Origin of the sequence: Variovorax sp. J31P179 (genome assembly GCF_030316985.1) — a bacterium.
Classification (GTDB): Bacteria; Pseudomonadota; Gammaproteobacteria; order Burkholderiales; family Burkholderiaceae_C; genus Variovorax; species Variovorax ginsengisoli_B.
In genome coordinates, this window is record NZ_JASZYL010000001.1 from 614,125 (window position 1) to 835,007 (window position 220,883).

223 protein-coding genes (2 of these 223 only partly in view) are annotated in these 220,883 nt (G+C 67.9%); 123 read left to right on the forward strand and 100 right to left on the reverse strand.

The window, feature by feature from the left end:
• Both QTI17_RS02950 and msrB read right to left on the reverse strand, forming a co-directional pair.
• Positions 1-290: the beginning of an RNA polymerase sigma factor gene (locus QTI17_RS02950; RefSeq protein WP_286530890.1), read on the reverse strand. The gene continues 436 nt to the left of window position 1, outside the view; only the first 290 of its 726 coding nucleotides appear in the window; it begins with the start codon at positions 288-290; its stop codon lies off the left edge, out of view.
• Positions 291-351: 61 nt separating this feature from the next.
• Complete coding sequence (gene msrB, locus QTI17_RS02955; protein WP_286530892.1) at positions 352-861, reverse strand: peptide-methionine (R)-S-oxide reductase MsrB; 510 nt, start codon at positions 859-861, stop codon at positions 352-354.
• 181 nt (positions 862-1,042) lie between these two features.
• On the opposite strand from msrB, the gene msrA reads away from it, so the two are divergent.
• On the forward strand, positions 1,043-1,798 hold the full coding sequence (gene msrA, locus QTI17_RS02960) for a peptide-methionine (S)-S-oxide reductase MsrA (protein WP_286530894.1): 756 nt from the start codon (positions 1,043-1,045) through the stop codon (positions 1,796-1,798).
• Positions 1,799-1,829: 31 nt separating this feature from the next.
• Here msrA and QTI17_RS02965 read toward each other — a convergent pair whose 3' ends face one another.
• From QTI17_RS02965 to QTI17_RS02975, 3 genes are read right to left on the reverse strand one after another with little or no spacing between them, the layout of a single operon-like run.
• Positions 1,830-2,681, reverse strand: coding sequence for a fumarylacetoacetate hydrolase family protein (locus QTI17_RS02965; protein ID WP_286530895.1), 852 nt, complete (start codon positions 2,679-2,681; stop codon positions 1,830-1,832).
• A 52-nt stretch (positions 2,682-2,733) separates the two neighbouring features.
• Complete coding sequence (gene mhpA, locus QTI17_RS02970) at positions 2,734-4,233, reverse strand: bifunctional 3-(3-hydroxy-phenyl)propionate/3-hydroxycinnamic acid hydroxylase MhpA (RefSeq protein WP_286530897.1); 1,500 nt, start codon at positions 4,231-4,233, stop codon at positions 2,734-2,736.
• Positions 4,226-4,783 (reverse strand): VOC family protein, encoded by a 558-nt coding sequence (locus QTI17_RS02975; protein WP_286520579.1) that lies wholly within the window; start codon positions 4,781-4,783, stop codon positions 4,226-4,228. Before QTI17_RS02975 ends, mhpA begins: the two co-directional genes overlap by 8 nt.
• Positions 4,784-4,931: 148 nt before the next feature.
• On the opposite strand from QTI17_RS02975, the gene QTI17_RS02980 reads away from it, so the two are divergent.
• On the forward strand, positions 4,932-5,621 hold the full coding sequence (locus tag QTI17_RS02980) for a glutathione S-transferase family protein (RefSeq protein ID WP_286530898.1): 690 nt from the start codon (positions 4,932-4,934) through the stop codon (positions 5,619-5,621).
• Between the two features lie 10 nt (positions 5,622-5,631).
• Here QTI17_RS02980 and QTI17_RS02985 read toward each other — a convergent pair whose 3' ends face one another.
• From QTI17_RS02985 to QTI17_RS02995, 3 genes are all read right to left on the reverse strand, one after another.
• Positions 5,632-7,128, reverse strand: a complete 1,497-nt coding sequence (locus QTI17_RS02985) for a DASS family sodium-coupled anion symporter (RefSeq protein WP_286530899.1) — start codon at positions 7,126-7,128, stop codon at positions 5,632-5,634.
• Between the two features lie 59 nt (positions 7,129-7,187).
• Positions 7,188-8,162, reverse strand: a complete 975-nt coding sequence (locus tag QTI17_RS02990; protein ID WP_286530901.1) for a Bug family tripartite tricarboxylate transporter substrate binding protein — start codon at positions 8,160-8,162, stop codon at positions 7,188-7,190.
• Between the two features lie 220 nt (positions 8,163-8,382).
• Complete coding sequence (locus QTI17_RS02995) at positions 8,383-9,471, reverse strand: tartrate dehydrogenase (RefSeq protein ID WP_286530902.1); 1,089 nt, start codon at positions 9,469-9,471, stop codon at positions 8,383-8,385.
• Between the two features lie 115 nt (positions 9,472-9,586).
• On the opposite strand from QTI17_RS02995, the gene QTI17_RS03000 reads away from it, so the two are divergent.
• The 3 genes from QTI17_RS03000 to QTI17_RS03010 all read left to right on the forward strand — a co-directional run bounded on the left by QTI17_RS03000 (position 9,587) and on the right by QTI17_RS03010 (position 12,155).
• A complete protein-coding gene (locus tag QTI17_RS03000) occupies positions 9,587-10,519 on the forward strand; it encodes a LysR family transcriptional regulator (protein ID WP_286530904.1) in 933 nt (310 codons plus the stop codon).
• A 95-nt stretch (positions 10,520-10,614) separates the two neighbouring features.
• Entirely contained in the window at positions 10,615-11,418 is an 804-nt protein-coding gene (locus QTI17_RS03005) for a peptidoglycan-binding protein (RefSeq protein WP_286530906.1), read from the forward strand.
• A gap of 14 nt (positions 11,419-11,432) precedes the next feature.
• Positions 11,433-12,155: a hypothetical protein gene (locus QTI17_RS03010; RefSeq protein WP_286530908.1), complete on the forward strand. Its 723-nt coding sequence runs from the start codon at positions 11,433-11,435 to the stop codon at positions 12,153-12,155.
• A gap of 25 nt (positions 12,156-12,180) precedes the next feature.
• Here the strand turns inward: QTI17_RS03010 and QTI17_RS03015 are convergent, their stop codons facing one another.
• Entirely contained in the window at positions 12,181-12,792 is a 612-nt protein-coding gene (locus QTI17_RS03015; protein ID WP_286520543.1) for a M15 family metallopeptidase, read from the reverse strand.
• Between the two features lie 226 nt (positions 12,793-13,018).
• On the opposite strand from QTI17_RS03015, the gene QTI17_RS03020 reads away from it, so the two are divergent.
• From QTI17_RS03020 to QTI17_RS03035, 4 genes are all read left to right on the forward strand, one after another.
• Positions 13,019-13,510: a hypothetical protein gene (locus QTI17_RS03020; protein ID WP_286530910.1), complete on the forward strand. Its 492-nt coding sequence runs from the start codon at positions 13,019-13,021 to the stop codon at positions 13,508-13,510.
• Positions 13,511-13,527: 17 nt separating this feature from the next.
• A complete protein-coding gene (locus QTI17_RS03025; RefSeq protein WP_286530912.1) occupies positions 13,528-13,971 on the forward strand; it encodes a phasin family protein in 444 nt (147 codons plus the stop codon).
• A gap of 32 nt (positions 13,972-14,003) precedes the next feature.
• On the forward strand, positions 14,004-14,636 hold the full coding sequence (locus QTI17_RS03030) for a TetR/AcrR family transcriptional regulator (RefSeq protein ID WP_286530913.1): 633 nt from the start codon (positions 14,004-14,006) through the stop codon (positions 14,634-14,636).
• 114 nt (positions 14,637-14,750) lie between these two features.
• Positions 14,751-16,049 (forward strand): toll/interleukin-1 receptor domain-containing protein, encoded by a 1,299-nt coding sequence (locus QTI17_RS03035; RefSeq protein ID WP_286530916.1) that lies wholly within the window; start codon positions 14,751-14,753, stop codon positions 16,047-16,049.
• On the opposite strand, the gene QTI17_RS03040 is transcribed toward QTI17_RS03035, so the two are convergent.
• Genes QTI17_RS03040 through ocd form a run of 3 tightly spaced genes read right to left on the reverse strand, consistent with a single transcriptional unit; the run spans position 16,050 to position 18,862 of the window.
• A complete protein-coding gene (locus tag QTI17_RS03040) occupies positions 16,050-16,883 on the reverse strand; it encodes an alpha/beta hydrolase (RefSeq protein ID WP_286530918.1) in 834 nt (277 codons plus the stop codon).
• Between the two features lie 12 nt (positions 16,884-16,895).
• Positions 16,896-17,687 carry an SDR family NAD(P)-dependent oxidoreductase gene (locus QTI17_RS03045; protein ID WP_286530920.1) on the reverse strand — a complete coding sequence of 264 codons (792 nt, stop codon included), beginning with the start codon at positions 17,685-17,687 and terminating at the stop codon, positions 16,896-16,898.
• A complete protein-coding gene (gene ocd, locus QTI17_RS03050; protein ID WP_286530921.1) occupies positions 17,684-18,862 on the reverse strand; it encodes an ornithine cyclodeaminase in 1,179 nt (392 codons plus the stop codon). Before ocd ends, QTI17_RS03045 begins: the two co-directional genes overlap by 4 nt.
• 239 nt (positions 18,863-19,101) lie before the next feature.
• Here ocd and QTI17_RS03055 point away from each other — a divergent pair, with 239 nt between their 5' ends.
• A complete protein-coding gene (locus QTI17_RS03055) occupies positions 19,102-20,193 on the forward strand; it encodes a lactonase family protein (RefSeq protein ID WP_286530922.1) in 1,092 nt (363 codons plus the stop codon).
• Positions 20,194-20,223: 30 nt separating this feature from the next.
• Here QTI17_RS03055 and QTI17_RS03060 read toward each other — a convergent pair whose 3' ends face one another.
• Genes QTI17_RS03060 through QTI17_RS03070 form a run of 3 tightly spaced genes read right to left on the reverse strand, consistent with a single transcriptional unit; the run spans position 20,224 to position 23,643 of the window.
• Entirely contained in the window at positions 20,224-20,829 is a 606-nt protein-coding gene (locus QTI17_RS03060; RefSeq protein WP_286530924.1) for a DUF4337 domain-containing protein, read from the reverse strand.
• 58 nt (positions 20,830-20,887) lie between these two features.
• The gene (locus QTI17_RS03065) at positions 20,888-22,657 is read right to left on the reverse strand and encodes a SulP family inorganic anion transporter (RefSeq protein WP_286530925.1); all 1,770 of its coding nucleotides are present in this window, start codon (positions 22,655-22,657) and stop codon (positions 20,888-20,890) included.
• Positions 22,654-23,643 carry a LysR family transcriptional regulator gene (locus tag QTI17_RS03070; protein ID WP_286530926.1) on the reverse strand — a complete coding sequence of 330 codons (990 nt, stop codon included), beginning with the start codon at positions 23,641-23,643 and terminating at the stop codon, positions 22,654-22,656. Before QTI17_RS03070 ends, QTI17_RS03065 begins: the two co-directional genes overlap by 4 nt.
• Before the next feature lie 97 nt (positions 23,644-23,740).
• Between QTI17_RS03070 and QTI17_RS03075 the strand changes: the two genes are divergently transcribed.
• Complete coding sequence (locus QTI17_RS03075) at positions 23,741-24,994, forward strand: MFS transporter (RefSeq protein WP_286530928.1); 1,254 nt, start codon at positions 23,741-23,743, stop codon at positions 24,992-24,994.
• Here the strand turns inward: QTI17_RS03075 and QTI17_RS03080 are convergent.
• Positions 24,948-26,246, reverse strand: a complete 1,299-nt coding sequence (locus tag QTI17_RS03080; protein ID WP_286530929.1) for a flavin-dependent oxidoreductase — start codon at positions 26,244-26,246, stop codon at positions 24,948-24,950. The two genes, QTI17_RS03075 and QTI17_RS03080, sit on opposite strands and share 47 nt — an antisense overlap.
• Before the next feature lie 171 nt (positions 26,247-26,417).
• Here QTI17_RS03080 and QTI17_RS03085 point away from each other — a divergent pair, with 171 nt between their 5' ends.
• Together QTI17_RS03085 and ydiK are read left to right on the forward strand one after the other, a co-directional pair.
• Positions 26,418-26,645 (forward strand): hypothetical protein, encoded by a 228-nt coding sequence (locus QTI17_RS03085; protein WP_286520507.1) that lies wholly within the window; start codon positions 26,418-26,420, stop codon positions 26,643-26,645.
• Between the two features lie 61 nt (positions 26,646-26,706).
• Positions 26,707-27,792 (forward strand): AI-2E family transporter YdiK, encoded by a 1,086-nt coding sequence (ydiK, locus tag QTI17_RS03090; protein WP_286530930.1) that lies wholly within the window; start codon positions 26,707-26,709, stop codon positions 27,790-27,792.
• 3 nt (positions 27,793-27,795) lie between these two features.
• Here the strand turns inward: ydiK and QTI17_RS03095 are convergent, their stop codons facing one another.
• Positions 27,796-30,555 (reverse strand): MGH1-like glycoside hydrolase domain-containing protein, encoded by a 2,760-nt coding sequence (locus QTI17_RS03095; protein WP_286530931.1) that lies wholly within the window; start codon positions 30,553-30,555, stop codon positions 27,796-27,798.
• 263 nt (positions 30,556-30,818) lie between these two features.
• On the opposite strand from QTI17_RS03095, the gene QTI17_RS03100 reads away from it, so the two are divergent.
• The 13 genes from QTI17_RS03100 to QTI17_RS03160 all read left to right on the forward strand — a co-directional run bounded on the left by QTI17_RS03100 (position 30,819) and on the right by QTI17_RS03160 (position 44,257).
• Positions 30,819-31,643: an IclR family transcriptional regulator gene (locus QTI17_RS03100; protein WP_286530932.1), complete on the forward strand. Its 825-nt coding sequence runs from the start codon at positions 30,819-30,821 to the stop codon at positions 31,641-31,643.
• A 166-nt stretch (positions 31,644-31,809) separates the two neighbouring features.
• Complete coding sequence (locus tag QTI17_RS03105) at positions 31,810-32,868, forward strand: TRAP transporter substrate-binding protein (protein WP_286530933.1); 1,059 nt, start codon at positions 31,810-31,812, stop codon at positions 32,866-32,868.
• Positions 32,865-33,527 (forward strand): TRAP transporter small permease subunit, encoded by a 663-nt coding sequence (locus tag QTI17_RS03110; RefSeq protein WP_286530934.1) that lies wholly within the window; start codon positions 32,865-32,867, stop codon positions 33,525-33,527. Before QTI17_RS03105 ends, QTI17_RS03110 begins: the two co-directional genes overlap by 4 nt.
• Complete coding sequence (locus QTI17_RS03115) at positions 33,524-34,816, forward strand: TRAP transporter large permease (protein ID WP_286530935.1); 1,293 nt, start codon at positions 33,524-33,526, stop codon at positions 34,814-34,816. Before QTI17_RS03110 ends, QTI17_RS03115 begins: the two co-directional genes overlap by 4 nt.
• 7 nt (positions 34,817-34,823) lie before the next feature.
• Positions 34,824-36,200 (forward strand): amidase, encoded by a 1,377-nt coding sequence (locus tag QTI17_RS03120; RefSeq protein ID WP_286530936.1) that lies wholly within the window; start codon positions 34,824-34,826, stop codon positions 36,198-36,200.
• Positions 36,176-36,970: a 2-keto-4-pentenoate hydratase gene (locus QTI17_RS03125; protein ID WP_286530938.1), complete on the forward strand. Its 795-nt coding sequence runs from the start codon at positions 36,176-36,178 to the stop codon at positions 36,968-36,970. The genes QTI17_RS03120 and QTI17_RS03125 overlap by 25 nt, the downstream gene beginning before the upstream one ends.
• Positions 36,971-37,001: 31 nt before the next feature.
• Entirely contained in the window at positions 37,002-37,772 is a 771-nt protein-coding gene (locus tag QTI17_RS03130) for a fumarylacetoacetate hydrolase family protein (RefSeq protein WP_286530939.1), read from the forward strand.
• A 31-nt stretch (positions 37,773-37,803) separates the two neighbouring features.
• A complete protein-coding gene (locus tag QTI17_RS03135; RefSeq protein WP_286530940.1) occupies positions 37,804-39,045 on the forward strand; it encodes a pyridoxal-phosphate-dependent aminotransferase family protein in 1,242 nt (413 codons plus the stop codon).
• Between the two features lie 202 nt (positions 39,046-39,247).
• A complete protein-coding gene (locus tag QTI17_RS03140; RefSeq protein ID WP_286531322.1) occupies positions 39,248-40,561 on the forward strand; it encodes an MFS transporter in 1,314 nt (437 codons plus the stop codon).
• A gap of 22 nt (positions 40,562-40,583) precedes the next feature.
• Positions 40,584-41,303, forward strand: a complete 720-nt coding sequence (locus QTI17_RS03145; RefSeq protein WP_286530941.1) for a maleate cis-trans isomerase family protein — start codon at positions 40,584-40,586, stop codon at positions 41,301-41,303.
• On the forward strand, positions 41,300-42,736 hold the full coding sequence (gene hydA, locus QTI17_RS03150) for a dihydropyrimidinase (RefSeq protein ID WP_286530942.1): 1,437 nt from the start codon (positions 41,300-41,302) through the stop codon (positions 42,734-42,736). Before QTI17_RS03145 ends, hydA begins: the two co-directional genes overlap by 4 nt.
• Positions 42,733-43,488: an aspartate/glutamate racemase family protein gene (locus tag QTI17_RS03155; RefSeq protein ID WP_286530943.1), complete on the forward strand. Its 756-nt coding sequence runs from the start codon at positions 42,733-42,735 to the stop codon at positions 43,486-43,488. Before hydA ends, QTI17_RS03155 begins: the two co-directional genes overlap by 4 nt.
• Before the next feature lie 58 nt (positions 43,489-43,546).
• On the forward strand, positions 43,547-44,257 hold the full coding sequence (locus tag QTI17_RS03160; RefSeq protein ID WP_286530944.1) for a GntR family transcriptional regulator: 711 nt from the start codon (positions 43,547-43,549) through the stop codon (positions 44,255-44,257).
• A gap of 18 nt (positions 44,258-44,275) precedes the next feature.
• Here QTI17_RS03160 and QTI17_RS03165 read toward each other — a convergent pair whose 3' ends face one another.
• Together QTI17_RS03165 and QTI17_RS03170 are read right to left on the reverse strand one after the other, a co-directional pair.
• Entirely contained in the window at positions 44,276-45,115 is an 840-nt protein-coding gene (locus QTI17_RS03165) for a MipA/OmpV family protein (RefSeq protein ID WP_286530945.1), read from the reverse strand.
• Positions 45,116-45,224: 109 nt separating this feature from the next.
• Positions 45,225-46,136 (reverse strand): LysR family transcriptional regulator, encoded by a 912-nt coding sequence (locus tag QTI17_RS03170; RefSeq protein ID WP_286530946.1) that lies wholly within the window; start codon positions 46,134-46,136, stop codon positions 45,225-45,227.
• A gap of 102 nt (positions 46,137-46,238) precedes the next feature.
• Here QTI17_RS03170 and QTI17_RS03175 point away from each other — a divergent pair, with 102 nt between their 5' ends.
• On the forward strand, positions 46,239-47,204 hold the full coding sequence (locus QTI17_RS03175; protein ID WP_286530947.1) for a tripartite tricarboxylate transporter substrate binding protein: 966 nt from the start codon (positions 46,239-46,241) through the stop codon (positions 47,202-47,204).
• 2 nt (positions 47,205-47,206) lie between these two features.
• A complete protein-coding gene (locus tag QTI17_RS03180; RefSeq protein ID WP_286530948.1) occupies positions 47,207-48,865 on the forward strand; it encodes an FAD-dependent oxidoreductase in 1,659 nt (552 codons plus the stop codon).
• Between the two features lie 52 nt (positions 48,866-48,917).
• Here the strand turns inward: QTI17_RS03180 and QTI17_RS03185 are convergent, their stop codons facing one another.
• On the reverse strand, positions 48,918-50,309 hold the full coding sequence (locus QTI17_RS03185) for an ROK family transcriptional regulator (protein ID WP_286530949.1): 1,392 nt from the start codon (positions 50,307-50,309) through the stop codon (positions 48,918-48,920).
• Between the two features lie 73 nt (positions 50,310-50,382).
• Between QTI17_RS03185 and QTI17_RS03190 the strand changes: the two genes are divergently transcribed.
• The 11 genes from QTI17_RS03190 (at position 50,383) to QTI17_RS03240 (ending at position 64,075) form a co-directional block, all read left to right on the forward strand.
• A complete protein-coding gene (locus QTI17_RS03190) occupies positions 50,383-51,663 on the forward strand; it encodes an ABC transporter substrate-binding protein (RefSeq protein WP_286530951.1) in 1,281 nt (426 codons plus the stop codon).
• Positions 51,664-51,728: 65 nt separating this feature from the next.
• Complete coding sequence (locus tag QTI17_RS03195) at positions 51,729-52,676, forward strand: carbohydrate ABC transporter permease (protein ID WP_286530953.1); 948 nt, start codon at positions 51,729-51,731, stop codon at positions 52,674-52,676.
• 31 nt (positions 52,677-52,707) lie between these two features.
• Positions 52,708-53,520 (forward strand): carbohydrate ABC transporter permease, encoded by an 813-nt coding sequence (locus tag QTI17_RS03200; RefSeq protein WP_286530954.1) that lies wholly within the window; start codon positions 52,708-52,710, stop codon positions 53,518-53,520.
• A 13-nt stretch (positions 53,521-53,533) separates the two neighbouring features.
• Complete coding sequence (locus QTI17_RS03205) at positions 53,534-54,595, forward strand: ABC transporter ATP-binding protein (protein WP_286530955.1); 1,062 nt, start codon at positions 53,534-53,536, stop codon at positions 54,593-54,595.
• A 19-nt stretch (positions 54,596-54,614) separates the two neighbouring features.
• Entirely contained in the window at positions 54,615-56,093 is a 1,479-nt protein-coding gene (locus QTI17_RS03210) for a glycoside hydrolase family 5 protein (RefSeq protein ID WP_286530956.1), read from the forward strand.
• Positions 56,093-57,190 carry a Gfo/Idh/MocA family protein gene (locus QTI17_RS03215; protein ID WP_286530957.1) on the forward strand — a complete coding sequence of 366 codons (1,098 nt, stop codon included), beginning with the start codon at positions 56,093-56,095 and terminating at the stop codon, positions 57,188-57,190. The genes QTI17_RS03210 and QTI17_RS03215 overlap by 1 nt, the downstream gene beginning before the upstream one ends.
• A gap of 33 nt (positions 57,191-57,223) precedes the next feature.
• Positions 57,224-57,865: a ThuA domain-containing protein gene (locus QTI17_RS03220; protein ID WP_286530958.1), complete on the forward strand. Its 642-nt coding sequence runs from the start codon at positions 57,224-57,226 to the stop codon at positions 57,863-57,865.
• A gap of 23 nt (positions 57,866-57,888) precedes the next feature.
• Positions 57,889-60,303 carry a glycoside hydrolase family 3 protein gene (locus tag QTI17_RS03225; RefSeq protein ID WP_286531324.1) on the forward strand — a complete coding sequence of 805 codons (2,415 nt, stop codon included), beginning with the start codon at positions 57,889-57,891 and terminating at the stop codon, positions 60,301-60,303.
• Between the two features lie 10 nt (positions 60,304-60,313).
• The gene (locus QTI17_RS03230; protein WP_286530959.1) at positions 60,314-61,498 is read left to right on the forward strand and encodes a fumarylacetoacetate hydrolase family protein; all 1,185 of its coding nucleotides are present in this window, start codon (positions 60,314-60,316) and stop codon (positions 61,496-61,498) included.
• A 31-nt stretch (positions 61,499-61,529) separates the two neighbouring features.
• The gene (gene xylB, locus QTI17_RS03235) at positions 61,530-62,294 is read left to right on the forward strand and encodes a D-xylose 1-dehydrogenase (RefSeq protein WP_286530960.1); all 765 of its coding nucleotides are present in this window, start codon (positions 61,530-61,532) and stop codon (positions 62,292-62,294) included.
• Positions 62,291-64,075 (forward strand): IlvD/Edd family dehydratase, encoded by a 1,785-nt coding sequence (locus tag QTI17_RS03240; protein ID WP_286530961.1) that lies wholly within the window; start codon positions 62,291-62,293, stop codon positions 64,073-64,075. Before xylB ends, QTI17_RS03240 begins: the two co-directional genes overlap by 4 nt.
• On the opposite strand, the gene QTI17_RS03245 is transcribed toward QTI17_RS03240, so the two are convergent.
• Entirely contained in the window at positions 64,069-64,650 is a 582-nt protein-coding gene (locus QTI17_RS03245; protein ID WP_286530962.1) for a hypothetical protein, read from the reverse strand. The two genes, QTI17_RS03240 and QTI17_RS03245, sit on opposite strands and share 7 nt — an antisense overlap.
• 303 nt (positions 64,651-64,953) lie before the next feature.
• Between QTI17_RS03245 and QTI17_RS03250 the strand changes: the two genes are divergently transcribed.
• The 6 genes from QTI17_RS03250 (at position 64,954) to QTI17_RS03275 (ending at position 68,813) form a co-directional block, all read left to right on the forward strand.
• Complete coding sequence (locus QTI17_RS03250) at positions 64,954-65,292, forward strand: hypothetical protein (RefSeq protein ID WP_286530963.1); 339 nt, start codon at positions 64,954-64,956, stop codon at positions 65,290-65,292.
• 63 nt (positions 65,293-65,355) lie between these two features.
• Positions 65,356-65,676, forward strand: coding sequence for an ArsR/SmtB family transcription factor (locus QTI17_RS03255; RefSeq protein WP_286530964.1), 321 nt, complete (start codon positions 65,356-65,358; stop codon positions 65,674-65,676).
• Positions 65,673-66,137 (forward strand): SRPBCC family protein, encoded by a 465-nt coding sequence (locus QTI17_RS03260; RefSeq protein ID WP_286530965.1) that lies wholly within the window; start codon positions 65,673-65,675, stop codon positions 66,135-66,137. Before QTI17_RS03255 ends, QTI17_RS03260 begins: the two co-directional genes overlap by 4 nt.
• 14 nt (positions 66,138-66,151) lie before the next feature.
• On the forward strand, positions 66,152-66,568 hold the full coding sequence (locus QTI17_RS03265; RefSeq protein ID WP_286530966.1) for a GFA family protein: 417 nt from the start codon (positions 66,152-66,154) through the stop codon (positions 66,566-66,568).
• 57 nt (positions 66,569-66,625) lie between these two features.
• Positions 66,626-67,261 carry an FABP family protein gene (locus QTI17_RS03270; protein ID WP_286530967.1) on the forward strand — a complete coding sequence of 212 codons (636 nt, stop codon included), beginning with the start codon at positions 66,626-66,628 and terminating at the stop codon, positions 67,259-67,261.
• A gap of 91 nt (positions 67,262-67,352) precedes the next feature.
• A complete protein-coding gene (locus QTI17_RS03275) occupies positions 67,353-68,813 on the forward strand; it encodes a flavin-containing monooxygenase (RefSeq protein ID WP_286530968.1) in 1,461 nt (486 codons plus the stop codon).
• Between the two features lie 13 nt (positions 68,814-68,826).
• Here QTI17_RS03275 and QTI17_RS03280 read toward each other — a convergent pair whose 3' ends face one another.
• A complete protein-coding gene (locus QTI17_RS03280; protein ID WP_286530970.1) occupies positions 68,827-69,090 on the reverse strand; it encodes a hypothetical protein in 264 nt (87 codons plus the stop codon).
• Positions 69,091-69,287: 197 nt separating this feature from the next.
• Here QTI17_RS03280 and QTI17_RS03285 point away from each other — a divergent pair, with 197 nt between their 5' ends.
• Positions 69,288-70,565, forward strand: a complete 1,278-nt coding sequence (locus tag QTI17_RS03285; protein WP_286530972.1) for a lytic murein transglycosylase — start codon at positions 69,288-69,290, stop codon at positions 70,563-70,565.
• Positions 70,566-70,572: 7 nt separating this feature from the next.
• On the opposite strand, the gene QTI17_RS03290 is transcribed toward QTI17_RS03285, so the two are convergent.
• Positions 70,573-72,036 carry a trypsin-like peptidase domain-containing protein gene (locus QTI17_RS03290; protein ID WP_286530973.1) on the reverse strand — a complete coding sequence of 488 codons (1,464 nt, stop codon included), beginning with the start codon at positions 72,034-72,036 and terminating at the stop codon, positions 70,573-70,575.
• A 470-nt stretch (positions 72,037-72,506) separates the two neighbouring features.
• Between QTI17_RS03290 and QTI17_RS03295 the strand changes: the two genes are divergently transcribed.
• Together QTI17_RS03295 and QTI17_RS03300 are read left to right on the forward strand one after the other, a co-directional pair.
• The gene (locus QTI17_RS03295) at positions 72,507-73,274 is read left to right on the forward strand and encodes an IclR family transcriptional regulator (RefSeq protein WP_286530974.1); all 768 of its coding nucleotides are present in this window, start codon (positions 72,507-72,509) and stop codon (positions 73,272-73,274) included.
• Between the two features lie 98 nt (positions 73,275-73,372).
• Positions 73,373-73,573 (forward strand): hypothetical protein, encoded by a 201-nt coding sequence (locus tag QTI17_RS03300; RefSeq protein WP_286530975.1) that lies wholly within the window; start codon positions 73,373-73,375, stop codon positions 73,571-73,573.
• A gap of 228 nt (positions 73,574-73,801) precedes the next feature.
• On the opposite strand, the gene QTI17_RS03305 is transcribed toward QTI17_RS03300, so the two are convergent.
• Entirely contained in the window at positions 73,802-74,446 is a 645-nt protein-coding gene (locus QTI17_RS03305) for a hypothetical protein (protein ID WP_286530976.1), read from the reverse strand.
• 133 nt (positions 74,447-74,579) lie between these two features.
• Here QTI17_RS03305 and QTI17_RS03310 point away from each other — a divergent pair, with 133 nt between their 5' ends.
• Entirely contained in the window at positions 74,580-75,332 is a 753-nt protein-coding gene (locus QTI17_RS03310) for a tRNA-uridine aminocarboxypropyltransferase (protein WP_286530977.1), read from the forward strand.
• Positions 75,329-75,808 (forward strand): ASCH domain-containing protein, encoded by a 480-nt coding sequence (locus QTI17_RS03315; protein ID WP_286530978.1) that lies wholly within the window; start codon positions 75,329-75,331, stop codon positions 75,806-75,808. Before QTI17_RS03310 ends, QTI17_RS03315 begins: the two co-directional genes overlap by 4 nt.
• Here the strand turns inward: QTI17_RS03315 and QTI17_RS03320 are convergent.
• Positions 75,790-77,457, reverse strand: coding sequence for a phosphoethanolamine transferase (locus QTI17_RS03320; protein ID WP_286530979.1), 1,668 nt, complete (start codon positions 77,455-77,457; stop codon positions 75,790-75,792). The two genes, QTI17_RS03315 and QTI17_RS03320, sit on opposite strands and share 19 nt — an antisense overlap.
• A 59-nt stretch (positions 77,458-77,516) precedes the next feature.
• On the opposite strand from QTI17_RS03320, the gene otnK reads away from it, so the two are divergent.
• Positions 77,517-78,800 (forward strand): 3-oxo-tetronate kinase, encoded by a 1,284-nt coding sequence (gene otnK / locus QTI17_RS03325; protein WP_286530980.1) that lies wholly within the window; start codon positions 77,517-77,519, stop codon positions 78,798-78,800.
• Complete coding sequence (locus QTI17_RS03330; protein ID WP_286530981.1) at positions 78,797-79,468, forward strand: class II aldolase/adducin family protein; 672 nt, start codon at positions 78,797-78,799, stop codon at positions 79,466-79,468. Before otnK ends, QTI17_RS03330 begins: the two co-directional genes overlap by 4 nt.
• Positions 79,469-79,486: 18 nt before the next feature.
• Here the strand turns inward: QTI17_RS03330 and QTI17_RS03335 are convergent, their stop codons facing one another.
• The gene (locus QTI17_RS03335; protein WP_286530982.1) at positions 79,487-80,779 is read right to left on the reverse strand and encodes a DUF3422 family protein; all 1,293 of its coding nucleotides are present in this window, start codon (positions 80,777-80,779) and stop codon (positions 79,487-79,489) included.
• An 88-nt stretch (positions 80,780-80,867) separates the two neighbouring features.
• Complete coding sequence (locus QTI17_RS03340; protein WP_286530983.1) at positions 80,868-81,227, reverse strand: response regulator transcription factor; 360 nt, start codon at positions 81,225-81,227, stop codon at positions 80,868-80,870.
• Positions 81,228-81,439: 212 nt separating this feature from the next.
• Here QTI17_RS03340 and QTI17_RS03345 point away from each other — a divergent pair, with 212 nt between their 5' ends.
• The 5 genes from QTI17_RS03345 to QTI17_RS03365 all read left to right on the forward strand — a co-directional run bounded on the left by QTI17_RS03345 (position 81,440) and on the right by QTI17_RS03365 (position 89,314).
• On the forward strand, positions 81,440-81,988 hold the full coding sequence (locus QTI17_RS03345) for a 2'-5' RNA ligase family protein (RefSeq protein WP_286530984.1): 549 nt from the start codon (positions 81,440-81,442) through the stop codon (positions 81,986-81,988).
• Positions 81,989-82,128: 140 nt separating this feature from the next.
• Positions 82,129-82,869: a sterol desaturase family protein gene (locus tag QTI17_RS03350; protein WP_286530985.1), complete on the forward strand. Its 741-nt coding sequence runs from the start codon at positions 82,129-82,131 to the stop codon at positions 82,867-82,869.
• Between the two features lie 71 nt (positions 82,870-82,940).
• Positions 82,941-83,546 (forward strand): class I SAM-dependent methyltransferase, encoded by a 606-nt coding sequence (locus QTI17_RS03355; protein ID WP_286530986.1) that lies wholly within the window; start codon positions 82,941-82,943, stop codon positions 83,544-83,546.
• 120 nt (positions 83,547-83,666) lie between these two features.
• Positions 83,667-88,925 (forward strand): non-ribosomal peptide synthetase, encoded by a 5,259-nt coding sequence (locus QTI17_RS03360; protein ID WP_286530987.1) that lies wholly within the window; start codon positions 83,667-83,669, stop codon positions 88,923-88,925.
• A 77-nt stretch (positions 88,926-89,002) separates the two neighbouring features.
• Positions 89,003-89,314, forward strand: coding sequence for a nuclear transport factor 2 family protein (locus tag QTI17_RS03365; RefSeq protein ID WP_286530988.1), 312 nt, complete (start codon positions 89,003-89,005; stop codon positions 89,312-89,314).
• Positions 89,315-89,351: 37 nt separating this feature from the next.
• On the opposite strand, the gene QTI17_RS03370 is transcribed toward QTI17_RS03365, so the two are convergent.
• Genes QTI17_RS03370 through QTI17_RS03395 form a run of 6 tightly spaced genes read right to left on the reverse strand, consistent with a single transcriptional unit; the run spans position 89,352 to position 96,977 of the window.
• Positions 89,352-90,266, reverse strand: a complete 915-nt coding sequence (locus QTI17_RS03370) for a 1-acyl-sn-glycerol-3-phosphate acyltransferase (RefSeq protein WP_286530989.1) — start codon at positions 90,264-90,266, stop codon at positions 89,352-89,354.
• A gap of 52 nt (positions 90,267-90,318) precedes the next feature.
• Complete coding sequence (locus QTI17_RS03375; protein WP_286530990.1) at positions 90,319-91,815, reverse strand: efflux transporter outer membrane subunit; 1,497 nt, start codon at positions 91,813-91,815, stop codon at positions 90,319-90,321.
• A gap of 19 nt (positions 91,816-91,834) precedes the next feature.
• The gene (locus QTI17_RS03380; protein ID WP_286530991.1) at positions 91,835-92,965 is read right to left on the reverse strand and encodes an ABC transporter permease; all 1,131 of its coding nucleotides are present in this window, start codon (positions 92,963-92,965) and stop codon (positions 91,835-91,837) included.
• A 12-nt stretch (positions 92,966-92,977) separates the two neighbouring features.
• Positions 92,978-94,141, reverse strand: coding sequence for an ABC transporter permease (locus tag QTI17_RS03385; protein WP_286530992.1), 1,164 nt, complete (start codon positions 94,139-94,141; stop codon positions 92,978-92,980).
• Positions 94,138-95,952: an ATP-binding cassette domain-containing protein gene (locus tag QTI17_RS03390; RefSeq protein ID WP_286530993.1), complete on the reverse strand. Its 1,815-nt coding sequence runs from the start codon at positions 95,950-95,952 to the stop codon at positions 94,138-94,140. The genes QTI17_RS03385 and QTI17_RS03390 overlap by 4 nt, the downstream gene beginning before the upstream one ends.
• Positions 95,952-96,977 carry an HlyD family secretion protein gene (locus tag QTI17_RS03395; RefSeq protein ID WP_286530994.1) on the reverse strand — a complete coding sequence of 342 codons (1,026 nt, stop codon included), beginning with the start codon at positions 96,975-96,977 and terminating at the stop codon, positions 95,952-95,954. The genes QTI17_RS03390 and QTI17_RS03395 overlap by 1 nt, the downstream gene beginning before the upstream one ends.
• Positions 96,978-97,239: 262 nt before the next feature.
• On the opposite strand from QTI17_RS03395, the gene QTI17_RS03400 reads away from it, so the two are divergent.
• Both QTI17_RS03400 and QTI17_RS03405 read left to right on the forward strand, forming a co-directional pair.
• Positions 97,240-97,803 carry a hypothetical protein gene (locus QTI17_RS03400; RefSeq protein ID WP_286530995.1) on the forward strand — a complete coding sequence of 188 codons (564 nt, stop codon included), beginning with the start codon at positions 97,240-97,242 and terminating at the stop codon, positions 97,801-97,803.
• 118 nt (positions 97,804-97,921) lie between these two features.
• The gene (locus QTI17_RS03405) at positions 97,922-98,617 is read left to right on the forward strand and encodes a carboxypeptidase regulatory-like domain-containing protein (RefSeq protein WP_286530996.1); all 696 of its coding nucleotides are present in this window, start codon (positions 97,922-97,924) and stop codon (positions 98,615-98,617) included.
• Positions 98,618-98,635: 18 nt separating this feature from the next.
• Here QTI17_RS03405 and QTI17_RS03410 read toward each other — a convergent pair whose 3' ends face one another.
• Genes QTI17_RS03410 through QTI17_RS03420 form a run of 3 tightly spaced genes read right to left on the reverse strand, consistent with a single transcriptional unit; the run spans position 98,636 to position 101,046 of the window.
• Complete coding sequence (locus tag QTI17_RS03410) at positions 98,636-99,082, reverse strand: desulfoferrodoxin family protein (protein WP_286530997.1); 447 nt, start codon at positions 99,080-99,082, stop codon at positions 98,636-98,638.
• Between the two features lie 21 nt (positions 99,083-99,103).
• A complete protein-coding gene (locus QTI17_RS03415; RefSeq protein ID WP_286520415.1) occupies positions 99,104-99,478 on the reverse strand; it encodes a response regulator in 375 nt (124 codons plus the stop codon).
• Positions 99,475-101,046, reverse strand: coding sequence for a sensor histidine kinase (locus QTI17_RS03420; protein WP_286530998.1), 1,572 nt, complete (start codon positions 101,044-101,046; stop codon positions 99,475-99,477). The genes QTI17_RS03415 and QTI17_RS03420 overlap by 4 nt, the downstream gene beginning before the upstream one ends.
• A 110-nt stretch (positions 101,047-101,156) precedes the next feature.
• On the opposite strand from QTI17_RS03420, the gene QTI17_RS03425 reads away from it, so the two are divergent.
• A complete protein-coding gene (locus QTI17_RS03425) occupies positions 101,157-102,272 on the forward strand; it encodes an adenylate/guanylate cyclase domain-containing protein (RefSeq protein ID WP_286530999.1) in 1,116 nt (371 codons plus the stop codon).
• Here QTI17_RS03425 and QTI17_RS03430 read toward each other — a convergent pair.
• Positions 102,269-103,879, reverse strand: a complete 1,611-nt coding sequence (locus QTI17_RS03430; RefSeq protein ID WP_286531000.1) for a phospholipase D-like domain-containing protein — start codon at positions 103,877-103,879, stop codon at positions 102,269-102,271. The genes QTI17_RS03425 and QTI17_RS03430 overlap by 4 nt on opposite strands.
• A 119-nt stretch (positions 103,880-103,998) precedes the next feature.
• Here QTI17_RS03430 and QTI17_RS03435 point away from each other — a divergent pair, with 119 nt between their 5' ends.
• From QTI17_RS03435 to arsC, 4 genes are all read left to right on the forward strand, one after another.
• Complete coding sequence (locus tag QTI17_RS03435) at positions 103,999-104,643, forward strand: Crp/Fnr family transcriptional regulator (protein ID WP_286531001.1); 645 nt, start codon at positions 103,999-104,001, stop codon at positions 104,641-104,643.
• A 64-nt stretch (positions 104,644-104,707) separates the two neighbouring features.
• On the forward strand, positions 104,708-105,208 hold the full coding sequence (locus QTI17_RS03440; protein ID WP_286531002.1) for an arsenate-mycothiol transferase ArsC: 501 nt from the start codon (positions 104,708-104,710) through the stop codon (positions 105,206-105,208).
• A 125-nt stretch (positions 105,209-105,333) separates the two neighbouring features.
• Positions 105,334-105,648, forward strand: coding sequence for a hypothetical protein (locus tag QTI17_RS03445; RefSeq protein ID WP_286531003.1), 315 nt, complete (start codon positions 105,334-105,336; stop codon positions 105,646-105,648).
• Between the two features lie 86 nt (positions 105,649-105,734).
• Complete coding sequence (gene arsC, locus QTI17_RS03450; protein WP_353506686.1) at positions 105,735-106,094, forward strand: arsenate reductase (glutaredoxin); 360 nt, start codon at positions 105,735-105,737, stop codon at positions 106,092-106,094.
• Here arsC and QTI17_RS03455 read toward each other — a convergent pair.
• Positions 106,009-107,064: a DMT family transporter gene (locus tag QTI17_RS03455; RefSeq protein WP_286531004.1), complete on the reverse strand. Its 1,056-nt coding sequence runs from the start codon at positions 107,062-107,064 to the stop codon at positions 106,009-106,011. The genes arsC and QTI17_RS03455 overlap by 86 nt on opposite strands.
• 224 nt (positions 107,065-107,288) lie before the next feature.
• Here QTI17_RS03455 and QTI17_RS03460 point away from each other — a divergent pair, with 224 nt between their 5' ends.
• Positions 107,289-107,930 carry a response regulator gene (locus QTI17_RS03460; RefSeq protein ID WP_286531005.1) on the forward strand — a complete coding sequence of 214 codons (642 nt, stop codon included), beginning with the start codon at positions 107,289-107,291 and terminating at the stop codon, positions 107,928-107,930.
• 110 nt (positions 107,931-108,040) lie between these two features.
• Entirely contained in the window at positions 108,041-108,370 is a 330-nt protein-coding gene (locus QTI17_RS03465; RefSeq protein ID WP_286531006.1) for a hypothetical protein, read from the forward strand.
• Here QTI17_RS03465 and QTI17_RS03470 read toward each other — a convergent pair.
• The 4 genes from QTI17_RS03470 to QTI17_RS03485 form a co-directional block, all read right to left on the reverse strand.
• Positions 108,340-109,023: a response regulator gene (locus QTI17_RS03470; protein WP_286531007.1), complete on the reverse strand. Its 684-nt coding sequence runs from the start codon at positions 109,021-109,023 to the stop codon at positions 108,340-108,342. The genes QTI17_RS03465 and QTI17_RS03470 overlap by 31 nt on opposite strands.
• Before the next feature lie 70 nt (positions 109,024-109,093).
• On the reverse strand, positions 109,094-110,266 hold the full coding sequence (locus QTI17_RS03475) for an L-rhamnonate dehydratase (RefSeq protein ID WP_286520400.1): 1,173 nt from the start codon (positions 110,264-110,266) through the stop codon (positions 109,094-109,096).
• 22 nt (positions 110,267-110,288) lie between these two features.
• Positions 110,289-111,335 (reverse strand): 4-hydroxythreonine-4-phosphate dehydrogenase PdxA, encoded by a 1,047-nt coding sequence (locus QTI17_RS03480; protein WP_286531008.1) that lies wholly within the window; start codon positions 111,333-111,335, stop codon positions 110,289-110,291.
• A 2-nt stretch (positions 111,336-111,337) separates the two neighbouring features.
• Positions 111,338-112,303 (reverse strand): Bug family tripartite tricarboxylate transporter substrate binding protein, encoded by a 966-nt coding sequence (locus QTI17_RS03485; protein ID WP_286531009.1) that lies wholly within the window; start codon positions 112,301-112,303, stop codon positions 111,338-111,340.
• A 108-nt stretch (positions 112,304-112,411) separates the two neighbouring features.
• Here QTI17_RS03485 and QTI17_RS03490 point away from each other — a divergent pair, with 108 nt between their 5' ends.
• Entirely contained in the window at positions 112,412-113,377 is a 966-nt protein-coding gene (locus tag QTI17_RS03490) for a LysR family transcriptional regulator (RefSeq protein ID WP_286531010.1), read from the forward strand.
• Positions 113,378-113,464: 87 nt separating this feature from the next.
• On the forward strand, positions 113,465-114,487 hold the full coding sequence (locus tag QTI17_RS03495) for a class I fructose-bisphosphate aldolase (RefSeq protein WP_286531011.1): 1,023 nt from the start codon (positions 113,465-113,467) through the stop codon (positions 114,485-114,487).
• A gap of 30 nt (positions 114,488-114,517) precedes the next feature.
• Here the strand turns inward: QTI17_RS03495 and QTI17_RS03500 are convergent, their stop codons facing one another.
• Positions 114,518-115,189 carry an alpha/beta hydrolase family protein gene (locus tag QTI17_RS03500; protein ID WP_286531013.1) on the reverse strand — a complete coding sequence of 224 codons (672 nt, stop codon included), beginning with the start codon at positions 115,187-115,189 and terminating at the stop codon, positions 114,518-114,520.
• Positions 115,190-115,345: 156 nt separating this feature from the next.
• On the opposite strand from QTI17_RS03500, the gene QTI17_RS03505 reads away from it, so the two are divergent.
• Positions 115,346-116,095 (forward strand): metallophosphoesterase family protein, encoded by a 750-nt coding sequence (locus tag QTI17_RS03505; RefSeq protein ID WP_286531014.1) that lies wholly within the window; start codon positions 115,346-115,348, stop codon positions 116,093-116,095.
• 23 nt (positions 116,096-116,118) lie between these two features.
• On the opposite strand, the gene QTI17_RS03510 is transcribed toward QTI17_RS03505, so the two are convergent.
• Genes QTI17_RS03510 through QTI17_RS03520 form a run of 3 tightly spaced genes read right to left on the reverse strand, consistent with a single transcriptional unit; the run spans position 116,119 to position 118,756 of the window.
• Positions 116,119-116,601, reverse strand: coding sequence for a cyclic nucleotide-binding domain-containing protein (locus QTI17_RS03510; RefSeq protein WP_286531017.1), 483 nt, complete (start codon positions 116,599-116,601; stop codon positions 116,119-116,121).
• 54 nt (positions 116,602-116,655) lie between these two features.
• On the reverse strand, positions 116,656-118,572 hold the full coding sequence (locus tag QTI17_RS03515) for an AsmA family protein (protein WP_286531018.1): 1,917 nt from the start codon (positions 118,570-118,572) through the stop codon (positions 116,656-116,658).
• Positions 118,573-118,597: 25 nt separating this feature from the next.
• Positions 118,598-118,756, reverse strand: coding sequence for a hypothetical protein (locus tag QTI17_RS03520; RefSeq protein ID WP_286520391.1), 159 nt, complete (start codon positions 118,754-118,756; stop codon positions 118,598-118,600).
• 268 nt (positions 118,757-119,024) lie between these two features.
• On the opposite strand from QTI17_RS03520, the gene QTI17_RS03525 reads away from it, so the two are divergent.
• The 8 genes from QTI17_RS03525 (at position 119,025) to QTI17_RS03560 (ending at position 127,567) form a co-directional block, all read left to right on the forward strand.
• Entirely contained in the window at positions 119,025-119,258 is a 234-nt protein-coding gene (locus tag QTI17_RS03525; RefSeq protein ID WP_286531019.1) for a hypothetical protein, read from the forward strand.
• Between the two features lie 232 nt (positions 119,259-119,490).
• Positions 119,491-119,721, forward strand: coding sequence for a hypothetical protein (locus QTI17_RS03530; protein ID WP_286531020.1), 231 nt, complete (start codon positions 119,491-119,493; stop codon positions 119,719-119,721).
• A 19-nt stretch (positions 119,722-119,740) separates the two neighbouring features.
• Complete coding sequence (locus tag QTI17_RS03535) at positions 119,741-121,951, forward strand: phosphocholine-specific phospholipase C (RefSeq protein ID WP_286531022.1); 2,211 nt, start codon at positions 119,741-119,743, stop codon at positions 121,949-121,951.
• A gap of 64 nt (positions 121,952-122,015) precedes the next feature.
• A complete protein-coding gene (locus QTI17_RS03540) occupies positions 122,016-122,792 on the forward strand; it encodes a DeoR/GlpR family DNA-binding transcription regulator (RefSeq protein ID WP_286531023.1) in 777 nt (258 codons plus the stop codon).
• Positions 122,793-122,938: 146 nt separating this feature from the next.
• Positions 122,939-124,063 (forward strand): sugar ABC transporter substrate-binding protein, encoded by a 1,125-nt coding sequence (locus tag QTI17_RS03545; protein ID WP_286531024.1) that lies wholly within the window; start codon positions 122,939-122,941, stop codon positions 124,061-124,063.
• 18 nt (positions 124,064-124,081) lie between these two features.
• Complete coding sequence (locus tag QTI17_RS03550) at positions 124,082-125,605, forward strand: sugar ABC transporter ATP-binding protein (protein WP_286531026.1); 1,524 nt, start codon at positions 124,082-124,084, stop codon at positions 125,603-125,605.
• On the forward strand, positions 125,605-126,588 hold the full coding sequence (locus QTI17_RS03555; RefSeq protein ID WP_286531027.1) for an ABC transporter permease: 984 nt from the start codon (positions 125,605-125,607) through the stop codon (positions 126,586-126,588). Before QTI17_RS03550 ends, QTI17_RS03555 begins: the two co-directional genes overlap by 1 nt.
• Before the next feature lie 10 nt (positions 126,589-126,598).
• Positions 126,599-127,567, forward strand: coding sequence for an ABC transporter permease (locus tag QTI17_RS03560; RefSeq protein ID WP_286531029.1), 969 nt, complete (start codon positions 126,599-126,601; stop codon positions 127,565-127,567).
• On the opposite strand, the gene QTI17_RS03565 is transcribed toward QTI17_RS03560, so the two are convergent.
• Positions 127,518-128,591: an MBL fold metallo-hydrolase gene (locus QTI17_RS03565; protein WP_286531030.1), complete on the reverse strand. Its 1,074-nt coding sequence runs from the start codon at positions 128,589-128,591 to the stop codon at positions 127,518-127,520. The genes QTI17_RS03560 and QTI17_RS03565 overlap by 50 nt on opposite strands.
• Before the next feature lie 71 nt (positions 128,592-128,662).
• On the opposite strand from QTI17_RS03565, the gene QTI17_RS03570 reads away from it, so the two are divergent.
• Positions 128,663-129,157 (forward strand): CinA family protein, encoded by a 495-nt coding sequence (locus tag QTI17_RS03570; protein ID WP_286531032.1) that lies wholly within the window; start codon positions 128,663-128,665, stop codon positions 129,155-129,157.
• Here the strand turns inward: QTI17_RS03570 and QTI17_RS03575 are convergent.
• Together QTI17_RS03575 and QTI17_RS03580 are read right to left on the reverse strand one after the other, a co-directional pair.
• Positions 129,154-131,574, reverse strand: a complete 2,421-nt coding sequence (locus tag QTI17_RS03575) for a mechanosensitive ion channel family protein (protein WP_286531034.1) — start codon at positions 131,572-131,574, stop codon at positions 129,154-129,156. The genes QTI17_RS03570 and QTI17_RS03575 overlap by 4 nt on opposite strands.
• A gap of 40 nt (positions 131,575-131,614) precedes the next feature.
• Positions 131,615-133,861: a heavy metal translocating P-type ATPase gene (locus QTI17_RS03580; RefSeq protein ID WP_503011012.1), complete on the reverse strand. Its 2,247-nt coding sequence runs from the start codon at positions 133,859-133,861 to the stop codon at positions 131,615-131,617.
• A 171-nt stretch (positions 133,862-134,032) separates the two neighbouring features.
• Between QTI17_RS03580 and QTI17_RS03585 the strand changes: the two genes are divergently transcribed.
• Both QTI17_RS03585 and QTI17_RS03590 read left to right on the forward strand, forming a co-directional pair.
• Positions 134,033-134,401, forward strand: coding sequence for a hypothetical protein (locus tag QTI17_RS03585; protein WP_286531036.1), 369 nt, complete (start codon positions 134,033-134,035; stop codon positions 134,399-134,401).
• Between the two features lie 47 nt (positions 134,402-134,448).
• Complete coding sequence (locus tag QTI17_RS03590) at positions 134,449-135,060, forward strand: response regulator transcription factor (protein ID WP_286531037.1); 612 nt, start codon at positions 134,449-134,451, stop codon at positions 135,058-135,060.
• Positions 135,061-135,070: 10 nt separating this feature from the next.
• Here the strand turns inward: QTI17_RS03590 and QTI17_RS03595 are convergent, their stop codons facing one another.
• The 3 genes from QTI17_RS03595 to QTI17_RS03605 all read right to left on the reverse strand — a co-directional run bounded on the left by QTI17_RS03595 (position 135,071) and on the right by QTI17_RS03605 (position 137,299).
• Positions 135,071-135,469, reverse strand: coding sequence for a hypothetical protein (locus tag QTI17_RS03595; protein ID WP_286531039.1), 399 nt, complete (start codon positions 135,467-135,469; stop codon positions 135,071-135,073).
• 12 nt (positions 135,470-135,481) lie between these two features.
• Entirely contained in the window at positions 135,482-135,928 is a 447-nt protein-coding gene (locus QTI17_RS03600; RefSeq protein WP_286531040.1) for a YidH family protein, read from the reverse strand.
• 123 nt (positions 135,929-136,051) lie between these two features.
• On the reverse strand, positions 136,052-137,299 hold the full coding sequence (locus tag QTI17_RS03605; protein ID WP_286531042.1) for a cation:proton antiporter: 1,248 nt from the start codon (positions 137,297-137,299) through the stop codon (positions 136,052-136,054).
• A 247-nt stretch (positions 137,300-137,546) separates the two neighbouring features.
• Here QTI17_RS03605 and QTI17_RS03610 point away from each other — a divergent pair, with 247 nt between their 5' ends.
• From QTI17_RS03610 to QTI17_RS03620, 3 genes are all read left to right on the forward strand, one after another.
• Positions 137,547-138,512, forward strand: a complete 966-nt coding sequence (locus tag QTI17_RS03610; RefSeq protein WP_286531043.1) for a tripartite tricarboxylate transporter substrate-binding protein — start codon at positions 137,547-137,549, stop codon at positions 138,510-138,512.
• Between the two features lie 83 nt (positions 138,513-138,595).
• Positions 138,596-140,389, forward strand: coding sequence for an ATP-binding protein (locus tag QTI17_RS03615; RefSeq protein ID WP_286531045.1), 1,794 nt, complete (start codon positions 138,596-138,598; stop codon positions 140,387-140,389).
• A gap of 85 nt (positions 140,390-140,474) precedes the next feature.
• Positions 140,475-140,900 carry a Cd(II)/Pb(II)-responsive transcriptional regulator gene (locus tag QTI17_RS03620; RefSeq protein ID WP_286531046.1) on the forward strand — a complete coding sequence of 142 codons (426 nt, stop codon included), beginning with the start codon at positions 140,475-140,477 and terminating at the stop codon, positions 140,898-140,900.
• Positions 140,901-140,923: 23 nt separating this feature from the next.
• On the opposite strand, the gene QTI17_RS03625 is transcribed toward QTI17_RS03620, so the two are convergent.
• The 5 genes from QTI17_RS03625 to QTI17_RS03645 form a co-directional block, all read right to left on the reverse strand.
• Entirely contained in the window at positions 140,924-142,651 is a 1,728-nt protein-coding gene (locus QTI17_RS03625; RefSeq protein WP_286531047.1) for a bifunctional protein-serine/threonine kinase/phosphatase, read from the reverse strand.
• Positions 142,652-142,664: 13 nt separating this feature from the next.
• Entirely contained in the window at positions 142,665-143,477 is an 813-nt protein-coding gene (locus QTI17_RS03630) for a formate/nitrite transporter family protein (protein ID WP_286531049.1), read from the reverse strand.
• A gap of 50 nt (positions 143,478-143,527) precedes the next feature.
• The gene (gene nirD / locus QTI17_RS03635) at positions 143,528-143,872 is read right to left on the reverse strand and encodes a nitrite reductase small subunit NirD (RefSeq protein WP_286520365.1); all 345 of its coding nucleotides are present in this window, start codon (positions 143,870-143,872) and stop codon (positions 143,528-143,530) included.
• A 19-nt stretch (positions 143,873-143,891) separates the two neighbouring features.
• Positions 143,892-146,417: a nitrite reductase large subunit NirB gene (gene nirB / locus QTI17_RS03640; RefSeq protein ID WP_286531051.1), complete on the reverse strand. Its 2,526-nt coding sequence runs from the start codon at positions 146,415-146,417 to the stop codon at positions 143,892-143,894.
• A 142-nt stretch (positions 146,418-146,559) separates the two neighbouring features.
• The gene (locus QTI17_RS03645) at positions 146,560-147,054 is read right to left on the reverse strand and encodes a hypothetical protein (protein WP_286531052.1); all 495 of its coding nucleotides are present in this window, start codon (positions 147,052-147,054) and stop codon (positions 146,560-146,562) included.
• Between QTI17_RS03645 and QTI17_RS03650 the strand changes: the two genes are divergently transcribed.
• Together QTI17_RS03650 and QTI17_RS03660 are read left to right on the forward strand one after the other, a co-directional pair.
• The gene (locus QTI17_RS03650; protein WP_286531054.1) at positions 147,053-148,420 is read left to right on the forward strand and encodes a homoserine dehydrogenase; all 1,368 of its coding nucleotides are present in this window, start codon (positions 147,053-147,055) and stop codon (positions 148,418-148,420) included. The two genes, QTI17_RS03645 and QTI17_RS03650, sit on opposite strands and share 2 nt — an antisense overlap.
• Positions 148,421-148,574: 154 nt before the next feature.
• Complete coding sequence (locus QTI17_RS03660) at positions 148,575-148,736, forward strand: hypothetical protein (protein WP_286531332.1); 162 nt, start codon at positions 148,575-148,577, stop codon at positions 148,734-148,736.
• A gap of 123 nt (positions 148,737-148,859) precedes the next feature.
• On the opposite strand, the gene QTI17_RS03665 is transcribed toward QTI17_RS03660, so the two are convergent.
• The 7 genes from QTI17_RS03665 to QTI17_RS03695 form a co-directional block, all read right to left on the reverse strand.
• The gene (locus tag QTI17_RS03665; protein ID WP_286531055.1) at positions 148,860-150,116 is read right to left on the reverse strand and encodes an alpha/beta hydrolase family protein; all 1,257 of its coding nucleotides are present in this window, start codon (positions 150,114-150,116) and stop codon (positions 148,860-148,862) included.
• Between the two features lie 118 nt (positions 150,117-150,234).
• The gene (locus QTI17_RS03670; protein ID WP_286531057.1) at positions 150,235-151,368 is read right to left on the reverse strand and encodes a cupin domain-containing protein; all 1,134 of its coding nucleotides are present in this window, start codon (positions 151,366-151,368) and stop codon (positions 150,235-150,237) included.
• Positions 151,369-151,382: 14 nt separating this feature from the next.
• Positions 151,383-152,087 (reverse strand): fumarylacetoacetate hydrolase family protein, encoded by a 705-nt coding sequence (locus QTI17_RS03675; protein ID WP_286531059.1) that lies wholly within the window; start codon positions 152,085-152,087, stop codon positions 151,383-151,385.
• Between the two features lie 28 nt (positions 152,088-152,115).
• A complete protein-coding gene (locus tag QTI17_RS03680) occupies positions 152,116-153,330 on the reverse strand; it encodes an NAD(P)/FAD-dependent oxidoreductase (RefSeq protein WP_286531062.1) in 1,215 nt (404 codons plus the stop codon).
• A 9-nt stretch (positions 153,331-153,339) separates the two neighbouring features.
• On the reverse strand, positions 153,340-153,657 hold the full coding sequence (locus tag QTI17_RS03685; protein ID WP_286531071.1) for a non-heme iron oxygenase ferredoxin subunit: 318 nt from the start codon (positions 153,655-153,657) through the stop codon (positions 153,340-153,342).
• An 8-nt stretch (positions 153,658-153,665) separates the two neighbouring features.
• Entirely contained in the window at positions 153,666-154,136 is a 471-nt protein-coding gene (locus QTI17_RS03690; protein WP_286531072.1) for an aromatic-ring-hydroxylating dioxygenase subunit beta, read from the reverse strand.
• 1 nt (position 154,137) lies between these two features.
• Entirely contained in the window at positions 154,138-155,406 is a 1,269-nt protein-coding gene (locus QTI17_RS03695) for an aromatic ring-hydroxylating dioxygenase subunit alpha (RefSeq protein WP_286531074.1), read from the reverse strand.
• A gap of 129 nt (positions 155,407-155,535) precedes the next feature.
• On the opposite strand from QTI17_RS03695, the gene QTI17_RS03700 reads away from it, so the two are divergent.
• From QTI17_RS03700 to QTI17_RS03775, 16 genes are all read left to right on the forward strand, one after another.
• Positions 155,536-156,450 (forward strand): LysR family transcriptional regulator, encoded by a 915-nt coding sequence (locus QTI17_RS03700; RefSeq protein ID WP_286531075.1) that lies wholly within the window; start codon positions 155,536-155,538, stop codon positions 156,448-156,450.
• A 225-nt stretch (positions 156,451-156,675) separates the two neighbouring features.
• A complete protein-coding gene (locus tag QTI17_RS03705; RefSeq protein ID WP_286531076.1) occupies positions 156,676-156,966 on the forward strand; it encodes a hypothetical protein in 291 nt (96 codons plus the stop codon).
• A gap of 65 nt (positions 156,967-157,031) precedes the next feature.
• Complete coding sequence (locus tag QTI17_RS03710; protein WP_286531077.1) at positions 157,032-158,078, forward strand: phospholipase D-like domain-containing protein; 1,047 nt, start codon at positions 157,032-157,034, stop codon at positions 158,076-158,078.
• Between the two features lie 107 nt (positions 158,079-158,185).
• Entirely contained in the window at positions 158,186-158,638 is a 453-nt protein-coding gene (locus QTI17_RS03715) for a hypothetical protein (RefSeq protein ID WP_286531079.1), read from the forward strand.
• 33 nt (positions 158,639-158,671) lie between these two features.
• Positions 158,672-159,514, forward strand: coding sequence for a DUF2092 domain-containing protein (locus tag QTI17_RS03720; protein WP_286531081.1), 843 nt, complete (start codon positions 158,672-158,674; stop codon positions 159,512-159,514).
• Positions 159,515-159,535: 21 nt separating this feature from the next.
• The gene (locus QTI17_RS03725) at positions 159,536-160,138 is read left to right on the forward strand and encodes a hypothetical protein (RefSeq protein WP_286531083.1); all 603 of its coding nucleotides are present in this window, start codon (positions 159,536-159,538) and stop codon (positions 160,136-160,138) included.
• Positions 160,139-160,174: 36 nt separating this feature from the next.
• Positions 160,175-160,933 carry a porin family protein gene (locus tag QTI17_RS03730; RefSeq protein ID WP_286531085.1) on the forward strand — a complete coding sequence of 253 codons (759 nt, stop codon included), beginning with the start codon at positions 160,175-160,177 and terminating at the stop codon, positions 160,931-160,933.
• A gap of 78 nt (positions 160,934-161,011) precedes the next feature.
• The gene (locus QTI17_RS03735; RefSeq protein WP_286531087.1) at positions 161,012-162,502 is read left to right on the forward strand and encodes an arylsulfatase; all 1,491 of its coding nucleotides are present in this window, start codon (positions 161,012-161,014) and stop codon (positions 162,500-162,502) included.
• Positions 162,503-162,523: 21 nt separating this feature from the next.
• Complete coding sequence (locus tag QTI17_RS03740; RefSeq protein WP_286531089.1) at positions 162,524-162,994, forward strand: (2Fe-2S)-binding protein; 471 nt, start codon at positions 162,524-162,526, stop codon at positions 162,992-162,994.
• 10 nt (positions 162,995-163,004) lie between these two features.
• Entirely contained in the window at positions 163,005-165,242 is a 2,238-nt protein-coding gene (locus tag QTI17_RS03745; RefSeq protein WP_286531090.1) for a xanthine dehydrogenase family protein molybdopterin-binding subunit, read from the forward strand.
• Between the two features lie 5 nt (positions 165,243-165,247).
• Positions 165,248-165,463 carry a hypothetical protein gene (locus tag QTI17_RS03750; protein ID WP_286531092.1) on the forward strand — a complete coding sequence of 72 codons (216 nt, stop codon included), beginning with the start codon at positions 165,248-165,250 and terminating at the stop codon, positions 165,461-165,463.
• 88 nt (positions 165,464-165,551) lie between these two features.
• Entirely contained in the window at positions 165,552-166,010 is a 459-nt protein-coding gene (locus QTI17_RS03755; RefSeq protein WP_503011017.1) for a cupredoxin domain-containing protein, read from the forward strand.
• Positions 166,000-167,613 (forward strand): cbb3-type cytochrome c oxidase subunit I, encoded by a 1,614-nt coding sequence (locus tag QTI17_RS03760; RefSeq protein ID WP_286531095.1) that lies wholly within the window; start codon positions 166,000-166,002, stop codon positions 167,611-167,613. The genes QTI17_RS03755 and QTI17_RS03760 overlap by 11 nt, the downstream gene beginning before the upstream one ends.
• On the forward strand, positions 167,613-168,473 hold the full coding sequence (locus QTI17_RS03765; protein WP_286531096.1) for a c-type cytochrome: 861 nt from the start codon (positions 167,613-167,615) through the stop codon (positions 168,471-168,473). The genes QTI17_RS03760 and QTI17_RS03765 overlap by 1 nt, the downstream gene beginning before the upstream one ends.
• Positions 168,474-168,620: 147 nt before the next feature.
• The gene (locus tag QTI17_RS03770) at positions 168,621-168,920 is read left to right on the forward strand and encodes a hypothetical protein (protein ID WP_286531097.1); all 300 of its coding nucleotides are present in this window, start codon (positions 168,621-168,623) and stop codon (positions 168,918-168,920) included.
• Between the two features lie 253 nt (positions 168,921-169,173).
• Positions 169,174-169,587 carry a hypothetical protein gene (locus QTI17_RS03775; protein WP_286531098.1) on the forward strand — a complete coding sequence of 138 codons (414 nt, stop codon included), beginning with the start codon at positions 169,174-169,176 and terminating at the stop codon, positions 169,585-169,587.
• Between the two features lie 60 nt (positions 169,588-169,647).
• Here QTI17_RS03775 and QTI17_RS03780 read toward each other — a convergent pair whose 3' ends face one another.
• The 6 genes from QTI17_RS03780 to QTI17_RS03805 form a co-directional block, all read right to left on the reverse strand.
• Positions 169,648-170,079 carry an SRPBCC family protein gene (locus QTI17_RS03780; protein WP_286531100.1) on the reverse strand — a complete coding sequence of 144 codons (432 nt, stop codon included), beginning with the start codon at positions 170,077-170,079 and terminating at the stop codon, positions 169,648-169,650.
• 65 nt (positions 170,080-170,144) lie between these two features.
• Complete coding sequence (locus tag QTI17_RS03785; protein WP_286531101.1) at positions 170,145-170,477, reverse strand: cell envelope biogenesis protein TolA; 333 nt, start codon at positions 170,475-170,477, stop codon at positions 170,145-170,147.
• Between the two features lie 197 nt (positions 170,478-170,674).
• Complete coding sequence (locus tag QTI17_RS03790; protein ID WP_286531103.1) at positions 170,675-170,920, reverse strand: hypothetical protein; 246 nt, start codon at positions 170,918-170,920, stop codon at positions 170,675-170,677.
• Positions 170,910-172,070: a tetratricopeptide repeat protein gene (locus QTI17_RS03795; RefSeq protein WP_286531105.1), complete on the reverse strand. Its 1,161-nt coding sequence runs from the start codon at positions 172,068-172,070 to the stop codon at positions 170,910-170,912. The genes QTI17_RS03790 and QTI17_RS03795 overlap by 11 nt, the downstream gene beginning before the upstream one ends.
• Positions 172,067-173,572 carry a DUF4331 family protein gene (locus tag QTI17_RS03800; protein ID WP_286531107.1) on the reverse strand — a complete coding sequence of 502 codons (1,506 nt, stop codon included), beginning with the start codon at positions 173,570-173,572 and terminating at the stop codon, positions 172,067-172,069. Before QTI17_RS03800 ends, QTI17_RS03795 begins: the two co-directional genes overlap by 4 nt.
• Positions 173,573-173,585: 13 nt before the next feature.
• Entirely contained in the window at positions 173,586-175,382 is a 1,797-nt protein-coding gene (locus tag QTI17_RS03805) for a di-heme-cytochrome C peroxidase (RefSeq protein ID WP_286531108.1), read from the reverse strand.
• Positions 175,383-175,610: 228 nt separating this feature from the next.
• On the opposite strand from QTI17_RS03805, the gene QTI17_RS03810 reads away from it, so the two are divergent.
• A complete protein-coding gene (locus tag QTI17_RS03810) occupies positions 175,611-176,198 on the forward strand; it encodes a hypothetical protein (protein WP_286531110.1) in 588 nt (195 codons plus the stop codon).
• Between the two features lie 135 nt (positions 176,199-176,333).
• A complete protein-coding gene (locus QTI17_RS03815; protein WP_286531112.1) occupies positions 176,334-177,644 on the forward strand; it encodes a patatin-like phospholipase family protein in 1,311 nt (436 codons plus the stop codon).
• On the opposite strand, the gene QTI17_RS03820 is transcribed toward QTI17_RS03815, so the two are convergent.
• Positions 177,578-178,630 carry a fatty acid desaturase family protein gene (locus QTI17_RS03820; protein WP_286531113.1) on the reverse strand — a complete coding sequence of 351 codons (1,053 nt, stop codon included), beginning with the start codon at positions 178,628-178,630 and terminating at the stop codon, positions 177,578-177,580. The genes QTI17_RS03815 and QTI17_RS03820 overlap by 67 nt on opposite strands.
• Positions 178,631-178,695: 65 nt before the next feature.
• Here QTI17_RS03820 and QTI17_RS03825 point away from each other — a divergent pair, with 65 nt between their 5' ends.
• Positions 178,696-179,724 carry a GlxA family transcriptional regulator gene (locus tag QTI17_RS03825; protein ID WP_286531114.1) on the forward strand — a complete coding sequence of 343 codons (1,029 nt, stop codon included), beginning with the start codon at positions 178,696-178,698 and terminating at the stop codon, positions 179,722-179,724.
• Between the two features lie 45 nt (positions 179,725-179,769).
• Here the strand turns inward: QTI17_RS03825 and QTI17_RS03830 are convergent, their stop codons facing one another.
• From QTI17_RS03830 to QTI17_RS03840, 3 genes are read right to left on the reverse strand one after another with little or no spacing between them, the layout of a single operon-like run.
• Complete coding sequence (locus QTI17_RS03830; RefSeq protein ID WP_286531117.1) at positions 179,770-180,639, reverse strand: isocitrate lyase/PEP mutase family protein; 870 nt, start codon at positions 180,637-180,639, stop codon at positions 179,770-179,772.
• Positions 180,636-181,592 carry a tripartite tricarboxylate transporter substrate binding protein gene (locus QTI17_RS03835; protein ID WP_286531119.1) on the reverse strand — a complete coding sequence of 319 codons (957 nt, stop codon included), beginning with the start codon at positions 181,590-181,592 and terminating at the stop codon, positions 180,636-180,638. The genes QTI17_RS03830 and QTI17_RS03835 overlap by 4 nt, the downstream gene beginning before the upstream one ends.
• A gap of 41 nt (positions 181,593-181,633) precedes the next feature.
• Positions 181,634-182,761, reverse strand: a complete 1,128-nt coding sequence (locus tag QTI17_RS03840; RefSeq protein ID WP_286531122.1) for a TauD/TfdA family dioxygenase — start codon at positions 182,759-182,761, stop codon at positions 181,634-181,636.
• Between the two features lie 127 nt (positions 182,762-182,888).
• Between QTI17_RS03840 and QTI17_RS03845 the strand changes: the two genes are divergently transcribed.
• A complete protein-coding gene (locus tag QTI17_RS03845; RefSeq protein ID WP_286531124.1) occupies positions 182,889-183,752 on the forward strand; it encodes a LysR family transcriptional regulator in 864 nt (287 codons plus the stop codon).
• 62 nt (positions 183,753-183,814) lie between these two features.
• On the opposite strand, the gene QTI17_RS03850 is transcribed toward QTI17_RS03845, so the two are convergent.
• Positions 183,815-184,147: a hypothetical protein gene (locus QTI17_RS03850; RefSeq protein ID WP_286531126.1), complete on the reverse strand. Its 333-nt coding sequence runs from the start codon at positions 184,145-184,147 to the stop codon at positions 183,815-183,817.
• Between the two features lie 165 nt (positions 184,148-184,312).
• Here QTI17_RS03850 and QTI17_RS03855 point away from each other — a divergent pair, with 165 nt between their 5' ends.
• Together QTI17_RS03855 and QTI17_RS03860 are read left to right on the forward strand one after the other, a co-directional pair.
• Complete coding sequence (locus QTI17_RS03855) at positions 184,313-184,753, forward strand: carboxypeptidase regulatory-like domain-containing protein (protein ID WP_286531128.1); 441 nt, start codon at positions 184,313-184,315, stop codon at positions 184,751-184,753.
• 57 nt (positions 184,754-184,810) lie between these two features.
• The gene (locus tag QTI17_RS03860) at positions 184,811-185,089 is read left to right on the forward strand and encodes a hypothetical protein (RefSeq protein WP_286531129.1); all 279 of its coding nucleotides are present in this window, start codon (positions 184,811-184,813) and stop codon (positions 185,087-185,089) included.
• 42 nt (positions 185,090-185,131) lie between these two features.
• Here the strand turns inward: QTI17_RS03860 and QTI17_RS03865 are convergent, their stop codons facing one another.
• The gene (locus QTI17_RS03865) at positions 185,132-185,467 is read right to left on the reverse strand and encodes a c-type cytochrome (RefSeq protein WP_286531131.1); all 336 of its coding nucleotides are present in this window, start codon (positions 185,465-185,467) and stop codon (positions 185,132-185,134) included.
• Between the two features lie 169 nt (positions 185,468-185,636).
• Here QTI17_RS03865 and QTI17_RS03870 point away from each other — a divergent pair, with 169 nt between their 5' ends.
• A complete protein-coding gene (locus QTI17_RS03870) occupies positions 185,637-186,005 on the forward strand; it encodes a response regulator transcription factor (RefSeq protein WP_286531133.1) in 369 nt (122 codons plus the stop codon).
• Between the two features lie 21 nt (positions 186,006-186,026).
• Here the strand turns inward: QTI17_RS03870 and QTI17_RS03875 are convergent, their stop codons facing one another.
• The 3 genes from QTI17_RS03875 to QTI17_RS03885 all read right to left on the reverse strand — a co-directional run bounded on the left by QTI17_RS03875 (position 186,027) and on the right by QTI17_RS03885 (position 188,426).
• Positions 186,027-187,169, reverse strand: a complete 1,143-nt coding sequence (locus tag QTI17_RS03875; RefSeq protein ID WP_286531135.1) for an autotransporter family protein — start codon at positions 187,167-187,169, stop codon at positions 186,027-186,029.
• Positions 187,170-187,327: 158 nt separating this feature from the next.
• The gene (locus tag QTI17_RS03880) at positions 187,328-187,771 is read right to left on the reverse strand and encodes a hypothetical protein (RefSeq protein ID WP_286531136.1); all 444 of its coding nucleotides are present in this window, start codon (positions 187,769-187,771) and stop codon (positions 187,328-187,330) included.
• Between the two features lie 64 nt (positions 187,772-187,835).
• A complete protein-coding gene (locus QTI17_RS03885; RefSeq protein WP_286531138.1) occupies positions 187,836-188,426 on the reverse strand; it encodes a GNAT family N-acetyltransferase in 591 nt (196 codons plus the stop codon).
• Between the two features lie 216 nt (positions 188,427-188,642).
• Between QTI17_RS03885 and QTI17_RS03890 the strand changes: the two genes are divergently transcribed.
• The 5 genes from QTI17_RS03890 to QTI17_RS03910 are packed head-to-tail and all read left to right on the forward strand — an operon-like array spanning position 188,643 to position 193,276.
• A complete protein-coding gene (locus tag QTI17_RS03890) occupies positions 188,643-189,353 on the forward strand; it encodes a flavin reductase family protein (protein ID WP_286531139.1) in 711 nt (236 codons plus the stop codon).
• A 29-nt stretch (positions 189,354-189,382) separates the two neighbouring features.
• Entirely contained in the window at positions 189,383-190,585 is a 1,203-nt protein-coding gene (locus QTI17_RS03895; RefSeq protein WP_286531141.1) for an alpha/beta fold hydrolase, read from the forward strand.
• Positions 190,586-190,598: 13 nt separating this feature from the next.
• Positions 190,599-191,492 (forward strand): alpha/beta hydrolase, encoded by an 894-nt coding sequence (locus tag QTI17_RS03900; RefSeq protein ID WP_286531142.1) that lies wholly within the window; start codon positions 190,599-190,601, stop codon positions 191,490-191,492.
• Between the two features lie 32 nt (positions 191,493-191,524).
• Positions 191,525-192,313 carry an enoyl-CoA hydratase/isomerase family protein gene (locus QTI17_RS03905; RefSeq protein ID WP_286531144.1) on the forward strand — a complete coding sequence of 263 codons (789 nt, stop codon included), beginning with the start codon at positions 191,525-191,527 and terminating at the stop codon, positions 192,311-192,313.
• 51 nt (positions 192,314-192,364) lie between these two features.
• Positions 192,365-193,276, forward strand: a complete 912-nt coding sequence (locus QTI17_RS03910) for a LysR family transcriptional regulator (RefSeq protein ID WP_286531146.1) — start codon at positions 192,365-192,367, stop codon at positions 193,274-193,276.
• A 2-nt stretch (positions 193,277-193,278) separates the two neighbouring features.
• Here the strand turns inward: QTI17_RS03910 and QTI17_RS03915 are convergent, their stop codons facing one another.
• On the reverse strand, positions 193,279-194,010 hold the full coding sequence (locus QTI17_RS03915; RefSeq protein WP_286531147.1) for a gamma-glutamylcyclotransferase: 732 nt from the start codon (positions 194,008-194,010) through the stop codon (positions 193,279-193,281).
• A gap of 82 nt (positions 194,011-194,092) precedes the next feature.
• Positions 194,093-195,052, reverse strand: a complete 960-nt coding sequence (locus tag QTI17_RS03920) for a GlxA family transcriptional regulator (protein WP_286531149.1) — start codon at positions 195,050-195,052, stop codon at positions 194,093-194,095.
• A gap of 93 nt (positions 195,053-195,145) precedes the next feature.
• Here QTI17_RS03920 and QTI17_RS03925 point away from each other — a divergent pair, with 93 nt between their 5' ends.
• Entirely contained in the window at positions 195,146-195,973 is an 828-nt protein-coding gene (locus tag QTI17_RS03925) for an SDR family NAD(P)-dependent oxidoreductase (RefSeq protein ID WP_286531152.1), read from the forward strand.
• 91 nt (positions 195,974-196,064) lie between these two features.
• Here the strand turns inward: QTI17_RS03925 and QTI17_RS03930 are convergent, their stop codons facing one another.
• The 4 genes from QTI17_RS03930 to QTI17_RS03945 all read right to left on the reverse strand — a co-directional run bounded on the left by QTI17_RS03930 (position 196,065) and on the right by QTI17_RS03945 (position 197,647).
• Entirely contained in the window at positions 196,065-196,445 is a 381-nt protein-coding gene (locus QTI17_RS03930) for a helicase SNF2 (RefSeq protein ID WP_286531154.1), read from the reverse strand.
• Positions 196,446-196,597: 152 nt separating this feature from the next.
• A complete protein-coding gene (locus QTI17_RS03935; protein ID WP_286531155.1) occupies positions 196,598-196,726 on the reverse strand; it encodes a hypothetical protein in 129 nt (42 codons plus the stop codon).
• 163 nt (positions 196,727-196,889) lie between these two features.
• A complete protein-coding gene (locus QTI17_RS03940; RefSeq protein ID WP_286531157.1) occupies positions 196,890-197,096 on the reverse strand; it encodes a hypothetical protein in 207 nt (68 codons plus the stop codon).
• Between the two features lie 5 nt (positions 197,097-197,101).
• A complete protein-coding gene (locus QTI17_RS03945; protein WP_286531159.1) occupies positions 197,102-197,647 on the reverse strand; it encodes a sulfite exporter TauE/SafE family protein in 546 nt (181 codons plus the stop codon).
• Positions 197,648-197,751: 104 nt separating this feature from the next.
• Here QTI17_RS03945 and pdxR point away from each other — a divergent pair, with 104 nt between their 5' ends.
• Both pdxR and QTI17_RS03955 read left to right on the forward strand, forming a co-directional pair.
• Positions 197,752-199,245, forward strand: a complete 1,494-nt coding sequence (gene pdxR, locus QTI17_RS03950) for a MocR-like pyridoxine biosynthesis transcription factor PdxR (protein ID WP_286531161.1) — start codon at positions 197,752-197,754, stop codon at positions 199,243-199,245.
• A gap of 119 nt (positions 199,246-199,364) precedes the next feature.
• Positions 199,365-199,772 (forward strand): nuclear transport factor 2 family protein, encoded by a 408-nt coding sequence (locus QTI17_RS03955; protein WP_286531162.1) that lies wholly within the window; start codon positions 199,365-199,367, stop codon positions 199,770-199,772.
• Positions 199,773-199,810: 38 nt separating this feature from the next.
• Here QTI17_RS03955 and QTI17_RS03960 read toward each other — a convergent pair whose 3' ends face one another.
• Positions 199,811-200,698, reverse strand: a complete 888-nt coding sequence (locus QTI17_RS03960; protein WP_286531164.1) for a DUF3616 domain-containing protein — start codon at positions 200,696-200,698, stop codon at positions 199,811-199,813.
• 285 nt (positions 200,699-200,983) lie between these two features.
• On the opposite strand from QTI17_RS03960, the gene QTI17_RS03965 reads away from it, so the two are divergent.
• The 3 genes from QTI17_RS03965 (at position 200,984) to QTI17_RS03975 (ending at position 203,626) form a co-directional block, all read left to right on the forward strand.
• On the forward strand, positions 200,984-201,403 hold the full coding sequence (locus QTI17_RS03965) for an organic hydroperoxide resistance protein (RefSeq protein ID WP_286531166.1): 420 nt from the start codon (positions 200,984-200,986) through the stop codon (positions 201,401-201,403).
• 10 nt (positions 201,404-201,413) lie between these two features.
• Positions 201,414-202,220 (forward strand): alpha/beta fold hydrolase, encoded by an 807-nt coding sequence (locus QTI17_RS03970; protein WP_286531167.1) that lies wholly within the window; start codon positions 201,414-201,416, stop codon positions 202,218-202,220.
• Between the two features lie 68 nt (positions 202,221-202,288).
• The gene (locus QTI17_RS03975) at positions 202,289-203,626 is read left to right on the forward strand and encodes an epoxide hydrolase family protein (protein WP_286531168.1); all 1,338 of its coding nucleotides are present in this window, start codon (positions 202,289-202,291) and stop codon (positions 203,624-203,626) included.
• Positions 203,627-203,637: 11 nt separating this feature from the next.
• Here QTI17_RS03975 and QTI17_RS03980 read toward each other — a convergent pair whose 3' ends face one another.
• The 7 genes from QTI17_RS03980 to QTI17_RS04010 all read right to left on the reverse strand — a co-directional run bounded on the left by QTI17_RS03980 (position 203,638) and on the right by QTI17_RS04010 (position 211,139).
• On the reverse strand, positions 203,638-204,357 hold the full coding sequence (locus QTI17_RS03980; protein WP_286531169.1) for a hypothetical protein: 720 nt from the start codon (positions 204,355-204,357) through the stop codon (positions 203,638-203,640).
• 29 nt (positions 204,358-204,386) lie between these two features.
• Positions 204,387-205,424 (reverse strand): alpha/beta fold hydrolase, encoded by a 1,038-nt coding sequence (locus tag QTI17_RS03985; protein ID WP_286531171.1) that lies wholly within the window; start codon positions 205,422-205,424, stop codon positions 204,387-204,389.
• Between the two features lie 74 nt (positions 205,425-205,498).
• Positions 205,499-206,482: a GlxA family transcriptional regulator gene (locus QTI17_RS03990; protein WP_286531172.1), complete on the reverse strand. Its 984-nt coding sequence runs from the start codon at positions 206,480-206,482 to the stop codon at positions 205,499-205,501.
• A 42-nt stretch (positions 206,483-206,524) separates the two neighbouring features.
• A complete protein-coding gene (locus QTI17_RS03995) occupies positions 206,525-207,958 on the reverse strand; it encodes a TolC family protein (RefSeq protein WP_286531174.1) in 1,434 nt (477 codons plus the stop codon).
• Position 207,959: 1 nt separating this feature from the next.
• On the reverse strand, positions 207,960-208,862 hold the full coding sequence (locus QTI17_RS04000; RefSeq protein ID WP_286531176.1) for an efflux RND transporter periplasmic adaptor subunit: 903 nt from the start codon (positions 208,860-208,862) through the stop codon (positions 207,960-207,962).
• A 7-nt stretch (positions 208,863-208,869) separates the two neighbouring features.
• The gene (locus tag QTI17_RS04005; RefSeq protein ID WP_286531178.1) at positions 208,870-209,100 is read right to left on the reverse strand and encodes a DUF1656 domain-containing protein; all 231 of its coding nucleotides are present in this window, start codon (positions 209,098-209,100) and stop codon (positions 208,870-208,872) included.
• Entirely contained in the window at positions 209,094-211,139 is a 2,046-nt protein-coding gene (locus QTI17_RS04010; protein ID WP_286531180.1) for an FUSC family protein, read from the reverse strand. Before QTI17_RS04010 ends, QTI17_RS04005 begins: the two co-directional genes overlap by 7 nt.
• A gap of 239 nt (positions 211,140-211,378) precedes the next feature.
• Between QTI17_RS04010 and QTI17_RS04015 the strand changes: the two genes are divergently transcribed.
• Positions 211,379-211,636: a hypothetical protein gene (locus QTI17_RS04015; RefSeq protein ID WP_286531182.1), complete on the forward strand. Its 258-nt coding sequence runs from the start codon at positions 211,379-211,381 to the stop codon at positions 211,634-211,636.
• Positions 211,637-211,690: 54 nt separating this feature from the next.
• Positions 211,691-212,470, forward strand: a complete 780-nt coding sequence (locus QTI17_RS04020; protein ID WP_286531328.1) for an enoyl-CoA hydratase — start codon at positions 211,691-211,693, stop codon at positions 212,468-212,470.
• A 54-nt stretch (positions 212,471-212,524) separates the two neighbouring features.
• Here QTI17_RS04020 and QTI17_RS04025 read toward each other — a convergent pair whose 3' ends face one another.
• The 4 genes from QTI17_RS04025 to QTI17_RS04040 form a co-directional block, all read right to left on the reverse strand.
• Positions 212,525-213,394: an MgtC/SapB family protein gene (locus tag QTI17_RS04025; protein WP_286531184.1), complete on the reverse strand. Its 870-nt coding sequence runs from the start codon at positions 213,392-213,394 to the stop codon at positions 212,525-212,527.
• 65 nt (positions 213,395-213,459) lie between these two features.
• Positions 213,460-213,978, reverse strand: a complete 519-nt coding sequence (locus QTI17_RS04030; RefSeq protein WP_286531330.1) for a low affinity iron permease family protein — start codon at positions 213,976-213,978, stop codon at positions 213,460-213,462.
• Between the two features lie 181 nt (positions 213,979-214,159).
• The gene (locus tag QTI17_RS04035; RefSeq protein WP_286531186.1) at positions 214,160-216,820 is read right to left on the reverse strand and encodes an excinuclease ABC subunit UvrA; all 2,661 of its coding nucleotides are present in this window, start codon (positions 216,818-216,820) and stop codon (positions 214,160-214,162) included.
• Between the two features lie 33 nt (positions 216,821-216,853).
• Positions 216,854-217,645, reverse strand: a complete 792-nt coding sequence (locus QTI17_RS04040) for a DUF72 domain-containing protein (RefSeq protein WP_286531188.1) — start codon at positions 217,643-217,645, stop codon at positions 216,854-216,856.
• 113 nt (positions 217,646-217,758) lie between these two features.
• Between QTI17_RS04040 and QTI17_RS04045 the strand changes: the two genes are divergently transcribed.
• A complete protein-coding gene (locus tag QTI17_RS04045; RefSeq protein ID WP_286531191.1) occupies positions 217,759-218,712 on the forward strand; it encodes an extracellular catalytic domain type 1 short-chain-length polyhydroxyalkanoate depolymerase in 954 nt (317 codons plus the stop codon).
• A 52-nt stretch (positions 218,713-218,764) separates the two neighbouring features.
• Here the strand turns inward: QTI17_RS04045 and QTI17_RS04050 are convergent, their stop codons facing one another.
• Complete coding sequence (locus QTI17_RS04050) at positions 218,765-219,259, reverse strand: hemerythrin domain-containing protein (protein WP_286531193.1); 495 nt, start codon at positions 219,257-219,259, stop codon at positions 218,765-218,767.
• Between the two features lie 221 nt (positions 219,260-219,480).
• Here QTI17_RS04050 and ku point away from each other — a divergent pair, with 221 nt between their 5' ends.
• Entirely contained in the window at positions 219,481-220,383 is a 903-nt protein-coding gene (gene ku / locus QTI17_RS04055) for a non-homologous end joining protein Ku (protein ID WP_286531194.1), read from the forward strand.
• A 13-nt stretch (positions 220,384-220,396) separates the two neighbouring features.
• Here ku and QTI17_RS04060 read toward each other — a convergent pair whose 3' ends face one another.
• Entirely contained in the window at positions 220,397-220,597 is a 201-nt protein-coding gene (locus tag QTI17_RS04060; protein WP_286531195.1) for a hypothetical protein, read from the reverse strand.
• 180 nt (positions 220,598-220,777) lie between these two features.
• On the reverse strand, positions 220,778-220,883 hold the 3' portion of the coding sequence (locus QTI17_RS04065) for a hypothetical protein (protein ID WP_286531196.1). 263 nt of this gene lie beyond the right edge of the window; the window shows 106 of its 369 coding nt (coding positions 264-369); the start codon falls outside the window, past its right edge — the gene reads right to left on this strand; the stop codon is at positions 220,778-220,780.

Sequence of the window (220,883 nt, forward strand, 5' to 3'; positions counted from 1 at the left end):
CGCAGGCGTCCCAGCGATTCATTGATGACGATCCGGCTGAGCCAGGTGGCGAGCTGCGCGTCGTCGCGAAAGCTGCCGATCGCGCGCCAGGCGCCGAGGTAGGCGTCCTGCAGCGCGTCTTCGGCATCGTCGTCGCTCTTGAGGATGCTGCGCGCGGTGCGGAACAGCAGCTGGTTGTGGCGGCGCATGATGCGCTCGAAGGCGGCCGCGTCGCCGCGTGCGGCCCGCAAGGCGAGTTCGTGGTCGGAGGCGGACTCCGGGGCGGTGGGGTGGGGGGCGGTGTGTGGCATGGCTTCCTGCCCCATTAGATGGGGCGATGAAGCCGGGCGTTTCAGTTTTCTTTCGAGCCGATCAGGCCGCGGCCGGCGTGAACTTGAGCGCCACCCCGTTCATGCAATAGCGCAGCCCGGTCGGCTTCGGCCCATCGTCGAACACATGGCCCAGGTGGCCGCCGCAGCGGTGGCAGTGAACCGCGTTGCGCACCATGCCGAAGGTCTTGTCCTCGGTCTGGCCGACGGCGTTCGGCAATGGCTGCCAGAAGCTCGGCCAGCCGGTTCCGCTGTCGAACTTGGTCTTCGAGGAAAAGACGTCGAGGCTGCAGCCGGCGCAGGCGAAGACACCGGCACGGTGCTCGTCGTTCAGCGGACTGGAATAGGGGCGCTCGGTTCCCTCCTTGCGCAGCACGGCGTACTGGCTGGGCGTGAGCAGCTTGCGCCACTCCTCGTCGGTGTGGGTCACCTCGAACTTCGCCGGCTCCGCCGCGATGGCGGAGCGCGGGCTCCAGCCCAGCGCGTTGGCGATCGCCAGGCCCAGCGTGGAGCTGCCGGCCAGCAGGGCAAAGCGTCTTCCTTGGGAGAGCATGGTCGTTCCTTTGCAAATCAGTGCATCCGACACATAGTTCGTCGTGCATCGATCGGCGGTTACAGCCGGGGCCGCGACAACTTTCACGCCACGGGTGTAACCGGGAACCCGCGCCTCGCGAACTCACATCGAGCGGGACAGGCTCCCGAACGCAACCAACCCAGCCAAGGACGACGCCCCCATGAACAAGCCATCCACCCCCCCTGCGCCGCGTTTCGCCGGCGGCGCCTTCTTCTCGCGCCGTGCCGCGCTCGGCGCGGTCGCCGTGCTGACGGGCGCGGCCGCCTTTCGGGTCGTCCCGTCGCTGGCGGCCGAGAGCGCGGTGGTGATTCCGGTGCCGGCCGACGACGCCGCGGCCGCGACCGCAGCGACCGAAACCGCCGTCGTTGCCGGTGGCTGCTTCTGGGGCGTGCAGGGCGTGTTCCAGCACGTGAAGGGCGTGACCAACGCGGTCTCCGGCTATGCCGGCGGCGACGAGAAGACCGCCAGATACGAGTCGGTGGGATCCGGGCGCACCGGCCATGCCGAAGCGGTTGCGATCACCTACGACCCGAAGCAGATCAGCTACGGGCGCATCCTGCAGATCTATTTCTCGGTGGCCCACAACCCGACCGAACTGAACCGGCAGGGTCCGGACCACGGCACGCAGTACCGCTCGACGATCTTCGCGCAGAACGCGGACCAGGCCAGGATCGCCAAGGCCTACATCGAGCAGCTCGACAAGGCCAGGAGCTTCGGCCAGCCGATCGCGACGACCATCGAACTGCAGAAGCGCTTCTTCCCGGCGGAGGCCTACCACCAGGACTATCTGACGCGCAACCCGACGCAGCCGTACATCGTGTTCAACGACCTGCCGAAGATCGAGAACTTGAAGAAGGTGTTCCCGGATCGCTACCGCGCCGAGCCGGTGCTCGTCGGCGGCCGCACCGCCGGTTGAGCAACCCCTGCGTCGCCGTTGCCGCGCCGGCCTATTCGGCCCGGATGCCGTTGCGCAGGATGCCGATGGCGTCGACCTCGATCTCCACGATGTCGCCGGGCTTCATCCAGACCGGCGGCGTGCGCTTGGCACCGACGCCGCCGGGCGTGCCGGTCACGATCACGTCGCCGGCGGCCAGCGGCGTGAAGGCCGAGATGTGGGCGATCTGGCGCGGGATGCTGTGGATCAGCTTGTCGGTGGTGGTGCGCTGCATCTCCTGGCCGTTGAGCCGGGTCACCAGGGTCATCACCTGGCCGTCGCGGATCTCGTCGCGCGTCACCAGCCAGGGGCCGAAGCCGCCGGTGCGCCAGAAGTTCTTGCCCGCGGTCCATTGCGGCGTGGCCGATTGCCAGTCGCGGATGCTGCCGTCGTTGTAGCAGGCGTAGCCGGCGATGTGATCCCAGGCGTCCTGCTCGGCGATCCGGCGGCCTGCCTTGCCGATCACGACGGCGATCTCGCCTTCGTAGTCCAGCTTGGTGGACTCGGGCGGCAGCACGATGTCCTCGCCATGGGCGAGCTGCGACTCGGCCACGCGCAGGAAGAGGGTCGGCTGCTCGGTGATCTCGCGGCCGGTCTCGCGCACATGCTCGCCGTAGTTGAGCCCGACGCAGACGATCTTGCCCGGGTTGGGAATCACCGGCAGCAGCCGGACCTCGTCGAGCTTCGGCTCGGGCTCGGCGGCGGCGGCGACGACCCGGGCTGCCTCGCCCAGCAGGCCGGCAGCGATCAGCGCCTTCAGGTCGGCGGCGCGCTCGCCGAAGGCCCGGCGCAGGTCGACGACGCGGTCGCCGACGACCGCGCCGTAGCTGTCGGTGCCGTCGTGTTGGTAGCTGATGAGTTTCATGGAATGCCTCTGTGTGCAGGTGGATCGGATGGGTGTGTGCCTGGCCGCGGGTTCATGGCGCGACCGGCAGGTATTGCGAGATGCGATCGAGGTCCGTCCCCGTGCGCGCCACGCCGACGATGTAGCGGTCGGGCCGCAGGATCACGGCTTGGGCCTCGTGGGCCTGCAGCCAGCGGTCGAGCAAGGTGTCGGGGCGGTCGATGACGATGGCGCCGGCGCGGCGCCAGCGTTCGGCCGTGGCCGGAGCGGCCGCTGCCAGGGCCCCGGCCCGGCCGATCACCGCGCTGCGCCGCCCGAGCAATTCGTCGAGCAGGCGGCCATCGTCGAGGCGCGGTTGCGGAAACGGCCGGCCGGCCGGCGTGCCGGGCGTGGTGTCGAAGGCCCCGGCGCCGAGCAGCTGGGGGGGCAGCTCGAAGATCTCGGGCTGGGCGCTGCGGAATCTCGCGTCGCGCTGGGCGGCGAGTTCGGGGTCGGTGGTCTGGATGATGTTGCCCAGGCGCACCGCCAGTTCGATCAGCGCACGCACGTGCGGCGCGCGCTCGGACTCGTAGCTGTCCAGCAGCGCGGGCGGCGCCCCGTGCTTCAGCACGGCCTCGAGCTTCCACGCCAGGTTGGCGGCGTCGCGCAGGCCGGCGCACATGCCCTGGCCGAGGAAAGGCGGCGTCTGGTGGCAGGCGTCGCCGGCCAGCAGCAGGCGGCCCCGGCGCCAGCCCTCGGCGATGACGGAGTGGAAGGTGTAGATGGCGGCGCGCTCCAGTCGCGCCTGGTCGGGCCGCACCCAGGGGGCGACCATGCGCCACAGCGCGGCGGGCTGCACCATCGCGTCCCTGTCATCGTCCGGCAGCACCATGATCTCCCAGCGCCGCCGGCGGCCGACCACGTTGCAGTAGGTCATCGGCCGGGCCGGGTCGCAGTGCTGCACGGTGTGCGTGGGCAGGGCGACGTCTTCCTCGAGCACGACATCGAACACCAGCCAGGGCTGCTTCAGGCCGAGGTCGACCATCCGGCTGCCCATGTGCTGGCGCACCGGCGAGCGCGCGCCATCGCAGCCGACCACGAAGCGGGCGTGGACGGCGGCGGTCTGCCCGTCGTCGAGGTTGCGCACCGTCAGCGTCGCGGCGTCTTCGTCCTGGGCCACGCCGACCACTTCGTGGCGCAGCCGCAGCTGCACGCCGGGGTAGCGCGCCAGCCCGGCGCGCAGGACGGCTTCGAGCTCCGGCTGGTGGAAGTAGTAATTGTTGGCGCAGCCGTGCGGGCCCAGCGCCGCGGTGCCGCCGCGGATCAGCATCGTCTCGCCGGCCGCGTTCACGAAGTGCATGCCCTGCTCGCCGGCCCGGGCGATGGCCAGGGCCGGTTCGCGCAACCCCGCGGCCTGGAGGATGCGCAGCACCTCGCCGTCGAAATGGATGGCCCGCGGGAGCGGGAAGATGCCGCCTTCCTTCTCGAGCACCAGCACCGACAGGCCGGCGGCGCCCAGCAGGTTGGCCAGGGTCGCACCGGTCGGCCCGAGGCCGACGATCGCCACGTCGTGCACGCGCGCGGGCTCAGCCACGCTGGTCTTCCTGCATGCGGCGCGCCACGTCGGCCTGCCATTGCGCACGGCTCATGAATTTCGGCAAGCGCTTGGCGATGGCTTCGGCCTGCGCAAGGATGGCCTCGTCCGAGCGTGACAGGTCGATCGGCTCGCGCAGCGGCTGCTCGCAGTACCAGGGCGTGTCGACGAACAGCTCCAGCCGGTTGCCCTCGGGATCGCGGCAGTAGACCGATACGGCGTTGCCGTGCGTGACCGGGTGCATGTCCAGCGCGCCTTCGGCCAGCAGGCGGTCGTGGAACAGGCGCAGCGTGGCGATGTCGGGGACGCGGAAGGAGATCTGGTTGACGACGTTGAAGCCGATCTCCCGTGGCCGTCCCGTGGCCAGCACCAGTTGATGATGCTCGGACGGGTCGCGGCTCAGGAACACCAGCTGGACCGGCCCGAGGTCGCCGGCGTCGGTCTCGGTGAATCGCAGGGCCCGCTTGTAGAAAGCGGCCATCCGCGGCAGGTCGGTCACGTAGAGGCCCATGTGGCTGAACTGCAGCTGCGACGGGTTCTGTTCTGGCATGGGTTGTCTCCTGGAGAAAAATCTCGGCGGTCTGTCGGCTATTCTTCGGGTAAATTATGCATTGATTATCACAAAATGACAATACACAAGTATTTTGCTCGCCGCCTGGCTTGACAACTTGCCGGATTCGCACAGGATGCGGGGCGCCATGACCGCCCTCACGCTGCACTACCACCCCCTCTCGTCCTACTGCCAGAAGGTGCTGATCGCGATCGACCTGCTCGGGGTCGAGGTCGACAAGCGGCTGCTCGACCTGGGCAACCCGGCCGAGCGCGATGCCTGGCTGGCGTTGTGGCCCACCGGCAAGATGCCCCTGCTCGTGGACCAGGGGCGGCCGGTCCCGGAATCGAGCATCATCATCGAGCACCTGCAGCACGGCCACGCCGCTGGCGGCCGCACGCTCGTTCCGTGTGACGCCGCCGACGCGCTCGACGTGCGTCTGTGGGATCGGCTTTTCGACCTCTACGTGATGACGCCGATGCAGGCGTTCACGGCCGACCTGCTCAAGCCCGAAGGCGATCGCGATCCGCTCAGCGTGGCCCGGGCGCGGGACACCCTGTCGATGGCCTACGCCATGATCGACCGCCGCCTCGAGGGCCGGACCTGGGTCGCGGGCGACGCGTTCAGCATGGCCGATTGCGCCGCCGCGCCGGCCCTGTTCTATGCCGCCACCTACCTGCCGCTGCCGCCGCAGCAGGTGCAGCTGTCGGCCTACTTCGAGCGCTTGATGGATCACCCGTCGGTCGCGGCCGTGATCGACCAAGCGCGGCCCTATTTCAAGTTCTATCCGGGGCGGGCTGGCTTGTCGCGCCGCTTCTTCGACCCGACGGCCGGCTGAGCGGACGCCTTCAGGTCCAGCCGAGCCAGTGCCAGTAGGTGACGGCGAACAGCAGCATCAGCGCATAGCCCACGATCGTGACCGGCACGCCGACGCGCGCGAACTGCTTGCCGTTGAAGGTCTCGGTGCCCAGGCAGACCATGTTCTGGGGCGCGTTGATCGGCAGGATGAAGCCGAAGCTCACCGTGAATCCGAGCAGCATGGTCATGCCGACCTTGTGGATGTCGCCCGGCAAGGTCTGCAGCACCGAGATCAGGATCGGCAGCAGCGCGGCGGTGAGCGCGGTGGCGCTGGCGAAGCCCAGGTGGATGACGATCAGGAAAGCCGACAGGATCGCGAACACCGCCACCGGCCCCTGCGTGGCGAGCCCCGAATGCGCGACCACGAAGCGTCCCAGCCATTGGCCCGCCTGCGTCGACAGCAGCGCCGTGCCCAGGCTGATGCCGACGCCGAAGACGATCAGCGTGCCCCACGGGATGCGCCCCTGCAGCGATTTCCAGTCCATCACGCCGAGCCGCGGCAGCATCAGGACCACCAGGCCGACATAGGTGATCGAGGCGGTGTCGATGTCATGCAGCTTGCCCTCGGTGGCCCAGAACAGCAGCAGGCCGACCGACACCGCGGCCAGCCGCTTCTGCGGGCCGGTCATCGGGCCGAGTGCCTCCAGGTCGCGCTGCACGGCCTCCTTGCCGCCGGCGATCGCCTCCGATTCGGGCGGCAGCAGCCAGCGGACCATGAAGTACAGCACGATCGACATCACGACGGCCCACGGCGCGCCGGCGATCAGCCACTGCAGCCAGCTGACGCGCTCGCCGAGCAGCTTGTCCATGAAGCCGACCGTGAGCAGGTTCTGCGCCGCCGCGGTCTGGATGCCGACGTTCCAGACGCTGGTGGCCATGGCCACCGTGATCATGATGCCGGCGGCGATGTTGGAGCGGCGGTCGACCCCGAAGGCGACGATGACGCCCATCATGATCGGCACCACGCAGGCGCTGCGCGCGGTAGCGCTCGGCACCACCAGCGACAGCACGATGGTGACCATGATGCTGCCGATCAAAATCCGCCGGGTGGTGGTGCCGATGATCGACAGCGTGACCAGCGCGATGCGCCGGTCCAGTCCGGTGATGGTCATGGCGGCGGCGATGCACAGGGCGGCGCCCACCAGCGCCAGCGCCGTGCTCGAGAAGCCCGCGAGCGCCATGCCCAGGGCCTGGGACGTGCCATAGAGGCGTGAAGGATCGCCGACCTGCGGCGCGAGGCCGACCAGCGCCGCCATCAGCGAGGTGATCATGATGGCGCTGGCTTCGTAGCTCACCGACTCGCTGATCCAGACGATGATCGCGAACACCAGGATGGCGAGCATGCGATGCCCGGCGACCGGCAGGCCTTCCGGCAAGGGAAGCGCCAGCACGGCCACCATGGCCAGCGCGGCGAGGTAGAGGCCCCAGGGCGGCGGCTTGCGCGCGGTTGTGGTTTGTTGGCCCGGATCGTTGGTGGCAAGGCTCATCGACGGACCCCCTCCCGCGGGCCGGGTCGATCTTGGCGCAAGCGCGCCAGGAAGACAACCTAGTCGATCGTGACCTTCGCTTCCTTCACCAGCTGCGCGTACTTGGCCGTGTCGCTCCTGATCTGCGCGCCCATCCGGGCCGGCGTGTCGCCGACCGGCTCGGCACCGATTTCGGCCATGCGCTTGCCGAACTCCGGCGACTGGATGATCTTCACCAGTTCGGTGTTCAGCCGCTCGACGATGTCCTTCGGCGTCGCGGCCGGTGCCAGGATGCCGAACCAGGTGCCCTGGTCGAAATCCTTGAGGCCGGATTCGGCCAGCGTGGGCACGTCGGGCAAGGTGCTCGAGCGCTTCGCCGTCGTGACCGCCAGCGCGCGCAGCTTGCCGCCCTTGATGTGCTGGACCACCGGCGTCAGCGTGTCGAAGGACATGTCGACCTGGCCGCCCAGCAGGTCGGTGGTCAGCGGCGCGCTTCCCTTGTAGGGCACGTGCAGCAGCTCCACGCCGGCCAGGCTCGCGAACTGCGTGCCGATCAGGTGCTGCACGGTGCCGTTGCCGTTCGAGCCATAGGAGAGCTTGCCCGGCGATGCCTTGGCCAGCGCGACCAGCTGCTTGACGTCCGTGGCCGGCGACTTCGCGTTGACCACCAGCACGTTGGGCACCATCGCGATGGTGGTGACCGGCGCGAAGCTCTTCTCGAAGTCGTAGGGCAGCTTCTTGTAGACGCTGGTGGCGATGGTGTGGTGCACGGCGCCCATCAGCAGCGTGTAGCCATCGGGCTTGGCCTTGGCCACGTAGTCGGCACCCAGGGTGGCGCCGGCGCCGGGCCGGCTTTCGACGATCACCGGCTGGCCCAGGCTCTGGCCGAGCTTGTCGCCGATGGCCCGCGCCAGCACGTCCGAACTGCCGCCGGGCGGGAAGGGCACGACGAGGCTGATCGGCTTGGTGGGCCACGCCTGGGCGCCGGCGAAGGTGGCGGCGAGGCCGAAGGCGAGCGCGGTGAGCGCGCGGGCGCGCGCGAGAGTCGATGTCATGAATGTCTCCTTGTGGGTATGCGGGGAATGGTGTCAGCGATGCGGGGACCGAATCACTGCGAAAGTGAATCCATGGTTAACCTGCGTTCAACAATGAGCGGCCGGCAGCTGGGCCACCAAGAAGCGGCGCATGGTTTGTCTCCTGGCGTTGGGTAGGCACGAGCGGGCCCCGGCAGCTCTTGCGGCTGCTTCGGAACCGGGGTTGGAGCGCGGCGCGGCCTCAGGCCGCCTTGCGCTGGGACGCGGCCAGCACCTGGCCGCAGACCGCCCGGGTCACGTCGGCGGTGGTGGCCTTGCCGCCGAGGTCGCGGGTGTGCAGGCTCTTGTCGGCGGTGACCTTCTCGATCGCCGCCATGACGCGCTTGGCGGCGTCGAATTCGCCCAGGTGCTCGAGCAGCATCACGACCGACCAGAAGGTGCCGACGGGGTTCGCCAGGCCCTTGCCCATGATGTCGAAGGCCGAGCCGTGGATCGGCTCGAACATCGACGGGAAGCGGCGCTCCGGGTCGATGTTGCCGGTCGGCGCGATGCCCAGGCTGCCGGCCAGCGCGGCCGCGAGGTCGCTCAGGATGTCGGCATGCAGGTTGGTGGCGACGATGGTGTCGAGCGAAGCGGGGTTGTTGACCATGCGGGCGGTCGATGCGTCGACCAGTTCCTTGTCCCACTTCACATCGGGGAACTCCTTCGAGACCTGCAAGGCGATCTCGTCCCACATCACCATCGCGTGGCGCTGGGCGTTGCTCTTGGTGATCACGGTGAGCTGCTTGCGGGGGCGCGACTGGGCCAGCTTGAACGCGAAGCGCATGATGCGCTCGACGCCGGCGCGGGTCATCATCGAGACGTCGGTGGCAGCCTCGATCGGATGGCCCTGGTGGACCCGGCCGCCGACGCCGGCGTACTCGCCTTCGGAGTTCTCGCGGACGATGACCCAGTTGAGGTCGTCGGGCCCGCAGCGCTTGAGCGGGCCGTCGATGCCGGGCAGGATGCGGGTCGGGCGCACGTTGGCGTACTGGTCGAAGCCCTGGCAGATCTTCAGGCGCAGGCCCCACAGCGTGATGTGGTCGGGGATGTGCGGGTCGCCGGCCGAGCCGAACAGGATGGCGTCCTTGTCGCGCAGTGCGTTCAGGCCGTCGTCCGGCATCATCACGCCGTGCTCGCGGAAGTAGTCGCCGCCCCAGTCGAAGTTCTCGAACTCGAACTGGAACTTGTCGCTGGCCGAGGCCAGTGCGGCCAGAACCTGCTGGCCGGCGGGAACGACTTCCTTGCCGATGCCGTCGCCGGGGATGGTCGCGATCTTGTACGTCTTCATGGCTTGTCTCCTGGGGGTTTGGGTACGGGGTAGGCGTACTGTAGGAACTCGACGGGGCATTGGATCGGGGCTAAAGTGAATCCATCATTTACCTGGATTCAACAATCAGCGGCCCATGACACCCGGCATCCAACCTGCAGACCTCGGCTTCTTCTCGGCCCTCGCCGGCGCGGGGAGCCTCAGCGCGGCGGCGCGCGAGCTCGGCGTCACCACGCCCGCGGTGAGCAAGCACCTGGCGCTGATGGAGTCCCGCCTGGGTGTGGCGCTGGTCAACCGGACCACGCGCCGGATGAGCCTGACCCCCGAAGGCGAGCTGTACCTGGAGCACGCCCGGCGCATCCTCGGCGAGATCGACGGCATGGCGGAGATCCTCGGGGTGGCCAAGGCCACGCCCAAGGGCCTGCTGCGGGTCAACGCGACGCTGGGCTTCGGCCGCAGCCATGTGGCGCCGATCATCTCGAAGTTCGTGCGCAAGCACCCCGAGGTCCAGGTGCAGCTGCAGCTGTCGGTGAATCCACCGGCCTTGACCGAGGACTCGTTCGACATCTGCATCCGCTTCGGCGCGCCGCCGGATTCGCGGGTGATCGCCCGGCAGCTGGCGCCCAACCGGAGGCTGCTGTGCGCCGCGCCGGCCTACCTCGCGAAGCATGGCATTCCCAAGGTACCGAACGACCTCACCAGGCACAACTGCATCGGGATCCGGCAGGGCGAGGAGGCCTACGGCGTCTGGCGACTGGCGAGCGGCCGGGGCCGCAGCGCGACCACCGAGTCGGTCAGGACCCGGGGCAACCTGACCACCAACGACGGCGAGATCGCGGTCAGCTGGGCGCTCGATGGCCATGGCATCCTGATGCGGGCCGAATGGGACATCGAGCGCTACCTGCGCAACGGCCGGCTGGTGCAGGTGCTGCCCCATTGCTACACGCCCGACGCGGACATCTACGCCGTGTATCCGCAGCGCCACCAGCTGGCGGCGCGGGTGCGGGCCTTCGTGGATTTCGCGGCGCTCGTGCTTCAGCAGCCCAGGGCGTCGCCGGCGGCTGCCTGAGCACGGCGCCGGCCTTCCAACCCGGCGAGCCTTGACACCCGCCCCGGTTGCCATCGACACTTTTTTGGCTACAGCTGCCGCGAGGAGATGCAACCATGAGGCTCAAGCTCGTTTATGGCGACCAAGGCCCCGATGTCACCGCGCTTCAGCAGGCCTTGCTGGCGGCGGGCTTCAACCCCGGCGTCATCGATGGCGACTTCGGAACCGGCACCTTCAACGCGGTGTCCGCGTTCCAGCAAGCCAAGGGACTGCTGGCCGACGGCATCGCAGGGCCTCGAACCCTCCATGCCCTGGGCCTGGCCGAGTCCGCGGACCTGCCCGACGCCACCGGCGACATGAGCGTCCAGGTCGCCTCCCTGATGCTGCCCGGTGCGCCGCTCGCGAACATCAAGACCCATCTGCCGGTCATCCTGGCTTCGCTTCGCGCCTTCGAGATCCCGGACCGGACCATGGTGCTCATGGCCATCGCCACCATACGTGCCGAGACGGCGGGCTGCGCGCCGATCAGCGAAGGCATCAGCGCCTTCAACACCTCGCCCACCGGGCATCCCTTCGATCTCTACGACCACCGCAGCGACCTCGGCAACCAGGGCCCGCCCGACGGCGCGCTGTTCAAGGGGCGCGGCTTCGTGCAGCTCACGGGCCGCTCGAACTACCTGCGCTACGGGCCACGGCTGCCCACCCCCGCGGACCTGGTGAAGAAACCCGAACTGGCGAACACGTCCAGCGTCGCGGCCGACCTGCTGAGCCTGTTCTTGGCCGACCGGGAGCTGCAGATCAAGGATGCGATCCTGCATGGGAACTTCCAGGCGGCGCGGCGCCTGGTCAACGGCGGCCTGCACGGTTGGGAGCAGTTCGAGACCTCCTTCAAGAGGGGCGACATGGCCATGCCCCGCTGAGAGACGAGCACGCCATGCGAACTTCCTGCCTGGTTGCCGCCCTCGCCCTGGCGACCTGCGTCTGCGCCCATGCGGACCGGACCGAGTACGCGTTCCGCTGGGACCCGGCACAGGGCGGCCCGGCGACGGCGCAGCAGGCGGCCAGGCAACTCGGCATCGCGGACGACAAGCCCAAGGCGCTGGTGGTCCGCTACCTCGACGTCCGGCGACCCGCGGGGCTGCCCGACGACAGCTACGGCGCGGTGGCGCGCGAGCGGACCGACGATGACGGGCCGGAGTCGATGTACAAGGTGCGAGCCCCATTGTCGAAGGCGGCCAGGAAGCTGCTGTCGACTTGGTCCTGCCCCCTGGCCGGCCCGAAGCGCGAGGGCAAGCTGGAGGTGGATGTGAACTGGGCGGTCGACGAAGGGGCGGATGCCGCGCCGACGCCGCGCGAAGCCATCTCCTTCAGCTGTTCCGTCGAGGCCGCCGCCGCTGCGGCCTTCCCGCCGGCCACCGGCATGGTGCCCAAGCCCTGCGTCAACCACGTTCGCCGGTTCAAATCGCAGGACGACTGGAAAGTCGAGGAGTGGCTGCTTCCGACCGGCAAGCGGGTCGTCGAGCTCTCGTTCAGCGTGAAAAAGGGAAGCCCCGCGCACCGCAGCGCCTTCCAGCAACGGGTGGACGCGCTGCGCGAGGCCGGCGCGCGACCGCTGGCGGACTCGAAGACCTTGCTCGGCAGTACCTGCCCGGCCTGAGCGTCAGCGCCGGCCGGCCGCTGGCTCAAGTGGCGTAGGCATCCTTGCCCGACGCCTTCCTGGCCCGCAACTCGCGCAGCATCTCGCGCTCCGACATGCCTTGCGACCAATCGGGGCGCAGCTGGTAGTGCGGCATGTCGACGAAGCTTTCCCACTGGCCGCCCCATTCGAGGCCGATGTCCATGCCGATCGCACCCACCGTGGCGTAGAGCGGGCTGTCGCCAAGGTAGTCCTTGCCGCGGAACACCCCGACGTCGAAGGCAATGCCGAAGTTGTGGTTGGACTCGCCGCCCTTCGCATTGGTCACTGGCCGCCTGTTCTTTTCCTTGGTGCGGCCGATCGCGAACAGGGCGTCCTGCTCGGCATAGGTGCGCGTGCCGCTCAAGATCTTGATCTCGATGTTGGCGGCCGCCGCGCGCTCGACCAGCATCCTCGCGTAGGGCGCGACCTGCGGGTGCAGCGTGGCGATGGTCTTCTCGCTGCGCTCGTCCGCCTTGCCTGCGAAGGCGGCCGATTTCGGGACCGGCTTGCCGACGATCTTCTCGTGGATCGCTCGCCATGTCTCGGGACCCGGATTGCCATCGACCGAGACACCCAGCGCCGCCTGGACGCTTCGGACCACCGCGTTGATGTTCATGCACGACCTCCTGTTGCGAGACGGCCGAGCTTAGGCAGAGCGGCGGGATGCGCAATATCGCGTTCGCCAGATGCGGCGGGCCCGGGCTGTCGCAGAATGCGGATGCAGGAAATTGGGGCGATTGGACTAACTTTGTGATGAATCTAGTTTTCCTGGCCTAGGCCCTTGCGAAGAACATCAGGCTGTCGCATCCCGCGAATCGTCAGTCACAACCAAGGAAAACCTCATGTCCGCGCAAAACCTCTCTTCCGTCGCCGTCCACGTCGTTGGCCAATACCACGAAGTCGGCAAGACCTTGGTCGGCGCCTGGCGCAGCGGCGCGCGCCGCCTGCTCGACGGCGCCGCGTCGCGCCATGGCCAGATGCAGAAGGTCACCGAGTTCCTCTCCAACCGCCTCGACATCGACAGCGGCCGCGTGGTGGAGGTGCTCGACCGCATGGCCGAAGCCGGCACCAAGGGCATCGAGGCCGTGGCCGACCGCGCGGCCCGGATCGAGTCGCCGATCGCGACCTCCCTGTTGAGCACCTTCAGCGCCATCAACCTGCCGATCGCCAACGTGCATGCGCAGATCGCCGACAAGATCGCCGAGGGCGCCAAAAAGCTCGAGACGCGCGTGGCCGACGTCGAAGAAGCCGCGGCCGAGCAAGCCCCGGCAGCGAAGGGCGGGGCCGTGGCCGTCGCCAAGACCGCCCGCCGCGCGAGCCGCAAGGCCGCCTGATCCCCGGGGACCGAAGCATGGCGACCCGCAAGGACTCGGCGCTGCCGAAGAAGCCGGCGCCGGCCAGGAAGCCAGCCGCGCCTCGCAAGAAGGCGAGCGCGGCGACGCCCCCCAACGAAGCCGCCGGCAAGCCCGCCGGCGCCGAAGGCCTGCTGCGCGCGGGCCTGAAGGCGCTGGGCAACGTCGGCACCGACGTCGTCAAGCGCCACACCCACGTGATCGAGGGCCTGCTCGGCATCCAGAAGACCGATGCCGGAGGCGCCCGGCCCGCGGCCGGGTTCCCGGGCCTGGACAGCTTCGGCATCCGCAAGTTCGAGGACGTGTTCGACCAGCGCGTGGCGAGCGCACTGCAGCGCCTGGGCCTGCCGAGCGCCGAAGAACTCCAGGCCTTGCGCGACGAGGTGAGGCAGCTGCGCGAGCAGCTCGATGCGGCCAGGCCGGCCGCCCGGCGCAAGCGCTGACCCTCGATCCCGAGCGCCGTCCTTCATCGCCCGTGGCCAGTCCCAACACCCGCGACCGCATCTTGCTGACCAGCCTCGCGCTGTTCAATGCGGAAGGCCTGGCGGCCGTGTCGACGCACAAGATCGCGGCCGAGATGGGCATCAGCCCCGGCAACCTGCACTACCACTTCAAGGCCAAGCAGCTGATCGTCGAACGGCTGTTCATGCGCTTCGAGCAGCGGCTCGGACTGCTGAACGGGTCGACCACCGCCGTCGCCGCGATCGACGACCTGTGGCTGGCGCTGCACCTGCGCTTCGAAGCCATCGACGAATACCGTTTCGTCTACCGCGACATGGCCTTCCTGGCCGCCGAATACCCCGCCCTGGGACAGCGGGCCCAGGACCTCACGGCGCAGAACCTGCTTGCCGCGCAGTCCCTGTGCGAGGGGCTGGTGGCCTCGGGAGTGATCCAGACCAGCGCCGAGCAGGCGCGCATCCTCGCCCTGCAGATCGTCTTCACCACCACCTGCTGGCTGTCGTTCGAGCGCCTAGTGCCGGGGCGGGAGGCAGAGGCGCAGGCCGACCCCGGATTGGCGGCCTTCTACACGCTCACGCTGATCTCGCCCTACGTCTCCAGCGACTCGCGGGCCTACCTCGACTACCTGCGGGGCAAGTACCTGGGCTAGCGCCGATGTGAGGACCCGCTCTTCCGGCGTACGCCATACGGGGGACGATAAATAACGCCAGACAGGCTATACCTGCCATCAGTGCAATCGGCATGTGATGGTGCGAGGTGGTCCATGGTCCAGCTGTTCGTCAGCCACATCTCCGAAGAAAAAGACGTCGCGATCCTCCTGAAGGACATGATGGAGGAAGACTTCCTCGGCATGGTCGAGTTCTTCGCGTCCTCGGACGTGGGCACCATCGAACTCGGCGTGCAATGGCTCGAGGCCGTCGAGCGCGCGATCGCGAAGGCGGACGCCGTGATCGTGCTGTGCAGCAAGGCATCGGTCCAGCGGCCCTGGGTCCAGTTCGAGATCGGTGCGGCATGGATCAAAGGCCTGCCGATCATCCCGGTCTGCCATTCGGGCATGAATCCCACCGACCTCGCGACGCCATTGAAGGACTACGAGGGCGCGGACCTCGGCTCCGGCGATGGGCTGCTGGCGCTCTACCAGATGATCGGCCGCCGCTTGAAGCTGCAGCGGACGCCGGTCCCGGGGGCTGCCTGGCTGGCCCGGCTGGCCGAACTCCTGAGCCTGCCGCAGGACGACTGCGTCCAGTTCGAGTACTACATGGACATCGTCCTGCCGGCCCCCGGGCGCCTTGGCGGGCCTTCCCTTCCGGACAACGCCGTGGTCGAGATGGGCGCCGACACCAAGCGGCTCTTCGGCCTCATTTCCCGGGGCAGCCTGACCTGGAAGAGCGTCGTGGAGGCCGTGGCGCCCTCGCTCGACAAGCGATGGCTGACCGAGCTGCAGAAGAGCATCCATCTGGCGAGCAACGACCGCGAGTTCGTGCCGATCCAGGCTGTCTTCCACGCGGGCGGCACCAAGGGGTCGTTCCAGCCGCAGCTGGCCAAGCTCGAAGTGTTCAGGCGGGGCGCGCGTCGCTTTCACGTCCATCTCGTGCCCACCGTCGTGGCGCCCCTGTTCGACGTGCCGGGCGACCTCGGCCTGCTCGTGACCTTGCTGCGCCTCGGTCTTCGCTTCCGCTACGAAGCGATCGAAAACTACTGGAAGATGTCGAGGGGGTTCAAGCCGGACAAGGGAAGGCTCGACGCGCTGGGCTGCGCCATCGAGGTCATCGAGACCGACGCCCGGTCGCGCGGCGCCCAGAACTTCGAGCCGGGGGAGGTCGTCGCGCTGTTCGAACCCGGCGCCGACCAGGACGAGATGAGGGCGATCCAGGCGACCTGGGAAACCGTCCGGGCCACGCTGTTCCAGGAGCCGCCTCCGACCGCAGCCGACATGGACGATGCGATCGAGGCGCTGGCGACGATGAACCTGCGCTTCATGCATCTCGGCACGAAGCGCTTCCATGAAATGGTGAACGTGCTGTGGGCGCGGCCGGCCCGGCCGGTCCGGCTCGCTGCCTAACTAGGCTGCTTCCGGCGCAGGCAGCACGGCGGTCAACGCGAAATCGACCAGATGGAGCCAGGTCGTCTCGAAGCTCATGATGTCGTGGTGGTTGGAGCCGGCGATGGTCTGCACGCTGACGGGCGTCGGCCAGGCCGCGATCAGCTTCTGCGAGCGCTCATGCAGCACGACCTCGTCGCCTTCGGCCAGCAGGACCTGGGTCTTCGCAGCGACCTCCCTGGAGTGCGCCAGGGAGTTGAACTGGTGGCGCAGCAGCAGGGACAGCGGCACCAGTGGATAGCGCCGCTTGGCCACTTCCAGCATCGAGTCGTAGGGCGTGACCAGCTGCAGGCTCGAAAAATCCTGCCGCGCCACGAGCTGGATCGCCACGCCCGTCCCCAGGCTGCGCCCGACCACGTGCAGGCGGGTCTGCGGGAAGGCCTGGCGCAAGTGATCGGCGAACTGGCGCGCGTCTTGAACGGACGCCACCTCGGAGGGGTCGCCCTGCGAATCCGCCACGCCCCGGTAGTTGAGCGCCGCGAACCCGAAGCCCGCCGGCAGCCAGTGCAGCGCCTGCGCCGTGGCGCGGACGTCTTCGCCGCGGCCGGCGAAATAGATGAACAGGTCCTGCATGGCAGGCTCGCCCTCGGGGTGGTAGACATAGCCGCGAACCATCCCGCCCGGCACCGCGTGGGAGTAGGCGGAGAAATCGTCGGACAGGTGGACCACCGGATGCTTGCGGGCGTCAAACAGGATGTGTCCCTGGCGTGTCGCCAGCAGGCCCCAGTAGGCGGCGATGCTCCCCAGGGCGGCGGCCGAGACCGACAGTGCGATGCGGGCGGCTCTGGATGACAAGTGTCGACCTGGCTAGAAGGCGCTCTTGGTGCAGCCGCCGTCGACGCGCAGCGCCGCGCCCGTGGTCCCGGAAGACAGCGGGCTGGCGATGTAGGCCACCAGCGAGGCGATCTCCTGCGGCGTTTCGAAGCGCCGGATGAGGGAGGTGGGCCGCACCTTCTCGAAGAACTCCCGCTCGTAGGCCTCGAAGGACTTGCCGTCGGCCTTGGCCAGCGCCTCGACGAACTCGCCCACGCCGCGCGACCGGGTCGGCCCCGGCAGGACGCTGTTGACGGTGATGCCGGTGCCCGCGACCGCCTCGGCCAATCCGCGCGAGACGGCCAACTGCGCCGTCTTCGTCATGCCGTAGTGAATCATCTCGGCCGGAATCTGGACCGCGCTCTCGCTGGAGATGAAGATGATGCGGCCCCAGTCCGCGCGCCGCATCGCGGGCAGCACCAGGCGCGCCAGGCGGACGCCGCTCAGCACGTTGACGTCGAAGAAGCGCGTCCAGTCCTCGTCCGGGATCTCCTCGAAGGGCTTGGGCTCGAAGATGCCGAGGTTGTTGACCAGGATCTCGATGCCCGGGTGCCGAGCCACCAGGGCCTCCGCGACCGCGGCCGTGCTCAGGTCGCCGGCGAAGCCGATGGCCTCGCCGCCGTCCGCCGCCTCGATCTGGGCGACCGCCGCATCCACCGAGGCCTGCGAACGCCCGTTGACGATCACCCGGGCGCCCTCGGCCGCCAGTGCCTGCGCGATGGCGTGTCCGATGCCGGCCGTGCTGCCGGAGACCAGGGCCAGCCGGCCCCTGAGTTGGAGATTCATGCCTTGTGCCTTTCAGGAATTCGACGAGCCCCGCCGGCGGGTGCGGCGGCGCCGGCCCTGGGCGCAGAGCGTAGGCGAATCGGAGGCCGGCGTCGAGCGGCCTGCAGGCCCGCCACCGCATCGGCGCCGGCAGCGAGCGGCTTCGATGTCAGCAGGCCGAACAGATCCTTGGGGTCGGCGGCATTCGCCACCAGCTCGATCGCCTCGCCGAAGCCGAGTTCCGCGGCCCGCTCGCCCATGAACGCCAGGGCGGCGAAATCCTCGAGCGCGAAGCCGACCGAGTCGAACACCGTGACCTCCGAGGGGCCGCGCCGGCCGGGCCGGTGCCCGGCCAGCACCTGCCAGAACTCGGTCACGGCGAAGTCGGCCGGCAGCTGCTGGATCTCGCCTTCGATCCGCGACTGCGGCTCGAACTCCACGAACACCGAGCCCATCTCGAGCACGCCGCGGTGCAGTTCGGTCTTGCCGGGGCAGTCGCCGCCGACGGCGTTGATGTGCATGCCGGGCTCGATCATGGCGGGCCTGAGGATGGCCGCGCGGGTCTTGTCGGCGGTCGCCGTGGTCACGATGTCGGCACCGCGCACCGCTTCGGCGGTGCTGGCGCAGACCTCGAGCCGAAGGCCCTGGCCGGCCAGGTTGGCCACCAGCTTGGCGGTGGCGGCGGGGTCGGTGTCGTAGAGGCTCAGCACCTCGATCCCGACCAGGTCGCGGAACGCCAGCGCCTGGAATTCGGCTTGCGCGCCGTTGCCGATCAAGGCCATCCTGCGGCTGCCGGGCCGCGCCAGGCTGCGCGCGGCGAGCGCGGACATCGCCGCGGTCCGGATCGCCGTGCTCAGCGTCAGCTCGGACAGCAGCCGGGGCATGCCGGTGCGGACGTCGGCGAGCACGCCGAAGGCCATCACCGTGGGCAGCCCGTGGCGGTGGTTGCCCGGATGCCCGTTCACGTACTTGAAGGCGAACTGCGACGCGTCGGCGATCGGCATCAACTCGATGACGCCGAGTTCGGAATGGCAGGCGAGCCGCGCGCTCTTGTCAAATTCGTTCCAGCGCAGGAACTCGCGGCGGATGCGCTCGGCCACGCCGGCGATGCACGCCGGCAGGCCCAGGCGCCGGACCAGCCGGATCATCTCCGGGGCGCTTAGGTAGAGGGTGGCGGGATGGGATGGGCGGGTCATGGCGAGAGTCCCTGTGAATGAGCATCAGTGTCCCCGGCCCGGATGCCAACCGATAGCCTCGAGGATGCCGCATTCGCGCTCGCTGGTTGCCGAAGTGTCACTGTGGATTGACGTTCTGCCGGGTGCCGGCGCCTCTCGCGGCTGCAAGGCGCGCATGTCATCTGATGACTTGGCGAAATCTTGATAAGTTGTACGACAACAGATAACCTCTGCAAACAAGCAATCCAAGGAGACCTTCCATGCCATCGCGCACCACGCGGCCCGGCGCCATCACCCTGCTGGCGGGCGCCGCCCTTCTGTGGCTGGCGGCCGCTGCCCAGGCCGCCACCTTCGTCTATGTGGCGAACGCCGACAGCCAGGACATCTCGGTGCTCGAACTCGATCGGGCCCAGGGGCTGCTCAAGCCGGTGGACACCGTCGCGGTGGCCGGGACCGTGATGCCGATGGCGGTCAGCCCGGACAAGCGCTTCCTGTATGCGGCCCTGCGTTCTCAACCGTTCAGGGTCGCGAGCTTTGCCATCGACGGTGCCAGTGGCCGGCTGCGCAAGCTGGGCGAGGCGCCCCTGGCCGACAGCATGGCCAACATCGACGTCGACGCCAGCGGCCGCTGGCTGTTCGCCGCGTCCTACCCGGGGCACAAGATCACGGTCAATTCGATCGGCCAGGACGGCGCGGTCGGCGCCGTGCAGCAGCTGATCCCGACGGCGCCCAATGCCCATGCGATCCATGCCGACGCCACCAACCGCTTTGTGCTGGCGACCAGCCTGGGTGGCGACAACCTCTCGGTCTGGCGCCTCGATGCCGAGAAGGGGGTGCTTACATCAAGCGATCCGGCGCTGGTCGCGGCGGGGCCGAAGTCGGGGCCGCGGCATTTTGTCTGGGACCAGGGACAGCGCTTCCTCTACCTGGTGAACGAAGTCGACGCCTCGTTGTACGTCTATGCCTGGGACGGCGCGCGCGGGACGCTGCGCGAGCTGCAGCGGACCACGACCCTGCCGGCCGGCTTCACCGGCAAGCCCTGGGCGGCGGACCTGCACCTGACGCCCGACGGCAAGCTCCTCTATGCGTCCGAGCGCACCAGCAGCACGCTGTCGGCGTTCCGGGTCGACCCCGCCAGCGGCCTGCTGCAGCCGCTCGGCCAGACGCCGACCGAAAAGACGCCGCGCGGGTTCGCCATCGATTCGACCGGCCGCTGGCTGGTGGTCGCCGGGCAGGACTCCCATAGCGTGTCGGTGCACGCGATCGATGCGGCGACCGGTGCGCTGGCCGCCCCGAAGCGCCTTGCCGTCGGCAAGAACCCGAACTGGATCCAGATCGTCGACCTGCCCTGAATCGCAGCGGCGGGCCCGCTGCGCCCGCCCTCAGATGTGAAGCGCAGCCAGGGCCCCGACGACCACACCGACGCCGGCGACCGCCAGCATGCCCCACTCCAGCCACTTCTTGCGCGTCAGCAGTGCCATCGCAGCGAGCGCGATCGACACCTGGAGCGCAGTGGTGGCCTGGGCCCAGCGGTGGTGCTGGTGCATCTGCTGCTCGGACTGCCGGTCCCAGTCGAGGGCGTCTTTCTCGAGCTGCTGGGCGACCAGCAGGATTTCCGCCTTCTCCTGCTCGTAGCGGCCGACCTTGGTCTGCAGCGCCGGCTTGCGCTCGTCCGGCGCCAGGTCGCGCGCGAACTCGGCCAGCGCCTGCTTGGTGCTCTTGGCCTGGTAGAAATTCCACTGGTTCGACGCCTCGGTCTTCTTGATGCCGGCGTTGTTCTTGTAGAGCCCCGCGTTGGCCTGGGTGTGGCCGCCCATGTAGGCGAAGATCGCGCCCACCGTGGCGATGACCGCGGTGCACACCGCGATCTGGCTGGTCATGCTCTTGCCGCCGCCGTGCGCCGGGTCCGGGGCATGCGCGCCTTGCGAGCTCGCGTGTTCCAACTCGTGGTCGTGCGGGCCGTGCACGTGAAAGCCGTTGCCTGACATAAGGTCTCCAGATGGGAAAAGGAAATTGGCGCGCCGCGAGTATGCCGAAGTGGCGGGCTCACTTGGGGCCGGGCCGCTCCGGCGCCTTCGCATCGTCCTCCCAGTCTTCCCACGCCACCGGATGGCTGCGCAGGTAGGTCCGCACCGCCTCGCCGAGCGTCGGGTAGAAAGTCTCGGCGCCCAGTCGCGCGAAGAGGCCGAAGCGCTTGAGCTTGTCCTTGACCGGGTCCTTCATTTCCGCAAAGCAGAGCTCGATGTTCTCGGCCAGCAGGCTGTCGTCGAGTTCCGCCACGATGTCGGCGGCCGTGACGTCGACGCTCGTGACCGGCTCGGCCGCGACCACGACCCAGCGCACCGGTGTCGGCGAGCTCGCCACCGCGTCGAGGACCCGGTCGCGAAACAGCTCGGCGTTGGCGAAGAACAGCGGTGCGTCCCAGCGGAACAGCACCAGGCCCGGGATGCGGGCCGCCTGCGGATAGCGAGTGATGTCGTGGTAGCCCTTGATGCGGTCGACCCGCCCGAGCACCGCCGAATGAGGCCGCCAGCCATCCCAGAGGAATTCGATCACCGCGATGGCCACCGCGATGCCGATGCCGGGAATCGCGCCGAACAGCGCGACACCGGCGAAGCAGACCATAGACAGCCAGAACTCCCACTGCTGGATCCGGTAGATGCGCCGCAGGTCGGTGACCTCGAAGAGGCCGATGGCCGCCGCGATGACCACGGCGGCGAGCGCCGCGCTCGGCAGGTGGTGCAGCAGGTTGGGCGCCCACATCAGCAGCGCCGCGATGGCGAGGGCGCCGACCACGCCGGTGAGCTGCGTGCGCGCCCCGGCGGCCTCGGCCACCGGCGTGCGCGAGGCACTGCTGCTGATCGGCATGCCCTGGAAGAAGCCGGTCGCGAGGTTGGCGATGCCGAGGCCGATCATTTCCTGGTTCGGGGCCGGCGGCATGTGGATCCGGGCCGCATACACGCGCGAGAGCACGCTGGTGTCGGCGAAGGACACCAGCGCCACGGCCAGGCCGCCGAGCAGCACCGGGCCGACGTCGGCCATGCCGATGAGCGGCAGCGCCGGCCGGGGCAGGCCCTGCGGCAGGTCGCCGAGCACCGAGATGCCGGCCCGTGCCGCCAGGTCGAACACCGCCGCCGCCACCGTGGCGGCCACCACAGCCAGCAGCACGGAGGGAAAGCGGGGCAGGCGCTGCAGCAGCAGGATTCCCCCCAGCGTGCCCGCTCCGATGGCCAGGGCGGTGCCGTTCCACTGCCCGGACAGCAGGCCCTGCGCAAAGGCCCACAGCTGGCGATGCGGTCCTTCGGCCTCGACCGAGAAGCCGAACAGCTTCGGCAGCTGGCTCACGATCACCGTGAGCGCGATCCCGTTCATGTAGCCGTAGCGGATCGGCTTCGAGAGCAGCTCGGTGACGAAGCCGAGTCTGGCGATGCCGGCACCGATGCAGACCAGGCCGGAGACGACCGCCATCGCGCTGGCCAGCGCGACCGCGCGCATCGGGTCGCCTGCGGCAAGCGGCGCCACGACCGCGAGGATCAGGGCCGCGAGGGCCGAGTCCGGGCCCAGCACGAGGATCCGGCTGGGTCCGAACAGGGCGTAGGCGAGCAGCGGGACGATGGTCGCGTAGAGCCCGTAGATGCCGCCGATGCCCGAGGCCTCGGCATAGGCGATGCCGACCGGCACCAGCATGGTCGTGAGTACCAGGCCGGCCGTGAGGTCGTGGCGCAGCCAGGCGAACTCGTAGGCGCGCAACGTGCGCCAGCCTGGAAGCCAGCGCAGCGGCGCTGCGGCGTCGGTGGGCTTGGGAACGGGCGTCACGACGGTTCTCCCGGTCGGGCGGCGGTCCGATTGTCGGGCACGGCGCCATGGTTCCACTGGAAACGCATCGCCTCGATGAAGCGCTTGAGCTTCGGCGGCTGCAGCCGCGACTGCGGATACACCAGGTGCACCGGCAGCGTGGCAGCCTGCCATTGCGGCACCAGCTGGACCAGCCGGCCCTCGGCCAGGTCCTCGGCCAGCAGCCAGGTCGACCCCACGCACACGCCCAGGCCCATCACGGCGGCGCTGCGCAAGGCGTAGAGGCTGTCGGTGCTCAGGCGCGGACGCATGGCGACCCGGCAGGCCTCGCCGGTTCCGACGTGCGACAGCTGGATCTCGGTGCGGTAGAAGGTGCGCAGCGCGAGCCATGGCAGCGCCGCGAGTTCACGCGCGTGGATGGGTGCGGGCGCGCCTTGGAGCACCGAGGGGGCGGCCACGACGATGCGTGGCACCTCGGTGAGCTTAATGGCGACGACGCCCAGGTCACTCACTTCGCCGACCTGGATCGCGCAGTCGACGCCCTCGGCGATGAAGTCCGGCCGCCGGTCGTGCAGCAGCCATTCGACGCTGACGCGGGGATGCTTGCGCAGGTAGTCGGCCAGGGGCCCGACCAGCAGCTGCTGGCCGAAGGCGTGCGGTGCCACCACGCGCAGCATGCCCTCGGGCTCGTCGTCGTCGCCGCGCAGGTCCGACTCGAAGGCCTGCCAGCTGTCGATCAGCTCCCGGGCGCGCTCGACGCAGCGCTCGCCATCTTCGGTCAGCTTCATGGCATGGGTCGAGCGGCGCAGCAGGCGCACGCCCAGCAGGCGCTCCAGCGCCTGCAGCCGGCGGCTGACCGTCGGCTGCGTGGTCCGCATCTGGGCCGCGGCGGCCGACAGGCTGCCCGCCTCGACGATCTGCACGAAGGTCTTCATCAGCTCGATGCGGTCGGACGGGGCGGCCGCGGGCGCTGGCAGCGGGGAGGGCGGCACGGCGAAGGCTTGCATACGCGGATCGTATAACTATTGTGCGTCCGCCCCGGCTACCAAAGCGAGCCTGATGCCTTCAAACTTCGATGCATTCAATAAATCAAGGGTTTTCACCATGTCTTCCATTCAAACAGCGCATGCCACCGCGGCGCCCCGCCCGGTGGCCCCGGCCGAACGGCTGCCCGCGTCGCTGGTGCTGCTGCTGGCCACCGGCGCCGGGCTGGCGGTGGCGTCGATCTACTACAGCCAGCCGATGCTCGGCGTGCTGGGTGCCGACATCGGCGCCTCGACCCGCGCCGTCGGCTTCATGCCGACCTTGACGCAGCTGGGCTATGCGCTGGGCATCCTGCTGCTGGCGCCGCTCGGCGACCGCTTCGATCGCCGCCGCATCATCCTCGCCAAGGCGGCCGTGCTGTGCGCGGCCCTGCTGCTGGCCGGCGCCGCGCCCGGCATCGGCTGGCTGCTGGTCGCCAGCCTCGCGATCGGCCTGTCGGCCTCGATGGCGCAGGACATCGTCCCGGCCGCGGCCACGCTGGCCCCCGAATCGCACCGCGGCAAGGTGGTCGGCATGGTGATGACCGGGCTGCTGCTGGGCATCCTCCTGTCGCGGGTGGTGAGCGGCTTCGTGGCCGAGCATTTCGGCTGGCGCTCGATGTTCGTGTTGGCCGCCGCCAGCATCGCCCTGGTCGGCGTCGCCGCCTGGCGCGGGCTGCCGCGCTTCCGGCCCACCACCCAGCTGGCCTATGGCGCGCTGCTGGGTTCGCTGGCCGCGCTGTGGCGGCGCCACGGCGCCCTGCGCCGCGCGACCCTGGCACAGGGCCTGCTGGCGATCGGCTTCAGTGCCTTCTGGTCGACCCTGGCCGTGATGCTGCATGGCGCGCCCTTCCACCTCGGCAGCGCCGCCGCCGGCGCCTTCGGCCTGGCCGGTGCCGCCGGCGCGCTGGCGGCACCGCTCGCCGGCCGGCTGGCCGACCGCCGCGGGCCCGAACTGGTGACGCGCCTCGGCGCCGGCCTGGTGGTGCTGTCGTTCGCGGCCATGGCGCTGATGCCGCTGCTGTCGACACCGGCGCGGCTCTGGCTGCTGGCGGCCAGCGCGGTCGGCTTCGACCTGGGCGTGCAGGCCGCGCTGATCGCGCACCAGACCATCGTCTACGGCATCGACCCGGCGGCGCGCAGCCGGCTCAACGCGGTGCTGTTCACCGGCATGTTCATCGGCATGGCGATCGGCTCGGCGCTGGCGGCGCTGGTGCTGCCGACCTGGGGCTGGCTGGGCGTGACCGTGCTGGCGACCGTCTCCGCCCTGGCGGCGCTCGGCGTCCGGCTCAGCGGACCCGGGCGCCCGGCGCGATCGTCGGCGGCGCCGCGTTGAGGGTCTCGATCGCAAAGCCGGCGGCCGCCTTGTAGCGGGCCATGAAGGCCTCCCGCTCGGCCGCCGGAATGACTTGGTCGATGTCGTCGAAGACCCCGCCGCAGCGCTCGTCGACCAGGCCCAGGATGCCGAAGGGACCGGCGCCGCGGTTGCGCAGCACCAGGGCCGAGATGTCGGCGCAGAGCTTGTCGTCGTAGGCCTGCAGCGCGGCGGGGGTCACGCCATGGGCCAGCATCGCCGCACCGAGCACCCGCGCATCGACGATCGCCTGGCTGGCGCCGTTGGAGCCCACCGGGTACATCACGTGGGCGGCATCGCCGAGCAGCGCCACGCTGCCGTCGACCCAGCTGGACACCGGGTCGCGGTCGATCATCGGGTACTCGAAGACCTCCGAGGCGCCGCGCAGCATGGCGGGCACGTCGAGCCAGTCGTAGTTCCAGCCCTCGAAGTGATGGATGAAATCATCGACCGCAACGCGTCGGTTCCAGTCGCCCTGGGTCCAGCCCTTGGCGTTGTCGACCGTGATCTCGGCGATCCAGTTGATGGTGGCCAGGCCGGTGGCCGGGTCGGGCGGAGAGATCGGGTAGAGCACGACCCGGTGCCGCAGCGAGCCGACGCCGACGAAGGACGCACCGCTGCGGATCGGCGCGCCTTGCGCGGTGCCGCGCCAGAGGATCGCGCCGCCCCACTGGATGGGCGGCTGCGCGGGGTGCATCTGCGCCCGCACCGCCGAGTGCAGGCCGTCGGCGGCCACCAGCAGGCGGCCTTCGACTTCGAGCCGGCGGCCATCGCGGGTGTCGACGAAGGCGGTGACGCCGGCGGCGTCGTTGCGGTATCCGCTGACCTTGTGGCCCAGGCGGATCGCATCGCCGCCGAGCCGTTCGAGCGCCGCCCGGTACAGCAGCATCTGCAGCTGGCCGCGGTGCACCGAGTACTGCGGCCAGCGATAGCCCGCCAGCAGGCCGCGCGGCTCGGCATAGATGTCATTGCCGTTGCGGCCGACCAGGGCCCACTCGCGGGCCTGGATGCCGATGGTGTCGAGCAGCTTGTCGTCGAAGCCGAGGTCGTACAGCTCGCGCACGGCATTGGGCTGCAGGTTGATGCCGACGCCCAGCGGCTGCAGCTCGGGCACGGCCTCGAAGACGATGCAAGGCACGCCGATCTGGTGCAGCGTGAGGGCGAGCGCGATGCCGCCGATGCCGCCGCCGGCGATCAGCACGGGGCGGGTGTCCATGTCCGGTGAATCAGTCATGGCGCGGATTGTCAGGGAGGCCGGGTGCATTGCCTTGTCCGCGCTCGGGTCGGTTGACGATGTCGTGGGCGAATTCCCTCGCGCGGTTGTTGGCCGTCGACTGACCGGCGCCGCGCGTGCCGGCGCCGAAGCCGGTGTAGAGTCGCCCTCCGATCCGACACAGGGGAACTCATGGCAAGAACAAGCGACTGGGCGGCCAAGGTGCTGACGCTCCTCAAGGGCGGCAACACCGACGCTGCGATCGCGCAGATCAGGGTCGCGCCGAGCGTCAAGGACATCCAGGCGCTCCAGGCGGCGCTGGTCCTGGCCCGGCTGACCGGGCGCTGGCGCGACGTCGACGAGACCATCCGCCAGAGCGTCGACGCCTTGTCGGCGCCGCGCCTGCACCGCTCGCCCTGAGCATCGCGTGCCGAGCCGGGGCTCGGCTACGATGGCGCCTTCCGTACAGAGGTGACGCCCCATGACAGACACGCGCCCGGACCTTGCCAAGATCACGTTCAGCGTGTTGACCATCGTCCTGCTGATCGCCTCTTCCCTCTGGATCTTGCGGCCCTTCCTCGGTGCCACCATCTGGGCCGTGATGGTGGTGGTGGCGAGCTGGCCCGCGCTGCTGTGGTTCGAGGCCCGGCTGTGGGGACGCCGCAGCCTGGCGGTGCTGGTGATGGTGCTGATCCTGCTGCTGCTGTTCGTGCTGCCGCTGACGATGGCGATCTCCACCATCGCGGCCAACGCCGACGAAGTCCTCGCCTGGTTCAAGCTCCAGATCAGCAAGGGCCCGCCGCAGCTGCCCGACTGGGTCGGCGGCGTGCCTTTCGTCGGGCCCAGGGTGGTGCTGGCCTGGGACGAGCTGGTGGCTTCGGGCGTGGCGGGCATCGAGGCCAAGGTCACGCCCTATGCCTCGCGCGTCACCGGCTGGCTGTTCTCGCAGGCCGGGGTGGTGGGGGCGCTCAGCTTGCAGTTCCTGCTGACCGTGGTGATCGCGGGCCTGATGTATGCCCAGGGCGAATCGGCGGCCAACGAGGTCCGGCGCTTCGGCCGCCGGCTCGGCGGCGCGCGCGGCGAGGATGCCGTGGTGCTGGCCGGCAAGGCGATCCGGGGCGTGGCCCTCGGCGTCGGCGTGACGGCGATCGTCCAGGCCGTGGTGGGCGGCATCGGCCTGGCGATCGCCGGCGTGCCCTTCGCGGCCCTGCTCACTGCCGTGATGTTCATGCTGTGCATCGTGCAGCTCGGGCCGACGCTGGTGCTGGCGCCGGCGACGATCTGGGTCTTCTGGAACGGCTCGACCGGTTGGGGCGTCTTCCTGCTGGTGTGGACCGTGATCGTCGGCACCATGGACAACTTCCTGCGCCCGTGGCTCATCAAGCGCGGCGCCGACCTGCCGCTGCTGCTGATCTTCGCCGGCGTGATCGGCGGCCTGCTCGGCTTCGGGCTGGTCGGGATCTTCGTCGGTCCGGTGCTGCTGGCGGTTTCCTACACGCTGATCAACGCCTGGCTCGACAGCGCCGACCCCTCGACCGGCGAGGCCGGGCCGGATTCGCACGCGTAGCGCTCAGGGCGCGCCGGCCGCCCCGTGCAGTGCCCGCGCGGCCTGCGCCTCGGCGTCCGGCATGAGCAGCAGGTCCCGGGTCAGCAGCGCGTTGATCTGGATGATGCGCGCGACGCAGCCGGTCCAGCCAGTCTGGTGGCTGGCGCCGATGCCGGCGCCGGAATCGCCGTGGAAGTATTCGTAGAACAGCACCAGGTCGCGCCAGTGGGGGTCGTCGCGGAACTTCGGCGCCGGGCCGTGCGCCGGCCGCTGGCCGTCCTGGCCGCGCAGGAAGAGGCGGCACAGGCGCTCGCCCAGTTCCTTCGCCACTTCAAGCAGGGTCATCATCTGCCCCGATCCCGTCGGGCATTCGACCTTGAAGTCGTCGCCGAAGTAGGCGTACAGGCGCAGCAGCGAGGTGTAGAGCAGGAAGTTGATCGGCATCCAGACCGGCCCGCGCCAGTTGGAGTTGCCGCCGAACATGCCGGAATCGGAATCGCCCGGCACATAGGCCACCCGATACGACTGCCCGGCGTGCTCGAAGACGTAGGGGTGTTCGAGGTGGACCCGCGACAGCGCGCGAATGCCGTGCGGCCCGAAGAACTCGTTCTCGTCCAGCATGCGCGCGAGGATGCGGCGCAGCTTGTCCTTGCCGACGATCGCCAGCATGCGTCGCTCGGCGACGCCGGGCTCGTTCGGCAGATGCGCGTGCGCCACGAGTTCCGGGTGCCGCGCCATGAACTGTCGCGCACGATCGCGAAACCGCGGCAGCCTGTCGATGGTGTCCTGCTCGAACACGGCCGCCGCGGCCAGCGGCAGCAACCCGACGATCGAGCGGACCTTCAGGCGCGTGGCGCTGCCGTCCGGCAGGCGGAGCACGTCGTAGAAGAAGCCGTCCTCCTCGTCCCACATCTCGTCCTGGCGCTCGCCGACCCGGTCCATCGCGCCGGCGATGAACATCGTGTGGTTGAAGAACTTCTCGACGAATTCCTCGTACAGCGGCTCATTCACGGCCAGCTCGACCGCGATCCGGAGCATCTGCTGGCTGAAGAACACCATCCATGCCGTGCCGTCGGCCTGGTCCAGGTAGCCGCCCGTGGGCAGCGGCGCGGAACGGTCGAACACGCCGATGTTGTCGAGCCCGAGGAAGCCGCCCTCGAATACGTTGGCGCCGGTGCGGTCCTTCCGGTTGACCCACCAGGTGAAGTTGATCAGCAGCTTGGAGAACGCGTACTTGAGGAACTCGATGTCGCCGTTGTCGCCGCGGCGCTCCTTGTCGATCAGGAAAAGCTGCATCGTGGCCCAGGCGTGCACCGGGGGATTGACGTCGCCGAAGTTCCACTCGTAGGCGGGCAGCTGGCCGTTCGGATGCAGGTAGTCGTTGCGCAGCATCAGGTCGAGCTGCTGCTTGGCGAAATCCGGGTCGACCATGCCCAGCGGGATCATGTGGAACGCCAGGTCCCAGGCCGCGTACCACGGGTACTCCCACTTGTCGGGCATCGAGATGATGTCGTCGTTGAACATGTGGCCCCACTCGATGTTGCGGACCCTGCGCCGCTCCGAAGGCGGCAGCTGGCCGCCCGCGCCGTGCTCGTCGAGCCAGAGATCGAGGTCGTAGTAGAAGTACTGCTTGGTCCACAGCATGCCGGCCAGCGCCTGGCGCAGGACGCGCGCACGGTCCGGGTCGTCGCGCACCGCGGGCGGCGTCACCGCGGCGTAGAACGCGTCGGCCTCCTCGAGCCGGCTGGCGAAGACGGCGTCGAAGTCGTCGAACGGCGCGGGCGACGCAGCGGGCTCGCGGGTGGTCAGCCGCAGCCGCACGACCTGCGACTGCCCCGGGTCGACGACGACCCTGTGGTGCGCCGCCACCTTGGTGCCCTGGCCCGCGGGATTGACCGCGCCCGCATCGCCCTGCACGACGAAGGCGTGGATGCCGTCCTTCACGAACGGGGAGGCGTTGGTGCCGCCGAACAGGCGCGCGTTGTTGGTCTCGTTCTCGGTGAAGAGCAGCGGTACGTCGGCATCGCAGAAGAGGTGGTAGTCCTGCAGCGATTCGAGGAACAGCGGATCGGTATGGCGTGCCCGCACTGCCGCACCCGCGGTGGTGGCCAGGCGCTCGATGACCGGCTTGGAGCCGCCGCCCGGCTGCGACCAGGTGTTGCGGAACCACAGCGTCGGCAGCAGGTGCAGGGGCGCCGCGTCGGCGCCGCGATTGAAGGCGGTGATCCGCACGAGCAGGTCGTCGGGCGCCGCCTTGGCGTATTCGACGAAGACGTCGAAATAGCGGTCGTCGTCGAACACGCCGGTGTCGAGCAGTTCGTATTCGGGCTGGTCCCTGCCGCGGCCGCGGTTGGTGGCGACGAGGTCGTTGTACGGGTAGGCCGCCTGCGGGTACTTGTACAGGTACTTCATGTACGAGTGGGTCGGCGTCGAATCGAGATAGAAGTAGCACTCCTTGACGTCCTCGCCGTGATTGCCCTCGCTGTTGGCCAGGCCGAAGGCGCGCTCCTTCAGGATCGGGTCGCGGCCGTTCCAGAGCGCCAGGGCGAAACACAGGACCTGGTGGTCGTCGCTGATGCCGGCCAGCCCGTCTTCGCCCCAGCGGTAGGCGCGCGACCGGGCCTGGTCGTGGGTGAAGTAGTTCCAGGCATCGCCGTTGTCGCTGTAGTCCTCGCGCACCGTCCCCCATTGCCGCTCGCTGAGATACGGCCCCCACTTCTTCCAGGCCGCGAGGCCCGCATGCGTGTCGTCGAGCCGGCGCCGTTCTGCTGTTTCGCTGCTCATGGGAGGCTCTCCTTGAGAAGACAGGATCGGGAGGCACCGATCGCGATCCCGAGTGTAGGGTCTCGATGCAGCCCCTGCCAGACCGTCGACCGGATGGCACCCATCTTGCATGCGGGACCCGGTGATCGGGCGCGACGGCTTTGAAAATGATGTCGACATCGGTGTAAACACTCTAATCGACATCCGGTTCTTCACGGACCATCGACGACCGCAGCGCGTGCCGCACGATCGAGCCGATGGCGCGCAATTTGCATAGGCACGCCATGACCGCCAGTTCCACGCGCACGCCCGGCAAGACCGCCAAAGTCACCCGCATCGACCGTGACAGCGACAGCACGGTGCAATCGCTCACGCGCGCCATGCAGCTGCTCGAACTGCTTGCCGAGGACGACGAAGGCTACCGGCTGGTCGACATCGCGGCGCGCAGCGGGCTGTCGTCCTCCACGGCGCACCGGCTGCTCACGACGCTGGAGCAACGCCAGTTCGTGCAGTTCGATCGCGAGACCAACCTCTGGTATGTGGGCGTGCGCTGCTTCTCGGTCGGTGCCGCGTTCGGACGTCGGCGCCGGATTGCGCACCTCGCGCTGCCCGTGATGCGCCGGCTGCGCGACAGCACTGGCGAGAGCATCAACCTGGGCATCGCCGATCTCGGCGACATCGTCTTCGTGACGCAGGTGGAAAGCCGCGAAACGATGCGCGCCATCGGCAAGCCCGGCTTTCGTGCACCGCTGCATGGCACCGCCATGGGGCAGTCGATCCTGGCCGCCATGGCGGAGGAAGACGTGCTGCAGTACCTGCGCACCTATGGCCTGCCGAAGCTCACCAACAACACGATCGCCCGCGCATCGCGCCTGCACGAGACGCTCGGCGAGGTGCGCCGCGCGGGCCACGCGATCGATGACGAGCAGAACGCGGTGGGCCTGCGGTGCATTGCCGCCGCCATTCGCGACGAGCATGGCCGGCCCTTCGGCGCGATCTCGCTGGTCGGACCGACCCAGCGCATCAAGAGCGCCGATTTCGCGGAACTCGGCGCCGTGGTGCGCGCCGCGGCGGACGAGATCACGGCGGCCTACGGCGGCCGCTTCTAGCCTCCGTCTTCCATCGGCGCGCAGCGCCAAGTCCTTGATCCGCAAGCAATTTCGCTCGCGTTCCCACGCAGCGGAATAGTCCGCAGCCACCGGCGTCGGCGCGATTCAATGGCGCATCTGTTCTGAAATGCCGCCTTCCCACCCTCTCACCCCTGCAGGAGCCTTCATGCTGTCTCGTCCTCGCCTCCAGTCCTTCGCCGCGGCCGCCGCCATGGCCGTGATGCTCGCGTTGCCCGCAGCGCATGCGCAAGAGAGGATCAAGCTCAAGGCCATCGGCCAGCCGCTGGCCACCGGGCTGATCCAGAAGAACAAGGAGCAGCCCTTCTTCGAGAACTTCGCCGCCAGGACCGGGCTGCCGATCGATGTCGACTACAAGCCGATCGACACGCTGGGCATCAAGGACACCGAGCAGCTGCGCGTGATGAAGGCGGGCTTGTTCGACATCGTGTCCCTGCGCGTCTCGCAGAACTCACGCGACGAACCCACCATCCTGGGCCTGGACCTGGTCGGCGCGGCGCCGGACTACGCCACCGGCCGCAAGGTGGCCCAGGCCTACTTCGACACGGCGGACGCGCGGCTGCAGGCGCAGTTCGGCGTCAAGCTGCTGGGCGTCTGGCCCTTCGGCCCGCAGATCCTGTTCTGCAAGAAGCCGGTCGCCAAGCTGGCCGACATCAAGGGCATGAAGGTGCGCGTGTACGACCAGAACCTGGCCAAGTTCATCGAGATGGTGGGCGGCACGCCGGTGCCGGTGTCGTTCGCCGACACGCACCAGTCGCTGTCGCTGGGCGTGGTCGACTGCGCGATCACCGGGCCGAGCTCGGCCAACTCCGCGGGCTGGCCGGAAGTGACGACGCACCAGATGGCGATCGGCTTCCAGATGGCGCTCAATGGCTACGGCATGACCATGAAGTCCTGGAACGCGCTCGCGCCCGACCAGCAGGCCAAGCTGAAGAAGGCCTTCGATGCACTGAGCGACGATGTGTGGAAGTACTCCGAGGAGCTCTTCCAGGACGCCCTGAACTGCAATGCCGGCAAGGACCCTTGCACGACCGGCAAGAAGTTCAGCCTGGTCAACGTGCCGGTCACGTCGGCGGACATCGACCTGGTGCGCAGCGCGGTGACCAAGGTGTCGCTGCCGGTGTGGGCCGAGGTCTGCGACAAGTCCAATGCCGCCTGCTCGAAGACCTGGCAGGCGACGGTGGCACCGGTGCTGGGGCTGAAATGAACGGCGGCGCCATGACCACCGACCGGCCGTCCGTTGCCGCGTCCGCCGACCGGGTGGCGCCGGCCGGGCGCGTCGACTTCAAGACCCGCCTGGAAACGGTGCTGGCCACCGTCTTCGGCGTGATCTTCCTCGGCCTGGCCGTCATCGTCACCATCGAGACGCTGTCGCGCAAGCTGTTCAACATCTCGCTGCAGGGCGCCGACGAACTGGGCGGCTACGCCTTGGCGGTGGGCTCGACCATCGCCTTCAGCCTGGCCCTCATCGGCCGCAACCACATCCGGGTCGACGTCTTCCACGAGAAGTTCTCGCCGCGTTTGCAGGCGCTGCTGAACTGGATCTCGATGGTCTCGCTGGCCGTGTTCGCGCTGTTCATCGCCTGGGTGGCGTTCAAGGTGATCCAGGACACGACGGCCTACCGCAGCACCGCGCAGACGCCCTGGGCGACGCCGCTGATCATTCCGCAGAGCGTCTGGTATGCCGGCCTGGTGATCTTCGCGCTGGTGGGTTGCGGCCTGGCATGGCGGGCGACGCAGCTGTTCCTGCGCGGCGACATCGCCAGGCTCAACCGCGATTTCAATCCCAAGAGCGCGAAGGAAGAACTGAAGGAGGAGCTGGACGACCTCAAGCTGCGCCAGGCCTCCGAAGGAGCGACACCATGAACATCGCACTGATCGGATTCGCGTTCTTCGCCATGCTCGGCCTCATGCTGGTGGGCATGCCGATCGCCGTCTCGATGGCGGCGGTGGGGATCATCGGCGGCATCGCGGCCTACGGCGTGCCGTTCATGGACTCCATCGCTCCGGTGGTGTGGGGCGTGCAGAACGAGAGCCTGCTGACCTCCGTGCCGCTGTTCGTGCTGCTCGGCGAGCTGCTGCTGCGGTCCGGGATCGCGGACCGCATGTACATCGCGCTGTCGGCCTGGCTCGGCCGCCTGCCGGGCGGGTTGCTGCACACCAACATCGGAAGCTGCGCGCTGTTCGCCGCGACCTCCGGGTCGTCGGTCGCCACCGCGGCCACGGTGGGGACGGTGGCGCTGCCTTCGCTGCAGAAGCGAGGCTATCCGATGCGGGCATCGCTGGGCAGCCTGGCGGCCGGCGGAACCCTGGGCATCCTGATTCCGCCGAGCGTGAACATGATCGTGTACGGGTCGCTCACCAACAACTCGATCGGCAAGCTGTTCATCGCCGGCATCATCCCCGGCCTCCTTCTGACGCTGTGCTTCATGCTCTGGATCGCGGTCTCGAGCCTGGCCAGCGGCAAGGTGATGCGCGAGCCGAAGGTGCCGCTGGCCGACAGGCTGCGCTCGCTGGTGCACCTGATCCCGCCGGCGGTGGTGTTCGGCATCGTGATGGGCAGCCTCTATTTCGGGATCGCCACCGCGGCCGAGAGCGCTGCGCTCGGCGTGATCGCCGCGCTCGGATTCGTCTGGCAGTCGGGCAAGCTGAACCGCGAGCTGCTGCGCAACTGCTTCGTCTCGACGGCCCGCGTGAGCGGCATGATCCTGCTGATCGTCGCAGCGGCCTTCATCCTGAACCTGACGGTGAGCCTGACCGGCGTGGCCGAGGCGATGACCAAGTGGGTGGCGGGCCTGGGCCTGTCGGCCACCGGTCTGATCCTGGCGCTGATCGTGTTCTACCTGATCCTGGGCATGTTCATGGACGTGCTGTCGATGCAGGTCGCGACCATCCCGATCACCTATCCGATCGCCACCGCGATCGGGGTCGATCCGATCTGGTTCGGCATCTTCATCGTGCTGATGTGCGAACTGGGCCTGATCACGCCGCCCGTGGGCATGAACCTGTTCGTCGTCCACGGCATCCGCCCGGACAAGGGCGGCATCGAGGACGCGATCTACGGCGCATTGCCGTATGCGGTGATCATGATCCTGTTCACGCTGCTGCTGATGGCCGTCCCGCAGCTGGTGACCTGGTTGCCGGCGCACATGTGAGCCACCGATGAACAAACCGCTCTGGCAACTCACGGCGATGCAGCTCGCGGGCGGGTTCCGCGACGCATCGTTCACGCCGACCGAGGCACTGCAGGCATGCATGGCGCGCAGCGAAGAGGTCAATCCGCGGCTGAACGCGATGGTCGCGCTCGATTTCGAAGGCGCGACGCACGCGGCCGGGCAAAGCACCGCGCGCTGGCGCGCGGGCCGCGCGCTCGGCGCGCTGGACGGGGTGCCCGTGACCATCAAGGACAACCTGCAGGTGCGCGGCCTGCCGACCCATTGGGGCAGCCGCGCGCTGGCCGGCTTCGTGGCGGAGCGCGACGAGATCCCGGTGGCACGCTTGCGCGACGCCGGCGCAGTGATCTTCGGCAAGACCAACGTGCCCGAGTTCACGATGCAGGGCTATACCGACAACCCGGTGTTCGGCCCCACGGGAAACCCGTGGAACCCGTCGCTCACGCCGGGCGGCTCGTCGGGCGGCGCGGTGGCGCTGGTGGCCGCGGGCGGCTGCCCGATCGCGCTGGGCACCGACGGCGGCGGTTCGATTCGCAGACCCGCATCGCACACCAACCTCGTCGGCTTCAAGCCTTCGCGCGGGCGCGTGCCGCGCGGGGACGGGCTGCCGCCGATCTTCCTCGACTTCGAGGTGGCGGGTCCGATCGCGCGCAGCGTGGCCGATGCGGCCGCGGTCATGCGGGTGATCGGGCGCGGCTCGGTCGAGGAGGGGAGCGCGCCCCGTGCCCGCATCCTCTTCATTCCGCGCTTCGGGCGACACCCGGTCGATCCGCAGATCGCTGCCCTGACCGAAGCGGCCGCGCGCCAGCTGGCGGCGATGGGGCACGACGTCACGACGGCCCAGGACTTCGACATGGCCGAGGCGGTCAACGAGCGCTGGCCGCTGCTTGCGCAGGTGGGCCTGGCGTGGCTCGTTGCGCATCCACGGGAGCTGTCGGTGCGGACCTTCGATGCGTCGTTGTTCGGCCCGGCGATGCAGGCCAATGCCGACACCGGCCGCAGGGCGTCCGCGGCGGACCTGTTCGACCTGCTGTTCGAAGCCGAGCGGCTGCGCAGCGGGCTGTCGCGCCTGTTCGAGCGGTACGACTTCCTGCTGACGCCGGCGGCGGCGGCGCTGCCCTGGCCGGCGAACCAGTCGCACCCGCCGCGCATCGACGGACACGATGTCGGCCCGCGAGGCCATGCGGTGTTCGCGGGCTTCGCCAACGCAGTCGGCCTGCCTGCCATCGCGCTGCCCTGCGGCTTCGCCGGCGGCATGCCGGTCGGCATGCAGCTGGTGGCGGGCGAGGGCGCGGACGACGCGCTGCTGGCGCTGGCCCACTCGATCGAGCAAGCCCATCCATGGCAGCGCTTCCCCGACCTGTGACGCCTGTCGCGGCCGCGGTGGCGCAGGTCACGCCGGAGGCGGCCGCGCAGGCCTTGGGTCGTGCGCGGCGCGACGGGCGGCGGGTGCCGTCGACGCTGCTGCAGGCGCGCGGCCGCGACGAGGCCTACGCGATCCAGGACGCGACGCTGGCGGCGATCGGCCCGATCGGCGGCTGGAAGGTCGGCGCGACCGGCCCCGGCCAGGCGCCGGTCTGCGCGCCGCTGCCGGCCGCGGGGCTGGTGCCCGGCGGATCGACGCTCGACGGCGGCGCATGGCACTTGCGCGGCGCCGAAGTCGAGGTCGCATTCCGGCTCGGGTCCGACCTGCCGCCGCGCGCCTGGCCGTACACGCGCGACGAGGTGGCGCTGGCGGTCGAGTCCGTGCTGCCGGTGATCGAGGTGGCCGAGACCCGGCTGGCCGACTGGCTCGATGCCGAGCCCGCGGCGCTCCTGGCCGACCTGCTGAGCCATGGCGGGCTGGCCCTGGGCGAGCCGGCGGCGTTCGAGATCGCCTGGTTCGACCTGAAGCGGACCGAGGCCGTGATGCGCTTCGACGAGCAGGTCGTCGCCCACACCCTCGGCGAGCATGCGCACCCCGATGTCGGCGCGCTGCTGGCCTGGCTCGCCAACCATTGCATGGCGCGGGGCGCGGGCCTCCAGGCCGGCCAGATCGTCACCACCGGCTCGTGCACCGGCATGCTGTTCGCCTCCCAAGGGACGGCGGTGCGCGCGGAGGTGCCGGGCCTCGCGCCGCTGAGCATCTTCTTTTGAGCTTTGTTCGAAGCCGTCACAGGAAATCCACATGTCCCCATCGAAGATCGAGGTCGTCGTCCAGGCACTGACCCGTGCCCGCCGCGACAGCACCCTGGCGCTCGCCGCGTCGCTGGCCGACGCGCTGGGCGACGCTGGCGATGCCTATGCGGTGCAGCAGCGGGTGGCCGAAGAACTCGGCTGGTTCGCGACCTCGCCGCCGCGCCACTGGAAGGCCGGCGGCGCGTCTCGCGACGCTGAATTGACCTGCGCGCCACTGCCGCCCGAGGGCGTGTGGCCGAGTCCGGCCCGGGCCGGCGGGCGGCCGTTCCACCTTCGCGGGATCGAGGCCGAAATCGCCCTGCGGCTCGGGCGCGAGGTCGACCAGGCACTGGCATCGACGCTGGATGCGCGAAGCGCGCCGGCCCTGGTCGACGCGATGGCCGTCTCGATAGAAATCGTCGATTCGCGTTGGCGGGAGGCCCTCGATGCGCCGGCGCTTTTCAAGCTGGCCGACCTGCAGTCGCACGGTGCGCTGGTGCTCGGCGACTGGGTCCCGTTCGTCGCGCGCGACTGGGCTGCCCAGGCCTGCACGGTCCGCATCGGCTCGCAAGCGACGGTCGAGCGCCGCGGCACCCACTCGCTCGGCGACCCCGCGCACCTGCTGCCCGCGTGGCTGCGCCACGCCACCCGCAACGGTGGCCGCGTGGCGGCCGGCACGGTGGTCACCACCGGCACCTGGGTCGGCATCCTGGACGCGGCCGAGGGCGACCTCGTCAGCGCTGAATTCCCGGGCATCGGCCGTGCGTCGGTGCAGTTGTAGAACCCTGAAGAAGTCAAAGGACTGAGACACCATGATCGCTCTAGACAACCATCCCAGCGGCCGGCATTTCCTGCAGATCCCCGGGCCCAGCCCGGTGCCCGATCGCATCCTGCGCGCCATCAGCCTGCCGACCATCGACCATCGGGGGCCCGAGTTCGCGACCCTCGGCAAGAAGGTGATCGCCGGGCTGCAGCAGGTCTTCCAGACCGAGCATCCGGTGGTGATCTATCCGGCGTCGGGCACCGGCGCCTGGGAGGCGGCGCTGGTCAACGTGGCCAGTCCCGGCGACAGCCTGCTGATGTACGAGACCGGCCACTTCGCGAGCCTGTGGCAGAGGATGGCGCAGCGGCTGGGCCTGGAGCCCGAGTTCCTCGCGCTGCCGGGCATCGACGAGACCGGGCTGCCGCGCAGCTGGCGCCATGGCGTACAGGCCGACCTGATCGAGGAGCGCCTGCGCAAGGACGGCGCGCACCGCATCAAGGCCGTGTGCGTGGTGCACAACGAGACGTCCACCGGCGTCACTTCAGACATCGCCGCGGTTCGCCGTGCGATCGACGCGGCGGGCCATCCGGCCCTGCTGATGGTCGACACCATCTCCGGTCTCGCGAGTGCCGACTACCGCCATGACGCCTGGGGCGTCGATGTCACCGTCAGCGGCTCGCAGAAGGGGCTGATGCTGCCGCCGGGCATCAGCTTCAATGCGTTGTCGCCCAAGGCCATCGAGGCCGCCAGGACCGCGCGGCTGCCCAAGGCCTTCTGGGCCTGGGACGAGATCGTCGAGATGAACAAGGGCGGCTACTGGCCCTGTACGCCGAGCACGAATCTTCTCTACGGACTCAGCGAGGCGCTCGACATGGTGCTCGCGCAGGGCCTGCCCGCGGTGTTCGCGCGCCACCAGCGCTGGGGCGAGGGCGTTCGCACCGCCGTGCGCGCCTGGGGCCTGCCGACGCAATGCGCGGACGAGCGCGTGCATTCGCCGGTGCTGACCGGCGTCATCACGCCGCAGGGCGTCGACGCCGATGCGCTGCGCAAGCTCATCCACGAGCGCTTCGATCTGTCGCTCGGCGCCGGGCTGGGCAAGCTCAAGGGCCGCATGTTCCGCATCGGCCACCTGGGCGATTGCAACGACCTGACCTTGATGGCGGCGCTGACCGGCGTCGAGATGGGGCTCAAGCTGGCCGGCGTTCCGCTGGCCGGCAGCGGCGTGCTGGCGGCCATGGCGTTCTTTGCTGAAACACCGCTCGCCGATGTCGCGAGTCGGCCGATCGAGTAGGTGTTTTCACTAGAGTCGACATTCATTGTCGACAACAATGTTGACATCATTTTCGGCCGGTTCTAAAGTCCGCCCCACAGCCTCGGTGGTGCATGGGCCCGACCCGCCCCGACTCGCGGCTGCAAGCTCGCCAGCTTGCCGGGTGTTTCCCTGCAGGCTGGCATCCGTGCCACGCAAGGAGACAAGACCGATGCCACCCACCATGACGGCCGGCGCCACGGCGACCGCCGCAGCACCCGACACCGCCCTCCAGCCCTCCAAGGTCCGCTGGAAGATCTTCCTGATGATGTTGTTCCTCATCTCGATCAACTACATCGACCGGGCTTCGCTGTCCGTGGCGATGCCGCTGATCGCGAAGGAGTTCGACATCGGGCCGGCCGTGCAGGGCCTGCTGCTCAGTTCCTTCTTCTGGACCTATGCGCTGATGCAGATTCCGGGCGGCATGCTGGCCGACCGCTTCGGTCCGCGCGTCGTCATTGCCGGCGCGACGCTGGGCTGGGGCTTCTTCCAGGCCATCGCCGCTTTCTGCACCGGCTGGGTTCCGCTGCTGCTGACGCGCCTGGGCCTGGGTGCGGCGGAAGCGCCGATCTACCCGGCGGGCGGCAAGCTCAACGGCATCTGGATGACACAGAACGAGCGCGGCCGCGGCGCGACCCTGCTCGATGGCGGCGCGCCGCTCGGTGCCGCGCTTGGCGCGATCCTGATCTCGGGCCTGATCGCGGTGCTCGGCTCGTGGCGGCTGGCCTTCGTGATCGCCGGTGTCGGCACTGTCGTCGCCGGCCTGTTCGCCTGGAGCTACATCCGCAACCACCCGCGCGAACATCCCGGCGTCAACGAGGCCGAGGCGAAATACATCGAGGCCAGCCACGCCCAGGACGCCGCCAGCGAGCCGCCAGGCGCCAGTGGCCGCCTGCTCGACTTCCTGCGCTTCCGTTCGGTCTGGGGCATGTTCTTCGGCTGGATGTGCTTCAACGCGCTCTTCTACGGCCTGCTCACCTGGATGCCGAACTACCTCTCCAAGGTCCACGGCTTCGACATCAAGCAGATGGGCGGGGCGGTGTTCATCATGTTCTTCTCGGGCTTCGTCGGCGAGATGTTCGGCGGCTGGCTGGCCGACAAATGGAAGGCCGCCGGTGCCTCGAACACGAAGGTCCTGCGCACGCTGTTCGGCATCTCCTCGGTCATCGCGACCCTCGCGATCTACATGGTCTCGCAGATCACGGACCCGGTGGTGGTCGTCATCCTGCTGTCGGTCACCTTGTTCTTCCTGCGCTGGTGCGGCCTGTTCTGGTGCGTGCCGTCGATCCTCGGGCGCCGGGCGCATGTCGGCTTCCTCGGCGGCACGATGAACCTGGGCGGCAACGTCGCGGGCATCGGCGTGCCGATCGTGGTCGGCCTGATCGTGCAGGCGACCGGCTCGTACTTCATGGCGCTGATGCTGTTCGCCGCGGCCGGCGCAGGTCTCTTCGTCTGCTCCACGCTGCTGATCGACTACAGCAAGAAGTTGCCCGTCTAGTTCACTTTTCGAGATCCGCGAGATGTCCCAGCAAAAACGAATCGGCGTGTTGACGCCTTCTTCCAACACGGCGCTCGAGCCGCTGACCAGCGCGATGGTCGCCGGCGTGCCGGGCGTCTCGGCCCACTTCTCGCGCTTCCGGGTGACCGAGATCTCGATGGGCGACAAGTCGCAGAACCAGTTCGACGAACGCACCATCCTCGACGCCGCGCAGCTGCTGGCCGATGCCAAGGTCGACGTGATCTGCTGGAGCGGCACCTCCGCCAGCTGGCTCGGCTTCGACCGCGACCGTGCGCTGTGCGAGCGCATCACCGAGCTGACCGGCATCCCGGCGACGACGTCGGTGCTGGCGCTCAACGAGCTGCTCGCGGCGCAGGGGGCGCGCACGCTCGGCCTGGTTTCGCCCTACGTCGAGGACGTGCAGCGGCGCATCGTTGCCAACTACGCGGCGCTCGACATCGAATGCGTCGCCGAACGCCACCTGGACCTGACCGTGAACTTCTCGTTCGCCGAGGTCGCGCCCGATACCTTGCGCACGATGATCCGCGAGGTCGCGCAGCGCAAGCCCGACGCCATCACGGTGATGTGCACCAACCTCCACGGCGCGCCCCTGGCCGCCGAGATGGAGCGCGAGCTCGGCATCCCCGTCTACGACTCGGTGGCGACCGTGGTCTGGAAGGCACTGAAGCTCGCCGGCGCCGATCCGCGCGCGGTCAAGAGCTGGGGAGGGCTGTTCGCATGAGCACCAACGCCTTCGACCTGGTCGTGCGCAACGCGCGCGTGGCCACCGCCAGCGACACCTTCGATGCCGACATCGGCATCGCGGGCGGCCGCATCGTGCAACTGGGGCTGGGCTTGCCGCCGGGGCGCCGCGAGATCGACGCCGCCGGGGCCTTCGTCACGCCCGGCGGCGTCGATGCCCACTGCCATCTGGACCAGCCCATGGAAGCGCCCGTGCGCATGGCGGACGACTTCGACACCGGCACCCGCGCGGCCGCCTGCGGCGGCACGACCACGGTGATTCCCTTCGCGGCGCAGCAGAAAGGCCAGTCGCTGCGCGCCGCGGTGCGCGACTATCACGAGCGGGCCGAAGGGCGGGCGCACGTCGACCATGCCTTTCACCTGATCGTCAGCGACCCCACCGAGGAGGTGCTGAAGAACGAGCTGCCGCAGCTGATCGCCGAAGGCTACACCTCGTTCAAGATCTACATGACCTACGACGATCTCAAGCTGAACGACGGCCAGATCCTGGACGTGTTGGACGTCGCGCGCAGCCACGATGCGATGGCGATGATCCACGCCGAGAACGCCGACTGCATCGAGTGGCTGACCCGGCGGCTGGAGGCCAGCGGCCGGACCGCGCCGCGCTTTCATGCGCATTCGCGGCCGATGCTGGTCGAACGAGAGGCGACCCATCGCGCGATCGCGCTGTCGGAACTCGTCGACGTGCCGATCATGATCGTCCACGTCTCGGGCAAGGAGGCCGTCGAGCAGATCCGCTGGGCGCGCTCGCACGGCCTGCACGTGTTCGCCGAGACCTGCCCGCAGTACCTCTTCCTCACGGCCGAGGACCTCGGCATCGACGACAGCTACGGTGGCGCGCGCTGCGTCTGCAGCCCGCCGCCGCGCAACAAGGACAACCAGGAGGTCATCTGGAACGGCCTGGCCGACGGCCTGTTCACGATCTTCTCGTCCGACCACGCGCCGTTCCGCTACGACGCGCCCGAAGGCAAGAAGCCGGGCGGCAAGGAGGTCGAGTTCCGTCACATCCCCAACGGCATTCCGGGCATCGAGACGCGCCTGCCGCTCTTGTTCTCGCACGGCGTGCTCGATGGGCGGATCACGATCAACCGCTTCGTCGAGCTCACGTCGACGAATCCCGCCAAGGCCTACGGCCTGCACCCGCGCAAGGGCACCATCGCGATCGGCGCCGATGCCGACCTGGTGGTCTGGGGCGCGACGCCCCGGCAGGTCCGCAACGCCGACCTGCACCATGCCGTGGACTACACGCCCTACGAAGGCATCGACGTGAAGGCCTGGCCCGCTCTCACGCTGGCGCGCGGCGAGGTCGTGTGGGACGGACAGACATTCCATCCGCGCGCCGGCCGCGGAGAGTTCCTGCGCCGCGGCCGGCCCACGCTGCTGCCGAAGGCGCCACAGCGAGGCACGCCATGAAGATCCTGCTGATCAACCCCAACACCTCCCAGAGCGTCTCCGACCTGATCGAGGCCGAGGCCCGCCGCGCCGCCGCGCCGGGCACGCAGGTGAGCGTGCTCACCGCGCCCTTCGGCGTCGCCTATATCGAGACCCGCTTCGAGTCGCTGATCGGCGCCTACGCGGCCGCCACGCTGGCGGCCGAGCATTGCGACCGGCACGATGCGATCGTGGTCGCGGCCTTCGGCGATCCGGGCATCGACGGCCTGCGCGAAGTGCTGGACATCCCGGTGGTCGGCCTCACCGAGGCGGCGCTGATGAGCGCCTGCCTGCTCGGCAAGCGCTTCTCGATCGTGGCGATCTCGCACCGCATCACCGCGTGGTACCGCGAATGCGTCGCCGCCAACGGCCTGAGCGACCGGTTGGCCAGCATCCGGAACCTGGACGACCCGCTGAAGGACATCGGCCGCGTGCAGGAAGACCACACCGCGCGCCTGGAGGCCCTGTGCCTGTCGGCCGTGCAGGACGACGGCGCCGACGTGATCATCATCGCCGGTGCGCCGCTGGCGGGCCTGGCGCGATCCATCCGGGAGCGCATTCCCGTGCCCGTGGTCGATGGCGTGTCGAGCGCCGTGTGCCATGCGGAGACCCTGGTTTCGCTGGGCACGCTGCCGGCGCGGCAGGGCAGCTTCGCGCCGCCGCCGATCAAGCCGAACCACGGCCTGCCGGAGGGCATCGCGCGCCTGCTCGCCCGCGACCGCACGCAGCGATGAGGCCTCGCCGATGCGGCGCTGGCACGCGGTCCGTGCGTCGTCGCTAAGATCGAAAGCCATGCCAAAGAAACTGAGTCCACCCAAGGAAGCCAGCGGCGCCGCCCGCGAGCAGAGCGTCGACGCCATTGCCGAGAAGATCTCCACGGCGATCCTCGAACACCGGCTCGCGCCGGGCACCAAGCTCGGCGAAGACCGCCTGGCCAACATCTTCGGCACCAGCCGCGCCAAGGTGCGCGAGGTGCTGGCCCGCCTGGCGCACGAACAGATCGTCGAGCTGGTGCCGCAGCGCGGCGCGCATGTCGCCAAGCCCACCATCGAGCAGGCGCGCGATGTCTTCGAGGCGCGCCGCCTGATCGAGCCCGGCGTGCTGCGCCGGCTGGTCGGCACCATCGACGATTTCAAGATGCAGCGCCTGCGCCGGCACCTCGAGCTGGAAGCCGACGCGCGCCAGCGCAACGACGCGCGCGCGGTGGTCCGGTTGTCGGGCGAGTTCCATTTGCTGCTGGCCGAGCTCGCCGGCAATTCGGCGCTGGCACGCACGATGCGCGAGCTGTCGACGCTGACCTGCCTGATCATCTCGCTGTACGACGCGCCCACCGCGACCAGCTGCCGCGCCGACGAGCACGAGGAGATCGTGGAAGCGATCAAGCGCAACGATGCGAAGCGGGCCGAAACACTGATGCTTCATCACCTGGATCACATCCAGGAAAGCCTCAAGCTCGATGCGGGCAGCGACGAGGCCGATCTGGAGAGCATCCTCGGCGCGTAGCGCCCACTCGGCCTGCCGTCAAAACCTGTAGGAAGCGAAGACGCCGTAGGTCGTTTGCGTTCTGTCTTCGGTGATCGGGCTGTTTTCGGCGTCGCCTTGCAGCCAGGCGACGGAGACGCTCGCGCCAAGGCCCCACTGGGCGGTCAATTGGTACTGGGCGCCGACCGAGAAGCGCACCGTATTGAGGCCGCCTCCCGCCCGGTACGGCGCCACGCCGGCGATCAGGCTCTGCGGGGCGCTGATGCCGTAGAAGGTCTGGGTGTACTTGCCGTTGGCCCAGGTGACACCGGGCCCGGCCGTCAGGACCAGCCTGTCGTTGACCAGGTACCTGCCTTCGAGGTCGAGGGCGATCCGGGTGCCTTGGTCGTTGCCCCCGATGTCGGAAAGCAGGAAGCCCCGGACCGTCAGCCAGTCGTAGGTATAGGAGGCGAACACGCTGCCGAGTGCGGTCTCGGGGATGTCGCCCCAGCCGCGGAGGATCGGCGCGTCGGACTCCTTGCGCGGCTTGGTGAGTTCGCCGCCCAAGGCGATCCCGAAGCGCCAGGCGTCATCCTGGATGATGTTGAAGCCGACACCGAATGGAAAGCCGGCCCCCGGCGTGCCGCCGATGAAGTAGCGTCCATAGTTGGCGGTGACCAGCGGCACAGCCACCGTCTGCGTGTCGCCGCTGCCGGGATACCTGGGGCGGTTGAAGACGCCGAGCCCGGCCGAAAACCGCCAGCTGTCATCGGCCGCCTGTTCCAGCCGGGCCTGGGCCATCGCGTCGTGCGTCGTGACCAGGGCGGCGAGCGTTGCACCGGCAAGAATGAAGTGAGCGCCGATTTTGCGGCTGAGGAACATGGAGCGTTTCTGGAGCATGACGAAGAAGTGTGGAGGAGCTGGCTTGGCAAAGCGTAGGGGGCAATTCGTTTTTTGTCACGCAGCTCGCGAAACGATTGCGGTCGGGCCCGGGAGGCTGCCGGTCCGTTCAGGTCCCGCCCAACTCGGACCGAATCACGACGGCGAGCGCTTCCGCCGCGGGCGACAACGACCGGCCGCGCTTGGTGACCAGGGAGAGGTCTCGGGAAACCAAGGGCTCGTGGAGGCGCTTCACGACGAGGCCCTTGTGACGTGAGGCGCGGGCGTACGCTGTCGGCATGATCGAGGGCCCGGCGCCTGCCTCGGTCATCCACAAGGCAGTCGAGAAGAACGTGACTTCGTTCGCGACATCGAGCATGACACCCGCGTGCGCCGCAGCGCCATCGATCATCTGACGAATTCCATATCCTGGCCTGACGGTGATGACAGGCACGCCGTCGAGGTTCGACCATCGCAGACGGGTCCGGGCCGCGAGAGGATCGTCCTTGCGGCAGACGAGGGCCAAGGTGTCGCCCATGATTCGCTCGGTGTCGACATCGGCTGCCGCGCGTTCCGGAGCCCCGAGCCCGAGGTCCACGTGCTCGCCCACGATGCGAGAGACGAACTGGTCCGGAGCGCAGTCGTCCACCACGACGCGGATCTCGGGATGCAATTTGCCGAAGCGCCGCACCACGGCCGGAAGCAGGATCTCTCCGAGGGTCGGCGTGATGGCGAGCGACACCCGGCCGCGCCGAAGCTGCCCCAGGTCTCGAAGACCAGCCCCCAGCGAGTCGACATCACGGAGAACCCGTTCGGCCACCGAAATCGCTTCCATCGCCGCCTGTGTCGAGCGGAGCGATCGGGTCGTTCGATCGAACAGTCGCGTGCCCAGGCCCTCCTCGAGCTGGCGGATCAGCACGCTCACGGCGGACTGGGTGAGCGAAAGCTGTTCGGCCGCGGCACTGAGCTTTCCCAGATGGAACACGGCGCGAAAGGCCCGCAGCTGCCGGATGCTCGGGCTGAACTTGCTCGGTTGATTCATACGATTTCATCATATCTGATTCGTTTAATTTCGATTTACTTAAGAATGCCGGCGGTGTGCAATCCGGTCCGAAGGAGACACTTGATGTGAACGAAGATTCGAATGCTTGTGGCGGCGGCATTGGCCGCCGGGATCGCGGTGGCCGCCCTGGCCCAGCCCGCCGCCGAGAAGTACCCGCGGCAACCCATCCGGATGGTGGTGACCTTTCCGCCCGGTGGCAGTTCCGACGCTGTCGTGCGCATGCTGCTGCCGCGCCTGAACGAGTCGCTCGGCCAGCCCGTGATCGTCGACAACCGGCCGGGTGCGGGCGGAAACATCGGGACGAGCGTGATCGCGAAGGCGCCGCCCGATGGCTACACGATGGGCGTCGTGGCGGCCGGGGCCTTGTCCGCCAACAGCAGCCTGTATGCCCAGATGCCCTTCGACGTCCAGAAGGACCTTCGGCCGGTCAGCATGCTGGCTTCCATTCCGTTCGTGCTGGTCGGCAACCCCGCGGTGCCCGCGAAGACATTGCAAGACCTCATTGCCAGGGCCAAGGCACATCCCGGACAACTCTCGGTCGCGCACGGCGGCAACGGTACCGCGATGCATCTGTCGATTGCGCTCTTCAGCCAGATGGCCGGCGTCAAGCTGGTGGAGGTGCCCTACAAGGGATCGGGCCCGGCCGCCCTCGACGCCATCGGCGGGCAGGTCAACCTGGCGATGGTCGACCTGCCTTCGGCGCTGCAGCAGATCAGGGCCGGCAAGCTCACCGCCTACGCCGTGACCACTCCGAAGCGCCTGTCGCAGCTGCCCGAGGTACCCACGATGTCGGAGGCCGGCGTGCCCGGATACGACTCGACGGGCTGGTTCGGTGTCGTCGCGCCCGCCGCCACGCCGACCGGCGCCGTGGCCCGCATGAACCTTGCGCTCACCGAGGCCCTGTCCGATCCGGTGGTCCAGGCCAACATCCGCAACCTGGGCGTCGAGCCCACGCCGGGCTCGCCAGAGGAACTGGCCTCTTTCATCACGTCGGAAACCGCGAAGTGGGCGAAGGTGATCAAGCAAAGCAACATCAAGATCGATTGAAGATGAAGAACATCGACACGGACGTACTGATCGTCGGCGCCGGGCCGGTGGGCCTCACCCTGGCCATGGACCTGGTTTCCCGAGGGGTGAAGGTCGCCATCGTGGAGATTCGCGACTACGCGGAGCCGCCCAACGTCAAGTGCAACCACGTCGCCGCACGGACGATGGAGCGCTTTCGCCGACTCGGGGTCGCACACAAGTTGAGAGCCACGGGATTGCCGGAGGACTATCCCAACGACGTCGTCTTCCGGACCCGCATGACCGGCACCGAGCTCTCCCGCATCCCCATTCCGGGGCGCGGCGAGCGCTATGCATCGACGGACGGGCCGGACACCTGGTGGCCGACGCCCGAGCCCCCGCACCGGATCAACCAAATCTACCTCGAGCCCGTCCTGCTCGAGCACACGGCCGCCTTGGAAGGCGTCACGTTGCTCAATCGAACGCGACTCACCTCCTTCACGCAAGGGCCCGAGGCCATCGAGGCCACGGCGCTCGATCTCGACAGCGAGACCTTCAGGAAGATTCGCTGCCGCTATCTTGTCGGCTGCGACGGCGGCAGTTCGTCGGTTCGCAAGGCGATCGGGGCCAAGCTCGAAGGAACGGCGGTCGTGCAGCGGGTCCAGTCGACCTACATCCGGGCGCCCCGTCTTCGCAGCCTGCTGCCCGGCAAGCCTTCATGGTGCTACTACTCGGTCAATCCGCGCCGTTGCGGAACGGTCTTCGCGATCGATGGCAGCCAGACCTGGCTGGTGCACAACCATCTGAATCCCGATGAACCGGACTTCGAGTCCGTCGATCGCGACTGGTCGATCCGGCAGATCCTGGGGGTCGATGCGGATTTCGAGTACGAGGTCATCAGCAAGGAGGATTGGGTCGGCCGGCGCCTTGTCGCGGATCGGTTCCGAGATCGAAACGTCTTCATCGCCGGAGACGCGTCGCACCTCTGGGTGCCCTACGCAGGGTACGGAATGAACGCGGGGATAGCCGACGCGCTCAACCTCTCGTGGCTCTTGGCCGCCAGACTCCAGGGTTGGGGCGAAGAGTCGATCCTCGACGCCTACGAGGCAGAGCGCCAGCCGATCACCGCGCAGGTCTCGCACTTCGCGATGAACCATGCCGCGAAGATGATCAAGGCGAGAAGCGCGGTGCCGGCGAACATCGAAGAGCCGACCCCCGAGGGTGCGGCCGCGCGTGACCGGATCGGCCGGGAGGCCTACGAGCTGAACGTCGAACAGTACTGCTGCGCGGGTCTGAACTTCGGCTACTACTACACGGGTTCACCGATCATCGTCGGAGACGGGGAGAGCCCTCCGGAATACAGCATGGGCGGCTTCACGCCTTCGACGGTGCCAGGCTGCCGTGCGCCTCACTTCTGGTTGTCCGACGGCAGATCGCTCTATGACGCATTCGGCGCGGGCTACACGCTCCTGCGCTTCGACGCCAGCCTCGACATCGAAGGCTTGCAAGCTGCAGCAGCCTCACGACGGGTTCCGCTCCGGGTCCTGGACCTTGGCGGAGAAAAGGTGCCGGAGGCCTACAAGCACAAGCTGGTCCTGTGCCGCGACGACCAGCATGTGGCCTGGCGATCGAACGTCGTGCCTGCAGACCCGATCGCACTGGTGGACATGCTGCGCGGAGTGAGGGCTGAATTGAAGTCTTGATTCGCAATTAATTCGGCTGTCAAACAAATAAAGACAACCTCGGCCGAGCCCTTCAAGCAGACGCTGGCGCCGCCACGTACTGCGACTGAAGGGCTTGCTGGTGAGGGTTGAGAATCGCGTGCAGGACGTACGCTGCGCCACCGACGGCGGTCGCCAGGTCGGAGTACCGCGCTGCCTTCACCACGGGCGGCGTCAGGCCGGCCCTCTGCGCGTACTGGGCGAGTACTTCGGTTGCCGCGTCGAGGAGGGTGTCGCCGCCGAGGGTCACGGTCTCTCCGCCCAGCACGATCACCTGCGGGTTGAAGGTCGTCCAGGCATTCTGGAGCAGCACGCCAAGCACCGCGCCGGCCCGCGCGAAGGCGCTCCGGGTCGCCGGATCGCGAGCGCTCATGCGCGCACGCAGCGCCCGCCGGTCGATGACGTCGTCCTGGAAGCAGCCGGCCGCGGCTGCGATGGCCTTGAGCCCGATGTAGGCCTCGGCACACCCAAGTCGCCCGCACGAGCAGGGCTGGCCGTCGATCACCAGGGTCGTATGGCCGATTTCGCCCGCTGAGCCGGTGGCGCCGGTGAACAGCGCGTGGTTGAGGATGATCCCTGCGCCGACACCGACGCCGCAACTGACATAGACCAGGGGATCGTCGACCGGTCGCTCGCAGAACTCGGTCTCGCCGACCGCGGCCAGGTCGGCTTCGTTGTGATAGTAGACGGGGACGTCCGCCAGACCCGCCTGCGCGAGTTCCGCGCCGAATCGACGGCCGATCTCGACATGGCGCCAGCCGATGTTCGGCGCAAATTCCAGCATGCCCGAACGCTTGTCGACCGGACCATGCAGTCCGACGCCGATGCCCAGGAGGCGCGAGCCGCCGCGTGTCATCTTCGCGGAGAGCGCGGTGGCCATCTCGACGAGCTGGTGGCACGCTTCATCCGGATCCTTCGAGCGCAGGGCGGCCTGGCTCGACTCCAGGATCTCTCCGTCGATCGAGGTCGCCACGACCTGGACGACATCGGGTCCGAGGTCGACGCCGAGCAGGACCATGTTCTTGCCGACCAGCCTCAGAGGCGTGGGCCGGCGTCCGACAGTACCGGTCACGAACGCATCCGACTCGACCAGCCACCCTTCGTCGATGAGTTCCTTGATGAGCAGGCTGACCGTCGATCGCGTCAGGCCGCTGCGCTCGGACAGGCCGGCGCGCGAGATGCCGGCGTGTTCGCGCAGCAGCCGAAGCATGGCGATGCGGTTGATGTTCTTGACGAGAGCTTGATCTCCCGTGACTGGCGCTGGCGTGTGCATGGGCTCCTGCGGCGCGTTCGATCGCTTTATGGCTGCTGGTCGAACTAATGGTCTCACGTTTCGATTTTTCTGATGTGTCATGGCGATCTTCGAGGCCGTTGGCGCGGGGAAACACGTGGAAAGCGTAGCGTCAAGTCCGAAATTTAGCACCATCAGAGTATTCCCTAGTGACCGCATCACCGCCCGGTGGCACATTTGTTTGGCCATCAAACAAATTGGAGACAGTATGAGAAGCATCAAGTTGGTTTCTTCTGCGGCGCTCGCCGCGGGGATGTGGCTGTCCGCTGCCGGCGCCCTCGCTGCCGACACGACCGTCCGTCTGATGCACGTGGATCAGAACCCCGACACCGGCGCCTTCTACAACGACGTCGCCCGCCGGTTCGAATCGACGCACCCTGGCGTCAAGGTCGAGATCCAGTACCTCGAGAACGAGTCGTACAAGAAAAAGCTGACGACGCTGCTGCAATCGCCCGATCGGCCGAACATCCTGTACAGCTGGGGCGGCGGAACCATGCGCGACCAGATCAAGGCCGGCGTCCTCGAGGACATCTCGGCGCCCATGGACGCGAAGTGGCGCGAGAGCTTCATGCCGGCTGCGCTGCAGGCCTTTACCGTCAACGGCAAGGTCTACGGCGTGCCGCTGCAGCTGGGCCAGGTCGGGTTCTTCTACAACAAGGAATTGTTTGCAAAGGCCGGCGTCGACGCCGGGTCGATCAAGACCTGGGACGACCTGCTCGGCGCAGTGAAGAAGATCAAGGACTCCGGAACCACGCCGATCATCGTCGGCGGCGGGGACAAGTGGCCGCTGCACTTCTACTGGTCGCACCTGGCGTTGCGCCTCGGTGGCAAGGCTGCCTTCGACGCCGCCATGCAAGGCGAGGGCAAGGGCTTCGCGAGCGACACCTTCGTCCAGGCTGGCACCTTGTTCCAGCAGCTCACCGACCTGAAGCCGTTCCAGCCGGGCTACCTCGGCGCCACCTTTCCCCAGTCGTCGGGCCAGTTCGGCGACGGCAAGGGCGCCATGGTCCTCCAGCTGAACTCGATGCTCGGCTCGATGAAGGCGAACTCCGCGAACAAGCTCGGCCTTCCCGAGGACAAGCTGGGATGGTTCCCCTTCCCGGTCGTCGCGGGCGGCAAGGGCGACCCGACCGACACCCTGGGCGGCATGAACGGCTGGCTGGTCACCAAGGGCTCGCCCAAGGAGGCCGCCGAATTCCTGCGCTTCTTCTCGGAAGCGAAGAACCAGCGCGTTCCAGCTGAACGCGGGTCCTACATCCCCGTGGTCAACGGCACGCTGGACGCCATCGCCAATCCGATCCTTCGCCAGATGGCCGAGAACGTCTCGAAGTCCCACTACCACCAGATCTACTACGACCAGATGCTTGGCCCGTCGGTCGGTGCGGTCGTCAACGACGTGTCGGTCGAGCTCGCCACCGGCAAGATGAAGCCCGCAGATGCCGCCGCCGCGGTGCAGGCAGCCTGGCAGCGCGTCAACAGTACCAACTGAACGACTCGCACGATTCTCGCATCAGACGCCGGCACTAGAAGCGCGCAGACAGGGAAGGGACCATCGTGACAACGATCGAACACAGCGCAGGGGCCGTGGCGCCTGCCCCGACGGGCAAGGCGCGGGCCTGGCGACGCAAGCCATCCAGGCGAGTGGGTGGAACGACGGCAGTGGTGCTGTTCTTTCTTCCGCCGGCGATCCTGCTGTTCACGTTGTTCGTCGCCTTGCCGATGGGCGCGGCCGGCTGGTACAGCTTCTTCAACTGGAACGGCTATGGCGTTCCCACGAATTTCGTCGGCTTCCGGAACTTCGTGGACCTGTTCCAGAACCCTGCATTCCACACGGCCCTCGGCAACAACCTGCTGATCATCGTCGGGTCGCTGGCGGTGCAGCTGCCCTTGGCGCTGGCCATGGCGGTATTGCTCGCCGACCGGGTGATCGGCACGACCAGCTTCAGGCTGATCTTCTTCCTGCCCTACATCCTGGCGGAGATCGCGGCCGGCCTGATCTGGCGTTTCGTCTACGACGGCGACTACGGCCTCTTGGCCAAGATCTGGGAGTCGTTCGGAGCGACCGCACCCTACGTGCTGTCCGAACCCGAGCTCGCGATGTACGCCATCCTGATCGTCGTGATCTGGAAGTACTTCGGCTTCCACATGATCCTGTACATCGCCGGATTGCAGCAGATCGATCGCAGCCTGTACGAGGCCGCCCGCATCGACGGCGCATCGCGCTGGCAGATCTTCAGCCGCATCACGGTGCCGTTGCTGGGCTCGACGATCAGGCTGTCGGTGTTCTTCGCGATCCTCGGCTCGATCCAGCTCTTCGATCTCATCATGCCGCTGACCAAGGGCGGTCCGTCCGACAGCACGCAGACCATGGTGACCTTCCTCTACAACTACGGTGTCACGCGCATGGAGATCGGCTTCGGCAGTGCCGTCGGCGTTGTCCTGTTCCTCATCTGCGTGGTGTTCGCCTTTGGCTACAAGCGGGTCCTGATGCGCCATGACTAGTCACGATTCATCCGCGCCGAAGTCCGCGTCCATGTCGCCGGTCGTCCGCTACGCGGCGCTGTTCCTCGTCGCCGGGCTGGTGCTGGTTCCGCTCGTCGCCACCGTGCTGGGCGGCTTCAAGACCCTTGGCGACCTGCGCGTCAATCCCTTCGGATTTCCGGCGCAGTGGGAGTGGCGAAACTACTGGGACATCCTGGGCGGCAGCCGCTACTGGCAACTGATGGGGAACTCCGCGGTGATCGCGGTGCTGACCGTCATCCTGACGGTGATGGTCTCGGCGATGGCGGCGTTCGTGTTCGTCCACATCCAGTTCTTCGGCTCGACCTTCCTCATCAACTACCTGCTTCTCGGATTGATGTTCCCGGCGGCGACCGCGATTCTGCCGCTCTTCATCCAGATCCGGGACCTGGGCCTGCTCGACAACTACTGGGGCGTCGTCCTGCCGCAGGTCGCCTTCGGCCTGGCGTCGAGCATCCTGCTGTTCCGCAACTACTTCAAGCAACTGCCGGCGGAGCTGTTCGAGGCGGCACTCATCGACGGCTGCGGCTACTTCAGGTTCTTCTGGCACATCGTGCTGCCCCTGTCGAGGCCCATCCTGGCGACGGTGGCGGTGATCGTCTTCGTGCACAGCTGGAATTCGTACCTGCTGCCCCTGGTGGTCTTCAACCGCGAGACGCTCTACACCTGGCCGCTCGGAATCATGGCGTACCAGGGCGAGTTCTCGACCGACTGGAATCTCGTGCTGGCATTCATCACGCTCACGATCCTTCCGGCCGTGATCATGTTCTTTGCGGCGCAAAAGCATATCGTCGCCGGCCTGACCTCCGGCTCTGTCAAAGGCTGAGAAGGATCAACCCATGTCTTCGGTGAGTATCAGAAGAGTCCAGAAGGACTATGGCCCGGTGCCCGTCATCCGCGGCGTCGATGTCGAAATCGACGACGGCGAGTTCGTGATCCTCGTCGGCCCCTCCGGCTGCGGCAAGTCGACCTTGCTGCGGATGATCGCCGGGCTCGAGGATATTTCGGGCGGCGAGATCCGCATCGGCGAGCGGGTGGTCAACGACCTCGCGCCGAAGGAGCGCGACATCGCGATGGTGTTCCAGAGCTACGCGCTCTATCCGCACATGACGGTCGAGCAGAACATGGCCTTCTCGCTCAAGATGGGCGGCGCCAAGAAGAGCGAGATCGACCCGAAGGTCGCGCGGGCGGCGAAGATCCTCAGCCTCGAGCCGCTGCTGGGCCGCCTGCCGAAGGAACTCTCGGGCGGCCAGCGCCAGCGCGTCGCGATGGGCCGGGCGATCGTTCGCGACCCCAAGGTCTTCCTGTTCGACGAGCCGCTGTCCAACCTCGACGCCAAGCTCCGGGTGCAGATGCGCACCGAGATCAAGGCGCTGCACCAGCGCCTCGGAACCACCATCGTCTACGTCACCCACGACCAGGTCGAGGCCATGACGATGGCCGACAAGATCGTGGTCCTGCATGACGGCGTCGTCGAGCAGGTGGGCGCCCCACTCGACCTCTACGACCGTCCGGCCAACCTCTTCGTCGCCGGCTTCATCGGCAGCCCCGCGATGAACCTGCTCAAAGGCAAGGTCGAGCGCGAAGGCTTCGTGGTCGATGGCTCGGGTGGCCTCACGCTGCCCTTTGCCAATGCACCGACCGCGACGCCGGGACTGCCGGCGGTCTATGGCGTCCGGCCCGAGCACTTCATGCTCGACGACGCCGGCTTCCCGATCACGGTGGAGGTGGTCGAGCCGACCGGCTCCGAGACGCAGGTGATGGCGCAGATCGGCGGACAGGCCATCTGCGCGGTGTTCCGCGAGCGCATCACCGCCGGGCCCGGCGAAGTCATCCACATTGCCGCGCAGCGCGAACACGCGCATCTGTTCGATGCGGCGACCGAGCAACGAATCAACTGATGCAACAGGAGCAGAACCAATGGATTTTCTGAGCGTAAAGGCCAACCAGATCGTCGACGCCCGAGGCAAGAGCGTGCGGCTGCGCGGCACCTGTGTCGGCGGCTGGATGAACATGGAGGACTTCATCAACGGGTTCTCCGGCGCGGAGCACACGCTGCGCTTCGAGATGGCCGAGGTCCTGGGCAAGTCGAAGGCCGAATTCTTCTTCGAGCGGTTCCACGATCACTTCTTCAACGAATCCGACATCGAATACCTCAAGAGCCTCGGCACCACGGTGGTCAGGCTGCCGCTGAACTACCGGCACTTCGAGGACGACAGCAAGCCCTTCGTCTACAAGGAAGCCGGCTTCGAGCGGCTGACGCAGGTGCTCCGCTGGTGCGAGAAGCACGGCCTCTACGCCATCCTCGACCTGCACGCCGTCCAGGGCTGGCAGAACGTGCATTGGCATTCGGACAATGCCAACAGGCACAGCCTGTTCTGGAACCACGCGCACTACCAGGACCGGTTCATCGCCCTGTGGAAGGAGATTGCCCGGCGCTACAAGGACGAGGCCGTCGTCGCGGGATTCAACCTGATGAACGAGCCCTGCGTGAACAACCAGTTCGGCGACCTGCCGTGGAACATCCACAAGAACTATCGGCCGGACTGGGACTTGATGAACACCGTCTATCGGCGGGCCGTCGACGCGGTGCGGGAGATCGATCCCCGCCACATCATCTTTCTGGAGGGCGATCGCTACTCCTACCTCTTCGATGGCCTGGAAGCCCCCTTCGCGGACAACCTCGTCTACAGCAGCCACAACTACACCATCGCCGGCTTCGGCCCCGGTCAGTATCCCGGGACGATCGATGCGGGACAGCCCCGAAGCGATGGCCCCGAGCACTGGGACCTGGCACGGCAAGAACTCGAGTTCACGAACCACGAAGGCACCGTGTTCACGAAGAAGCACGGCGCTCCCTTGTGGGTCGGCGAGTTCGGGTCGGTCTACAACGGCGGCGATGCAGAGGTGCCCGACCGCCTGCGCGCGATGGACGACCAGATCGGCATCTTCGAGCGCCATGGCGCGCACTGGACCACCTGGACCTACAAGGACGTCGGCGTGATGGGGCTGGTGACCCTCGACCCCGAGTCGGAGTACCAGCAGCGGGTCGGTGACTTCATCCGGAAGAAAGTTCAGCTGGGCGCCGATGACTGGATGGTGTGGATGCCTCCGACGGCGGTCAAGCAGGAAACCGGAAAGCTGGCGCAGCAGATCTACGACGTCATCGGCGACGACAGCATCACCCAGGTCTACAACCGCAAGTGCTTCAGCTCGGCGGTGCTCTGCTTCTACACCAGCGCCCTGATGCAGCAGACTTACGCCCGCCTGTTCAAGGACTTGTCCGAATCGCAGATCGATCGGGTCCTCTCGTCGTTCTCGCTGAAGCAGTGCAAGGTGAACAACGAGCTCGCCGGCATCGTGAAGAAGTACTCCGCCTTCCCGGTGCAGGAGCACTGATGGACAAGGTCGGAATCGGCTTCATCGGCTGCGGGAACATCAGCGAGGCCTACCTGAAGGCCGCGGCGAAGTTCCCCATCCTCGACATCCGCGGCGTCGCCGACCTGAAGCCGGAGGCGGCGCAGGCGCGTGCCTCGCAGTTCGGGCTCGAGGCCGTTTCGGTCGATGCGCTGCTGCGCGACCCGGCGATCGAGATCATCGTGAACCTGACGATCCCGGCGGCGCACGTCGAGGTCGGGCTGATGGCGATCGCCGCCGGCAAGCACGTGCATTCCGAGAAGCCGTTGGGCCTCACGACAGCCCACGCAAGAACGCTGCTAGAAGCCGCCGACAAGCGTGGTCTTCGCGTCGGCTGTGCGCCCGACACCTTCCTCGGTGGCGCGCACCAGACCTGTCGCAAGCTCGTCGACGAAGGCGCCATCGGCAAGCCGGTGGCGGGCACGGCGACCTTCATGTGTCCGGGTCACGAGCGCTGGCATCCGAATCCTGCCTTCTACTATGCCGAGGGCGGCGGGCCGATGCTCGACATGGGGCCGTACTACATCACGGCGCTGGTCAACCTCATCGGACCCGTCGCACGGGTTTCGGGGTCGACCTCGCGTGTGCGCAGCGAGCGCCTCATCACCAGCGAGCCGCTCAAGGGCACGAAGATCGACGTCGAAGTGGCCACCCATGTCGCCGGCACGATGGAGTTCGCGTCGGGCGCCATCGTGTCGATCGCCACCAGCTTCGACGTGCCGAAGCACCGGCATGTGCCGATCGAGCTCTACGGCACCGAGGCCAGCATGATCGTGCCCGATCCGAACCACTTCGGCGGCACGATCCAGCTCGCGCAGGCCGGGCAGGAGTGGGTCGACCAGCCCATCGGGCATGCCTACGGAGACGGCAACTACCGAAGCATTGGCGTGGCCGACATGGCGCATGCCATCCGCGCCGACCGGCCGCACCGCGCGTCCGGCGAACTGGCCCTTCATGTCCTCGAAGTGATGGAGGCGTTCGAGACTTCATCGCGACTCGGGCGCCACGTGAGCATCGAGACCCGGCCGGAGCGGCCGCAGATCTTGCCGACCGCCTTCTCGGCAGGCGGCCTCGGCTGAACCCGTCAACGAATTGAACAGAGAGGCAACTCAATGCGTGAAGCCATGATCGTGTGGGGCGGCTGGATGGGGCACGAGCCCGACCAGGCGGCGAAGATCGTCTCGGACATGTTGACCGAGCAAGGCTTCAAGGTCCGTGTCGAAACCTCGACAAAGGCGTTCGCGGACCCGGCCATCGCGGACCTGAGCCTGATCGTCCCGATCATCACGATGTCGAAGATCGAAAAGGACGAACTGGCCAACCTGACCAGTGCAGTGCGCGAAGGCGTCGGCCTTGCAGGCTTCCATGGCGGGATGTGCGATGCCTTTCGCGACGCGGTCGACTACCAGTTCATGACGGGCGGCCAGTGGGTCGCCCATCCCGGCAACGTCATCGACTTCCGCGTCAACATCGCCAGGCCGGACGATCCCGTGATGCAGGGCATCGGCGACTTCGACTATCGCTCGGAGCAGTACTACATGCACGTCGACCCTTCGAACGAAGTGCTGGCGACGACGACATTCACTGGCGAGCATGCGCCATGGATCGATGGCGTGGTGATGCCGGTGGCATGGAAGCGCCGGCACGGAAAGGGGCGGGTGTTCTACAGCGCGCTCGGCCATGTCGCCAGCGAGTTCCAGGTGCCCCAGATGCGCACGCTGCTGGAGCGCGGCATGCTTTGGGCGGCACGCTGACACGACCCGGCGTCGCACCCCCGATGACTTCTTCCACGCCCCTCTACAAGGACCCCGCGCAGCCGCTGCCCGCGCGCGTGGACGACCTGCTCGGACGCATGACGCTCGAGGAGAAGATCGCCCAGATGCACGCCTTCTGGCTGATCCTGTCCGAGAGCGGCGACCACCGGGTGCGCCCCGGAGAAGCTTTCGTCGTCGCCAGCGACGCCGATTCGGTGCTGCGGCGCCTGGCCAACGGCATCGGACAGATCACCCGGCCCTTGGGCACGCGCAGCGTCGAGGCAGGCAGCGGATTGCGCGCGCTCAACAAGTTGCAGCGCTATCTGCGCAACGAGACGCGGCTGGGCATTCCCGCGATTTCGCATGAAGAGTGCCTCGCCGGCATGATGACCCGCGACGGCACGCTGTTCCCGTCTCCGCTCGCCCTCGGCGCGACCTGGAATCCCGTGCTCGTCGAGCAAGTGGCAGAGAGGATCGGCTTTGAATGCCGCGAGCTCGGGTGCCAGCAAGGACTGGCGCCCGTCCTCGACGTTTCGCGCGATGTACGTTGGGGGCGCACCGAGGAAACCTTCGGCGAGGACCCGTATCTCGTCGGCGTCATGGCGACGCGTTACGTTCGCGGCGTCCAGGGCCCCCGGCGGGATGTGCTCGCGACGCTGAAGCACTATGCGGGTCATTCGTTCAGCGAAGGCGCACGCAACCATGCGCCGGTGCATGTCGGCTGGCGCGAGCTGAACGACACCTTCCTGCTTCCCTTCGAGATGGCCGTGAAGCAGGCCAACGCCGGCTCGGTGATGCCGGCCTACCACGACATCGACGGCGAGCCGGCGCATTGCTCGCACCACCTGCTGACCGAGGTGCTGCGCGAGCAATGGGGCTTCGACGGGCTGGTGGTGGCCGACTACGTGGGCGTCAGCCTGCTCTACCAGCACCACGCGGTGGCCGCGGATGCGACCGAAGCCGCGGCCCTTGCCTTCAATGCGGGGCTGGATGTCGAGCTGCCCGCGGACGATTGCGCGCAGCACCTCGCCGCGGCGATCGAGCGCGGCCTGATCACGTTGGCGACCGTCGATCGCATCGTCTCCCGGGTCCTCACGGAGAAGTTCCGGCTGGGACTGTTCGAGAAGACCTTCGAGGACGCCGCAGCGGCGCCCGCGCTGCGCACGCCCGAAGTCGTTGCGACGGCCCTCGAAGCCGCCCGCCAGGCGATCGTGGTGCTGGACAACCGGGGTGGCGTGCTGCCGCTCGATCCGGCCGCCGCTCCCCGCGTCGCCGTCATCGGCCCCACTGCCGACGATCCATTGGCCATGCTCAGCGGCTACAGCTATCCCGCGCATGTCGTGCTGCACAACCAGGTCGAAGACACCGGTCACATCGTGACGCCGCTGCAGGGCCTGCAGGCGATCTACGGTGCGGGCAATGTGCGCTACGCAAAGGGCTGTTCGATCATCGAGGTCCGCCAGAAGGGGACGCCGGTGTTCCCGGGCGACGTGCGCGCAGAAGGCATCAAACCGACCTCGCCGGTTTCGCTTCGCACCGATCAGATCCCCGAGGCTGTCGATGCCGCCCGCGATGCCGACGTCGCCTTCGTCTGCGTCGGCGACCTCGCGGGCCTTTTCCAGACGGGCACGATCGGGGAGGGCTCCGATGCCGATTCGCTCGACCTGCCCGGCGTGCAGCAGCAGTTGCTCCAAGCCGTCGTCGATACCGGCACGCCGACCGTTGTCGTGCTGACCAGCGGGCGCCCCTACAACCTCGGCGGTTTGGAAGATCGCGTCGCAGCCTTCGTGATGGCCTTTGCCGGCGGCCAGCAGGGCGGCACCGCTATCGCCGAGGTCCTGTCGGGCCGCGCCGAGGCCACCGGCAGGCTGACCGTCTCGGTGCCACACAGCGTCGGTGCCATGCCGTACTACTACAACCACAAATTCAAGAGCGGAGGCACGCCGATTGCCCTGCACTTCGGCAGCCGGTATCCCTTCGGCCATGGCCTGAGCTATACGCGCTTCGAGTACCGCAACCTGGACGTGCCCCTTTCGGCGGTCCCCATCGAAGACGGAGAGATCGTTCTGAGCTTCGACGTCGCCAACACCGGATCCCGAAAGGGCGTGGAGATCCCACAGCTGTACGTGCGCGATCGCCTGGCCAGCGTCGTGCGCCCCGTGCGCGAATTGAAGGCCTTCGGCCGGGTGGAACTGGGCGCGGGCGACGTGGCCCGGGTGACCTTCCGCGTCCCGGTGGACATGCTGGCCTTCACCGGCATGGCCGGTGCGCGAATCATCGAGCCCGGCGCGTTCGAGTTGGGGATCGGCGCATCGAGCACCGACATCCGGCTGCGTGCCGAGATCGATGTAGGCGGCAGCACGCGCACGCTCGAACGGAACTGGCGCATGGAAAGCAGCTGCGAGATCCATCCGCTCTCCCTGGCAACCCCACTCTAGTCCCCTCCCAATGCAACCGAACCTCCATTCATCCTTTCTTCCCACCGACGCTTCCGGCGCCTTGCTCGTTGGCCGGGTCTGGCGTGCAGGCCCAATCAACGGGCCCTGCGTCGTGGTGGTTCGAGCGGGCCAGGTGCTGGACATCACTGCCTCGGTGCCCACCGTGTCCGACCTTCTCGAGCGGGATGACCTCCTGGAATTCATCCGCAACTGCCCAGGGGAGCCCCTGGGCGAGGCCGCCGGGTGGCTCGACAAGACCATGACGGCGTCGGGAAAGCCTGGCGCCGAGAAGCTCCTGGCACCGTGCGACCTGCAAGCCATCAAGGCATGCGGCGTCACCTTCGCCGTCAGCCTGCTGGAGCGCGTGATCGAGGAGCAGGCCGGCGGCGACGCCACCAAGGCCGTGCAGATCCGGCACGAGCTTCAACGCACCATCGGGTCGGACTTGTCGGCCATTCGCCCCGGTTCGCCCGAGGCGGAAACGCTCAAGCACGAACTCCTCCGTCAGGGCACGTGGTCCCAGTACATGGAAGTCGGGATCGGTCGCGATGCCGAAGTGTTCTCCAAGGCGCAGCCCATGTCCGCGGTCGGATTCGGCGATGACGTCGGGTTGCATCCGAGTTCGTCATGGAACAACCCCGAGCCCGAGATCGTGCTGGCGGTCAACAGCCGCGCGCAGATCGTCGGCGCCACGCTGGGCAACGACGTGAATCTCCGCGACGTCGAAGGCCGCAGTGCCCTGCTGCTGGGCAAGGCCAAGGACAACAACGGCTCCTGCGCGATCGGACCGTTCCTGCGCCTGTTCGACGACGAGTTCACGCTGGACACCATCCGCGCAGCCACCGTGGGCCTGGTCATCGAAGGGCAGGACGATGGCTTCCGGCTCGAAGGAACCAGCCGCATGGCCGAGATCAGCCGCGACCCCGCCGACCTGGTGCGCCAGACCTGCGGCGCGCACCACCAGTATCCGGACGGCTTCTTCCTGTTCCTCGGCACCATGTTCTCTCCCATCCAGGACCGGGGTGACGAAGGCAAGGGGTTCACGCACCGCCTCGGCGACCGCGTGACGATCTCGACGCCTTCGCTGGGCGCCCTGGTCAATCGAGTGCAGCGCTCCGACGCCATCGCGCCCTGGACCTTCGGCGTCCGGGCGCTCTACCGGAACCTGTCCGCCCGCGGCATCGCCGCTTCGTGAGGCACGACCCGATCAACAAAAGGACCCATCCATGTCTGCCATCTATCCGAGCCTCGCCGGCAAGCGAGTCGTCATCACCGGCGGGGGCTCCGGCATCGGCGCGGCCATGGTCGAGGCATTCGCTCGACAAGGTGCCCAGGTGTTCTTTCTCGACATTGCCGACGCCGATGGCCGTGCACTTCAAGCGAAGCTCGGAGATGCGGCGCAGCCGCCTGTCTTTCACCGCTGCGATCTGACCGAGTTGGACGGGGTCCGGGCGACCTTCTCGGCGATCGAGGCATCGGGCGGGCCCATCGACGTCCTCGTCAACAACGCGGCAAACGACGACCGGCATGAGATCGGTGCGGTGACGACGGACTACTGGGACCAGCGGATCGCGGTCAACCTGAGGCATCAGTTCTTCTGCGCACAAGCTGTTTCGGGCGGCATGCGCGCGGCCGGGGGCGGCGTGATCCTGAATCTCGGGTCCATCTCCTGGCATCTTGCGCTGCCCAGCTTGTCGATCTACATGACCGCCAAGGCCGGCATCGAGGGCCTGACGAAAGGGTTGGCACGCGACCTGGGCGGATTCAACATCCGCGTCAACTGCATCGTTCCGGGCGCCGTGCGGACGCCCCGCCAGATGAAGCTCTGGCAATCGCCCGAAAGCGAGGCGCAGGTCGTGGCGGCGCAGTGCCTGCAGCAGCGGATCGATCCTGCGCATGTCGCGGCGATGGCGCTTTTTCTGGCATCGGACGACGCCGCGCGATGCTCCGGACGCGAGTACTACGTCGACGCAGGATGGCACGGCGCATGACCGACGGCACCCGCACCGCTCGCCGGTTCCGATCGCAGGACTGGTTCGCCAACCCCGATCACATCGACATGACGGCGCTCTATCTCGAGCGCTTCATGAACTACGGCATCACGCCGGCGGAACTGCGCTCCGGCAGACCCATCATCGGCATCGCGCAATCCGGAAGCGACCTGAATCCGTGCAATCGCGTTCATCTCGAATTGGCCAGGCGCGTGCGCGACGGCATCCGCGACGCCGGGGGCATCCCGATGGAATTCCCGGTCCACCCGACCTTCGAGAACTGCCGGCGGCCGACGGCGGCCATCGACCGCAACCTGGCCTACATGGCGCTGGTCGAGATCCTGCACGGCTACCCGATCGACGCCGTCGTGCTGACCACGGGCTGCGACAAGTCGACGCCGTCCCAGGTCATGGCCGCGGCGACCGTGGACATTCCCACCATCGTGCTGTCGGGCGGCCCGATGCTGGACGGCTGGTTCGAAGGTGAACTCGTGGGTTCCGGGGCGGCGATCTGGAAGAGCCGGAAGCTGCTGGCGGCCGGCCAGATCGACGAAGCGAAGTTCATGGACATCGCCACGGCGTCGGCGCCTTCGGTGGGGCACTGCAACACCATGGGAACCGCGTCGACCATGAATGCGCTGGCGGAGGCGCTGGGGCTGTCATTGACCGGCTGTGCCGCGATTCCGGCACCCTACCGCGAACGAGGGCAGATCGCCTACGAGACCGGTCGCCGCATCGTCGAACTGGCCTTCGAGGACAGGCGGCCCTCTTCGATCCTCACGCGGGATGCGTTTCTCGACGCGATCGTCGTCAACGCCGCGATCGGCGGGTCGACCAATGCGCAGCCGCATCTCATGGCCATGTCGCGCCATGCGGGCGTGGACCTGCGTCCGAGCGACTGGACCGAGTTCGGCTTCGACGTGCCGCTGCTGCTGAACATGCAGCCGGCGGGCAAGTACCTGGGCGAGGCCTTTCATCGCGCGGGCGGCGTGCCGGCCGTGATGTGGGAGCTGCAGCAGGCGGGCATGCTGCGCAGCGCGCGCCCCACTGTCACCGGCATGACCATGGAACAGAATCTCGAAGGCCGGCAAAGCGTGAATCGGGAGGTGATCCGCGAGTTCGCACGTCCTCTCAAGAGCCAGGCCGGTTTTCTCGTTCTCAGCGGCAATCTGTTCGACTTCGCGATCATGAAGACGAGCGTGATCTCCGCGGAATTCAGAGCGCGCTACCTGAGCCATCCGGGCGCCGAGGGGCGGTTCGAATGCCGGGCCATCGTCTTCGAGGACTCGGACGACTATCACGCACGAATCAACGACCCCGCGCTCGCCGTCGACGAGAACTGCATCCTCGTGATACGCGGCGCGGGGCCTGTGGGCTGGCCCGGCTCGGCCGAGGTCGTGAACATGCAGCCGCCGGATGCGCTGCTCAAGCGTGGCATCACGAGCCTTCCCACGTTGGGAGACGGGCGGCAGTCGGGGACGTCGGACAGTCCGTCGATTCTCAACGCGTCACCCGAGAGCGCCATTGGCGGCGGGCTGGCGTACCTGCGCACGGGTGACGTCGTCCGCATCGACCTCTCCGCCGGTCAATGCAACATGCTGGTGTCCGACGAGGAGATCGCGCGCCGCAAGGACGAAGGGACGCCGTCGATCCGGCCGAGTCAGACGCCCTGGCAGGAGATCTATCGCGCGACGGTCGGACAACTCGAGTCGGGCGCCTGCATGGAGTTGGCGATCAAGTACCGCGGCGTGGCCGACACCCCGCCTCGCCACAATCATTGAGGCGGCTTGGGGCTGTCGTCGGTGGCGCCCGCGTTCTTCGCGGCTTCGCCTTCGAAGCGGCCGATGATGTCGGTCACGAAGTGCTCCGAGAACCCGGCGACGAAGGACCAGAAGACGAGCTTGGCGTATTCCGTGAAATCCGCGCCGTGGTGGCACAGGAGAATCCGGAAGTGCGGCGCGTCGCAGCCTTCGCGGGTCGACGGGTCGGCCGCGAAATGCGGGAACAGCGGGCTCGAGACCAGTCCGGACAGGAAGATCACGTAGAGCAGCATCGCGAGCACGCCGCCGATCAGCGGCGGCAGGCAGATCTGGACCCACGAATTCGCGAGCACCCGCAGGTCCTCCACCGTCAACTCCTTCAGCCTGCGTTGAAGGCCGATGAAGCCGCCGATCGTGCCCGAGAGGATGACGGCCGCCGAGGTGGCCCAGTTGGTACTGATCAGGACGACCACCGCGACGACCACGATGGCCGCCAGCGCCATCACCGCAAAGAAGAGGCGTCGCGATACGGCGACGATCAGCGCACCTGTCTCGGAGAGGAGGGTGGCCGTCGGGGTGGGTACTTCGGCAGGCATGGCGTCTCTCTCCTTGCGTTGCGACCGCGGAACCAATATAGCGCGAGGGAGGCGCCGCCGGAGTCTGGCAATTTTTACGTAGACAGCCGTTGGTGCGCTGCCTAGACTTCCTTTCGATCTCTGCCAATGAACACTCTCATCATGTCCCCGCATCTGTCGATTCCCAGTCTTCGCACCTTCGTTGCCTTCGAGCAGCGCGGTCGAATCAAGCGGGGCGGATAGCCCTCTTTCAGTTCGACAGGCGCCCCCCCTCAAAGGCAACGAGTTCAGCTCGTTGCCTTTTTTCATTTCCGGACCTGGATCATGTTCAAACTCGATTCCTTGAAATGGTGGTTGGACCCCGTCTTCGCAGCAGTGCTATGCGGCACCTGCCTGGCCGGCTGCGACCTCGCGCCCAGCGTCTTGTTCGTGGCCGATGGAAGCCCGGTCCGCCTGCTGCAATTGACCGACGCCCACGACGGTTGCCCGGCACCGCGCCGGGTCTGCTTCCTGTCCACCTGGGACGGCGAGACGACCCGTGGCTGCTGGGTGCGGGAGGCGGGCAGCGTCCGGGTCTCCCTGCCTCATGAAGAGCAGAGCGTGCCGGTGGCCAACTTCCGGCCGACCGCGTACGCCGAGTTCCGCCGCGTGTCGTTGGACTAGGCGCCAGGGCTTGACATGCAGGTATTTGCCTGCATATCATTACCCCACGCACTCACACGACGAATGGACGCTGACAAGGTTTTCAAGGCACTGGGCGACCCGACTCGCAGAAAGCTGCTCGACCTGCTCTACGAGAAGAACGGGCAGACGCTGGGCGAGCTCTGCGAGCACCTCGACATGGCGCGGCAATCCGCCGCGCAGCACATCGGGCTGCTCGAGGAAGCCAATCTGGTCAGTACCGTGCGGCGTGGCCGGGAGAAGCTGCATTTCATCAACCCGGTGCCGCTGCACGAGGTCTACGAGCGGTGGGTGCGCAAATTCGAACGCCGGCGGCTCGGCCTGCTGCACGACCTGAAGAAGGAACTCGAAGGAGATCGACCATGAGCAAAGAGAAGACCAGCTTCGTCTATGTGACCTACATCCGTTCGACGCCCGAAAAGGTGTTCGAGGCCATCACCCGGCCGGAGATCGCGCGGCGCTACTGGGGCCACGAGAACGTGTCCGACTGGAAGCCCGGTTCGACCTGGGAGCACGTGCGCGCCAACGAGCAGCGCACGGTCAACGTGCTGGGCAAGGTGGTCGAGGTCGCGCCGCCGACGCGGCTGGTCATCACCTGGGCGAGCCCCGCGCAAGCCGACGATCCGACCAGCTACAGCCGGGTGCGCTTCGACGTCGAGGCATACCAGGACATGGTGCGGCTGACCGTCACCCACGACGAACTCGAAGCCGGCAGCGGGATGGCCAAGGGCATCCAGCAGGGCTGGCCGATCGTTCTTTCCAGCCTCAAGTCCCTGTTGGAGACGGGGCAGGGCATCGATGTCTTCGCCAAGCCGTTGGCGGCCTGAACAAGGAGTCGACCATGACCCAGCCCTACACCGGCGGCTGCGCGTGCGGCGCGATCCGCTACGCCACCGCGCACGCGCCGATCTTCCAGAACCACTGCCAATGCCGCGACTGCCAGCGGCGCAGCGGCACCGGGCACGGCTCCTACCTGACCTTTCCCGCGCGGGCCGAGATGTCGATCACCGGCGAGGCGACGCTGTGGGAGGTCGCGGGCGACAGCGGCAACATGAAGCTCCACGCCTTCTGCCCGGTCTGCGGCACGCCGGTCTATTTGCGCTTCGCCGCCATGCCGGACCTGATCGCGGTCCCCGCGGCCAGCCTGGACGAACCGGCCCGCTTCGCGCCGCAGGTGCTCACCTACGGCGTGCGCGGGCTGGCCTGGGATGCCATCGACCCTGCGCTCCAGGCTTTCGAGCGGATGCCTCCAGGCTAGGCGGACGACGGTGCTGCCTTGCTACATTTGGCGGGCTTCACTCTTCCAACTGCCCCCATGTCCGAATTCCCCTCCGATATCTACACCGAGCCTTCCGACCTCGACGGCCACACGCTTGCCAACCTCGGGCCCTTGCGCCGGATGGCGGGGCTGTGGCGCGGCGAGAAGGGCGTCGACGTCAAGCCCAAGGCGCAGGGCCCGAAGACCCAGGTCTATGTCGAGCACTACGAACTGCAGCCGATCGACCCCCAGACCAACGGCCCGCAGGTGCTCTACGGACTGCGCTACCACACCTACATCCACAAGCCCGGCCTGACCAAGATGTACCACGACCAGGTCGGCTACTGGCTGTGGGAGCCCGCCACCAGCACCGTGATGCTCACCTTGGCGATTCCGCGCGGGCAGATCGCCATGGCCAGCGGCAAGGTGGCCGCCGACGCGGACCGCTTCGAACTCGTGGCCACGCACGGCAGCCTGGTGAACGGCATCGTGTCGAATCCGTTCATCGAGCATGCATTCACCACGCTCGAGTGGCGCATCGAGGTCGCCTTCCATGCCGACGGCACCTGGTCGTACGACCAGGACACCGTGATGCAGATCCAGGGGCTGTCCGAACCCTTCCACCACACGGACCGCAACACGCTCACGAAGACCGGCGAGCCCTCGCCGAATCCCCTGGCCGTGCAGGCATGAAGAGAGCGGTGGGCGACCCCGGGTAAGCGAGGCTGCCCCGGCCTGGGTGTCGACGCACAATCATCGGCCAAGTCACAAGGAGGCCCTTGTCATGACCGACGAGTTCGTCGACGTGCTGGTGGTCGGCGCCGGCATCTCGGGCATCGGCGCCGGCTGCCACCTCCAGAAGCTCTGCCCGGAGCGCAGCTTCGCCATCGTCGAGGCCCGCCCTTCGCTGGGCGGCACCTGGGACCTGTTCCGCTACCCCGGCGTGCGTTCGGATTCCGACATGCACACGCTCGGCTATTCGTTCCGGCCCTGGACCGACCCCAAGGCCATCGCCGATGGGCCGACGATCCTGAACTACCTGCGCGAGACGGCGCGCGAACACGGGCTCGAGCCGAAGATCCGCTTCGGCCAGCAGGTCGTGCGCGCCGACTGGTCTTCGCCGGATGCGCAGTGGACGGTCGAGCTCCGGCGCGCAGACGGTGGCGGCAGCGCGCGCATCCGTTGCGGCTTCCTGTTCATGTGCAGCGGCTACTACGACTACGCGGCCGGCCACCAGCCCGACTTCCCGGGACGCGAGCGCTTCGGCGGGCGGCTGGTCCATCCGCAGCACTGGCCCGCCGACCTCGACTACGCGGGCAAGAAGATCGTCGTCATCGGCAGCGGCGCTACCGCCGTGACGCTGGTGCCGGCGCTGGCCGACAAGGCGGCGCACGTGACGATGCTGCAGCGCTCGCCGACCTGGATGGTGGCCCGTCCGTCGGTCGATCCGGTCGGCATGCGGTTGCGGCGGCGCCTGCCGCTGCGGCTGGCGCTGCAGCTCACGCGCTGGAAAAACGTGCTGCTGGGCATGTACGTGTTCCGGCTCAGCCGGCGCAACCCGCAGCGCATGCGCCAGCTGCTGCTGGGCGGCGTGCGCCATGCACTCGGTCCGGAGGCCGACATCGCGACCCATTTCACGCCGCGCTACAACCCCTGGGAACAGCGCCTGTGCCTGGTGCCGGACGGCGATTTCTTCCGGGCCATCAACGCCGGTCGCGCCTCGGTCGTGACCGACCACATCGCGTCGTTGACCGAGACCGGGATCGCGCTGCGCTCGGGCGCCACCCTCGACGCCGACATCATCGTCAGCGCCACCGGCCTCCAGCTCGCCATGCTCGGCCACGCGGCGCTGTACGTCGACGGCGAGCGGGTGGAGCCTTCGCGCACGGTCAACTACAAGGGCCTGATGTACAGCGGCGTGCCGAACATGGCCAATACCTTCGGCTACACCAATGCCTCATGGACGCTCAAGGCCGACCTGACCGCGCAGTATGTGTGCCGGCTGCTCAACCACATGCGCAAGACCGGCGCGCGCATCTGCCGGCCCCCGGCCGACCCGGACACCGCGTTGCTGCCGTGGGTGGATTTTTCATCGGGCTACTTCGAGCGGGCCGCCGGCCAGCTGCCCAAGCAAGGCTCGGCCAAGCCCTGGAAGCTCAACCAGAACTACTCGTGCGACCTGGTCGCCATGCGCTTCGGCGCGGTCGACGACGGGGTGCTGCAGTTCACGTACGGGGCGCGCTGAGCGCAACCACGCTTCAGGCGCTCGAGCGCTCGGCCGCGCGGCGCAACTGGTCGAGCCGCGCCGCTTCCTCGGCGTCGCGCAGGCTCTTCGCCGCCCTGGCCGCCGCGTACTGCACGTACAGCACCTCGATGGCTTCGGTCCAGCGCTGCAGGCTCGCCTTGTGCTCGGCTTCGGCGTCGTGGTCTTTCGGATGCGTGTCCGGATGCCGTTCCGGGAACGCGGGAACGGTCACGCCTGCCCTGCGAAGGATGGCTTCTTTTTGGTCGATGGTCAGCATGTCTGTCTCCAGCAAACATTGTTCCAACCCCCGCGCGTCATAACTGGCGATGACGGCTATTTCACGGGGTCGTTCTGGTTGTCAGATGGGGGCGCGCGGGCGAATCCGCAAGGCCGCGACGGACGCCGGCGCAGGTGAAAATGGCCCGGATGCATCGACACCCTCTCCCCCTGCCGCGCCTTCGAGGCCTTGCCGCCATGGCGCTGGCCGCTGCCGTCCTGGCGGGTTGCGCCTCCGCGCCGCCGACCGCCGCGCCAGCGCCCGCCCGGCCGGCCCCGGCGGCCCGTCCCCCTGCGCCTGCGCCTGCGCCCGCGGCCCAGCCCGCGGGCGCCGGGGCGGACGAGCTGTCGCTCCAGCAGGGCTTCGCGCGCTGGGTCGCGGATTTCCGCAGCAGCGCGCGCGCTGCCGGCATCGGCGATGCGACCTTGCAGGCCGCCTTCGGCGACGTGCAGTACCTGCCGCGCGTCGTCGAGCTGGACCGCGCCCAGCCCGAGTTCACGCGCACGGTCTGGGACTACCTCGACAACACCGTGACGGCCCAGCGCGTCGCGCTCGGCAAGGACAAGCTGATGCAGGTCCGCGTCGAAGCCGACGCGGCGGCGGCGCGCTACGGCGTCCCGTCCGCAGTGGTCGTCGCGATCTGGGGCATGGAGAGCAATTTCGGCGGCAACTACGGCAGCACGCCGACCATCGATGCGCTGGCGACCCTGGGCTTCGAGGGCCGCCGCGAGGACTGGGCGCGTCGCGAACTGCTGGCGGCGCTGAAGATCCTCGACCGCGGCGACATCGACCGCGAGCACATGATCGGCTCCTGGGCCGGCGCCATGGGGCAGACGCAATTCCTGCCGTCGAACTTCCTGGCCTACGCGGTCGACGCCGACGGCGACGGCCGGCGCGACATCTGGGGCAGCATGGCCGACGTCACGGCCTCGACCGCCAACTTCCTGGCCCGTTCGGGCTGGCAGTCGGGCCAGCCGTGGGGCGTCGAAGTCCAGCTGCCGCCCGGCTTCGATTTCGGCCGCGCCGACAGCAGCGTTCGCCAGTCCAGCGCTCAGTGGGCAGCCGAGGGCGTGCGCAGCATGGACGGCAAGCCGCTGCCGGCGTTCGCCGACGGCATGGTCCTGCTGCCCGCGGGTGCGCGCGGGCCGGCCTTCCTGGTGGGGCCGAATTTCCGCGCCATCCTGCGCTACAACAACTCGACCAGCTACGCGCTGGCGGTCGGCCTGCTGTCGCAGCGCCTGACCGACGGGCCGGGCGTGCAGGCGCCCTGGCCGCGCGACCTGGCGGCGCTGTCGCGCAGCCAGCTGCTCGAACTTCAGACCGCACTGAACCAGCGCGGCTTTGCCAGCGGCACGCCCGACGGCATGATGGGGCCGGCCACCCGCGAAGGCATTCGCCAGTACCAGCGCAGCATCGGCCAGCCCGCCGACGGCTACCCCAGCGCGGCCTTGCTGGAACGCCTGCGGGCGCCATAGCGGGGCCTCATGGCGCATTGAGCACCGGCACGTAGGCCAGCCGGCGGTCGCGCAGCACCAGAAGCGCGACCATCCGGCCCGGCGTGGTGGCGGCCAGCTTGATCCTGAAGTCCTCGACCCGGTCGAGCCGGGTGTCGTTGACGGCGACGATGATGTCGCCCGCGCGGATGCCCTCGCTGCGCGCGAGCCCGGTGGCCTCGCGCACCATCAGGCCTCCGTCGCTGCCCAGCTGGAGCCGCTGTGCCGCCGACAACTCGCCCAGGCTCAGGCCGAGGCCATCATTCCAGTCGGGCTGGGTTCCGGCCGGCACGGCGAACCGCGGTCCGGCATCCTCGGACAGCGCCACCGAGTACGTCCGTTTCGCGCCGTGCCGCCAGAGTTCGAACCGGACGCGGCGGCCCGGCGGGGCGTCGGAGATCTGTTGCAGCAGGTCGGTGAAGTGCGAGATCGTGCGGCCATCGATGGTGGTGAGGACATCGCCGCGAACCAGCCCGGCGGCACGGGCGGGCCCCTCGGCATCCACCTGCACCACCAGCGCGCCGATCGACTCCTTCAGTCCGAAGGACTGGGCCAGCGCTGGTGTCATCTCCTGCAACTCGGCGCCCAGGTGCGCGCGCCGCACCCGACCGGTCTCCTTCAGCTGCGTCGCGATCTTCATCGCCAGGTTGATCGGCACGGCGAACGAGAGGCCCATGTAGCCGCCGCTGCCGCTGTAGATCATCGAGTTGATCCCGACCACTTCGCCGCGGCCATTGAACAGCGGGCTGCCCGAGCTGCCCGGGTTGATCGCGACGTCGGTCTGGATGAAGGGCACTTCCCCGGCGCCGCCGATGTAGCGGTCGACCGCGCTCACCACGCCCGCCGTGACGCTGCCATGGAATCCGAACGGCGCCCCGATGGCCGCGACCCAGTCGCCCGGCGCCAGCCGCGACGAGTCGCCGATGGCCGCGGTCGCGAGACCCTTGGCATCGATCTTCAGCAGGCCCACGTCGGTGCGCCTGTCGGTGCCGACCACCCGCGCCTGGAAGCGGCGGCCATCGTCCAGCCGGACCTGCGCCTCGTCGATGGCGGCCAGGACGTGCGCGCTGGTCAGGATCAGGCCGTCGCTGGTGAGGATCACGCCCGAGGCGAGGTCGCGAATCTGGCTGATGCGCACGTTGGCCGGCAGCGGCCGGGCCAGCCGGTCGGCGAAATCGTTCTCGGGCGCGAACTCCAGTTCGGCCCCCTCGGGCCGTGCTTCGCGGCCGATCCGCAGGGTGCTCACGTCGACCACGCTGGCGCTGCGGCTGGCGACCAGCGAGGAGAAGGCGGGCGCGGCCGGTGCGGCGATGTCGGGGGCCGGCGCCGGCGCCGATGGCGGTGCAGCCGGGCGCTCGGGCGCCGACGCACAGGCGCCGATCAAGCCGATGACGCCGACCGCGACGGCGGCACGCAGCCGCCAGCCGACCGGTCGCGCCAGAACCTTGCGCATCGCTGCCTCCGCATCGTCGAAGAAACCAAATGTAGGCGCATCGCGCCGACACGGCTTTGCGCCGGATCAAGGCCCTGTCGGCAACGTCAGTCGATGGCCGGTGGCCGGTGGCTTTCCGGCACCCTCCGAGCACGTCCTGCAAGGAACTAGGGTTTACCCTATAATCGACCCAACGCACTCATCCTGGAGTCCCGAATGTTGAACGTATTGATCTGCCTGGTGGCCGTCGCTGCCGTCGTTGTTTCCGGTTATGTGACCTCGAAGAAGCTCGACGAGATCTGCTGACCCGAAGATCCCTGGTTGTCTCCTCCATCGTCCCTTCGATGGATTGGCCCCCTCGCAGCAATGCGCGGGGGCTTTTTTACGTCTCGTCTCTTCGGAACGGCGCCCGGGCCACCGCGGCGTGCGTGTCACACTCGGGTGCACGGCCTCCCCTCGGGGAGCCTGTCTTGATTGCCTGGTGATTTTCTATGCCTGACCCGACCCCTGCCTCACGAGCCCTCGACAGCGCCGAATCAAGCGGCGTCGCGGTCCTGGACAGGGCCTTCTCGCTGCTCGCCGCATTTGGCCCGACGGACGCGCGATTGACATTGACGGAACTGTCCAGACGCACGGGCCTGTACAAGAGCACGGTGCTGCGACTGCTGGCCGCGCTCGAGCACGGCGGCTTCATCCGGAAACTGTCCGACGGGCAGTACGCCATCGGGCCCCAGCCGCTGCGCCTGGCCTCGATCTACCAAGGCTCGTTTCAGGTCGGCCACGTCATCGAGCCCATCCTCGAACGGCTGAGCGCCGCCACCGGGGAGACAGCTTCCTTCTACGTGAGGCACGGCGACAAGCGCATCGCGCTGTTCCGCGTCGAACCGTCCAGGGCGGTTCGCGCATCGGTGCAGGTGGGTCAGGAATACGCCATCGCGCAAGGTGCGTCGGGCAAGGTCCTGCTCGCGTTCTCGTCGCCGGCAATGCCCGACCACGAGGCCATTCGAGAACAGTTCTGGGCGGTCTCCCACGGAGAGCGCGACCCGGAGACCGCTTCGGCTGCGGCGCCGGTCTTCGGTGCGACCGGAGAGCTGCAGGGTGCCCTGGCCCTCTCGGGGCCAAGGGAGCGGCTGGCCCGGCCCGATGCCCTGCACGCGGCCTGTCGCCAACTGCTCGAGGCCGCCCGCGAGGCGACCAAGGCACTGGGCGGAAGCACCACCCGCCATGCGCTGACGCTTGAACGCCTGGGTCAGTCGTGAACTATTTCACGACCGAGATTAGTACTTAGAGACTACATGTGGCGATTTGCAAGTACCTTGGTACTACTATTTAGCCATCGCACAGGCCAATGAAAAACATGAACACCTATCCCACCGCAAGCCAGGCCAACGGCGTCGCCCGCACCCTGAGCAAGCACCTGTCGTGCACCATCGTCGTCTACCGTACGCCGCAGGCGAAGTTCGTGACCGCGCGCACCAACGACCCGGTGGCCGGCAACATCGAAGGCATCTATCGCAACGGCTACTGCACGCCGACGCTCCTCAGCAGCGTGCACTGAAAGAACTCGACTCCCTCGGCTCCACGCAGCCGAAAGGATTTATGCCTCCTTCGGGAGGCTTTTTTTTGCCTTCGCTGGCTCATGATCGGACCCACGCGGGCTCGAGGCGAAGGAGGCGCTACATGACGGCCAAGGTGCACTGCTTCCTGGAAATGCTCCAGACGGCCTTCAGCGACCCGCCGTATTGGGATGCGCCTTTCCAGAAGAGCAGGGCATCGACATAGGAAGTTACCGCCGGGCCAGGGCGGCCAATCTCTTTCTGGCACTTTGCAGCAGACCCTCGCGTTCCTCTGCCGGCTTTGCCTTGGTGTCCCCTTGGCCGATGATTTCGATCGCAGAGACGCCAGCAAGCCGTGCCCCGAGGTTGTCCCCCGGCGTGAGGGCCGCGTACCTGGCGCTCGAGATCACGTGCACGTTGAGATGCCGGGCGATGGACACGGAGAGCTTCCGGCACGCGATGGACATTTCCGATTCATCCGGCACCAGTCGGCCGTGAACCACGACCAGCTGCACTGTCGCGTCCTCGTCCTCCCCCAGCACGAAGGCGCGCAGAACTGAATCCTTGAATTTCGAACGCAGCATCGCGCGGATGGGTTCGGCGGCCGCGAAGGACTTGAGAGCAATGGACCGCAGTTCGTTGTAGAAGACGAACGACGTGTTCGCCTCGACCGTCTCGGGTTCGTCGGCTTCCGACTTGCGCCTGGTCAGGATGCCGCACTTGAGCAGGTGCTCCTGGGTCCGCTCGACTTCGTCCGCATTCAACTTGGCCTTCCTGGCGAGTTCCGCAACGGAAAACCCGTTCGTCGGTGCTGCGAAAACGACCTTCAACAACTTCTGGACTTCTGGCGCGAGGAGGAAATCTGCGGCACTCATTCTGGCTGGGGCAACTGCGACTGCATCATGACGACGACCGTTCCCCGAGCGCGGAGAGGTCGACATCGGTTTTAACATGAAGCGCGCAACGAGCGGCCTGCGGCCGAGGGGTCGCTTGCCCGAGAATCTCCGCATGCCACACGCCGTCTCCCACCTGCGCGCCGCGCGTCTCGCGCGCAGCGCCAAGCCATTTCTCGCCCGTGGTGGTTTCAAGCGCGAGCGCTGCGCGGACTGCCGGCTGGTACCCAGCCACTGCATGTGTGCGCTGCGCCCTTCACTGACGACACGCGCTGGGGTGTGCCTGCTCATGGCCGATATAGAGCCGCTCAAGCCGAGCAACACGGGCTGGCTGGTCGCCGATGTGGTGCCCGATACCTTCGCCTTCGGCTGGAAGCGCACCGAAACCGACCCCGCCCTCCTGGCCCTGCTGCGCGACCCGCAATGGCATCCGTACGTGGTGTTTCCCGGCCGATATGCAGCGCCCGAGCGGGTCGTGCGCACCGTTCAACCCCCCGACAGCCTTCGGGATGATGCCCAGAAGAAGCGACCGCTTTTCATTCTCCTGGACGGGACCTGGTCCGAGGCTCGCAAGATGTTCCGAAGAAGCCCCTACCTGGACCGCCTGCCGGTCTTGAGCCTGGAGCCCGACCAGACATCGCAGTACAAGCTGCGCAACTCGGGCCGCAACGACCATTTCTGCACCAGCGAAGTGGCCGCCCTGTGCATGAGCCTGGCGGGCGAACGCGTTGCCGAGCAAGCGCTGGAAGCCTACCTGGCGGTTTTCACCCAGCACTATCTGCATGCGAAAAACCAGCAGCCCATCGCGATGGATGGCGCCGCCCACCAGCGGTTGCGCGAGGTGTCGCTCCCGCCAGGACGAGCATGACTATTCCTTCAAACATCGCAGCCTTCTGGGACGCTTTCTCCGCCGAAGTCGGACAAGGAGATTGCTCCGAGCGATTCTTCGAGGCGTTCCACTTCGATGACAACGAGGCCTCCGCCGACGAACTTGCCGAGCTCGTGCTTGCGGGCGTCAAACGGGCCACAGCCGGGCTTCTCTGGTCATTTGAGAGCGCTTGCGCTGGGGCACCGCCCAAGCCGGGCGCCCTGAGTGTCGTCACTTGCTGGGATGGACGGCCTGTCTGTGTCATCGAGACCCTGGAGGTCGAGGTGGTGCCGTTCGAGAAAGTCTCCGCCGAATTCGCGGCACTCGAGGGCGAAGGTGATGGCTCCCTGGCGTACTGGCGCCGAGTGCACTGGGCCTACTTCGGCCGTGAATGCGCGCGTCTGGGTCGAGAACCAAGCCTGACCATGCCGGTTGCGTGCGAGCGCTTCAAGGTCATCTACCGAGCCAATGCCTGAACCGGGCTCGTTCGACGCAGTTGGTCGCCATCCAACTTCTCACCGAGACGTCGCATCACCCACCGGGTTCTATCGGCAGCGGGTGACATCGCTCCGAGATCAATGGCCACTCGCCGCTCGTCGACATAGCTGATGGCCGCTGAACCGAGCAAGGTGGGGACAAGGTCGGCATGCATCACCTTGGCGCCATGGTTGGCGCGGAGCCGTTCCCAACGCGCCGCGTTGCTGCCGCGCCATTCATCGCTCGCCCACACCACGGCCGGGACTGTCGTGTCCCAGCGCGTCGGATCTTTCAGCGCGTGCTGAAAAAGCCTCCGTCCGTCGTCCAGCAGGTTCTCGCCGTGGTCAGCCGTGTACATCACGAAGGACGAGCCTTTCGCCTGCGCTGCCTCCGAGATCACCGCATCGACGAATCGGAGGGATTCGGCGACGGCGTTGTCGTAGGCGCGGATGAAGTCCGGCAGCGTTGAATCTTCCGGGAGCTCAGAAAGCTTCGAGCAGTCGGCCTGGAAAGCGGCTGTTGCGGGGTCATAGCGATCGCAGTACGAGAAGTGTGCGCCGTAGGCATGCAACACGATCAATTTCTTGGGCGCGTCCTGCGCGAGCACCTCTCTGAGTGACGGCAAAAGGCTTTCTCGATCGGTCCTCTTTATCGCCAGGAACATGTCCGAGTTGGCGTCAGGCCAGGCAATGCCTCGTTCCTGGAGGGCGAGCCAATAGGTGCGAAACCCGGCTTCCTCGAAAGCCTTCATGAAGCTTGCGTCCTTGCTGACCCGGAATGCACCGCCAGGCATCTCGCGCGAGACGAGCAGAGGGACCGACGTGTGCGTGCTGCTGGACCCGGACATCACATCGCAAAAGATGATCGCGTCTTCATGGCTGAGGCCGACCTGCTTCTGGCCGCCGCATGCGCCGAGGCGGTCGGCACGCACCGTTTCCCCGATGATGAGGATGTAGGTCTCGTTCGGCGGGTGAAGTCCCGGCAACCGCGAGGCGCCCCAGCTCGCGGAAGCCGAGCGAGGGTTCGCGGCTGCATAGGGGGACGCCGTCGAGACGAAGTCGTCACGGCCGATCGCGGAAGCCGCGGCCACCGAAATCACATTCAGCGGCCACGCGCGCAGCACCGTATCGTGAAAGACGGCACCGCATGCGGCTGCGGCGACAGTGAGTGTCGCAAGGGCGGCCGAAGGCATCCTCCAGCGCGCCGGCGCGGTCGACCGAGTGCGAAACGACACCCAGATCGGCGTCGCGAGCAGGGCCGCGGCCAGGGCTATCCACTGGACATGAGGCTGGATGACCGGCCACGCTTCATGGGGGTCCGGCCGAATCAAGGCGGCCTCGAAAAGGTTGACGTCGCGCAGCAGATCGGCGCCCACGGCGAGAACGCCGAACAGCGCCGGGACATAGGTGAGCAGCAGGAATACGCGAAGCCCCAGGATCGCCCGAAGCAAGCCGAAGAACACGGCGGTTGCGGCAAGGAGGGAAGCCGCCCCAAGATCCCGGACGTGCGTGGACGAAAAGTTCGCCAGGGCCGGGATCAGCAGGATGGCGCCCCAGACGCAGTCGATCAGACCGACGATGCCGTGCCGTCCGCTTGCCATTGGCGCGGATGCTACGCGCGCGCCCTGTGGATCGTTGTGCTGCTCCATGACTTTCCACGCAGATGAGGGCATTCTCCGCGGCGCCGGGCTGTCAGTAAACTAGCCGGATGACCGCCCAGGCCCCCTCCATCGTGCTCGGCTGCATCGCCGACGACTTCACTGGCGCTACCGACCTCGCCAACAACCTGGTGCGCGCTGGTATGCGCGTGGTCCAGACCATCGGCGTGCCGCAGGCGCCGCTCGCGGCCGACGTCGACGCCGTGGTGGTGGCGCTGAAGTCGCGCACCATCCCGCCGGCGGAGGCAGTGGCGCAATCGCTGGACGCGCTGCGTTGGCTGCAGGCGCAGGGCGCGCGGCAGATCTACTTCAAGTACTGCTCCACCTTCGACAGCACGCCCGCCGGCAACATCGGGCCGGTCACCGAGGCGCTGATGGATGCGCTGCAATGCGACTTCACGATCGCCACGCCGGCCTTCCCCGACAACAAGCGCACCGTCTTCAAGGGCTATCTGTTCGTGGGCGACGTGCTGCTCGACGAGAGCGGCATGCAGAACCACCCGCTGACGCCGATGACCGATGCCAACCTGGTGCGGGTGCTGCAGGCCCAGACCCGGCGCAAGGTCGGCCTGATCGATCACGTGGCGGTCGCGCAGGGTGCCGAGGCTGTCGGTGCGCGCATCGCGCAGCTGCGCAGCGAGGGTGTCGCCATCGCGATCGTCGACGCGGTCTCCAACGACGACCTGCTGCGCCTCGGCCCCGCCTTGGCCGCGATGCCGCTGGTGACCGCGGGCTCGGGCGTGGCGATCGGCTTGCCGGCCAACTTCGGCATCGCACCGTCGTCGACCGCCAGTGCGCTGCCGGCGGCCGGCGGCCTGCGGGCCGTGGTGTCCGGCAGCTGCTCGCTGGCGACCAACCGGCAGGTGGCCGACTTCGTCGCCGCCGGGCGGCCGGCGCTGGCGCTCGATCCGCTGCAGCTCGCGGCCGGCGGCGACGCGGTCGGCCAGGCGCTGGCCTGGGCCGGGCCGCTGCTGCCGGAGGGGCCGGTGCTGATCTATTCCACCGCCGAGCCCTCGGCCGTGAAGTCGGTCCAGGGTCGCCTGGGTGTCGAGGAGGCCGGCGCCATGGTCGAACGCGCGCTCGCCGCGATCGCGCGTGGCCTGGTCGAGCGCGGCGTGCGGCAGCTGGTGGTCGCGGGCGGCGAGACCTCCGGCGCCTGCGTGCAGGCGCTCGGCATCGCCCAGCTCCAGATCGGCGGCCAGATCGACCCCGGCGTGCCCTGGTGCCACGCGGCAAGCGCGGCGGCCGGGGGAGCGGGCCTGCACATCGCGCTGAAGTCGGGCAACTTCGGCAGCGACGATTTCTTTTCCAAGGCCTTCGGCGCGCTGCGATGAACGAACACCGCGCCCGCGACGAAATCTGCCGCGTCGGCCGCAGCCTGTTCGAGCGCGGCTACGTGCACGCCACGGCCGGCAACATCAGCGTGCGGCTCGACGATGGCTTCCTGATCACGCCGACCGATGCCTGCCTCGGCTTCCTCGATCCGGCCAGGTTGGCGCGGCTTGACGGCAGCCTGCGCCAGACCCACGGCGACCGGGCCAGCAAGACCATGGCGCTGCACGCCCGCATCTATGGCGCCGCCAGCGCCTTCGATGCCGGCACGCGCTGCGTGATCCATACCCACAGCACCCATTGCGTGGCGCTCACGCTGCGCGAGACCGGTGGCGAGCTGCTGCCGGCACTGACGCCCTATTTCGTGATGAAGGTCGGCCGCGTGCCGGTGATCCGCTACCACCGCCCCGGCGCGCCCGAGGCTGCGGCACAAGTGGCCGAGGCGATCGAGCGCTACGGCGCCGCGGGCACGCCGATTCGTGCCGTGATGCTCGAGCGGCTCGGCCCCAACGTCTGGCAAGACACGCCGGCCGCGGCGATGGCGGTGCTCGAGGAACTCGAGGAAACGGCGCGGCTCTGGGCGCTTGCGCGCGCGGGGGGCGATCCGCCGAAACCGCTCGGCGAGGCCGAGATCAACGAACTGCGGCGCAGCTTCGGTGCCCGCTGGTAGCCGGTCCGCGACGCGTCGCTAGTGGACGAACATCTTCCGATGAAGGCGCCGCAACGACCACCAGATGCTCAGCGCGACGACGGGAATCGCCAGTGCGGCCGTTGTTTCAGGTGACAGCGGCCATCCGATCTTCTGGGCGCCCTTGGCCAGGTAGCTGACCAGGCCGACGATGTAATAGGTGATGGCGGCCACCGAGAGTCCTTCGACGGTGGCCTGCAACTTCAGTTGAAGGTCCTGCCGGCGGTTCAGGGCTTCGAGCAGGGCCTGGCTGCTTTGCTGCTGCTCGATCTCTACCCGGGTGCGCAACAGATTGCTCATCCTGGAGACCCGCTGGGACAGCGAGTCCTGCCGCCGGACCGCCCATTCGCAGGTCTTGCGCGCCGGCGTCAGGCGCCGCTCCATGAACTCGGCGATGCTCTGGAGTCCGTCCAGCCTGGCTTCGGCAATCTGCACGATGCGCTGGTCCAGCAATTCGAAATAGGCGCTGCTGGCGGAAAGTCTCGAATGCGTGGCCGCATGCTGGCTCTCGACCTCGCCGGCCAGGCGCGTGAGCCGGTCCAGCAGGGCCGGTTCGGCGTCACGCTCGGCGCTGCGGATGGCTTGCGCGAGCGCCGCCAGCTCGCCCTCCGCGCTGCCCAGCGCCTCGCCCGCTTGCCGCGCCGCCGGCAAGCCGAGCAGGGCTGCCATCCGGTAGGTCTCGATCTCGAGGATCCGCTGCACCAGCCGTCCGAGCCGGCGCGGCTGGAGCGCGTCGGCGAAGAGCAGGATGCGGGACGAGCCGTCCGCGTGGATGGCGAAGTCCGTGAACACCTGCGCCTGCTCGCCCGCCACGCTGGAACCCACCAGCGTCTGCTCGTTGAGCAAGTCCGCGACGCGGGCGTCGCCAGTGCTTCCACGTCCCGGGAATACCCACAGATCGAGGCTGCAGAGGCACTGCCCGGGAAGCCCGTGGAGCCAGTCCTGCGGCACGGCACCGATCGCACTGGCCGGCTGGCGAGGATGCTGCGCTTCGGCGGGTCCGGGCACCGTGAAGGTCCAGGTGACGAACTCGGTGTGCAGCTCCCAGCGCAGCCGGACCGATCCGAACTCGACCCGCAGGTGCGTGGTGGCGACGTCAGGGGGCGCCAGATGATGGTCGCGCAGAAGGCTCGCAAGATGGGCGCGGCTCTGCGCCCGCTGCTGCGCATCCGCCAGCATCACGATATGCGCGATGCCCAGGGCGCCGGTCAGCGCTTCCGGCGGCCGGGCATGGACTTCGTTGTGCAGCTCCACGCGTTGAGGATGCTGAATGACGCGGCTGTTGGATGGCATGGGCGACGAGCTCGAGACCTGGCGATGCGCAGTGCTGCGAGCTTAATGCCTGTGCGTCATGCCGAGGCGCGCCGCTCTGCCCTCACGATCAGGAGGAGGTCCGGCGGAGTGCCTTGTAGACGGCATCCAGCAACTTGTTCTCGGGATAGGGCTTCTGCAGAAAATCCACGGCGCCATCTCTGATGGCCTGGACCGCCGTCGGGATGTCGACGCTGCCGCTGATGAACACGATCGGCATGTCAATGCCCAACTGGCGCAGCCGCTGCTGCAGCGCGCGACCGTCCATTTGGCGCATGTGCAGGTCGAGGACCAGGCAACCCTGCCAAGTGGGTTCGAAGGCGGCCAGGAATTCGACCGCTGAACCGAAGGCCGCGACCGCGAGTCCGGCCGCGCTGACGAGTTCGCGAACGGAGTCGCGACAAGCCGCATCGTCGTCGATGACAAACACTGTGGGCTGGCTCACCTCTTCCCCCTCGAAGGCCGTGCTGGGCGCCCGCTTGCTCAGACCGGGCGCATTCTTGTTGCTCGAAGCGTTGTCAAGTTAGCCGAAATCCGAATGCGGCGACATTGGTCCTTGGTGCATCGCAGCCCGAGCTGACGTGTCTCCTCCACAGTGTTGATGAGGTTCCGGCGCACCGCCGGTGAATATCATCGGGTCCCATGGCAATATCCGCTTTTGCTGTCAAAGTGCCGTCGGCCGAGCCGCTCGTCGGCGACCTGCGGCAGCGCTTCGACGCGACGACGAAGCTGGGGGTGCCTGCGCACATCACGGTGCTTGTGCCGTTCATGGACCCTCGGCACATCACGCCTGCCGTGCTGGACCGAGCGCAACGCGCGTTGAATCGGGTCGCCGCTTTCTCTTTTTCACTGGGCAGGGTGGCGCGCTTCCCCGCGACCGCGTATCTCGCGCCGGACCCTCCCGAGCCGTTCGTCGCGATGACCAGGGCCCTCGTGGACACGTTCCCGGACTTTCAGCCTTACGAAGGGGAGCACGAAGGAACGGTTCCGCACCTGACGGTTGCCCATGGGGACCCCTCCGAGGCCGCTGCGGTCGCTGCAGAGTTGCAGGGGCGTCTGGATGCATGTGGCGCCGTCGAGGCGGATTGCGCCTCGGTCGTGCTGATTGAAAACTCGACGGGCCGCTGGAAAGACTTGCATGTCTTCCGCCTCTCGCCGTCGACGCAGACCGTGAAAGATTCCTCAAAATGACCCGTCGCGCCTGGCCCCGGCGTTCTCGGCCAGCGCCGCAGACAGGCATGCTACGGCTTCAGCACTTCCTCATCGTTCACCATTGAGCTTCCTTTTGTCGTTGCCGGCGTGACTCAATTCAACATCAGTGGCGTCAATTCATGATTACCTTCAGGCAGCTCGTTTTCCTTTGCCTGCTGTTCTTGTTTCAGGTCGCGGTATTCGGTTGGATCGAGTGGCGCTGGGGTGCACGGCGGATCGAATGGCGCAAGGTCCTGCTCGCGGACTTGGTTGCGGTCCTCTTCTTTGCCCTCGTCGTGCGGCAGGCAGCAGGCTACCTGAATGGCTGGACTGGCATCCGCGGCCCTTGGCCCGCAGCAATAGGCTCCTGGCCGCTCCCGGTGCGCCTGGTGCTGTACCTGTTGGTCGCTGATTTCGGCGCCTACTGGACCCACAGGCTGGTGCACCTCAAGCCTCTCTGGCGGGTGCACCGCTGGCACCATTCGCCGACCCACATGTACTGGCTGGCCGGCAGCAGAACCTCGATCCTCCAGCAAGCGATATTCAATCTTCCCTACATTTTTGCCAGTCCGATTCTCGGCGTGTCCCCATTCTGGCTGGCCAATGCGCTGTTCTTCTTCTATGCGACGACCAACGGCTGGATGCACCTGAACGTGAACTGGCGCCTGCGCGGCCTCGACTGGATACTGGTCACGCCGCAAAGCCATCACATCCACCACAGCGACGACCCGTCGCACTACGGAAGCAACTTCGGCGTTCTGCTTTCGATATGGGACAGGATGTTCCGAACATTCACCAGCCCGAAAGACCTGTCTCCCGACACGCTGAGGTTCGGCATTGGCGAGAAGGTCCCCGTCGCGAGGCTTGCCATCGGTCTCTAGGAAGCGTTGCCGACCGGGCACGCCCTCCCGAAGCTCGAAAGCGCGAAAGCGCGTACAGGTAGGATGCACGCATGGAATCCGCTGACGCCGCCACCTTCGATGAGTCCTATTACGCGCGCTACTATTTCGACAAGAAGACCAAGGTAGCCGACCCGCAGCACGTCGAACGCCTGGGTGCCTTCGTGAGCGCCTACCTGAAGTACCTGCGCGTCCCTGTCCGACGCGTGCTGGACGTCGGTTGCGGCGTCGGGCTGTGGCGGGATATCGTGGCCCGTCACTTTCCTCAAGCGAGCTATCAAGGCGTCGAGATCAGCGAATACCTGTGCGCCCGCTACGGCTGGGAACGCGGGTCGGTCGTGGACTACCAGGCTCAGGCGCCATTCGACTTCGTCATCTGCCAGGGCGTTCTGGCCTATCTGAGTCCTGTCGACCTCAAGCGTGCCCTGCGCAATCTCGGGACATTGAGCCAGGGCGCGCTCTACGTGGAGGCGGTGACGCTGGAGGACTACGAAAATGACATCGTCGACGAAGACCTCACGGACCCGCTCCTCTTTCGGCACCGCGCGGAGCTGTATCGGCAGGGGCTGTCGAGGAAGTTCAGGGGCTTGGGCGGTGGCCTGTGGCTCAGCCGACGGGCCGATGTGCCGCTCTTTTCGCTGGAATGTGCGGGGGAATGAGCGGTCATTGGCCAGCGGCCTACATGGGAAGCCGGCGCGCGCCGTCTTGAAGCCCCGTTGCGAGGACCGCCCAATGATCCGAACTCCGCCCGGCGGCACGCCGCTGGCCCCCCGTCGACCATGAACCATGACGCAGGCCTCGTGCTCCCGAACTCCCTGACCGCCGTTTTCGAGTCGCGCTGTACCGCGCACTCAGACCGTCTCGCCTACGTCTTCCTGAAGGATGACCTGTCCCCCGCTGAACATTTGAGCTACGGGGACCTGTCGATCGACTGCCACCGCCTGGCCGCCCGCCTGGGTGCGCTCGCCCGACCGGGCGAGCGCGTGCTGCTGGCCCTGCCGCCGGGTCTCGATTTCGTGCGTGCGTTCTGGGCCTGCGTGCTTTGTGGCTGCGTCGCGGTGCCGGTTCCGGCACCCGACCCGGTGCGGCTGCTGCGTTCGGCGCCGAGACTGCGCGGCATCCTCGAGGACACCGGCGCCGCGCTGGTATGGACCGCCGCCGACCTTCTCGACAGCGCGCGCCAGGTGCTCGAGCCGTCCCTGTTCGCCGCGGCGCGATGGATCTCGTCGGTCGAACTCGAGACGGCCGATCCCGGCATGCCTGGCCAGTTGCCGTTCGTCGATGCCGACGCATTGGCCTACCTCCAGTACACCTCGGGATCGACGCTTGCACCACGTGGCGTGCGCATCAGCCATGGGCAGGCGCTGGCCAATGTGCTGGCGCTCCACGTGGCGGGCCAACTCGACACCCATTCCCGCACGCTGACCTGGCTGCCGCACTTCCACGACTATGGGCTGGTCTGCGGGCTGCTGGTGCCCTTCCATGCCGGCGCCACCAGCTGGCTGATGTCGCCGCTGACCTTCCTGCGCCGACCGCTCAGGTGGCTCGAGGCCGTCGATGCCCTGCGCATCACGCACACCGGGGCGCCGATGTCGGCGTACGTGGCCTGTCTGCGGGCGCTCGCCGGTGCGCCGCTGGCCTGTGATCTTTCGTCGCTGGTGTCGCTCAGCTGCGGCGCCGAGCCGCTGCGTGCCGATGCGATCGAGCGGGTTCTCGACGTGTTCGGTGCCGCCGGCCTGCGTCCCGAAGCCTTCATGCCCGCCTACGGCATGGCCGAGACGGTGCTGGGCGTCACCTTGTCGACGACCCACCGGCCGCCGCGCATGTTGGTGCTCGATGCCAATGCGCTCCAGCAGGACCGCGTCCTGCCGGCGCGGTGCGACGGCGCAGGGGCCGTCCGCATCGTGGGTTGCGGCCTGCCGCTCATGCATACCACGCTGCGCATCGTCGACCCGGCGACCGGGGTCGTGGCAGCGCCCGACGCGGTGGGCGAGATCTGGGTGCAGTCGCCCAGCGTCGGCCAGGGCTATTGGCGCCAGCCGGAGCTGACCGAAGCCGGCTTCGGCGCGCGCCTGGCCGGTGTCGACGGGCCCTTCCTGCGCACCGGCGACCTCGGCTTCATGGCCGACGGCGAACTCTTCGTCACGGGCCGGCTGAAAGACCTGGTGATCGTCCACGGCGGCAACCACTACCCGCAAGACATCGAGTGGACGGCCGAGCATGCGCACCCGGCGCTGCGGCCCGGCTACGGTGCCGCCTTTTCGGTCGAGACGCACGATGGCGAGGCGCTGGTGCTGGCGCTCGAGACCGAGCGCCGCACCGGCGACGATGCCGCGCAGGCCGCAGCGGCCGCAGTGCGCCGTGCCATCGGCGAGGCGCACGGCCTGCCGGTCGAGGCGGTGGTGCTGGTGCGCTCCGGCTCGCTGCAGCGCAGCTCCAGCGGCAAGATCCAGCGGCGCGCCATCCGGCAGCGCTACCTTGACGGAACGCTCGACGTCCAGGCCGTCTTTGCACGGGAAGCGACGCCGCCAGGCGCCGACGACGCGGCCGACGAGGGCCGCGCGACGACGATGCACTCGATGCCGCGCGCCGCCGCCGAACAGGAGGTCTGGGAGATCTGGCGCGAGGTGCTCGACACCACCGCCTTCGGCGTGCATGAGAATTTCTTCGAGCTGGGTGGCACGTCGCTGCTGATGGCGCAGGTGGCCTCGCGCGTGAGCCAGCAGCTCGGGGTCGAGCTGCCGCTCGCGGCGTTGTTCGACCACACCAGCGTGGCGGCGCTCGCCGACCATGTCACACGCCTGCAGGCCGAGCATGGCGGCGTTGCGCCGGTGGTGCCTGTGGCCATTGCGCGCATGCCGCGTGGCGCGCCGCTGCCGGTGTCGCTGTCGCAGCGGCGCATGTGGGTCATCCAGCAGTTCGATCCGGCTTCCACGGCCTACAACGTCGCGGTCTCGCTGCGAATCCGCGGTGCGCTCGATGTGGCGCTGCTGCAGCGCGCGTTCGACTTCATGGTCGAGCGCCACGAAAGCCTGCGCACGCGCCTCGTGCTCGACGGCGTCGAGCCGATGCAGCTCATCGAACCGACGGCGCATGCACCGATCGAACGGATCGACCTGGCTGCATGCCCCGACCGGCTGGCACGCGCCCGCGCGCTGCTGGCCGAGCGGCTGGACAGGCCTTTCGCACTCGACCGCGCGCCGCTTCACCATGCCACGGTACTGCGACTGGGCGCGAGCGACCACGTGCTTCTTTGGGTGATGCACCATGCCATCGCCGACAACTGGTCCTTCGCCGTGCTGATGCGCGAGGCGCTTGGCGCCTATGCGGCGTGGAAGGAAGGCCGAGCGCATGCGCTGGATCCGGTCCCGATCGAGTACGCCGACTACGCCGCGTGGCAGCGCAGCCCTGCGTCTGTGGCGCAGCGCGTGCCGCAGATGGACTACTGGCGCGAGCGGCTCGCGCACCTGGCGCCGCTCGACCTGCCGACCGATTTCGTGCGGCCGCTGCGCCCCAGCTTCCACGGCGCACGGGTTTCCGCCATGGTGCCGGTCGGCTTGCGCACCGCCATCCGCAGGTACGGCGCACGGGCTTCGGCCACGCCCTTCGTCGTGCTGCTCGCGGCCTTCAAGCTGATGCTCGCGCGCCAGGCGCGCAGCACCGATATCGCCGTCGGCACGCCGGTCGCCAACCGCCACCGCTTCGCTGCCGAGCACCTGGTCGGCACGCTGGTCAATACGCTGGTGATGCGCACCGACCTCGGTGGCGACCCGAGCTTCGACACGCTCGTGCAGCGCGTGCGCGCCACCGCCATCGAAGCCTATGCGCACCAGGAAGCGCCCTTCGACGAGCTGGTCGAGTCGCTCGGACACGATCGCACCGTGCACGCCGAAGGACTGGTGCGCGTGCTCTTCAACGTGCTGAACGCGCCGCTCGGCCGGCTCGACCATGCCGGCCTGGAGGTGGAGGAATTCCCCTTCGACCGCGCCACAGCGCAGTTCGACCTGTCGGTGCACATCGACACCGAGTTCACGCACCGCGTGCACTTCGAGTACTCCACCGACCTCTACGCGCATGCCACCGTCGAACGCATGCTCGAGAACTACCTCGCGCTGGTCGAGCGGCTGCTCGCCACGCCGTCGCTGCCGCTGTCGCAGATCCCGATCGTCTCGCCGGCCCAGCAGGCCATGCTGCGCAACGGCTGGAACGCCACGGAGCGTCCGTTGCCTCCGGCCCAGGTGGTGCATCTGTACCTGAGTGGGGCCCGAGCGGTCGCCGACGACGCGGTGGCGGTGGTCGACGCGCGGGGCGCCATGCTCTCGTTCGGCGAACTCGAAGCCCGCGGCAATGCCCTCGCGCGCTCGCTGCGTGCTCGCGGCATCGGCCGGGGCCACCGTGTGGGCCTGGGTGTCGCCCGCGACGCCGGCCTGCTGGTGGCGCTGCTGGGCGTGCTCAAGTCGGGCGCGGCCTACGTGCCGCTCGACCCGGGGTTTCCGGAGGAGCGCCTGCGTTTCATGGCCGCAGACGCCGGCCTGTCGGCACTCGTCACGCGCGGCGTGCCGGCAGAGTGGCTCGCCTCCGCCGGCGTGCCGGTGATGGCGCTCGACATCGACTGCAGCCTGGCGCCGGAGCAGGGCGAGGCGCTGGCGCCCGATGCGTCGCAGGATGCCGGTCCGCTGGACCCGGCCTACCTGATCTACACCTCGGGCTCGACCGGCCAGCCCAAGGGCGTGGCTGTGCCGCACCGTGCGGTCGTGAACTTCCTGGCGAGCATGGCCCGGGAGCCGGGACTCGACGCCGGCGATCGCCTCGTCGCGGTCACGACGCTGTCCTTCGACATCGCGGTCCTCGAGTTGCTGCTGCCGCTGGCGGCCGGCGCGCGCGTCGTGCTGGCCGACGCGGCGCAGGTGCAAGACCCGCATTCGCTGCGGGCCCTGATCGCGCGCGAGCGCGCGACCGTCATGCAGGCCACGCCGACGCTCTGGCGCATGCTGCTCGGTGCCGGCTGGCGTCGCCCCGAAGGGGTACCGCACTTCAAGGCGCTGGTCGGTGGCGAGGCGCTGCCGGTCGCGCTGGCCGAGCAGTTGCTCGACAGCGGGGTCCAACTCTGGAACATGTACGGGCCGACGGAGACCACCGTGTGGTCCAGCGTGTGGCGCGTGACGGCGCCGCGCGACGGCATTTCCATCGGCCGGCCCATCGACAACACCGACATCCAGGTGCGCGACGCCGGCGGCCAGCTCTGCCCGATCGGCGTACCCGGCGAGCTTTGCATCGGCGGCGCGGGCGTGTCGCTCGGCTACCACCGTCGCGATGAACTCACTGCCGACCGCTTCCCGCCCGACCTCGACAGCCAGGAGCCGGGCGCGCGCTACTACCGCACCGGCGACCTGGGTCGCTGGCGCCATGACGGCTGGCTGGAGCACCTTGGACGGCTCGACCGGCAGGTGAAGCTGCGCGGCCTGCGCATCGAGCTGGGCGAGATCGAGGCCGCACTGCACGACCATTCGGCGGTGGCCGAAGCGGTTGTCGCAACCCATTCGCAGAGCGAGGACGACGTGCGCCTAGTGGCCTACATCGTCCCGCGCGGTGAGGCGCCCGACCCGACCGTGCTGCGCGACCATCTGCGCACCCACCTGCCCGAGTACATGCTGCCGCAGCACTTCGTGACGCTCGACGGCCTGCCGCTGCTGCCCAACGGCAAGATCGACCGGAATGCCTTGCCGCCGCCTCGGGTCGACCCGAGGCCGGCCAACCACGCCGAGCGTGCGGCCCCGAGCACGCCTGTCGAGTGCGCCATCGCCGAGGTCTGGTGCGAACTGCTCGGGGTCGACAACGTCGACCTGCGCGACAACTTCTTCGACCTGGGAGGCCATTCGCTGCTGGCGATGCGCGCGGTGATGGCCATCCGCGAGCGCCATGGCTGGCGGATCCAGCCGCCGCGCTTCGTCTACGAGACGCTGGGGCAGCTGGCCCGCGAGGAGAACCTCGACGCTGGCGAGGCCGCCCGGCGCGGCTTCGAACAGACGGCGAAGTAGCGCAGACCTTGGGCCATGGGCGCTACAGTGCGCCCATGACTGACGCGACCACTCTCCCTTCCGACCTTCGAGCCGCCATGCGCGAACGCGACGAAGCCTTCTATGCCGCAGATGCGGCGCAGTGGGGCAAGTACACCGCGAACGACTTCACGACTGTCCAGCAGAACGGCCAGTTCATGTCTCGGTCCGAACGGATCGGCAACCTTCAATCGCAGAAGCAGCGGCCCTATGTACCGCGCGAGCGCGAGCAACACGTACAGCAGGGCGACCTTGTGGCCACTCGCTTTTTCAGCGGCGGGCTGTGGGTCGTGGAGGTCTGGAAGCGCATCGACGGTGCATGGGCCACCGTCATGACGCAAGCCACCACGGCGACCGCCAACATGCCCTGACCCTGCGTCGGCGGCTCAGGCGGCTTGCCGGCCTGTCTCAGGCGCTGCGAACGTCGGGGTCTGCCCGACTGTAGCCTGTGCGATCGTCGGGCACCTCCGCGTCGATGAGCTGGCGCATCCGCGCCGTGATGGCCGCGCCGAGCGCCTGCGCCTCGTCCGCTCCGGCGCTCGCCGGATGGCCGAAGCTGACCCTGGCGACCAGGCCCCGGTAGCGCGGCAGCGCCACCTGCAGTGCCGCAGCGAGCTTTTCCTTGTCGCGTGCCGTGCGGCGCAGCCGCGTGAGCGGATGCCGCTGGGCGGCCGGCGAGATGACATGGCTCACCAGCGCGGGCACGAACCGCGTGGCCGGTGCCAGCCGGGCGAACAGGGCATAGCTGCCGGACCAGTTCCGCAACGACGCCGTGGCCCGCTGCGCACCGAAGGTGGCGGGGTCGGGCTCGATCTCTCCGGCAGGGAAGGTCAGCAGGGCGCCGCCTTCGTGCAAATGCCGGGCGGCGGCCCGAATGACGGCCATCCGCCCGCCATCTTCATCATCCGGCAGGAAGATCAGCTGCCGCGCGACGTTCGGCAGGGCGCGAAGAAATGGCCGATCCGCCGCGATCACCCGCAGGTCGGGACGGCACGCGAGACTGGTGAAGAGTGCGACCGTGTCGGTCATGCCCGGATGGTTCGCCAGGATGACCACCGGGCCTTGCGTCGGAACATGTTCCAGCCCCGAGGTGACGAGGCCGGCGGTCATCCGGTCCATCAGCCAGGTGCTGCCCTGCGCGAGGCCATGCTCGCCGACCCGGGTGTCGAACTCGTGCGCCGTCCGGGCGAAGCGGCGGGCCGCGGGCCGCAACAGGTGGCGCAACGGCGTGCCGCGCAGGCGCGGCAGGCCGATCGCATCCAGCAGGTCGAGGATGTTGAGTTCGGTCAGGGTCTCGACCCATGGCGACGAGGCGGCGGTCATCTGACTACATCCTACGCACATGCCGGACCGACCGGCGGCTGCGCCGGGCGGGTCAGGACTTCGTCGCCAGTTCGCCGGCGCCGCCGAGCGCCTTCGACACCGCCACCAGCCCCAGCGCCAGCCGGCTCGTGCTCTCGGTGTACTCGCGCTGTGCCTGCAGCCAGGTGCGCTGGGCGTCGAGCTGCACCAGGAAGTCGGTCAGGCCATGGTCGTAGCGCACCCGGGCCAGCTGCAGCGCGTCGCGGCTGCTGCGTTCGCGCTCGGCGAGCTGCACGTTGCGCAGCCGCTCGGCCGTGTAGGCGCTCAGGGCATCGTCGATCTCGTGCCAGGCCTTCAGCACGGTCTGCTGATAGCTCACTGCCGCTTCCTGCTGCTGCAGCTCGCGCAGGGTCACGGTGGCGCGGCGGCGGCCGCCGTCGAAGATCGGCACCTGCAGGCTGGGACCGATGGACCATTGCCGGCTGCCCCAGTCGGCGAAGCGGTCGCCATCGACCGACTGGAAGCCGAAGCCCGCGCCGATGGTGATGCGCGGGTACAGGTCGGCCACCGCCACGCCGATGTTGGCGGTGGCGGCGTGCAGCTGCGCCTGGGCGACCTGGATGTCGGGCCGGCGCAGTGCCATCTCCGAAGGCAGGCCCAGCGAAAGGTCGGGCAGGGCGGCGGCAGCGGCCGCATCGGACGGGGCCGCGAGCTGCGAATGCAGCGCACCGGGCCGGTCGCCGAGCAGCAGCGTGATCTGGTTGACGGCCAGCGCTTCCTGGGCCAGCAGCTGCGGCAGGCGCGCCCGCAGATCGGCCGCCTGCGCGCTCTGGCGCGTCACGTCGAGGTCGGTCGTCAGGCCGCCGTCGGCGCGGGCCTTGACCAGGTCCAGGGTCTCCTCGGAGGCGGCGATGTCGTCGCGGGCGATCTTGATCTGGTGCTGCGCCGCACGCAGCTCGAAGTAGCGGCGCGCGACCTCGGCCTGCACGCTGAGCTGCACCTGGGCGAGCAGGGCCTGCGAGGCGCTGACGTTGGCGTCCGCGGATTCGACCGCGCGCCGAATGCGGCCCCAGAGGTCGAGCTCCCACGAGGCATCGAAGCCGGCCTGGTAGAAGTAGTGCGGCTCGCTCAGCACCTGGATCAGTTGTTCCTGGTTGGGCGGATTGATGGCGTCGAGCAGCCGCCGGGTCTCGCCGTTCTCGCTCTGGCGCAGCCGGCTCACGCCGGCGCCGGCGTTGATCTGCGGGGCTTTCTGCGATTCGACGACGCTGCGCTGTGCGCGGCTCTGCAGGAAGCGCAGCGCGGCGGTCTGCAGGTCGGCGTTGGCGGCCAGCGCGCGCGCCTCCAGCGCATCGAGCACCGGGTCGCCGAACATCGTCCAGCCGGCGGGCGGCGGCGTGTCCGTGCGCGCCTGCGGCGGGATCAGCGCCGGCGAGCCGCCGTGCCAGGCGGCGAAGCTCGGCGGCGCCGCGGGCGTCTCGGGCTTGAAGTCGGGGCCGACCGCACAACCGGCCAGCGCCAGCGCCGCCAGCCAGGCCGCGCAGTACGGGGAGCGAAGAGAGCGCGTCATGTCGATGTCCTTGGAAGCTTCAGACCAGGCGATGGCGGAACAGCCAGGCGGCCAGCGGCAGGGTGATCGCCGCGATGATGAAAAGCGGGATGAGGTTGTGCCAGACCGTGAGCAGCCCGACGCCCTCGAGGTACACCCGCTGCACGAGATCGATGGCGAAACGCAGCGGGTTGGCCAGCGTCGCGATCTGCAGTGCGCGCGGCATGTTGCTCACCGGGGTGGTCAGGCCCGACAGCAGCATCATCGGCATGATCAGCACGAAGGTGTAGAGCATCGCCTGCTGCATGTTGGCCGACACGGCCGAGATCGACAGCCCGATGCCCACGCTGGCGACCGTGAAGAACACCAGGCCGGTGTAGAGCGTGACCAGCGACCCGGCCATCGGCACCCTGAACCACAGCAGCGTCACCAGCAGCACCAGGGTGGACTGCACCAGCCCGATGAACACCGGCGGCACCGCCTTGCCGATCATGATCTCGGTCGGCGAGAGCGGCGTGACGAGCAGCTGGTCGAAGGTGCCCTGCTCGCGTTCGCGCGCCACCGACAGCGCGGTCAGCAGCAAGGTCTGGATCATGCTGAGCGCGGCGATCATGCCCGGCATGAAGTTCCAGCGCGTCTCCAGGTTCGGGTTGAACCAGGCACGGGATTCGATCCGCACCGGCGCCTGCGCGCCGCCATGCCGCTGGCGCCACTCGGCGTTGAAGGCCTCCACGACGGAGCCGACGAAGCCCGCCGCCGAGCCGGCGGTGTTGGAGTTGCGCGCGTCGAGGATGAGCTGGATGGGCGCCTGCTCGCCGGCGTCGAGCTGCTGCTCGAACCGCGGCCCGATCTGGATGACGACCAGCGCCTCCTGGGCGTTGACGATGGGCGCGATCTGGACCGGCGAATCGAGCGTGGCGGCACGCCGGAACACGCCCGTCCCGTCGAGCTTGGCGATCAGGGCGGTCGATGCGCCGCTGCGGCTCTGGTCGAGCAGCGCGTAGTCGACATGCGTCAGGTCGTAGGTGGCGGCGTAGCCGAAGAGCAGGCTCTGCATGAGTGCCGGAACGACCAGGATCACGCGGCTGGAGGGGTCCTTGAGGATGACCAGCAGTTCCTTGCGGCAAAGGTGCGCCACGCGCCGCAGGAATTCGATGAATGAGCCGTTCATGGTCGTTGTCCTTCAGTCCAGCTTCTTGCGCGTGACGAAGCGCGCCACACCGAGCAGCACCACCGCATAGGCGAGCAGGATGGCGCAGTTGCGCAGGATCAGCGGCCACACGTTTCCTGCGAGGAAGAGCGTGCGGATCAGCTCCATGAAGTAGGTCGCCGGCAGCACCTGCCCGACGATGCGGACGGCCGTCGGGACGTTGCGCAGGTCGAACAGGAAGCCCGACAGCATCAGCGACGGCAGGAAGCTCGAGATCAGCGCCACCTGGCTGGCGAGAAACTGGTTGCGCGTGACGGAGGAGATCACGAGGCCCACGGCGACGGCGACGATCAGGTAGAGCATCGCGCTGATGACGATGACGGCGAGCGAGCCGTACATCGGCACCTCGAACAGGAAGCGTGCCGCCACCAGGCACAGCAGCAGGCCGGCCATGCCGATGCCGAAGTACGGGATGATCTTCGCCAGCAGGATCTCCACCGGCCGCACGGGCGTGACGAACAGCGACTCCAGCGTGCCGCGTTCCCATTCGCGCGCCATCACCAGTGCGGTGAGGAAGGCGCCGACCAGCGTCATGATGAGCACGATGAGCCCCGGCACCAGGTACCACGTGCTGTCGTTGGCCGCGTTGAACCACATGCGTTGCTCGATCGTGACCCTGCCGATGCCCGGCGGCGTGCCGCCGCCGGCGCGGTCCGCCACGCGCAGGGCATCTTGCGCCAGCGCGCTGCTCGCATAGCGCAGCACGATGGTGGCCTTGCCCGCATCGGCGCCATGCACGATCAGCTGGATGCTCGCGTCGCCCGCCGCGAGCCGGCGCGAGAAGTCGCCCGGCACGCGCACGATGCCGTCGACCTTGCGCTGGTGCATGAGCGCCTCGGCCTGGCGCATCGATGTCAGCATGACCGGCGAGATGTAGGGCGTGAGCTGCAGGCCCGATACCGCCTGCACCGCGGTGGGAGAGGTGTCTTCGAGCACCACCGCGATCGGCGCGTTCTTGACGTCGAGCGAGAGCCCGTAGCCGAAGATCAGGATCAGCAGGATGGGCAGCAGGATGCCGATCGCCAGGCTGCTGGGGTCGCGCATCAATTGGCGGGATTCCTTGCGCGTGAGCGCGATCAGCCGGGGCCAGAAGCGGCTGCGCGGCGCGTCGGGCTGCGGCTGGGCAGGTGCGGTCATGCGCTGGCTCCTCGCAGGGGCGTGGCCGGTGCCCGGTCGCGCGCCGCCGGCGTGGATCTCTGGCCGGCTTCGCGCGCATGCCTGACGATGTCGATGAAGGCGTCTTCCATGCTGAGCCGGCTGTCGGCCGGGCTGCCGGCCTGCACGCGCACCTCCCGCGGCGTGCCGATGGCGAGCAGCTTGCCGGCGTCCTGGATCACGATGCGGTCGCAGTACTCGGCCTCTTCCATGAAGTGGGTGGTGATGATCACGGTCACGCCGCCAGCGGCCAGCGCCGTGATGCGCCGCCAGAACTCGCGCCGTGCCAGCGGATCGGTGCCGCTGGTGGGCTCGTCCAGGAACAGGATCTCGGGTTCGTGCAGCAGTCCGGTCGCCATCGCCAGGCGCTGCTTGAAGCCGCCGGGCAGCTGGCCGCTGGTGGCGCCCTCCTGGCCGACCAGGTCGAACTGGCGCAGCACGGTCCGGATGCGATCCTGCAGACGGTCGCCGCGCAGGCCGTAGGCGCCGCCGAAGAATTGCAGGTTCTCGGCCACCGTGAGATTGCCGTAGAGCGCGAACTTCTGCGAGACGTAGCCGATGCGCGCCCGTGCCTGGGCACGGGCGGTGCGCAGGTTGACGCCGGCCACCTGCAGGAAGCCGCTGCTGGCCGGCAGCAGGCCGCAGAGCATCCGGAAGGTGGTGGTCTTGCCGGCGCCGTTGGGGCCGAGCAGGCCGAATATCTCGCCGCGGCGAACGTCGAAGCTGGTGCTCGCCACGGCGGTGAAGTCGCCGAACTTGCGCACCAGGTCTTTCACCTGGATGACGACTTCGGCCGTGTCGGCGGCGACGGGCTGCGTTGCGGGCTGCGGGTGCTCGCCGGGGGCGGCCTGCTGCGCGCGCAGCAGCACCATGAAGCCGTCCTCGAGGCGCGCCGCCACCGGCTGGGCCGGTGCGCCGGCCAGCAGCACGTCGACCGCTCCGGCCGGCGCATCGGGCCGCCGGATGAAGCGCACTTCGCCGCCTTGCGGCACGGCGTCGATGATCGATGCGGGCGCGTCGAGCAGGCGGGCCTGCAGCGTTCGCGGCGCGGTGCCCGTGGGCGGCATGGCGACGAAACAGAGATCACTCGCGTTGTCGCGGATCTCGCCGGGCGAGCCTTGCGCGATGAGCTTGCCGCCATGCAGCACGAAGACCTGGGCACAGCGCTCGGCCTCGTCGAGGTAGGCGGTGCTGACGAGCACCGACAGATGTTCTTCGTCGACCAGCTGCTGCACGATCTGCCAGAGCTCGCGCCGCGACAACGGGTCGACGCCCACCGTCGGCTCGTCGAGCAGCAGCAGCGCCGGCGAGCGCACCAGCGTGCAGGCCAGCCCCAGCTTCTGCTTCATGCCGCCGGAGAGCTTGCCGGCGGGGCGCGCGGTGAAGCGGCCGAGATCGGTCATCTCCATCAGGCGGGCGTAGCGCGCTTGCCGCGCGGCCCGCTCGACGCCGTGCAGGTCGGCGTAGAGGTCGAGGTTCTCCTGCACGCTGAGGTCTTCGTAGAGGCCGAAACGCTGCGGCATGTAGCTGATGCGGTCCTGCACCGCCTGCGGATCCTTCGCGACGTCGATGCCGAGCACCTGCAGCGCGCCTTCGTCGGCCCGCATCAGGCCGGCGGCCAGGCGCAGCAGCGTGGTCTTGCCGGCGCCGTCCGGGCCGACCAGCGCGGTGAGGGTTCCGGCCGGCACTTCGAGCGACACGTCGTCGAGCGCGCGCACCGGGGCCGCCACGCCCTTGATCTGGAAGCGCTTGTGCAGGCCTCGGCCCGCGAGCGCCGGCCCGGTGCCGGCCATCAGGGCCTGCTCCCCGCGTTCGTCGAGCCCGCGTCCAGCGCGAGCCGCACCGTCACGGGCATGCCGAGGCGCAGCCGGTCGCCCGGGTCGTCGGCCAGCACCCGGATCTCATAGACCAGGCTGCTGCGCAACGCTTCGGTCTGCACGGTCTTGGGCGTGAACTCGGCCACCGACGAGATGTAGCCGACCTTGCCGCCCAGCGGCTCGCCGGGGTGGCTGTCGGTCGCCAGCGTGGCGGCCATGCCGGGCCTGATCCGGCCCAGGTCGGCCTCGGTGACATACGCCCGGACCCACTTGGGATCGGTGATCGCGAGCGTGAACACAGGGCGCTGCGGCGACGCCATGTCACCGGGCTCCATGAGGCGCGCGCGCACCACCGCATCGATCGGCGCGACCAGCCGCGCTTCCTGCAACTGGTGCCGCAGCACCGCCAGGCCGGCGGTGGCCACATCGAGCTGCGCCTGGGCCTGCGCGATGTCTTCCTTGCGCGGGCCGGTGACCACCAGCTGCTGCGCCTTGCGTGCGTTCTCCAGTTGCGCGTCGGCGACCTTTCGGCGCGCCTGCGCGGCGTCCAGGTCCTGCTGGCTGACGGCGCGGCCGGCGGTGGTCTGGCGGATGCCCTGCATCCGCTCGAGCTGCTGGCGGGCCAGCTCGGCGTCGGCCTGTGCGGCGGCAACCTGGGCGCGCGACTGCGCCACCTCTTCGGGACGGCTGCCGGCCTTGAGCCGCTGCAGCACCTGCGCCTGGCTGGCGATCTGGGCCTCGGCCTGGGCCGCCTGCAGCTGCAGGCTGCGGGTGTCGAGCTCGCCCAGCACCTGCCCGGCCGTCACGCGGTCGCCTTCCTGGACCGAGAGCCTGGCGATGCGCTCGCTGCCATTGAAGGCCAGAGAGACCTGGCGCAGATCGACATTGCCGTAGAGCACGAGCTGGTGCGGATCGGCTGGCTGGCGGTTGAAGTACCAGATGGCGAACGCGCCCGCAGCGAGGAGGGCGACGGCACCGGCAACGAGGGGTTTCTTGTTCATGGGCGGCTCTCGGATGAGTGGCCTGATGATATCAAATTCAAATTCAAATTCAAACTTATTTTGAAGGGTGCGGACTGCTTGCCGCCCGCCGGGCCGGCACAGGTGGATTGCTGCCAAATTGCGTGAACTATGTCAATGTGGAGAGCGTTAACTTCCCGCGCCGGCCGGATCGGCGCACCGACTTCTCTTAAAGTCCAGCCAAAGGCAACGACGTTCGGAACAAGCCCGGGGAATCAGCCCCGCGCGCCCCGCGAAGCCCTTCATGACGTTCAAGAAACTCCGGATCACCGGGCCCGGGGCTGTCCCCTACCAGCTCGGTCAGCCCATGCATGTGTACGACGCCAACGTTCTGCTGGGAACGCTGGATCCCGTGCCCGTGGCCAATGGCGGAACGGAAATCCACATCGAGCATTTCCAGCCGACCCGGGTCGTGCGGGACGAACAGCGGCATGTCGGGCGGCTGGTGTTCCTCGAGATCTGCGCCTTCGTCTCCGAGCACTTCCATCAGGTGCAGGCGATCAGCTTCGCGTTCACCCGCGACGTCAGCATCCTCGGCGGCGGCGTCCAGCAGGCCGCCGCCCGCATCGAGACCATGGACCGCATCGGCGCCATCAACGTCCAGATCCGGCCCAAGGCCGATGCGCTGCCGGGCCAGTTCGTCGTCACCGGCGTCTGGGCCTACAGCGAGTCCAGCATGGCGGCGCTGCGCGTCGTGCTCGAAGAGCAGCGCGCCCTCTATCGCGATCGCCCGATGGCCATCGGCGTGGCGGACAAGCCGGGTGTGCGGGCGGCGCTGCGGCGCCTGATCTCGCGGCGCAGCGGGTAGGGCGAACAGGCCCTCAGCGTCCTACGCCGAATGACGTCGGCGTCGCCCCACTTCGGCGTATTGACGCCCCGGCCAGCCCGGCAATACTCGGTGCCAGGCGACCCAAGGGGGATTTCCATTGAATCCAGCCCGCATCCTCACGCTTCTGGCGCTGCTGCCCCTGGGCTGCGGCCTGGCTGGACACGCCCTCGCCGGCGAGCTGCGCGGGCGGGTGGTGTTCGCGGGCCCGGCACCGGCGCCGGTCAAGGTGCCGGTCACGATCGACCAGTACCTGTGCGGCAACGAGAAACCCGCCGACGACCTGCAGTTGTCCGCCGCCAAGGAGATCCGCAACGCGGTGGTCTGGATCGAGACGCCACCGCCCGGCGCGCCGCTGCCGCCTCGCACCGAGAAGGTGGAACTCGACCAGAAGGGCTGCACCTTCGTGCCGCGGGTCGTGGTCGTGCCGGTCGGCGGCACGGTGGATTTCCTCAACAGCGACCGGCTGCTGCACAACATCCACGCGACGCCGAAGCGCAACGTGTCGTTCAACCGCACGCAGCCCATGGGGCGGACGATCCCGGTCACCTTCGCCGAGCCCGAGATCGTGCGCATCAACTGCGACCTGCATGCCTGGATGGTGGCCTGGGTGGTGGTGGCGGCGCACCCCTACTATGCGGTCACGGGCGCCGACGGGCGCTTCGCCTTCGACAAGCTGCCGCCGGGACCCTACAAGCTGCAGATCTGGCACGAGCGCCTCGGCATGGTGCCGGCCAGCGTGACGGTCGGCGACCAGCAGCCGGCGCAGGTCACGGTCGAGATGAAGCCGCGCTGAGCGGCCCGGCACAGGTTCTCAGGGCAGCACGCTGATCTTCTTCGACGCCTCCCAGGCTGCGGAATGGGTGGGCTCGGCCACCGCGCGCAGCGAGCCGCCCTCGTCGAGTGCCACCGTGAAGGTCACGGTCGGTGCCGAATACACCGGGTGCAGGTAGGCGCGCGCGATTTCCACCGAGTCCTTGTAGAGCGCGATGTAGCGCACGAAGTGCTCCTGCAGCGAGGGGTGCTGCGAGCCGACGCCGACGTTCACCGTCACGTTGAACCAGGCACCGCGCCGGACGCTGTCGGGCGCGGTGATCTTCGGCGTGTGCTTGGGGTCGACGGCGGTGTGGATCTGCCGGAACTCCGGCGTGAACTGCTGCGCCTGGTCTTCTTCGGCCCGTGCGGGCGCATAGGCGGCGAGCAGCCCCAGCAGCAGCAGCATGTGGCCGCCACCGGCGGCCGTGCGGATGGTCTTCGTCATGCGACCTCCCTGGCGTTGGCCTCAGAGACCCGGCAGGAACTGCTTCACCATGGCGAGCAGCGCGCTCGGGCTGTAGGGTTTGGCGAGATAGCTCGCGGCACCCGCCTGCATCGCTTTCTCGCGGTCGCCGCTCAGGGCGTACGAGGTGATGACGATGATCGGGATGTGGCGCGTCGGCGCCTCGGTGGTCAGGAGGCGGGTGGCATCGAGTCCCGACATCTTCGGCAGTTGCACGTCCATCAGGATCAGGTCGGGCAGCTCCTGCCGCGCCAGGGCGACGCCGGTCTCGCCGTCGCCCGCCTCGATCAGGCGGCAGGGCGATCGGCTGAGCAGCTGCCGCACGATCTTGCGGTTGTACTCGTTGTCCTCGACGTAGAGGATCTTGCGCTCGCTCATGAACCGCCTTCCCCCGCGCGCAGCGGCACGGAAAACATGAACCGGGAGCCCTTGCCCAGTTCGCTCTCGACCCAGATGCGGCCGCCCAGCCGCTCGACGAACTTCTTCGAGATGCTGAGGCCCAGCCCGGTGCCGCCGAACTCCCGCGTGATGGTGGTGTCGACCTGGCGGAACTCGGTGAAGATGTTGTCGAGCTCGTGGGCCGCGATGCCGATGCCGGTGTCGGCGACGCAATAGACCAGCTGGTCGCCGACCTGCTCGACGGCGATGTCGACGCTGCCCTGGCGCGTGAACTTCAGCGCGTTGCCCGCCAGGTTGGTCAGGCACTGGGTGAGACGGCCGCTGTCGCCGCGCGCCACCGGCAGGTCGTCCGGCACATGGGCCGTGAACGCCAGGCCCTTCTCGGCCGCGATCGAGCGCAGCGAGCTGCGCACCGTGTTCACCACGTCGCCGACCGAGTAGTCCTCGAGTGCGACTTCCATCCGGCCGGCCTCGATCTTCGACAGGTCGAGCACGTCGTTGATGAGCCGCAGCAGGTTGCGTCCGTTGACCTGGATGTCGGTCAGCGGTTCCTTCAGCACCTCCGGCACCTCGCCATAGATGCCGTCGATCATCATCTCGCTGAAGCCGAGGATCGCGTTCATGGGGGTGCGCAGCTCGTGGCTCATGTTGGCCAGGAACTCGCTCTTGGCCTGGCTGGCGCGCGACAGCTGCTCGTTGAGGTCCACGAGCTTGGCGGCGGCCTGCCGCTGGGAGTCGTCGAGACGATGCAGTTGCTGGCTCATGTGGTTCATCCGGTCGGCGAGCGTTCCGAATTCGTCACGGTTGGGGACCGAGATTTTGCGCCCGAAGTTGCCCGCCGCGACATCGTCCAGATAGCCATGGGCCGCGCGCACCGGCAGGATGAACGACCACGAGATCACGAAGCCGCAGAGCCAGGCCAGCAACACGGCGCTGACCGCGAACACGCAGGTCAGCACCAGCGCGCGGCGGTTGGCGGCGTCGACACTGTCGCGCAGGCGCGCCATCCGGTTCTGCTCCGCGTCCACCAGCTGGCCCATGCGCTGCGCGATCTCGGCGTCGAGGCGCTCCTCGCGCTGCAGCAGCTCGCCCGTGATGTCCGCCAGCTTGCCGTCGCGGATCGCGTTGGCGATGTCGGCCACCACGCCCATGGCGTCGTCCTGCGAAGCGCGGATCTGGTCGATCAGCCCCTTCTGGCCCGCGGTCGCAGCGGTGTCGAGCTTGGCCAGGGTCTCGTTGAAGCGATTGTTCTCGCGCAGTATCCGCTCGATCGAGGCCTCGTCCTTCGACAGCAGCGCCAGCGCCGTGAAGTGCATCTGCCGGCCCAGCGCGTACTGGCTCTGCTGCGACCAGCTGACCCGCTCGTGGGCCTGGTCGAGCAGGCGGCTCTGGGCGGTGGTGTTCAGGTGCAGCAGCAGGCTGGCGACCGCCATCGCGATGAACAGCAGCGTGATGATCAGGAAGGCGACCAGCAGCTTGGTGTGGACCGAGGCCCGGACGTGCGCGACCCGCAGCACCAGCCAGGCAAATGGTGACCGCTTGAGCACGCGCGTAACAAGCTGTTCAAGTTTGATGGCCAGGCCTCCGCTGCGCAGGCCGCATCGCCTTGTGGATCGGGTGCGAAGCCGCTACAGTTTTTGCTCAGGGAGAACCGACGGTGAGAACCCCCCCACGCATCCTCATCGTCGACGACAACGCGACCAACGTCAAGATTCTGCAGGCACGCCTCGGCAGCGAGGGCTACGAGGTGGTCTCGGCCGCCGACGGCGAAGAGGGCCTCGCCGCCGCCCGGACCCTGGCACCCGACCTGATCCTGCTCGACCTGATGATGCCCAAGATCGATGGCATCGAAGTCTGCAAGCGGCTGCGTGCCGATCCCGGCTTTCCGTTCACGCCGATCATCATCGTCACCGCCATGGCCGACCTGAAGGACGTGGTGGCGGGGCTCGAGGCCGGCGGCGACGAATACCTGACCAAGCCGGTGGACCACGCCGCCCTCGCGGCGCGGGTGCGCTCGATGCTGCGCATCAAGGCCCTGCACGATGAGGTCGAGGGTCTGGTGGCGCAGATGAAGGGCTGGAACGCCACGCTCGAGCAGCGGGTGGCGACCCAGGTCGCCGAGCTCGAACGGGTGGGCCGGCTGCGGCGTTTCTTTTCGCCGCAGCTGGCCGAGGCGATCGTCAGCGGCGGCGCCGAGGACCCGCTGCAGAGCCATCGGCGCGAGATCACGGTGGTGTTCCTCGACCTGCGCGGCTTCACCGCCTTCGCCGAGATCGCGGAGCCGGAGGAGGTCATGGGCGTGCTGCGCCAGTACCACGGCGCGGCCGGCGAACTGATCCTCGCCCACGAGGGCACGCTCGAGCACTTCACGGGCGACGGCATGATGATCTTCTTCAACGACCCGGTTCCGGTTGCCGACGCCGCCGAGCGCGCGGTCCGGATGTCGCTGGCGATCCGCGAGCGCATCGGATCGCTGGCCGACGCGTGGCTGCGGCGCGGTTATTCGCTCGGCCTGGGCATCGGCATCGCCCAGGGCTTCGCGACACTGGGCGCGATCGGCTTCGAAGGGCGCTGGGACTACGGCGCGATCGGCACCGTGACCAACCTCGCCGCGCGGCTGTGCGGCGAAGCGGCGAGCCACCAGATCCTGATCTCTCGCAAGGTCCATGCGCAGCTCGAACCGATGCTCGAGGTCGACCCGGTGCCGGCGCTGAACCTGAAGGGCTTCCAGCGCCCGGTCGACGCCTTCAGCGTGCGCGGCATCAAGTCCTAGAGAAACTCCTCGTCGACCAGCTTCGAGAGCAGCGACAGGCGCAGGCGGTTGCCCCATGTCAGGCTCGGCTCGGCCTGGTGCACGATCTCCTGCGCGCCGCCTTGCGACACCCATTGCAGCCGATTCCCGGCGCCCAGGCTGCGCACCTGGTAGCTCTGGGCCTGACGGTCGCGCTGCAACAGGCTCGCGACCTGGCCGGCCAGCTCGGCGCTGTCGACGACCAGGCCCATCTCGGTGTTGGAATGGGCCGAGCGGCGGTCCATGTTCATCGAGCCGATCGAGAGCCATCGCCCATCGACCACGGCGAGCTTGGCGTGCAGGCGGCCCAGCGAGCCCCGGGGGCCGTCGGCAGCCTCGTGCGCATCGCCGTCGTCGGGCATCAGTTCGTAGAGCGCGACGCCCATGTCGAGCAGCGCGGTGCGATAGCGGGCATAGCCGAAATGCGCCAGCGGCTCGTCGGTGGTCGCCAGCGAGTTGGTGATGAGCGAGACCCTGACCTGCTCGCCGGTGGCGCGTTGCAGCACGTCCAGGGTGCGGCGGCCGGGCACGAAGTAGGGCGACGCGATCAGGACGTCGGAGTGCGCCGCCTGCAACAGCGCGAGCTGGCCTTCCATGACCGGGCCGTCGACCTGTGCGGCGGTGTCCTCGTCGATCTTTCGGGGGGAGTCGGCCAGCACGCGCACGGCGGCCGGGTGCAGCGCGACGTGGCCGGCGGCCAGCTGGTCGCCGACGCTGCTCTGGTCCAGCGGGTCGCGCGCCGTGACCGGCCGCCCGGTCGCGCCGGCCGCGCGCACGTGGTCGTCGAAATTGCGGCGGGCGGCCGCCTGCGTGGCGGTCGGCGACGCCAGCGCTTCGATCGGATAGGCGTGCCGGCTGTTCCAGTAGGCATCGAACACCGCCGCCAGCTCGCGCACCACCGGGCCCGCCGACAGAACGTCCATGTCGATGAAGTTGACCGGCCCGCTGCGGCCGAAGTAGTCGTCGCCGATGTTGCGCCCGCCGCTGATCGCGAAGCTGCTGTCGGCGATGAACAGCTTGTTGTGCATGCGCCGATTGATGCGCGAGAACTCGTGGGCGGAGAACAGCACCCGCCCGCCGACGCTGCCTTCGCGCACCGGCAACGGATTGAACAGGCGCAGCTCGACGTTCGGCCGCGCCGCGAAGCCCGCCAGCAGGGCGTCCTGGCCGGCCGCCTGCAGGTCGTCGACCAGCACCCGGACCCGCACGCCGCGGCCCGCGGCCTCGCACAGCGCGGCCAGGAATTCGCGCCCGGAGGCGTCGTCGGCAATCTGGTAGTACTGGACATCGATCGACCGCTCGGCGGCGTGGGCCAGCGCGATGCGGGCCTCGAAGGCCTGGTCTCCGACCGGCAGCAGGCGCAGGCCGGAGCGCCGGTCGGCGTCGGCCGGCACGGCCTCGGCGGCCAGCGCCGCCAGCCGGGTGTGGTCGACATCGGAGCGCGCCATCGACACCGGGCGCTCGACCTCGGCGGGCAGACTGGCGCAGGCCGTCAGCACCGCGCACCACCCCAGCAGAGACAGCACCAGGGCGGCGACGCCCATGGCACGCACCCGGCGCAGCGAAAGATGCTTGATCGAGGCGGTCATGGAGGCTTAATCTAGGGAAGGGCGCCCGTTCCGGCGAGTGCGCATTGCGCCGCGCCGGTGTGACAAAAGTCACACCCAGGCGGGGCCCCGGCCGGAAGCCATGGCCATGGAGGTGGGTGATGGGTTCACTGGACCAGGACGCCGGCGAACGGCTGCCGGAGCCCCTGCTCGACGCCATCGCGCCGTACGGCGTCGTCCGTTCCTTTCCGGCCCAGGCGATCCTGATCAACGAAGGCGACGCCACCGATTCGCTCTACATCGTGCTGAGCGGGCGGGTGAAGGTCTATGCCAGCTCGGAGGATGGCCGCGAGCTGGTGCTGAGCGAATACGGGCCCGGCGGCTACTTCGGCGAGCTGTCGCTGGACGGCGAGCGTCGCTCGGCCTCCATCAAGGCGATCGAGGCCTGCACCTGCCGGGTCGTCCAGGGCGCCGAGCTGCGCCGGTTCCTCGAGAGCCACGCCGACTTCGCGATGCACCTCAACCGCAAGCTGATCCGCATGGTGCGGCGCCTGACCGAGCAGTTGAGCAGCATCGCGCTGCAGGACGTCTACGGTCGCGTGGTGCGGCTCCTGAACGAGCTGTCGGAGCCGGTCGGCGAGGAGCGCGTGCTGCGCCACAAGCTGACCCAGCAGGACATCGCCGACCGCATCGGCTGCTCGCGCGAGATGGTCAACCGGGTGATGAAGGAACTGACGGCCGGCGGCTATGTCGCGCAGCGCGACGGCCGGATCGCGATCTTGCGCAAGCTGCCGGTGGCGTGGTGAGGGGGCGCGCGAGCAGGTCCATGCAAGGCGGCATGGTCCCGCATCTGGTTGTATTCTCTGTCACATGCAGAAACGGATAGGGGTGGTTTTCGTCTCGCGAAGAAACACGCTGCGAAGCATCCTGGCCGAAGCCTGCCTCCGTCACCTGGACCGGGAGCGACGCTTCGCGGCCTATTCCTGCGGCCAGCCCGGGCAGGTCGGCCGCACGGTCCATCCGGCCGCTGCCACTGCGCTCGCCATTGCCGCGATCGCCGTCCCGCCGACGCCGCCGCGCAGCTGGGACGATCTGGTCCGCCTGAGCTCGCTCAGGGCGGATTTCGTGATCTCGCTGGACCCCGCGGTGGAAGAGCTGGAGCCGCGCTGGCCTGGCCAGCCCGCCATGGCCGAATGGGCCTACCCCGATCTCGCCGCGACCGGCGCGGAGGCCGGGGACATGTCCCATTCGGCGACCTTGATGCTCTTGTCGCTCCGGCGTCGCCTCGAACTGCTGGTCAGCCTGCCGATGGCGGGCACCGACAAGTCGGCCCTGAACGCCGATGTCAGGGACCTGGCGCACTTGCGCTGACGCCCAACCCGCGGAGTCTACCGATGGCAACCGCTTTTCCGCCATCGCCCGGGTGGCCTACCTCTCCCGTGGGATACGTCCTGCAAGCGCGAGGCAATCGATAGGAGTACAAAGCGGCGAGCCCCATGGCTTCGATGAAGGAGGATCCGATGTTTGGTTTCTTTCAGGCCGGTCGAAACGGTCATCTGCGGCGTGTGATGACCTTGCTCGAAGAAGCGCACATGGCGCGTATCGAGCACCAGGCCGCGGCCGAGCATCATGGGGCGCTGGCGCGCATGTACGCCGAGCGTGCGAAACGGCTCGAGCGCGAAGTCTATGGCACGGGTTCGGCGTCCGCTTCGGCAGAAGGCGGGGCCGCCCACAAGTCGGCCGACGACAAGCAGGTCGTCTACGCGCTTGACGCCAGCCGCCGCCTGGACGGTCAGTCGAAGTCTTCGTAAGGACTGCGGCCGCCGACCGAATGCGGCCGGCGACACAATGGCGTCTTTGGTGTTCCGTTCCGGAACGCCACGGACCCGCCATCGACATGAGCCAGATCACCATCTATCACAATCCCGCCTGCGGCACGTCGAGAAACGTGCTGGCGCTGATCCGCGACGCGGGCCAGGAGCCCACGGTCGTCGAATACCTGAAGCACCCGCCCGACCGGGCGACGCTCAGGCAACTCGTCGCCGCCACGGGCGGCTCCGCGCGCGCGCTGCTGCGCCAGAAGGGCACGCCCTACGAGGAACTCGGCCTGGGCGATGCGAAATGGTCGGACGAAGACTTGATCGACTTCATGCTGGCGCATCCGATCCTGATCAATCGGCCGATCGTGGTGACGCCGCTGGGCACGCGCCTGTGCCGCCCCGCCGAAGCAGTGCGCGAGATCCTGCCGCGCGCGTAGGCGGCTGCCGATGGGCGCTGGACCCGCTCGGCGGGGCCGGCCCGGCCTGGGTCACCCGCCAGATGCCGAAGCACACCAGCACCAGGGCGAGGCCGTTGCGCCACTCCAGGATGCTCTCGCCGAGAAAGACCGCCGACAGCAGCGCGCCGAACACCGGCACCATGAAGTTGAAGGCGGTGACGAGGCTCACCCGGTTGTACTTGAGCAGCAGGCTCCAGATCGAGATCGCGAGCGACGACAGCAGCGCCAGGTACGCCAGCAGGGCCGATGACGCCAGCGTGAAGCCCGTCAACCCGCCGCCCATCGCATAGCCGGCCGCCAGCAGCGCCGCACCGCCGATCGCCAACTGCCAGCCGGTCATGACGATTGGATCGATGCCCTGCGAGATGCGCTTGCCATAGATGCTCGCGGCCGCCAGCACAAAGGCCGCGATCACCACGAAGCCCTCGCCGAGCAGCGTGAAATCGAGGTCGAGCAGGCCGCCGAGACCGTGGCCCAGGTTGACGACCATCACGCCCGCGAAGCCCACCGCGCAGCCCATGGCCTTGCCGTAGCTGAGGCGGTCGTTGCGATACAGGAAGTGCGCCATCAGCACGCTGAAGAAGGTGCCCGTGGCGTTCATGATCGAACCCTTCACTCCGGTGGTGTGGGCCAGGCCGATATAGAAGAAGACGTATTGCAGCGTGGTCTGGGCCAGCCCCAGGAACGCGATCTGCCCCCACGCCCGCGCACCGAGTCCGCGGACCGGCTTGCCGCTGAGCGCGGCATAGGCCACCAGGGACAGGCCGGCGATCGCGAACCGCCAGCCAGCGAACACCAGCTTGGATGCGATGTCGGACGGGGCGATGCCGAACAGCGCGTAGCCGTTCTTGATCGCGGGGAATGAACTGCCCCACAGCAGGCAGCAGAACAAGGCGAGCAGGAAGACGACCTTGCGGTCGGCGAGGAACGGGTGGCTGGGGGACGGCAAGGCGGGGCTCCGGAGGCGGCATGACGAGGCGTCGATCTGCCCCAAAGCGGTGCATTCTATTCGTACGGCAACGGTTCTGCTTCGGGCCCCGGAGTCGACTCGCGTGAATGCAATCGGAGAATTGGGGTCCTATATTGATCCGAGTACTATTGCTTTATCACCTGGTGTCAGTCATTGAACCAGAATTGTTGGCTCGGATCAGGCCTTGGCTTGGGAAATGAATCATGACAATCCGTTTGATCATTGCTGATGACCATCCTCTTATCCGAATCGGCCTGAGGATGCTTCTGAAAGATAAATCGGAAATTTCTTTAATTGCGGAAGCCAATTCTTCAATTGCATTGTTGAATGCGCTGCACCATCAATCGGCCGATCTCCTGATCACCGATTTTTCGATGCCCGTTGGCGAGACGCCCGATGGCCTTGGCTTGATCCAGCGACTGCGCCGCGACCATCGGGACTTGCCGATCATCGTGCTCACGATGATCTCCAACGCGGGCGTGCATGCCAGCATCCTGCGCAGCGGCGTTCGAGGCCTTGTCGACAAGTCGTCCGATATCGGCGAAGTCGTTTTTGCCATCGATGCCGTCACTGGGGGACGGGACTATGTCAGTCCGTCGTTCCGAAAGGGCCTGTTCGAAATGACGAACCCATTCCGCGACGGCATGGCGGCCCGCCTGTCGCCACGCGAGACCGAGGTGCTGCGACTGTTTGCCTCCGGGCTGAGTGTGTCGTCGATTTCCAAGCGGCTGTCGCGCAGCGTCAAGACGGTGAGCAGCCAGAAATCGGTCGCGATGATGAAATTGGGCCTGAAGAGCGACTACGAAATTTTCTTCTACGCGCGCGAGCACGGCATGGAGGGTTGACTGGATTTTTAAGAATAATCCGATGGGTTTCTACGGCTTCAGCTTTTAGATTTCATCTCGTGCGTATGGGGCAGTCAACCTCTGCCAACGCGTGAGAAAAAAGATTTAAAGTGAACTCCGAACATTTCGATGTCGAATACCTGGAGGCCGTCAAGGCTCCCGCCCCGGACGCCTGCGGGGACGAGAACCTGTTGTACAACTATCCCGGACCGGGCTTTCTTCGCCTGCGCTGGGCCGAGTGGTGCGGCCTGGCGCGCGACTGCAAGGGGAACTGGCTCGAGTTGCCCGACGCATCGGCGCAACGGGCGGCGCACAAGGTCAGGGTCGCGATCGTCAAGGGCGGCTCCATGGCGCCGGTTTTCGTCGTCGATGCGCTGCGCGTGGACCCGCCCGCCCTGACGGGACCGGTTCACGAGGTCAGGCCGTGTTCGCTGGCGTAGACGAAGATTTCGAGGTCGTTCTTGAGGCCGAGCTTGATCATCGCGTCGTTCTTCTGCCGGCTCACGGTCTTGACGCTGCGCGACAGGCGCGCCGCGATCTCCGACACCGTGAGCCCGGACGCAAACAGGCGCAGCACTTCGACTTCGCGCGGTGAAAGCCGCGCGGATTCGCCGGCGTCGCGGTCGAACCGGCTTTGCCGCAGGCCCTCCCTGAAGGTCTCGCTGACGTAGCTGCGGCCTTGTGCGACCGCCTGGATGGCCAGAGCGATCTCGGCCATGCCCGCCCCCTTGTCGATCAGGCCGCGCGCACCGGCTTCGAGGATCGTGCCATGCACGCCGACATTGGCGAGCATGGTCAGCACGATGATGGGCAAGGCCGGGTGGTCGCGGCGCACCCTCTGGATCAGCCCGAGGCCATCCGCCGCCTGTCCGCCGGGCATCGAGAAATCAGTGATCAGCAGATCCGCGGGAGTTTCGCGCAAGACCGACAGGAGACGGTCCGCCGAGTCGGCCTCGGCCACCACGGCGAGGCCCGGGTCGTTGCCGAGCAGTAGTCGGACGCCCGCCCGGATCAACGGATGGTCGTCGGCGAGGATCACGCGCAGGGTCATGGCGGCATGGGCGTCGTCCAGAGGCTGTGACGATACCGTCAATGCGCGGATCGTTGAAGTTTTTTCTGGTCCTTATCAGCGAACCGTCCTAGAAATGGTTCGGATTGTCGGACTACTCGATGATCCGGAACTGGTCGAGGTAGTCGGTCTTCAGGGTCAGGCCGAGGCCGGGCTTGTCGTCGTCGAGTTGCAGGAAGCCGTTGTCGGCCACCGGTTCGCCGTCGAAGATGTAGTAGAACAACTCGTTGCCGACTTCGACATCGTGCATGGGGAAGTACTCGCTCATCGGCGATGCCAGCGTGCTCATCGTCAGGTGGTAGTTGTGCATCTGGCCGGCATGCGGGATGACGGGCACCGACCACGCCTCGCACAGTGCGTTGATCTTGTGCGCCGCCGTGATGCCGCCGACGCGGTTGGTGTCGTACTGCACCACGCTCACCGCCTTGCGCTCCAGCAGCTGCTTGAATCCGTAGAGGCTGAACTCGTGCTCGCCGCCCGAGATCGGGATCGCCGTGAGCGCATTCAGTTCGGCGTAGCCGTCGATGTCGTCGGCGATCACCGGCTCCTCGACCCAGCGCGGCTGGAACTTCTCGAGCTTGGGAAGCATGCGTTTCGCGTACTCGACGTTCCAGCCCATATAGCACTCGAGCATCAGGTCGTTCTCATAGCCGATGACTTCGCGGATGGCCTCGACCGCCTTCAGGTTCTCGGCCACGCCCCGGGTGCCGTGGGCCGGCCCGAAGCCGAAGCGCGACTTGAACATGGTGAAGCCCTGGTCCATGAACTTCTGCGCCTCGCGCTGCATCTCGTCGAGGTCGGTGCGGTAGAGCTTGGAGTAGTAGCACGGGATCTTTTCCTTCGTGCGGCCGCCCAGCAGCTTGAACACCGGCTTGCCGACCGACTTGCCGAGGATGTCCCAGATCGCCAGGTCGACCGCCGAGATCGCCGCCATGGTCACTCCCTTGCGGCCCCAGGCATGGGTGGCGCGGTACATGCGCTGCCACAGGTACTCGTAGTCCCATGGGTCTTGCCCGACCACCAGCGGCGCCAGGTACTGGTCGATGATGGCCTTGGCAATGGCGGGGGCCAGCGCCACGTTGCCGAGGCCGACGATGCCGTCGTCGGTCTCGATCTCGACCACGGTCCACGCATGGAAGCGGAAGGTGCTCATGGTCTCGGCCGGCGAATAGAGCAGGTCCATCGCGTTGGAGCAGAAGTTGCCTTGCGGCGGCACGGTCTTGCCTTGCCACTGGAAGACGCGGGCGCGGACGGATTTGATCTTCATGGTGTCTCCGGGTTGAAAGGGATCAGGCGGTCTCGCGGTTGGCGAGCCGGTGCGCGCTTCCCATGCGGCTCGCGATGCGAAATGCCTGCCAGGTGGCTTCGACGCTGGCCTTGCCCTGGCCGGCGATGTCGTAGGCGGTGCCGTGGGCCGGCGTGGTGATCGGGATCGGCAGCCCGCCCTGCACCGTCACGCCGCGGCTGAAGCCGAGCAGCTTGATCGCGATCTGGCCCTGGTCGTGGTACATGGTCACGATCGCCTGGTAGTCGCCGGCCTGCGCCTTCAGGAAGATGGTGTCGGCGGGGAAGGGGCCGTCGAACGGGGCCTCGCTGGGCCAGTCGCGCGCCTGCAATGCCTTGACCGCGGGCGCGATGATGTCGAGTTCTTCGCGGCCGCAGACGCCGCCGTCGCCGCCGTGGGGATTGAAGGCTGCGATCGCGACCCGCGGCCGCTCGATGCCGCTGGCCCGCAGCGCGCGGTAGATGAGCTCGGCCGCCTGCTCGATGCGTTCGGCCGTGATGTACTGCGCGACGTCCTTCATCGGCACGTGCGAGGAGATCCGCGAGGTCCAGAGGTCGCCCAGGGTATTGAACTCGCAGAAGTAGCCGGTGACGCCGAGGTAGGCGGCGAAGTGGTGCAGCTCGTCCTCGTGCTGCATGCCGCCGATCCTCATCGCCTGCTTGTTGAGCGGTGCGAAGCAGATCGCGTCGACCTCGCCGGCCAAGGTCGCGTCCATGCAGCGGTCGAGCACCTGGAGCACCGAGCGGCCGCCCGCCGCCTCGGCGCGGCCGCGCTGAACCTGCGACGGGTCGATGCTGTCGATCGCGAGGAAGGCCGGGCGCCCGGTGTCGCTGCGTTCGCGCACGGCGGCGAAGGAAGGCACGGCGTCGGTCTCCACCGGCAGGCCGGCGATGCGCTGGCCGTCCTCCCACAGCCAGCGATCGCCGACCAGCACGATGTTGGCGAGCGCGGTGGCCTCGGGCCGGGCGAGCAGGCGGGCGATCAGCTCGGCGCCGATGCCGGCGGGGTCGCCGAGGGTGAGTGCGACGACGGGCAGGGGTGAGGGTTGCATGGTCAATCCAGCCGGATGCTGTTCTTCTTGATGATGTCGCCGAAGCGCTTGTATTCGGCCGCGTGGAAGGCCGCGAACTGGGCCTGGGTCATGGGCGTGACCTCGGCGCCGATGGCGTCGAGGCGGGCCTGTGTCTCGGGCATCGCGAGCACCTGATTGACCGCGTCGTGGACCTTGTCCTGCACCGCCTTCGGCGTCGAGGCCGGCATGTAGATGCCGTACCAGGCGCTCATCTCCACGCCGGGCACCCCGGCCTCGGCCAGCGTCGGGACGTTCGGCAGCTGCGGATTGCGCTTGGCCGCGGTGACCGCCAGCGGCCGGATCTTGTTGTTGCGGATCTGCCCGATCACCGATGGCAGGGTGTCGAAGCTCAGCTGCACCTGGCCGCCGATGAGGTCGATCAGGGCCGGTCCGCTGCCTTTGTAGGGCACATGCGTGATGTCGATCCGGGTTGCGTCCTTGAACATCTCGGCCGCGATGTGCTGCGTGCTGCCGGCGCCGCTGGTCGCGAAGTTGAGCTTGCCCGGCTCCTTCCTGGCGAGCTGCACCAGCGCCGACACCGAGTCGACCGGCAGTGTGTTGCTGACGACCAGCACGTTGGGCACCGCACCGACGAAGGCCACCGGGACCAGGTCGCGGTTGTTGTCGTAGCCGAGCTTGATGAGGTGCGGCGCGATCGCATGGGCGGTGACGACCCCCATCACCATGGTGTGGCCGTCGGTGGCCTTGGCGGTGGCGTCGGCGGCCAGGGTGTTGGAAACGCCCGGCCGGTTCTCGACCACCATCGGCTGCTTCAGGAGCGGGCCCAGGCGGTCGGCCACGGCGCGCGCCATGGCGTCGGTGCCGCCGCCGGGCGCCGAGCCGACCAGGATGCGCAGCGGGCGGGTCGGCCAGTCCTGGGCCTGGGCCAGGCCGGCCGTGCAGGCGAGTGCGAGCGCAGCCGTCACCGCGGCGATTTGTCGCTTCATGTGCTTGTCTCCAGTGGATGTGTCGAACCGAAGCCTGGATGTTAGGAACGCGATTGATTCCCGTAAACTGAAAGCTCGTCATCAATCAATAACCAGGGGTGATCAATCGTGGGTTCGATCGATCGGCAGCAGAGCACGCCGCAGCTGCTCAACCGTCTGCGCATGCGGCAGATCGCCCTGATCCTCGCGATCGACGAGAAGCGCACCTTGCGGGCCGCCGCCCTGCAGCTCGGCATGACGCAGCCGGCCGCCACCAAGATGCTGCATGAACTCGAAGACGCCCTGGGCCAGCCCTTGTTCGAGCGCGTCGGCCGCGGCCTGCAGCTGAACGATGCCGGGGCCCGCGCGACCGGCTACTTCCGCGGCATTCGCGGCAGCATGGAGGCGCTGAACCGCGAGCTGGGCGAACTGCGCCTGGGCAGCGCCGGCAAGTTCTCGGTCGGCAGCATCATGGCGGCCTCGCCGGGGCGGCTGTCCGAGGCGCTGCTCGGGCTCAAGGCGCTGTTTCCGCTGCTGGCCATCGAGATCGCGGTCGACACCAGCGACCGGCTGCTGGCCCAGTTGCGCGAAGGCGTGCTCGAGGTCGTGATCGGCCGTCGGGTCGGCCCGCCGCAGTTCGAGTACAGCTTCACGCCGATCGAGGACGAGGGCCTTGCGGTGGTGGTCGGCAACGATCACCCGCTGGCGCGCCGGCGGCGGGTCGAGTTCGAGGCGCTGCTGGCCTATTCGTGGGTCCTGCAGCCCACCGGCAGTCCGATGCGCGATGTCATCGAGCACGAGTTCCGCGACCATGATGCGGCGCTGCCGCCGGGCCTGGTCGAGACCGGGTCCATCCTGACCGCCATCAACCTGATCCGGCGCTCCACGCTGGTGGCGGTGATCCCCGAAGCGGTCGCGCAGCGCGATGCGGCGCACGGCGTGCTGCGCATCCTGCCCTACCGCATCCGCCAGAAGCTTCCCGCCTACGGGAGTCTGGTGCGCAAGGACTGGCCCCTGAGCCGGCCTGCCGAGCAGTTCCTGGAACTGCTTCATCGGTCGCCTGGAACGCGAGCACCTGCCGATTCGAAAGCCTGAACAGATCGGATGCTCATTGCCGCCAACGGGGCTTGCGCCGCCGTGGCTCGAAGCAGCAGACTTCGGTGTTCCAGCAAAGGATTCACCATGACGCAGTCCCATGATCTCCAAGTCACCGTGGAGGCCCTCGTTCAACAGGGGAAGGGCATCCTGGCCGCCGACGAGAGCGGTCCCACCATCGCCAAACGGTTCACGGCGATCGGCGTCGAATCGACGCCCGAGAACCGCCGGGCTTACCGCAGCCTGCTCCTGGCTGCACCCGGGCTGGGCGAGTTCGTCAGCGGCGTCATCTTGTACGAGGAGACGCTGGGGCAGTGCGCCGACGACGGCGAGCCGTTGCCGGCGCTGGCCGCGCGCCAGGGCATCGTGCCGGGCATCAAGGTCGATACCGGCAAGGGCCCGCTGGCGCTCGCACCGGGCGACGAGATCACCCACGGCCTGGACGGGCTCGCCGCGCGCCTCGAAGCCAGCGTGAAGCTGGGCGCGCGCTTCGCGAAGTGGCGCGCCGTCTACAACGTCTCCGACAGCTTGCCGAGCCGGGCGGCTGTCGAAGCCAACGCAGAGTCGCTCGCACGCTACGCAGCGATCTGCCAGACCCAGGGCGTGGTGCCGATCGTCGAGCCGGAGGTGCTGATCGACGGCGACCACAGCCAGGCGCGCTGTGCAGCGGTCACGCAGGAGGTTCTGCTCGCGGTGTTTGGCGCCTTGCACCGCCATCGCGTGGTGCTCGAGCACATGCTGCTCAAACCCAGCATGGTGGTGCCGGGCAAGGCCCATGCGCAGCGGGCGGGACCGGGGGATGTGGCCGAGGAGACGCTGCGCGTGCTGCGGCGCACGGTGCCCGCGGCCGTGCCGGGCATCGTCTTCCTGTCGGGAGGACAGTCGCCGGCCGAAGCGACAGCCAACCTCGATGCGCTCAATCGACAGGGGCCGCAACCGTGGCGATTGAGCTTCTCCTATGGGCGGGCGCTTCAGGATCCGGTGCTGCAGGCGTGGCGAGGGCAACCCGCCCAGGTTCACGCCGCACAGGAAGCGTTGCTCAAGCGAGCCCGATTGAACGCACTGGCAAGCCAGGGACGCTACGGCGCCGAAATGGAAGACGGGTCCTGAGGCGCGAGGCCGTCGTCCGGCCCTCGCGGCTCAGCGCAGCATCCAGGCGGCCGCGCCGTCGAGGACTTCGGCCATCACTTCGGCGTCGCTGCGGCCCGAGCGGACCAGCACGTGAAAGGAATGATCGGCCTCGGCGATGCGCAACAGCGTCGCGGTGGGACCGAGCTCGGCCACCAGCTTCTCGATCCGGTCGAACTCCGCCAGCTTGTCGCGCGTGCCCTGGACGAACAGCATCGGCACCCGGACATCGAACAGATGACGCGCGCGCTCGTTCGACGGTGCGCCGGCCGGATGCAGCGGAAAGCCCAGGAACACCAGGCCGGCGACGCCCGGCAGCGGCGCCAGCGACTGCGCCTGCGAGGTCATGCGGCCGCCGAAGGACTTGCCGCCGGCGAACAGCGGCAGCGAGGGAAACCGGCCCGCGGCATGCGCCACGGCGGCGCGCACCGCGGCCTGGGCGATCGCCGGCGGATCGGTGCGCTTCGAGCCGCGCTCCATGTAGGGGAACTGGTAGCGCAGCGTCGCGATGCCGCGCTGTACAAGGCCGTCGGCGACCTCGGCCATGAAGGCATGCGCCATGCCGGCGCCGGCCCCGTGGGCGAGCACGTAGCAGGCGCGCGGCGCCGGCGGTGACTGCAGCAGGGCGGAGACAGTCTGCCCGTCAACGAGGGTGAGGGTGGCGGGCTGGGCGTCGGTCGTCATGGGTGGGTCTCCGGAAGTCTGCGCCGGCTCGAGTTTTGCACGAGGACGTCAATACGCAATATGGCGGTGCGCGGCTCGGCCGTTTGCATCGGCTTGCGCGCCTGGCCGGGCCGGCCCGGACGCGACAATGCGAGCTCCGTCGCTGCAGTCCCCGTCGTGCGCATTCTCCTTGTCTCCGACCTCCACTACGCGTTGCCCCAGCTCGACTGGGTGGTGCGCTCGGCCCCTTCCTACGATCTCGTGGTGCTCGCCGGCGATCACCTCGACGTCAGCTCGCCGGTGTCGCTCGATGCCCAGTCGGTCGTGCTGCTGCGCTACTTTTCGCTGATGCGTCCGGCCACCTCGCTGGTGGTGGCTTCGGGCAACCACGACCTGACGGGACCGGACCAGCACGGCGAACGGGCGGCGCTGTGGCTGGCGGAGTGTCGCCGCGCCGGTGTCTCTTCCGACGGCGAATCGCTGGCCATCGGCGACACCCTGATCACCATCTGCCCCTGGTGGGATGGCCCGGCCGGGCGCGCGGCGCTCGAACTGCAGCTGGCCGCGGATGCCGCGAGACGCCCCGCGCGCTGGGTCTGGATCTACCACTGGCCGCCGGTGGGCTCGCCGACCTGCTGGACCGGCAAGCGTGAATATGGCGACGCCGACCTGGCGGCCTGGATCGCGAAGTACCAGCCCGAGCTGGTGCTCTGCGGCCATGTGCACGAGCCGCCGTTCAAGCCGGCGGGCGCCTGGGCCGACCGCATCGGCGCCACCTGGGTGTTCAATGCCGGCAAGCAGATCGGCCCGGTGCCGGCCCACATCGTGATCGACCTGGCGGCCGGTACGGCTTCGTGGCACTCGATGATGGGCGAGGAAGCGCTGGCGCTGGAGGCCGAAAGCGCTCCCTTGCGTTCGGTGTTCTGAGCCTCGACCGGCGTGGCCGGGCGTCAGTAGTCGGGGTTGGGTTCGCGCGCCGAGCCGGGTCGCGCCGGCGGCCCCTGGCGGTGCGCCAGGTGGCCGAGCACCTCGGAGACCATGGCCAGGCCCGGCGAGTCGCCGTACTGGTGCTTGAGGTCGACCAGGTAGGTGGTGACGAGATTGAGGCGCTCGGCCAGGCCGGCGGCGATCACCCGGGTGATCGCCGGGTCGCTCATCAGGAATGCCAGGCCGTCGGCCGCGAAGCGAACGATGCTGGGGGCGCTCGCCACGACCGTGGCGCTGTAGGGCGAATCGAGCAGCAGGGAGATCTCGCCGATCGCCGCCCCGGGACGGCTGACCGAATTGATCGCGATGCCATCCTTGCTGACCATCAACGTGCCAGAGACCAGGATCCAGAGGCCGTCGCCCGCGTCGCCTTCGCGCACCACCGTGTCGCCGGCCGCGAGCCTGATTTCAGGCAGACCCGCCGAGCGCTGTAGGAGTTCGTCCATGCGCCGATGTTAGGCCAACGGCCGCTGGGCGACGAGCCCCGGGGCGCCGTCGTCCTACCGGGCGGGTGCGGCATTTGTCCAGGGCAGCAACCGGTGCCGTGGCTGCGGCGCCTTGGTCGCCGGGCTGCCGGCCGCGGCGGCCGTTTTTTTGCCCTCGGCCTGGCTGCAGCTCGAGGGCGCGCCGCTCAAGGGGCGCAGCATCGGCGCCAGCAGCGTGAGCCCCCCGGTCGCCGCCGCCGCGCCGACGTTGGCCGCCTGGCGCACGGCGCCCCGCGGGTTGATGCTGAGGACGGGCGCGTCGAGCGGGCCCTGCAGCACCAGCAAGTCGACCAGGCTGCCCGGATTCAGGTCGAGGCCGCGCTTGACCTGCGGACGAAACGCCAGTGAAAGAGTGCGCCGGGCGAGATTGATCTCGCCGCTGGCCGAGATGGCCATCTGCCGCGTCTCCACCGCGATCGAGCGGTCGATGGCCGCCACCCCGCTGCGCAGCGGAAGCCGCACCACGGCGCACTCGACGACCAGGTTGTCGCGCGACTGGCCGGTCGGGATCAGCGCGTCGATCAGCCGGGCCAGGATGTCGCGGCCGGTCGAGGCGGTCCGGCCCACCAGCCCGACATCGCGCGCGGTCAGCAGCGCTTCGCCGGTCGACGAACCGGCCAGCGCCCAGGCCGTGCGGCCGCTCATCGCCAGCTTGGCGTCGAGGTTGGCGCGGCCGCCCTTGAAGAGCCGGGCGCCGGCGCGCCCGGCCTCCAGCGATTCGATCGCCATCGACCTGGCGCTCAGCTGCAGGTCGATCCGCGGCGCCGCACCTGGCGGCAGGCCGAGCCGGAGCTGGCCGCGGGCCTGGCCGCCCGCAATTGCGAAGCTGAACGGCTCGACCTGCAGGCGCCCGGGTTCGAAGGCGACCCGGGCCTGGATCGCCGACAGTGGCGGCAGCCCTGCGACCGTCCACGTCGGCGCCGCGAGCTCGGCCTCGAGCCGGACGGGCGAGCTTGCTGCGGCCTTCAGACTGGCGCTGCCGCTCAGGCGCTGGCCGGCCAGCGACAGCTGCATCGCGTCGGCGCGCCATTGCCCCGGCGTGTGCGTGAGCGTGGTCTTCCACTCGAGGGGGAGCGGGACGGCGGCCGCCGCGGCGCCCAAGGGCGCCAGCGCCTTGGCGGCGCTGACCTGGAGCGACAGCTTCGCGTCCAGCGCCCCGGCGTGCTTGCCGGTCCCCATGCTGCCCTGCAGCGACGTCGAGATGCCCTCGCCCGTGGCTTGCAGGTCGAGTGGCCACTCGGGAGCACCGGCCAGCAGGGCATCCAGCGGGCCGGTGTGGCCTTCGATGGCCCAGCGCTGGGCGCCCAGCGCCAGGCCCGCGGTCAGCTGGCTGCGCCCGTCGCCCGCCGACTCGGCGACCAGCGATTCGATGTGCAGTTCTTGCGCCGCGCCTTCGCGCCCCTGGCGGTAGCTGATGCGGGCATCGGTCGCGGCCAGCCGGTCCAGGGAGATCCGCGGCACCGCCTTGCCAGCGCTGGCGCCCGCAGCGCCGGCCGGTGCGGCCAGGCGCCAGTTGTACTGGCCGCTGCCATCGGACTCGAACCGCAGCTCACCGCCCTCGATGTCGACGCTGCGGATGCGCACGATGCCCGACAGCAGGTCGCGCAGATCGATCTCGAAGCCGATGTGGCGGGCCCGCAGCATGTCGGGCTCCGTGCCCCATTCGGCATTGGCGAGGGCCACCTGGGTGGCATCGATCGTGAGCCGGGGCAGCAGGTGGAGCGTGAGTTCGCCGTCGATGCGAAAGGCGCGTCCGGTCGCGGCCGTCACACTTTCCGCGAGCATCGCCGCCAGCCGCTCTGGCGGATAGGCCCGCCGCAGGGCGACCCAGGCGGCGGCCAGCAGAAGACCGAGCACGCACAGCGCGATCAGCACCCGGCGCGCGATGCGCCGTGCCCGGCCTGGGCTCTCGGGGGTGGGGCTGTTCTCCATCCGCGCATTCTGCGGCCTGCCCGGGTCACTTGAAGGGCTGGTCGCGGATCGTCTCGGCCGACTTCCGCAACTGGGCCTCGATCTCCTGTGCGATGTCGTCGCGGCGCCGCTTGCGGAGATAGACCGCCACCGCACCGACGAGCACCGCCGACAGTGCGACAAACCCGTAGACGCCCACTTCCATCGCCCGTTCTCCCGATTCCCGGCTGGATTGCCCAACGAAAGGCCCTCCGCCGACTTTCGTCCGTGCGGAGGGCCTCCGCGGTCCCGGAGTGCCCATGGGGTGTTGCCGAGACCGTGGAGCGACTATGCGACCGGCACGGCGCCCCCGGGTTCAGCGGCGAACTGAAGAGAAGGCCGGACGTTTCCTACTTCGCCGGCGCCGGCGCCGGCTCGCCGCGACGCGATGGGTGCCGGCATACTCGTGCGCTCAACGAGGAAGAGACAAGAACGTGGCCCCAGCTGAACTCACCTTTGTCTACAAGGGCTACCGGGTGCTGGCCTTCACAAGCCCGTCGCCGTATCGGCGTTATTGGGCCTGGGTGTCCTTCGACCTCTTCCCCGGAATTCCCGGCGCCCATCCGCGGCATCTCGTGCCCGGCGAGTTTTCCGATCGGCAAGCCGCCCTCATCGCCGCCGACGGCTACGCCAAGAGCAAGATCGATCGCGGCGAGGTGTGGGGCTGAACGGCCCCCGCGCCGCTCCCTGAATCTCTTCGACCGACGTCGCGTCCGCAGCGACGCGGGACACCCTGCGCCTGTCAAGGCGCTGACATGTGCCGCGGCCATCATTGTGGCATCCAGAGTGTTTGTGGAAATTAGTGCAAATGCAAAAGTTGCCTCATCGGCAACGAGACGCACCCCGGCGCGCTCTGGAGCTTCGCCCACCCGACATCCGCTCACGAAAGAAAGAGATTCCATGCATGCGCGTTTCGCTTCCTCCTGTTCCGAACCCCGGCCTGGTTGGCGCGCGGTTCTGCTCGGCCTCGCGACCGTCTTCGCGCTGAGTGCCTGCGGCGGCGGCGGCAGCAACGGTGCGATCCCTCCGGTCGCCGGCGGCACCGCGACCTCGCCCGGCACCTCCGGCACGCCCGCCGCGCCCGTGACGCCGGACACCTCCGCCAAACCCGAAATGCGCTGCGCGCCCTGATCCCCGACCGGAACCCCTCATGACTTCACGACGCAACTTCCTGCGCGGCGCCGCCACCACCGGCATCGCCGCCGCCACGCTCGCCTCTTTTCCGCCGGCCATCCGCCGCGCCCTCGCCATTCCGGCCAACAATGCGACCGGAACGATCATGGACGTCGAGCACGTCGTGATCCTGATGCAGGAGAACCGCTCGTTCGACCACTACTTCGGCACCCTCGCCGGCGTGCGTGGCTTCGGCGACCGGTTCACGATCCCGCTGCCCAACGGCCGCACAGTGTGGGAGCAGGAATACCTGGCCGGCCAGATCGTCACGCCCTACTACCTCGACAGCACCAAGGGCAACGCGCTGCGCGTCAAGGGCACGCCGCACGACTGGAACGACGGCCAGAACGCCTGGGACGGCGGCCGCCTGAGCAAATGGCCGACCTACAAGAAGACATCGACCGCACCCTTCACGCAGTCGATGGGCTACTACCGGGAGGCCGAGCTGACGTTCCAGTTCGCGCTGGCCAATGCCTTCACGGTGTGCGATGCCTACCACTGCGCGATGCACACCGGCACCAACTCCAACCGCAGCTTCCACTGGACCGGCACCAACGGACCGACCGGCGCCAACGTGGCGATGGTCACCAACGAATGGGACGATATCGGCCCCTCGACCCAGGGCTATGGCTGGACCACCTACCCCGAGCGCCTCGAGAAGGCCGGTGTCAGCTGGATCGTCTACCAGAACATGCCGTCCAACTACACCGACAACCCGCTGTGCGGCTTCAAGCAGTACCGCCTCGCCAACGAGGCCTCGGGCAAGCCCGTGAGCCACGACGGCAGCGTGGTGTCGCCGGCCTATGACCCGGCCTCCGACAATGTCGGCAACCCGCTCTACAAGGGCATCGCCAACACGATGCCGGACGGCGGCTTCCTCGCCACCTTCAAGCAGGACATCCTGAACCGCAAGCTGCCGCAGGTCAGCTGGGTGGTCGGGCCCTCGACCTACTCGGAGCATCCGAGCCCGTCGAGCCCGGTGCAGGGCGCCTGGTACATCCAGGAGGTGCTGGACGCGCTCACCGCCGTCCCCGAGGTCTGGAGCAAGACCGTGCTGATCGTCAACTTCGACGAGAACGACGGCTTCTTCGACCACGTGCCTTCGCCCTCGGCGCCATCGAAGGACGCGGGTGGCGTTGCCGCAGGCAAGACCACGCTGGTCGACGCCGAGATGGGCGTCGAGTACTTCACCCATCCGGCGCCCCCCGGCACGGTCGACCAGGACACGCCGGACGGCCGCGTGTACGGCCCCGGCATGCGCGTGCCGATGTATGTCATCTCGCCCTGGAGCCGCGGCGGCTGGGTCAACTCGCAGGCTTTCGACCACACGTCGGTGCTGCGCTTCCTCGAGGCCCGCTTCGGCGTCAAGGAGACCAACATCGGCGCGTTCCGGCGCGCGGTGTGCGGCGACCTCACGAGCGTCTTCAATTTCGCGACCCCGAACACCGAGGTGCTGCCGACGCTGGCCGGGCGCACGACTAAGGCCGCCGCCGACACGCTGCGTGCGTCGCAGGATGCGCTGACCCAGGTGGCGCTGCCCGGCACCGCGACCTTGCCGAAGCAGGCCACCGGCACGCGGCCCTCGCGCGCGCTGCCCTACGAGCTGCACACCAGTGCGCGCTGCGACGCCGCGAGCGGCAAGGTGCAGCTGCTGTTCGCCAACACCGGCAAGCAGGCGGCCGTGTTTCACGTCTATGACAAGCTGCACCTGGATCGCTTGCCGCGCCGCTACATGGTCGAGGCGGGCAAGACCCTGGACGACAGCTGGACCGCGATGACCGACGACGCCGGGCTGTACGACCTGTGGGTGCTGGGCCCGAACGGCTTCCACCGCCACTTCAAGGGCGACCTCAATGCGCTGCGCGCCAACGACGTGGCCCAACCCGAAGTGCGGGTGTGCTACGACATCACGAACGGCAACGTCTACCTGACCATGATGAACACGGGCAAGAAGGCGGCCGGCTTCACGGTCAAGGCCAAGGCCTATCGCGGCGATGGCCCGTGGGCGGCCTCGGTCGCCGGCAACACCACGGTCGACCAGCACTGGGATCTGGCCGCCAGCGGCCAGTGGTATGACTTCGCCGTGACCTGCGACACCGACCCGCGCTACTACCGGCGCTTCGCCGGCCGGGTCGAGACCGGCAAGCACACGGTCAGCGATCCGGCGATGGGCATGGCGGACCTCTGACCGGGGCGGCGCCGCGGCGTGCAATCATGGCGCTCGTTGCCGCGGCGCCCAGACCCTCCTTCCCATGCTCCAAGAAGAACGCTTCCTCCGCATCCGCAGCCTGCTGGCCACCTTTTCCCGCCTGAGCGTCGACCGCGTCGTGCAGGACCTGTCCGTCTCGCGCGAAACCGTGCGGCGCGACCTGCTCGAGCTCGAAGGGCTGGGCGAGCTGCGCCGGGTGCATGGCGGCGCCGTCGCCACGCCGCCCGAGCCCGAGCCGCCGCTGGCGCTGCGGTTGATCGCACGCCAGAAGGAAAAGCGCGCCATCGCCCGGGCCGCTGTCGCACTGCTGCGGCCCGGCCAGACCTTGTTCCTCGATGCCGGCAGCACCACGTCGATCCTGGCCGAAGAGATCGCGACGCTCAGCGGCATGACCGTGATCACCAACTCACTGGCCATCGCACTCAAGCTGGCCGGTGCCGACGAAGGCCGGGCCGCGCGCAACGAGGTGCGCCTGCTGGGCGGCGCCATCGACGTGAAGACGCAGGCCACGCATGGCGAAGGCACGCTGGAGGACATCCGGCGCTTTCGTGCCGACGTGGCGCTGCTGTCGCCGGTGGGCCTGCATCCGAAGCACGGCGCGATGAGCTTCGAGCACCACGAAGCCGCCGTCGCGCGCGCCATGTCGGAACAGGCGCAGCAGGTGGTGATCCTGGCCGACCACAGCAAGATCGGCCAGGCCAGCCGCGTGACCTACGTCCGCAGCGCCGACATCGACATCGCCGTCACGGACACCAGGGCGCGCGAGGTGGGCGCGCTCGCCGCGCTGCGCAAGGCGTGTCCGCGCGTGATCGTCGCCTGAGGCAAGGGTATTCACCAAGCGGGCCGAAAGACCACATATTCGTATGATGTCCGGGCTCCTTGCGCGCCGGACGACGTGCCGGGGGCGCACGGCATTGTTCGTCCGTTGGCCGGCCGCCTCGACCGAGTCCTCCGAAGGAGACAGCAATGATCATTCGCACACGCTTCGCCGCGGCGGTCGCCGCATGCCTCGCCACCGGTGCCGTCATGGCGGCCGGACCGGCAGTGGTCAGCGGACCCGGCGAGAACCCGGCCTGCTTCAAGCCCTGGGACGCCAGCACCAAGTACTTCCAGTGGCCCGCCAAGAAGGGCCCATACCGCATCGCGCTGGCCAACGGCTTCGTCGGCAACACCTGGCGCATCCAGATGATCAAGATGGCCAAGGCCTACGCGGCGACGCCGGAAATGAAACCGCAGATCAAGGAATTCAAGATCGTCTCCACCGGCACCGACGTCGCCGCCCAGATCGCGGCGATGGACAACTTCATCAACTCGGGCTACGACGCCATCGTGACGATCGCGGTGAACCCGACGGCCTTCGCGCCGGTGATCAAGCGCGCCAATGCCGCCGGCATCGTCGTCGTGCCTTTCGACAACGTGCTCGACAGCACCGAGGTGATGATGGTCAACGAGGACCAGACCGCGATGGGCGCGCAGTCGGGCGAATGGCTGGTGAAGAACATCCCGTCGAAGAGCGGCCGGCTGCTCGAGGTGCGCGGTGTTCCGGGCAACTCGGTCGACCGCGACCGCCACCTGGGCTTCCGCAAGGTGGTCGAGGCGCCGGGCAACAAGTTCGAGGTCGTCGAAGTGGTCGGCAACTGGGACGACGGCACGGCCCAGAAGGCGGTGGCCGATGCCGTGGCGGTGCACAAGAACTTCGACGGCATGTACACGCAAGGCGGATCGACCGGCTCGGTGCGGGCCCTGATCGATGCCAAGCACAAGATGATTCCGGTGGCCGGCGAGGCCGAGAACGGCTTCCGCAAGCTGTGCGTCGAGCGCGCCAAGGACGGCCTGCTGTGCACCTCGATGGGCCAGTCGCCGGGGCTGGTCGCGATCTCGATGAAGGCGGCCGTCGCGGCGCTGCAAGGCAAGGTGATGCCGCAGCTGATCTCGGTGCCGATCCCGACCGCCACCCACCCCGACTTCAAGGCCGGCGAGAACTACTTCCCCGACCTGACGGACAACTTCTTCACCACCAACGACTTTCCGCCTTGCGGCGTGACGCTGAAGGCGACCGACATCATGTCGAAGGACGAGAAGAACAACTGACGCGACGGACGTTTCGGTTTGGACCCGGTCCTCGAGCTGGTCGACGTCTCCAAGCGCTATGGCGGCGTGCGGGCGCTCGACCGCGCGCAGTTCGCCTGCGCGCCCGGGCGCATCCATGCGCTGCTGGGCGAGAACGGCGCGGGCAAGTCGACCCTGATCAAGATCATGGCCGGGGTGGTGCAACCCGACGAGGGCCGCATCGTCCTCGAGGGGAGCGATCGCCGCTTCGTGCATCCGCAGCACGCCGTGGCGGCGGGCATCGCCTGCATCTTCCAGGAGCTGTCGCTGATGCCGCACCTGAGCGTGGCCGACAACATCTGCATCACCAACCCGCCGACCCGCCTCGGCCTCATCGACCGTCGGGCCCAGCGCCGCGTGGCCGAGGCGGCGCTGGCCCGCGCCGGGGCCGAGGACATCCATCCGCTGGCGCCGGTCGACAGCCTCTCGCTGTCGCGCCGCCAGATGGTCGAGATCGCCAAGGCCCTGTCGCGGCAGCCGAAGATCCTGATCCTCGACGAAGCCACCTCGGCCCTCACCGCGGCCGACGTGCAGCGGGTCTACGGCCTGCTCAAGCGGCTGCGCGACGAGGGCCTGGCGATCGTCTACATCTCGCACCGCATGAACGAGATCGCCGAACTGGCGGACGAATGCTCGGTGTTCCGCAACGGCCGGCACGTGGCGACCTTCGAGGCCGGCAGCCAGAGCGATGCGCAGACGGTCGAGATGATGATCGGCCGCGACATCGCGCATGCCTTCCCGCCCAAGCCGCCGCCGCGCGCTGCCGCCGAGACGGCGCCGCCGGCCCTGGACGTGCGCGGCCTGTCGTGGGGCGGCCGGCTGCACGACATCCGGCTGGCCGTGCGCGCGGGCGAGATCGTCGGGCTCGGCGGGCTCGACGGCCAGGGCCAGCGCGAGTTCTTCCTGGCGCTGTTCGGCGTCTTGCGCGGGGTGACCGGAGAGGTGCGCCAGGGCGGCGATCCGGTCACGGCCGGCAGCCCGCGCCAGGCCAAGCGCCGCGGGGTCGGCATCGCCCTGGTGCCGGAGGACCGCAAGACCGACGGCCTGATGCTGCCGATGTCGGTGCGCGACAACCTGAGCTTCGCGGCGCTCGATCGCCTGAGCCGGGCCGGTGTCGTCATCGCGTCGGCGGAGGCCGAGGCCACCGCCGCGATGGTCCGCAGGCTGTCGATCAAGGCGCCCGAACCCGGCGACCCGGTGGCGACGCTGTCGGGCGGCAACCAGCAGAAGGTCGTGATCGCGAAATGGCTGATGAACGCGCCGCGCATCGTGCTGCTCAGCGACCCCACGCGCGGCATCGACGTCGGCACCAAGCAGGAGATCTATGTGCTGCTGCGGCGCCTGGCCGAGGAGGGCGCCGCCGTGCTGCTGTATTCGACCGACTATGCCGAGCTGATCGGCTGCTGCGACCGTGTCGCCGTGTTCTTCGACGGCCGCATCGTGCGCTGGCTGGCCGGCGCCGAGCTGACCGAGCACGCGCTGGTGGCCAGCGCGCTCAATCTCACGGCGGAGACCTTGCACTGATGCGCGAGGACTGGCGCTTCCGGTTGCGCGAGCAGCGCGCCTGCTGGACCGCCGCCGCCCTGTTCGTGCTGATCTTCGCGCTCTACATCGCCAAGCACCAGACCGGCTGGACCGTGCCGGTGCTGACCACCGCCGCCAACAAGGGCGTGCTGCTGGCGATCGTCGCGATGGCGCAGACCTTGCCGGTGCTGACCTCGGGCATCGACCTGTCGGTCGGCATGGTGTTCGTGCTGGCGAACTGCCTCGCCTCGCACCTGGTGGTCGGCACGCCCCTGCAGGCGGCGGCCGGCGTGCTCGTCGTGCTGGCCACGGGCGCGCTGTGCGGCTGGATCAACGGCGCGATCATCGTCTATGGCCGGCTGCAGCCGATCATCACGACGCTGGCCACCGGCGCGGTCTATTTCGGCCTCGCGCTGGGCCTGCGGCCGGTGCCGGGCGGCGACGTCCATGCCGGCCTGGCCGACGCGCTCACCGGCGCGCTGCCGGGCGGCGTCCCCGCGATGCTGGTGGTGCTGCTCGCGGTGGTCCTGCTGGTCTGGGTGCCGTTTCGGCGGTCGGCGGTCGGCCGCGCGGCACTGGCGATCGGCTCGGCCGAAGCGGCGGCCTACATGTCGGGCGTCAACATCGGCCGCACCCGTCTCGTGACCTATACGCTGGCCGGATTGCTGGCGTCGATCGGCGGGCTGCTGCTGACTTTCGTCACCTATTCCGGCGAGGCCTCGGCGGCGATCGGCGGCGTCTACACCCTGAACTCCATCGCCGCCGTGGTCATTGGCGGCACCTCGCTCGCCGGCGGCGCGGGCAGCGCCATCGGCTCGGTGTTCGGCGCGCTGGTGCTGCGCACCATCGGCGACCTGCTCTTCGTGTTCGATCTCGAGCCGCTGTGGCAGCCGCTGTTCCAGGGCGTCATCCTGCTGGCCGCGGTCAGCCTCGGGGCGCTGCGGCTGCTGAAGGTCGACAACCGGCTCGACCTCTTCAAGTGACGCCGCCATCGTGACCGCGCTCGCCCTTCGCCTCCGGCGCTCCCGCCATTTGCCGGTCGTCGCGGCGGCGGCCTGCACGCTCGGGCTGCTGCTGGTCGGCAGCCTCTACTCGCGGAACTTTCTTTCGGCCGACTACCTGTTGCTGCAACTGCAGATCGCCTCGTTCCTCGGTCTCGTCGCGACCGGCGCGATGCTGGTCATCCTGCTGGGCGGCATCGATCTGTCGGTGCCCTGGCTGGTGACGGTCGGCGGTGTCATGTCGGCGGCCGCGGCCGGCTGGTGGGGCCCTGCCGGCGAGTGGCTCGCGATTCCGTTCGGCATTCTCTGCGGCTGCCTGTTCGGAATCGTCAACGGCATCGGCGTGGCCTACCTGCGCGTGCCGTCGATGATCTTCACGCTCGGCATCAATGCGGTGGCCCAGGGCCTGATCGTGGTCCAGACCGGGGGCTTCGCGCCGCAGGACCGCGCCACGCCGGCCATGCACCTGCTGGCCACCGGGCGCTCGCTGCTCGGCATTCCCAATCCGCTGCTGGTCTGGATCGTGGTGGGCGCATGCACCCTGTTCCTGTTGCACCGCACCACGCTGGGCCGTGCCATCTACGGCGTCGGCAACAGCGAGCGCGCCGCCTACCTGTCGGGGGTGGACACGCGGCGGGTCACGTTGCTGTGCTTCGCGATCGCCGGCGCCTGCTCGGCGGCGGCCGGCGTGCTGCTCACCGGCTATTCGACCAAGGCCTACCAGGCCATGGGAGACGCCTATCAGCTGCCCGCGATCGCCGCCGTCGTGCTGGGCGGGACCCACATCCTCGGCGGCCGGGGCTCGTATGTCGGCACGGTGGTGGGCGTGATCCTGATCACGCTGCTGCAGTCGATCCTCTCGGTGATGCAGATCCCCGAGATGGGGCGCCAGGTGATCTACGGCGCGGTGATCATCGCGATGCTGCTGATGTATGGCCGGGGGCGCCGGCATTCGCAGTAGGCTCCAGCGGATAGCCGGCCTCGCGCCAGGCCTTCATGCCGCCATCCAGCGCCACCGCGTGCAGGAAGCCCATCTCCCGCAGGGTCGCCGCCGCCAGGGTCGAGATGTAGCCCAGCTCGCAGCAGGTCAGGATGCGCCGCGTCGGGTCCGGCAGCTCCTGGTTGACGCGCAGCTCGAGCTGCCCGCGCGGCAGCAGCCGGGCGCCGGGGATGTGGCCGGCCTCGAAGGCATCGCGTTCGCGCACGTCCAGCACGATCAGGTCGTCCTCGGCGGCCTCGACCCGACCCTTGAGCTCGACCAGCGACATGAAGGGCACCGACGAGGTGGCTTCGGCCAGCAGCCGGGCCACGGTCTTGCCGCCGCTCATGTTGGTGCGCAGGGCTTCCGTGATGTGGGTCGGCATCGTGAGGTTGAGGCTGCGCATCATCTCGACGAAGGCCGCCCGCTCGCGCTTCTGCAGCCGCGGGTTCGACGCCAGCTCCTCGGCGATCGTCGAATGGCTGCGGCCCTTGTAGTCGTGGGCCGGGTAGACCTTGAGCGCCGGGTCGAGATGCAGCACCCGGTTGAAGAGGCTGTCGTAGAGCGCCTCGGGGTCGCCGCTCGGCAGGTCGGTGCGGCCGGTGCCGCCGATCAGCAGGGTGTCGCCGGTGAAGAGCCGGTCGCCGACCTGGATGCACATCGAGTCCGCCGTGTGGCCGGGCGTGTGCAGCACTTGCAGGCGCATCTGGCCGACCACGATCATCTCGCCGTCGCCGAGCCGCATGTCGACGAAGGGCGCCGGGCTGGCCCGCTGCATCACGACCGGCACGTCGAGCTGGCGCGCCAGTTCCTTGGTGGCCGAGAAATGATCGGCGTGGGTGTGGGTGTCGATGAGGTAGCGGATGCGCACCCCGTTCTGCGCGGCGAGGGCCACGTAGTGGTCGATCTGGCTCAGCGCCGGATCGATCAGGACGGCGGCGCGGGTCTCGTCGCAGCCCACGAGGTAGGACTGGCAGCCGCCGGTTGCAACTTGCTCGAAGATCATGGTGGGGACCTCGCTGGCGGTCGAGTCTAGCGGGCTCTGCGGCCAGGGGAAAGCGCCCTTACGATAGCCGCATGTCCGACCTGCCACCACTCTCCATGCTTGCCGCCCGCGTCGGCGCCACCCTGAAGGAGCGCGGCGAGACGGTCGCGGTCACCGAATCCTCGGCCGGCGGGCTGGTCTCGGCGGCACTGCTGGCGATACCGGGGGCCTCGGCTTTCTTCCTCGGCGGCGCCGTGGTCTACACCCGGCGCGCCCGCCGGGCGCTGCTTGGCCTGACGCCCGCCGACGTCGCCGGCCTGCGCGGCGAGACCGAGCCCTATGCCGCACTGGTCGCCAACCGGGTCCGCCAGCAGCTGCGCGCCACCTGGGGCCTGGCCGAAAGCGGCGCGGCGGGGCCGTCGGGCAGCCCCTACGGCGACCCGCCCGGCCATGTGTGCCTCGCGGTCGCCGGCGCCGCGACGTCGACCCGGACCGTCGCGACCGGCGAAGCCGAACGGGCCTTGAACATGGACCTGTTCGCGCGCCACCTGCTGGCGCTGTTCGACGACGTGCTGCGGCAGTCCTAAGACGGCTCCTTGCCCGCCAGCGCCTGCGCGAACTCCGCCGACAGGCCGCGCAGGTGCAGGTCGCTCTGCGGCCGGGGCACCTCGATGCCGGCTTCCGCCAGGCCTTCGCGCACCGCTACCGCCAGGTTGCTGCGCACCACCACCCAGCTGACGCTGTCGGTGGTCCAGGCGCGCAGGTTGAAGTCGAGGGCGCCGGCAGTCAGGCCGGTCATGAGGGCGGCGGGTTCCGGCACCGTGGCCACGCCGTCGACGCTGCGGGCGATCGCAAGCAGCAGCTCGATGGTGGTGCGCGGGGGCACGTCGGGGCCGGTGCTGACGTTGATGTCGATGCGCCGACGGGTGCCCCGCAGCGTCCAGTTGACCAGCTTGTCGGCCAGCAGCATGCCGTTGGGCACCACCACGTCGGCGCCTTCGAAGGTGGTCACGATGGTGGCCCGCATGCCGATCTGGCGCACCGTGCCGGACATGCCCGCGACGTCGACCACGTCGCCCGGCTGGATCGGCCGCTCGAACATCAGGATCAGGCCGGCGACGAAGTTCTTCACGATGTCCTGCAGTCCGAAGCCGATGCCGACGCCGAGGGCACCGAACACGATGGCCAGCTGTCCGATCGGGAAGCCCAGCACGGCCAGCGCCGACAGCAGGCCGACCAGCAGGATCGTGTAGTAGGTGAGGGTCGAGATGCTGTTGCCGACGCCGCGCGTGAGCGCGAGCGAAGGCAGGATGTCCTCGGCCAGCAGCATGCGGATCGTGCGCGCCAGCCAGAAGGCCAGGAAGGCGGCGGCCACGAACGCCGCGATGTTCCCGAGGCTCAGCGACACCACGCCGATCGTGAATCCGTAGGAGAGGATCGTCAGCAGGAAGTCCGACAGCGGGCGATAGATGCGAAAGGCCTGCAGCCCGATGACGACGCAGGCAACGGCCATCAGCGTGCGGCCGATCCTGGCGCCGGCGTCGATCAGCGAGCTGGTGTTGCGGGCCCCCGGGCGCGCCGGCCCGGGCCGCGCCAACAACACCCTGAACAGCGCCACCAGCACCGTGGCCCCGGCATACATGACCAGGGCGAGGTAGCTGGTGTCGAGCACGGCGCTGGTCAGCATGGCCGACAGCGACAGGTTGCCGAGCAGATTGGAGACCGCGGCCGCCACGAGCACCGCCGAGGCGGCGCCCAGCAGGTAGATCATCGGGGTCGGACTGGACGGCGCGTCCGCGGTCCCGGCGGCGCGGCGCGCCCGCGCGACCAGCCAGACCAGGGTGCCGGCCATCGCCAGGTCCATCGCGAGCAGCATGCTCCGGTACAGGAATTCGTTGCCGAGCAGCAGCGAGGCCAGCACGTTCAGGAAGTAGAAGACGGCGCTGAGATAGGCCCAGGGGCCGACGGCCTGCAGGATCCGCTCGGGCAGCAGGCGGAGCACGGGCACCCACGCCAGCAGCATGGCCGCCTGCTGGCGGATGGCCGGGCCCTGGAAGTCGAACACCACCGCACCGAGCGCCAGCAGCACCAGCCAGCAGGCCCAGGGGCGGGTCAGCGCCTGGAGCGACGCGGCGCTCGCATGGCCCTGGGCGATCAGCTGCCCGGCGCGATGGCGCAGCCAGAACAGCAGCGGCAGCAGCACCAGTCCGACGGCCACCAGCACGCGCAGCACGGGTGCGTTCGCGGCGTCGTGGTCGCGCGCGAAGGCGGTCTCGATGGCCAGGCTCTTGCGCAGGCTGGCGTTGGCCGTCTCGGAGGCCCGGCCGGCGGCGGCGCCCTGCCACAGGGCCGGCGAATCCATCGACAGCAGGCGTCGGTCGAGTTCCTCGACCTGGGTCTGTACCGCCGCCTGGCCGGCCTCTACCTCGGCCGCGAGCACGCTCGCCTTGCGGCCGAGGTCGAGCAGTTCGGCCAGGGGTTGCGCGACCCGCCGCTCGGCTTGCTCGATCTGCGCGATCAGCTCGTCGATGCGCTGCAGCAGCGCCGGCGCCAATTCGGTCGACGCGGCGCGCGTGGCCTGCCAGTCGCTGCGGCGGGCGGCCAGCGAGGCGGCGTCTTCGGCGTGCGCGTGGGTGGTTCGCGAGAGGCGGGCGCGGCCGTCGGCGAGCTCGCGGGCATACAGCTGCCAGTGCCTCTGCAGGCTCTCGAGGCGGCGCACCGGCAGCGCGGCGAGGTCGGTGCCGGTGGACAGCGTCGACAACGCCTCGACGGCGGCGGACTGGCGGGCCAGCACGTCTTTCGAGCGCTGCAGTTCTTCCGGCGAGGCAGCGCGGCGCATGGCGGCCTGGACGAACTGCTCGTCGGCGTCGGCGCGGGCCGTGATGTCCGCGGTTGCAATCGGGGAGGCCGCCGTGGCGGCGACCGGTGTGTCGGCTGCCGTCGCCGCCTGCGCGCCGATGAGCCACAACGCGCAGGCGATGAAGGCGAGGAGGCGCGTGGGCATGGTCGGTGGCGGCGATGTTGCTTTCGAATCCTGAAAGGTGTCAAGGAGAACGAAGAGGCGGGCGCACGCCGCGCAGCAGCCGCAGCCCGTTGGCCACCACCAGCAGGCTCGCGCCCATGTCGGCGAAGACGGCCATCCACATGGTCGCGCTGCCGAACACCGCCAGCACGAAGAAGACCGCCTTGATGCCGAGCGCGAGCGAGATGTTCTGCCACAGCACCGCGTGCGTGCGGCGCGACAGGCGGATCGTCTCGGCGATCCGGCCGAGGTCGTCGTTCATGATCACGACGTCGGCCGCCTCCACGGCGGTGTCGGTGCCGGCGCCGCCCATCGCGAAGCCGATGTCGGCCTGCGCCAGGGCCGGCGCGTCGTTGATGCCGTCGCCGGTCATGGCCGTCGGGCCGTAGCGCTGGCGCATGCCCCGGATGGCCGCCAGCTTGTCTTCCGGCAGCAGGCCGCCGCGGGCATCGTCGATGCCGGCCTCGCGCCCGAGCGCGAGGGCGGTCGCCTGGTTGTCTCCGGTCAGCATGACCGGGGTGACGCCGAGGTCCCGCAGCGCGGCGATGGCCCGCACCGAACCGGGCTTGATCGTGTCGGCCACCGCGAACACCGCCAGCACGCCGCCCTCGTCCGCCAGCAGGGTGACGGTGCGGCCCTGGGCTTCGTGGGCCGCCAGTTCGGCTTCGAGCGCCGGGTCGGCCTGGCCGCGTTCGCTGATCAGGCGATGGTTGCCGAGGACCATCGTGCGGCCCTCGACCACCCCCTCGACGCCGCGGCCGAGCAAGGCCTTGAATCCGTCCACCGCCAGTGCGTCGTCTTCGATGCCCAGGGCGATCGCGGCCGACACCGGATGGTCGGAGCGCGCCGCCAGGCTCTTGGCCCACTGCCGGGTTTGGCGCTCGTCGGCCTCGCGCCAGGCCGTGAAAGCCACCAGCCTGGGCTTGCCTTCGGTCAGGGTGCCGGTCTTGTCGAGTGCCACGGCCTTCAACAGGCGGGCGTGCTCGAGGTGGATGCCGCCCTTGATGAGGATGCCGCGCCGCGCGGCGGCCGCCAGCCCGCTGACCACCGTGACGGGGGTGGAGATGACCAGCGCGCAAGGGCAGGCGATCACCAGCAGCACCAGCGCCTTGTAAACGGCGGCCAGCCAGGGCCAGCCCAGCAGCAGCGGCGGCAGCACCGCCACCGCCAGCGCGAGGGCGAACACGGCGGGCGTGTAGATGGCGGCGAAGCGATCGACGAAGCGCTGGGTCGGGGCCCGCGTGCCTTGCGCTTCCTCGACGGCATGGATGATGCGCGCCAGCGTGGAGTCGCTGGCCGTCGCGGTGACGCGGAACTCCAGCTCGCCGTTCTGGTTGATCGTGCCGGCGAAGACCGGGCTGCCCGGCTCCTTGTCGGCCGGAATGCTCTCGCCGGTGACGGGCGCCTGGTCGATTGTGCTGTGGCCGCGCGTGACCATGCCGTCGAGCACCACGCGCTCGCCGGGCTTGACGCGGGCGATCGCGCCGATGGGGATCCCGGTCGCCGGCACGCGGCGCCAGCTGCCGTCGGGCTGCGCCACCTCGGCGTCGGCGGGCGCGAGATCGACCAGGCCTTTGATCGCGTTGCGGGCGCGGTCGACCGCCCGCGCCTCGATCAGCTCGGCGATGGCGTACAGGGCCATCACCATGGCGGCTTCCGGCCATTGGCCGATGACGAAGGCGCCGGTGACGGCGACCGACATCAGGGCGTTGATGTTGAGCTTGCCGTGCCGCAGCGCGCTCAGGCCCTTGGCGTAGGTCTCGAGGCCGGCCAGCCAGATCGCCGCCGCCGCGACCGCCATGCCGGCTACCTTCCAGGCCAGGATGTCGGGGGCGAGGAAGGAGATCGCCTCGGCGGCCGCCGCCAGCGCGAGGGCGGCCGCGAGCCGCAGGTGGCCGGGGCTCGCGCCGTGCGCGTGCAGGGCACCATCGGGCGATGGCGCGGATTGGGCCGCGACATCCAGCGGTTCGGGCACGAAGCCGGCCTTGCGAATGGCCGCCAGCGCGAGCCGCACCGCGGCGTCGGTGCCGTCGATGCGCAGCGTCCGCTGGCCGAGGCGGAAATGCAGCCCCCGAATACCGGCGATCGGCTCCACCAGCCGGCGAATCTCGGACTCTTCGACCGTGCAGTCCATGGTGGCGATGCGGAAGGTGTTCGGCGCGTCGCCGGGTTCGACCCGCGTGGGGTCGGGCGCGCTGAGTGGCGGGGCGGCGCAGCAGGCATCCGCTGCGGCCGCCGGCGCGTGGGGGTGGTGGTGGTGTTGGGCCATCTCGTTGTCGCTTTCGAGGGTATTTCACACCCTATACCCACTACAAGGTCAAGCGGGCCTCGGGCGTCGGGCCCGGGCTGGTCAAAGGGTACTGCCTGCCGGACAATTCAGACCAGTTCGCCCGACTCGCCTCACGCCGGATCTCCCGTCACCCCACCGAGGAGCACCACCATGACCCCCAGCCCCATGCATGCGGCGATCTCTTGCGTCGCCCTTGCGGCGTGCGCTGCCGCGATCGCGCAATCGTCCGGCCTCGACGCGGCCCGGGCGCGCTACGAGCGCACGCTCGCGTACTGCAATGACGGACATCTGCCGCGCCCGCAACGCGATGCCTGCGTGCGCGATGCGGGCATGACGTGGGACCGGGCCCAACGCGGACTGCCGCCCCTGGACGATGTCACGTCGCCCGGCGGCCGCGCCGTCGTGGTCGTTCCGCAAGGCGCGCCGCCGCCCTTGAGCGATTCCGACACGGTGACTTCGCCGGACGGCGACTCGACGATCGTCCTGCCTGCGGACGGCTCCAGGCCCCTGACGCAGTGACGGCCTGATGCGGCAACACGACGCGGCCGATTCGCTAGACTGTCGAGATGCCGGACCCCACCGTATTCATCATCGATGACGACGAGGCCTATCGCGACTCCGTGCGGGAACTGGTGAGCTCGGTCGGCCTCGCCACCGAGACCTTCAGCTCGGCCCTTGCCTTCCTCGAGGTGTTCGACGCCGCACGTCCCGGCTGCCTGGTGCTGGACGTGCGCATGGCGCGCATGAGCGGCTTGGCGCTGCAGGAACGGCTGGCGGCGATCGGTGCCCGCATTCCCATCGTGTTCATCAGCGGTCACGGCGACATCGCGATGGCCGTCAAGGCGGTCAAGGATGGCGCCGTGGACTTCGTGCAGAAGCCGTACCGCGAGCAGCAGCTGCTCGATGCGATCGACGAGGCCTTGCGCCGGGATGCGAAGCTTCGCACGCCCGTGGACGATGGGCACAACGACCTCGACAAGCGGATCGAGGCCCTGACCGACCGTGAACGCGAGGTGATGCAGCTCGCGCTGAAGGGATTGCCGAGCAAGCTCATCGCCAAGGAGCTGGACATCAGCCACCGGACCGTCGAACAGCATCGCAGCAGGCTGCTCGAGAAGCTGAGCGTGAGTTCGATGACCGAGTTGATACGTCTCAGCCTCGAGCGGCCGGGCGGGTAGGGCGCCCTGGTCACCGGGACCGGGTGCGGCGCAGCATCCAGTTCACCAGGCTGCGAAACAGCAGGTAGGGAACCACCGCGAGCACGAGAGCCACCATCAGCGCCTCGCCCGGATAGACCCAGCGCATCGCGACGAACTGGTAGATCGCGTCCATCACGACCGCCACGATGAACACCTTGCTGACATGTCCCCAGCCCTCGCGGATCAAGGCTCTGCGCTGCGTGCGGTCGCGTACCAGTGCCATGAAGTAGAGCGGGCGTCCGTCCAGTGCATCCCGCCTGCCGGCCCGGTACGCCAGGAAGGCCGCCACCGCCGGCTGCAGGATGAAGCGGAATGCCAGCGGCGCATGCCGGCCGCTCGTGATGTCGGCCCAGGTGCGGGTGAGGAAATCCATCGGAAGATCGACCATGAGTCCTCCGCCTCAAAGCACCCTGAAGCTGATGCCCATGAAAGCGCACAGGCCCGTGACCGCCATGATCAGCGCCATGACGAAAGAGGGCTGGAAGATGCGGAAGCTCTTGGCTTCGCGAAGCTTCCTGATCCGGTACCAGTACTCGACCACGCCCATCAGCATCGCCACCGTTCCGAGGCCGGTGAGGAACAGCCCCATGTCGCGCGGCACGTGGCTGGGCGGCAAGGCCGCGCTCTGTTCACGGATGCTCTCGAGAACCTTGTAGATCGTGAAGCCGAAGCTGATCATGGACAGCGCGGTCCTCACCCATGCCATCAACGAGCGGTCCGCGGCCATCAGGGTGCGATCGATCGCCAGTTCGGTGTTGAACAGCGCCAGCTCGCTGGAGGACTTCTGCGCCAGCGCGGCCGCGCCCCGGGTCGAGTGGGTCGGCGTGGCTGAGGAAGGGTCTTGCATGGAGATCCGTTTCGCATGGTTGCGCGCTGCGAGGAGGCATTGTGCGCACGGCGGCCGGACAAATCCAGTCCTGCGGCCACGTAGCGCCACGTACGTGGCACGGGTGTGCGCCGCCGATCGTCCTCATCCGGCCGAGCCGCGCACCGCCCGGACGCGGGTTGCGCTGCCGGCCATCGCCGGGGCGAATCGCTGCACCAGCAGCGGCCCGAGGATGGACGTGACCAGCACGATGATCAGGACGCCGTTGAACATCCGGGTGTCGAGCAATGGTTGGCCGGCGGCGTTGAATGTCTTGGTCGCCACCAGGGCGGCCGCGAGCGTCGCGGCAACCTGGGGCAGGGTCAATGCCCACATCGTCCTGCGGGCGGCCGGCGCGTAGCCGAAGGCGCGGCCGCAGGACTGCGCCGCGATCCACTTGCCCAGCAGCAGGGCGGCGATGATGCCGCCCGCGAGCAGCGCGTCCTCCGACAGGCTGCGGGCCAACGCCAGCGGATCGATCAGGAAGCCGGTGACGACGAAGAAGATCGGGATGAACAGCGTCGTGCCCATGAATTCCAGCTTGCTCTTGGCCGGCTTGTCCTTCACGGCCGCGTTGACCGCCAGACCCGCCATGAACGTGCCGACGATGCCGGGCAGGTTGATGTACTGCGCGAGCAGCGCCGTCACCGCGAGAATGCCGAGCATCAGCACGAAATAGGTCTCTTCGTCGTTCTCCACCTTGTGCAGGACGTAGCCGGCCGCGCGACTCAGCCCGGCCAGCACGAAGACGACGAACGCTACGATCTCGGCGACCTGGATGACGAGGGCGGAGGCCGAGAAGCCGCTGACGTACATCGGCACGCAGACGGCGAACACGAGCAGCGACAGCGTGTCCGACATCATGGTGGCGCCGATGGCCACAACGATGGCTTCCTGGCGCTGGACACCCAGCGCGGTGACGATCGGCAGGGCCAGGAGCGTGTGCGAGGCGAGGAGCGAGCCGACGACGATCGCCGGCAGCACGGGATAGCCGAGCCACCGCGCCGCCAGCGTGCCGAAGACCAGCGGAATGGCGGTCGTGGCGAGGCCGAACACGAGCGAGCGGAAGATCTTCTGGCGGAACAGGTCCAGGTCGATCTCCCAGCCGGCGAAGAACATCAGCAGCAACATCCCGAGGTTGGAGAAGAATTCGGCGACGGGGTGGTCTCGTGGGAAGACATCGAGCATGTGCGGCCCGAGCAGCACGCCGCTCAGCAGCAAGCCCACCACCACCGGAATACGAAGGGCGCGCGCGATCCGCGGAATGGCGAGGATCAGCGCCATCATGATCGCGAACCTCGCGAGCACGGGAAGGAGGTCGATGGCCCGATGCACGAATTCGATGAATGACATGACACCACCTCCAGCGGAAAGTGCGCCCTGCACCGGATGGATTGAATCGCTGAATCGCCCCTGGCGGGGCCTTTCCAGCCACGTACGTGCTTGGTCGGTGCCGCCACTGCCAGGCTGGGGTTCCAGGACCTCCGGTCTCGCTCGGGCGTCGCGAGTGTCATACTCCGCCCCTGGCGGACGGATCGGAAGCCGCTGCCGGCGGGTTCGGGTTCGGCCATCGGGCAAGCGCATTTTCGAAGGAGCGGCCATGCGGCTGGCCAAGATCCTGAGGATCCTCACTCTAGCAACGGGCGTCTGCCTGGCTGCCGTTTCGCGGGCCGACGACGGCGGCCCGATCAGGTTCCTGGTGCCCTTCGAAGGCGGTTCCGCCACGGCGCTGGCGCTCTACCTGGCGGAACGTGCGAACGCCGACTATGGCGCCCACATCCATGTCGAGGAAAAGCCGGGCGCGAGCGGCCGCATCGGCGCCATGGTGCTGAAGAACGCGCCGCCCGACGGCAAGACCATGGCGCTCTTTCCCTTCGTCGTGCCGGTCCTGGCGCCGCTGATCTTCAAGGATGTCCACTACGACGCGGTGCACGACTTCGCGCCGGTCTCGCAGATCGCGGCATACCCCTTGGCGCTTGCGGTTTCGCAGGACCATCCCGCGACCTCGGTGGCCGGCTTCGTGGCCTGGGCAAAGGACCATCCGACCGAATCGTTCTACGGCATGGGCTCCACCGGAAGCCTGGCTCAGTTTCTCGGCGTCATGATTGCGCAGGAGGCGGGCATCGTCTTGAAACCCGTGCCTTACAAGGGTGCCGGGCCGATGACGGTCGATCTCGTCGCGGGCCATATTCCCGCCGGCATCTCGTCGGTCTCCGACCTGATCGAGATGCATCGCGCGCACAGGTTTCGGATCATCGCGGTGTCGGGCACCCAGCGCCTGGCGCAGCTGCCGGATGTGCCGACATTCATCGAGCAAGGCTATCCGTCGGTCCAGGCCATCGGCTGGGTTGGCATTTTCGCCCCTCGGGGAACACCGAAGACGGTCGTCGATCGATGGTCGTCGATGTTCGCGACGATCGTGCATTCGCCGCAGGCGGCCGCCAGGCTCGCCGAGTTGGGTTTCGATCTCACCGGCACTTCGTCGGACGAGCTCGCAGCGACCCTGGATGCCGACATTGCGCGCTGGGCGCCCATCGTGAAGGCATCGGGCTTTCACGCCGACTAGGAACGCCGTCCATGGCTGCGCGACCATCCACTGTCTTGGGGACACCGACCGCGGCCCGGGTGCAAGGGCCGGCGCCGGTCTCCATGCACGACCTCCTGAGCTTCGAACGGCTCCTGTCGGATCTGTCGGCGAGATTCATCGCCCTGTGCCCCGGCGAAATCGACGGTGCCATCCACGACAGCCTGGCGCGCATCGTCTCGACGCTCGGCATCGATCGATCCACCCTCAGTCGGGTCTTTCCCTTGAGCGGGCGGATGCAGGTCACCCATTCGTTCGCGGCGGAAGGCATCGGGCCCGCCATGACGAATGTGTCGGCGCGCGAATTCGCTCCCTGGTCTCTCGAAATGATGATGGCCAACAGGCCGGTCGTGTTCGAGCGTCTCGACGACCTTCCGCCCGATGCAACCGTCGACAAGGAAACCTTGCGCAGCATCGGCCTCAAATCGCACGTGACGATGCCGATCATCGTGGCGGGCGAATTGCATGGCGCGCTGAGCTTCGGTTGCGTGCGCGCGGAGCGCCGCTGGCCGGAAGATCTTCTGAATCGCATGCGGCTGCTGGCGAATGTCTTCGGCAGCGCCCTCGCACGCAAGCATGCGCAGGAGCAGCTCGACCATGCGATCGGTTTCGAGCGACTGGCCAGCAGCATCCTGGCGTCCCTGGTGCTGGCCGAGCCCGGGAAGTCGGAAGTCGCGATCGGAATCGGCTTGCGCGAGATCGGACAGTTCATGGAGGCCGAGCGCGTCGGCCTCTGGGATCGCGGATCCGGCGACCTCATGTTTCGCGCGGTCCAACGCTGGCATGCCGATGGCTTCGTGCCGCCTTCGACCCTGGGCGAACCAGCCGATCTTCCCTGGATCATGCATCGACTGGCGGCGGGAAACATCGTGCGCCTGGCTCGGGTGGGCGAACTGCCGCCCGAAGCCGACGGCGATCGCGCTGCACTGCAGGCCTCCGGGGTGCGCTCGCTGCTGGTGGTGCCGATCTCCGTGCCGGTCGGGGTCACGGGCGCCTTGGCCATCGCCAGCACGCAGCGCGCGCAGGAATGGCCGGAGGCGCTGATGCCCGGCGTCAGCCTGCTGGCCGAAGTGTTCGGCAGCCTGCATGCACGCGACACGGCCGAACGCCGCAAGCTTGCCGCGGAGGTCGAGGCGGCACATTGGCGTGAACGGCTGGCGCACCTCGTGCGGGTCCATACGGCGGGCGAAATGTCGGTCGCGCTGGCCCACGAGATCACCCAGCCGCTCGGCGCCATCGAGAACTATGCGCTGGCGGCACGCCGGCGCGCCGGCGAGTCCGCGCCCGACATGACGCGGGTGTCGGAACTCCTGGACAAGGTCATCGGGCAGGCCACGCGTGCCGGCGAGGTGGTGACACGCATGCGCGACATGGTGCAGCGGCACGAACTGGAACCGAAGCTGATCGACATCCATCGCGCCATCGCCGAATGCATCGGCATGGTGAAGATGGACTGCGACCTGCGCGACATCGAGATCCGCCTGTCGGAGGCGAGCCGGCTGCCGCCGGTCATCGTCGACGAGATTCATCTGCAGCAAGTGGTTCTCAATCTGCTGCGCAATGCGATGGATGCGATCGGGAGTGGCAGCGGCGAGCGCGCCATCGGCGTTTCCGTCACGCGCAACGAGGGCGACGAGATCCAGGTGGAGGTCGCGGACACCGGCATCGGCATCGCCAACGGCGATCTGGAGCGGATCTTCGAATCCTTCTACTCGACCAAGGCGAGTGGCCTGGGCGTTGGCCTGGCCATCTGCCGCAAGCTGATCGAGGCGCACGGCGGCAGGCTCTGGGCTTCGCATCGTGCCGGCGGCGGTGCCCTGTTCAGATTCACGATTCCGATCGCCGTCCAGGGCGATTGAAAAGTCATGGCCCCGCCCCAACGTCCCCATGGTTGACGCCATTATTGGAAAAATGGAGCATGTCTTCGCTTAATCTCACGACACCATGAAGATCGGCGACCTGAGCAATGCAACCGGTGTCGACGTCGGCACCATCCGCTTCTACGAACGGGCAGGCCTGCTGGCGGCGCCGGCGCGCCAGCCCAACGGCTACCGGGCCTACGGGCAGGCGCACCTGGAGGGCCTGTCCTTCGTGCGCCATTGCCGGGCGCTGGACATTCCCTTGAGCGACATCAAGAGGCTGCTGGATTTCGCGGCGACGCCACAGCAGGATTGCGCCGACATCAACCAGCTGGTCGACGAGCAGATCGAGCGCGTGCGCGCCCGACTGAAGAGCCTCAAGGCCTTGGAGAAGCAGCTGACCGTGCTGCGCGGTCGCTGCTCGCAGCCGCACGCCACCCAGGAGTGCGGCATTTTGAGCGAGCTGGTGTCGGCGGCGCACGGCGAGGCCTGTGTTTGTCACTCCTGCTGACTGAACTGCGCCGGGCGATCCATTCACTTCCCCGCCACCAGCAGCCCCAGCAGGACGACCGTGGCCACGCCCAGCAGCGCGGTGGCGCACTGCCAGAAGCGCACCGGATGCCGCTCGATCAGCGGCGAGCTCCGTGGCCGCAGGAACTCCGGTCCCGGGGCCTTCAGATCATGCGCGAACTCGGACACCGCCTGCTGGCGCCGGGCAGGGTCCGGGTGCAGCGCCTTCTGCAGCACCGCATCGACCCAGGCCGGCAGGTCGGGCCGGAAGTGGCGCAGCGGCACGTAGCGCAGGCGCTTCGCGTCGGCGGCCGACCGAAGGCGTGAAGCGTGCAGGCCGTACGGCAATTGCCTGGTCAGCATCTGGTAGACGATCACGGCCAGCGAGAACAGGTCGGAGCGGATGCTGCCGCCCTGGCCGATGAAGTACTCCGGCGCGGTGTACTGCAAGGTGCCGGCGATGGCGAGCGCGCGCCGGTCCCGAGAGCTGTCGGCCAGGCCCGCCACGTGCGTCGATGCCAGGTCGATGATCTTCACGGTGCCGGCGCGATCGATCATCACGTTCTCGGGCCGGAGGTCCTGGTGCAGCATCTCCTTGCCATGCAGCGCCTGCAGCCCCTTGGCCAGCTGCTCGACGATGCTGCGCACGCTGTCCAGCGAAGGCCTCTGATGGTCGACCATCCATTGCGCCAGCGTCTGGCCATCGACGTACTCCATGGCGACGAACAGGTGCCCGCGCACGCGCTCGATCGTGCCGGCCTTGACGACGTGGGGGCTGTCGACCCGCCGTGCCACCCATTCCTCGAGGACGAAGCGGTCCAGGTAGTCGGGGTCGTCGCGCAGGTCGACCGACGGAAGCTTGAGCACCACGGGGTGCCCGCGGGCGTCGTCCAGCGCCAGGTGCACGTGGCTGCGCGCACTGACCTGAAGCTCGCGCACCAGGGTGAAGCCCTCGAAGCGCGCCCGCGGGGCGAGCGCGGGCGGGATCGCCAGCGCCTGGCGCTGCGACTGCAGCTGCGCGGCGTCCGCCGCCGGGAGTTCGTCGATGCGCAGCAGCTGGACCGTGCGGTCGTCGCCGCCCCGCGCGTTCGACGCCAGCAGGCGGGCGGCTTCGTCGAGGTCGTGGCCGCAGCGGGCCAGTGCGTGGTGCACCGTCCGGGCGTCGAGGCCGGCCCAGGCGCCATCCGTGGCAAGCAGGTAGACCTCGCCGACTTCCGCTTCCCAGCAGCGGTAGTCGATCTCCACGCTGGGGCCCGCCCCCAGGGCGCGCGCCAGGTACGACTCGACCGACGACAGGTGGACCCGGTGGTCTTCCGTGAGCTGCTCCAGGGCTTGCGGATGCAGGCGGTAGATTCGCGCGTCGCCGACGTGCAGCAGGTGCACGTCGCGGCCCTTGAGGACCAGTGCGCTGAAGGTGCAGACGTAGCCGCTGTCCTTGTCGAAGCGGGCGTCGCTGCGCTGGGTCTGGGCATGCAGCCAGGCGTTGGTGGCGCCCAGCACCCGCTGGGCCGAGCGGCGCACCGACCATGCCTCGGAGGTGGCGTAGTAGTCGTCGAGGAAGCCGCGCACCGCCGCCGCGCTGGCGACCTGGCTGACGCGGCTGGAGCCGATCCCGTCGGCGATCGCGATCGCGATGCCCTTGGTCGTCCGCAGCGATCCTTCCGGCAGCATGGCGCCGTGGAAATCCTGGTTGACCGGCCCCGGCCCGGCCAGCGAATGCTGGCCGAGCGTCACGCGCAAGGCGCTGCCCATGAAGGCGCTGCGCTCAGCCCACGACCCGCTTCGGCGCCGTCTTGTAGTGGGTCGCGTACAGGGTCGCGCCGACGAAGGTCAGGCCGCCGACCAGGTTGCCCAGCACGGTCGGGATCTCGTTCCAGATCAGGTAGTCCATCAGCGTGAACTTGCCGCCCAGCAGCAGGCCGGTGGGAAACAGGAACATGTTGACGATCGAATGCTCGAAGCCCATGTAGAAGAAGACCATCACCGGCATCCACATGCCGATGGCCTTGCCGGACACCGTGGTCGACATCATGGCGGCGACCACCCCGGTCGACACCATCCAGTTGCACATCACGCCGCGGATGAACAAGGTCAGCATGCCGGCGGCGCCGTGCGCGGCATAGCCCAGGGTGCGGCCTTCGCCGATGTGGCCGAGCTTCTCGCCGACCGCATTGGGCGCCTCGCTGAAGCCGAAGGTGAAGATGATCGCCATGAAGACCGCGACCGTCAGCGCGCCGGCGAAGTTGCCGACGAACACCAGCCCCCAGTTGCGCAGGCAGCCGCGCCAGGTGGCGCCGGGGCGCTTGTCGAGCACGGCCAGCGGCACCAGCGTGAAGACGCCGGTCAGCAGGTCGAAGCCCATCAGGTACAGCATGATGAAGCCGACCGGGAACAGCATCGCGCCGACCAGCGCGTTGCCGGTGTTGACGGACACGGTCACGGCGAAGGCGGCCGCCAGCGCCAGGATGGCGCCGGCCATGTAGGCGCGGATCAGCGTGTCGCGGGTCGACATCAGTAGCTTGGATTCGCCGGCATCGACCATCTTGGTCACGAACTCGGCAGGGGCTAGGTAGGCCATGGGGATTCCTTGGAAATTGGAAAAGTCGTGAAGCTGCGAGGCGGCGGGGATCAGGCGAGCGCGACCAGCACGCGGCCTTCCTGCACGCGCACCGCATGGGCGCGCACCGAGTGCTCGGGCGCCTCGATGCATTCGCCGCTCTGCAGGTCGAAGTGGTTCTTGTAGAGCGGCGAGGCGACGACGATGCGTTCGCCGATGCTGCCCACCAGCCCGCGCGAGAGCACGCTGGCGCCCGCCTTCGGGTCGACGTTGTCGATGGCATAGAGCGCCTGCTGCCGGCCGACCCGGAAGATCGCGACATGCACGCCCTCGACGAGGGCGCAGACGCCGGTATCGGGCAGGATGTCGCCGTCGGCGCAGACGGCGGTCCAATGGCGTGATTCGTTGGTGGTCATATCGAAGGTCCTCAGTTGTTCAGGCGGTGGCGGCATCGGCATCGGCGCGTTCCTCGCCGCGGGCCGGCCGGATCTGGCCGCGTTCCTGCACGAAGACGATGTGCTCGTCCGGCTTCTCGCTGTTGACGAAGGAGCGGAAGCGCGCGCGCGTGACCGGGTCGTTCACCGCCGTCTTCCACTCGCACTGGTAGGTATCGACCACGTGCTGCATCTGCGCTTCGAGTTCGGCGCCGAGGCCCAGCGTGTCCTCGATCAGCACGCCCTTCAGGTAGTCGAGGCCGCCCTCCAGGTTGTCGCGCCAGGTGCTGGTGCGCTGCAGGCGGTCGGCGGTGCGGACGTAGAACATCAGGAAGCGGTCGATCAGCCGGACCAGCTCTTCCTTGCCCAGGTCGGAGGCGATCAGTTCGGCATGGCGCGGCTTCATGCCGCCGTTGCCGCAGACGTAGAGGTTCCAGCCGCGCTCGGTGGCGATGATGCCGACGTCCTTGCCCTGCGCCTCGGCGCATTCGCGGGTACAGCCCGAGACGCCGAACTTGATCTTGTGCGGTGCCCGCAGGCCCTTGTAGCGGTTCTCCAGCTCGACCGCCAGGCCCACGCTGTCGGCCACGCCGAAGCGGCACCAGGTCGAGCCGACGCAGCTCTTCACGGTGCGCAGCGACTTGCCGTAGGCATGGCCCGATTCGAAGCCGGCCGCGATCAGTTCCTCCCAGATCGGCGGCAGCTGCTCGACCCGGGCGCCGAACAGGTCGACCCGCTGCCCGCCGGTGATCTTGGTGTAGAGGCCGTACTTCTTCGCCACCTGGCCGACCGCGATCAGCCCTTCGGGCGTGACCTCGCCGCCGGGCATGCGCGGCACCACCGAGTAGCTGCCGTCCTTCTGGATGTTGCCGAGGAAGTAGTCATTGCTGTCCTGCAGTGGGGCCAGGTCCTTCTTGAGCACGAACTCGTTCCAGCACGACGCGAAGATGCTGGCGGCGGTGGGCTTGCAGACCGCGCAGCCCAGGCCCTTGCCATGCCTGGCCAGCAGGTCCTCGAAGCTGCGGATCTCGCCGACGCGGATCAGGTGATAGAGCTCCTGGCGCGAATAGGCGAAGTGCTCGCAGAGGTGGTTGTCGACCGCCAGCCCGCGCTTGGCCATCTCGGCCTTCATCACCTGCGTGACCAGCGGCACGCAGCCGCCGCAGGTGGCGCCGGCCTTGGTGCAGGCCTTGAGTTCGGCGGTGGTGCAGGCGCCTTCGGCGACGGCCGCGCAGATCTGTCCCTTGGTGACGCTGTTGCACGAGCAGATCTGGGCGCTGTCGGGCAGCGAGTCGACGCCCAGGCCGGGTTTGGCCTTGCCATCGCTCGAAGGCAGGATCAGGAATTCCGGGTCGGCGGGGAGCGTGATGCCGTTCAGCGCCATCTGCAGCAAGGTGCCGTACTCGGTGGCATCGCCGACCAGCACCGCGCCCAGCAGCTGCTTGCCGTCCTCGCTGACCACGATCTTCTTGTAGATCTGCTTGTGCTCGTTGACGTACTGGTAGGCACGCGACCTGGGCGTCTTGCCGTGGGCGTCGCCGATGCTGGCGACGTCGACGCCCATCAGCTTGAGCTTGGTGCTCATGTCGGCGCCGGTGAAGGCGGCGTCGTCCTGGCCGGCGATGTGCCGGGCGGCCACGCGGGCCATGTCGTAGCCCGGCGCGACCAGGCCGAAGGTCTGCTCGTTCCACGCGGCGCATTCGCCGATCGCGTAGACATTGCGGTCGCTGGTGCGGCAGTGGCTGTCGATCGCCACGCCGCCGCGCGGGCCGACCGCCAGCAGGCACTGGCGCGCGAGTTCGTCGCGCGGCCGGATGCCGGCCGAGAACACGATCATGTCGGTCTCCAGGTGGGTGCCGTCGGCGAACACCATGCGGTGGCGCGCGCTCGCGCCGTCGGTGATCTCGACCGTGTTGCGACCGGTGTGCACATGCAGGCCCAGGCCTTCGATGCTGCTGCGCAGCGCGCGTCCGCCGCCCTCGTCGACCTGGACCGCCATCAGCCGCGGCGAGAACTCGACGACATGGGTCTCGAGGCCCATGTCGCGCAGCGCCTTGGCGCATTCGAGGCCCAGCAGGCCGCCGCCCACGACCACGCCGGTCTTCGAGCGGGCGCCGCTGGCCTTCATGGCCTCGAGGTCCTCGATGGTGCGGTAGACGAAGCAGTGGGGGCGGTCGCGGCCCGGCACCGCCGGCACGAAGGGCGCCGAGCCGGTGGCCAGCACCAGCTTGTCGTAGTGCACCACTTCGCCGTCGGCCGTGGTGAGGGTGTTGTTGCGCCGCTCGATGGCCACGGCCCTGGCCGCCAGCTTCAGGCTGAAGCCGGTGCGCTCGAAGAACCCCGGCTCGACCAGGGACAGGTCCTCGGCGGTCTTGCCGGCGAAGAACTCGGACAGGTGCACCCGGTCGTAGGCCGGGCGAGGCTCCTCGCAGAGCACGGTGACCTGCGCCTGCGAGAGCCCGAGTTCGTGGAGTTGCTCGAGAAACTTGTGGCCCACCATGCCGTGGCCAATCACTGCGATTTTCATGTCGGATCCTGCACGCAACCGCCCCTGACGGGGTGCAGGCGACCATGACTGGCTGTAGCTCAGCCGATGGCAGCGGGCCCCCGCGTGGAACGGATGCGACTTGGGTTGGAACAGGCGAACCGGCGGCGTCGTTGCTTTCGGTTCACTCGGATCCCTCGCCATCGTTAGCGGAGGCACTGCAAAAATCCGCGACAACGGTGTCGGCGGAACAGCGAAGAAGTTCAAGCAACAACCGTGCCTGCGGTTTTTGCCCTCGCGGGGCGTGCTTCTGCGGGGAAAGCGCGCGTGATCGGACCTGGAAGCCGGGCACCGTGCGCCGATGTGGCGCAGCGCTCGCCTGTTTGGTGCGGAGGAGGTCGGTGGCGCGGGCTCCTGTACACTGACCGCCCATGTCGTGCCAATTCATCCCTGCCGCATCGAGCGCCGCCCTCATGGGCCGCATGATGTCGCCTGCCTTCACGCGGGCGAACGGGGCATTGGGTTCACGAATGATTACCACCATTACCACCGCGGCCACCTGAGCACGCGCAGGTGGCCGTTTCGGCAGCCACCTGGTGTTCTCGCTCTCCCCCGAACGAATCCGACCCAGCTCTGGCAGCTGGGTTTTTTGTTTGTTCGTCCGTCCGGAGATCTTCATGTACCGCGATCCAGTCCAGTCCTTCGAGTGTGAGTCCCGCAGCCGCCTTCCCGCGGCGACCCGTCCCCTGCGCGTCGGCATGATCGGCATCGGCACCGTGGGCTCGGGCACCTTCCGGGTGCTGGCGCGCAACCAGGCCGAGATCGCCGGGCGGGCGGGGCGAGGGATCGAGGTGGTGATCGTCGCGGCCCGCAACCTCGTGCGGGCCGCGGCCATCGTCGACGGCAAGGCCGCATTGACCGCCGACCCGCTGGAGGTCGCGACCCATCCCGATGTGGACGTCGTGGTGGAAGTGGCCGGCGGGACCCGGCAGGCGCGCGACTGGGTGCTGGCGGCCATCGCCCACGGCAAGCACGTGGTCACGGCCAACAAGGCGCTGCTCGCGGTGCATGGCGGCGAGATCTTCGCCGCCGCTCGGCAGCGCGGCGTCAGCGTGGCCTATGAAGCGGCCGTGGCCGTGAGCATCCCGATCATCAAGGCGCTGCGCGAGGGCCTGACGGCCAACCGGATCGAATGGGTGGCGGGCATCATCAACGGCACCACCAATTTCATCCTCAGCAAGATGCGTGACGAGGGCATCGACTTCGGCAGCGCGCTCGCGCAGGCGCAGGCGCTGGGCTACGCCGAGGCTGATCCGAGCTTCGACATCGAGGGTGTCGACGCCGCCCACAAGCTCACGCTGCTGGCCGCCAATGCCTTCGGCATGCCGCTGCGTTTCGCGGATGCGCAGGTCGAGGGCATCGCTGCCCTGCAGGCGCAGGACGTGGCCGGCGCGGAGCAACTGGGCTATCGGGTGAAGCTGCTGGGGATCGCGCGGCGCCGGGCGGATGGCGTGGAACTGCGCGTGCAGCCGGCGCTGGTGCCCGCTGCGCACCTGATGGCGCAGGTCGATGGGTCGATGAACGCAATCATGGTCAAGGCCGATGCGGCGGGACTCACGATGTACTACGGCGCGGGCGCCGGATCGGAGCAGACCGCATCGGCCGTGATCGCCGACCTGGTCGACGTGGCGCGGCTGGACGGCACCCATGCGGCGCAGCGCGTGCCGCACCTGGGTTTTCATGCCCATGCGATGACGGCGCTGCCGGTGCTGCCGCGCGCAGCCGTGTGCAGCGCGCACTACCTGCGGGTGCCGCTGCAGGCCGCATCGCAGGTCGAGGCGGTGGGGGCCTTGCTGGCGGCGCGGGGCGTGCCCGTGCGCCGGTTGCTGCTGGCCAGCGCGCGGGCAGGCCATGGCCCGCAGGCGCTGGTGTTGACGGATGCGGCGGCGCAGGGGGCGGTGGACCTGGCGGTGCGTGTGCTGCAGGGGCATCCGTCGGTGGCTGGCGCGATCGTCGGGCTGCGGGTGGAGGCACTGGGCCACTGATTCAGCGTTGCTGCGATGCGGACTGCGCCCTTCATTCGGAAACGCTGCACCCGAACCGCCCCGTGAACCACCGCGACAACGCGCTCAGCGAAGCGAACCCGAGCAGGCTCGCCACTTCCGACAGAGGCCGGTCGCGGGTCGCCACATACCGCTCATGGCCACGGGCGCGGGCATCCACGGGAGTGGCGTCCTGCCCCCGAAGGAGATCGAACTGCTGAGCATTGCGTTCGATGCGTCCTACACGCACATGCATGCGCCTGACACGCGACGGCATATCGAGGAGCTGGCACGGCACTCGGTGCAGAACGCCGCCTGAAGGGGTCGAGCAGGTTCGCCGCCCGGGCCGGCCCCGGCGGCCGAGAGCGCTTCTCGATTGCGCCCATCTTCAACGGACTCGCAACGCCGGTTGAGGTTCAAGTGGGGCCGCCCGTTGGTCGATTCAATCATCGCCGAGCTCTTCACTGGCGGCCAGGTCGAGATGCCGGTCGATGAAGTTCATCGCCGTCGCGCCATCGAAGTCGTGCCGGGCGACGTACTCCCTGAACTGGAAGCGATCGGCGACGCCCAGGCGCTCGTAGACATGCCCGACCTCCGGCGCTGCCCTCCGTGCGCCCTCGATCGGGAACAGCTGGTCCTGATTGCCGGCGTTGATGAGGAGCGGCCTCGGCGCCACCAGCGCGGCGACCGATGGGTCGCGCCACAGCGCGAGTGAATCCTGGAAGCGCCAGTCCAGGAAGCCGCTCGGCTCGGAGGAGTCCAGCACCGCTTCGCGGTCATTGAAATAGGCGGAAACCACCGCCACGCGGATGCGCGGCTCGAGGGCGGTTGTGTAGAGCGTGTAGAAGCCTCCATACGAATGGCCCATCATGGCGACCCGTTCGGGATCGATGTCCGGACGCTTCAAGAGCGCATCGAGGGCCCGCACCGTCTTCGCGATCTCGATGGCCGGGAGCGAGGTGCCCGCCTGCCAGGCCCGGACCGTCAGCCGATCACGGAACTCGCCGCCGTCCTGGTCGTAGTGCACGTAGACCGGCTGCCAGACCGCGTAGCCACGCTTCAGCGCATGCCAGGCGAGATCGCGGCGCGATTTTTCGACGCCCACCAAAGTGCCATCCGCCGTCTCGGCGGGCATCCCGCCCCGGCCATGCGCTGTGATCACCAGCGGCAGCTTCTCGTGCGCGCCCGCGGCCTTGGGCCGCAGGTACACGCCGGTCGCGTAGACGCCGGGCATGACAGGAATCTTCAGTTCGCGGTAGCTTGCGAATTCGTCTTCACCGATGACGGTTTCAACCACGGCTTCGGTTCCCGGCTTGTCGAAGCCCGGCGGCGGATAGCGCAGGCTCTTTCGCAGCCGCTCGCGCGCAGCTGCGGGGCTGGCTGCGACCGCCATCGCGTCAGGCGCCGCGCGGTGCAGGGCGCGAAGATAGCTGGCGATCTCTGCGCCTTGCGCCAGGTTCCGGCCGACCTCGGCTTCGCGCTGCCGGCGCAGGGTCGGCGCGCCGGTCGCCGCGGTCGCCATGTCGCAAAGCCGGCCGGCCGCGACCCAGGCGAAGTCGTAGACAGGGCGGGCGAAATAGGACAAGGCCAGGAGAAGCAGGACGAGAGGAATCAGGAAGCGTTTACGCATGGGATCCGGACGAGGGAGACGTAAACAAATGTAAACGTAGCTTTCGATTTGTTTCTTGATGAGTCTCAAGGGTTTACGCCTAGGTGCGCCACAGTCCCTCAACGGCTTCTGCGAGCCGGTGAGCAGCTGTTGCGAGGCTTGCCCCAGGTCCCGGCCAGCCGGCACCCGCGGGCCGGCAGGGCCACGACTACTCGCCGTCGATCGTGGTCGCGCGGTGGGCGTTCAGCGCCTCGAAGATCGGGGAATCGCTGAACCGGAAGAGGTCGAGGCAGGCACTAGCGGGGTCGCACTGGGCGCTGAAGGGCGCCCATGACGGCACGACGAACATGTCGCCGCGCTTCACCGACCAGACGCGCTCAGCGACCTTCACCGTGCCGCTGCCCTCGAACACCTGGAACACCGAAGAGCCGACTTCCTGGCGCTTCAACGTGCTGGAAGCGGACTTGATGCGGTGCATTTCCGTCCGGATGGTCGGCAGCACATCACGGCCGGTGCTCGGATTGGTGAAGCGCACCGCCGCATGGCCGGGGCTCACGGTGCCGGCGTGGCCCTCGGCCTCGAGCGCGAGCTGATCGGCCAGTGCCCGATCGGTGTCCACCCAACGATAGGCCAGAAGCGGCGTGGTGCTCGGCGACTCGGGCTGCGACAGGGGGCGCAGTCCGGGATGGCCCCAGAGGCGCTCGGAGCGCGACCGATCCGGCGTTCCCATCTCGGTGCTGGCGACCCGCTCGCGTCCGAACTCGAAGAACTGGGACTCCGTGAGGTAGGAGAACGGAATGTCGAGGCCGTCGATCCACGCCATCGGCGCGGTGGCTGCGTTGTGATGCGAATGCCAGTTCCACCCGGCCTGCGGCAGGAAGTCGCCGCGCGACATGCGCACGGGGTCGCCGTTGACCACGGTCCAGACGCCTTCGCCTTCGACGACGAACCGGAACGCATGCTGCGTATGGCGATGCTCGGGCGCGTTCTCGCCCGGCATCAGGTACTGGATGGCGGCCCACAGGGTCGGCGTCGCGAAGGGGCGGCCACCCAGCCCGGGATTGGCCAGCGCGATGGCACGCCGCTCGCCGCCGCGGCCCACGGGCACGATGCGCCCGGCCTCACCGGCGAGTTCCAGCAGCCGGTCCCAGCGCCAGAGGTGCGGCATCGCCTTGCTGCGCGGATGCTTCGGCATCAGGTCGCCGATCTCGGTCCAGAGCGGCACGAGGAGCTCGGCCTCGAAGCCGCGATAGAGCGCTTCCAGCGCCGGGGTTGGGTCAGGCTGACCCGGCCCGGCGACGGCCTGTAGGCGAACGGGAGAAGGGGCGGTGTCGTCGGTCATGGGGACCCCGGATCTTATTCGGCCGGACCGATGTCGAGAACGATCTCTCCGGCGCCAGCCACGCTGCCGTCGATGCGGTCGCCAGGCTGCAAGGGGCCCACGCCTTCGGGCGTCCCCGTGAAGATCAGGTCGCCCGGCTGGAGATGGTAGAACTTCGACAGGTCCTCGATGAGTTCCGGAATATTCCAGATCAGCTTGTCGAGGTCGGAGGTCTGGCGTGGCTGGCCGTTGACGCGCAGCGTGAGCGCGCCGGTCTCGAGCACCTTGCCCGGCATCGGCACGATCTCGGACACGACGGAAGATTGCTCCACATCCTTGCCGAGGTCCCACGGCCGGCCCTTGTCGCGCGCGACCAGTTGCAGGTCGCGGCGCGTCATGTCGAGGCCGCAGGCATAGCCGTAGATGAGCTTGGAAGCGTCTTCACGTTTGACGCGGAAGCCCGGCGTCCCGATGGCCACCACCAGTTCCATTTCGTGGTGGTAATTCTTCGTCTCGGGCGGGTAGGCCACGGTCGCGCCGGACTCCACCAGCGTCGACGGGCTCTTCGTGAAATAGAACGGGACTTCGACCGACTTGTCGACCGGGCGTCCCATTTCGACCGCGTGCGCGTGATAGTTGCGGCCGACGAAGAACAGGCGGTTGACGGGAAGGCGCTCGGCCTTGCCGCGCACCGCCAGCGACGGGATGGCGGGAGGCGTCCAGAGATAGGTCGGGGTCATGTCTTTGTTCAAAAAGAAGGAGGTGAAGCTAGAGCTTGGCGAGCGCTACCTGGAGGTCGGCGAGTTGCTCCGGATCGACAGGGGTGCGGCGCTCGATCAGGCGCCGCGCGAACCGCAGCTCGCGCGCGGAGTTCGGGCCCAATGCCGCCACCACGTGGTCGCCATCGAGAAAGAACATCACGAAGGCATTCGAGTCCGGGTCGCCCCGGACGACAACCTGATGCTGCGGGGCGGGCATGCCGTAGATCTGCAGATTGACGTCGAACTGGTCGGACCAGAACCACGGCAATGGCTGGTGCGTGACATCGGTTCCGAGTGCGGAGCGGGCGGCGGCAATGCCCTGCTCCTGCGCGTTCTGCCAGGACTCCAGCCGCATGCGCCGGCCGGCCCATTCGCTGTGCCAGACGGCGACGTCGCCGGCGGCGAGGATGTCGGGGTTCGATGACCGGCAATGCGCATCGACGCAGACGCCGCCGTCGCACGCCAGTCCGGCTTCGCGCGCGAGTTCGTCGTTGGCGATCAGGCCCACGCCGACGAGCACGGTGTCGCATCCGATCTCGCGTCCGTCGCTCAGGCTGGCGCTCAATCCGTTCGCCGACTCTGCCAGTCGCTCGACGCCGGCACCGAGCTCGATCCGCACGCCATGGGAGGTGTGCAGGCGCTGCAGGTAGCTGGAGATCCCGGGCGGAACGGTCCGTTCGCAGAGCCGGCTCATGGCCTCCACGACCGTGACTTCCATGCCTTTCTTGCGGGCCGTGGCCGCCACTTCGAGGCCGATCCATCCGCCGCCGATGACCAGCAGGCGACGGCCGGCGACCAACGCCGCACCCAGCGATGCCGCATCCTGGAGGTTTCGCAGCGTGTGAACGCCTGGCAGGTCGGCGCCCGGAATGGTCAGGCGGCGGGCACGCCCGCCGGTGCAAAGAATGAGCTTGTCGTAGCCGACGGACTCGCCGTCGGCGAGTCGTACCTGCTTGGCCGCCGGGTCGATGGCCGCCGCCGTTGCGTTCGGTCGCCAGTCGACCCCGAGGGCATCGAAGGCCTCCGGCTTCTGCAGGTAGGCCGTGTCGGCGTGGGCATCACCCGAAAGGATCGCCTTCGACAGCGGCGGACGCTCGTACGGCCGATGGGGTTCGTCGCCGATCAGCACGACCCGGCCCTTGAAGCCCTCGGCGCGCAAGGTCTGCGCCGCCCAGCCGCCAGCCTGGCCGCCGCCCACGATGACAATCGTCTCGGTGCGCATGGCCGCGAATCAGGCGAGCGACAGGAACACGCGGCCCGCCTCGATCTTCACCGGATAGGAGCGGATCGCTTCGGTCAGGGGTGCGCACATGGGGACGCCGTTCCGGACGTCGAATCTTCCCTGGTGCAGGGGGCACTCGATCTCGTGGCCCTCCAGGAAGCCCTCGCAAAGGCGCGCGTGGCCATGCGTGCAGATGTTGTCGGTCGCGTAGATCTCGCCCTCGACGTTGTAGAGCGCGATGTCGCGGCCATCGACGTTGACGCCGATCACGTCGTCCGTGGGCACCCTGTCCAGAGGCACGGCGTCGGTCCATTGGGAATCGCTCATGACTGTCCTCAAAGCGGGTAGATGATCGAGTTGGGAATCATCTCGCTGTCGTAGATGACCTGCCGGGATGCGAACTTCAGTCCTTGCTCGGTGCGCACGACCGTGTCGATGTAGCGGCCGACGCTGAAGACCGACGACAGCTCGGACAGCTTGGTGCGGAAGACCGCGTAGTTGGCCTCGCATTCGAAGCGGTCCGCCTCGGCCTTCAGGATGACCGGTGCACCCACCACATGACGCTGGTAGTAGGGATCATGGAACAGCGTCTCGCGGATGCCGTAGACGCGGTCCTTCAGCATGCCCTTGCTCTCGAACGAGAGGGTGGCGAGCGGAAAGCCGCGTTCGTAGTTCTCGCGCGGCTGCAGCCGGTAGCTGCATTCCTCGGTGAAGAATTCGGGCCAGAGTTCCCACTGGCCGGAGCTCACGGCGCTGGCGTAGCTGGCGTAGAGCTGGTTCAGGTCGAAGTAGTCCTGGAAGTTCATGTCAAGCCTCCATGACCTTGCGCCAGTACTCGTACATGCCGCGGATCAGCGTCTCCGTCACCATGTGGTCGGTGTCGCCGACCTCGCGGCCGCCGAGTTCCGCCAGCGTTCGATGGAAGGGCTTCTGCTCGAAGCCCTTCTGGGACAGTTCGATGACTTCGCCATCGTCGGCCGACACGAAGCCGGCCGGGCCGAACAGGTTGGCCTGGCGCAGCCGGCGCTGCGTCATCTCCGCATCGTCGTCCTCGAAGCCGAAATGCGTCCAGACGAAATCGAAGGCCCCCGGGCCGCTCGGCTGGATGTGCCGCGTCGACACGCTGTTGACCTGCTGCTGGAAGATCACGCTGGGGAACAGCGTCATCATGACCGCCGTCGGACCACCCCACCAGGGCTCGGGCACGATGTCGAGAAAGCGAGGGTCGTTGAGCTGCATGCTCTCCTTGAAGCTCGACACCTGCGTGACCTGGTCGGCCTTGCCGCTCGCGCCCCGGGTCGAGATCATCGCCGCGTGGCGGTGATGGCGGTCCATGCGGAGTTCGGACTTGTTGTCCGCGCGCCAGAGGCCGAAGGTGACAAACCAGGTGTGGAGCAGGCCCGGGTGGTAGGGGTCCTTGATGTTCTCCTGCATCAGCTTCCAGTTGCCCGGGATGCGCTGCCGGTTGTAGCCGAGGATGGTCAGCTTGCGGCCGCTGAACAGGCGATCGAAGTAGCCGAGGATCTCCGGTCCCATGAAGTCTTCGAGCGATTCGACGTCAGCGTCGAACGAGGCGAACACCACGCCGCCGCGGCTGGCGACTTTGAGCTTGTTGAGTCCATGGTCGGCGGGCTTGAAGTCGGCAGGCATCCCGCCGTTGACCTTGCCATCCTGCTTGACGCCGCGGCGGAAGGGAACGCCCTGCAGATCCCCGGTGAGCGAGTAGTTCCACTGGTGGTAGGGGCAGGTGAAGCCCGAAGCCTTGCGATTGCCGTGGCGCTCACGGCAGAACTGCATGCCCCGGTGCGCGCAGACGTTCTCGACCACGCTGATGGAATTCTCGGCGTCGCGGACCATGATGACCGAGCGCTCGCCGACCACGGTGCGCTTGAAGTCGCCGACCTCCGGAATCTCCGCCTCGAGGCCGACGTAGCACCAATGGCCCTTGTAGAAGAGGCGCTCGAGCTCGCGCTTGTGCTGGTCGGCCTCGGTGTAGGCCATGAAGGGAATCCGGTTGGTTCCCTTGTCTTCCCAGTGGATCTTCTGGGGAAACACTGCGGCTGTGGTGTCATCCATGTTTGTCTCCTGTGAGGCCGTGCGGGACGACCTGCGTATCGCGGGCAGGGCAATCATCGGCCGTTCGATCACATCGTTCAATAGAATATGGGCAATAGGCCATATTGATTCTGCGAATGGAAGGGCGGCATGGAACTCAAGGACATCGACCTGAACCTGCTGGTCGTCTTCCAGCAGCTGCTGATCGATAGACGGGTTTCTAAGGTGGCCGAGAGCCTCGGGCTGTCGCAGCCCGGGGTGAGCAACGCCCTGGCCCGATTGCGGAAGCTGACGGGGGACCCGCTGTTCCTCCGGACGCCCAAGGGCATGGAACCCACCCCCTTCGCCGAGCAGCTCGCCGAGCCGACGGAACGGGCGCTGTCGGTCATCCACCTGGCGATCAACCAGCGCGCGACCTTCGATCCTGCGACCTCCACGCGGGCCTTCAGGGTCGGGATGACCGACATCGGCGAGATCTACTTCCTGCCCAAGCTGATGAAGGAGCTCAAGCGCCTCGCACCCCACGTGTCACTGAGCACGGTGCGCAGCGCCACGGTGAACCTGCAGGACGAGATGGAGGCGGGCCATGTCAGCCTGGCGATGGGCCTGCTGCCGCAACTCAAGGCCGGCTATTTCCAGCGCCGGTTGTTCAAGCAGGAGTACGTGTGCATGTTCCGGCGCGGCCATCCGCTGGACAAGCGATCGATCTCGCTGGCGGAATTTTCGGCCGCCGAGCATGTCGTCGTGATCTCGGAAGGCACCGGCCATGGCAAGGCCGACGAGTTCATGACCCGCAGGAAGGTGGCTCGAAGAGTGGTGCTCACCGTCCCGCACTACGTCGCGGTCGGCCACATCCTGCACGACTCCGACCTGGTGGCGACAGTGCCCGAGCGGTTGGCGCAAGCGCTGGCGGAACCTTTCGATTTGTCCTACGTCCGTCATCCGGCCAAGCTGCCGGAAATCGCAATCAACCTGTTCTGGCACGAGCGCTACAACAAGGATCCCGCCGTCGCCTGGCTGCGTTCGCTGATCGTCCGCCTGCACGGGGAAGGCGCGGCCGATTGAGGCGGTCCGGTTCTGTTCAGGCGGCACTTGATCGCGCCGCAGCTGCACGGAACTGGTGCGCCGATGGCGCGTGGGGCGTCCACGTACGTGCCAGTGCGTGGGCGCACGGATGGGCGAAGCCCGACCTGCAGCCTAGCATCGGATCGGTTCCGGTGCGAAGGCGCCCGGCTGCCGGCCTGGGGCACGCATGAGCCCGCCACATCGATCAGCCACCGAGGAAAAGTCATGAAGTCCCTTCTGATCATCGCGCTGCTCGGCATTGCCGGCTGCGCCAACTACCAGCCCCCGCCGATCTTCGCGGGTTTCATGTCGCCGCAGGTCTCGCGCACCAGCTGCATCGATGCGGTCTCGCGCGAGCGCAAGGTGCCCAAGGAGGACGTGAAGCCGCTCTACGACTCGCAGACCATGCAGGAGGGCTTCTACGTCGTCACGCTGAGCATCGGCGCCGGCCAGCGCAACATCAACTGCACGGTGAACGAGAACGGCGTCGTCTCCGACGTGATCAACGCGCGCTGAACGCCAGCGACGACGCTGCGCCGCGGCGGCCGCAGCCGCCACCGCCTGGAAAACGGAGGCCCGCCATGTCCCATCAACTGATCGTCCTGCCGGACGATACCGCCAAGCCGATACTCGACGCCATCAACGGCGCCCGGACTGCGCTCAACATCCGCATGTTCCTGTTCACCGACGACACGCTGCTGGCCGCGGTGATCGCCGCCAAGCAGCGCGGCGTCAAGGTGCGCGTGATGCTGAACCCGGCACGGCGAACCGGCGAGACCGAGAACGAGGCCGCGCGCAAGGCGCTCGTCGATGCGGGCATCGAGGTGCGCGACAGCAATCCCAAGTTCGACCTCACGCACCAGAAGTCGATGGTCATCGACGACCAGCTCGGCTTCGTGGAATCGCTGAACTGGGAACCCAAGGATCTGACCGAGACGCGCGACTACGCGGTCCTCACCACGCACGAACTGGAGACCCGCGAGATGGTCGACTGCTTCGACGCCGACTGGTCGCAACAAGACTTCACGCCGCACCCCGACTCGCGCCTGATCTGGTGCCCCGACAACGGCCGGCCGCGGGTGGCCGCCTTCATCGACGGCGCCAAGCATTCGCTGTGGGTGCAGAACGAGCGCTACCAGGACACAGTGATCATCGAACGCCTGGTGCGCGCCGCGACCCGCGGCGTCGACATTCACATCCTCACCAAGCCGCCGCATTCCCTCAAGGCCGAAAAGCTGATCGAGGGCGTCGGCGGCCTGCGAATACTGCAGGACGTCGGTGCCAAGGTGCACACCATGAAGCACCTCAAGCTGCACGCCAAGATGATGCTGGCCGACGGCAAGCGCGCCATCGTGGGCTCGATCAACCTGGCGCCGGGCAGCTTCGACGGCCGGCGCGAGCTGGCGATCGAGACCGACCACGAAGCCACCGTGCAGCGGCTGGCGCAGACCGCAGAGCGCGACTGGGCCTCTTCGCACAAGATCGACCTGAGTGACGCGGGCCTGCTGCACGACTTGGAGAAGCGGCAGCTCGATCCCAGCCACCTGGTGCTCGACGGCAGCGGCGACGCCGTCGAGCAGCCGGCGACGACGGCCAGGAAGCACCACGAGGTCAAGGGGAAGCACTGATCCTTTTCAGCGCCGCGCACCACGTACGTGGGCATACGTGGCCGCCCGGCTGGTCTTACCGCGTCGCCGCTTCCAGAATCGATCGCCGCGCCAACGAAGGAAACGTCATGAGCACACTTCTCGCAGCCACGATGGCCAGTTCGGTGATCGCACGGGGTCCAAGCACCATGAGTTGCCTCAAGAAAGTCGCTGCGGTGGCACTGGTCGCCATGGCCGCAGGCTGCGCAACCACCGATGCGCTGAACAACGACAACCTGGCGATCGCCGCCGGGTTCAAGATGATCACCCCGAAGAAACCGGACCAGCAGGCGATCCTCGCCAAGCTTCCCAAGGACAAGGTCAGCCCCGTGACCTACCAGGGGGCGACCTACTACGTGCTGCCCGATGCGATGAACAACGTGGCGTACGTGGGCGGGGCGACCCAGTACCAGGACTATCAGCGCTTGCGCGTCGCCAAGCAGCTGAGCAACAACAACCTCGAGGCCGCCCAGATGAACGAGATGGATTGGGGCGGCTGGGGCGGCTGGGGCGGACCCGCCTTCATCGGCTTCCGGCGCTAGCGGCGCGACGCCGGCAATACGCAAGGGGCACGCATGAAGCAGCATCCATGCATCCGGGCCGTTCTCCTGGCCGCGAGCCTGGCCTGTGTGGTCGGGGCGCAAGCGCAACAGGCACGGACCGACGGTCCGGCGCCGCGGACCCGGGTCGCGCCGGCCGCGCCGCAGCTCGAAGCCAAGGCCATGGATCTGCTGCGCGCCATGAGCGGCGCACTGACCGGGGCCTCGTCCATGATGTTCACCGCCGTGGCCAGCTACGAGACCCCCACGGCCATCGGCCCGCCGCTGGTCTTCTCGACCGTGTCGGAGGTGCTGGTGCAGCGACCGGACAAATTGCGCGTGATCACGAGCGGCGACGGCAAGGCCTCGGAGTACTACTACGACGGCAAGACCTTCACCGCGTTCGCACCGTCCGAGAACCTCGTGGCGATCGCGCCCGCGCCGCCTACCCTGGATGCCGCACTCGAAGCTGTCTTCAAGAATGCGGCGATCTATTTTCCGTTCGCCGACGTGCTGGGGGCCGATCCCTTCAAGAATCTCACCGAAGGCCTGACCAAGGCGTTCTACGTCGGTGACTCGAGGGCCGTGGACGGGACGACGACCGACGTGATCGCGGTGGTCAGCGACGAACTCTTCATGCAGATCTGGATCGGCGCCGACGACAAGCTGCCACGCCGGCTGCGCGCGACCTACCGCGGCGACCCGCTGCTGCTGCGCCACCAGGTGGACCTTTCGAAGTGGAAGCTCGACCCGGTCGTGGCCGCGGAAGCCTTCGCATCGGTCAACGCGGCCAACGCCCGCAGGATTCCGCTGGCCGCCCCGCACGCCGCGCCTGCAGCCCCCCAGGGCAGGAGCGGCAGGCCGGCCAAGACTCCCTGACGGGCCGAAAGGAACTTCGACATGAATGCACGGAATGCCACTCCTCTTCTGCTGGCGGCCGCGCTGCTGGCCACGGGATTCCCGACGACGGCGGCGGCGTGGGCACGGGCCAACGCGTGGGGGGGCCGCACGGTCGGCGGTTTCGGTGGCTTCACGCACGACAACGCGTTCGGCGGCAGCACGACGCACAGCTGGTATGGCGGAACGAGCCACACGAACCGCTTCGGTGGCACCACGACGGGCGCCTACGGCATGGGCGCCGTGCACACCACGGCGGGCGGCTTCACCACCTACCATCCACCGGCCTATGGCTACGGCGGCTATGCGCCGTACTACCGGCCCGTGGGCGTGCCGTACTACCACCCGGGCTGCTACTACGACTGCGGCGGCGCCGTGGCCGCCGGCGCCGCGGTCGGGCTGGCAGCGGGCGCGGTCGCCGGCGCGGCGATCGCAAGGGCCAACACCATCCCGGCCTACCCGCTGGGCGCCGACTTTTCCACGCTGCCGGCCGGCGCGACCTATGTCGACCGCGGCGGCGTCACCTACTACCAGGTCGGCGGCTCCTGGTTCCGGCCTTCCTTCGGGGCCAACGGCGTCTACTACAGCGTCGTCGCGGCGCCCTGACGGCCTCCCGAGTCGCACGCGACCCAAGGAGCAGGCATGCACCGAGCCGGAGCTTTCATCGCCACCCGGCAGGTCGCGGGCATCGTTGCGGCCTTCGCGTCGCTGTCGGCCGCGGCGCAGGTTGCACCTTCGCAGGACGCGTGGCAGTTCGAAATCATTCCCTACCTCTGGGCGCCGGGCATCTCGTCGGATCTTCGGCTCGGTCCCTTGCCTGGCAGCAGTTCGCACGTGAGTTCCACCGGCGTCCTCGGCGCGCTGGACTTCGGCGCCATGGGGACGCTGGAGGCCCGCCGAGGCCCCTGGGGCGCGCTGCTGGACATGCAGTACGTCAAGCTCGGCGTGTCGCGTCAGGGCGTCCTGGGCGCCCCGCTCGGCCTGGACGTCGACTACACGCAGCAGATCTACACGCTGGCGGGCCTCTACCGCGTCCTCGACAGCCGGGTCGCGGTCGATCTGCTGGCGGGCGGACGCTACGTGAACGCCAGGACCGAGATCGACCTGGCCCCCCACCTGCCCGGGCCACGCCGAGAGGAGTCGGTCGACTGGTGGAACGGCATCGTCGGCGCCCGCGTCATCGCACCGATCGACGACAAGTGGTCGCTGATGGGCTACCTCGACGCCGGGTGGGGCAACTCGACATCGAGCTGGGAAGCGATCGCCGGCGCCAGCTACCAATACTCGCCGTCGGTCTCCTTCAAGTTCGGCTATCGCTACCTGCGCTTCAGCCGCGACGAAGGGCTGCTGAACATGGTCGCGCTCGGTGGCTTGTTCGCGGGTGCCGGATTCCGGTTCTGACGGCGCCCGCTGCGTGATCTGCCTTCCCAGGTCGTTTGTTCGAGGTGGCCTGGCACCTCCCCAACCCGAGGAAAAATCATGACGACGAAGAAGCCCAACATCCTGATTCTCTGGGGCGACGACGTTGGCTGGTGGAACATCAGCTACAACAGCCGCGGCCAGATGGGGTATCGCACGCCCCACATCGACCGCATTGCCAATGAAGGCGTCGCTTTCACCGACTACTACGCGCAGCAGAGCTGTACCGCGGGCCGGGCCGCCTTCATCACGGGCCAGAACCCGATCCGCACCGGCCTCACCAAAGTAGGCATGCCGGGCGCCGCCGTGGGGCTGCAGAAGGAGGACCCGACGATCGCCGAGATGCTGAAGCCGCACGGGTACGCCTGCGGGCAATTCGGCAAGAACCATCTGGGCGACAAGGACGAGTACCTGCCCACGATGCACGGATTCGACGAATTCTTCGGCAACCTCTACCACCTCAATGCCGAGGAAGAACCCGAGGACCCGGACTATCCGAAGGACCCTGCTTTCAAGAAGCGCTTCGGCCCGCGCGGCGTGCTGCATTGCCTGGCCGACGGCAAGGGCGGGCAGACGATCGAGGACACCGGCGCCTTGACGAAGAAGCGCATGGAGACCATCGACGACGAGACGACGGAGAAGGCGTTGAAGTTCATCGACAAGTGCCATGCGGACGGCAAGCCCTTCTTCCTCTGGTACAACACCACGGCCATGCACTTCAGGACGCACTGCGCCGACAAGCACAAGGGCAAGAGCGGCGGCCAGGGCGACTACAACGACGTGATGGTCGCGCACGACGAGCACATCGGCGAGATGCTCGACAAGCTCGACCAGCTCGGCATCGCCGACGACACGATCGTGATGTATTCGACGGACAACGGCCCGCACTTCAACAGCTGGCCCGACGCCGGCATCACGCCCTTCCGGGCCGAGAAGAACACCAACTGGGAAGGCGGCTGGCGGGTGCCGTGCTTCGTTCGCTGGCCCGGCAAGTTCAAGGCCGGCACGGTCATCAACGGCATCGTGTCCCACCAGGACTGGATGCCGACGCTGCTGGCCGCTGCCGGCGAGGAAGACATCAAGGAGAAGCTCGTCAAGGGCTGCAAGATCGGCGAGAAGGACTTCAAGGTGCACCTCGACGGCTACAACATGCTGCCCTACCTGAGCGGGCAGGCGAAGGAGAGCCCGAGAGAGGCGTTCTTCTACATCAGCGACGACGGCGACATCATGGCCATCCGCATGAAGGACTGGAAGGTCGTGCTGATGGAGCAGCGCGCGAAGACCCTGCAATGCTGGTTCGAGCCCTTCGTGAGATACCGGGCGCCGAAGATGTTCAACCTGCGGCGCGACCCGTTCGAGCGGGCCGACGAAAACTCGAACACCTACTGGGACTGGGTCATCTCGCATGCCTACATCGTCTACGCGATGCAGGGCGCGGTGGCGCAGCAGATCGAGGCCTTCGTCAAGTTCCCGCCGCGGCAGAAGCCGGCGGCGTTCAATCTCGACGAGGTCATGCGCAAGCTGCAGGAGTCCTCGAGCGCGGCCCACTGAGGCCTTGCCTGAAAGCGCGCCATGGCGATCTCCGTCCAGCTGACCGTCAACGGCAAGCCGGAGACGCTGCGGGCCGACGACCCGGCCATGCCCTTGCTCTATGCCTTGCGCAACCAGCTGGGCCTGCACGGCTTGCACTTCGGCTGCGGGCTGGCGCAATGCGGCGCCTGCACCGTGCACTACGACGGCGAGCCGCTGCGCAGCTGCGTGATGCCGCTGTCGGCAGTGGCCGGCGCCCGCATCGTGACGCTCGAAGGCCTCGGCACGCCGGACCGGCCGCATCCCCTGCAGCAGGCCTTCGTCGACGAGCAGGCGGCGCAGTGCGGCTACTGCATCAACGGGATGATCATGCAGGCGGCGGGGTTGCTGGCGACCAACCCGCATCCGACGGAGCAGCAGGTGCGGCAGGCGCTGGCCGCCAACCTGTGCAAGTGCGGCACGCACGTGCGCATCCTGCGCGCGGTGATGCGCGTGGCGGACCGCAAACCCTGAAGGGCGCGAGATGGCCGCACCCCCGGTTCCCCTGTCACGGCGCGCGATGCTCCGAGCCGGCGGTGCGCTCGCGGTGGGCTTCACCCTCCGTGTCCCAGCCCAGGCAGCCGACGAGTCGTCGGCGGGGAGGGCGGCGCGCGGTCGGGTCGTCTCCGCGGACGAGGTCGACGGCTTCATCGTGATCGACGGGCAAGGCGGCGTCACGCTCTACAGCGGCAAGGTAGAACTGGGCACCGGCGCGCTCACGGCGCTGACGCAGATGGCGGCCGAGGAACTCTCGCTGCCATTCGAGCGCTTGACACCGGTGCAGGGCGACACGCTGCTCACGCCCGACCAGCGGCCGACTTATGCGAGTTTGTCGGTGCAGCAGGGCGGCATGCAGATCCGGCGCGCCGCGGCGACGGCGCGCGAAGCCTTGCTCGAGCGGGCGGCGCGGCAACTCGGCACGACCAAGGCGGCGCTGCGCGCGCAGGGCGGCCGGGTGGTCCCCGTGGCGGGAGGCGGGGAGGGGCTGTCCTATGCCGAGCTGGTGGCGGGCGCGAGCCTCTCGCTGCCTGTCGATCCGGCGGCGCCTCTGAAGAACCCGCACGACTACACGGTCGTCGGCAAGCCCGTTCCTCGCCTCGACATTCCGAGCAAGATCTTCGGCCGCTTCGATTTCGTCCATGACGTCCGTGTGCCCGGCATGCTGCATGCGCGCATGGTGCATCCCGCGTCGGCCGGCGCCAGCCTGGAAGCCTTCGACGACACGCCGTGCAAGCGAATTCCGGGTTATCTGCGCACGGTACGCAAGGGCGACTTCCTCGCCGTCGTCGCGACGGACGAATGGGCCGCGGTTCGCGCATCGACCGCAATCGTGGCGCGCTGGAGCGCATGGGCCGGCCTGCCCGACGAGGCCCGTCTGGTCGAGTATCAGCGCGGCGCGAAGGTCGACCGCGACCAGGTTTTGCAGGCGCACGGCGTCACCCCCATCGGCGCGGCCGTGGCGGGACGCCAGCTGCGCGCCAGCTACGACTTCCCGCTCAACACCCACGGCTCGATCGGGCCTTCGTGCGCGGTCGCCGACTTCAAGGACGGTCAGCTCACCGTGTGGACGCCGTCGCAGGCCAGCCACCTGCTGCAGAAGCAGCTCGCCGCCATGCTGGGGCTGGCGACCGGCAAGGTGCGCTGCATCTATGTCGAAGGTGCGGGCTGCTACGGACGCAACGGCTCCGACGACTGCAGCTCCGAGGCGGCGCTGATCGCCATGCAGATCAACCGCCCGGTGCGGCTGCAGTGGATGCGCGCCGACGAGCACGGCTGGGACCCCAAGGGCCCGCCGACCCTGCTCGACTACCGGGCCACGCTCGACGCAGAAGGGCGCATCGCGGCCTGGGATGCCGACATCTATCTGCCCGAGCGGCCGATGCGGCGCTCGGGCGCGACACTGCTGGGTGCCGTGCTGGCGGGGCTGCCGCGCTACGGGTCAGACGAAGGCATCTATGACCCGGGCCTGGGCATTCCCTACGCGCTTCCCGACAACCGGCTCACGGCCCACTGGCTGGTCGACACCCCGCTGCCCGCCGCATGGATCCGCGCGCCCGGCCGCATGCAGAACACCTTCGGCACGGAGAGCTTTCTCGACGAGATCGCGGCGGCGACGGGCACCGATCCCTTCGAGCTGCGGATGCGGCACCTGAGCGACCCGCGCGGCCGCGAGCTGATGGAGCGGCTGCGCAGCTTCGCCCGCTGGGAGCCGCGTGCCTCCCGGCCGCGCGACCCCGGCGAACTCGCGCGCGGACGCGGTATCTCGTATGCCAAGTACGAGCTGGTGCGCACCTACGTCGGCGTGGTCGCGGACGTCGAGGTGCATCGCCCGACCGGCGCGATCCGTGTGCTGCGCGTCGCGGTCGTCCACGACTGCGGCCAGATCATCAACCCCGACGGCCTGCGCAACCAGATCGAAGGCAACGTGGTGCAGACCGTCAGCCGCACCCTCATCGAGCAGTTGCGCTTCAGCCGCAGCGCCGTCACCAGCCTCGACTGGGCCAGCTACCCGATCCTCACCTTTCCGGGCGTGCCCGAGGTTGCCGTCGACCTGATCGACCGCCCCACCGAGGTGCCTTGGGGCGCGGGCGAGCCCACTACCTCTGTGATTCCGTCCGCCATCGCCAATGCGGTCTTCGACGCCACCGGCGTGCGCCTGCGCTCGGTGCCGTTTCGGCCCGCGGTGGTCCTTGCCGCGCTCGCGCAAGTCGAGAGGAAATGACCGCCATGCCATCGCACGACGCGACATCGAGGGACCATGTCTCGGCCTCGTCCCTGGCCGAGAACGTCGCCTTCCACGGCAGTCCGCAGGAAATCGAGCGCATCGGCGATGCCGGCCCGAGCGGCGCCTTCGCGGTCGCCGGGTTGGCGGTGTTCGTGCTGCTGCTGCTCTGGATCGCCTTCTTCTTCTTCGTCTTCGCGCCGCGGGGCAGCAGTGGCTGAGGTCGACCTGCTTCCCGGCGTGACCGACGGCTCCGAGCGCCGCTGGGCGCGCGTGGTGGCGGTCGTCGTCGCGCTGGTGGTGGCGCTGATGATCTACAGCGGCCTGCACTGGAGCGCGATCGCGCCCGCGCCGGTGCAGGCGATCGATGCCGCCACGCTGCACCTGTCGGGCGAATTCATGGAGGCCAACCTGGGCACCGCCATCGAGCCCGACGGCTCGGCGGTGGTGCGCGTGCTGGCACAGCAATATGCGTTCGTGCCCGCCTGCATCGTCGTGCCGGCCAACACGCCCGTCGTTTTCCGCATCACCAGCCCGGACGTGGTGCACGGCTTTCTGATCGTCGGAACGAACGTCAACAGCATGGTGGTGCCGGGCTACGTGGCCGAGTTGCGCACCCGCTTCGATCGCGCCGGCGAGCATGTCATGCCATGCCACGAATACTGCAGCGTCGGCCACGAAGGCATGTGGGCGCGGGTGAAGGTGCTCGAACGCGCCGAGTTCGATCGCCTGCACGGCAGCGAGCGGAGGGCCTCCTGTGCAGGGTAGCCGCAAGCTCGTGCTGGCCCACTTCGGGGCGGCCTTCGCAATGCTGGCATTCGCGATTCCGCTCGGTGCCTGGCAGATGCTGGTGCGCAGTCCGCTGCACCGCTGGGTCGACCCCGAGCGCTACTACATCGCCGTGACGGCCCATGGCAGCACACTCGCCTACATCTTCCCGACGCTGGTCGCGATGGGTTTCGGCTATGCCGTGTGCGCGGTCGCGCTGGGCCGGCCGATGCGCGGCATGGCCATGGCGTGGCTGTCGCTCTGGCTGGTGCTCGGCGGCGCCGCCATGGCGCTGCTGACGGTGGCTGGCGGCAAGGCGACGGTGCTCTACACCTTCTATCCGCCGCTGCTCGCGAGCGCCTGGTACTACCTCGGCATCCTGTGCGCGGTCGCTGGATCGTGGATCTGGGTCTGGCTCATGGTGTGGCACTTCAGGCAATGGAAACGCGACCATCCGGGCCTGCCGGTGCCGCTGGCGATGTTCGCCACCACCGCCGCGGCGCTGCTGTGGGCCTGGACCTCGCTCGGGGTCGGCTCGGAGATCGTGTTCCTGATCCTGCCCAATGCCTTCGGCTGGACGAGCTCCATCGATCCAGGCCTGGCCCGCGTGCTGTTTTCCTGGACCTTGCATGCCATCGTCTATTTCTGGCTCATGCCGGCCTACATCGCGTTCTACGTGCTGCTGCCGCAGGCCGCGGGCGGGCGTCTCTACAGCGACCGGATGGGCCGCATCGCCTTCCTGCAGCTGCTGGTGTTCTCGATGCCGATCGGACTGCATCACCTCTTCACCGACCCGCAGGTCGGCGCCGGCTTCAAGTTCCTGCATGCGGTGTTCACGGGCATGGTCGCGGTGCCGACGCTGCTCACGATCTTCACCATCTGCGCTTCGCTGGAGATCGCGGGGCGGCTGCGCGGCGGTCGCGGCCTGTTCGGCTGGGTGGCGGCATTGCCCTGGCAGCAGCCGATGGTGCTGGCCTCGGGCCTGTCGCTGCTGATGCTCGGGCTGGGCGGCGCCGGCGGGCTCATCAACATGAGCTACGCGATGAATGCGACGGTGCACAACACGCAGTTCGTCACGGCGCACTTCCACCTGATCTTCGGCGGCGCGGTGGTCATCATGTACTTTGCCATCGCCTACGAGCTGTGGCCGCGGCTCACCGGCAGGGCGTTGCCGTCGGCGCTCATGCGGCTGCAGCTGTGGAGCTGGTTCGCGGGCATGCTGATCGTGACGCTGCCATGGCACGTCGTCGGCCTCATGGGACAACCCAGGCGCATGTCCTACTACGACTACACGGACCCGGCGCTGGCGCCGCAGGCGATCTGGGTCGCGCTGTCTGCAGTCGGCGGCTTCGTGCTCGTGCTCTCGACGCTGCTGCTGGTCGGCATGCTGCTCGCCTCGTTCCGAAGAGGCATCAGCGTGCAGCCACCGTTGCGCTTCTCGCTCGCCATCGAACCGCCGCGCAGCCTGCCTGCGTCCTTGAACGGATTCGGCGTCTGGGTGGTGCTGGTGGCGGCGCTCACGGTGACCAACTACGGCTTTCCGATCGCGCAGGCGCTGGCGGCGCGCGGCAGTGCGGTGGCGGCATTCCCGACGGGGGGGTGATGACCACCGGCTCGCGACCGCCCCCTCGCGACCGCAGGTTCGCGGTCTGGATCGGATCGATCGCGGCGCTGCTGGTCGCCGCCACGGCAGCGGGATTCGTCTGGCTGCCGGCGGTACAGGCCGGGCGCGACGGGCCCGGCTTGTGGGACGCGATCTGCAGTGCGATCGGGCTGCCCTCGCGGGACGCGCGCGCCGCCGCGGTCGCGGGCGCCGAGCCGCCATCGAACGTCGCCTGGACCGCTGCCACGCAGCAGCTGCTCGCGGGCGCGAATCCAGGCCGGGGCGCCGCGCTGGCTGCAGCATCCTGCAACGGCTGCCACGGTCCGGCGGGCGTGAGCGACGACGCCATCTTCCCGAACCTTGCGGGCCAGAGCAGGGCCTCGATCTACAAACAGCTGCAGGACTTCAAGAGCGGGCGGCGCGATCCGGCCGTGATGGGCGGCTATGTGGCCGCTCTGAGCGATCGCGATCTCAGCGATCTGGCTGCTCACTATGCGGCGCTCCCGGTGCCGGGCACGGCGCGGGGGCAAGGGCAGGCGCAGCAGGCCCCGGTCGATGCCGCGACGCTGCGGCTGGTCGACCATGGCGATCCCATGCGCGGCATCGCGGCCTGCGCCGCCTGCCATGGACCCATGGGATTCACCGCCGCCGCACCGCGGCTCGAGGGCCAGCAGCGGGCCTACCTCGAGGTCCAACTGGAAGCGCTCGCCAGCGGCGCAAGGCACAACGACATCGGCGCGCAGATGCGCGGCATCGCTCGCCAGCTGACGGCGCGGGAGATCAGTGGGCTGGCCGCCTACTACGCGGCCGCGCCCGCCGGCGAAACCGATTCGCGATCGAAGTCGACCCGCACGAATTAGCCTTGGAGTCGGGGCTGCGCGGACACGTACGTGGGTGTAGGTAGGCGCCCCTCTGGATGTTCGCCCCCCGAACTTTCACAATGGAACGCCGGGCGTGTCCAGAGTCACTCGACCCGCCCGGACCATTCAACCTGTTGGGGACATGCAATGAGCAAATCGGTCGCGGTCATGGTCGCAGGCCTTCCTGCCGTGGGACGCTTCGCCTTCGCAGCCGTCGTCGCCGTCTCGCTTTCGGGTCTGGCCCGGGCCCAGGGCGACGGCGGCAGCCAGACGGCCTGCGAGTTGCAATACAGCACCTGCAAGCAGACCGCGCGTGCCGACTACCAGTTCTGCCGCAATGCCTCGGAGAAGAATTGCCGCCAGCGCTTGAACCGGTCGCTGCAGAGTTGCAGGAGCAGCCAAAGCCGATGCGCCAACTCGACAGCGGGTGTCCAGTTCAGCGGATGACGGAGGGCGTCGGAAAAAGCTTGCCTTGGTCTCGCCGATCGCCGATATTCGCCCCAGCCGTTGGTCTCCGTTCATCCTCAGACGGGCCTTTGGTCAGAGCCATCGCGGATGTTGCTCCATCGGCGATGGCTCGATTGATTCCAGTCGGCCCATTGCGAGTTTCCTGTCAACCGAAGGCACGAGGCCTTCGTTGTGCCATGACCTCCGCCGATGGCCGAGGCGAATCGCCCTTCAAAACACACGAGGAAATTCGATGACCAAACTTCTCGCAGTCATGCTCACTGGCCTGTTTGCAGCAGGTGCCTATGCCCAGAACCCGGCTGGCGCATCGTCGGAGCAACAACCGGTAACAAATAGCAAAGCGCAGAATCGCGCCCAAGCGAGGGTCGAGTCGCGTCCCCAGGGCAAGGTACGCAAGCCCACGGGCGATGAAGCCAAGTCCAGCGAGATCAACCCCGAAGCGGCTGGTGGGAAGGCCGCCGTCGCAGGCCAGAACAGGGCTGATGCGAAGCCCCAAGGGATGGCAAAGAAGCCGGTGGGCGATCTGGGCACCACGCCTGAACTCAATCCGGAGGCCAGCGGTGGCAAGGCGGCGGCAGCGGGGCAGGCGAAGGTCGGTGCACGCGACGCGAAGGCTGCAGCGAAGAAGCAGGCCGCCACGAACTGACCGGCCCTGGCGGCGGGGCGAACTGGCCTCTGGTGGCCTATCGTCCTCGCGCCGGGCAGTTCATCGCTTGACGTAGGCTTTCAGATTCTTGCAGGCGCTTTCGAACATCGATTCGAAATACATCTTCGACAGCGGACCGCCCAAGCTGACCGTCAGATGGGGCTCCATCGCAACGCGGTAGTTGAATCGGGTCTTGCCCGGCTCGATCTCTTCGAGTTGATAGTCTTCCGCCAGTGCATGGGCGAGCGGCATGGAAGTGCCGGTCGCGTAGAACGCCATGCGGCGCCCCGGCTCCCAGATGAAGAAGTGCTCGTCGATGCTGACAGTGGCCAGCGAGGCAGTGCGTGTGCTTCCGACGCCATACGGTTTTTCGCTGGTCCAGACCACCTTGTGAATGGCGTGGAACCAGCGGGGCCAGGACTCGCCATCCTCGAAAATGGCAAAGACCCTGGACGGCAGCGCGTCGAGGTCGACGACGTTGCTGAACAGCATCGGCGCGGTGTCGAAGAACGCCGCGTCGACGGGGCGACATTCGAAGTGCACGGCGAGCGCTTCTGCTACTTGGCGGCCGGCATGCCGGGGGTACCGGGCGGCGCGGGGTATTGACCCGGCGTCTTGCCCGGATTGCCGGCCTCCCGGGCGTTGGCGCGCGCCTGACCCGCTGCTGCCGCCTTGCCCGAGCCGATGTCGTCGTTCAGGGGGGAGGTCACCTCGTCACCACCGACCTTCTTGACCTTGCCGTGCGCCCGCGCATTGTCCTTGGCCTGCGCCCGCTCCTGCGGCTTGCTGTTGGTGATGACCTGTTCCTGCGACGATGCGCCCGGAGGGTTTTGTGCGTATGCGCCGGCCGTGAACAGGCCGGCGATCAAGGTGGCGAGAATCTTGCTCATTGAGGGCTCCTTGGTGGGGTTGAGATTGCTCCTTGCAGCCATGAAGAACGACTGCCGCCACAGGCCATCTGCGATGGACCGGCCAACTCATTGTGTGAGTGCTTCCTCGACAAGACCATCCCGGCGGCCACGTACCGTCACGTACGTGAGAATCATGACTGATCCTTGGATCGAACAGGCCAGGCGAGGCTCGCAGCTCAGTGCCAGGCGCCCCGCCATTGCGGATCGATCGCGGTCCAGGCGGCGCCGTCGCTGCGATCCCAGCCCACGATGCGGAGTTCGAAAGAAGGCCCGTCCGTGTCCGCGGCCAGCGGCGTCGACGCGGAAGCAGGCACCGCGCCGCCCCCTCGACCGACGGCGGCGACCGCGCCCAAGGCTGCGAGCATGCCCCCGCCCGCGGCGATGCCGCTGCCGAGCACGAAGGTCCTGCGATCAATCGGCATGGCCGGGCTCCGGGTGAGGCTGCGCAGCGGCCAGCGGCGACTGCAGGAAGGCGGGCGTCGACCCCCAGCGTTGGCGGGCGGCGGCCAGGATGCTGGCGGCTTCCAGTGCCTCGCCGGCCTGGATCGCCGCGGCATGGGCTTTCTCGAAAGCCCGCAGCGTCGGGCGGTTCGCGAGGTCGATGGCGGTCAGCTCGAAGGCCCGGCGCGCGTCGTTGCCGCTGCCGGCATAGAACTCCGCCGCGTGGTCCGCGAAGGCGAGCGGATGCCGCGCAAGCAAGCGCTCGAAGCCGCTGCGGGCCGCCTCGCACAGCGCCTGCGCCTCGGCCGGCCGGCCCTGCGCCATCGACACGTCGCAAAGACGCCAGCTCACTTCCGGGTCGGCACTTGCGAGCACCGGAAGCAGCAGCGCGCGCGCCTCGGAGCAGCGTCCTTCGGCCGCTGCGATCTCGGCCAGGTGCACGCGCGCCTTGACGTAGCCGGGCAAGTCCTCGATGGCCTTGGCGTACCAGCGGGCCGCCCGTGCGTGTTGTGGCCGGGGCGCGCGTTCACCCCACAGCACGCCGAGCAGGAAGCAGACCCAGGCCACCGCGAAGGGCGAGACGTCGCGGTAGGCGTCGAGGGCGCGGCAGTAGGCGCGCTCGGCCGCGTCGAACTCGCCGAGGTCCACGAGCAGCGAACCCAGTGGTACCCAGTCTTCCAGCCGGCCCGTTTCCCGGGCGTGGCCCCATCGCTGTTCCAACAGGACTTCGAGCGATACGCCGCAGGCCTGATCGATGCTCATGGCGAGCCTTTGGGCGGCGAGCGCGGGGCAGCCTCGATGCGTCGCCCGTGCCAGGCAGTCCCTCGCGAAGGCGAAGCGATGGGTCGAAGCTGCGACCTGGGCCTCGATGAGTGCCGTGCGCGCGGATTCCGGATCCAGCCGGACCAGGTGGCCCGCCAGCTGCTCCAGCCGGTCGTATGCGTCGAGATCCCCGAGGAACTGCGCATTGAGCTGCTCTTGCTCGATGAGACCTTCGGCGATGCCCGCTCGCAGCGGCGCCTGCCAGAAGCGGTTCCATGACTGGGCCAGCGTGCTGCGCAGGTTGATGGCTGCGATGACGCCGTCGGTGGCCTGGACCGGGCCGGTCGCGAGAGCGGGCTCGGCGATCATTGGGGGACGCCGAAACGCGGCTTCAGGCTGTCGAGACCAGTCTTCAGCAAGGTCGAACTGATGGTCTTCACGATGATGTCGGGCTGGCCGCCCGGCATGTACTGGACGCGCCATTCGACCGAACTGCCGCTGCCCTTGGGCTTGACGTCCAGAACGCCCGTGTAGTCGGTGGCGGGGATGCCGGCGATGGACGTGTAGCGGTAGCTGCGCCGCGCGTTGTCCATGGCGTCCAGACGTTCGATGAGCTGCTTGCCATCGATGGTCTCGATGGTGCGCAGCTGGCCGACACCCGTGCCGGTCAACTTGATGCTCGCGACCAACGGATGCCACTGCCCGCCGAAGCCGCCGATGAGCGCCCAGACCCGGTCGGGTGGTGCGGCGAGGTCCACGGAGAAAGCGATGTTCTGCAGTTCCGCATTGGGAGCGGCGAGGTACGGAAAGCGCGTCGTCCCCGGCTTGGTCGCGCCGGTCGAGCCGCCCTGCAGGAATTCCCGGTCGTGGTTCACCATCCAGGTGAGCAGGATGTCGATGACATCGGAATCCACCGTCCGCCCGCCGCCGGTCTGGTAGGGACGGCCCGCGAGCGTGCTCTTCTCGATCTCCAGGTGGCTGGTGTCCGAGGTGGGTTTCGTCACGTCGATCGTCATGAAGTCGTCGAGGAACATGTTGGCGTTGGCGGCCAGCGCCGCAGGCGTCCAGTCCTCCTTGCCGTCGCGCATGTCCCAGTTCTTCAGGCTGTCGACCATGCGCTTTCGGAACAGGGGCATCAACTCCTCGGAGATCGCGAACGGCGTCTGCTGGTTCCACAGGTCGCGAACGTCGTCGGTGCCTTCCATCCCGTTGTTGTTCAGCCGCATGTTGGTCTGCTCCGGACGGCCGACCCAGTCGATGCGCGGTGGGTCGTGGCCGATGAAGCCGCCAGGCTTCGGAATCGGAATGGTTTCGGCGATGACCCCGAAGAGCGACCCCTTCGCGGGGTCCAGCACGCGGCGGGTGTCGAACTCGATCAGGAAGGTCAGCACGTTGTCGTGTTGAAGCAAGTTGGGAAACTTCTTCATCTCGGCCACGATCCAGGCCAGGTAGAACGGATCCGAGCGCAGTCCCGCGAACACGCGGTAGGTGCCATCGGCCGAGGTCGAGCCGTTTTCATCGTCGACCACGAAGCGGATCGCCTGGCCGCCGGGAACGGTGCAGGTGCCGCGCTGCAGCGGCCGCTTGCCCTGCGTGGCGCGCTCCAGGACGTCGAAGCGAAAAGTGAAGCGAAGTTCCGGATCACTCGGCTTGAACTGGGTCTTCTCGCCCGTGCCGGCGATCGTCAGGCGGCGCGCGACGATGGCATGGTCGATGGCGTTCGAGAACATCGCCTGCGTGCCGGCGGACGGAAACACGTTCGCCGCCAGCACGGTGCGATTCGGGTCCGCCGGGCTGATGAAGGCGAACAGGTCGGTCAGGTCGGCCGAGGGGTCGCCGATCTGGCGCGGGCCGTCGACATGGTCGGACATGGCGTCGGGCTTTTCAGTTCCGCGTCCACGGGCCGGTGCCGGTGACAGCGTTGGGTGGGCCGCCGAAGGGCGTGACCCGGCCCGGCTCCTCGGGAATCGACTTGAGGTATTCGACCAGCTCCCAGCGCTGCGCATCGGTCAGCAAGGGGCCGATGATGCCGTTGCCGAGGGGCCCGTTCTCGAACGAATGCCCGGCGTTGGAGTTGCCTCGCAGCGAGGTGTCGAGCAGGAAGCGGCCGGTCCTGCCGCTGGTGTCCAGGCCCACCTTGACCGGATCGAATTCGCGGCCGACATAGAAGGTCTTGGTCCGCTCCTTGGCGGGGACCAGCATCTCGTAGAGATTGGGCACCGATCCGTTGTGCATGAAGGGCGGCGTCGCCCATACGCCGTCGCGCGGGGCGGCCTTGTACACGTCCTCGCGCTGGCGGGGCGTCGGCAGTTCGCGGTAGCCGTGCAGGTTGATGGTCTGCTGCTCGTCGAGCTTGACCTGTGACAGCGCCCGATCCAGCACCAGCTTCTGCGTGATCAGGTACAGCGCGCCGGTCGGAACGGTCTCCTTGCCCTTGAAGGGTTCCGGAAGATAGGGCGCGAGGTTGCCCGTGATGGCGTAGGGCCGGAGGTTGTCGAACTGGCCCGGGTCGGTGCCCACATAGGCATGCGGCACGACCCCGACCTCCAGGAAGCGCTTGCCGTACTTGTTCGGCGCGGTCCATGTGTAGGGCCACGCGTTGTGGCAACTCGCGCAATGGGTCGCGAACAGCGCCTTGCCGGCGGCCGCCTTCTGCCGGTCGATCCGCCCGAAGATGTCCTCCGGCCACTTGGGCGGGGCGAGCCGGGTCAACTGGTTCTCGATCTGCTGCAGGTTCAGCAGCTGGGCGTTCGACTCGAAGAGCCCTTCCTCCGGCGTCCTGGCATGCAGGTTCATCGGCAGGTAGACACCCATGGATTCGACGAGATTGCGGTTGATCGGGTCCTGCTGCGAGGCGCGCCACTGGGTCCACGAGCCGTGCGGCGCGTTCCACAGGAAGGGTGGCTTGGTGGGCGCGAGCGGCGTGGAGTGGTTTTCCGGGATGCGGGTTTCGATGGCCAGCAAACGGTTGACGATGGCGGAGATCGCATCGATCCGGGCCGGGCCCCAGACGATGGGCGTGGCGAGCGTGCGCGTGCGGTAGTCGTGGATCGGAATGGCTTCGCGTTCGAAGCGCTTGCCCAGCTCGCTCTTCGCGTCCGCGCTCATCGCGCCGAGCTTCGCCGCGAGACGGTCGAACTTCTGCTTGTCCGCCAGCGTGGCCTGCATCGCATCGTCGAGCGCGGCGACGTAGCCCATCATGTCGAAGGTGTTGGCGACGCCGCCGTCGATGCGGATGCGTTTGCCCTGGTAGTTGAGCTGCGCGTTGTGGCAGGCGGCGCAGGTCAGGCCGATTTGCACGTCTTCGACGTTGCTGCCTTTCCTCTTGACGACCGTCTTGCTCAGCCCGATCGGCAGCGCATCGGGGTTGTTCTGCGGATCGGCGGGCTGGGTGATCAGGCCGAAGCGATCGCTGTTGGCATCGGATCGGAACAACTCCTGGCTGCCTGCCGTTTCGAGGTTCAGGAACAGGTCGTACGACATCACGGCCGAACCTTGCGAGACCTGGTAGTACCAGGCACGTTCGGCGGGCGTCCAGCCCTGGTCGAGGAAGACCACGGGTCCCGATGGACTGGTTGCGGCTTGCGCCACCGCGGCCGACGGCGCCAGACTCAGCAAGAGGGCGCATCCGGGCGCCAGAAGACCGAAGACCGTGATGGTGGAGCGACGCTTGCGAGACATGGGCACTCTCCGAAAATCGGCCGCCTTCCGGGCCCGTTGGGGGATTCTCAGACCGATGACGCCGGCGACCTATCCCGGTGGCCACGTAGGCCACGTACGTGGGGGGCCGGGCAGGACACGTACGTGGTCCTGCGTGGCCGTCCGGATGGCGCGCGGCATCGCAATCCTGAAAATCCCCAGTGCGGGGTGCGAGCACTCCGCCTACCGGACGTGAAAGGAAAACCTGAAATGAAAGCAGCCCAGTACACAGTTCTAGCACTGGCTTCGGCGCTGGCCTTCAGCGCGCCGGCCCTGGCGCAGCCGAGCACGCCTTCAGCCACCCCCAAGGTGCTGGATGTCCGTGACATGCTCAAGGAAGTCTCGATCTCCGCGCTGGTGACCGCGATCGACCCGAAGAACCGCATCGTCACGCTCAAGGGGCCGGAGGGGAATGAATTCGCGGTCATGGTCGACCCGCGGGTCAAGAACCTGGCACAGGTCAAGGTCGGCGACATGGTCGACGCCACCTACATCCAGTCGGTGGCGCTGGACTTCCAGACCGGCAACGGGATACGGATGGCGACGTCGACGGCGGCCGTCGACCGCGCCCAGGTCGGGCAGCTGCCCGGCGGGGCTGCGATGAAGCAGACCACGCTGGTGTCGAACATCTGGGCCATCGACCAGGCCAAGGGCACCGTGATGGTCCGGGGGCCCTTCGGTCACTTCACCGAAGTGAAGGTGAAGGACCCGGCGATGCTGAACGGCGTCAAGGTCGGCGACCAGATGAAGATGACCATCACGCAGGCGATCGCCACATCGGTCGTCAGGAAGTCCTAGCCGCATTCTTGCCGGACAGCCTGGTGGGCGTGTGACATGGCGGCTTCGTCGGCTGTCCTCGCGCGCCGCCAGGGCCTGCTGTCGCTCCTGCTGGCAGGGATGGTGCTCGCACTTGGCGCCTGCACCAGCTACGGCGTGGTCGACAACCTGCCGTTGTCGCCAGGTCGGCAGGGACCGGTCTACTCGCTGGGTGAGTTCGCTCGCGACCCGCAGCGGCATTCCGGCGAGTTGACGCTGGCCGTTGCGTTCTCGGGCGGCGGTACGCGCGCCGCCGCCCTCTCCTACGGCGTCATGCAGGAATTGCGCGACACGCGCGTGCGCATCGACGGCAAGGAGCAGCGCCTGCTGGATGCGATCAATGTCATCAGCTCGGTGTCCGGCGGGAGCTTCACGTCGGCCTACTATGGCCTCTACGGCGATCGCCTCTTCGTCGACTACGAGCAGCGCTTCCTGCGCAGCGACGTCGAGGGCGCCCTGCTGCGCGGCTTGCTGAACCCGGTGCGGTGGTTCAGCAGCCACGGCCGCACCGAAATGGCGGTCGCCTACTACCAGCAAACGCTGTTCGGCAATGCGACCTTCGGGGATCTGGCCCGGCGGCCGGCGGCGCCACTGATCCTGATCAACAGTTCGGACCTGAGTTCGGGCGGCCGGTTCTCCTTCGTCCAGGAGTACTTCGATCTTCTGTGCTCGGACCTGAGCAGTTTCCCGCTGGCCCGCGCCGTCACGGCGTCCAGTGCCGTTCCCGTGCTGTTCGAACCGGTGGTGGCGGAGAACTACGCGGGTTGCGCCGCCGGCATGCCGCCATGGCTGGTGGCCGCGCAGCGGCGTGATGCCGACAACGACTACCTGAGCATGGTGGTGCAGGATGATCTGGCCTACCGGAACAAGGTGACGTACCGCTATGCCCAGTTCGTCGATGGCGGGATCACGGACAACCTCGGCCTGCGCGCCCTGCTGGACGCCGTGGAACTCGCGGGTGGTGCCGAGAAATACCTCCGCACGCTCGGCATCGCCGCGCCGCGTCGCATCGCGATCATCTCGGTCAACGCCGCCGCCGACACGCCCGCGGGCATCGGGGAGAGCAACCGTGCGCCGTCCTTCGAGCAAACGATGAACGCTGTCACCAATGTGCAGCTGGACCGCTACAACGTGTCAACGCTTCAACAGACGCAGCAGGGCCTCGAGCGCTGGACGCGCGAACTCTCGACGCCGGAACGGCCCGTGACCTCGTACTTCGTCCGCCTCAGTTTCGAGGACGTGCCCGATCTGCCGCTGCGCCGGTTCCTGAACGGGATCCCGACCAGCTTTGCGCTGGACAAGGAGCAGGTGGAGCGCCTGATCGCCACCGGGCGGGATCTGTTGCGCAGCAACCCGGAGTATCAGCGCTTGCTGGCCGGTCTGCGAGTGCCGACAAAGTCGACCGAGGCGACAGGCGCTGCACCGTGAAGCTTGCCGACGAGGCTCCGTATGACCTGGACATATCCTCCGGCGACGTGGGCTTGCTGAAGGACTCCCTTGTCCCTCAACAGCCGGTGCATCCGCCGCAGGTTGTAGGAGGGAACGGTCGGCACCAGGTGATGCTCGATGTGGAAGTTGACGAAGTTGGGTGCGAACAGCAAGCGCTCCCACCACGCCGCGAGGACCGTCCGCGTGTTCGACCAGATGTCTTGGCTCACCGTGCCCGGAAGTGCGCCATGCTCGGCGGCATTGCGGATGCGGCTGACCATCATGTACGTGGTCAGCCAGGTCGCCGGCCACAGCAGGTAGGCGATCGCGTGACCGCAGGTCCACAACAGGACCAGCGCCAAGGAATGTACGAGCAGGATGCGGCGGGAGTTCCACAGCAGGTGTCGCACTTTGCGCTTTTCGGAACCATCGCCATCCATTGCCGCGGGGTCGGCGCTCTGCTTCTTGTAGGCATAGCCGAATCGCAGTTTCTCAGGCTCCGCATGCGCATACAGCACGGCGAGAGTGGCCGCCGCCTTCAGGCCTGTGAGGCCGAGCAGGTCGCGAAGAACCTTGCGTGCCAGTGAGGATGGGCTGACCGGATAGCCACGGTAGTTGGCCAGGTCCGGATCGTCCTCTGTGCCGGTCCTCATGTGGTGGGTCATGTGATAGCTGCGATAGATCGACAGGTCGGCGAACACTGGCGCGGCGCACAGCCACTGGCCGATCCAGTCGTTCAGCGGGCGAGAGGGCGTCAAGGAGCGATGCGCGCACTCATGCATGAGGATGCCCAGCCCCAACTGGCGGCCGGCCAGCACCAGCATGGCGAGCGCTACCGTGGCGATGCCGGGCCGGGCGATGACCACGGCAAAGCTCGCCGCGATCAGGCCCCAGTTGACCAACAGCATCCAGGCTGCCTTCCAGGTGGACTTGCGCTGCAACATCAGCAGCTCGTCGCGGTCCAGCAGTTTGCGTACTTCATTCATGGGGAACATTCAAATGCAATCTCGAATGCTCCGATTGAATCAAAGGCAGCGCAGAATCAGTTGTCATGAAGCGCCAGATACTTGACACGAAAGCACCTGCCACCGCTCCTGTACGCGTGGCCATCCTGCTTCCCGAGCGCCCGTGGGCAGGCTCGGTGCTGCTGGTGCGCGACCTGCTCCAGGCCGCCGGCACCCTTGCGGCGCGCAACAGCGACATCGCCGCGAGTGCACTGTTCGACGTTCGCCTGGTGGCGCGGAGCAAGGCTCCGGTCATCAGCTTCGGCGGCCTGCCGCTGACGCCGGACCTGACGCTGAAGCGATCGGGTGAATTCAGCGTGGTGGTCGTGCCCGCCCAGTTCGCGCCGGCAGCCGAAACGACCGAAGACGACGCGGCGTACTGCCAATGGCTGTGCCGGCAACATGCAGGTGGCGCGCTGGTGATGAGCTTCGGCGGCGCGCTGCTGCTGGCCAAGTCAGGCTTGCTCGCTGGGCGCGAGGCCACCGGATTGCTGAGCGAGCGATCGATCATCCGTCGCCGCTTTCCGGAGATCCGCTACCGGTCCTCCCTCAGGATCGTGGCGGCCGCCGACATCATCACGGTGTGCGGCATCGGTCCCACGGTGGATGCATGTGCCCACCTGATCGAGCGGTTCTTCGGCATGCAGCGCGCACGTCGCTTCCTGAGGCACACCAGTACCGAGGCGCTTCCTGCCGACAACAAGCTCGCGCTTTGGAGCGCCGCGTACAAGCGGCACGGCGACGCGCAAGTACTTGCGGTGCAGGAAATGCTCGAGCGCGAAATGGATCCGGTGCCTGGCTTGGCTGCGCTGGCACAGCATGTCGGTTTGAGCGAACGCAGTCTGTCGCGACGCTTTGCCGACGCCGTCGGCTTCAATGTGCGGCAGTACGTGGCGAGGCTGCGTCTGGAACACGCGGACCACCTGCTCACCACGAGCCGCATGGCGCTGGCGCATGTGGCGCGCGAATGCGGCTATTCGAGCGCCAGCGCCCTGAGTCGTGCGTTTGCGCTCATGCGCGGCAGGACGCCCCGTAGCCACCGACTCGAGCATGCGGCCTGGCATCAGCGACGATGAACAGGTGCTCTCCTGCCGGTGGTCAGGTAGCCGCCGCCAGATCGTCTACGTGTGATCGCCTGCATAGGCCGCGCCCCGCTTCAGAAGCTCCGGCGTTCCGATCACCTCGTTGAGCTGGTCAAAGTCCAGCATCTGGCTGCGCAGCGGCTGCGTGGTGCCCTCGGCCTGCAGCGAGGCGAAGTAGCGCTGCAGGCCGGCTGCGACCCAGCGGGCCGTCCCACCAGGAAAGATCACGATGCGAAAGCCCAGCGAGCCCAGGTCGCCCGCACTGCTGATCGGCGTGTGCCCGCCTTCGATCATGTTGGCGAGGAGCGGTACGCGGTGGCCGAAACGCTCGCACGCCGCACGCATTTCCTCGCGGGAACGCAAGGCCTCGATAAACAGCGCATCCACGCCGCATTCGAGATAGGCCTCGGCCCGCTCGAACGCAGCTTGCGTGCTCTCGACGGCGACCGCATCGGTGCGCGCCAAGATCAGCGTTTCGGCGCTGCGCCGCGCATCCAGTGCGGCACGCAGTTTGCCGCACATCTCCTGGCGGCTGATGAGCGTCTTGCCGGCCAAGTGGCCGCAGCGCTTCGGAAAGCGCTGGTCTTCCAACTGGATCATGGCCGCGCCGGCACGCTCGAAGTCGCGCACGGTGCGCTGCACGTTCAGCGCGTTGCCGTAGCCGGTGTCGGCATCCACGATCACCGGGAGCTGCACGCGATCGGTGATGCGGGCGAGTACGTCCGCCGTTTCGCTGGCGGTGGTCAGCCCAACGTCGGAACGGCCCAGCTGTGTGTAGGCGACCGCGCCGCCCGAGAGGTAAAGTGCCTCGAAGCCGGCCTGCTGGGCGAGGAGGGCAGTCAGTGCGTCGTAGACGCCTGGCGCCAGCAGAGGCAGGTCTCGGCGCAGCCGTTCACGCAGCCCGCTCATTCCGGCTTCGCTCCCGTTGCCTGGACGATCTTTCCCCAGCGGACGATCTCGCTCTTGACGAAACGGCCGAACTCCTCCTGGCCTGTGCCCATGGCGATGAGACCCTCGCTTTTGAAGCGTTCGCGCATGGCAGGCGAGCCCAGCGCCTCGCGCGCAGCGGCGGAAATGCGCGCCGCCTCGGCCGGCTGCATGCCCGCGGGCCCGAACAGGCCATACCAGGAGCTGAAGTCGAATCCGGGCACGGCTTCGGCGATGGCGGGCACCTCGGGGAAATCCGCCAGCCGCCGCTTGCTGGTCACACCCAATGCCTTGACCTTGCCAGCACGCAGAAGCTGTTGCACGCTGGCCACGCCGGAAATCACCAGGTCGATCTGGCCGGCCAAGACGTCCTGCAGCGCCGGACCGGTGCCCTTGTATGGAACACCGGTGATATTGATGCCCGCGTCCAGTTTCAGCACCTCACTGGCGAGGTGATTGGAGCTGCCCAGTCCGGCAATGGCAATGTTGAGCTTGCCCGGTTTGGACTTCGCCAGCGCAATGAGTTCCTTGATGTCATTGGCAGGCAGGTCGGGACGGGCTACGAGGATGCCCGGCAGAGATGCGATGCCTGCCAATGGCGTGAAGTCCGCGACCGCATCGAAAGGCAGCTTGCCATACAGCGATGGGTTGATGGCGTGGCTGGTGTAGCTCAAGAGCAGCGTGCTGCCATCCGGCGGCGACTTGGCCACTGCCTGGGCTGCGATGTTTCCCGCGGCACCGGGCCGGTTGTCGACGATGAACTGTCGGCCCAGGCGCCTGCTCAGTTCCAGAGCCAGCTCGCGGGCGACGATGTCGGTGCCGCCGCCGGGCGTGGCGCCCACCAGCATACGGGTCACGGTCTGGGCCTGTGCCCACGGGGCGGCCAGGGCCGCCGCGCCCGCGCCCAGCAGGAGCAGTGTCTTGCGTCTATTCATGTCTTGTCTCCTTTTTCGGGTGGCGCGAAGGTTGCTCCGCGTCAGCCGGCGTTCGCCGCAGCGGTCTCTCGCGTCACTGTTGGCCGCCAGGGTCGCCAGGCCATGCCCAGTGTTCGGGCATGGCGCTCCTCGTAGGCCAGGAATTCGGCGCTGATGGCGCTGCCGCGGACGCCGCCACGCACGGCGCCCGGGCGCACGTCCCCGTAATACTCCTCCCACTGCGGGGGCAGAGGCTGTGAAGAAGGTATCGACAGCCACAGGCGCAGCAAATGGCGCTTCTTGTCGGGCTCGTCGAAGTCCTCGAAGTTGGTGCGCGAATGGAGGGTGACGTAGTTGTTCAAGAGTTGCAGGTCGCCGCGTTCCAGTTCCATCGAATAGCAGAGCCTGTCGCTTGGCATGAGTTCGTCGAGCAGGTCCAGGGCCTCGATCTGTGCCTGCGTCAGGCGTGGCACTTCCTCGAAGTCGCGCTGGGCCGCATCGGAGTTCTTGCGGTTGGTGCGGGCGCAGAAATGGATCGGGTCGTCACCGAAGATCGGACAGCTGTAGAAGGGCAGCTGCGCCGGGTCCTGCGTGCCCTGGTAGCTGTGGAACCAGGGTTGCTGCAGCACCGGAATCAGGTCGGGGCGTAGCCGCTGCACTTCGTCGCGCAGCGCGATCGAGCTGATCACCTTGCTGGTGCCCCCGCTCTTGGCGGTGCGACGGCACAGCAGCGCGACCACGTCGCAGGAGTCCTGGTGGAAATCCAGGCCGGCATTGGTGTTGTAGCCGCGCCCCCCCTTGATCTTGTAATTGCCGCCTGCGTCGCGCACGTCATTGATGATCTCGCTGGCGCGGTTCTGCGTGCGGCCCACGCCCATATACAGCCCCATGCCCCAGTAGGCCAGGCGAGTCTGCGCCTCGGTCCACCGCTGTACCGGAAATCCCTTGAGCAGGCACATGCCCCAGCGTTCCTGGGTCGTGTCGATGGCGCGCTTGAGAACTGCCCGCGACGCATCGGGCAAGGGGAAATCTTCCTGATTCATTTCCAGCAGGCCCTTGCCGGTGCCCTGGGCGTGGGCCAGCGCTGCATCGAAGCCCGCCACTTCCTCGGCGGTCATGCGGATGATCCATGACGTGTCGTGGCGAACGTCCTCGGCCAGCCATGGCCGGACTTGGAAGGGGGTGCTCATTGCGCTTCTGTCCTTTCGGGTTGGTGCAGAGCCGGCGCGACGCGCGGCCACTCGATGAAGATCAGTCTAGGCTTGCAAGCGATCAATAAAAAGCGATGATCCTTGAATCCCAACGTCAGAAACTTTGATGAAGATCGAGACTTTCTCAACGCTGGACGCCGTGATCCGCAGTGGCAGCTTTGCGGGCGCCGCCGTGCAGATGAACCTCACGCCCAGCGCGGTGAGCATGCAGATGAAGCAGTTGGAGCAGTACTTGGGCGTCGCACTTTTCGACCGGTCGGGCGCGCAGGTGCGCCCGCTGGTCACCGCCTTCGACGTGGCATCGGCAATGCGCGAAGGGCTGCTGCGGCTCGAGGAACTGCGGCGCCGTCCGTCCATGGCCATCGAAGGTGTGGTGCGGCTGGGCATCATCGAGTCGCTGCTGCCGTCCCTGCTGCCTGGCACGCTGTCTTCGTTGCGTGGGCGGCACCCGCGTCTTGCGGTGCGACCGCAGCGTGGCCGAAGTGCTTCGCTGATTGCCGACGTCAAGGCAGGGCAGCTCGATGCGGCTGTGGTGGCCATGCCTGCCAAGGGCGGCAGCGATCGCCTGAGATGGTGGCCGCTGGCGCGCCGCGACCTGATACTGATAGCGCCACCCGATTCCACCGAGTCCAGCCCGACGGCATTGCTGCGCCGCTACGACTGGATCCGATATGACAGAAACACGGTCACCGGCGCCATGGCGGCACGGCACGTTCTTTCGCTCGTGCCGGACAAGCGCGGCGCGCTGGAACTGGATTCGGCGCCCGCCATCATCGCGATGGTCAGCGGCGGGCTGGGCGTGGCGATCATCCACATGCTCGACGAATCCCTGCGCAAGGCCTACCCCGTGCGGCAGGTGTCGCTGGGAAGAAGCGCCCCGAGCCTGATCCTTACTTTGGTGAGCCGCAAGTCGAGCGAGGACGACAGGGCCTTGGTGGCGCTGCGCGAGGCGCTGGCAGAGCAGTTGTGACGCGCCGTCGGGCGCTCAAGCAGACGAGTGGGTCCTGACGACGAGAGATGACGCCCGCACGTCTACGGTCCTGCCCGCCTGTAGGTCCCACGAGGCAGGCATGGGCTGGAGCCGGTCACCACCAGCTTCGTGAAGCCGAAGTCCGACCGGACCGTGTAGTCCTTGCCCTTGTGGGCATCGCCCGGCTGCGTGCGGTGGCTGAACTTCTTGCCCGGACATCGGCTGGACAGGAACTCGTTGCCCGAGTGCCCTCCGGCGCGCCACGTGATCGTGGTGCTGCCGTTGACATAGGTGCCTTCGAAGTCATCGAAGGCCACGGCACAGGAACTCCAGCCGCCCGCGAGGACCATCGCGGCAAGGATCGGCATCTTCCGGCGCAAGCGGTACGTTGACATAGGGCGCGTGGTGAGTGGGTTGAATTCTATGGCGGGCCCCGCCCAGTTCGCGGGACTGTGACCCTGCCATCAACACGTACGTGGTTCTAGGTGGCCGCAGGGATGGCGGGGCGGGTGCTCTTTCCAAAATTGACCTGTCGCGATGCTGCCGCGAAGGAGATTCCCATGCGACTCATGTCTCCGGTCCTCGGTACCGCCACTGTTGTGCTCTCCGCCATGGCGACGCCCCTGCCGGCCCAGAACCTGCCCGCCATTCCAGCGCCGCAGACGCAAGGCCCTGCAACCTTCAGCTGCGGCGGCATCGGGGAGGCTTCCTCCAAGGCGATGCTCGCCGCCCGGAAGGACTATCCCCTGTCCTTGCTGTTCGCCACCGCCAGCGGTGAGTACATGCCTTTGGTCAACCTCGCGATCAAGGATGCCAAGGGCGCCAGCGCACTGACGGTTCCGTCGACCGGGCCGATCTGCCTGATCTCTAGGGCCGGCCGGATAGCGGCATCGCGCCGCGGGGCCGAGGTCCGCACGACCGATTGCCCCGGAGGGCAATTCGCCTTGCACCAAGGTGCAATATCGCGATGCGATCTTCGCGTGGAAGATGGAAAAAAATAGTCCTGTTGCGGTCGGATCCCGGACGCAATCCCTTTCTCGATGGCATCCGCGAGGCTCTTGGAAGCATTGGAAGATCTGGCCGCCTGCCTGCGGGTGGCGGCCCGCTGCTCGCCCGCTGATTTCCCGAAATGGAGCGATGCTCCCCCGAATCACTTTGCGGAGATCGAAAGTTTGTGGTCCGACATCCGGCCACGGCTGCGGCGCGACCTGGCGGCAGCCGACGAGGTGAACGAAGGTCTCGGCGCGATGATTTCGGCTTTCGAGACCGGCGATGCGGTCAGGGTGCGAGAAATCGCCGAGGCGATGTCCCGCATGGATCTGGTCGGGCTGCGATGACGAGGATTCTCGAGACGGCAGGCGATGGGTCCGCCCGGGACCTCACTTGCGGCTGAGGATCCACGTCGCGAGCGTGCGGGCGTCCGCCTCGGAGATCTGGGGATTCGCGGGCATCGGCACCGGACCCCATACGCCTGAGCCGCCTTTTTGAATGACCGCGATCAGCGCATCCACCGCTTTCGGGTTGTCGCCCCCGTATTTGGCAGCGATGGCATCGAAGGAGGGACCCACCAGCTTCTGGGTCTGGGAATGACAGGACATGCAGGCGAATTTGCTCGCGAGGGCCTGTTCCGCAGGCCCCGCACGAGCGGGTGCCGGCCGCAGTCCGCCGGTCAAGGCAATCGAGATGGCGATCGCAAGGGCAGGTGCCTGATTCATGCTTCACATTGGATCGCGGAATCGCCGCCAATGGTGCGTGTCCGTCCACGTACGTGGTCCTGCGTGCTCGCCGGGATGGTCGCTTCGCCTGGATGGCGGCACCATCGGACACCGGTTCGGTGCAAGCCCGGAACCGGCACCCTCAATGCCTCGGGGAGACGCCGAAGCCATGTCCACCACCGTCCACGTCCTCGGATTCAAGCAGGATGAGCGCGCGTGGATCGAATCGGCACTGGCACGCATCGCCGATGCGGTGGAGTTCGTGGACGACGGCGAGGAGTTCCTCGCCCGGCCGCCCAGTGGTCCGGGGCGGTGCCTGATCGCGTCGGCCGATGTCGACGAGGCCGCGACGCTCGGACTGGTGCGTGCACTGAGGCAACGCGGTGTGGATTTGCCCGTGATCGTCCTGGGTCCGCACTCCGCGTTCCGCACGGCCGTCGACATCGCGCGGCTGGAGGCGACGGACTTTCTGGAGCGGCCGGTCAGCGTGCGCGAGTTGCGGGCCGCCGTGCGCCGCATGCGATCGGACACCTCCTAGCGCACAGTTCGTCAACCCCACTCACCACGCGTACTTCATGCCCCCGCGCACTGTCCATGCCTGGTAGGACTGGTTGCCCCACTGCCATCCGACGTCGCCCCAGCCGGCCCAGCCCGGCTTGAAATCGACATTGACGCCCGCCTTGACCTCATAGCGGCTGCCCGGGTACATGTCGCGCACCGAGAACTGGTTGACCGTGAGCTCTTCGCCGGTGTTGTCGTACCACCAGTTGAACGCCGCATAGGGCCGCACGCCCCAGCCCCAATCGGGGGAGGACGTGCTGCGCAGCCGCAGTCCGAGCCTGGAAGTGTAGGCGCTGCGATGGGAGCCCTTGACGGCGAGGCCATTCGGTTCGAGGGCGACATACGAATGGTTGTGCAGATAGATGATCTGGCCCTGTGGTTCGAGCACCCAGTTGCCGGATGCTCCCAATGGCATGGCATAGCCGCCTTCGGCAGAGAACATGCTGATGTGCGAGTCGTAGCCCGTGCGGTCGAAGGGAAGGCCGGTATCGACCGTGTTGCTGAAGCCGGCGTACTGGCCCCACACGTCCGTGTACCAGCCGAGCCGGCTCCGGTCGTTCTGGTACCAGGTGCCGTACATGCCGATCGCGCCGCCTGAGAAGTCGCCGCGCGCCTGGATCGGATTGCCGAGGGCGTTGGCGTCCGTGCGCCCGCTGGCATAGCCGGCCATGGCGCCGAGGTGCAGGCGGTCCGCACCGCCGAAAAGCGACCATTTCGCGACGTCCGCGCCACCCTGCAGGACCCAGCCCCTGCTGTCGGTGTCGAACCGGCCGTCGGCGCTGGTCGAACTCATCCCCTGGCCACCGGCGCGGATCCAGGCGTTGCCCGGGCTGAGTTGCAGCGGGTCGCCCCACCGATCCTGCAGGCTGTGCACGAAGGCGAAGCTCGTCATTCGCTGAATGCCCATGTAGGCGCCGGTTTGCGGCCGAGCGAGGGCGGCGATGCTGGCGCCGGGATTGCAGAGGGTCGTGGCGCCGGCAGGTGCCGGGCTGCATTGGGCGAAGGCGCCGCAACTGCCTGCACAGAGGGCGGCGGCGGCCGATATGCGTGTGCAGGCCCGGGCAAGGTGCGTCCCCGGCCCACCAGCCGGCCGCCGGGCCGGAGCGCCTCTGCCGGGCACTCGTCGAGACGCACATCCCATGGCCGAACCCTCCTTCGGACAGGCCCGGCGATCTGGATTGCCGGACGGCTCGAGGGATTGTGCGCGGGTCTGCCGGAGCCGTCACTTACCGGCAAGCGGAATGTGGCGTTCCGTCAACTATTGCTGGTTTTGAGGTTTTGACCGCAGGCCGTCACCCTTCACCGAGGCGCGCTCTTTTGAGCCTCCGCCCGCACCTGGGCTGCATTGGGCAGGGTCGACACGACCTTGCTGTTCACCCGCGACCCGCTGGTCACGTTCTGATCGGGGGCGGCGGCAGCGGCCTCGGCCTGGGCCCGAACCACGGCGGGGTCGGCCGTCGAGGTGAAGGGATCGGCGCCGCGCGAGCCGCGTGTCACGTTCTGATTGGGCGCGCGCGCGGTGTCGACGGCCTGCTGCTGCACCGCCGCGGGATCGGCCACCGAGTTGAACGGTTCGGCGCCGCGCGACCCGCGGGTGACGTTCTGGTTGGGCGCGTGGGCGGCAGCGATCGCCTCGGCTTGCACGTCGGCACGGCTGCGGCCGGCCTGGGCATGCACCGAGCTTGCGAGCATCCACGCAATGGCCGTGGTCGAGACGATCTTGATGATGGGCGAGGCTTTCATGTGTCGATTTCCTTGGATCGTTGCAGCGGCTGATGTGCCGGCTTCGACCGCGATGCTATGGGCCTCACATTGCGCGACGATGACGAACCGGCCCTGCCTGCAGATCCAGGCGCAAGTTGGTGATGATCGCGAGCCCGGGCTCCTTGGAGAGCGTGAAGCCGAATCGCCGGGCGAGCGCCAGCATGCCCCTGTTCTCCGACAAGGTGCTCCCGACCAGCCGCCTGATGCCAGACTGCCGGGCCAGATCGATCAATGCCGTGAGCAGACGCCCGCCGAGCCCCTGGCCCTGCCAGTCGTCGGCGATCACGATGGCGATCTCGGCCTCTTCGTCGGCGCCCTCGATGACGTAGCGCGCAACCCCCACCTGCCGTTCCAGGCCATCGACGAAGACCATCGCGACCATGGCTCCCTCACGCGATCGATCGATGTCGGTCCAGCGCCGGAGCTCTTCGTCCGACGGCTTTCTCGCCGACATCAGGCGTTGGTAGGCAGTGCGTGGTGAGAGCCCATCCGCGAATGCGCGTTCGCGTTCGAAATCTTCCGGCTCGATCGGCCGGAAATGGATGCCGCGCCACCCTTCGATGGCTCCCGCATGGAAGCCGGGAAGCCGGGACTCGATACGGGCGCCGGATGCGAGAGGACTCAGGGGGGACATGGTGGCTTGCTCCGATGGGCTGGGGTGTCTCGAATCTAGTCGTCGGGTTCTTTCAGAAAAAGGCGGTCCGGGGCAATGCGGTTTTGCGGTGGCTGAAAAAGTCGCCTCGCGTTCCTGCGCTCTATTGACGCGGCTGGAAAAGCGTTTTGTGCCGCGTGGCCTTACCGATCCGCAGCCGGCTTTCTACAGTCACGCCTCCTCAACCGGGAAGCCCTCATGATCATCGACGCCTCGACCCTCGACCCGACCTCGGCCTACAAGCTGCTGATCGGCTCCATCCTGCCCCGCGCGATCGGCTGGGTCAGCACGCAATCCCGCGAGGGCGTGGCGAATCTCGCCCCGATCTCCTTCTTCACCGCCGTCGGCCGCAAGCCGCCGATGGTCTCGCTGTCGCTCCAGCCGCGCTCGGACGGCGTGACGCTGAAGGACACCTTCTTCAACATTCGGGACACCGGCGAGTTCGTGGTCAACATGGTCACGCTGCCGCAGGCGCACGCCATGCACAGGTCGGCCTTCGAATTCGACTCGGACACCGACGAGTTCGCTGCGGTCGGACTGGAGAAGGAAGCCTCCGTGGCGGTCAGGCCGCCGCGCGTCAAGGGCGCACCCATCGCACTGGAATGCAGGCTCGACCGGCTCATCCCGATGGGCGACCTGGGGGACCACGTGGTCTTCGGCGAGGTGGTCCGCTTCCACATCCGCGACGACGTCTATCTCAAGGGCGGACGCATCGATACCGGCGCGCTGCAGGCCGTGGGCCGCCTGGCGGCCGAGTACACGCTGGTGCACAACGCCTTCACGACCCCGCTCGACGAACAGCTGCTGGCGTCGCTTCGCGGGCAGCGGGCAGGGCGCCTCGACGGCCATGCCGACGGCTATTCGCCGATCGACAGCAAGGAATGGTCCGCCTCCGGCGCGACGCGCTGAAACCCGAACAGATGACACAGGAGAATCGAATGACCGCATCCCATCCCTCTCTTCCAGACGAAGCTCGCGCCGGCGCGCCGGGTCCGACACTGGTCTTCGTGCACGGATTCCTCGACGGCGCCGCCGCCTGGGACGAGGTGGTCGCCGAACTCGGCGAGCGCGCGGCAGATGCGCTGTGTGTCGAGCTTCCGGGCATGGGCCTGCGGGTGGCCGAGTCCGGACCGTACAGCCTCGACGGTTTCGCGGAAGACGTCACCAGGCAGGTCCGCGCGCTCGCCCGCCCGGTGGTGCTCGTCGGCCAGAGCATGGGCGCGCAGGTTGCGGAACTGGCGGCAGGCCTGCTCGGGTCGCAGGTCTGCGCGCTGGTGCTGCTGACCCCGGTGCCGCTCGTGGGCACCGACCTTCCCGACGAGGCCATGAAACCCTTCCATGCACTGGGTGGCGATCCCGATGCCCAGCGCGGCTTGCGGCGCCAACTGGGCGTCCGGCTCGATGACGAGAAGCTGGAAAAGCTGGGGCTGCTCGGCGACCCGGTCGCGGCGGCCTCGGTCGGCGTCTTCGCCGACCTGTGGAACCAGGGCCATGCGCTGGGGGCCCAGGCCAGCCGGCATCACGGACCGGCGTTGATCGTCCGGGGTGAACTCGATCCGTTCGTCACCGCCGAAGTGGTCGCGCAGGCGGTGCTGCCGCGCTTCGAGGCGCCCACGGTGGCGTCCATCGGCGAAGCGGGCCACTGGCCGCACGTCGAGCAGCCCAAGGCCTTCGCTGGGGTGCTGGCCGAGTTTCTCCGGGCGCTGGACGCCCGGCCGACCGCGGCGCCCTCGCAAGGCTGGACCCGCGCGTTCGCGCAGAAGTCCTCCACGGCGTTCGCCGAGGCCTTCGCGAGCGACATCGTGCTCGAGGCCAGTGTGCTTGCCCATCCGGTCGTCGGCGCCGAGCAGGTCAAGACCGTCATGGGCGCCGCCAGCACGATCTACGAGGCGCTGGCCTTCACCCAGCAATCGACCAGCGGCCCGCGCACCTACCTCGAATGGGAGGCGCAGGCCTTCGGGGGCGAGAAGCTCTCGGGCGTGACGATCCTCACCCGCGACGACGAGGGAAAGATCGTCCGGGCCGCCATCCACCACAGGCCGTTGGGAAGCGCCCTGAAATTCTCGGCCGAACTCGGCCGCCGGGTGCAGGGCCAGGTGGCGGCCAGCCACTTCTTCGGCGCGGCCCACCCCAAGGACTGAACAGGAGATTGACATGGTGAAACGTACAGATGTGGAATTCGAGGTCGACGGCGGCGTCAAGCTGCGCGGCTGGCTCTTCGTGCCGCCGGGCGAAGGCCGGCGTCCCGCCATCACGATGGCCCACGGCTATGCCGGCGTGAAGGAGCACGGCATCGAGCCGTTCGCCAGGGCATTCGCCGAAGCAGGCTTCGTCGTGCTGCTGCATGACCACCGCGGCTTCGGCGCGAGCGAAGGCGTGCCGCGGCAGGACGTCGATCCATGGCGGCAGGTTGCCGACTGGCGAAGGGCCATCAGCTATCTGGAGAGCCTCGAAGTCGTCGACCCGAAGCGCATCGGGCTCTGGGGCACGAGCTATGCCGGCGGGCACGCGATCGTGCTGGGCGCGACCGAGCGCCGCCTGCGCTGCGTCGTGGCGCAGGTGCCGACCATCAGCGGCTTCGAGCAGGGCCTGCGCCGCATAGCGCCGGAGAACATCCACCTCATCGAGGAGATGTTCGCAGAGGACGACCGCGCGCAACTGCGCGGAGAACCGCCGCGCCGGCAGGCCATCGTGAGCGCCGATCCGGCCATTCCCGCCGCTTACCGCGCCAGCGACGCGATCGACTTCTACCTGCAGCCGGTGCCCGAAGGCGCCTGGGAGAACAACGTGACGGTGCGATCCACTCGCGCCGCGCGGATGTACGAGCCCGGCCACTGGATCGCACGCGTCTCGCCGACGCCGCTGCTGATGGTGGTGGCGACACGCGACACCATCACGCTGACCGACCTCGAACTCGCCGCCTACGAGCGCGCGCTGCAGCCCAAGCGGCTGGTGACGATCGAGGGCGGTCACTTCGACCCCTATCTGGGCGGCTTCAAGGCTTCCAGCACGGCGGCCGTCGAATGGTTCAGGCAGCACCTGAGCTGAGTTTGCCCATTGACCCCTACAGAGGACCCACCATGTCCCACCTGACTGTCGCCTTCGACGAAAACCTGGCCACCATCGTGCTCGACCGGCCGCCCCAGAACCGCATCGACGACCAGATGATCGACGAGCTGGCCGCCGCCGTGACGGCCATCGAACGCAGTGAGGCCCGCGCGGTGCTGGTGCGCAGCGAGGGCGAGAACTTCTCGTTCGGCGGCGACATCATGAGCTGGCCGGGCGCCAGCGTTCGCGAACTGCGCAGCCGTTTCGAGCACTACCTGTCGGTCTTCAACCGCTTCGAGCGGCTGCCGATGCCCGTCATCGCGGCGGTGCAGGGCCTCTGCTTCGGCGGCGGGCTCGAGCTGGCGGTTCGAGCTGACATGATCTTCGCGGGCGAGTCGGCGACCTTCGGCCATCCGGAACAGTCGCTCGGCATCGTGACCGTGCTCGGCGGCATCTACCGGGTCGCCGAACGTGCCGGCCGCTCGCGGGCCTCCGAATGGGCGATGACCTCGGAGCGGGTGCCCGCGGCCACGATGGAGCGCTTCGGCGTGGTCAATCGCGTGGTGGCGGACGCCGATCTGCTGAAGGAAACGCGTGAGTTCGCGCGCAAGGTCTCGGTGGGGCCCACGCGCGCCTACGCCGCGCACAAGGCGCTGCTGCGGGCCTGGGCGGTGGGCGGCGTCGCCTCGGCGGACGACGCCATGTTCGACATCGCCATGCCGCTGTTCGAGACCGACGATGTCCAGCGCGGGCTGAAGTCGGCGGTCGATGCGCTGAAGGCCGGCAAGCCGCGCCCGGTGCTGGCGTTCAACGGCCGCTGAAGTCCGCGATCGATCTATGATGGCCCTCCGTCTCAACGGAGGAGCCTCAGCATGGACCGCATCGCCGCGATGAATGCCTTCGTCCGGGTGGTGGAGGCAGGCTCCTTCACCAAGGCCGCGGACACGCTCGACGTCCCGAACGCCACGGTGACCCGGCTGATCCAGGGTCTCGAGGAAGACCTGAAGGTGCGGCTGCTGCACCGCACGACCCGCTCCGTGACTGTCACCCCCGAAGGCGCGATCTACTACGAAAGGGTCGTGCGCCTGCTGGCGGATCTCGCCGACATCGAATCCTCCGCGCGCCTGTCGCAGGGCAAGCCCTCGGGCAAGGTGCGCGTCGAGACGGCCGCCGCCATCGGAGCGATGGTCATCGTGCCCGCCATGGCCGACTTCCAGCGCCAGTACCCGGACGTCGAAGTGGAGCTCGGTGTCGGCAACCGGCGCGCCGACGTCGTCGCCGAAGGCGTCGACTGCGCCATCCGTGCCGGGGAGGTCAGCGAGCAGCTGATGGTGGCGCGGCGGATCGGCGTCTTCCGGTTCGTCACCTGCGCCACACCGGCCTTCCTGGAGCTGCACGGCGCGCCGACAACGCCGGAAGAACTGCGCGAGCGGCCGGCTGTCGGGATGATGTCCGCGCGCAGCACCCGCGCGCTGCCGTTTCGCTTTTCCGCCGGCGACGCCGCGACCGACCTGGTGCTCGATCACAAGCTCGTCGTGAACGACACCAACTCCTACGTCGCCGCCGGATTGGCGAGCCTTGGCATCATCCAGGCGCCGAGCTATGCGGTGGGTCCGGCGATCAAGGCCGGGCAGCTCGTGCCGCTGCTCGAAGACTGGTGCACGCCGGCGATTCCGGTGCATGTGCTCTACGCCCCGAACCGCTACCTGAGCGCCAAGGTGCGGGTGTTCATCGACTGGACCGTCGCGCTCTTCGAACGCAACGACGACCTGCGGCTGCGTTGAGATCAGGCCGCGCCTGAATCCCCGAGCAGGATCGCCGCCTGCAGCCGCTCCATGCCGGCGTCGCGGATGCCCAGCCTTTCGAGCGTCCGCAGCGTCGCATCGAAGTACGCGCGCGAGCTGCCGATCGCGCCGTTGCCGGTGCGGATCAGCCGCGCGACGTCGGGGATCGGATGCCCTCCGATATAGCGCTCGTGCCGTCGGTCGACGACGAAGGTCAGGGCCCGAATCGCGCCTGTGCTGTTCCTGGCCGGCACCCAGTGGGCGTCGTAGGTGCCGGCGAACATTTCCCGTCGCCAGAGCAGCCGCAGCTCGGTGCGCACCTTCGCCGCGTCGATGCGGTAGAGGACCCCGCGGCAGGCGCCGCCCCTGTCCAGGCCCAGCATGGCACCGGGCGCCTGCTGCGATCCGCGCCCCAGCAAAGTGCGGATGCAGAAGCTGCGGTGCCAGCCTTGCACGCGCCCGATGCTGGCATGCGCTGCATCCATGGCCGGGTTCCACATGAGCGAACCGTAGCCGAAGACGTGCAGGTCCGCGCCCGGGTCGTGGGCGCCGAGCGCGGCTTCGAGCGTCTGCTCCATTTCGGCGTCGGTCCTGATCCTGACGCCTGCCGGCGCATTGGCCCGCAGCGACTCGATCATCGAACCGGTGACCAGCCGTTCGCGCGTCAGCAGGTGATCGGCGTCGAAGGGAATCGGGATGCTGTCCATGCGAGATGACGTGGCGTGTTCGTTCACGGCACTCTACCGATAGGAGCGATGCCGAGACAGCGCGCGCGGCTCAAAGCGCCATTGCGGAATCGACAACAATCGCTGCACCTCAGGCGGCCGTCGAGGTGGCGGTGTGGCGCGCACGCGCTGCTCGCTTGAGGGCTTGCGGCGGCTGCCCGAAGAGGCGCAGGAATGCCCGTCGCATGCGTTCGGGGTCGGAGAAGCCGGTCTTGCTCGCGATGCGTTCGATGCTCAATGTGTCGGCCTCGACCAGGATGCGGGCCGTTTCCGCGCGCAAGCGCTCGACGGCGCGCGCGGGCGATTGCCCGGTGCTCTGCCGGAACTCGCGGCTGAAGTGGCGCGGGCTCATGTGCGCGGTGTGGGCCAGCGTCTCGACCGACAGGTCCTTGTGCAGGTGATCCTTGGCGTAGGTCAATGCGGCCTGGATGCGGTCCGACTGCGACTCGAGCTCCGACAGCATCGAGAACTGCGATTGCCCGCCGGCCCGGCGATGGTGCACGACGAGCTTCTTCGCCACGGCGCGCGAAACGTCGACGCCCAGGTCTTCCTCGACGAGCGCGATCGCGAGGTCGATGCAGGCGGTCATGCCGGCCGAGGTCCAGACCGTGCCGTCGCGCACGAAGATGCGGTCTTCTTCGACACGCAAGGACGGGAACTGGCGCTGGAGTTCTCTCGCAAAGCACCAATGGGTGGTGACGCGCCGCGCGTGGAGCAGGCCGGCGTTGGCCAAGACGAATGCGCCGGTGCAGATGCTCGTCATGCGCCGCGTCGGCTCGATCGCGCGCGCAAGCAAGCGCAGGAGCTTCGGCGATGACGTCGGCACCACGGTGGCCCCTGTCACGAGCAGCGTGTCGTAGGCGCCCGGGTCCAGCGCGATCGTCTGGACCGCGGCGCCGAGCGAGCTCTTGACGGCGCCGCCGGACTCGGAGACGACATCGATCTCGTAGGCCGGATCGGCCACTTCGAGGTTGGCCATCTCGAAGACCGAGGCAGCCGCCATGTCGAGGATCTGGAAGCCGGGAAAGACGACGAGTCCGATGCGTTTCATGTTGGCTTAAAACGAGGGAAGTTTGTCATTCAGGACAGACCTTACATCGCTATCTTCGAACCTGTCAATCCACCCGACTCGAAAGGACTCCAGATGAAACCGACCGACCACTCCAAGCCCATCGCACTGGTGACGGGCGCCTCCAGCGGCATCGGCGCGATCTATGCCGACAGGCTTGCCAAGCGGGGCCATGACCTGATCCTCGTGGCGCGCGATGTCGCCAAGCTGAGCGCGCTCGCCGAGCGCATCCGATCCGAATCGGGCCGCCATGTCGAACTGCTGCCCGCCGACCTGACGGCCAAAGACGACCTGCGGCGGGTCGAACAGCGGCTGCTGTCAGACGACCGCATCGAACTGCTGGTCAACAACGCGGGCGTGGGCGCCACCAGCGCGCTCATCGACTCGGACCCCGATCGGCTCGAGGACATGATCCAGCTCAACGTGACGGCGCTGGCGCGGCTCACCCGCGCCGTTGCCGTGGGCATGGCGCGCCGGGGAAAGGGCGCGATCATCAACATCGCGTCGATCGTGGCGGTGGCGCCCGAACTGCTCAATGGCACCTACGGCGGCAGCAAGGCCTTCGTGCTCGCCTTCACGCAATCGCTGCACCATGAGCTGGGTCCGAAGGGAATTCGTGTCCAGGCCGTGCTGCCGGGGGCGACCAGCACCGACTTCTGGAACGTTGCCGGCACACCGGTGGAACACCTTCCCGGCGAGATCGTGATGCGTGCCGAGGAGATGGTCGATGCGGCGCTCGCCGGCTTCGATCAGGGGGAACTGGCGACCATTCCTTCGCTGCCCGACCTCGGCGAATGGGAGCGCTTCGATGCGGCTCGCAAGGCGCTGGGTCCGAACCTGTCGCGCTCCCATGCCGCGCAGCGCTACCAGGCCGCGACCGCTCACGTTCTGGAGGCCGCATGATCCCGCTCGCCAGGAGCGCGTGAGCTTCCGTCTTCCCAAAAGAAAACGCCGTCTGCGAGAACCGCAGACGGCGTTTGTACGTGGGGCCGATTTACAGGGGCAGCTGCTGGCCATGCGCGGCAGCAAATGCCTGGGCGCGCACGGCGGAGCGATCGACCGCGCCCGAAGACACGGAGGTGACGCCTTGGCCGTAGCCCTCGGCGTACGGATTCGCGCTGTGGGCGGCGGCGACCGCAGTGCTGCGGACGGCACCGCGACCGGTCAGGCCGGTCGGAGCGGCTGCCACGCGCGAGGAGACGCCTTCGGCATAGGGGTTGTCGCTGTGTGCGGCAACCACGGCCTGGCCACGCACATCGGCGCGCGCGTTGGCAGAGACGGACGCTTGAACGCCCTCGTAGGTTTCGGCCTGGGCGCCGATGGCGGCAAGGAGAGAGACTGCGGCGGCAGCGATGATCTTGGTGGTGGTGTTCATTTCAGGTCCTTCAAAAGCTTGGGTGGATCAGGACAGTGAACGACCGCCCTGTGGGGAGAAGTTTGCGGCAGAACGCGGCAAAGAAAACCCCTTGATCCCGCACTGGTCCGTTGATGAACTCGAAACAATCGATGCGTGCGTTCTCTGCGGGGCTACGCGAGGAGCAAGGCAACGCCGAACGCGATTCCCGCCATCGAGAACGTCGCCAGCAGACAGGGAAGAATGAAGAGAGCGGCGCCCAAGTCCCCGTGGTGCGCTTCAATGGATTTCCATAGTTTCATTGCTGTCTCCTTGCGGTTCCTGGGAACCTTCGAGATCACTCTAGGCCTGGGCGGCGTCGTTTTCCAGTGGACGCTTTGAAATGGACTTTTCGTCGGCCAGGAACAATGACCGATTCGATGGAATGAGTGGTCGCCGCGGCACGAAAGCCGGCGTTCGAGCATCTCAGGCGAGATAGCCAGAAACGCCATCCCACAGAAGCTTCAGAGCCGTGAGGATCAACAGGCTGTAGGAGGCCCGGTACATCTGGCGCTGATCCAGCTTTTCATGCAGTCGCCAGCCCAGCCAGACACCTGAAGGGATGGCAAGCAAGCAGATTCCCATCAGGATCCAGACCTGTCCTGTCGGACGGGCCAGCAGCAACCACGGCACGGCCTTCAGGATGTTTCCACCGTGAAGAACATGCTGGTCGTCCCGGCATAGAGTTGCTTGCTCAGGCCCAGCGGCAACAGGTACATGGCCAGCGGCGGCCCGCCCGAATGCGCCACCATGGTCGTGATGCCGGACGAGAGGCCGGCGGCCACGGCCTTGGGCGACGAACGCGGCCGCACCTTCACCTGACCCCCGCTCTTGAACCAGAGAGCGACGAAAGTCAGGGTGATGGCCGCCATCACGATGGCGATGGCGCGGTGGTCCAGAAAGCGAAACAACGCATAGCCGATGCCGATGCCCGCCACCAGCCCCGGCACCAGCAACTTCAGGTCCGGCTTCGACCAGGTGGAGGGCTTCCAGTAGCGCAGGCTGAACAGGTCCATGGCGATGAACAGCGGAGCAAGCAGGCCGCCGGCCTTCACCGGGTCCATCACCAAGGAGAGCAGTGGGATCCCGACGATGGCAAAGCCGCCGCCGAAGGCGCCCTTCATGAAGCAGATCAGGAAGACGCCCGCGAAGGTGACGAGGATGGTGGTAGCGCTCAGGTCCATGGTGCTGTGTGCCGGTCGGTGCGGTGCGGGCTGTTCGGTGTGCTTGAAGCCCGAATATCCGGCCTGGGCGGCACAATGGGAAGTGCCAGTTCCTGGGTTTCTTCATGGGCCAGTTTTCACAGCCACCCCTTGCCGGCGCGCGCGGCGCCGAGCGTCGCATCTACCGCATGCTGCGTGCGCAGATCGAGGAGGGCGTGCTCGCTCAGGGCACCAGGCTCGCATCGACGCGGGCCCTGGCGGCCGAACTGGCCGTTTCGCGCACCACGGTCACGGCCGCCTACGAGCAACTGGCCGCCGAGGGTTTTGTCCAGACGTCGGCCGGCAAGGCCGCGCGGGTAGCCAGCGCCATCGGCGCGGGGAGCAGACGAGAGCATGCGAGATCGACGCGGAAAGAAGATGCGGCGCCGACGCTCTCACTCTACGGCCAGCGGGTCGCGGCCCTGCAGCCCTACAGCATGTCGTCGCCGCTGGCCCGCATCGACTTCAGGTACGGCGCGGTGGCTTCGCGTGATTTTCCGGCGCTGGGTTGGCAGCGTGCCTACCGGAGCGAACTGCTTCAGCGCCAGGAGAGTCGCCACGACAGCCAGCCCGAGGGCGAAGAGCGCCTGCGCAGTGCGCTGCACGGCTACCTGCGCCGCGCGCGTGGCCTGGCCTGCACGGTGGACCAGATCCTCATCGTGCACGGGTCGCAGCAGGGCCTGGACCTGTGCGCCCGGCTGCTGCTGAATCCGGGTGACGCCTTCGTCTTCGAAGATCCGGGCTATCGGATGGCGCGCTACTGCTTCGAGGCCACGGGCGCGCAGGCCTTGCCGGTGCCCGTCGATGCGTGCGGCCTGGACACGGCGAGCCTTCCGACCGACGGCCGCGCGCGCCTGGCCTTCGTGACGCCGTCGCACCAGTTCCCGATGGGCGCTGTGCTGCCCATCGCGCGCCGGCTTGAACTGCTGCAATGGGCAAGCCGCCACGGCGCGTGGATCATCGAGGACGACTACGGCGGGGAATTCCGCTACGGCCAGCGACCCATCGACGCGCTGCAATCCATGGACACCGACAGCCGCGTCATCTATGCCGGCAGCTTCTCCAAGGCCCTTTCGCCGCAGTTGCGCCTGGGCTATCTGGTGCTCCCGCGAGAACTGAGGCGGGTCTTTGGAGAAGCCAAGCGACTGACGGACCGCCACTCGGCCCGCTGGGAGCAGAACGTGCTGGCCGCGCTGATCGAGGAAGGCGCGTATGAGCGCCATGTTCGTCGTCTGCGGCGCGAGAACGAAAAGCGCCGCAAGGCGCTGCTGATGGCTGTCGAAGAGCAGCTTGCGGGTCGCGGGCAACTGATCGGCACCGCCGCAGGCCTGCATGGCGTGCTCATGCTGCCCGCACTGAGCGCCCGGGACGAACCGGCGCTGCAGGCGGCCGCGCTGGCGCGTGGGCTTGGCGTCTATCCACTGTCGCCGCTTTTTGCCGAACCTGAGACTCGAACGCGCAGGCGACCCGCCGGTCTCATTCTTGGCTATGCCGGCCTGACGGTGCCTGAGATCCATGAAGGCGTCGGCATTCTGGCCGCAGTGATTCGTCAGTGCCTGGCTCTGCCGCCAACGCGGTGACTATTCCGAAAGCGTGAAAAACGGATTTCGGCAAAGCGGCTTTTTCTCTCGCGGTGCCTCTCCTACAGTGCGTTTGTCGTCTTGCGAGACGCAACCCGTCAAACCTCCGAGGAGCCACCATGCACCCCCTTCGCAAACTACGCGAATCCGGTAGCGCCACACCCGCCCAGGTGAGCACGCTGCTGGCCGAGAACGTCGTATTCAACAGCCCGATCCTGGTCCGCCCGATCGAGGGGCGGGAACCCGTCGCAGCGATCTTTGCCCAGTCGAGCTCCACGCGCGGCAGCGGCACCTACACAGCGGAGTTCAAGCTCGATGACCGCACCACCTTCTTGCGCTGGGAAGGGACCATCGAAGGCCGCAAGCTCGAGAGCCTGGAGGTCATCGTGGACGACGAGCGAGGACTGATCGTGGAGCGCACGATTGCGCTGCGTCCGTATCCGGCGCTGAAGCTGTTCCGCGACGCCATGTACGCATCGCTCAAGGACAAGCTGCCGCCCGATGTGTGGGACTACCCGACGCCTTAGCCGCGTCGTTCCTGCCGACTCCCCGGACAGGCACAGCATCAAGACGCAGGCTGCAGTTGATCGAGGCCAATCCAAAGATAGTTCGCTGGCCGTCGGGCCTTGCGGTCACCGTCATCGCTGACCATGATGATTCCCGCAGCCCTGTCAATGACCGCCGGGCTCACCCCCTCGACGCGCGCCAGGTCCTTCAGGCCCGGAACCACGAGGCGGCCCACAGCGTTGCTTCGCCAGCCATTCCAGAGCCAGAGAGAGAACTGGCCAGGCGCGCGGGAAACGGGTCCGCCGATGACCAGGTACTGTCCCAGTGCGGGAAGGAAAGACAAGGCGCGGATGCCATGGCCATCGAGGTCCAGTTCGTCGAGTTGGGGCGAAAGGCGGGGCTCTTCCCCCGCCTCGAAGATCGCCGCCGGATTGACGATCGCGGCAATGATCGCGCGGCCTTCATGCAGCGGGCTGCGAAATCCGATCAACAAATGATGCTCGATCGGATCGAATTCCAACGCTTCGATGTTGAGACCGCCAGCGGCTTTGACTTCCCGGATCCCGGCGGCTGAGGCCAGCACAGGATGCTGCTTCGTCAGGGCTTCCTTCAATCCTCGAACGACCCTCGGTGCGACGACCCGATTCCCCTCGACCCGGAAGCGCACCAGTCGCTCGCGCGATTTCTTCGCGTGGCCCTCGTCGTCACGAGAATGCGAGGTGATGGCGTAGAAGAAGCCCGCTCGATCCAAGGCAAGGCCCTCAAGATCGTCCAATTTCCAAAAGTCACTGAAGAGCTGGAGCAGGGTGGCGGTGAGCGCAACGCTGTGGACATTGCCTGCGTCGATCGTGACCAGAGTGAATGGATGGTTCTTCTCGTCTTCGACCACAAGAAGACGCCCATCCGGCAATTGCCGGATCGCAGACGGCTCGTAGACGCCGGTCAAGGGTCGGAAATGCGGTGGTTCGAAGTTGGCCACCGGGCATTGTCTACCCATAGGTCGGCTCCCCACAAACACGGCGCTCGGAATTCCAATCGGCTCTCCCAGCATCACGATGTCTGAAAAGGGGGGGAATACGGCATTTGAAAGTCGGCGAGGACACCTATCTTCGAAATGCGAATGCTTGGTGGGATCGACGGGTACAGGCATTGACCAGGTCCCGTCGAAAACCGACCTGCACTGAATCGCTGCGAATGACTCCCAATCTCCCATCCATCTGAAGGAATGATCATGATCAATGAGATCGACAAGGTTCTCTACACCGCCAAGACCCACACCACGGGCGGACGCGATGGCGCTGGAAAGTCCAGCGACGGCGCTCTCGATGTGAAGCTGAGCAGCCCAGGCAGCAACAGGCCGGGCACCAACCCGGAGCAGCTGTTTGCCGTCGGGTGGTCGGCTTGCTTCATGGGTGCCATCGGCCTGGCGGCAAAGGCGCGGAGCATTGCCTTGCCCGCGGATGTCGCTGTCGATGCCGAAGTTGACCTTGGCATCACTGATGGCATCTTTTCGCTCCGGGCGCGACTCGACGTCCACGTGCCGGGATTGAATCGCCCGCTGGTGGAGGCCTTGGTCCGCGAGGCGCATCAGACCTGCCCCTACTCGAGAGCGACCCGCGGCAACCTCGACGTGACCTTCAACATCATCTGAGGGGGCTGTCATGAACACACCCACGACCGCGCTTCGAACCCTGCAGAACGCCTGCCTCGCGCTTCTGTTCGTCGCCGCCGCCTTGCTCCATCCGGCCGCGCACGCGGCAGCGCCATCGCCAGTACCGACCATCGTCCTCGTCCATGGCGCCTTCGCCGAGTCCCTGAGCTGGGAAGCCGTCATCGAGCGGCTGCTGGCGAAGGGCTACCCCGTCGTGGCCGTGGCCAATCCCTTGCGCGGGCTGCGAAGCGATTCGGCCTACGTGGCCAATCTGGTGGACACCATCCCCGGGCCCGTCGTCATGGTGGGCCACTCGTACGGCGGTGCCGTGATCTCGAACGCCGCCGAAGGCAAGGCCAACGTCAAGGGCCTCGTGTTCGTGGCCGCGTTCGCGCCGGAAAGCGGCGAGGCGCTCGGTGAACTGGGGGCACGGTTCCCCGGCAGCACGCTGGGCTCGGCGCTGGTTCCGGTGGCCCTGCCCGGCGGCGGCAAGGATCTCTACGTCCAGCAAGCCAAGTACCGCGAGCAGGTTGCAGCGGACGTTCCCGAGCGCGTCGCGGCCCTGCTCGCGGCCACGCAAAGACCCGTCGCCGAGGCTGCGTTCGCCGACAAGGCCGGCGCCCCTGCGTGGAAGGCTCTGCCGTCGAGGTTCATCTACGGCACGGCCGACAAGGCCATCGCGCCGCCACTGCTCGCGTTCATGGCGCGACGCGCGGGCTCGAAGCACACCGTTGCGGTTCCGGGCGCGTCGCACGCCGTTCTGGCCTCTCACCCCGACGAGGTCGCCGCGTTGATCGAAGAAGCTGCCGCCGATTGAAAAAGACGGCGCTGCGCTCAGCGCAGCGCCAGCTTCCCACTTGATCTTCAAATTGAAAGCCCATCCCCATGAATTCCCTCGAAAAAACACAGTCCTCGCCGCTGTCGCGGCGTCACTTTCTTGCCGGATCGACGGCCGCGCTTCTGACCAGTCCCTCGGCGTTCGCCCTGGCGCAATCCCGCCCCGATGAAGTCGCCGCGGCGCCCGTTGCGGGTCTCGTCGGCGACGATGCCCGGATCCGCCCCTTCGCCTTCCACGCACCGCAGTCCGAGCTCACCGACCTGCGCCGCCGGATCGCCTCGACGAGATGGCCTTCGCGGGAACTGGTGACGGACGCGTCGCAAGGCGTGCAACTCGCAACGATGCGCGAACTCGCGCGAACATGGCAGACGGACTACGACTGGCGCAAGTTCGAGTCGAGGCTGAACAGATGGCCCCAGTTCATGACGACGATTGACGGGGTGGACATTCATTTCATCCACGTTCGTTCGAAACATCCCGACGCGCTGCCGGTGATCGTCACGCACGGTTGGCCCGGTTCGATCGTCGAGCAGCTGAAGATCATCGATCCGCTGACCGATCCGACGGCGCATGGCGGCACGGCATCGGATGCGTTCGACATCGTGATTCCGTCGTTGCCGGGGCATGGATTCTCGGGAAAACCCACGACTCTCGGCTGGGACCCCATCCGCGTCGCGCGCGCATGGGTGGTTCTGATGGAGCGCCTTGGCTACACGCGCTACGTGGCACAAGGTGGCGACTGGGGCAATGCAGTCACCGAGCAGATGGCCTTGCTGAGGCCTCCCGGGCTGGTCGGCATCCACACCAACATGCCTGCGACGATCCCCGACGAGATCGCCAAGGCGCTGCAGTCCGGCGGACCGGCGCCGACCGGCCTCGCGGCCGACGAGAAGTACGCCTACGAACAGCTCGACTTCTTCTACAAGAATGGTCTGTCCTACGCCCAGGAGATGAGCAAGCGTCCCCAGACCCTCTACGGGATCGACGATTCCCCCATCGGGCTCGCCGCCTGGATGCTCGACCACGACGCCCGCAGCTACGCGCTCATCTCGCGTGTCTTCGCCGGTCGGCCCGAGGGGCTCACGCGCACCGACATCCTCGACAACGTCACGCTGTACTGGCTGACGAACACGGGCGTGTCTTCGGCTCGTCTCTACTGGGAAAGCAAGCTGGCCTTCTTCGCACCGAAGGGCGTCGCCATCCCTGTCGCGGTCAGCGCCTTTCCCGACGAGATCTACACGGCGCCGCGCAGCTGGACCGAGCGGGCGTATCCCAAGCTCGTCCATTACGGCAGGCTCGACAAGGGCGGGCACTTCGCAGCGTGGGAGCAACCGGAGGTCTTCGCTGCGGAGCTGCGCTCGGGGTTCAGATCGTTGCGCGGTTGAACCCGGTCGATTCAATCGAGGCGGATGTTGCTGATGTCGATGAACACCATTTCGGCGTCGAGCATCGGCCGCCCTTGGTCGTCTCTCATGTACGCGCGCCGCCGGGTCGGGAACTTGATACCGGCGGATTCCTGTATTTGGTCAACGTACTGCGCTGCTGCAAACCCGCCGGCGACATCGACCCGGTAGTCATGCCGCCGCAGCAGGCCGTCATCTCCAAAATAGAACTCTTGCGTGGTGCTGTGACTGGCGATCGCGGCCGGAAAGGTCGCGCGCAGTCCGCGCCAGCTTTCCTTGCCTTCCTGCCAGGGTTCGATGTCTTCGACGACGAATCCGGGCATGGCAAGGGCAAACGGCGACGTGAGATAGATCCACAACGCGTAGCCGTTGAAGTAGGCGCGCTGCAACGGGTCCCAGGGTGTCGCCAGCGCGTGGCCGGCGAAGGACGAGCGCGGGTCGCAGCGCTCGGCGACCACGGTGCCGTCCAGCTTTTCGATGGCGACGCGATCGGCTGTGAATCTGGTGCGCTGGTCAGGCGCCCCGAAGGGCGCAAGCGATGCCTGCTGCACGTGCAGCGAGACGGTCATTTCTCGCGGCGTCGGGTCCTGGGGCATGCCCTTGCGGATGAACAGCTGCCCGCCACTGACGATCGTGGCCCGGACACTGTTGAAACTGTGCCAACGGTCGAGTCCGCCATGGGCGTCCACGGCCTCTGACAAGAGCTTGTTCATGGCTTTGCTCCTTGCTTGGATGAAAAGTCTCAAAGACGGGTCACGTCGAGCACGGCCGCCGCGAAGGCTTCAGGTGCCTCCTGGGGCAGGTTGTGTCCGATGCCGCCGCTGACGAGCCGGTGCTCGTAAGGCCCCGAGAACTTCTTCGCGTAGGCGCTGGGCTCGGGATGCGGCGCACCGTTTGCATCGCCCTCCAGGGTGATCGTCGGTACCGCGATGACGGGAGCCTGCGCCAGCCGGGCCTCGAGGTCGCGAAACCTCGCCTCGCCATCGGCGAGGCCGATGCGCCACCGATAGTTGTCGATCACGATGCTGACGTGGTCCGGGTTGTCGAAGGCGGCCGCGCTGCGTTCGAAGGTCGCGGGATCGAAGCCCCACTTCGGAGACGCGGTCTGCCAGATCAGCTTGGCGAACTCCTTGCGATTCCGCTCGTAGCCCAGCCGGCCCCGTTCGGTGGCGAAGTAGTACTGGTACCACCACTGCGCTTCAGCCTGCGGTGACAAGGGAATTTGGCCGGCCTGCTGGCTGCCGATCAGATAGCCGCTGACGGAGACCAGCGCGGTGACCCGTTGGGGCCAAAGCGCCGCCACGATGCAGGCCGTTCGCGCGCCCCAGTCGCAGCCGGCAAGCGTCGCCTTCTCGATCTTCAGTGCGTCCATCAGGGCGATGACATCGGCTGCCAGCGCGCTCTGCTGACCATTGCGAGGGGTCTTGTCCGAAAGAAACCGGGTCCCACCGTACCCGCGCAGGTACGGAACGATCACCCGGTGGCCGGCCGCGGCCAGCAAGGGGGCGACGTCGGCGTACGTATGGATGTCGTAGGGCCAGCCATGCAGAAGAATCACAGGCGCGCCGTTGGCCGGGTCGATTTCGAAGTACTCGATGTCGAGGACGCCGGCGACGATGTGTTCCAGCGGCTGGAGGCGCTTCAGCGGCGATGCCTGCTGTCTGCCGGGCGAACCCGCGGCTTGGGCGAAAGCGGTCCCGGTGGCGAGCCGGGTGGCGACGATTCCGATTGCCGTGGCTCCCAGGAATGAGCGTCTGGGCAGGGAAGGGGTGTCTGACATCGTGAAAGTCCTTTCGAATCTGTGAGGAGAGATTTCTGGATCCAGGATGGCGTCGATGTCGTCCGGACCCGTATTCATGTCACGGCGTGAGCGCCAGAAAACCGGCCCTCGGCGCGCACGGCAACGCTTTGCCTGCTCATCCTGCGCATGCTTTGCGGTGGTTGGCCCAGCGATCGAACGAAGGCCCGGCGCATTCGCTCGGGGTCCCCGAAGCCCGCCTCCTCGGCGATGACTCCGAGACTCAGATTGCCCGCGTCGATCATCACGCGGGCCGCCTCCACGCGCAGGTTCTCGATGGCGTGCGCGGGCGATTGCCCGGTTTCGGACTTGAAGGTCCGGCTGAACTGGCGCGGGCTCAGATGGGCGACTTCGGCGAGATCCTCGACAGACAGCGGCTTGCGCAGATTGGCGCGCGCGTGCGCCAGGGTCTGCTGGATGCGATCGGATTTCGGTTCCAGTTCGAGCAAGGCCGAGAACTGGGACTGCCCACCTGCGCGGCGGTGATACACGACGAGCTTCTTCGCAACCAGGCGGGCGACGTCGACCCCCAGATCGTCTTCCACGAGGGCGAGCATCAGGTCGATGCCTGCGGTCATGCCCGCGGACGTCCACACCGGGCCGTCGTGGACGAAGATGCGGTCCGCCTGCAGCTTGACCCGTGGATGGCGCTGCTCGAGTTCGTTGGCGAATGCCCAGTGCGTGGTGGCCAGGCGCCCGTCGAGCAAGCCGGCGTCGGCGAGGCCGAATGCGCCTGTGCAGATGCTCGCGATGCGCCGCGCACTGTGCTGGCGGGACCCGAGGAAGCGACGCAGGGTGTCCGATGTCGGGTGGGGGGCCAATGATCCGGTCATCACGATGGTGTCGAACTGCGTCGAATCGAGGGGCGTCGACGCGACCTGCACCCCCGACGAACTCTCGACCAGGCCACCCTCTTCGGACAGCACTGCGACCTGGTAGAACGGCTGCTCCAGGGACGCGTTGGCGAGTTCGAAGGCAGCAATCGCCGCCAGATCCAGGATCTGGAAGCCGGGGAAGATGAGGATGGCGACGCGTTTCATGATGGGCCGGGGTGAAGAAGCTGTGCGGTCGAACATGCGCGATCAACGTGGACGCCCGCTATCTTCCCAACCACCCCCGAGCGCAAGAAACACGTTGACCTGGTCCGACGCCAGCTTGCTGTCGGCGGCCGCGACGGATTGCTCGACGACGGTCAGCGTGCGCGTCGCATCCAGCACGGGCAGGAAGCCTTGTCTGCCGAGGGCAAACAGCTGTTGCGTGTCTTCGGCCGCACGGCTCGCCTTCTCGCGGGCCGCCTCGAGCAGGGCGCGCCGCTCCAGGTCGCGGGCGTAGGTCTCCAGTGCACTCTCTGCTTCCTTCAACGCGTTCAGCACGGTGCCGTCGAAGCGGGCGAAGGCAATCTGCTGGTCGGCATCCGCCGCGCGGATTCGGGCCTGAATGCGAGACCGATCGGGAAACTGCCAGCTGATCAGCGGCCCCAGCGAGAACTTCAAGGTGTCGGTATCGAGGAAGTTCTTGTTGAGCCCGACCGAGCCGATCGATGCGCCCAACGTGATCTTCGGGTAGAGATCGGCGGTGGCGACGCCAATGCGCGCAGTGGCCGAATGCAGTTCGTACTCGCTGCGCCGGATGTCGGGGCGGCGACGCAGCAGGCCGGCGCCGTCTCCCACCGGAATCGGCCGCGCCAGATGCGGTTCTTGATCACACGACTGCACCGCACGCGGGAAGTCTTCGGGCGCGTGGCCGGTCAGCACCGCGAGCCGGTAGAGCGCCACCCGCTTCTGTGCGTTCAGGACCGGAAGGGTCGCGCGCACCTGGTCGGTCTGGGCCGACGCGCGGGTGACGTCCAGCGTGCTGCCCCGGCCGGTCCGGAACAAGGTCCGGGTCAGTTCGGTGCTTTTCTCCTGCAGGGCCACCGAACGCTCTGCCACCGCGATCTCGCGTCCGAACGAGCAGACGTCGAGGAAGGCACGGGTGGTCTCGGCGACGACCGTCACCCGTGTGGTGTCGTAGGCCGCGCGTGCGGCACCCGTGTCTGCGTTCGCCGACTCGATGGTCCGCGCGATCTGGCCGAACAGGTCGACCTGGTAAGACACGCCGGCGCCCAGGCCGTAGACGAAGTTGTTCGACAGAGGCTTGCCGGGCCTGAGTTCTTCCTCTGCCGAACGGCGCCCATAGGTGGTCGTGGCCAGCAGGGTGGTGGTCGGGTTCTTGGCAGCGTCGGCGTAGTCCAGGCCGGCGAGGGCGCGTTCGATGTTCCCCGCCGCGGCGCGGAGGTCGGTGTTGGCGACCAGGGCTTCCTGCACCAGCCCGTCCAGCGTGGCGCTTTCGTAGAGTCGCCACCAGTCTCCGGGGACGGGCTCGGGATCGAAGGCGGCATTGCCTGCGCCGAGGAACGGCCCGTTCGCGACCTGGCTGTTGGCGACCGCGCCGGCCGGACGTTCGTAGTTCGGCCCTACGGCGGCACAGGCCGTCAGCACGGCGGCGGCGACGAGCATGAAGAATCGACGGATCATTTCAGTACCCCTTGGCCACGCTGACGTCCTTGCCGCGCGGCGCCTCGACCACCTCGACGGTCGCGGTGCGGCCCATGATCAGGCGCGCATCCGGCGGTACGTGGTCCAGCTGCACCCGCACCGGTATGCGCTGTGCGAGCCGGACCCAGTTGAAGGTCGGATTCACGTTGGCGAGCAGGTTCGAGCTGCCGCTTCGCTCCCGGTCCTCGATGCCGGCCGCGATGCTGTCGACATGGCCATCGAGCCATTGGGTCTCACCGATCATGCGCACGCGCACCGGAGCGCCGACCCGGATGCGGCCGAGCTTGGTCTCCTCGAAGTAGCCCTGCACGTGCAGCGAGTCCTGGTCGACCAGCGCGAAGACCGGGCGGCCCGCCGTCGCGTAGGCGCCCGGGCGCAGGTCGAGGTTGGTCACCCAGCCATCGACCGGGGCCTTGACTTCGGTGCGGGCCAGGTTGAGACGCGCAGTGTCCAGCGTCGACGCGGCCTGCTGCAGGTTCGCCCTGAGCTGATCCACCTTGCTGCTGCCTTGCTCCCGGGACTCGGCAGGCACCAGCTCGCCGAGCGCGATGTTCCGACGGTTCTCGCGCCGGGCCTGATCGATCTGCACGCGCAACCCCTGCACCGTGGCCTCGGCCTGCTCGACCGCGAGCTGATGACGCGCGCGGTCGATGGTGAACAACACATCGCCCCGGTGCACCGCCTGGTTGTCGTGGACGGCGACCCTTTCGACCAGGCCCGACACATCGGGTGCGATCTGGATCACGTCCGCGCGCACCCGGCCGTCGCGCGTCCAGGGCGCCTCGCGGTAGTGGTCCCATGCAAGATGACCGACGACGATGGCGGCGGCCACGATGGCCAGCGTCAGCACGACGCGGCCGATGGTTTGGAGCGAGGTTTTCATGTCGATTTCATCCCAGGAAGGCAAGCAGCCGGAGGTCTGGCGTACTCGCGGCGAAGGCGACGCCGCCCCACAGGAGCGTGAACAGCGCCAGGTCGACCAGCGCCGGGTGCCATACCAGTCGATACGCGCCGATGCGCGTCAGGACCTTGCGCAACGCAAGCAGCAACGCGCCGGCGACCACCGCTGAAGCCAGCCCCACGTTGACGAGGATTCCGAACAGGCTGATTTCGGCTAGCACGGCGCGCGCTCCGGGTCGTCGAGGGGCGGCGCCTCGGGAAACAAGCCTCGACGAAGGCCCGTCGCCGCGGCCAGGCCCCTGAGGCGCAATGCCCCGCCGCCAAGGGCGAGAAACTGCCGGAGGGTGTTGTCCAGCGCAGCAAGCAGGGCGCTTGACGGCTGTGCCGGACCTTTGCGCGCCTGGCTGGCGAAATGCGCCGAGAGCTGCCGCATCAGCGCGTCGACGGCCGGTGCGAAGGGGGCGCCTTCGGATCCGCCCGCGAGCTCGCGCAGCGTCGCCGTATTGACGCCGAGCCGCAGGTCGTTGAGCGCATCCGCGTGGCCCAGCCCCGAGGCTCCGCCCACGCGCGCGAGGCGCGGAATCAGCAGGCCGACGCGGTCGAGCATTCGGCTGGCCAATGCGTCCGCACCGGGCGGCGTTCGCCCTGCGGCCAGCGCCGCGAGATCGCGCCATCCTGCGCGCAGGATGCGGGTCGCGCTGGTCTCGGCGCTCACGACACGCATGAGCGAAGTCACCAGGAGCGCGATGAGGCTGCCGGCCACTGCGCCGATGGCGATGTTCATGAAGCTGTCGAAGTCGGCACGCAGCGAGGGCTGGAGTGCCAGCAGCGTCTGCGAGATGAGGGCGAAACCCAGGGCGCGCAACCAGTGCTGCGGTGTGGCCAGGAACAGCGCGGTGCCGAAGTAGAGCGGCGACAGGGCCAGCGCGAAGGCACCGAAGCCGTCGACCGCCGGAAGGATCGCAAAGACATAGAGTGCGGCGACGGGCGCGGCGATCAGCGACCAGGCGACCATCAGCTTCTGCATCGGGCGGGGATCGTCGACGAAGGCGAAGACGGAAGAGCCGGCGGCCGCCAGGCCGATCATCGTCGCGCCCTGCGCCCAGCCGACGGTGATCGCCGCAGCCCCCGCGATGGCCACCGCCACAGCGGCCGCCAAGCCGGCGTAGGCGGCCAGACCATGGTCGACATGCAGTTGCCGCCGGCCCTGTGCGTCGGCGAGCCGCTGCGTCAGCGGGTGCTCGCGGACCGGGTCGCGAATGAAGGGCATGAGATGAAGGCAGTCGTTCCAGGCCTCGGCGAGTTCGGCCAGGCGCTGGACCGCGCTTGCCGCCAGCATCTCGGTCCACGCGGGCAGGGTGCCAGGCGCCGGCAGCGCCTGCTGTCCTGCGGCGGCCAGCCGGTCGACACGGTCCTGGTCGCCCTGCGTGGCCTGGTCGATCCATTGCCGGACTTCCGCCACGTGCTGCGCCAATGCGGGCGGCATGGCGTTGCCGATGGCGCCGAGCCGATCCTCGACGGCGGACATCAAGGGCAGCAAGGCGACCAGGCGCGCTTCGAGCGCCGACGTGATGCGGCTGTCCGCCGCGCCCGCATCCGCATCGAAGCGCTGGCCGTTGGCGAGCTGGTGCAACTCCGTGAGGTCGGCGGCAACCCGCCGGCGGGCTGCCTTTTCCGCGGGCGTCGACCCCTCGGGCGACAGTCCCGCGGTCATCCAGGCGCGTGCATCCTCCAGGATCGCGCCCAGCCTGGCATCCATCTGGGACTTGAGCGAACGGGGAAACAGCAGGCTGTGCACCAGCGCTGCGCTGCACGCGCCGATGACGATTTCCTCGATGCGCGCGACGCCGATGTCGAAGAGCTGCGAGACGTCGCTGATCAGCGGCAGGCCCACCAGGGCGACGGTGTAGCCGGCCAGCAGGAAGGCATAGCTGCGGGGGCTGCGGTCCAGCAGCGAGACGTAGATGCACAGCCCCACCCAGGCCCCGACGGCAGCGATCATCAGCCCGGGCGTCTGGACCAGCGTGGGAAGGATCAGCATCGAGGCGATGATCCCGAACACCGTGCCCGCGGAGCGGTACAGCGCGCGGGAGACGACGGAGCCGGAGGCAGCACCCAAGGGTTGGCTCACGATGAACACGGTCAACGATGCCCATCCGGGGTTCGGCAGCCCGGCGCTGAAGGCGACATACAGGGCCAACAGCGCCGCCAGGGTGCAATTGGTCGCGTAGATCACGCCGCGGGTGTTGAAAGCGCTCATGGCGAGGATGGATCGTGAATGCCGGGGCGATGGCACCGGCTGCTCGTAGCGTAGGGCTGCGGATCGAGATTCGGAAGCCTGCGCGGTACAGAACGTTATTGCGCCGGCTGCAATAAATGTGCGGGTCGCGCGCGGCCGCATTGTTTCGCTGTGAGCAATAGCGCATTGACCGCGACCGTCTTTGTTCGCAATGCAACGGTGACTACATTGGCGCTTCGACCTTCAACCGGGAGATGGCAGTGACCGAAGCAACCTCCACCCTCCGTCCGAACACCCGCACCGCGCATGCCGCTCATGCCGGCCGCTTCGAGTTGTGGTTCCGCTCCCTCTTCAACCAGGGGCGCGGCTTCGCTTTCGCGTGTGACGCCGAAGGCCGGGTGAGCATCGAAGGACTCTCGGAGCGCGGCCGCCGCAACTATCTCTTCGCCAGGGCGATGGTCGGCCGCGAGTTCGCGACCCCGAGCGTTCGCACGGCCACGATTTCTCTTCACTCTTGATCAAGCAAATACGCCATGAAGCATGAACATCGATACGCGGAGCACCATAAGAACATGACTGATCACGTAACCGTCGATACCGCCCAGGGCGTTCTGACCATCACCCTGGCTCGGCCCGAGAAGATGAATGCAATCACCAATGCGATGTACAGCGCCATGGCAGATGCCGTCGCTGGCGCTGAAGGGAATTCTGCCGTTCGAGTTGTTCTGATTCGAGGCGAAGGCGCCACGTTCACCGCTGGAAATGATCTGGGCGAATTCGCCGCGGAGGCAAGCGGCGAGACGCCACCGCAGGCGCGCCACGTCGTCCGATTCCTGCGCGCTCTCGCAGGCTGCTCCTTGCCGGTGGTGGCCGCGGTGAACGGACGCGCCGTGGGCGTGGGGACGACCATGCTGCTCCACTGCGATCTCGTTCTGCTCGCCGAGGATGCCCTTCTGTCCACGCCGTTCGTCAACCTTGCCCTCGTGCCGGAGGCTGGGTCGAGCTTGCTCCTTCCTGCTCGCATCGGGCACGTTCGCGCATTCCAGATGTTTGCGCTGGGCAAGCCCATTTCCGCTGCGCAAGCCCTGGCCTGGGGCATCGCCAACCAGGTGGTGCCGACGGCGGAGCTTCATGAGGAGGCTCGGCAAATTGCGCAGGCGCTGGCCAGGCAGGCTGCCGGATCCTTGATGGCGACGAAAGGCCTGATGCGCCATGCAGAAGCCACTGCAGCGGCGCAGATGGAAAAGGAAACCGCACAGTTCACCGAGCGGCTCAAGAGCCCCGAGGCGCGTGAAGCGTTCGCCGCATTTGCGCAGAAGCGGGCGCCTGATTTCTCGCGGCTTGCACGGTAGCGGCGGCGCCGCTTCGCTCCCCGATCGGTGTCGCGACGCCGGGATCGCGAGCGTTCATGCCCGGCTCGAGTGCGTCAAGGTGAATCCCTCGACATGCGCGAGTTGGGACAGCTCGTCCCCTATGGTGCTCAGGGCGCTGGTTCGCGCGCTCGAGCTCGCGAAGATCAGGCACTGGATTTCGAATTGGGTGCCGTCGAAACTGATGGCGACGCTCTCGGGAGGGATCTGAAGTCCGCGCTTGACCAGGAAGTGATGGACCTCCTCGGGACTCGGTTTGTGTCCCTTGCTGAATCGAAATGTCCCTGTCATCGCCGCGTGGGCGGGCAGGCGCTGCTCGATCCGCGGCACGACGGCCGTGCAGATCACGAACAGCGCCGTCAATCCAATGGCCGGCACGTAGAACCCCACCCCCACCAGGATGCCGATCGCAGAAGAACCCCAGATGGATGCCGCGGTCGTCAGTCCACGCACGTTGTGACCGCTCTTGACAATCAGGCCCGCGCCCAGAAACCCGATGCCCGTGAGGACGGCGCCGATGACCTTCGTCGGATCGGCCGCGATCGGGATGGTCTCGCTCCCCCAGTACCACATCGTCGGGTAGCCGGCCAGCAAGGTGACCGCGCAGGAGGTGGCGCAGACCAGGCAATAGACCTGGCTGCCCGCGGCGCGCCCGCTGAAATAGCGCTCGTAGCCGACAAACCACCCGAGCATCAGGGCAGCGGCCATGTTGAAGACCATCCACATGCCCACACCATGCCAGCTGTTGATCACGCCAAGTTGGAACACGTCGCCTCCTGTCGCATGAAGGCAGCGGACCAGGGTCGTATCTTCATCTGCGGGCCTGTCGTCGAGCGAGATTGCTTCGCGAACAGACCAGCCGACTCTAGGAAATCCACTGCCGATCGACAAGGCGATGAAGCGCAAAAAGCTATTTCGACTGCCTCAATAGCGGCGCAGTCGGCCGCGTGCCCAGGGCCCTTCCGGCAGGCTCAAGACGTCTCGACAAGTCCCTCGGCTGGGGCAGTTCGCGGGTGATGCGCGCCAGCGCGACGATCGGTAGGCATTCCTTCTTCATCGATGGAATGCGTTTCCTTTCCTCTTCCACCATCCTTGGCACGAGCGGCCAAGCGAACGTAGAACTCCGCGACCTCCCGCAAGTCCTGTTCGTCCAGGTCTTCGATGCCGATCATGCGATTGCTCGCCTGCTTGCTCGCCGCCAGGAGCTCGTTGAGCTTCAGGTGCAATGCGATGCTGTCCTTGTTCTGGCTTTGCTGAATCATGAACACCATCAGGAACGTGACGATGGTGGTGCCCGTGTTGATGACGAGCTGCCAGTTCTCCGAGTAGTCGAACAAGTGCCCGACCGCGGCCCAGACAACGACGGAGGCCAGGGCAAGCGCAAACGCCACAGGCGACCCGGCCCATCGGGTGACCCGCGAAGCGAAGCGGTCGAAGGCGGTAAAGAGGACGGAACGGCTGGCGTACGCCGACGTATTGGTCGTCGGCATCGAGCCCAGCGAGTCGTCCGGCGTCTCTGTCAGTTCTGGGGGCACGGCACTCTCCTTTCCAGGTTCCCGTCGCGAAGCCATGAGCTTCATGGCGCCTTGGAAGTACGCGTGTCGGCAGCTTGTTGCCAACAACGTAGGCGCGCGCCCCACCGTCGCATCGGTGCACCGCCAAAAGCGCCGATCAGGGCAATCTCGGCGCGTGGATCGACCGGGCGCCCACCAAGGACGCGAGGTAGCGCCCCGTGAGGCTTCCCGCCGCAGCCGCCACGCCTGCCGGCGTCCCGGACACCACGATGCGTCCGCCTTCGTGACCGGCACCCGGTCCCATGTCGATGACCCAATCGCATCCCGCCACCACGCGCATGTCGTGCTCGACCAGGACCACCGTGTTGCCCGCGTCGACCAGGCCGTTGAGTTGCACCATGAGCTTGTCGACATCGGCGGGGTGAAGTCCGGTGGTGGGCTCGTCGAGCACATAGAGCCCGTTGCCGCGTTGGGCGCGCTGCAGTTCGGCGGCGAGCTTGATGCGTTGGGCCTCGCCGCCCGAGAGCTCCGTGGCGGGCTGGCCCAGGCGCAGGTACCCGAGGCCGATGGCCTGCAGGAACAGCAGCGGGCGTTCGACCACGGGCTCGCCGTCGAAGAACCGGACGGCCTCGTCGACGGTCATCCCGAGCACGTCGGCGATGTTTTTCCCGCGCCAGCGGATGGCCAGCGTCTTCTCGTTGTAGCGTGCGCCGTGGCAAGTCGGGCAGGGCGCGTAGACGCTGGGCATGAACAGCAGTTCGACGCTGACGAAGCCCTCGCCCTCGCAGGTGTCGCAGCGCCCCTTGGCCACGTTGAACGAGAAGCGGCCGGCGTCGAATCGCCGCGCCCGCGCCGCGGAGGTCGCGGCGAACAGCTTGCGAACATGATCGAAGAGTCCCGTATAGGTCGCGAGGTTCGACCGTGGCGTGCGGCCGATCGGCTTCTGGTCGACGTGCACCAGCCGCCGCAGCGATTCCGCGCCGCTGGCGATATGGCCCCTGACCCGGTCCTTGGTTGTCGATTCGAGGCCGGCTTCGTCGTCGTCCTGCGGCAGCTCGTGACCCAGGTGCGTCGAAATGATTTCCGTCAGCGCGCGCGTGACCAGGCTCGACTTGCCGGAGCCCGAGACACCAGTGACCCCCGTGAGAACACCGAGCGGGAACTCGACTTCGAGGTGGTCCAGGTTGTTGCAGCTCACATGCGAAAGCGCGAGCCAGCCGTGCGGCTCTCGCGGCCTTCGGGCCGGCAACGCGTCGGTTTCGAACAGGTAGCGCGCCGTGTGCGACCCCTCGATCGCGCGCAGGCCTTCGGGCGGGCCGCTGAACAGGATCCGGCCCCCATGTTCTCCGGCGTCGGGCCCGACATCGACGATCCAGTCCGCGCGCCGCATGATGCCGAGATCGTGCTCCACGACGAACAGCGAGTTCCCGGCGCTCTTGAGGCGGACCAGTGCGGCCAGCAGGGCTTCGCCGTCGGCCGGGTGCAAGCCGGCGGACGGCTCGTCGAGGACGTAGACCACGCCGAAGAGGTTGGAACGGATCTGGGTGGCCAGCCGCAATCTCTGGAGCTCCCCGGGTGACAGCGTCGGCGCGATGCGGTCGAGCGAGAGATAGCCGAGCCCGAGGTCGAGCAGCGTGGCGACACGTTCGAGGACGTCGTGGGCGATACGTTGGGCCGCGATTCTCTTTTCTTCCGAAAGGGCCGGCGTCCGGCGCACATCGGGGGCGGCAAGATGGGCCGACCCGCCGGCCGCCACGCGCCTGGCCGTGTCGCGCCTGGCTGCGGCACGGGTCAGGACCGTCGTATCGGTGGCTTTCGAGAAGAAGCCGCTTGCCGCGGGCTCCAGCACTCGCGCCAGGTCCGCGAGGGGCATGGCCGACAGCGCGCCGATGTCGTGGCCGGCAAAGGTCACGGACAGCGACTCGCGCTTCAGTCGCCGCCCTTTGCAGTCCGGACAAATGCTGGGCGCCATGAAGCGCGCCACGCGCTTCTTCATGAGTTCGCTGCGGGTGGTCGCAAAGGTGTGGAGCACGTACCTGCGCGCGCCGGTGAACGTGCCCTGGTAGCTCGGCTCCATCCTGCTGCGCAATGCGGCCCGAGTCTCGGCCGGCGTGAAGCCGGCGTAGACGGGAACGGTTGGCTGTTCCTCGGTGAACAGGATCCAGTTGCGCACCTTCTTGGGCAGGTCGCGCCACGGCGTGTCGACGTCGTGGCCGAGCGTCACGAGGATGTCGCGCAGGTTCTGCCCGTGCCATGCCGGCGGCCATGCGGCGACGGCGCGCTGGCGGATGGTGAGCGAGTCGTCCGGCACCATCGAGCGTTCCGTCACCTCGTAGGTCAGACCGAGTCCGTGACAGGTGGGGCACGCGCCCTGCACCGTGTTGGGCGAGAAATCTTCCGCGAACAGCATCGGCTGGCGCGGCGGATAGGTGCCGGCTCGGGAATAGAGCATGCGCAGCGAACTGGAGATCGTCGTCACGCTGCCGACGGACGAGCGGCTGCCGGGTGTGCCGCGTTGCTGCTGCAATGCCACGGCTGGTGGCAGGCCCGTGATCGAATCGAAGTCCGGCACGCCGGCCTGGTCGATCAAGCGGCGCGCGTAGGGCGCTACCGATTCGAGGTAGCGCCGCTGCGCTTCCGCATAGAGCGTCCCGAAGGCGAGGGAGGATTTTCCCGAGCCGGATACGCCGCTGAACACGACCAGCGCATCTCGCGGCACGTCGACGTCCACGCTCTTCAAATTGTGTTCACGCGCGCCGCGCACACGGACGAAAGAATCCCGACGTGCGTCCAAATCGCCGACTTGGGGTTTGTTCATGATGCGAATATGCTGGCAGCCTGCTGGGGCTGTTCAAGAAAGAGCCGGATTCGGAGGCTGCTCCAAGGCGGCTTTGAGCCGAAGCGCGTCCCCCACCGCCGCGCCACCGGCGGTGTTGTCGAAGATGCACCAGCAGTGCCTGGCGGCGCTCGCGGCCTCGCGCAGGCGCAACGCGAGCGCTGCCAGCAGGGCATCGTCGTATCGGGACCAGTACACCCGGGGCGAGCCATGAAGCCGGAGATAGATGGTTTCGTGCCATCCGCCAGGGGCGACGCCCGGATCGTGGCGAACGGGGTCGGCCAGCACGCGCGCGAACTCGAATCTCGCCAGCAGGGCGTCCGCCTCGGGCGTGAACCAGCTTGCGTGGCGTGGCTCGACCGCGACCGCGCCGTCGAATCGTCGGCGCATCCGGCTCGCGAAACGATCGACAAGCCGTGCTTCGAAGGCGAGGCTGGGCGGCAGCTGCACGAGCAGCCATCGCAGCTTCGCGCCCAGCCCTTGCGCTTCATCGAGAAATGCTTCGAAGAGCGGCAGTGCGGCGGAGGCCAGTCGCGAGTCGTGGGTGACCGTCTTGGGAACCTTCACGCTGAAAGCAAAGGTGGCGGGCGTGCTGGACGACCAGCGCTCGTAGGTCTGTCGGCGGTGCGGCCTGTAGAACGAGCTGTTGATCTCGACGGCATTGAAGCGGGTGGCATAGCGCGCCAGCTGTGATTCGGCTGCGTCGAAACGGTCGCGGACAGCGCCGGGCAGGCTCCAGCCGGCGCAGCCGATGTGCACGACGCCCTCCGCATCCGCATGCATCCGGGGTTCGACGGGATCGATCATGAGGCGCCTTCGGCATCCTGGATGGCCGGTCCTTCGTCGAGGCACGCCGCGGCGCATGCGCCTACCCGTGTCGGCGACATGAGATCACCGGGCGCCGCCGCGCATCTGGCCCGATGGCTTCCATGCAAAGAGATTTCCTGGCGTTCAATCCCTTCGTTGCCTGGTTCGACTCGGCCTTCGAGTTGGGCGCGTCGTTCATCGCACCCGCGCCCGGGGGGACGTCCGTCTTTTCTCCGATGACCGAGCGGCAGGATGGCCATGGCCTCTTCGTCCCGACCAGCGCTCCCCGAACCGGAGCGCCCATGGTGGTGATGCTCCATGGCGCGGGGCAGGACCCGGAAGATTTCGCCGCCGGGACGGCGATGAACACTGCCGCCGAGCGAGACGGGTTCGTCATTCTCTATCCTGCCCAGAGTCCGCGCCAGAACGCGCATCGCTGCTGGAACTGGTTCGATGTTGCCCATCAGACACGCGCCAGTGGCGAGCCCGCCCGAATCGCTGCGCTGACGCTGGAAGTCGCGCGGGACCGGCAGATCGATCCCGATCGCATCTACGTCGCGGGCCTGTCCGCTGGCGGCGCCATGGCGGCCTTGCTTGGTGAACTGTTTCCTGATGTCTTCGCCGCGGTCGGCGTTCACTCGGGCCTGCCTGCGCGCGCGGCGCGCGATATCTCCTCGGGCCTGGCTGCGATGCGGGGCAACGCGCGCGCCGACGTTGCGCCGAGCCGGGTCCCGACGATCGTCTTTCACGGCGACAAGGATATGGTGGTCAGTCCGTTGAACGGGGTGCAGGTCATCGAGGCATCCGTTGGAAGGGGCTGCGCGAGCAAGTCTGTGGAGCAACTCGGTTCCGACGGCCGGCGCGTCACACGTGTCGACTATCTCGGCACGGACGGCTGCGTGTGCGGCGAGCACTGGACGCTGCATGAAGCGGGTCATGCATGGTCCGGAGGCGACAAGGCCGGATCCTGCGCCGATCCACTCGGCCCTGCCGCCAGCGAAGAAATGCTCCGATTCTTCAGGTCGCATCGGCGGACGCGCGCACGGCGCGTCCGGGCAGGTCGCTGAGGCTGGAAGGGCGTTGGCCCGGGCCAATCGCCCGATTCCCTTTCGCCCCGTCTCAGGCGGTCGATCCTGCGAGCTCAGACATGAGCTCTTCCTTGCGGATCTCCAGCTGCTCGCGAAGGGCCACCAGGTCAAGGCCGCGTGCTGCTCGGGCCTTGACAAACATTTCATTGCGTTCCTCCTTGACATGGTGGTCGATGTACTCGCCGAGCACGATGACCTTGGCATCGAACATGTCATCGACATCCGCAGCCTCCTCGATCTGGGCGATCAGGTCCTTGGCGCTGGCATGCTCCACCTCGGCCTCGTCGAGCAGGTCGGTCTCCTTGATGGCTTCGCGAAGGGCAGGGTAGAAGATTTCTTCTTCGATCTGGGCATGGACTGTCAGCTCCATGCAAATTTCATTGGCGAGTTCGCGCTTCTTTTGTGGTGCGCCAGCGGCCTTGGACTTGGTGAGTTCCTCGTAGGCCTTGAACATCTTCTTCACCTTGCGATGGTCGGCATCCAGCAGCGAGCATGCATCGGGTTCGGCGCGTTTGGTGGTGGGCATCTATGGCTCCGGTTGGGTTGCGGGGAAAGGTACCGTGCGGCCCGGCCAGGATGGCGCACGTAGGATTTGGCCGCAGGTTCTTGACGGAGCTACCGAGCGGTCGGCCGATGTGCCTGTGTCGGTTGCCAAGGTTGACAGGAACAGCCGCCAAGCGCCTACGCGGCTTCGTCCACCTGGGGGCCAGACTGGCGATCAGCGATTGCATGACAAGGACGACCACCATGGCCACTGGCAGCAGAACACTCTGGAAAGGCGCCATCAGCTTCGGCTTGGTGCACATCCCGGTCGGACTCCACACGGCGACGACCGAGCAGGGCGTGGACTTCGACTGGCTCGACAAGCGCAGCATGGACCCGGTGGGTTACAGGCGCATCAACAAGAAGACGGGCAAGGAGATCGCCAAGGAGAACATCGTCAAAGGGGTCGAGTACGAGGACGGCAAGTACGTGGTCATCTCGCCCGAAGAGATCGCAGCCGCATACCCCCGCACGACGCAGACCATCGAGATTCAGCGCTTCATCGAGGCGAACGAGATTCCTTTCGTGTATCTCGAACGCCCGTACTACGTTGCCCCGATCAACAAGGGGCAAAAAGTGTATGCGCTGTTGCGCGAGACGCTCGTGAAGACCGGCAAGGTGGGACTGGCCAAGGTGGTCATCGCCACCAGGCAGCACCTCGCCGTGCTCGTGCCCTCTGGCGCTGCGCTGGTGCTGAACCTCCTGCGCTGGGGCGACGAGGTGAAATCGCTTGCGGGGCTCGACCTGCCCGCCGAGGGCGTCAAGGGCGCGAAGCTCACTCCGGCCGAGATGAAGATGGCCGAGCAACTTGTCGGCGAGATGACCGGTCGGTGGGAACCGCAGGACTTCAAGGACGAGTTCAAGCACGAGGTGATGAAGATCGTCGACAAGAAGGTCAAGGCGGGCGACACGGAGACGGTGATTCAGCCCGAAGAAGAGCCCGCTCAGGAGAACGCGAACGTGATCGACCTCACGGCGCTGCTGCAGCGCAGTCTGAAGGGCGCCAAGAGCGCTCCCAGGGCGGAGCCGGCGAAGAAGTCCAAGGCCCGGACCCGCGCCAAGACGGCGGCCAAGGCCCCCGCGAAAGCGACGCGCAAGGCCGCGTGACCTCGGGTTCCTGCTACTTCTTGTCGCCCCGGGCCGCGATGTGCTCGACGTACAGTGCCGCCACGGCGTCGGACCATTCCTCGATGGCCTGGCGCCGCGCCGAGGGTCCGTCCCGCCTGCGGGGCGCCACGGGCGTCGGACGAACCGGCGGGAAATCCGGAACGGTCGTGCCTGCCCTGCGCAGGATGGCTTCTTTTTGGTCGATGGTGAGCATGTCTGTGCAACTCCAGCTGACGGCTGCCTTCGCGGGAAGCGCGGCTTCTGACGGCATGCTTGCATTGGCGCGCAAAGCGCACGCGAACGGGGTGCGCGGCCTTCGTCAGTGCGCGTCGGTCCGGACGACGCGTGCTTGCAGGCGGAAGGGCCGCGAAGGGGCGTCAGTAGCGGGCAGCGATCATTTCGCCGGGCTCGGCTTGCGAGGCACGTACACGGTCCTGGTGTAGTCCTCCTGGCCTGCCGGGTCCGGCGTGGGTGCCACTGGCGCAACGAAGTTGGCGAAG

Coding starts and splice junctions, on each gene's coding strand:
- QTI17_RS03245 (WP_286530962.1), bottom strand. CDS start 64,650: ATGCCTGCCGAAGTACCCACCCCGACGGCCACCCTCCTCTCCGAGACA.
- QTI17_RS03515 (WP_286531018.1), bottom strand. CDS start 118,572: ATGGAGAACAGCCCCACCCCCGAGAGCCCAGGCCGGGCACGGCGCATC.
- QTI17_RS03380 (WP_286530991.1), bottom strand. CDS start 92,965: ATGAACGGCTCATTCATCGAATTCCTGCGGCGCGTGGCGCACCTTTGC.
- QTI17_RS03795 (WP_286531105.1), bottom strand. CDS start 172,070: ATGATCGCCGAGCCCGCTCTCGCGACCGGCCCGGTCCAGGCCACCGAC.
- QTI17_RS03910 (WP_286531146.1), top strand. CDS start 192,365: ATGGACCGCATCGCCGCGATGAATGCCTTCGTCCGGGTGGTGGAGGCA.
- QTI17_RS03385 (WP_286530992.1), bottom strand. CDS start 94,141: ATGACCGCACCTGCCCAGCCGCAGCCCGACGCGCCGCGCAGCCGCTTC.
- QTI17_RS03605 (WP_286531042.1), bottom strand. CDS start 137,299: ATGTCATTCATCGAATTCGTGCATCGGGCCATCGACCTCCTTCCCGTG.
- QTI17_RS03200 (WP_286530954.1), top strand. CDS start 52,708: ATGTCGCCGGTCGTCCGCTACGCGGCGCTGTTCCTCGTCGCCGGGCTG.
- QTI17_RS03625 (WP_286531047.1), bottom strand. CDS start 142,651: ATGGGCAGCGCCTTGCGCGTGACGCTCGGCCAGCATTCGCTGGCCGGG.
- QTI17_RS03565 (WP_286531030.1), bottom strand. CDS start 128,591: ATGATCTTCGAGCAAGTTGCAACCGGCGGCTGCCAGTCCTACCTCGTG.
- QTI17_RS03645 (WP_286531052.1), bottom strand. CDS start 147,054: ATGAAGATCTCCGGACGGACGAACAAACAAAAAACCCAGCTGCCAGAG.
- QTI17_RS03770 (WP_286531097.1), top strand. CDS start 168,621: ATGAGCAAATCGGTCGCGGTCATGGTCGCAGGCCTTCCTGCCGTGGGA.
- QTI17_RS03275 (WP_286530968.1), top strand. CDS start 67,353: ATGACCGACGAGTTCGTCGACGTGCTGGTGGTCGGCGCCGGCATCTCG.
- QTI17_RS03080 (WP_286530929.1), bottom strand. CDS start 26,246: ATGACTGATTCACCGGACATGGACACCCGCCCCGTGCTGATCGCCGGC.
- QTI17_RS03105 (WP_286530933.1), top strand. CDS start 31,810: ATGCTGTCTCGTCCTCGCCTCCAGTCCTTCGCCGCGGCCGCCGCCATG.
- QTI17_RS03285 (WP_286530972.1), top strand. CDS start 69,288: ATGGCGCTGGCCGCTGCCGTCCTGGCGGGTTGCGCCTCCGCGCCGCCG.
- QTI17_RS03745 (WP_286531090.1), top strand. CDS start 163,005: ATGGCCGCACCCCCGGTTCCCCTGTCACGGCGCGCGATGCTCCGAGCC.
- QTI17_RS03175 (WP_286530947.1), top strand. CDS start 46,239: ATGCTTGTGGCGGCGGCATTGGCCGCCGGGATCGCGGTGGCCGCCCTG.
- QTI17_RS03715 (WP_286531079.1), top strand. CDS start 158,186: ATGAGCACACTTCTCGCAGCCACGATGGCCAGTTCGGTGATCGCACGG.
- QTI17_RS03650 (WP_286531054.1), top strand. CDS start 147,053: ATGTACCGCGATCCAGTCCAGTCCTTCGAGTGTGAGTCCCGCAGCCGC.
- QTI17_RS03445 (WP_286531003.1), top strand. CDS start 105,334: ATGGCTTCGATGAAGGAGGATCCGATGTTTGGTTTCTTTCAGGCCGGT.
- QTI17_RS03735 (WP_286531087.1), top strand. CDS start 161,012: ATGACGACGAAGAAGCCCAACATCCTGATTCTCTGGGGCGACGACGTT.
- QTI17_RS03410 (WP_286530997.1), bottom strand. CDS start 99,082: ATGACGAAGACCATCCGCACGGCCGCCGGTGGCGGCCACATGCTGCTG.
- QTI17_RS03685 (WP_286531071.1), bottom strand. CDS start 153,657: ATGAGCGATTCCCAATGGACCGACGCCGTGCCTCTGGACAGGGTGCCC.
- QTI17_RS03880 (WP_286531136.1), bottom strand. CDS start 187,771: ATGAAAGCCTCGCCCATCATCAAGATCGTCTCGACCACGGCCATTGCG.
- ydiK (WP_286530930.1), top strand. CDS start 26,707: ATGACAGACACGCGCCCGGACCTTGCCAAGATCACGTTCAGCGTGTTG.
- QTI17_RS03225 (WP_286531324.1), top strand. CDS start 57,889: ATGACTTCTTCCACGCCCCTCTACAAGGACCCCGCGCAGCCGCTGCCC.
- QTI17_RS03980 (WP_286531169.1), bottom strand. CDS start 204,357: ATGAACAAGCTCTTGTCAGAGGCCGTGGACGCCCATGGCGGACTCGAC.
- QTI17_RS02975 (WP_286520579.1), bottom strand. CDS start 4,783: ATGCCAGAACAGAACCCGTCGCAGCTGCAGTTCAGCCACATGGGCCTC.
- QTI17_RS03375 (WP_286530990.1), bottom strand. CDS start 91,815: ATGACGCGCTCTCTTCGCTCCCCGTACTGCGCGGCCTGGCTGGCGGCG.
- QTI17_RS03975 (WP_286531168.1), top strand. CDS start 202,289: ATGAATTCCCTCGAAAAAACACAGTCCTCGCCGCTGTCGCGGCGTCAC.
- QTI17_RS03670 (WP_286531057.1), bottom strand. CDS start 151,368: ATGACCGACGACACCGCCCCTTCTCCCGTTCGCCTACAGGCCGTCGCC.
- QTI17_RS03300 (WP_286530975.1), top strand. CDS start 73,373: ATGAACACCTATCCCACCGCAAGCCAGGCCAACGGCGTCGCCCGCACC.
- QTI17_RS03260 (WP_286530965.1), top strand. CDS start 65,673: ATGAGCAAAGAGAAGACCAGCTTCGTCTATGTGACCTACATCCGTTCG.
- QTI17_RS03390 (WP_286530993.1), bottom strand. CDS start 95,952: ATGGCCGGCACCGGGCCGGCGCTCGCGGGCCGAGGCCTGCACAAGCGC.
- QTI17_RS03710 (WP_286531077.1), top strand. CDS start 157,032: ATGTCCCATCAACTGATCGTCCTGCCGGACGATACCGCCAAGCCGATA.
- QTI17_RS03755 (WP_503011017.1), top strand. CDS start 165,552: ATGATCTACAGCGGCCTGCACTGGAGCGCGATCGCGCCCGCGCCGGTG.
- QTI17_RS04060 (WP_286531195.1), bottom strand. CDS start 220,597: ATGCTCACCATCGACCAAAAAGAAGCCATCCTGCGCAGGGCAGGCACG.
- QTI17_RS03705 (WP_286531076.1), top strand. CDS start 156,676: ATGAAGTCCCTTCTGATCATCGCGCTGCTCGGCATTGCCGGCTGCGCC.
- QTI17_RS03485 (WP_286531009.1), bottom strand. CDS start 112,303: ATGAAGCGACAAATCGCCGCGGTGACGGCTGCGCTCGCACTCGCCTGC.
- QTI17_RS03955 (WP_286531162.1), top strand. CDS start 199,365: ATGCACCCCCTTCGCAAACTACGCGAATCCGGTAGCGCCACACCCGCC.
- QTI17_RS03060 (WP_286530924.1), bottom strand. CDS start 20,829: ATGTCAGGCAACGGCTTTCACGTGCACGGCCCGCACGACCACGAGTTG.
- QTI17_RS03295 (WP_286530974.1), top strand. CDS start 72,507: ATGCCTGACCCGACCCCTGCCTCACGAGCCCTCGACAGCGCCGAATCA.
- QTI17_RS03885 (WP_286531138.1), bottom strand. CDS start 188,426: ATGTCCCCCCTGAGTCCTCTCGCATCCGGCGCCCGTATCGAGTCCCGG.
- xylB (WP_286530960.1), top strand. CDS start 61,530: ATGTCTGCCATCTATCCGAGCCTCGCCGGCAAGCGAGTCGTCATCACC.
- nirD (WP_286520365.1), bottom strand. CDS start 143,872: ATGACCACCAACGAATCACGCCATTGGACCGCCGTCTGCGCCGACGGC.
- QTI17_RS03965 (WP_286531166.1), top strand. CDS start 200,984: ATGATCAATGAGATCGACAAGGTTCTCTACACCGCCAAGACCCACACC.
- QTI17_RS03215 (WP_286530957.1), top strand. CDS start 56,093: ATGGACAAGGTCGGAATCGGCTTCATCGGCTGCGGGAACATCAGCGAG.
- QTI17_RS03100 (WP_286530932.1), top strand. CDS start 30,819: ATGACCGCCAGTTCCACGCGCACGCCCGGCAAGACCGCCAAAGTCACC.
- QTI17_RS03530 (WP_286531020.1), top strand. CDS start 119,491: ATGCATGCGCGTTTCGCTTCCTCCTGTTCCGAACCCCGGCCTGGTTGG.
- QTI17_RS03765 (WP_286531096.1), top strand. CDS start 167,613: ATGACCACCGGCTCGCGACCGCCCCCTCGCGACCGCAGGTTCGCGGTC.
- QTI17_RS04045 (WP_286531191.1), top strand. CDS start 217,759: ATGGCTTCCATGCAAAGAGATTTCCTGGCGTTCAATCCCTTCGTTGCC.
- QTI17_RS03435 (WP_286531001.1), top strand. CDS start 103,999: ATGGGTTCACTGGACCAGGACGCCGGCGAACGGCTGCCGGAGCCCCTG.
- ku (WP_286531194.1), top strand. CDS start 219,481: ATGGCCACTGGCAGCAGAACACTCTGGAAAGGCGCCATCAGCTTCGGC.
- QTI17_RS03190 (WP_286530951.1), top strand. CDS start 50,383: ATGAGAAGCATCAAGTTGGTTTCTTCTGCGGCGCTCGCCGCGGGGATG.
- QTI17_RS03835 (WP_286531119.1), bottom strand. CDS start 181,592: ATGAATAGACGCAAGACACTGCTCCTGCTGGGCGCGGGCGCGGCGGCC.
- QTI17_RS03985 (WP_286531171.1), bottom strand. CDS start 205,424: ATGTCAGACACCCCTTCCCTGCCCAGACGCTCATTCCTGGGAGCCACG.
- QTI17_RS03720 (WP_286531081.1), top strand. CDS start 158,672: ATGAAGCAGCATCCATGCATCCGGGCCGTTCTCCTGGCCGCGAGCCTG.
- QTI17_RS03025 (WP_286530912.1), top strand. CDS start 13,528: ATGGCGACCCGCAAGGACTCGGCGCTGCCGAAGAAGCCGGCGCCGGCC.
- QTI17_RS03585 (WP_286531036.1), top strand. CDS start 134,033: ATGACCCCCAGCCCCATGCATGCGGCGATCTCTTGCGTCGCCCTTGCG.
- QTI17_RS03345 (WP_286530984.1), top strand. CDS start 81,440: ATGGCAATATCCGCTTTTGCTGTCAAAGTGCCGTCGGCCGAGCCGCTC.
- QTI17_RS03240 (WP_286530961.1), top strand. CDS start 62,291: ATGACCGACGGCACCCGCACCGCTCGCCGGTTCCGATCGCAGGACTGG.
- QTI17_RS03305 (WP_286530976.1), bottom strand. CDS start 74,446: ATGAGTGCCGCAGATTTCCTCCTCGCGCCAGAAGTCCAGAAGTTGTTG.
- QTI17_RS03750 (WP_286531092.1), top strand. CDS start 165,248: ATGCCATCGCACGACGCGACATCGAGGGACCATGTCTCGGCCTCGTCC.
- QTI17_RS03680 (WP_286531062.1), bottom strand. CDS start 153,330: ATGCGCACCGAGACGATTGTCATCGTGGGCGGCGGCCAGGCTGGCGGC.
- QTI17_RS03140 (WP_286531322.1), top strand. CDS start 39,248: ATGACGGCCGGCGCCACGGCGACCGCCGCAGCACCCGACACCGCCCTC.
- hydA (WP_286530942.1), top strand. CDS start 41,300: ATGAGCACCAACGCCTTCGACCTGGTCGTGCGCAACGCGCGCGTGGCC.
- QTI17_RS03610 (WP_286531043.1), top strand. CDS start 137,547: ATGCGGCTGGCCAAGATCCTGAGGATCCTCACTCTAGCAACGGGCGTC.
- QTI17_RS03255 (WP_286530964.1), top strand. CDS start 65,356: ATGGACGCTGACAAGGTTTTCAAGGCACTGGGCGACCCGACTCGCAGA.
- QTI17_RS03725 (WP_286531083.1), top strand. CDS start 159,536: ATGAATGCACGGAATGCCACTCCTCTTCTGCTGGCGGCCGCGCTGCTG.
- QTI17_RS03850 (WP_286531126.1), bottom strand. CDS start 184,147: ATGTCAACGTACCGCTTGCGCCGGAAGATGCCGATCCTTGCCGCGATG.
- QTI17_RS03210 (WP_286530956.1), top strand. CDS start 54,615: ATGGATTTTCTGAGCGTAAAGGCCAACCAGATCGTCGACGCCCGAGGC.
- QTI17_RS03000 (WP_286530904.1), top strand. CDS start 9,587: ATGACACCCGGCATCCAACCTGCAGACCTCGGCTTCTTCTCGGCCCTC.
- QTI17_RS02995 (WP_286530902.1), bottom strand. CDS start 9,471: ATGAAGACGTACAAGATCGCGACCATCCCCGGCGACGGCATCGGCAAG.
- QTI17_RS03695 (WP_286531074.1), bottom strand. CDS start 155,406: ATGGATGACACCACAGCCGCAGTGTTTCCCCAGAAGATCCACTGGGAA.
- QTI17_RS03370 (WP_286530989.1), bottom strand. CDS start 90,266: ATGACCGCCGCCTCGTCGCCATGGGTCGAGACCCTGACCGAACTCAAC.
- QTI17_RS03055 (WP_286530922.1), top strand. CDS start 19,102: ATGCCATCGCGCACCACGCGGCCCGGCGCCATCACCCTGCTGGCGGGC.
- QTI17_RS03590 (WP_286531037.1), top strand. CDS start 134,449: ATGCCGGACCCCACCGTATTCATCATCGATGACGACGAGGCCTATCGC.
- ocd (WP_286530921.1), bottom strand. CDS start 18,862: ATGACCCGCCCATCCCATCCCGCCACCCTCTACCTAAGCGCCCCGGAG.
- QTI17_RS03120 (WP_286530936.1), top strand. CDS start 34,824: ATGAACAAACCGCTCTGGCAACTCACGGCGATGCAGCTCGCGGGCGGG.
- QTI17_RS03995 (WP_286531174.1), bottom strand. CDS start 207,958: ATGATCCGTCGATTCTTCATGCTCGTCGCCGCCGCCGTGCTGACGGCC.
- QTI17_RS03400 (WP_286530995.1), top strand. CDS start 97,240: ATGACGTTCAAGAAACTCCGGATCACCGGGCCCGGGGCTGTCCCCTAC.
- QTI17_RS04030 (WP_286531330.1), bottom strand. CDS start 213,978: ATGCCGACGACCAATACGTCGGCGTACGCCAGCCGTTCCGTCCTCTTT.
- QTI17_RS02965 (WP_286530895.1), bottom strand. CDS start 2,681: ATGAAACTCATCAGCTACCAACACGACGGCACCGACAGCTACGGCGCG.
- arsC (WP_353506686.1), top strand. CDS start 105,735: ATGAGCCAGATCACCATCTATCACAATCCCGCCTGCGGCACGTCGAGA.
- QTI17_RS03535 (WP_286531022.1), top strand. CDS start 119,741: ATGACTTCACGACGCAACTTCCTGCGCGGCGCCGCCACCACCGGCATC.
- QTI17_RS03775 (WP_286531098.1), top strand. CDS start 169,174: ATGACCAAACTTCTCGCAGTCATGCTCACTGGCCTGTTTGCAGCAGGT.
- QTI17_RS04035 (WP_286531186.1), bottom strand. CDS start 216,820: ATGAACAAACCCCAAGTCGGCGATTTGGACGCACGTCGGGATTCTTTC.
- QTI17_RS03540 (WP_286531023.1), top strand. CDS start 122,016: ATGCTCCAAGAAGAACGCTTCCTCCGCATCCGCAGCCTGCTGGCCACC.
- QTI17_RS03365 (WP_286530988.1), top strand. CDS start 89,003: ATGCGCGAACGCGACGAAGCCTTCTATGCCGCAGATGCGGCGCAGTGG.
- QTI17_RS03320 (WP_286530979.1), bottom strand. CDS start 77,457: ATGGAGCAGCACAACGATCCACAGGGCGCGCGCGTAGCATCCGCGCCA.
- QTI17_RS03920 (WP_286531149.1), bottom strand. CDS start 195,052: ATGAAACGCATCGGACTCGTCGTCTTTCCCGGCTTCCAGATCCTCGAC.
- QTI17_RS03160 (WP_286530944.1), top strand. CDS start 43,547: ATGCCAAAGAAACTGAGTCCACCCAAGGAAGCCAGCGGCGCCGCCCGC.
- QTI17_RS03870 (WP_286531133.1), top strand. CDS start 185,637: ATGTCCACCACCGTCCACGTCCTCGGATTCAAGCAGGATGAGCGCGCG.
- QTI17_RS03085 (WP_286520507.1), top strand. CDS start 26,418: ATGGCAAGAACAAGCGACTGGGCGGCCAAGGTGCTGACGCTCCTCAAG.
- QTI17_RS03805 (WP_286531108.1), bottom strand. CDS start 175,382: ATGTCTCGCAAGCGTCGCTCCACCATCACGGTCTTCGGTCTTCTGGCG.
- QTI17_RS03350 (WP_286530985.1), top strand. CDS start 82,129: ATGATTACCTTCAGGCAGCTCGTTTTCCTTTGCCTGCTGTTCTTGTTT.
- QTI17_RS03840 (WP_286531122.1), bottom strand. CDS start 182,761: ATGAGCACCCCCTTCCAAGTCCGGCCATGGCTGGCCGAGGACGTTCGC.
- QTI17_RS03785 (WP_286531101.1), bottom strand. CDS start 170,477: ATGAGCAAGATTCTCGCCACCTTGATCGCCGGCCTGTTCACGGCCGGC.
- QTI17_RS03135 (WP_286530940.1), top strand. CDS start 37,804: ATGATCGCTCTAGACAACCATCCCAGCGGCCGGCATTTCCTGCAGATC.
- msrA (WP_286530894.1), top strand. CDS start 1,043: ATGAACAAGCCATCCACCCCCCCTGCGCCGCGTTTCGCCGGCGGCGCC.
- QTI17_RS03130 (WP_286530939.1), top strand. CDS start 37,002: ATGTCCCCATCGAAGATCGAGGTCGTCGTCCAGGCACTGACCCGTGCC.
- QTI17_RS03430 (WP_286531000.1), bottom strand. CDS start 103,879: ATGACCGCCTCGATCAAGCATCTTTCGCTGCGCCGGGTGCGTGCCATG.
- QTI17_RS03600 (WP_286531040.1), bottom strand. CDS start 135,928: ATGCAAGACCCTTCCTCAGCCACGCCGACCCACTCGACCCGGGGCGCG.
- QTI17_RS04020 (WP_286531328.1), top strand. CDS start 211,691: ATGACTGATCACGTAACCGTCGATACCGCCCAGGGCGTTCTGACCATC.
- otnK (WP_286530980.1), top strand. CDS start 77,517: ATGACCGCCCAGGCCCCCTCCATCGTGCTCGGCTGCATCGCCGACGAC.
- QTI17_RS03740 (WP_286531089.1), top strand. CDS start 162,524: ATGGCGATCTCCGTCCAGCTGACCGTCAACGGCAAGCCGGAGACGCTG.
- QTI17_RS03675 (WP_286531059.1), bottom strand. CDS start 152,087: ATGACCCCGACCTATCTCTGGACGCCTCCCGCCATCCCGTCGCTGGCG.
- QTI17_RS03315 (WP_286530978.1), top strand. CDS start 75,329: ATGACTATTCCTTCAAACATCGCAGCCTTCTGGGACGCTTTCTCCGCC.
- QTI17_RS03205 (WP_286530955.1), top strand. CDS start 53,534: ATGTCTTCGGTGAGTATCAGAAGAGTCCAGAAGGACTATGGCCCGGTG.
- nirB (WP_286531051.1), bottom strand. CDS start 146,417: ATGAAAATCGCAGTGATTGGCCACGGCATGGTGGGCCACAAGTTTCTC.
- QTI17_RS04040 (WP_286531188.1), bottom strand. CDS start 217,645: ATGATCGATCCCGTCGAACCCCGGATGCATGCGGATGCGGAGGGCGTC.
- QTI17_RS03270 (WP_286530967.1), top strand. CDS start 66,626: ATGTCCGAATTCCCCTCCGATATCTACACCGAGCCTTCCGACCTCGAC.
- QTI17_RS03110 (WP_286530934.1), top strand. CDS start 32,865: ATGAACGGCGGCGCCATGACCACCGACCGGCCGTCCGTTGCCGCGTCC.
- QTI17_RS03440 (WP_286531002.1), top strand. CDS start 104,708: ATGCAGAAACGGATAGGGGTGGTTTTCGTCTCGCGAAGAAACACGCTG.
- QTI17_RS02980 (WP_286530898.1), top strand. CDS start 4,932: ATGACCGCCCTCACGCTGCACTACCACCCCCTCTCGTCCTACTGCCAG.
- QTI17_RS03780 (WP_286531100.1), bottom strand. CDS start 170,079: ATGCTGTTCAGCAACGTCGTCGACCTCGACGCGCTGCCGTCCAGGGTC.
- QTI17_RS03925 (WP_286531152.1), top strand. CDS start 195,146: ATGAAACCGACCGACCACTCCAAGCCCATCGCACTGGTGACGGGCGCC.
- QTI17_RS03015 (WP_286520543.1), bottom strand. CDS start 12,792: ATGAACATCAACGCGGTGGTCCGAAGCGTCCAGGCGGCGCTGGGTGTC.
- QTI17_RS03595 (WP_286531039.1), bottom strand. CDS start 135,469: ATGGTCGATCTTCCGATGGATTTCCTCACCCGCACCTGGGCCGACATC.
- QTI17_RS03075 (WP_286530928.1), top strand. CDS start 23,741: ATGTCTTCCATTCAAACAGCGCATGCCACCGCGGCGCCCCGCCCGGTG.
- QTI17_RS03115 (WP_286530935.1), top strand. CDS start 33,524: ATGAACATCGCACTGATCGGATTCGCGTTCTTCGCCATGCTCGGCCTC.
- QTI17_RS03095 (WP_286530931.1), bottom strand. CDS start 30,555: ATGAGCAGCGAAACAGCAGAACGGCGCCGGCTCGACGACACGCATGCG.
- QTI17_RS03495 (WP_286531011.1), top strand. CDS start 113,465: ATGACGCAGTCCCATGATCTCCAAGTCACCGTGGAGGCCCTCGTTCAA.
- QTI17_RS03230 (WP_286530959.1), top strand. CDS start 60,314: ATGCAACCGAACCTCCATTCATCCTTTCTTCCCACCGACGCTTCCGGC.
- QTI17_RS03620 (WP_286531046.1), top strand. CDS start 140,475: ATGAAGATCGGCGACCTGAGCAATGCAACCGGTGTCGACGTCGGCACC.
- QTI17_RS03555 (WP_286531027.1), top strand. CDS start 125,605: ATGCGCGAGGACTGGCGCTTCCGGTTGCGCGAGCAGCGCGCCTGCTGG.
- QTI17_RS03180 (WP_286530948.1), top strand. CDS start 47,207: ATGAAGAACATCGACACGGACGTACTGATCGTCGGCGCCGGGCCGGTG.
- QTI17_RS04000 (WP_286531176.1), bottom strand. CDS start 208,862: ATGAAAACCTCGCTCCAAACCATCGGCCGCGTCGTGCTGACGCTGGCC.
- QTI17_RS03865 (WP_286531131.1), bottom strand. CDS start 185,467: ATGAATCAGGCACCTGCCCTTGCGATCGCCATCTCGATTGCCTTGACC.
- QTI17_RS04050 (WP_286531193.1), bottom strand. CDS start 219,259: ATGCCCACCACCAAACGCGCCGAACCCGATGCATGCTCGCTGCTGGAT.
- QTI17_RS03360 (WP_286530987.1), top strand. CDS start 83,667: ATGAACCATGACGCAGGCCTCGTGCTCCCGAACTCCCTGACCGCCGTT.
- QTI17_RS03290 (WP_286530973.1), bottom strand. CDS start 72,036: ATGCGCAAGGTTCTGGCGCGACCGGTCGGCTGGCGGCTGCGTGCCGCC.
- QTI17_RS03155 (WP_286530943.1), top strand. CDS start 42,733: ATGAAGATCCTGCTGATCAACCCCAACACCTCCCAGAGCGTCTCCGAC.
- QTI17_RS03330 (WP_286530981.1), top strand. CDS start 78,797: ATGAACGAACACCGCGCCCGCGACGAAATCTGCCGCGTCGGCCGCAGC.
- QTI17_RS03615 (WP_286531045.1), top strand. CDS start 138,596: ATGCACGACCTCCTGAGCTTCGAACGGCTCCTGTCGGATCTGTCGGCG.
- QTI17_RS03165 (WP_286530945.1), bottom strand. CDS start 45,115: ATGCTCCAGAAACGCTCCATGTTCCTCAGCCGCAAAATCGGCGCTCAC.
- QTI17_RS03730 (WP_286531085.1), top strand. CDS start 160,175: ATGCACCGAGCCGGAGCTTTCATCGCCACCCGGCAGGTCGCGGGCATC.
- QTI17_RS03545 (WP_286531024.1), top strand. CDS start 122,939: ATGATCATTCGCACACGCTTCGCCGCGGCGGTCGCCGCATGCCTCGCC.
- QTI17_RS03810 (WP_286531110.1), top strand. CDS start 175,611: ATGAAAGCAGCCCAGTACACAGTTCTAGCACTGGCTTCGGCGCTGGCC.
- QTI17_RS03185 (WP_286530949.1), bottom strand. CDS start 50,309: ATGGTGCTAAATTTCGGACTTGACGCTACGCTTTCCACGTGTTTCCCC.
- QTI17_RS03905 (WP_286531144.1), top strand. CDS start 191,525: ATGTCCCACCTGACTGTCGCCTTCGACGAAAACCTGGCCACCATCGTG.
- QTI17_RS03170 (WP_286530946.1), bottom strand. CDS start 46,136: ATGAATCAACCGAGCAAGTTCAGCCCGAGCATCCGGCAGCTGCGGGCC.
- QTI17_RS03145 (WP_286530941.1), top strand. CDS start 40,584: ATGTCCCAGCAAAAACGAATCGGCGTGTTGACGCCTTCTTCCAACACG.
- QTI17_RS03005 (WP_286530906.1), top strand. CDS start 10,615: ATGAGGCTCAAGCTCGTTTATGGCGACCAAGGCCCCGATGTCACCGCG.
- QTI17_RS03875 (WP_286531135.1), bottom strand. CDS start 187,169: ATGGGATGTGCGTCTCGACGAGTGCCCGGCAGAGGCGCTCCGGCCCGG.
- QTI17_RS03335 (WP_286530982.1), bottom strand. CDS start 80,779: ATGCCATCCAACAGCCGCGTCATTCAGCATCCTCAACGCGTGGAGCTG.
- QTI17_RS02990 (WP_286530901.1), bottom strand. CDS start 8,162: ATGACATCGACTCTCGCGCGCGCCCGCGCGCTCACCGCGCTCGCCTTC.
- QTI17_RS03395 (WP_286530994.1), bottom strand. CDS start 96,977: ATGAACAAGAAACCCCTCGTTGCCGGTGCCGTCGCCCTCCTCGCTGCG.
- QTI17_RS03935 (WP_286531155.1), bottom strand. CDS start 196,726: ATGAAACTATGGAAATCCATTGAAGCGCACCACGGGGACTTGGGCGCC.
- pdxR (WP_286531161.1), top strand. CDS start 197,752: ATGGGCCAGTTTTCACAGCCACCCCTTGCCGGCGCGCGCGGCGCCGAG.
- QTI17_RS03500 (WP_286531013.1), bottom strand. CDS start 115,189: ATGACGACCGACGCCCAGCCCGCCACCCTCACCCTCGTTGACGGGCAG.
- QTI17_RS03580 (WP_503011012.1), bottom strand. CDS start 133,861: ATGGCCCAACACCACCACCACCCCCACGCGCCGGCGGCCGCAGCGGAT.
- QTI17_RS03825 (WP_286531114.1), top strand. CDS start 178,696: ATGAAGCGCCAGATACTTGACACGAAAGCACCTGCCACCGCTCCTGTA.
- QTI17_RS03045 (WP_286530920.1), bottom strand. CDS start 17,687: ATGAATCTCCAACTCAGGGGCCGGCTGGCCCTGGTCTCCGGCAGCACG.
- QTI17_RS03990 (WP_286531172.1), bottom strand. CDS start 206,482: ATGAAACGCGTCGCCATCCTCATCTTCCCCGGCTTCCAGATCCTGGAT.
- QTI17_RS03700 (WP_286531075.1), top strand. CDS start 155,536: ATGGAACTCAAGGACATCGACCTGAACCTGCTGGTCGTCTTCCAGCAG.
- QTI17_RS03125 (WP_286530938.1), top strand. CDS start 36,176: ATGGCAGCGCTTCCCCGACCTGTGACGCCTGTCGCGGCCGCGGTGGCG.
- QTI17_RS03575 (WP_286531034.1), bottom strand. CDS start 131,574: ATGCCCACGCGCCTCCTCGCCTTCATCGCCTGCGCGTTGTGGCTCATC.
- QTI17_RS03930 (WP_286531154.1), bottom strand. CDS start 196,445: ATGAACACCACCACCAAGATCATCGCTGCCGCCGCAGTCTCTCTCCTT.
- QTI17_RS03570 (WP_286531032.1), top strand. CDS start 128,663: ATGTCCGACCTGCCACCACTCTCCATGCTTGCCGCCCGCGTCGGCGCC.
- QTI17_RS03970 (WP_286531167.1), top strand. CDS start 201,414: ATGAACACACCCACGACCGCGCTTCGAACCCTGCAGAACGCCTGCCTC.
- QTI17_RS03520 (WP_286520391.1), bottom strand. CDS start 118,756: ATGGAAGTGGGCGTCTACGGGTTTGTCGCACTGTCGGCGGTGCTCGTC.
- QTI17_RS03265 (WP_286530966.1), top strand. CDS start 66,152: ATGACCCAGCCCTACACCGGCGGCTGCGCGTGCGGCGCGATCCGCTAC.
- msrB (WP_286530892.1), bottom strand. CDS start 861: ATGCTCTCCCAAGGAAGACGCTTTGCCCTGCTGGCCGGCAGCTCCACG.
- QTI17_RS03280 (WP_286530970.1), bottom strand. CDS start 69,090: ATGCTGACCATCGACCAAAAAGAAGCCATCCTTCGCAGGGCAGGCGTG.
- QTI17_RS03460 (WP_286531005.1), top strand. CDS start 107,289: ATGACAATCCGTTTGATCATTGCTGATGACCATCCTCTTATCCGAATC.
- QTI17_RS03035 (WP_286530916.1), top strand. CDS start 14,751: ATGGTCCAGCTGTTCGTCAGCCACATCTCCGAAGAAAAAGACGTCGCG.
- QTI17_RS03660 (WP_286531332.1), top strand. CDS start 148,575: ATGGCCACGGGCGCGGGCATCCACGGGAGTGGCGTCCTGCCCCCGAAG.
- QTI17_RS04010 (WP_286531180.1), bottom strand. CDS start 211,139: ATGAGCGCTTTCAACACCCGCGGCGTGATCTACGCGACCAATTGCACC.
- QTI17_RS02985 (WP_286530899.1), bottom strand. CDS start 7,128: ATGAGCCTTGCCACCAACGATCCGGGCCAACAAACCACAACCGCGCGC.
- QTI17_RS03250 (WP_286530963.1), top strand. CDS start 64,954: ATGTTCAAACTCGATTCCTTGAAATGGTGGTTGGACCCCGTCTTCGCA.
- QTI17_RS03510 (WP_286531017.1), bottom strand. CDS start 116,601: ATGGACGAACTCCTACAGCGCTCGGCGGGTCTGCCTGAAATCAGGCTC.
- QTI17_RS03830 (WP_286531117.1), bottom strand. CDS start 180,639: ATGAGCGGGCTGCGTGAACGGCTGCGCCGAGACCTGCCTCTGCTGGCG.
- QTI17_RS03895 (WP_286531141.1), top strand. CDS start 189,383: ATGACCGCATCCCATCCCTCTCTTCCAGACGAAGCTCGCGCCGGCGCG.
- QTI17_RS03800 (WP_286531107.1), bottom strand. CDS start 173,572: ATGTCCGACCATGTCGACGGCCCGCGCCAGATCGGCGACCCCTCGGCC.
- QTI17_RS03475 (WP_286520400.1), bottom strand. CDS start 110,266: ATGAAGATCAAATCCGTCCGCGCCCGCGTCTTCCAGTGGCAAGGCAAG.
- QTI17_RS03220 (WP_286530958.1), top strand. CDS start 57,224: ATGCGTGAAGCCATGATCGTGTGGGGCGGCTGGATGGGGCACGAGCCC.
- QTI17_RS03790 (WP_286531103.1), bottom strand. CDS start 170,920: ATGCCGATTGATCGCAGGACCTTCGTGCTCGGCAGCGGCATCGCCGCG.
- QTI17_RS03415 (WP_286520415.1), bottom strand. CDS start 99,478: ATGAGCGAGCGCAAGATCCTCTACGTCGAGGACAACGAGTACAACCGC.
- QTI17_RS03945 (WP_286531159.1), bottom strand. CDS start 197,647: ATGGACCTGAGCGCTACCACCATCCTCGTCACCTTCGCGGGCGTCTTC.
- QTI17_RS03010 (WP_286530908.1), top strand. CDS start 11,433: ATGCGAACTTCCTGCCTGGTTGCCGCCCTCGCCCTGGCGACCTGCGTC.
- QTI17_RS03310 (WP_286530977.1), top strand. CDS start 74,580: ATGCCACACGCCGTCTCCCACCTGCGCGCCGCGCGTCTCGCGCGCAGC.
- QTI17_RS03630 (WP_286531049.1), bottom strand. CDS start 143,477: ATGGCCTACCTAGCCCCTGCCGAGTTCGTGACCAAGATGGTCGATGCC.
- QTI17_RS03020 (WP_286530910.1), top strand. CDS start 13,019: ATGTCCGCGCAAAACCTCTCTTCCGTCGCCGTCCACGTCGTTGGCCAA.
- QTI17_RS03070 (WP_286530926.1), bottom strand. CDS start 23,643: ATGCAAGCCTTCGCCGTGCCGCCCTCCCCGCTGCCAGCGCCCGCGGCC.
- QTI17_RS03845 (WP_286531124.1), top strand. CDS start 182,889: ATGAAGATCGAGACTTTCTCAACGCTGGACGCCGTGATCCGCAGTGGC.
- QTI17_RS03855 (WP_286531128.1), top strand. CDS start 184,313: ATGCGACTCATGTCTCCGGTCCTCGGTACCGCCACTGTTGTGCTCTCC.
- QTI17_RS03820 (WP_286531113.1), bottom strand. CDS start 178,630: ATGAATGAAGTACGCAAACTGCTGGACCGCGACGAGCTGCTGATGTTG.
- QTI17_RS03890 (WP_286531139.1), top strand. CDS start 188,643: ATGATCATCGACGCCTCGACCCTCGACCCGACCTCGGCCTACAAGCTG.
- QTI17_RS03900 (WP_286531142.1), top strand. CDS start 190,599: ATGGTGAAACGTACAGATGTGGAATTCGAGGTCGACGGCGGCGTCAAG.
- QTI17_RS03355 (WP_286530986.1), top strand. CDS start 82,941: ATGGAATCCGCTGACGCCGCCACCTTCGATGAGTCCTATTACGCGCGC.
- QTI17_RS03690 (WP_286531072.1), bottom strand. CDS start 154,136: ATGAACTTCCAGGACTACTTCGACCTGAACCAGCTCTACGCCAGCTAC.
- QTI17_RS03480 (WP_286531008.1), bottom strand. CDS start 111,335: ATGCAACCCTCACCCCTGCCCGTCGTCGCACTCACCCTCGGCGACCCC.